This is a genomic window from Rufibacter sp. DG15C (genome assembly GCF_001577755.1).
Lineage (GTDB): Bacteria > Bacteroidota > Bacteroidia > Cytophagales > Hymenobacteraceae > Nibribacter.
This window is the reverse complement of sequence record NZ_CP010776.1, coordinates 3,283,131-3,513,816: the sequence shown is the minus strand read 5'-3', so window position 1 is coordinate 3,513,816 and position 230,686 is coordinate 3,283,131. Positions and strand designations below refer to the sequence as shown.

At 48.0% G+C, this 230,686-nt stretch carries 197 protein-coding genes and 2 tRNA genes (2 of these 199 only partly in view); 86 read left to right on the top strand and 113 right to left on the bottom strand.

The features are described 5' to 3' along the window. Positions 1–1,012, top strand: partial view of a TlpA disulfide reductase family protein gene (locus tag TH61_RS15050; protein WP_066511122.1) — the 3' portion only. The gene continues 113 nt to the left of window position 1, outside the view; only the last 1,012 of its 1,125 coding nucleotides appear in the window; the start codon falls outside the window, past its left edge; the stop codon is at positions 1,010–1,012. 138 nt (positions 1,013–1,150) lie between these two features. Here the strand turns inward: TH61_RS15050 and TH61_RS15045 are convergent, their stop codons facing one another. The 3 genes from TH61_RS15045 to TH61_RS15035 form a co-directional block, all read right to left on the bottom strand. Next, on the bottom strand, positions 1,151–1,756 hold the full coding sequence (locus tag TH61_RS15045) for a hypothetical protein (protein WP_066511119.1): 606 nt from the start codon (positions 1,754–1,756) through the stop codon (positions 1,151–1,153). Between the two features lie 41 nt (positions 1,757–1,797). Then, positions 1,798–2,310 (bottom strand): acyl-CoA thioesterase, encoded by a 513-nt coding sequence (locus TH61_RS15040; RefSeq protein ID WP_066511116.1) that lies wholly within the window; start codon positions 2,308–2,310, stop codon positions 1,798–1,800. 83 nt (positions 2,311–2,393) lie between these two features. After that, positions 2,394–3,044, bottom strand: coding sequence for a protein-L-isoaspartate(D-aspartate) O-methyltransferase (locus TH61_RS15035; RefSeq protein ID WP_066511113.1), 651 nt, complete (start codon positions 3,042–3,044; stop codon positions 2,394–2,396). A 174-nt stretch (positions 3,045–3,218) separates the two neighbouring features. Here TH61_RS15035 and TH61_RS15030 point away from each other — a divergent pair, with 174 nt between their 5' ends. Continuing rightward, a complete protein-coding gene (locus TH61_RS15030) occupies positions 3,219–4,625 on the top strand; it encodes a sugar transferase (RefSeq protein WP_066511107.1) in 1,407 nt (468 codons plus the stop codon). Between the two features lie 77 nt (positions 4,626–4,702). After that, positions 4,703–5,290, top strand: a complete 588-nt coding sequence (locus TH61_RS15025) for a riboflavin synthase (RefSeq protein WP_066511105.1) — start codon at positions 4,703–4,705, stop codon at positions 5,288–5,290. Between the two features lie 66 nt (positions 5,291–5,356). On the opposite strand, the gene TH61_RS15020 is transcribed toward TH61_RS15025, so the two are convergent. Both TH61_RS15020 and hemF read right to left on the bottom strand, forming a co-directional pair. Next, a complete protein-coding gene (locus tag TH61_RS15020) occupies positions 5,357–5,929 on the bottom strand; it encodes a phosphatase PAP2 family protein (RefSeq protein ID WP_066511098.1) in 573 nt (190 codons plus the stop codon). Continuing rightward, a complete protein-coding gene (hemF, locus tag TH61_RS15015) occupies positions 5,922–6,827 on the bottom strand; it encodes an oxygen-dependent coproporphyrinogen oxidase (RefSeq protein WP_066511096.1) in 906 nt (301 codons plus the stop codon). The genes TH61_RS15020 and hemF overlap by 8 nt, the downstream gene beginning before the upstream one ends. A gap of 134 nt (positions 6,828–6,961) precedes the next feature. Here hemF and TH61_RS15010 point away from each other — a divergent pair, with 134 nt between their 5' ends. Next, positions 6,962–9,043: a thiamine pyrophosphate-dependent enzyme gene (locus tag TH61_RS15010; protein ID WP_066511094.1), complete on the top strand. Its 2,082-nt coding sequence runs from the start codon at positions 6,962–6,964 to the stop codon at positions 9,041–9,043. A 151-nt stretch (positions 9,044–9,194) separates the two neighbouring features. Here TH61_RS15010 and TH61_RS15005 read toward each other — a convergent pair whose 3' ends face one another. After that, the gene (locus tag TH61_RS15005; protein ID WP_066511092.1) at positions 9,195–11,627 is read right to left on the bottom strand and encodes a BamA/TamA family outer membrane protein; all 2,433 of its coding nucleotides are present in this window, start codon (positions 11,625–11,627) and stop codon (positions 9,195–9,197) included. A gap of 52 nt (positions 11,628–11,679) precedes the next feature. On the opposite strand from TH61_RS15005, the gene TH61_RS15000 reads away from it, so the two are divergent. Next, positions 11,680–12,426, top strand: a complete 747-nt coding sequence (locus TH61_RS15000; RefSeq protein ID WP_066511089.1) for an RNA methyltransferase — start codon at positions 11,680–11,682, stop codon at positions 12,424–12,426. Positions 12,427–12,581: 155 nt separating this feature from the next. On the opposite strand, the gene TH61_RS14995 is transcribed toward TH61_RS15000, so the two are convergent. The 3 genes from TH61_RS14995 to TH61_RS14985 are packed head-to-tail and all read right to left on the bottom strand — an operon-like array spanning position 12,582 to position 15,106. Beyond that, a complete protein-coding gene (locus TH61_RS14995; RefSeq protein WP_082780397.1) occupies positions 12,582–13,697 on the bottom strand; it encodes an outer membrane beta-barrel protein in 1,116 nt (371 codons plus the stop codon). A gap of 12 nt (positions 13,698–13,709) precedes the next feature. After that, positions 13,710–14,555, bottom strand: a complete 846-nt coding sequence (locus tag TH61_RS14990; RefSeq protein WP_066511083.1) for a hypothetical protein — start codon at positions 14,553–14,555, stop codon at positions 13,710–13,712. 11 nt (positions 14,556–14,566) lie between these two features. Further along, positions 14,567–15,106 carry an RNA polymerase sigma factor gene (locus TH61_RS14985; protein ID WP_066511081.1) on the bottom strand — a complete coding sequence of 180 codons (540 nt, stop codon included), beginning with the start codon at positions 15,104–15,106 and terminating at the stop codon, positions 14,567–14,569. A gap of 309 nt (positions 15,107–15,415) precedes the next feature. On the opposite strand from TH61_RS14985, the gene TH61_RS14980 reads away from it, so the two are divergent. Further along, positions 15,416–15,802 carry a rhodanese-like domain-containing protein gene (locus TH61_RS14980; protein WP_066511078.1) on the top strand — a complete coding sequence of 129 codons (387 nt, stop codon included), beginning with the start codon at positions 15,416–15,418 and terminating at the stop codon, positions 15,800–15,802. Positions 15,803–15,895: 93 nt separating this feature from the next. On the opposite strand, the gene TH61_RS14975 is transcribed toward TH61_RS14980, so the two are convergent. From TH61_RS14975 to TH61_RS14965, 3 genes are all read right to left on the bottom strand, one after another. Continuing rightward, positions 15,896–16,255, bottom strand: coding sequence for a CoA-binding protein (locus tag TH61_RS14975; RefSeq protein ID WP_066511075.1), 360 nt, complete (start codon positions 16,253–16,255; stop codon positions 15,896–15,898). A gap of 81 nt (positions 16,256–16,336) precedes the next feature. Further along, entirely contained in the window at positions 16,337–17,914 is a 1,578-nt protein-coding gene (locus TH61_RS14970) for an NAD(P)/FAD-dependent oxidoreductase (protein ID WP_066511073.1), read from the bottom strand. 177 nt (positions 17,915–18,091) lie between these two features. Continuing rightward, positions 18,092–19,060 (bottom strand): tryptophan 2,3-dioxygenase family protein, encoded by a 969-nt coding sequence (locus TH61_RS14965; protein WP_066511071.1) that lies wholly within the window; start codon positions 19,058–19,060, stop codon positions 18,092–18,094. Positions 19,061–19,277: 217 nt separating this feature from the next. Between TH61_RS14965 and sdaAB the strand changes: the two genes are divergently transcribed. The 4 genes from sdaAB to TH61_RS14945 are packed head-to-tail and all read left to right on the top strand — an operon-like array spanning position 19,278 to position 23,826. After that, positions 19,278–19,958, top strand: a complete 681-nt coding sequence (gene sdaAB, locus TH61_RS14960) for an L-serine ammonia-lyase, iron-sulfur-dependent subunit beta (RefSeq protein WP_066511069.1) — start codon at positions 19,278–19,280, stop codon at positions 19,956–19,958. A 1-nt stretch (position 19,959) separates the two neighbouring features. Continuing rightward, positions 19,960–21,420, top strand: a complete 1,461-nt coding sequence (locus TH61_RS14955; RefSeq protein ID WP_066511066.1) for a TolC family protein — start codon at positions 19,960–19,962, stop codon at positions 21,418–21,420. Between the two features lie 7 nt (positions 21,421–21,427). Continuing rightward, positions 21,428–22,822 (top strand): efflux RND transporter periplasmic adaptor subunit, encoded by a 1,395-nt coding sequence (locus TH61_RS14950; protein WP_066511064.1) that lies wholly within the window; start codon positions 21,428–21,430, stop codon positions 22,820–22,822. A 14-nt stretch (positions 22,823–22,836) separates the two neighbouring features. After that, complete coding sequence (locus TH61_RS14945) at positions 22,837–23,826, top strand: NAD(P)H-dependent glycerol-3-phosphate dehydrogenase (protein ID WP_082780396.1); 990 nt, start codon at positions 22,837–22,839, stop codon at positions 23,824–23,826. 173 nt (positions 23,827–23,999) lie between these two features. Here TH61_RS14945 and TH61_RS14940 read toward each other — a convergent pair whose 3' ends face one another. Genes TH61_RS14940 through pdxH form a run of 3 tightly spaced genes read right to left on the bottom strand, consistent with a single transcriptional unit; the run spans position 24,000 to position 26,533 of the window. Further along, the gene (locus TH61_RS14940; protein WP_066511061.1) at positions 24,000–24,569 is read right to left on the bottom strand and encodes a Maf-like protein; all 570 of its coding nucleotides are present in this window, start codon (positions 24,567–24,569) and stop codon (positions 24,000–24,002) included. After that, a complete protein-coding gene (locus TH61_RS14935) occupies positions 24,556–25,833 on the bottom strand; it encodes a DUF1015 domain-containing protein (RefSeq protein ID WP_066511060.1) in 1,278 nt (425 codons plus the stop codon). Before TH61_RS14935 ends, TH61_RS14940 begins: the two co-directional genes overlap by 14 nt. Positions 25,834–25,879: 46 nt before the next feature. Continuing rightward, positions 25,880–26,533, bottom strand: coding sequence for a pyridoxamine 5'-phosphate oxidase (pdxH, locus tag TH61_RS14930; RefSeq protein ID WP_066511055.1), 654 nt, complete (start codon positions 26,531–26,533; stop codon positions 25,880–25,882). A gap of 188 nt (positions 26,534–26,721) precedes the next feature. Between pdxH and TH61_RS14925 the strand changes: the two genes are divergently transcribed. The 5 genes from TH61_RS14925 (at position 26,722) to TH61_RS14905 (ending at position 30,942) form a co-directional block, all read left to right on the top strand. Continuing rightward, positions 26,722–27,276: a YqgE/AlgH family protein gene (locus tag TH61_RS14925; RefSeq protein ID WP_066511052.1), complete on the top strand. Its 555-nt coding sequence runs from the start codon at positions 26,722–26,724 to the stop codon at positions 27,274–27,276. A gap of 22 nt (positions 27,277–27,298) precedes the next feature. Next, on the top strand, positions 27,299–29,485 hold the full coding sequence (locus TH61_RS14920; protein WP_066511050.1) for a DUF349 domain-containing protein: 2,187 nt from the start codon (positions 27,299–27,301) through the stop codon (positions 29,483–29,485). Between the two features lie 127 nt (positions 29,486–29,612). Beyond that, positions 29,613–29,685 (top strand) — tRNA-Thr (locus TH61_RS14915). An 86-nt stretch (positions 29,686–29,771) separates the two neighbouring features. Next, on the top strand, positions 29,772–30,077 hold the full coding sequence (locus TH61_RS14910; RefSeq protein WP_066511048.1) for a hypothetical protein: 306 nt from the start codon (positions 29,772–29,774) through the stop codon (positions 30,075–30,077). A gap of 85 nt (positions 30,078–30,162) precedes the next feature. Next, the gene (locus tag TH61_RS14905) at positions 30,163–30,942 is read left to right on the top strand and encodes a S1/P1 nuclease (RefSeq protein WP_066511044.1); all 780 of its coding nucleotides are present in this window, start codon (positions 30,163–30,165) and stop codon (positions 30,940–30,942) included. Positions 30,943–31,015: 73 nt separating this feature from the next. Here TH61_RS14905 and TH61_RS14900 read toward each other — a convergent pair whose 3' ends face one another. Further along, positions 31,016–32,215, bottom strand: a complete 1,200-nt coding sequence (locus tag TH61_RS14900) for a BamA/TamA family outer membrane protein (RefSeq protein ID WP_066511041.1) — start codon at positions 32,213–32,215, stop codon at positions 31,016–31,018. Between the two features lie 204 nt (positions 32,216–32,419). Between TH61_RS14900 and TH61_RS14895 the strand changes: the two genes are divergently transcribed. Genes TH61_RS14895 through TH61_RS14885 form a run of 3 tightly spaced genes read left to right on the top strand, consistent with a single transcriptional unit; the run spans position 32,420 to position 36,488 of the window. Then, positions 32,420–33,100: an HD domain-containing protein gene (locus tag TH61_RS14895; RefSeq protein WP_066511038.1), complete on the top strand. Its 681-nt coding sequence runs from the start codon at positions 32,420–32,422 to the stop codon at positions 33,098–33,100. Between the two features lie 60 nt (positions 33,101–33,160). Beyond that, positions 33,161–34,807 (top strand): M14 family metallopeptidase, encoded by a 1,647-nt coding sequence (locus TH61_RS14890; RefSeq protein ID WP_066511035.1) that lies wholly within the window; start codon positions 33,161–33,163, stop codon positions 34,805–34,807. Positions 34,808–34,811: 4 nt separating this feature from the next. After that, entirely contained in the window at positions 34,812–36,488 is a 1,677-nt protein-coding gene (locus tag TH61_RS14885; RefSeq protein WP_066511033.1) for a M14 family metallopeptidase, read from the top strand. An 82-nt stretch (positions 36,489–36,570) separates the two neighbouring features. Here the strand turns inward: TH61_RS14885 and TH61_RS14880 are convergent, their stop codons facing one another. After that, positions 36,571–37,386, bottom strand: coding sequence for a hypothetical protein (locus TH61_RS14880; RefSeq protein ID WP_157600732.1), 816 nt, complete (start codon positions 37,384–37,386; stop codon positions 36,571–36,573). 45 nt (positions 37,387–37,431) lie between these two features. On the opposite strand from TH61_RS14880, the gene TH61_RS18175 reads away from it, so the two are divergent. The 4 genes from TH61_RS18175 (at position 37,432) to TH61_RS14865 (ending at position 42,266) form a co-directional block, all read left to right on the top strand. Beyond that, positions 37,432–37,707, top strand: coding sequence for a hypothetical protein (locus TH61_RS18175; protein WP_157600731.1), 276 nt, complete (start codon positions 37,432–37,434; stop codon positions 37,705–37,707). A 70-nt stretch (positions 37,708–37,777) separates the two neighbouring features. After that, positions 37,778–40,318, top strand: a complete 2,541-nt coding sequence (gyrA, locus tag TH61_RS14875) for a DNA gyrase subunit A (RefSeq protein WP_066511028.1) — start codon at positions 37,778–37,780, stop codon at positions 40,316–40,318. Positions 40,319–40,387: 69 nt separating this feature from the next. Continuing rightward, complete coding sequence (locus tag TH61_RS14870; RefSeq protein ID WP_066511026.1) at positions 40,388–41,539, top strand: tetratricopeptide repeat protein; 1,152 nt, start codon at positions 40,388–40,390, stop codon at positions 41,537–41,539. Positions 41,540–41,723: 184 nt separating this feature from the next. After that, positions 41,724–42,266 (top strand): DUF4136 domain-containing protein, encoded by a 543-nt coding sequence (locus TH61_RS14865; RefSeq protein WP_066511024.1) that lies wholly within the window; start codon positions 41,724–41,726, stop codon positions 42,264–42,266. A 186-nt stretch (positions 42,267–42,452) separates the two neighbouring features. On the opposite strand, the gene TH61_RS14860 is transcribed toward TH61_RS14865, so the two are convergent. Beyond that, a complete protein-coding gene (locus TH61_RS14860) occupies positions 42,453–42,902 on the bottom strand; it encodes a hypothetical protein (RefSeq protein WP_066511021.1) in 450 nt (149 codons plus the stop codon). A 93-nt stretch (positions 42,903–42,995) separates the two neighbouring features. Continuing rightward, entirely contained in the window at positions 42,996–43,670 is a 675-nt protein-coding gene (locus TH61_RS14855; protein ID WP_197464048.1) for a TIGR02117 family protein, read from the bottom strand. 340 nt (positions 43,671–44,010) lie between these two features. On the opposite strand from TH61_RS14855, the gene TH61_RS14850 reads away from it, so the two are divergent. Next, a complete protein-coding gene (locus TH61_RS14850; RefSeq protein ID WP_066511016.1) occupies positions 44,011–45,060 on the top strand; it encodes a nucleoid-associated protein in 1,050 nt (349 codons plus the stop codon). Positions 45,061–45,196: 136 nt separating this feature from the next. Here TH61_RS14850 and TH61_RS14845 read toward each other — a convergent pair whose 3' ends face one another. The 5 genes from TH61_RS14845 to TH61_RS14825 form a co-directional block, all read right to left on the bottom strand. Continuing rightward, entirely contained in the window at positions 45,197–45,598 is a 402-nt protein-coding gene (locus TH61_RS14845) for a phage holin family protein (protein ID WP_071887856.1), read from the bottom strand. An 81-nt stretch (positions 45,599–45,679) separates the two neighbouring features. After that, on the bottom strand, positions 45,680–46,387 hold the full coding sequence (locus tag TH61_RS14840; RefSeq protein ID WP_066511015.1) for an N-formylglutamate amidohydrolase: 708 nt from the start codon (positions 46,385–46,387) through the stop codon (positions 45,680–45,682). Beyond that, a complete protein-coding gene (locus TH61_RS14835) occupies positions 46,384–47,625 on the bottom strand; it encodes a glutamate-cysteine ligase family protein (RefSeq protein ID WP_066511014.1) in 1,242 nt (413 codons plus the stop codon). The genes TH61_RS14840 and TH61_RS14835 overlap by 4 nt, the downstream gene beginning before the upstream one ends. Continuing rightward, positions 47,612–49,090 (bottom strand): RimK family protein, encoded by a 1,479-nt coding sequence (locus TH61_RS14830; RefSeq protein WP_066511011.1) that lies wholly within the window; start codon positions 49,088–49,090, stop codon positions 47,612–47,614. The genes TH61_RS14835 and TH61_RS14830 overlap by 14 nt, the downstream gene beginning before the upstream one ends. 10 nt (positions 49,091–49,100) lie before the next feature. Continuing rightward, positions 49,101–49,847, bottom strand: coding sequence for a peptidase-C39 like family protein (locus tag TH61_RS14825; RefSeq protein WP_066511009.1), 747 nt, complete (start codon positions 49,845–49,847; stop codon positions 49,101–49,103). Positions 49,848–50,114: 267 nt separating this feature from the next. Between TH61_RS14825 and TH61_RS14820 the strand changes: the two genes are divergently transcribed. Together TH61_RS14820 and TH61_RS14815 are read left to right on the top strand one after the other, a co-directional pair. Next, complete coding sequence (locus TH61_RS14820; protein WP_082780394.1) at positions 50,115–50,825, top strand: LytTR family DNA-binding domain-containing protein; 711 nt, start codon at positions 50,115–50,117, stop codon at positions 50,823–50,825. Positions 50,826–50,943: 118 nt separating this feature from the next. Next, positions 50,944–51,516 (top strand): TetR/AcrR family transcriptional regulator, encoded by a 573-nt coding sequence (locus TH61_RS14815; protein ID WP_066511003.1) that lies wholly within the window; start codon positions 50,944–50,946, stop codon positions 51,514–51,516. Between the two features lie 70 nt (positions 51,517–51,586). Here the strand turns inward: TH61_RS14815 and hisIE are convergent, their stop codons facing one another. The 8 genes from hisIE to hisG form a co-directional block, all read right to left on the bottom strand. Next, complete coding sequence (hisIE, locus tag TH61_RS14810) at positions 51,587–52,237, bottom strand: bifunctional phosphoribosyl-AMP cyclohydrolase/phosphoribosyl-ATP diphosphatase HisIE (RefSeq protein WP_066511002.1); 651 nt, start codon at positions 52,235–52,237, stop codon at positions 51,587–51,589. Positions 52,238–52,349: 112 nt separating this feature from the next. Continuing rightward, a complete protein-coding gene (hisF, locus tag TH61_RS14805) occupies positions 52,350–53,102 on the bottom strand; it encodes an imidazole glycerol phosphate synthase subunit HisF (protein WP_066511001.1) in 753 nt (250 codons plus the stop codon). An 88-nt stretch (positions 53,103–53,190) separates the two neighbouring features. Next, positions 53,191–53,910 carry a 1-(5-phosphoribosyl)-5-[(5-phosphoribosylamino)methylideneamino]imidazole-4-carboxamide isomerase gene (hisA, locus tag TH61_RS14800; RefSeq protein ID WP_066510996.1) on the bottom strand — a complete coding sequence of 240 codons (720 nt, stop codon included), beginning with the start codon at positions 53,908–53,910 and terminating at the stop codon, positions 53,191–53,193. 3 nt (positions 53,911–53,913) lie between these two features. Continuing rightward, positions 53,914–54,495, bottom strand: coding sequence for an imidazole glycerol phosphate synthase subunit HisH (hisH, locus tag TH61_RS14795; protein ID WP_066510994.1), 582 nt, complete (start codon positions 54,493–54,495; stop codon positions 53,914–53,916). Beyond that, entirely contained in the window at positions 54,496–55,590 is a 1,095-nt protein-coding gene (hisB, locus tag TH61_RS14790) for a bifunctional histidinol-phosphatase/imidazoleglycerol-phosphate dehydratase HisB (protein WP_066512925.1), read from the bottom strand. It lies immediately after the preceding gene. A 136-nt stretch (positions 55,591–55,726) separates the two neighbouring features. Next, positions 55,727–56,788 carry a histidinol-phosphate transaminase gene (gene hisC / locus TH61_RS14785; RefSeq protein WP_066510992.1) on the bottom strand — a complete coding sequence of 354 codons (1,062 nt, stop codon included), beginning with the start codon at positions 56,786–56,788 and terminating at the stop codon, positions 55,727–55,729. A gap of 45 nt (positions 56,789–56,833) precedes the next feature. Then, complete coding sequence (gene hisD / locus TH61_RS14780) at positions 56,834–58,114, bottom strand: histidinol dehydrogenase (protein ID WP_066510990.1); 1,281 nt, start codon at positions 58,112–58,114, stop codon at positions 56,834–56,836. A gap of 1 nt (position 58,115) precedes the next feature. Then, positions 58,116–58,967, bottom strand: a complete 852-nt coding sequence (gene hisG, locus TH61_RS14775; RefSeq protein ID WP_066510980.1) for an ATP phosphoribosyltransferase — start codon at positions 58,965–58,967, stop codon at positions 58,116–58,118. A gap of 443 nt (positions 58,968–59,410) precedes the next feature. Between hisG and TH61_RS14770 the strand changes: the two genes are divergently transcribed. Further along, complete coding sequence (locus tag TH61_RS14770; protein WP_066510977.1) at positions 59,411–60,280, top strand: DUF2911 domain-containing protein; 870 nt, start codon at positions 59,411–59,413, stop codon at positions 60,278–60,280. A gap of 116 nt (positions 60,281–60,396) precedes the next feature. Here TH61_RS14770 and TH61_RS14765 read toward each other — a convergent pair whose 3' ends face one another. The 4 genes from TH61_RS14765 to mnmA form a co-directional block, all read right to left on the bottom strand. Beyond that, complete coding sequence (locus tag TH61_RS14765; RefSeq protein WP_066510973.1) at positions 60,397–62,850, bottom strand: TonB-dependent receptor; 2,454 nt, start codon at positions 62,848–62,850, stop codon at positions 60,397–60,399. A gap of 4 nt (positions 62,851–62,854) precedes the next feature. Next, the gene (gene rpe, locus TH61_RS14760) at positions 62,855–63,511 is read right to left on the bottom strand and encodes a ribulose-phosphate 3-epimerase (RefSeq protein ID WP_066510971.1); all 657 of its coding nucleotides are present in this window, start codon (positions 63,509–63,511) and stop codon (positions 62,855–62,857) included. A gap of 123 nt (positions 63,512–63,634) precedes the next feature. Beyond that, complete coding sequence (locus TH61_RS14755) at positions 63,635–64,381, bottom strand: hypothetical protein (protein ID WP_066510968.1); 747 nt, start codon at positions 64,379–64,381, stop codon at positions 63,635–63,637. Positions 64,382–64,395: 14 nt separating this feature from the next. Continuing rightward, a complete protein-coding gene (mnmA, locus tag TH61_RS14750; protein ID WP_066510966.1) occupies positions 64,396–65,502 on the bottom strand; it encodes a tRNA 2-thiouridine(34) synthase MnmA in 1,107 nt (368 codons plus the stop codon). Between the two features lie 272 nt (positions 65,503–65,774). On the opposite strand from mnmA, the gene TH61_RS14745 reads away from it, so the two are divergent. Beyond that, positions 65,775–66,395, top strand: coding sequence for a hypothetical protein (locus TH61_RS14745; RefSeq protein WP_071887855.1), 621 nt, complete (start codon positions 65,775–65,777; stop codon positions 66,393–66,395). Positions 66,396–66,616: 221 nt separating this feature from the next. Here the strand turns inward: TH61_RS14745 and trmB are convergent, their stop codons facing one another. From trmB to holA, 9 genes are all read right to left on the bottom strand, one after another. Beyond that, a complete protein-coding gene (gene trmB, locus TH61_RS14740; RefSeq protein ID WP_066510957.1) occupies positions 66,617–67,273 on the bottom strand; it encodes a tRNA (guanosine(46)-N7)-methyltransferase TrmB in 657 nt (218 codons plus the stop codon). 3 nt (positions 67,274–67,276) lie between these two features. Further along, on the bottom strand, positions 67,277–68,566 hold the full coding sequence (locus tag TH61_RS14735; protein ID WP_066510954.1) for a folylpolyglutamate synthase/dihydrofolate synthase family protein: 1,290 nt from the start codon (positions 68,564–68,566) through the stop codon (positions 67,277–67,279). Positions 68,567–68,583: 17 nt separating this feature from the next. Then, positions 68,584–69,471: a hypothetical protein gene (locus tag TH61_RS14730; RefSeq protein ID WP_066510952.1), complete on the bottom strand. Its 888-nt coding sequence runs from the start codon at positions 69,469–69,471 to the stop codon at positions 68,584–68,586. A gap of 6 nt (positions 69,472–69,477) precedes the next feature. Next, positions 69,478–69,894, bottom strand: coding sequence for a biopolymer transporter ExbD (locus tag TH61_RS14725; RefSeq protein ID WP_066510950.1), 417 nt, complete (start codon positions 69,892–69,894; stop codon positions 69,478–69,480). 4 nt (positions 69,895–69,898) lie between these two features. Then, positions 69,899–70,600 carry a MotA/TolQ/ExbB proton channel family protein gene (locus tag TH61_RS14720; protein ID WP_066510949.1) on the bottom strand — a complete coding sequence of 234 codons (702 nt, stop codon included), beginning with the start codon at positions 70,598–70,600 and terminating at the stop codon, positions 69,899–69,901. Position 70,601: 1 nt separating this feature from the next. After that, positions 70,602–71,810: an SPOR domain-containing protein gene (locus TH61_RS14715; RefSeq protein WP_066510947.1), complete on the bottom strand. Its 1,209-nt coding sequence runs from the start codon at positions 71,808–71,810 to the stop codon at positions 70,602–70,604. A 6-nt stretch (positions 71,811–71,816) separates the two neighbouring features. After that, entirely contained in the window at positions 71,817–73,490 is a 1,674-nt protein-coding gene (locus tag TH61_RS14710; RefSeq protein ID WP_066510946.1) for a hypothetical protein, read from the bottom strand. Beyond that, positions 73,487–76,519, bottom strand: coding sequence for a tetratricopeptide repeat protein (locus tag TH61_RS14705; protein ID WP_066510942.1), 3,033 nt, complete (start codon positions 76,517–76,519; stop codon positions 73,487–73,489). Before TH61_RS14705 ends, TH61_RS14710 begins: the two co-directional genes overlap by 4 nt. 215 nt (positions 76,520–76,734) lie before the next feature. Further along, positions 76,735–77,787, bottom strand: coding sequence for a DNA polymerase III subunit delta (holA, locus tag TH61_RS14700; protein ID WP_066510940.1), 1,053 nt, complete (start codon positions 77,785–77,787; stop codon positions 76,735–76,737). Between the two features lie 210 nt (positions 77,788–77,997). Here holA and TH61_RS14695 point away from each other — a divergent pair, with 210 nt between their 5' ends. Both TH61_RS14695 and tyrS read left to right on the top strand, forming a co-directional pair. Beyond that, positions 77,998–78,396 (top strand): hypothetical protein, encoded by a 399-nt coding sequence (locus tag TH61_RS14695; protein ID WP_157600730.1) that lies wholly within the window; start codon positions 77,998–78,000, stop codon positions 78,394–78,396. Between the two features lie 148 nt (positions 78,397–78,544). Beyond that, positions 78,545–79,849: a tyrosine--tRNA ligase gene (tyrS, locus tag TH61_RS14690; RefSeq protein ID WP_066512920.1), complete on the top strand. Its 1,305-nt coding sequence runs from the start codon at positions 78,545–78,547 to the stop codon at positions 79,847–79,849. A gap of 81 nt (positions 79,850–79,930) precedes the next feature. On the opposite strand, the gene TH61_RS14685 is transcribed toward tyrS, so the two are convergent. Further along, the gene (locus tag TH61_RS14685; protein WP_066510934.1) at positions 79,931–80,122 is read right to left on the bottom strand and encodes a histone H1; all 192 of its coding nucleotides are present in this window, start codon (positions 80,120–80,122) and stop codon (positions 79,931–79,933) included. 111 nt (positions 80,123–80,233) lie between these two features. Continuing rightward, entirely contained in the window at positions 80,234–81,472 is a 1,239-nt protein-coding gene (locus tag TH61_RS14680) for an aminotransferase class I/II-fold pyridoxal phosphate-dependent enzyme (protein WP_066510931.1), read from the bottom strand. Between the two features lie 209 nt (positions 81,473–81,681). On the opposite strand from TH61_RS14680, the gene accC reads away from it, so the two are divergent. Further along, positions 81,682–83,196 (top strand): acetyl-CoA carboxylase biotin carboxylase subunit, encoded by a 1,515-nt coding sequence (gene accC / locus TH61_RS14675; RefSeq protein WP_066510929.1) that lies wholly within the window; start codon positions 81,682–81,684, stop codon positions 83,194–83,196. A 93-nt stretch (positions 83,197–83,289) separates the two neighbouring features. On the opposite strand, the gene bshB1 is transcribed toward accC, so the two are convergent. From bshB1 to TH61_RS14635, 8 genes are all read right to left on the bottom strand, one after another. Beyond that, positions 83,290–84,018: a bacillithiol biosynthesis deacetylase BshB1 gene (bshB1, locus tag TH61_RS14670; protein ID WP_066510928.1), complete on the bottom strand. Its 729-nt coding sequence runs from the start codon at positions 84,016–84,018 to the stop codon at positions 83,290–83,292. A 14-nt stretch (positions 84,019–84,032) separates the two neighbouring features. Then, positions 84,033–85,085 carry a M23 family metallopeptidase gene (locus TH61_RS14665; protein ID WP_071887854.1) on the bottom strand — a complete coding sequence of 351 codons (1,053 nt, stop codon included), beginning with the start codon at positions 85,083–85,085 and terminating at the stop codon, positions 84,033–84,035. A gap of 103 nt (positions 85,086–85,188) precedes the next feature. Next, positions 85,189–86,133, bottom strand: a complete 945-nt coding sequence (gene trxB / locus TH61_RS14660; protein WP_066510927.1) for a thioredoxin-disulfide reductase — start codon at positions 86,131–86,133, stop codon at positions 85,189–85,191. 236 nt (positions 86,134–86,369) lie between these two features. Beyond that, entirely contained in the window at positions 86,370–87,233 is an 864-nt protein-coding gene (locus TH61_RS14655; protein ID WP_066510924.1) for an RNA polymerase sigma factor RpoD/SigA, read from the bottom strand. 199 nt (positions 87,234–87,432) lie between these two features. Next, the gene (pnp, locus tag TH61_RS14650; RefSeq protein ID WP_066510922.1) at positions 87,433–89,583 is read right to left on the bottom strand and encodes a polyribonucleotide nucleotidyltransferase; all 2,151 of its coding nucleotides are present in this window, start codon (positions 89,581–89,583) and stop codon (positions 87,433–87,435) included. Between the two features lie 139 nt (positions 89,584–89,722). Then, positions 89,723–89,998, bottom strand: coding sequence for a 30S ribosomal protein S15 (gene rpsO, locus TH61_RS14645; RefSeq protein WP_066510921.1), 276 nt, complete (start codon positions 89,996–89,998; stop codon positions 89,723–89,725). 108 nt (positions 89,999–90,106) lie between these two features. Then, positions 90,107–91,516 (bottom strand): LptF/LptG family permease, encoded by a 1,410-nt coding sequence (locus TH61_RS14640; protein WP_066510918.1) that lies wholly within the window; start codon positions 91,514–91,516, stop codon positions 90,107–90,109. Between the two features lie 100 nt (positions 91,517–91,616). Next, a complete protein-coding gene (locus tag TH61_RS14635) occupies positions 91,617–92,012 on the bottom strand; it encodes an START-like domain-containing protein (RefSeq protein WP_066510915.1) in 396 nt (131 codons plus the stop codon). 127 nt (positions 92,013–92,139) lie between these two features. Between TH61_RS14635 and TH61_RS14630 the strand changes: the two genes are divergently transcribed. Then, a tRNA-Met gene (locus TH61_RS14630) sits at positions 92,140–92,213 on the top strand. Positions 92,214–92,452: 239 nt separating this feature from the next. On the opposite strand, the gene TH61_RS14625 is transcribed toward TH61_RS14630, so the two are convergent. The 11 genes from TH61_RS14625 to TH61_RS14575 form a co-directional block, all read right to left on the bottom strand. Next, positions 92,453–92,971, bottom strand: coding sequence for a GreA/GreB family elongation factor (locus tag TH61_RS14625; RefSeq protein WP_066510913.1), 519 nt, complete (start codon positions 92,969–92,971; stop codon positions 92,453–92,455). 86 nt (positions 92,972–93,057) lie between these two features. After that, entirely contained in the window at positions 93,058–94,551 is a 1,494-nt protein-coding gene (locus TH61_RS14620) for a peptide MFS transporter (RefSeq protein WP_066510911.1), read from the bottom strand. Between the two features lie 235 nt (positions 94,552–94,786). Then, positions 94,787–95,131, bottom strand: a complete 345-nt coding sequence (rplT, locus tag TH61_RS14615; RefSeq protein ID WP_066510909.1) for a 50S ribosomal protein L20 — start codon at positions 95,129–95,131, stop codon at positions 94,787–94,789. Between the two features lie 78 nt (positions 95,132–95,209). Beyond that, positions 95,210–95,404 carry a 50S ribosomal protein L35 gene (gene rpmI / locus TH61_RS14610; RefSeq protein ID WP_048920338.1) on the bottom strand — a complete coding sequence of 65 codons (195 nt, stop codon included), beginning with the start codon at positions 95,402–95,404 and terminating at the stop codon, positions 95,210–95,212. Positions 95,405–95,424: 20 nt separating this feature from the next. Then, positions 95,425–95,955, bottom strand: coding sequence for a translation initiation factor IF-3 (gene infC / locus TH61_RS14605; RefSeq protein ID WP_231862236.1), 531 nt, complete (start codon positions 95,953–95,955; stop codon positions 95,425–95,427). 107 nt (positions 95,956–96,062) lie between these two features. Next, positions 96,063–97,997, bottom strand: a complete 1,935-nt coding sequence (gene thrS / locus TH61_RS14600) for a threonine--tRNA ligase (protein WP_066510904.1) — start codon at positions 97,995–97,997, stop codon at positions 96,063–96,065. 52 nt (positions 97,998–98,049) lie between these two features. Continuing rightward, complete coding sequence (locus tag TH61_RS14595) at positions 98,050–99,039, bottom strand: lipopolysaccharide assembly protein LapB (protein ID WP_197464047.1); 990 nt, start codon at positions 99,037–99,039, stop codon at positions 98,050–98,052. A 180-nt stretch (positions 99,040–99,219) separates the two neighbouring features. Beyond that, positions 99,220–101,691 (bottom strand): DUF5686 family protein, encoded by a 2,472-nt coding sequence (locus TH61_RS14590; RefSeq protein ID WP_066510900.1) that lies wholly within the window; start codon positions 101,689–101,691, stop codon positions 99,220–99,222. 214 nt (positions 101,692–101,905) lie between these two features. Continuing rightward, entirely contained in the window at positions 101,906–102,691 is a 786-nt protein-coding gene (locus TH61_RS14585; RefSeq protein ID WP_066510896.1) for a hypothetical protein, read from the bottom strand. 59 nt (positions 102,692–102,750) lie between these two features. Beyond that, complete coding sequence (locus tag TH61_RS14580) at positions 102,751–105,498, bottom strand: DNA gyrase/topoisomerase IV subunit A (RefSeq protein ID WP_066510893.1); 2,748 nt, start codon at positions 105,496–105,498, stop codon at positions 102,751–102,753. Continuing rightward, the gene (locus tag TH61_RS14575; protein ID WP_066510889.1) at positions 105,491–107,362 is read right to left on the bottom strand and encodes a DNA topoisomerase IV subunit B; all 1,872 of its coding nucleotides are present in this window, start codon (positions 107,360–107,362) and stop codon (positions 105,491–105,493) included. Before TH61_RS14575 ends, TH61_RS14580 begins: the two co-directional genes overlap by 8 nt. Before the next feature lie 335 nt (positions 107,363–107,697). On the opposite strand from TH61_RS14575, the gene TH61_RS14570 reads away from it, so the two are divergent. From TH61_RS14570 to TH61_RS14560, 3 genes are all read left to right on the top strand, one after another. Continuing rightward, positions 107,698–108,795 (top strand): AI-2E family transporter, encoded by a 1,098-nt coding sequence (locus tag TH61_RS14570; RefSeq protein WP_066510887.1) that lies wholly within the window; start codon positions 107,698–107,700, stop codon positions 108,793–108,795. A gap of 157 nt (positions 108,796–108,952) precedes the next feature. Continuing rightward, positions 108,953–109,423, top strand: a complete 471-nt coding sequence (locus tag TH61_RS14565) for a PA2169 family four-helix-bundle protein (RefSeq protein ID WP_066510884.1) — start codon at positions 108,953–108,955, stop codon at positions 109,421–109,423. Positions 109,424–109,592: 169 nt separating this feature from the next. Then, positions 109,593–110,990, top strand: coding sequence for an exonuclease domain-containing protein (locus TH61_RS14560; RefSeq protein ID WP_066510882.1), 1,398 nt, complete (start codon positions 109,593–109,595; stop codon positions 110,988–110,990). A gap of 50 nt (positions 110,991–111,040) precedes the next feature. On the opposite strand, the gene TH61_RS14555 is transcribed toward TH61_RS14560, so the two are convergent. Continuing rightward, complete coding sequence (locus TH61_RS14555; protein ID WP_066510880.1) at positions 111,041–112,630, bottom strand: hypothetical protein; 1,590 nt, start codon at positions 112,628–112,630, stop codon at positions 111,041–111,043. 148 nt (positions 112,631–112,778) lie between these two features. Between TH61_RS14555 and TH61_RS14550 the strand changes: the two genes are divergently transcribed. Continuing rightward, the gene (locus TH61_RS14550) at positions 112,779–114,371 is read left to right on the top strand and encodes a hypothetical protein (protein WP_066510877.1); all 1,593 of its coding nucleotides are present in this window, start codon (positions 112,779–112,781) and stop codon (positions 114,369–114,371) included. Here TH61_RS14550 and TH61_RS14545 read toward each other — a convergent pair whose 3' ends face one another. Together TH61_RS14545 and TH61_RS14540 are read right to left on the bottom strand one after the other, a co-directional pair. Then, positions 114,372–114,890 carry a GNAT family N-acetyltransferase gene (locus tag TH61_RS14545; protein WP_066510874.1) on the bottom strand — a complete coding sequence of 173 codons (519 nt, stop codon included), beginning with the start codon at positions 114,888–114,890 and terminating at the stop codon, positions 114,372–114,374. It lies immediately after the preceding gene. 105 nt (positions 114,891–114,995) lie between these two features. Next, the gene (locus TH61_RS14540) at positions 114,996–116,063 is read right to left on the bottom strand and encodes a DNA topoisomerase IB (RefSeq protein ID WP_066510872.1); all 1,068 of its coding nucleotides are present in this window, start codon (positions 116,061–116,063) and stop codon (positions 114,996–114,998) included. 197 nt (positions 116,064–116,260) lie between these two features. On the opposite strand from TH61_RS14540, the gene TH61_RS14535 reads away from it, so the two are divergent. Next, entirely contained in the window at positions 116,261–117,106 is an 846-nt protein-coding gene (locus tag TH61_RS14535) for a M48 family metallopeptidase (RefSeq protein WP_066510870.1), read from the top strand. Between the two features lie 136 nt (positions 117,107–117,242). Next, on the top strand, positions 117,243–118,439 hold the full coding sequence (locus TH61_RS14530; RefSeq protein WP_082780391.1) for an App1 family protein: 1,197 nt from the start codon (positions 117,243–117,245) through the stop codon (positions 118,437–118,439). 172 nt (positions 118,440–118,611) lie between these two features. On the opposite strand, the gene TH61_RS14525 is transcribed toward TH61_RS14530, so the two are convergent. Both TH61_RS14525 and mtgA read right to left on the bottom strand, forming a co-directional pair. Beyond that, positions 118,612–119,061 (bottom strand): DUF4440 domain-containing protein, encoded by a 450-nt coding sequence (locus TH61_RS14525; RefSeq protein ID WP_071887852.1) that lies wholly within the window; start codon positions 119,059–119,061, stop codon positions 118,612–118,614. Next, on the bottom strand, positions 119,061–119,801 hold the full coding sequence (gene mtgA, locus TH61_RS14520; RefSeq protein ID WP_066510868.1) for a monofunctional biosynthetic peptidoglycan transglycosylase: 741 nt from the start codon (positions 119,799–119,801) through the stop codon (positions 119,061–119,063). Before mtgA ends, TH61_RS14525 begins: the two co-directional genes overlap by 1 nt. Positions 119,802–119,921: 120 nt before the next feature. Here mtgA and TH61_RS14515 point away from each other — a divergent pair, with 120 nt between their 5' ends. Both TH61_RS14515 and TH61_RS14510 read left to right on the top strand, forming a co-directional pair. Further along, entirely contained in the window at positions 119,922–120,557 is a 636-nt protein-coding gene (locus TH61_RS14515) for an LON peptidase substrate-binding domain-containing protein (protein WP_066510864.1), read from the top strand. 44 nt (positions 120,558–120,601) lie between these two features. Next, a complete protein-coding gene (locus tag TH61_RS14510; protein ID WP_066510861.1) occupies positions 120,602–121,816 on the top strand; it encodes a metallophosphoesterase in 1,215 nt (404 codons plus the stop codon). Here the strand turns inward: TH61_RS14510 and TH61_RS14505 are convergent. After that, positions 121,794–122,693, bottom strand: a complete 900-nt coding sequence (locus tag TH61_RS14505; RefSeq protein ID WP_066510858.1) for a diacylglycerol kinase family protein — start codon at positions 122,691–122,693, stop codon at positions 121,794–121,796. The two genes, TH61_RS14510 and TH61_RS14505, sit on opposite strands and share 23 nt — an antisense overlap. 593 nt (positions 122,694–123,286) lie before the next feature. Here TH61_RS14505 and TH61_RS14500 point away from each other — a divergent pair. Then, entirely contained in the window at positions 123,287–123,493 is a 207-nt protein-coding gene (locus TH61_RS14500) for a hypothetical protein (RefSeq protein ID WP_066510855.1), read from the top strand. Positions 123,494–123,576: 83 nt separating this feature from the next. Here the strand turns inward: TH61_RS14500 and TH61_RS14495 are convergent, their stop codons facing one another. Next, a complete protein-coding gene (locus tag TH61_RS14495; protein ID WP_066510854.1) occupies positions 123,577–124,389 on the bottom strand; it encodes a murein L,D-transpeptidase catalytic domain family protein in 813 nt (270 codons plus the stop codon). Between the two features lie 191 nt (positions 124,390–124,580). Between TH61_RS14495 and TH61_RS14490 the strand changes: the two genes are divergently transcribed. Further along, the gene (locus TH61_RS14490; RefSeq protein WP_066510850.1) at positions 124,581–124,946 is read left to right on the top strand and encodes a hypothetical protein; all 366 of its coding nucleotides are present in this window, start codon (positions 124,581–124,583) and stop codon (positions 124,944–124,946) included. Between the two features lie 57 nt (positions 124,947–125,003). On the opposite strand, the gene TH61_RS14485 is transcribed toward TH61_RS14490, so the two are convergent. Together TH61_RS14485 and TH61_RS14480 are read right to left on the bottom strand one after the other, a co-directional pair. After that, positions 125,004–125,822, bottom strand: a complete 819-nt coding sequence (locus TH61_RS14485; RefSeq protein ID WP_157600729.1) for a hypothetical protein — start codon at positions 125,820–125,822, stop codon at positions 125,004–125,006. Between the two features lie 409 nt (positions 125,823–126,231). After that, complete coding sequence (locus tag TH61_RS14480; protein ID WP_066510846.1) at positions 126,232–126,699, bottom strand: DUF4199 domain-containing protein; 468 nt, start codon at positions 126,697–126,699, stop codon at positions 126,232–126,234. Positions 126,700–127,007: 308 nt separating this feature from the next. Between TH61_RS14480 and TH61_RS14475 the strand changes: the two genes are divergently transcribed. Continuing rightward, positions 127,008–128,636, top strand: coding sequence for an ABC-F family ATP-binding cassette domain-containing protein (locus tag TH61_RS14475; protein ID WP_066510842.1), 1,629 nt, complete (start codon positions 127,008–127,010; stop codon positions 128,634–128,636). Positions 128,637–128,732: 96 nt separating this feature from the next. On the opposite strand, the gene TH61_RS18170 is transcribed toward TH61_RS14475, so the two are convergent. Together TH61_RS18170 and TH61_RS18385 are read right to left on the bottom strand one after the other, a co-directional pair. Beyond that, complete coding sequence (locus TH61_RS18170) at positions 128,733–128,882, bottom strand: lmo0937 family membrane protein (RefSeq protein ID WP_157600728.1); 150 nt, start codon at positions 128,880–128,882, stop codon at positions 128,733–128,735. A gap of 55 nt (positions 128,883–128,937) precedes the next feature. Further along, on the bottom strand, positions 128,938–129,090 hold the full coding sequence (locus tag TH61_RS18385; protein ID WP_231862235.1) for a lmo0937 family membrane protein: 153 nt from the start codon (positions 129,088–129,090) through the stop codon (positions 128,938–128,940). A gap of 244 nt (positions 129,091–129,334) precedes the next feature. Here TH61_RS18385 and TH61_RS14465 point away from each other — a divergent pair, with 244 nt between their 5' ends. Beyond that, positions 129,335–130,222, top strand: coding sequence for a 3-hydroxyacyl-CoA dehydrogenase family protein (locus TH61_RS14465; protein ID WP_066510837.1), 888 nt, complete (start codon positions 129,335–129,337; stop codon positions 130,220–130,222). A gap of 213 nt (positions 130,223–130,435) precedes the next feature. On the opposite strand, the gene TH61_RS14460 is transcribed toward TH61_RS14465, so the two are convergent. Continuing rightward, positions 130,436–131,251 (bottom strand): 2,3,4,5-tetrahydropyridine-2,6-dicarboxylate N-succinyltransferase, encoded by an 816-nt coding sequence (locus TH61_RS14460; protein WP_066510834.1) that lies wholly within the window; start codon positions 131,249–131,251, stop codon positions 130,436–130,438. 47 nt (positions 131,252–131,298) lie between these two features. Here TH61_RS14460 and TH61_RS14455 point away from each other — a divergent pair, with 47 nt between their 5' ends. The 10 genes from TH61_RS14455 (at position 131,299) to TH61_RS14410 (ending at position 141,695) form a co-directional block, all read left to right on the top strand. Beyond that, positions 131,299–132,429: a glycosyltransferase gene (locus TH61_RS14455; protein WP_066510830.1), complete on the top strand. Its 1,131-nt coding sequence runs from the start codon at positions 131,299–131,301 to the stop codon at positions 132,427–132,429. A gap of 86 nt (positions 132,430–132,515) precedes the next feature. After that, a complete protein-coding gene (locus TH61_RS14450) occupies positions 132,516–133,514 on the top strand; it encodes a 3-oxoacyl-ACP synthase III family protein (protein WP_066512908.1) in 999 nt (332 codons plus the stop codon). A gap of 5 nt (positions 133,515–133,519) precedes the next feature. Further along, a complete protein-coding gene (locus TH61_RS14445; protein WP_066510829.1) occupies positions 133,520–134,179 on the top strand; it encodes a metal-dependent transcriptional regulator in 660 nt (219 codons plus the stop codon). Positions 134,180–134,201: 22 nt separating this feature from the next. Next, positions 134,202–135,146: a metal ABC transporter solute-binding protein, Zn/Mn family gene (locus tag TH61_RS14440; RefSeq protein WP_066510824.1), complete on the top strand. Its 945-nt coding sequence runs from the start codon at positions 134,202–134,204 to the stop codon at positions 135,144–135,146. Positions 135,147–135,301: 155 nt separating this feature from the next. Further along, positions 135,302–136,105 carry a metal ABC transporter ATP-binding protein gene (locus tag TH61_RS14435; RefSeq protein WP_066512906.1) on the top strand — a complete coding sequence of 268 codons (804 nt, stop codon included), beginning with the start codon at positions 135,302–135,304 and terminating at the stop codon, positions 136,103–136,105. Further along, positions 136,102–137,394 (top strand): iron chelate uptake ABC transporter family permease subunit, encoded by a 1,293-nt coding sequence (locus tag TH61_RS14430; protein ID WP_066510821.1) that lies wholly within the window; start codon positions 136,102–136,104, stop codon positions 137,392–137,394. Before TH61_RS14435 ends, TH61_RS14430 begins: the two co-directional genes overlap by 4 nt. Then, positions 137,391–138,278 (top strand): metal ABC transporter permease, encoded by an 888-nt coding sequence (locus tag TH61_RS14425; protein ID WP_197464046.1) that lies wholly within the window; start codon positions 137,391–137,393, stop codon positions 138,276–138,278. The genes TH61_RS14430 and TH61_RS14425 overlap by 4 nt, the downstream gene beginning before the upstream one ends. A gap of 125 nt (positions 138,279–138,403) precedes the next feature. Further along, positions 138,404–138,895, top strand: a complete 492-nt coding sequence (locus TH61_RS14420) for a DUF255 domain-containing protein (protein ID WP_082780390.1) — start codon at positions 138,404–138,406, stop codon at positions 138,893–138,895. A 137-nt stretch (positions 138,896–139,032) separates the two neighbouring features. Beyond that, positions 139,033–140,412, top strand: coding sequence for a tRNA uridine-5-carboxymethylaminomethyl(34) synthesis GTPase MnmE (gene mnmE, locus TH61_RS14415; RefSeq protein WP_066510818.1), 1,380 nt, complete (start codon positions 139,033–139,035; stop codon positions 140,410–140,412). A 677-nt stretch (positions 140,413–141,089) separates the two neighbouring features. Continuing rightward, positions 141,090–141,695 (top strand): porin family protein, encoded by a 606-nt coding sequence (locus tag TH61_RS14410; RefSeq protein ID WP_066510815.1) that lies wholly within the window; start codon positions 141,090–141,092, stop codon positions 141,693–141,695. Positions 141,696–142,129: 434 nt separating this feature from the next. Here the strand turns inward: TH61_RS14410 and TH61_RS14405 are convergent, their stop codons facing one another. Then, a complete protein-coding gene (locus TH61_RS14405; RefSeq protein WP_066510813.1) occupies positions 142,130–142,327 on the bottom strand; it encodes a hypothetical protein in 198 nt (65 codons plus the stop codon). Positions 142,328–142,535: 208 nt separating this feature from the next. Continuing rightward, positions 142,536–143,558 carry a medium chain dehydrogenase/reductase family protein gene (locus TH61_RS14400; protein ID WP_066510810.1) on the bottom strand — a complete coding sequence of 341 codons (1,023 nt, stop codon included), beginning with the start codon at positions 143,556–143,558 and terminating at the stop codon, positions 142,536–142,538. 520 nt (positions 143,559–144,078) lie between these two features. Between TH61_RS14400 and TH61_RS14395 the strand changes: the two genes are divergently transcribed. The 5 genes from TH61_RS14395 (at position 144,079) to TH61_RS14375 (ending at position 150,839) form a co-directional block, all read left to right on the top strand. Then, positions 144,079–144,759 carry a hypothetical protein gene (locus TH61_RS14395; RefSeq protein WP_066510808.1) on the top strand — a complete coding sequence of 227 codons (681 nt, stop codon included), beginning with the start codon at positions 144,079–144,081 and terminating at the stop codon, positions 144,757–144,759. Positions 144,760–144,862: 103 nt separating this feature from the next. Continuing rightward, positions 144,863–145,243, top strand: coding sequence for a hypothetical protein (locus TH61_RS14390; RefSeq protein ID WP_231862234.1), 381 nt, complete (start codon positions 144,863–144,865; stop codon positions 145,241–145,243). A gap of 246 nt (positions 145,244–145,489) precedes the next feature. Next, a complete protein-coding gene (locus TH61_RS18380; protein ID WP_066510803.1) occupies positions 145,490–145,699 on the top strand; it encodes a hypothetical protein in 210 nt (69 codons plus the stop codon). Further along, positions 145,635–145,916 carry a type I restriction enzyme endonuclease domain-containing protein gene (locus TH61_RS18255; RefSeq protein WP_231862233.1) on the top strand — a complete coding sequence of 94 codons (282 nt, stop codon included), beginning with the start codon at positions 145,635–145,637 and terminating at the stop codon, positions 145,914–145,916. The genes TH61_RS18380 and TH61_RS18255 overlap by 65 nt, the downstream gene beginning before the upstream one ends. 72 nt (positions 145,917–145,988) lie before the next feature. Beyond that, positions 145,989–150,839 carry a RecQ family ATP-dependent DNA helicase gene (locus tag TH61_RS14375; RefSeq protein ID WP_066510798.1) on the top strand — a complete coding sequence of 1,617 codons (4,851 nt, stop codon included), beginning with the start codon at positions 145,989–145,991 and terminating at the stop codon, positions 150,837–150,839. 19 nt (positions 150,840–150,858) lie between these two features. On the opposite strand, the gene TH61_RS14370 is transcribed toward TH61_RS14375, so the two are convergent. Then, complete coding sequence (locus TH61_RS14370) at positions 150,859–151,563, bottom strand: pseudouridine synthase (RefSeq protein WP_066510796.1); 705 nt, start codon at positions 151,561–151,563, stop codon at positions 150,859–150,861. Between the two features lie 415 nt (positions 151,564–151,978). On the opposite strand from TH61_RS14370, the gene TH61_RS14365 reads away from it, so the two are divergent. Together TH61_RS14365 and TH61_RS14360 are read left to right on the top strand one after the other, a co-directional pair. Continuing rightward, positions 151,979–153,394: an MATE family efflux transporter gene (locus tag TH61_RS14365; protein ID WP_082780389.1), complete on the top strand. Its 1,416-nt coding sequence runs from the start codon at positions 151,979–151,981 to the stop codon at positions 153,392–153,394. Between the two features lie 122 nt (positions 153,395–153,516). Next, positions 153,517–155,208, top strand: coding sequence for a TrkA family potassium uptake protein (locus TH61_RS14360; protein WP_066510789.1), 1,692 nt, complete (start codon positions 153,517–153,519; stop codon positions 155,206–155,208). 68 nt (positions 155,209–155,276) lie between these two features. On the opposite strand, the gene TH61_RS14355 is transcribed toward TH61_RS14360, so the two are convergent. From TH61_RS14355 to TH61_RS14340, 4 genes are all read right to left on the bottom strand, one after another. Continuing rightward, positions 155,277–158,225 (bottom strand): DNA polymerase III subunit alpha, encoded by a 2,949-nt coding sequence (locus TH61_RS14355; protein ID WP_066510787.1) that lies wholly within the window; start codon positions 158,223–158,225, stop codon positions 155,277–155,279. 434 nt (positions 158,226–158,659) lie between these two features. Beyond that, entirely contained in the window at positions 158,660–159,817 is a 1,158-nt protein-coding gene (gene dinB / locus TH61_RS14350) for a DNA polymerase IV (protein ID WP_066510782.1), read from the bottom strand. 545 nt (positions 159,818–160,362) lie between these two features. Continuing rightward, positions 160,363–160,806, bottom strand: coding sequence for a helix-turn-helix transcriptional regulator (locus TH61_RS14345; protein ID WP_066510781.1), 444 nt, complete (start codon positions 160,804–160,806; stop codon positions 160,363–160,365). Positions 160,807–161,474: 668 nt separating this feature from the next. Continuing rightward, positions 161,475–163,142: a murein L,D-transpeptidase gene (locus TH61_RS14340; protein WP_197464044.1), complete on the bottom strand. Its 1,668-nt coding sequence runs from the start codon at positions 163,140–163,142 to the stop codon at positions 161,475–161,477. 262 nt (positions 163,143–163,404) lie between these two features. Here TH61_RS14340 and TH61_RS14335 point away from each other — a divergent pair, with 262 nt between their 5' ends. Then, complete coding sequence (locus TH61_RS14335; RefSeq protein ID WP_066510777.1) at positions 163,405–165,213, top strand: M1 family metallopeptidase; 1,809 nt, start codon at positions 163,405–163,407, stop codon at positions 165,211–165,213. A gap of 73 nt (positions 165,214–165,286) precedes the next feature. Here the strand turns inward: TH61_RS14335 and TH61_RS14330 are convergent, their stop codons facing one another. Next, the gene (locus TH61_RS14330; RefSeq protein WP_066510774.1) at positions 165,287–165,781 is read right to left on the bottom strand and encodes a ferritin-like domain-containing protein; all 495 of its coding nucleotides are present in this window, start codon (positions 165,779–165,781) and stop codon (positions 165,287–165,289) included. A 170-nt stretch (positions 165,782–165,951) separates the two neighbouring features. Between TH61_RS14330 and TH61_RS14325 the strand changes: the two genes are divergently transcribed. Continuing rightward, on the top strand, positions 165,952–166,824 hold the full coding sequence (locus tag TH61_RS14325; RefSeq protein WP_066512898.1) for a cyanophycinase: 873 nt from the start codon (positions 165,952–165,954) through the stop codon (positions 166,822–166,824). A 53-nt stretch (positions 166,825–166,877) separates the two neighbouring features. Here the strand turns inward: TH61_RS14325 and TH61_RS14320 are convergent, their stop codons facing one another. Further along, positions 166,878–167,816 carry an isoaspartyl peptidase/L-asparaginase family protein gene (locus TH61_RS14320; protein ID WP_066510772.1) on the bottom strand — a complete coding sequence of 313 codons (939 nt, stop codon included), beginning with the start codon at positions 167,814–167,816 and terminating at the stop codon, positions 166,878–166,880. A gap of 181 nt (positions 167,817–167,997) precedes the next feature. Here TH61_RS14320 and TH61_RS14315 point away from each other — a divergent pair, with 181 nt between their 5' ends. The 3 genes from TH61_RS14315 to TH61_RS14305 all read left to right on the top strand — a co-directional run bounded on the left by TH61_RS14315 (position 167,998) and on the right by TH61_RS14305 (position 170,061). Further along, positions 167,998–168,387: a DUF3127 domain-containing protein gene (locus TH61_RS14315; RefSeq protein ID WP_066510770.1), complete on the top strand. Its 390-nt coding sequence runs from the start codon at positions 167,998–168,000 to the stop codon at positions 168,385–168,387. A gap of 153 nt (positions 168,388–168,540) precedes the next feature. Beyond that, entirely contained in the window at positions 168,541–169,392 is an 852-nt protein-coding gene (locus TH61_RS14310; RefSeq protein WP_066510768.1) for an SDR family oxidoreductase, read from the top strand. A gap of 45 nt (positions 169,393–169,437) precedes the next feature. Further along, on the top strand, positions 169,438–170,061 hold the full coding sequence (locus tag TH61_RS14305) for a helix-turn-helix domain-containing protein (protein ID WP_066510766.1): 624 nt from the start codon (positions 169,438–169,440) through the stop codon (positions 170,059–170,061). A gap of 62 nt (positions 170,062–170,123) precedes the next feature. Here the strand turns inward: TH61_RS14305 and TH61_RS14300 are convergent, their stop codons facing one another. After that, entirely contained in the window at positions 170,124–170,549 is a 426-nt protein-coding gene (locus tag TH61_RS14300; protein WP_157600727.1) for a toxin-antitoxin system YwqK family antitoxin, read from the bottom strand. A 223-nt stretch (positions 170,550–170,772) separates the two neighbouring features. On the opposite strand from TH61_RS14300, the gene TH61_RS14295 reads away from it, so the two are divergent. Further along, positions 170,773–172,152, top strand: coding sequence for a PhoH family protein (locus TH61_RS14295; protein WP_082780388.1), 1,380 nt, complete (start codon positions 170,773–170,775; stop codon positions 172,150–172,152). Positions 172,153–172,281: 129 nt separating this feature from the next. Here TH61_RS14295 and TH61_RS14290 read toward each other — a convergent pair whose 3' ends face one another. The 3 genes from TH61_RS14290 to TH61_RS14280 form a co-directional block, all read right to left on the bottom strand. Next, on the bottom strand, positions 172,282–172,815 hold the full coding sequence (locus TH61_RS14290; RefSeq protein ID WP_082780387.1) for a DinB family protein: 534 nt from the start codon (positions 172,813–172,815) through the stop codon (positions 172,282–172,284). A gap of 90 nt (positions 172,816–172,905) precedes the next feature. Beyond that, positions 172,906–173,088, bottom strand: a complete 183-nt coding sequence (locus tag TH61_RS14285; RefSeq protein ID WP_066510759.1) for a hypothetical protein — start codon at positions 173,086–173,088, stop codon at positions 172,906–172,908. Positions 173,089–173,143: 55 nt separating this feature from the next. Continuing rightward, entirely contained in the window at positions 173,144–173,602 is a 459-nt protein-coding gene (locus tag TH61_RS14280; RefSeq protein WP_197464043.1) for a hypothetical protein, read from the bottom strand. A gap of 65 nt (positions 173,603–173,667) precedes the next feature. On the opposite strand from TH61_RS14280, the gene TH61_RS14275 reads away from it, so the two are divergent. Both TH61_RS14275 and TH61_RS14270 read left to right on the top strand, forming a co-directional pair. After that, complete coding sequence (locus TH61_RS14275) at positions 173,668–174,105, top strand: YkvA family protein (protein WP_066510753.1); 438 nt, start codon at positions 173,668–173,670, stop codon at positions 174,103–174,105. A 211-nt stretch (positions 174,106–174,316) separates the two neighbouring features. After that, a complete protein-coding gene (locus TH61_RS14270; RefSeq protein ID WP_066510751.1) occupies positions 174,317–176,602 on the top strand; it encodes a S46 family peptidase in 2,286 nt (761 codons plus the stop codon). Between the two features lie 57 nt (positions 176,603–176,659). Here the strand turns inward: TH61_RS14270 and TH61_RS14265 are convergent, their stop codons facing one another. Together TH61_RS14265 and TH61_RS14260 are read right to left on the bottom strand one after the other, a co-directional pair. Continuing rightward, entirely contained in the window at positions 176,660–177,109 is a 450-nt protein-coding gene (locus TH61_RS14265) for a type II toxin-antitoxin system RatA family toxin (protein ID WP_066510749.1), read from the bottom strand. Positions 177,110–177,113: 4 nt separating this feature from the next. Then, positions 177,114–178,007, bottom strand: coding sequence for an SDR family oxidoreductase (locus tag TH61_RS14260; RefSeq protein WP_066510746.1), 894 nt, complete (start codon positions 178,005–178,007; stop codon positions 177,114–177,116). A 284-nt stretch (positions 178,008–178,291) separates the two neighbouring features. Here TH61_RS14260 and TH61_RS14255 point away from each other — a divergent pair, with 284 nt between their 5' ends. Further along, positions 178,292–180,307, top strand: coding sequence for an ATP-binding protein (locus tag TH61_RS14255; protein ID WP_066510744.1), 2,016 nt, complete (start codon positions 178,292–178,294; stop codon positions 180,305–180,307). Here TH61_RS14255 and TH61_RS14250 read toward each other — a convergent pair. Next, positions 180,299–181,786, bottom strand: coding sequence for an NAD(P)/FAD-dependent oxidoreductase (locus tag TH61_RS14250; RefSeq protein ID WP_066510736.1), 1,488 nt, complete (start codon positions 181,784–181,786; stop codon positions 180,299–180,301). The genes TH61_RS14255 and TH61_RS14250 overlap by 9 nt on opposite strands. A 67-nt stretch (positions 181,787–181,853) precedes the next feature. Between TH61_RS14250 and TH61_RS14245 the strand changes: the two genes are divergently transcribed. Both TH61_RS14245 and TH61_RS14240 read left to right on the top strand, forming a co-directional pair. Then, a complete protein-coding gene (locus TH61_RS14245) occupies positions 181,854–182,681 on the top strand; it encodes an SDR family oxidoreductase (RefSeq protein WP_071887851.1) in 828 nt (275 codons plus the stop codon). Between the two features lie 63 nt (positions 182,682–182,744). Continuing rightward, entirely contained in the window at positions 182,745–183,983 is a 1,239-nt protein-coding gene (locus TH61_RS14240; RefSeq protein ID WP_066512893.1) for an NAD(P)/FAD-dependent oxidoreductase, read from the top strand. Positions 183,984–184,233: 250 nt separating this feature from the next. Here the strand turns inward: TH61_RS14240 and TH61_RS14235 are convergent, their stop codons facing one another. Beyond that, positions 184,234–186,150, bottom strand: coding sequence for a DEAD/DEAH box helicase (locus TH61_RS14235; protein WP_066510728.1), 1,917 nt, complete (start codon positions 186,148–186,150; stop codon positions 184,234–184,236). A gap of 736 nt (positions 186,151–186,886) precedes the next feature. Here TH61_RS14235 and TH61_RS14230 point away from each other — a divergent pair. The 8 genes from TH61_RS14230 (at position 186,887) to TH61_RS14195 (ending at position 198,835) form a co-directional block, all read left to right on the top strand. Continuing rightward, complete coding sequence (locus TH61_RS14230; protein ID WP_066510727.1) at positions 186,887–187,276, top strand: hypothetical protein; 390 nt, start codon at positions 186,887–186,889, stop codon at positions 187,274–187,276. A gap of 447 nt (positions 187,277–187,723) precedes the next feature. Beyond that, positions 187,724–191,089 (top strand): exodeoxyribonuclease V subunit beta, encoded by a 3,366-nt coding sequence (locus TH61_RS14225; RefSeq protein WP_066510725.1) that lies wholly within the window; start codon positions 187,724–187,726, stop codon positions 191,087–191,089. 52 nt (positions 191,090–191,141) lie between these two features. Beyond that, positions 191,142–191,915 (top strand): hypothetical protein, encoded by a 774-nt coding sequence (locus TH61_RS14220; RefSeq protein WP_066510723.1) that lies wholly within the window; start codon positions 191,142–191,144, stop codon positions 191,913–191,915. 82 nt (positions 191,916–191,997) lie between these two features. Beyond that, the gene (locus TH61_RS14215; RefSeq protein ID WP_255360037.1) at positions 191,998–193,572 is read left to right on the top strand and encodes a malate:quinone oxidoreductase; all 1,575 of its coding nucleotides are present in this window, start codon (positions 191,998–192,000) and stop codon (positions 193,570–193,572) included. Between the two features lie 254 nt (positions 193,573–193,826). Continuing rightward, entirely contained in the window at positions 193,827–194,285 is a 459-nt protein-coding gene (locus TH61_RS14210; RefSeq protein ID WP_066510719.1) for a tungsten formylmethanofuran dehydrogenase, read from the top strand. Between the two features lie 83 nt (positions 194,286–194,368). Next, positions 194,369–195,127: a type I methionyl aminopeptidase gene (gene map / locus TH61_RS14205; protein ID WP_066510717.1), complete on the top strand. Its 759-nt coding sequence runs from the start codon at positions 194,369–194,371 to the stop codon at positions 195,125–195,127. A gap of 312 nt (positions 195,128–195,439) precedes the next feature. Next, the gene (locus TH61_RS14200) at positions 195,440–195,676 is read left to right on the top strand and encodes a hypothetical protein (RefSeq protein ID WP_066510715.1); all 237 of its coding nucleotides are present in this window, start codon (positions 195,440–195,442) and stop codon (positions 195,674–195,676) included. Between the two features lie 243 nt (positions 195,677–195,919). Then, a complete protein-coding gene (locus TH61_RS14195) occupies positions 195,920–198,835 on the top strand; it encodes a PD-(D/E)XK nuclease family protein (protein ID WP_066510714.1) in 2,916 nt (971 codons plus the stop codon). 343 nt (positions 198,836–199,178) lie between these two features. On the opposite strand, the gene TH61_RS14190 is transcribed toward TH61_RS14195, so the two are convergent. Both TH61_RS14190 and TH61_RS14185 read right to left on the bottom strand, forming a co-directional pair. Further along, positions 199,179–199,655, bottom strand: a complete 477-nt coding sequence (locus TH61_RS14190) for a DUF4920 domain-containing protein (RefSeq protein ID WP_066510710.1) — start codon at positions 199,653–199,655, stop codon at positions 199,179–199,181. A 175-nt stretch (positions 199,656–199,830) separates the two neighbouring features. Beyond that, the gene (locus TH61_RS14185; RefSeq protein WP_066510707.1) at positions 199,831–200,331 is read right to left on the bottom strand and encodes a DUF2062 domain-containing protein; all 501 of its coding nucleotides are present in this window, start codon (positions 200,329–200,331) and stop codon (positions 199,831–199,833) included. A gap of 282 nt (positions 200,332–200,613) precedes the next feature. On the opposite strand from TH61_RS14185, the gene rmuC reads away from it, so the two are divergent. After that, positions 200,614–201,981, top strand: a complete 1,368-nt coding sequence (gene rmuC / locus TH61_RS14180; RefSeq protein WP_082780386.1) for a DNA recombination protein RmuC — start codon at positions 200,614–200,616, stop codon at positions 201,979–201,981. Positions 201,982–202,112: 131 nt separating this feature from the next. Here the strand turns inward: rmuC and TH61_RS14175 are convergent, their stop codons facing one another. From TH61_RS14175 to TH61_RS14165, 3 genes are all read right to left on the bottom strand, one after another. After that, positions 202,113–203,369, bottom strand: a complete 1,257-nt coding sequence (locus TH61_RS14175) for a zinc dependent phospholipase C family protein (protein WP_066510705.1) — start codon at positions 203,367–203,369, stop codon at positions 202,113–202,115. A 135-nt stretch (positions 203,370–203,504) separates the two neighbouring features. Then, positions 203,505–204,221 carry a pirin-like bicupin family protein gene (locus tag TH61_RS14170; protein WP_066512892.1) on the bottom strand — a complete coding sequence of 239 codons (717 nt, stop codon included), beginning with the start codon at positions 204,219–204,221 and terminating at the stop codon, positions 203,505–203,507. Positions 204,222–204,369: 148 nt separating this feature from the next. After that, positions 204,370–205,128 carry a LexA family transcriptional regulator gene (locus TH61_RS14165; RefSeq protein WP_066510704.1) on the bottom strand — a complete coding sequence of 253 codons (759 nt, stop codon included), beginning with the start codon at positions 205,126–205,128 and terminating at the stop codon, positions 204,370–204,372. A 361-nt stretch (positions 205,129–205,489) separates the two neighbouring features. Between TH61_RS14165 and TH61_RS14160 the strand changes: the two genes are divergently transcribed. Further along, positions 205,490–206,680 carry a S8 family serine peptidase gene (locus TH61_RS14160; protein WP_066510703.1) on the top strand — a complete coding sequence of 397 codons (1,191 nt, stop codon included), beginning with the start codon at positions 205,490–205,492 and terminating at the stop codon, positions 206,678–206,680. Between the two features lie 237 nt (positions 206,681–206,917). Here the strand turns inward: TH61_RS14160 and recQ are convergent, their stop codons facing one another. The 12 genes from recQ to TH61_RS14100 form a co-directional block, all read right to left on the bottom strand. Further along, the gene (gene recQ / locus TH61_RS14155) at positions 206,918–209,056 is read right to left on the bottom strand and encodes a DNA helicase RecQ (RefSeq protein WP_066510700.1); all 2,139 of its coding nucleotides are present in this window, start codon (positions 209,054–209,056) and stop codon (positions 206,918–206,920) included. Between the two features lie 119 nt (positions 209,057–209,175). Further along, a complete protein-coding gene (locus TH61_RS14150; protein WP_066510698.1) occupies positions 209,176–209,511 on the bottom strand; it encodes a phage holin family protein in 336 nt (111 codons plus the stop codon). A 24-nt stretch (positions 209,512–209,535) separates the two neighbouring features. Next, on the bottom strand, positions 209,536–210,621 hold the full coding sequence (locus TH61_RS14145; protein ID WP_231862232.1) for an agmatinase family protein: 1,086 nt from the start codon (positions 210,619–210,621) through the stop codon (positions 209,536–209,538). 18 nt (positions 210,622–210,639) lie between these two features. Continuing rightward, positions 210,640–211,917 carry a polyamine aminopropyltransferase gene (speE, locus tag TH61_RS14140; RefSeq protein WP_066510693.1) on the bottom strand — a complete coding sequence of 426 codons (1,278 nt, stop codon included), beginning with the start codon at positions 211,915–211,917 and terminating at the stop codon, positions 210,640–210,642. A 191-nt stretch (positions 211,918–212,108) separates the two neighbouring features. Next, the gene (locus TH61_RS14135) at positions 212,109–212,732 is read right to left on the bottom strand and encodes a chemotaxis protein CheC (RefSeq protein ID WP_066510690.1); all 624 of its coding nucleotides are present in this window, start codon (positions 212,730–212,732) and stop codon (positions 212,109–212,111) included. 38 nt (positions 212,733–212,770) lie between these two features. Then, positions 212,771–214,405 (bottom strand): chemotaxis protein CheA, encoded by a 1,635-nt coding sequence (locus TH61_RS14130; RefSeq protein ID WP_066510688.1) that lies wholly within the window; start codon positions 214,403–214,405, stop codon positions 212,771–212,773. After that, entirely contained in the window at positions 214,402–215,442 is a 1,041-nt protein-coding gene (locus tag TH61_RS14125; RefSeq protein ID WP_066510686.1) for a CheB methylesterase domain-containing protein, read from the bottom strand. The genes TH61_RS14130 and TH61_RS14125 overlap by 4 nt, the downstream gene beginning before the upstream one ends. A 108-nt stretch (positions 215,443–215,550) precedes the next feature. Continuing rightward, a complete protein-coding gene (locus tag TH61_RS14120; protein WP_066510681.1) occupies positions 215,551–215,928 on the bottom strand; it encodes a response regulator in 378 nt (125 codons plus the stop codon). Positions 215,929–215,945: 17 nt separating this feature from the next. Next, positions 215,946–216,443: a chemotaxis protein CheW gene (locus TH61_RS14115; RefSeq protein ID WP_066510679.1), complete on the bottom strand. Its 498-nt coding sequence runs from the start codon at positions 216,441–216,443 to the stop codon at positions 215,946–215,948. After that, positions 216,443–221,590, bottom strand: coding sequence for a HAMP domain-containing protein (locus tag TH61_RS17860; protein WP_231862231.1), 5,148 nt, complete (start codon positions 221,588–221,590; stop codon positions 216,443–216,445). Before TH61_RS17860 ends, TH61_RS14115 begins: the two co-directional genes overlap by 1 nt. A gap of 120 nt (positions 221,591–221,710) precedes the next feature. Next, positions 221,711–222,460 carry a ParA family protein gene (locus TH61_RS14105; RefSeq protein WP_066510676.1) on the bottom strand — a complete coding sequence of 250 codons (750 nt, stop codon included), beginning with the start codon at positions 222,458–222,460 and terminating at the stop codon, positions 221,711–221,713. A gap of 107 nt (positions 222,461–222,567) precedes the next feature. Next, positions 222,568–223,041 (bottom strand): histidine phosphatase family protein, encoded by a 474-nt coding sequence (locus tag TH61_RS14100; protein ID WP_197464042.1) that lies wholly within the window; start codon positions 223,039–223,041, stop codon positions 222,568–222,570. A gap of 173 nt (positions 223,042–223,214) precedes the next feature. On the opposite strand from TH61_RS14100, the gene topA reads away from it, so the two are divergent. After that, entirely contained in the window at positions 223,215–225,668 is a 2,454-nt protein-coding gene (topA, locus tag TH61_RS14095; RefSeq protein ID WP_066510674.1) for a type I DNA topoisomerase, read from the top strand. 194 nt (positions 225,669–225,862) lie between these two features. Then, a complete protein-coding gene (locus tag TH61_RS14090; RefSeq protein ID WP_066510672.1) occupies positions 225,863–226,561 on the top strand; it encodes an NAD-dependent deacylase in 699 nt (232 codons plus the stop codon). 90 nt (positions 226,562–226,651) lie between these two features. Here TH61_RS14090 and menC read toward each other — a convergent pair whose 3' ends face one another. After that, positions 226,652–227,728, bottom strand: a complete 1,077-nt coding sequence (menC, locus tag TH61_RS14085; protein ID WP_066510670.1) for an o-succinylbenzoate synthase — start codon at positions 227,726–227,728, stop codon at positions 226,652–226,654. A gap of 84 nt (positions 227,729–227,812) precedes the next feature. Between menC and egtB the strand changes: the two genes are divergently transcribed. The 3 genes from egtB to TH61_RS14070 all read left to right on the top strand — a co-directional run. After that, positions 227,813–229,105, top strand: coding sequence for an ergothioneine biosynthesis protein EgtB (egtB, locus tag TH61_RS14080; protein WP_066510669.1), 1,293 nt, complete (start codon positions 227,813–227,815; stop codon positions 229,103–229,105). A gap of 8 nt (positions 229,106–229,113) precedes the next feature. Further along, a complete protein-coding gene (egtD, locus tag TH61_RS14075) occupies positions 229,114–230,121 on the top strand; it encodes an L-histidine N(alpha)-methyltransferase (protein WP_066510668.1) in 1,008 nt (335 codons plus the stop codon). Between the two features lie 212 nt (positions 230,122–230,333). Beyond that, on the top strand, positions 230,334–230,686 hold the 5' end (the start) of the coding sequence (locus TH61_RS14070; protein ID WP_066510666.1) for a pyridoxal phosphate-dependent aminotransferase. It continues 745 nt past the right edge of the window; only the first 353 of its 1,098 coding nucleotides appear in the window; its start codon is at positions 230,334–230,336; its stop codon lies beyond the right edge, outside the window.

Sequence of the window (230,686 nt, the reverse complement as noted above, 5' to 3'; positions counted from 1 at the left end):
CAACAACATGACCACCGGCAAAGTCTACCTAGATGAGCTGGGAGAGCAGACTTTCACGCCTAAAGACACCGCCGAAATCAAGAAAGACGGCACCTTTGTAATGGAAGGTTCTGTGAATGAGCCGGCTATTTATAAACTAGGCTTTGAGAACAAGGAAGGCATCATGCTGGTGGTGGACAATAAGGCCATTCAAGTTACTGCAGATTCTGGCCAGATTGCCACCAGCTACAAAGTGACCGGTTCGCCAGACTCAGATTTGATTCAACAATTGAACACCATCATGCAGGGCATGCAGGAAGGCGTCACCAAGTTGAACGAGCGCTACCAGGCGGCAGCGCAGGCTGGCCAACAAGCAGAAATGGCCAAAATTCAGCAGGAGTTTATGACTGTGCAGAAAGGAAGCCAGGATAAACTCAAGCAGTTGATCAAAGCCAATCCGGCCTCGGTGGTTTCTGTGTATGCCTCTACCAATATCTTGAACCTGGAGGAGGAGTTTCCTTTTGTAGACAGCATGAGCATGGTTTTCAAGGAGAAACTGCCTAATTCACGCTATACCAAATCCTTGGAGACGCGCCTCTCTAGCATGCGGACCACGGCCCTTGGCAGCGTAGCCCCAGACATTAAATTAGCATCGCCGGCCGGCGCAGAGGTTTCCTTGTCTTCTTTGCGGGGCAAATATGTTCTGGTAGATTTTTGGGCCAGCTGGTGCGGACCTTGCCGCAAGGAAAACCCGAACGTGGTGCGCATGTACAACATCTACAAAGACAAAGGCTTTGAGATCTTCGGGGTGAGCCTGGACCAGGACAGAGCCAAATGGTTGAAAGCCATTGAGGTGGATAAACTAACCTGGCCACATGTGTCTGACTTGAAAGGTTGGGAGAGCTCGGCCGCTGCTTTGTATGGTATCACTGCCATTCCGCAGACCATCTTATTAGACAAAGAAGGAAAGATCATTGCCAAAAACCTGAGAGGACCGGCTTTGGAAGAGAAGCTAGCCTCCTTGATGAAATAGGAAACCGTTTTCAGACTATTTTCCTGAAAATAGGTCAAAAGCGAAAGAGCCCCAGCTGAAAAATCAGCTGGGGCTCTTTCGTTTAATGCATAAATCTATCTAGCCTAATTGCTTTTACTAGGGTTTAGAACCGAATGGCTATTGCAAGAAGATCTTTTGCAGCACGTCCCAGAGCTTCTTCTTCAGATCGGTATTGTTCTCAATATGGGCCAAGCTGTCTACGCGTACAAATCGAGTCTCATCTGCCTTGTACATTTTGTATGCCTCCAATTTCATCAAGTTCTCTACAGGCAAGGTTTCGCCAAACAGTAGAATTTGCTTTGCCTGTTGTTGGCGCGCCAGTTCTTTGATGTTTTGAATGTTGCCTGTCAAGAAATTCCCAAATTTAACTTGATCCGTAGCCAAGCCCACCGCTGCCAGAACCTTGCTCAAGAACTGGTGCCGCGGCATCTGGCTGAATTCTTCCTGATCTACCGCAAATAACAGATAGGTACCTTTTAAGGCATCGCCGTACCAATCCATTTCTTGGGAAGGTGATACAGGGGGTGCAGGGCTTTCTTGTTGAACGGGTTCCTCTTGCTTAGGCATCACCGGGATGGACGGAGTTTTCGCCACCGGGTTTTCCGCAATTGGAACCACCACCTGCGGGGCTACCTCAATGGTTTTTTCCTCAGGAATAAGGTACAGCGTGTCCTGCTTAAAAAGCTCCTGAAGAAATGCCGGATCAATGGGATGGCCAGTCATGCGTTTTTGGGCTGATTTCTGGAAAAGAGGCTAAAAATGGATTACTCAAAAAGCGACTTCAGTTCTGTAGCATCATCAGGTTTCATGCGGCCAGCCAAGATCAACCGAAGTTGACGGCGGCGCAAGGCACCGGCAAACTTTTCTTTCTCATCCTCAGTCTCAGGAACTGCTTCTGGCACGTCAATGGGGTTTCCAGACTGGTCTACAGCCACAAACGTGAAATAAGCTTCATTGGACTTCACCTTGGTACCAGACGGAATATCCTCGGCCCAGACGGTGATGTGCACTTCCATAGAAGAACTGAACGCACGCGTTACCTGTGCTTCTAGCGTGATAACGTTGCCTAACTTGATGCTTTCCCTGAACGACACATTGTCTACAGAAGCCGTTACAACAATGCGGTTGGAGTGTTTTTGCGCGGCAATGGCAGAGACAATGTCCATCCAATGCATCATGCGGCCGCCCATCAAGTTATGAAGGGTATTGGTATCATTTGGCAGGACCAGCTCGGTCATGCGTACGTACGTCTCTTTAACAAATTTTTGCTTGCGCATACAAAGGCTATAGTTAACCGTGCAAAGATACACGACCCACGTGAAAGCGGACCAGGAATTTTTTAAAGGAGTTACTCAATTGGCTACTGCCAACCCTGTTTGCCTAAGAGCGGCACAAACTTAAAATCGTCAAACTCTTCCTTGGTGAAGTCTTCTTTGCCCACTCTGGTAATGCGCATCATTTTCTGGGTGGCCGTGTCACCTACGGGTATCACCAGTTTGCCGCCAATGGTCAGTTGGGTGATGAGGGTTTTAGGAATGATGGGGGCGCCGGCGGTGACCAGTATCTTGTCAAAAGGTGCGTGCTGCGGAAGCCCTTCTGAACCGTCCCCCAAAAACGCCTGCGGCTTTAAGCCCATTAGCTCAAACTGCTTCTGCGCCTTGTGGTACAAGGGTTCATTGTACTCGATGGTATACACGTTGGGTGTGAGCTGCAATAGGATGCTGCACTGGTAGCCCGAGCCGGTCCCAATCTCCAGAACCTTGTCGGTGGGTTTAATTTCCAATAACTCGGTTTGGTAGGCGACGGTATAGGGCTGCGAGATGGTCTGGCCCTCGCCAATAGGGAAGGCCTTGTCTTGATAGGCTTGTTCTACAAAAGCATTTTCAAAAAAGTAGTGGCGCGGCACTTGTTCCAGGGCTTGCAAGACGCGTTTGTCTTTAATGCCCTTGTCCTGTACGGTGCGCACCAGGCTTTTGCGCATGCCTTTATGCCGATAACTATCAATTAACATGAATGTGTACTTTTAAAGCGTAAGCAGGCCAGCCGTCCTTACATGAATCGCTAAATTAGTAAAACCGGCGGTTCCCGCTTTCAAAAAATTACTACTCTTTAATACGTTTTTGCTGTTAGCTTTGTAGGCTTTATTCTTTTAAACCTTAAATAATCTTTGCAGTACCGCCGCAGTATGCACCTAAACAGATCTCTACATACCTACAAATTGGTCTTTGCTGATTTTCTGGCGGCGTTTTTGGCTTGGATTATCTTTTACCTGTCCAGAAGCTATGTGTTGCAGGATGTCACGGATGACTCCACCTGGTTTCTGCTGGAGAAGTCCTTTATCATTGGCACCATCTGGATGGTGTTGTACGCCTTGTTGGGCCGTTACCGAAACGTGTTCCGGCAGTCCAGGTTCAAGGAAATCATCCATCTGGGCACTTTCTCTTTAGGCGGGGCGGTAGCCATCTATTTGGCCTTTCTTATTGAAGACCCAATCCTCACGCAGCATGATCTTTATTTCAAGACCATTGCCACCTATTTCATCATTCATTTTCTGGTAGCCGTCGTTTTCAAGATGATTGCGCTCAAGCACCTCAAGGTGTTGGTGGCGAACGGCGATGTGTACTTTAAAACTTTGGTGGTAGGATCCAGTACCAATGCCCGTGAAGTTTATGATGAACTTCGTTACCACAACTGGCATTTAGGTTTGAAAGTAATAGGTTTTGTGCAAAGCGATGCCTCTAACGGCCATGCCTTCCCAGAACAAGTGACCTGTCTAGGCGGATTCCAGGACTTGCCCCAGTTAATAAGAGACCATGACATTGAAGAGGTGGTAATTGCCATTGAGCCGTCTGAGCATAAATTGATTGAGCAGATTCTGAGTTCTCTGGAAGGCGAGCAGGTAAGAATAAGTATCCTGCCAGACGTATATCAGATTCTGCTGGGCTCTGTGAAGGTGAACCACTTGTTTGGCACGCCCTTGATTGAGGTGAAGCAGGAGATCATGCCTGTGTGGCAGCAGATACTAAAGCGTGTCATTGATATAACTGTTTCACTAATCTTTTTGATCTGCTTTTTGCCCGTGTACGCTTTGGTTGCTTTGTTGGTGAAAGTTTCTTCGCCGGGGCCGGTGTTTTTTGCGCAGGAACGGATTGGCTGGCACGGTAAACCCTTCAAGATTTACAAGTTCAGAAGCATGTACCTGGACGCTGAAAAGTTAGGCCCGGCTCTTTCTTCAGATTTGGATCCACGTGTGACTAAGTTTGGACGGTTTATGCGCAAGATACGTTTAGACGAACTGCCCCAATTTTACAACGTCTTAAAAGGTGATATGAGTTTGGTAGGTCCCAGACCTGAGCGCCAATATTTCATTGACCTCATCACCCGGGAAGCTCCGCATTACCGACACTTGCAGCGCGTGCGCCCAGGCATCACGTCTTTGGGCCAGGTGAAATTTGGCTACGCCCAAAATGTGCAAGAGATGGTGCGCCGTTTAAAGTATGACATCCTCTACATTGAGAACATGTCCCTGGCCATGGACTTCAGGGTGATGCTCTATACTATCAAAATCATTGTACAGGGAAGAGGGAAGTAGATTGACTGTGGAAATTTGAAGTTTTGTAAATTATCAATCTTCAAATCTCCATTTTTTCAAATTTTCAAATAGAGATTATGTTCACAGGAATAATAGAAGCGTTGGGTACCGTGGTGGCTATTAAGGACGAGCAGAGCAATCGGCATTTCACTTTGACCTGCCCGTTTACGCAGGAGTTAAAGATAGACCAGAGCGTGGCGCACAACGGCGTTTGCCTGACAGTGGTAGAGATAGAAGGAAACAACTACACCGTTACTGCCATTGACGAGACCCTATCCCGCACCAACCTTGGTGACTGGAAGGTAGGAGACACAGTGAACCTGGAGCGTTGCCTGTTGGCGCATAGCCGCTTTGACGGACATATTGTGCAGGGACATGTAGACCAAATAGGCATTTGCACCGAGGTGGTAGACCAACACGGGAGCTGGCTTTTCAGGTTTAAATATGAGTCCAACGCGGCCGGAAACGTGACTGTGGAGAAAGGATCCATCTGCATCAATGGCATTAGTCTGACGGTGGTAGAATCTGGCGAGGATTTCTTTTCGGTGGCCATTATCCCGTACACCTTTGAGCATACCAATCTGGGCAAGGTTAAGCCCGGCGACAAAGTCAATCTGGAGTTTGATATCATTGGCAAGTACGTGGCCAGACTGCTCCAAAAGTAAACCCGTTTTTGGCCTGTTTTCAAGAAAACAGGCCAAAAACGGGTTTACAGAGAGGATGGAGGTCTATTAAGAAGTCCAGTATGAGTACCGCTTTTCTATGAATCTATAGACGTAGATACTTAAGAAAGCGGCGCCTACGCCAATGGCAGCACCCACGGTAATGTCGCCGGGGTAATGGACCCCCAGGTAGATGCGGCTGTAGGAAATCATGGTGGCCCAAACCAACAGAAACGCTTTGAACCAACGCTGCTGCCGAGGCAGCATGATGCACAGGAACACGGCAATGGCAAAAGAGTTGGCGGCATGGGAAGAGACAAAGCCATAGCGCCCGCCGCACCCGTCCACCACGCGCACCGCCGTGCCAATCACCGCCTCATGGCAGGGCCGCAAACGCTCAAAGAAGGGCTTAAAAATCCCCGAAGCAACAAAATCGGCTAAGCCCACGCTGGCGGCTAAAGAAAGCACCATCAAAACGCCTCGCTTCCTGTAAAAGTAGATGAGCAGGATGATGAGCAACAAGTAAAAGGGGAACCAGACATATTTGTTAGAAATCAACGTCATGAAGGTGTCCCAGAACGGCGAATGCCGGCTGTTGAGCTCCAGAAACAGGGTTTGGTCCAGTGATTTTAATTTATCCATTGGCGTGCATGTTCACCCAGTCAATTCCTTTGGTAAAACAAGCCAGGGACGCCGCTTCTGGCGTGCCTGGCGCAGGAGCGTGGCTGTAGTGCCAGCTGGCCAGCGGAGGGAGGCTCATTAAAATAGACTCGGTGCGGCCGTTGGTCTCCAGTCCGAACTTTGTACCCCGGTCATTCACCAAGTTAAACTCCGCATAGCGGCCGCGCCTGATCAACTGCCATTCCTTTTCCTGGGGGCTGTAAGGCTTGTCGCGGTTCAGGTTGACTAGGTGCGTATAAGTGGGCGCAAACGTATCAGCCACGGCCTGCACAAAGTCAAAGCGGTCCTCAAGGGTTATGTTTTCTTTAGGAGTCAGGCGGTCGAAGAAGATGCCGCCAATACCACGGGTTTCTTCGCGGTGCGGAATGTAAAAATAGTCATCGGCCCACTTCTTGAATTCAGGATAATAGGTTGGCTGGAACCGGTCACAGGTGTTCTTTAGCTGCTGGTGGAAGTACTGGCCTTGCTCTTCGTACACGTAGATGGGAGTGAGGTCAATGCCGCCGCCAAACCAGGCCTCGCCGTTGCCGGCTTCAAAATAGCGAACGTTCATGTGCGTGATGGGCACGTGCGGGTTCTCAGGATGAATCACCACAGACACGCCCGTGGCGAAGAAGTGCGGGTCAGGCATCAAGAGGGCCTTGGCCGCTTTCTCATGCAAGACGCCTTCAACGGCAGAGAAGTTGACGCCGCCTTTTTCAAAAACCGCCCCGTTCTGAATGACGCGCGCCGCGCCACCGCCACCGCCCGGCCTGTCCCAAATGTCTTCCTGGAACTTGGCGATTCCGTCACAGGTCTCCAAGCTTTGGCAAAGCCGTTCCTGAAAATTCTTAAACCATTGTTGTACGTCTTCTTTCATAGCAGTTGGGCGTGGGCGTTTTTGACCTGTTTTCGCAAAAGTAGCCTATAATCAATACTTACCGAATAGCGGCCTCGGCTATTTTCTATTATGTCCTATATTTCGTACTTTGGAGGGCAAACAAATGTTAGCTTATGGAGTCCACCCCAGTAGATTTTTCTGTGAAAGTTGATCAAAAGATTCTTGTAAACGCCTATAGACTCATGCTCACCGCCAAAACCATGGCCGATGTGTATGAAGAAAATAAAGCCATTTGTAGTAAATACGTTCATAGTACCTCCAGGGGACATGAGGCCATCCAATTAGCCACCGCCTGCCACTTAACACCCCGGGATTTTTTGTCTGTCTATTACCGCGACGAGTCCATTTTGCTGGGCCTAGGCATGCAGCCCTATGAGCTCATGTTGCAGTTGATGGCCAAGCGCGACGATCCCTTCAGCGGGGGCCGCACCTATTACGGACATCCGTCCTTGCGCCGCGAGGGTTTCCCAGTGATTCCGCACCAAAGCTCTGCCACGGGCATGCAGGCCATTCCGGCCACGGGCATGGCGCACGCCATTTCGTATCTGGAGTCGCAAGGTCTAGAGGATGTAGAAGAAGGCAGAGTGGCGCTTTGCTCTTTAGGCGATGGTTCCGTGACCGAAGGCGAAGTAGCCGAGGCCTTCCAGATGGCGGTCTTAAAAAAACTTCCCATCATTTACCTGGTGCAGGACAACGACTGGGGCATCTCGGCGACGGGATCTGAGATGCGCGCCATGGATGCCTACGAGTATGCCGCCGGCTTTAAAGGCATGGAGCGCCTGCGCGTAGACGGCGCCGACTTTGTAGATTCCTTCCTGGGCATGGAAGAGGCCTTCAGGATTGCGCGCACAGAGCGCCGTCCGGTGTTAGTGCACGCCAAATGTCCGTTGCTGGGCCACCATACCTCTGGCGTGAGAAGAGAATGGTACCGTGGCGACAACCTATCCCAGCATTCCTTGCTTGACCCGCTTCCTAAATTAGGAAACCTGCTTTTAGAGTTGGGCATGACCGAAGGTGAGTTGGAACAGCTAGTGCAAGAAGTACAGGAAGATGTGCAAGCCCAATACGAGCAAGCCCTGGCCGCCGAGAATCCAGACCCGGCCACGTTTAACCTGCATGAGTTTGCGCCAACGCCCGTGACTGAGGAGAAAGGCAATAGAAATCCTTATGGCGCCGAGAAAACCACCATGGTAGACGCGGCCTTGCATGCCGTGGATGATATTTTAAAGCAGTACCCAGAGGCTTTGTTTTATGGACAGGACGTAGGCGGTGAATTAGGCGGGGTGTTCAGAGAAGCAGCGCTTTTGGCCAAGAAATACGGAGACAACCGCGTCTTCAATACACCCATCCAGGAAGCTTACATAGTGGGTTCTACAGCCGGTATGTCGGCGGTAGGAGCCAAGCCCATTGTAGAGATACAGTTCGCGGATTATATCTGGCCGGGCATCAACCAATTGGTAGAAGAGCTTTCTAAAAGCTGCTATCTGAGCATGGGCAAATTCCCGATTCAGTCTTTGATACGTGTGCCCATTGGCGCGTACGGCGGGGGCGGGCCTTACCACTCGGGTAGCATTGAGTCCACGCTTTTGAACATCCGCGGCATCAAGGTAGTTTTCCCAAGCAACGCCGCCGACATGAAAGGCCTTATGAAAGCCGCCTTTCTGGACCCGAATCCTGTGGTGATGCTGGAGCACAAAGGCTTGTACTGGTCCAAAGTACCGGGTACCGAAGACGCCAAGACCATTGAGCCAGACGCTGATTATATTCTGCCGCTAGGCAAAGCCAACGTAGTGCAACAAGCCCATGAAGATGAATTGCGTAACGGCAACAGCGTGACCGTCATTACCTACGGCATGGGCGTGTATTGGGCCAAGGCCGCCAGTAAGCAGTTGCCCGGATCTGTGGAGATTGTAGACCTGCGCACCCTAAATCCTTTGGACTGGGAGACCGTTATCGCTTCAGTGTACCGTCATGGCAAAGTATTGGTCCTGACAGAGGAGCCCTTGATGAACTCCTTCGCAGAATCCTTGGCAGGTCGAATTTCCAAAGAATGCTTTCAGAAGTTAGATGCCCCGGTGTTTACCTTAGGCGCTGAAAACCTTCCAGCTATTCCGTTGAATGTAGAGCTGGAGAAGATGATGCTGCCTAATGCTGATAAGGTGCTGGCTGCTTTGACCGAATTGTTGGAGTATTAAGAAAAAGACGTTGGTATCTAGAAGTTGGATACTAGCCGATGAAATAAAATCAGCCCTTCGTTTTTGGCCCGTTTCTGAGAAGACTGGTCAAAAATGAAGGGCTGATTTTTTGTTTGCAGCTAGCTTTAGTATCTAGCTTCTAGCGTACTTTCTAAAAGGGATACCCAATCCCTAGGTTAAAGGTGGTTTGGTTGCTGTTGCCAATGACTTTGGTGGGCTGGAAATCGCCTAAGACAAAGCGTTCGCCTTTGGCGCGGGCAGGATCATGGACCTTGGTGGCAATGTCAAAGCGCAAAATGGCAAACCCAAAATCCAGACGCACGCCAAAGCCCGTGCCTACAGCCAGTTCCTGATAGAAACGGTTGAACTCAAACTTGGCACCAGGCTGGCTTACTAAACCTTCTTCGGGGTCACCGTTTACGGCCCCAGGAGTGGTAGCACCTTCTTTAAACAGCCAGACGTTACCTGCATCCAAGAAGACGGCGCCGTTGACCATGGTGGTCCCAAACCTAAACATCCTGAACCTGTACTCAGAGTTCAGTTCAATCAGTATTTCGCCTGGTTTCTCAAAGTTGTAATTGATGGTATTGTCGGTGTTGTTAATACTGGCGCTGGACCCAGGCCCCAGACGTCTAGGCAACCAAGCACGCACACTGGATGGGCCACCGGCGAAAAAGAACTTGTCATACGGCAGAATCTGCGAGCCACCCATGGGTTTGGCAAGGCCCACGTTTCCTCTGTACACAAACATCATGTTGGGACCCACGGGGTGGTACCGGCGATAGTCAAAGCTTCCCTTTAAGAATTTATAGGTGTTCAGCTTGTCAAAGCTTTGCGCCAAGTACTGTCCTAGAAAACCGCCCGACTCAACAAACAGCCGCACTAGTTTCGCGTCATTGGTCTGGTTGTAATTGGCCGTGTTGAACAAACTGGTAAAGTGCACCGATGACACAAAGGCGTCATTGAAGCTTTGCAGCAACGGGTAGCCCTGCGCCTCTAAGCTCACCAGGTTCTCTCTGAAGCTTTCCTGAATTCTAGGGACGCTGATGATGTTCAAATCTACCGGCGAGAAGCTGAACTGGTGCACGTTCCGTTTCTGCCAGATGTAGTCCAAAGACACGTTGAAATTGGTACGGGTGTACTCGTTTCTGTCCACATACGTGTAGCCAGTACTGACCCTGGTTCTGGGGTTGTAACTGACCAGAATCTTGTTGGTGTTAAAGGGCACTAGAAACTGCGGAAAGGTGATGCCCAGGTCGGTGCCAATCTCGGTACGGCGGCCCACGGTCCCGTCACTAATCTGCAACTGTCCCTCCACGCCGGCGCGTACCCCAATGTCAAACAGTTCTGCGCCGCCAAAGAAATTCCTGATCCTGAAACGCAAACTGGTATACGGTCCCGGCACGCGCTCCGTGAAGGTAGCGCCCACCTCGGTGGTCTCCTGAAACCTAGGCAGCGGGGAGGTATTGATGACGGCGTTCAATTGACCCGTGTGGCTCTGGGTATGGATCGTGTCCGCCAGCTTGGTGTAATTGATGGTGGTGTACTTGAACATATCCAGGCTGGACAGGAGCCGCTGGTTGTCAAGCGTGTTAGTATTGGAATATTTCTGTCCTGGTCGAATAATCACTTTCCGGTCCAGAATCTTAGGCGAGAACCGCTGACGGTAGGCCAAATAATAGACATTGTTCAAGAGCAAGGTATCCCGCTGCCTGCCAAACCTGGATGTGCCCGCATCTGAGATGAAGGAAACCTTGTTAATGGTATACACCTTATGCACCGATGTATCTGAGGGGTTGGCCACCTGCGTCACCATGCGCACGGTGTAGGCTTCAAAGCTGGTGTCTGCCTCAAACGAGACAAACTGCTGCCTGAAATCATAATAGCCGTTGTTTTTCAGGAGCGCCTCAATCCTTACGCGCTCTTGGGTAAGAATGGCCTCGTCAAAATTCTGCTGCAGCTTGATGTGGCTGGCCGGCTCAGTCGCCTTAATCAAACCAAGCACCGCCGTGTCTGGAATAGAGTAGGAGTGCTGGGTGATTTTAAAGGGAGCGTCCTCTTTGATGTGCAGCGTCACAAAGACCTTCTTCGCCTTTTCCTCTTTGCTGGCGGTCACGGCGCTCCTAAAATAGCCTTTGGAGTTGAGGTACAATTTGACTTGGTCCACAGATTCCACCAGCAATAAGGAGTCGAATATGGCCGGTGGCTCGCCCACAGTGCGCATCATCCAGTTCCCATTCTCTTTTTTGTTCTGCAGCTTGGCCAGTTTATTTTCCTTCCGCTCAATGATCTTGTCCACGTGCACGGAGTCACTGCCGGCCTTGGCTACCTTGCGGTTAAAGTCAGTGGTTTCTTCTTCTATCTCCTTCTGGATGCGGTCAGGGTTGTAGAAGCGCTTGCCTAAATAGTAGAGGTGCAGGTACAATGGAAAGCCTAAGACGCGTCTGTTGGGCTTTTGGCGGTAGAGCGCGGCAATGGCGGCCTTGTCATTCTGCTCCACGCCCTCCAGCTTGATGCGGCGCAACAGTTTCTCATTGGCGGCCAAATGACGGGTTGGCGAGCAGGCCCCTAAAAGGCACAGCATTGTGAATGCCGCCCCGATTACGTAACATCGTAGCTTCAAACGTAGACAGGATATGATTTCGAAAGGGAACTTGAAGTACATTAGGTCACTGCAAATAAAGAAATATAGAGGGCAACACCAAGCTTTCACGGTAGAAGGCGAAAAGAGTGTCACCGAACTGCTGCATTCTGATTTTGAGATTGAGGCAGTTTTTGCCACAGAAAAATTCCTTCAGAAGCATACCACACTTCTTAAGAAAGGTTTTGCCGTGGAGCAGGTCACCGAAGAGGAACTGGCCAAAGCCGGCAGCCTGGAAAGCAACAACGCCGCCCTGGCCATTGCCAAAATGAAACCGGCCCAGTCGTTTCAATGGAACGAACAGGAATTGGTTTTAGCCTTGGACGAGGTGCGCGACCCCGGCAACCTGGGCACCATCATTAGGATTGCGGACTGGTACGGGCTCACATCCATTGTCTTGTCAGAAACCTCGGCAGATTTTTACAACCAGAAAGTCATCAACGCTACCATGGGTTCTTTTACCAGAGTCACGCCCCATTATGTGAACCTGAAGGATTTCCTGAAGGCCCGACCTACCAACTTTCCAATATTTGGAGCCGCCTTGCAAGGAGAAAACGTGCACCGCCTGGCCTTGCAGCCAACGGGCGTTTTGATCATGGGCAACGAAGCCCACGGCATCCGGCCAGAGATCATGGACCTGGTCACCCAGCCCATTAAGATACCCGGCCGCGGCGGAGCGGAGTCTTTGAACGTGGGTACTGCCACCGCCATACTTTTGGACAATTTCTTCAGGAATATCTAAGGAACGGGCACGAACTCTTGCAATTTCATTTTTAGCCTATTTCCTAGATAATAAGCTAAAACCGGAGGACTACTTATCTAAAATAAAAAAGGGAGCCATAAGCTCCCTTTTTTACATTCCAACATTTAAAAACTTTAAATTCTGTTCTACTTAGATTAGAACTTCATGATTCTCATACCTATGGCCAGGGCATTGGCTTTAGGGCCTTTGTTTTCCTCAAACAATTCGTTGAGGTTGTATTTCACAAAGAACTCCAGGCTTCTTACTCCTACAAAACCTGACAAACCGTACTGAAAGTCTTGTAAATGGAAGTCATCTTTCTCTTTAGATTTCTCAGTGTCGCCGTTCTTAGAATATTTAATCTTGGTATGACTGCCAATCATGTACCCAGCAAATCCGCCGGCACCAATTCTGAAGTTAGATTTTCCGCGGCTGTTTCTAAAGTCAAGTCCCAACTCAAGAGGAATGGTAAGAGTGGTAGTGGCCAATTTGCTTTTGTCCAGAGACAGGTCGTTAGGTCTTACAAAAGATACGCGCTCACCTGCATTCACTAGCATGGTGTTGTCGTCAAACATGTAGTTGTGGAAGTCTAAGGTAAAACCAGAGTGCAAGCGAACCGGGCTGTTTTCACCACCTAAGCGGTTCATCCATTTTGAGTTTAAGCTTACATAGCGAGAACCAAATGTTTTTAGCTGCACGCTTTCAGTGGATCCAGGAAGCATTTCTTTGTTGGCCCAAGTGCTTACGCCCAGGTCAATCTGGAAATCATACCCAGACTTAGGATTGCGTACTATTTCTTTTTCATCCTCGTCATCGTCGTCATCATCATCTTTACCCACGTTCACTTTCAGGGTAGACTCATCGTCATCTCCGTCCACGCTCACGTCAATCTTCACGTTTTTGATTTCCTTTTTGATCACCTGACGGCCGTCTTTGGTGTCTTGGGTGATGGTGATGTTGATGTCCTCATTTTTGTTGCCGCCGTCTACGGTAATGGTCACGGGTTGGTCATTGGCAGCAGAGCCGGCTCTTTCAATTTCTGTAGTGTGCTTGTCTAGCAGGGAAACCAGAGAATCCAGGTTCATGGCTTTTATACTTTTCAGATCCTTGAGGTCTTTCACCACTACCAGCACCTGGGAGTTGTTTTTGAGCTTCATAATCAAAGTATCTTGCGCTACAGGCTGGAAAGCCACTTTTGTTTCGGCGCGAGAAGGCAAGGCGATTGCAGCAGCCATCATGATGGCCGAGAGCAGGGCGTACATACGTTTCATAGTAATTGGACTTTAGAGAGTGATAGTTTTAGATATTTTTTTGTTTCCGATGGTGGTTTCCAAGGCGTAGGTGTGTTTGAGTCCTAGTTCTTTCAGGTCAATTTTTTCGCCTTGGCTTAAATTTTTCACTTGTTTGAAGATGCCTTTCATCACCTTACCGGTGCTGCGTCCGCTGTTGTAGTCCTTGTCCGCTTCTAGCTCCTTGGTGTTTTGGGCCAGCTTGGTAGGTTCTGCCATAGTGTTGTCTAGCTTGACAATAATCTCCATGGGCTCAGCAGCAGCTGCAGTAGATGAGGTTGAGGCGCCGTTGGTAGAAGCAGCGTTTGAAGCAGGAAGCGTGGCCTGGGCCAACATCTCTGGTTCTGGCGTCTGCAATCTAATGGGGGCAACCTGTGTCTTCATCTTTTCCTGTGGGGCTTTTGGGGCAACATCTCTTTTTTTAGAAGGAGCACTTGCAGTACCGGTTTCTGCCTTGCGGCCTTCTGTTTGGATAGATGCAAGAGCTTGTGAGCCGGTTGCCTGGGCAGAAGGAATTTTTTCAATTATTTTATTTCCTTCTTTTTCTGCCTCTGTTGGCGTGGCTTCTGGCTGAGCAGATAGGACCTTCTCCACCTTGGCTGCCATGGGCACAGACCCTTGGTTAATCTGCTGGCCTGGTCTTAGCATCCAGATGCTCACCGTAATGAGGAGCACAATGGCCGCCGCGGCAGACCAATACCACATCACGGGCTTTTTCTCTTCTTGCTCTACCGGTGGCTGCATGCGGGCTTGCATGCGTTCCCAAACGTCATTGCTGGGGGCCACGGGTCTGTTCTGGAGTTTGTCTCTAAACAGTTTGTCTAAATCTTCTGCGCTCATATCTGTATAGGTTAGATATCAATCGTGATTCCTTGTTCTGCCAACATGCGCTGTAGCATGGCTCTGGCTTTGCTTAACTGTGACTTAGAGGTGCCTTCACTGATGTTGAGCATCTCTGCGATCTCTTTATGCGAGTAACCTTCAATGGCGTACAAGTTGAATACCGCTCTGTAGCCGGCCGGTAAGTCATGTAGCATCTCCATCATCTCCTCGGCAGACATGTCGCTGTCAGCGGTGGCGTCCTCAGAGGCCAGATGGATGTGCTCTTTTTCAATGGCCAGGTGCAGCGGCTCCTTCTTTCTTAGATACTGAAGAGCCTCATTGACCATGATGCGGCGTACCCAGCCTTCAAAACTTCCTTTTTGCTCAAACCTGTCCACGTTTTGGTACACTTTCATGAACCCGTTGATCAAGACCTCCTCCGCGTCCATTTCGTTCTTGAGGTAACGCAGGCAGACACCCATCATGGGCCCTCCAAAGCGTTCGTACAAGAAGCGCTGGGCTTTTGCATCGCCGGTCTGCAGTGCCTTTACCAGATCTGTTTCGTTCACGGTTGTAATAGTTTAAGCGATAGTATTTGTGCCTGTTTGATGGTTAGATGCAACTCCGTTGTTTATGGTTGCCTGCGGAAGAGAAAAAAGCGTAAATTCTTTTCGGGGATATTATATGAGGTTGTCAACCCACTATTATTTAGCTACTTATGTCCTGTAAGAAATGTTGACCTTTTTGGGCGAGTTGTTTGTTTAAAACCAAAGCCAAGTGAACAAGTGGCCAATAAATTATAGAATTGGCCTGTTTTTCAAATATTGGCTAAATTAGCAATTGCTGTCCTATAGTATATTAACCTAAGTAGATAAATTATGAAATCAGTCCTATTAGCCTTGATGATGTGCGTTATGTTTCTGGGCGCCTGCGCGCAGGACAAACCAAGTGAGCTATTGACGCCGGTACAATACAAAAGCCTAGCCCAGAAAGAAAAGGGAGTATTGCTGGATGTGAGGACGCCTGAAGAGTTCGCGGCCGGGCATTTGCATACCGCGCTTAACTCAGATTTTAGCGGAGGTAAGTTCGGGAAGGAGTTTACCGCGTGGGACAAAGACAAAACCTATTACGTGTACTGCGCCTCTGGCAATAGAAGCGGCAAGGCCGTCCAGCAAATGAAGGCTGCGGGCTTTACCAAGGTATACAACATTGGTGGTTTTACTTCATTGAAAGAAGCCGGAGTTCCGGTAGGCGACCAGAAGTAATCCTTTAAACTTCCCCTAAACTAAAAGAGCGTTTTTGGCCTGGTTTACAGAAAACAGGCCAAAAACGCTCTTTTAGTTTATAGCTGTTGGGTCTTAATAATTGCCCACCGATAGCATCACTAAGGTGCAGGCGTGCAAGGTTTGGATATTCTGTTCCTTGGCCTTGTTCTCCAGTTCGAAATTTTCTGTGCCCGGGTTAAAGATGATGCGTTTTGGGTGCAAGGACAATATATAGTCATACCAGCTTGGCTGGTTCTGCGGCCCTACATACAAGGTCACCGTGTCTACCTCGTCTATGGTTGGTTTATCGGTTTCAATGGGCAACCCGGCAACTTCGCCACGCCTAATGCCCACGGGCACTACTTCATGGCCATAGCTTTTCAATTGATGCACAGCCTTATAACTAAACCTTGAGGGGTTATCTGAGGCGCCTATTACTACTGTCTTTTTCATCGTTTTTCGCTTATTTTCCAGTAAACAGGTCAAAAACGGACCTAGTAGTTATACTGAGAACCGTATGCAAGTGTTCCTGCTTTACCGCTGAATCAACAAAGCCACCTGCTCCGCACAGCGTTCACCGTCCATGGCCGCCGACACAATGCCACCCGCGTAACCAGCGCCCTCGGCGCAGGGGAAGAGGTTCTGAATCTGAGGATGCTGCAAAGTTTCCTTGTCTCTGGGTATGCGTACCGGCGAAGAGGTTCTGCTTTCTACACCCACAATCTGGGCCTCGTTGGTCAAATAGCCGCGCATTTTGTAGCCAAACTCTTGGAACCCGCCACGTAGACGTTGCCCTATCATAGGAGGCAACATGTCCAACATGTCTACACTGGCCAAACCAGGCTGGTACGAAGTTTCTAATAGGGAAGAAGACACTTTTCCTTTCACAAAGTCTTGGAGACGTTGGGCAGGTGCCACTTGCGTGCCACCGGCCACGGCACAGGCTTTTTGCTCCATGGCCTGCTGCAAGCGCAACCCCGCTAAGGCTCCGTGATTTTTCAGGTCCATGTCCTCCAGGTTAATGGCCACCACTATCCCAGAATTGGCAAACTTGGAGTCGCGGCGGCTAGGGGACATGCCGTTTACCACCACCTCGCCAGGTGCGGTGGCCGACGGAACAATGAAACCGCCCGGGCACATGCAGAAGGAGAAGACCCCGCGCTGCTGGCCTTTGTAATCCACTTGCTGCACCAGGGCATAACTGGCTGCTGGTAAATAGTTTCCGCGGTCTCCGTTGCAGTGATACTGAATGCCGTCAATCAGACTCTGCTGGTGCTCTACCCGCACGCCCATGGCAAACGGCTTGGCCTCTATGAGAATATTCTTCGCGTGCAGCAACTCGTAAATATCACGAGCCGAGTGGCCGGTTGCCAAGATCACGGCCTCGCCTTCAAAGGTGGCATCAGTGGCAGTATGAACGCCGCGCATCTGCTGGCCCTCTATTATAAAATCAGTGACGCGGGTGTCAAAATGGATTTCGCCGCCGGCGTTAAGGATGGTTTCCCTGAGCTGAGCAATTAAGACCGGGAGCTTGTTGGTTCCAATATGCGGATGGGCGTCAAACAAAATATCCTGGGTAGCACCATGCTGCACAAAAATCTGCAACACGCGTTGCACATCGCCGCGCTTCTTGGATCGGGTGTAGAGCTTACCATCAGAGTAGGTGCCCGCCCCGCCTTCGCCGAAGCAATAATTGGAATCTGGGTTCACGATGTGCTCTTTGTTGATGGCGGCCAAATCTCTTCTTCTGGCGCGCACGTCCTTGCCACGTTCCAGCACCACCGGTTTCAAGCCTAACTGTATGCAACGCAAAGCCGCAAACAGACCAGCTGGGCCCGCACCTACAATCAGGACGCGTTTGGCGTCTGGCTTGAGTTCAGGGTATTGGTGGGTGGGAATAAGCTGCGAAATATCTGGGACCTGCGCATAGACATCGGCGCGAATCTTCACTTGCACCTGGCGGCTGCGGGCGTCTATGGAGCGTTTGATTTTGTGGATGTAGGCGGCTTCTTCTGAGGCAGATATACCGGCTAATTGGAGGAGTTCGCGGTCAAGCAATGCTGGGTCATAGGCCACCTCTGGCGCCAAGACCACATCAAGTTCTTTTTTCATAAATGACAGGTAAGGTAGTTAGCCTTAAAGTGTTACATAAAAGCAATGCTGTAAGCAAAGCCTTGGTGCTGCAAAGATACAGTGAATCGGTAACAGACCCCAGAAAAAGAAAATTCGTTTTTGACCTCATTTACAGAAATGAGGCCAAAAACGAATTTATATAAAGATAAAAACTAATTAATCTACTTCCCCGATGATGCTGTTCACCCAGCCTTTGCCCCAGTTGTCCATTTCCTCTTGGGTCCAAATGTTAGGATAGAAGATGCGCTTCTGGAATTTTGGAGGCAGGTACTTCTGCCAGTTGGTGCCACCCGTGGCCGCAATTACGTCTGGGTCGCGTTGCAGGTAGCGCACGGCAGATTTGTAGTGCATGAGCGGCCAGTTCACGTTCACGTTGCTGTCCAGCTCCTTTAGGTGCTTGATCAGCTTTTCGTTCAGCTGTTCCTCTGGGGTTAACCTATTAAAGACGGCAAAAATGTTCTTGTCTTTGTACTCGCGGGCGTGGGCAATGAGTTGGTCAGAGTATTTTTCTTCAAACTGAAGCAAGGTCAATGTTTTAGCGCCTGAGGCTGCTTCTGTCGCGCCTTCTTTCCAATAAATGCAGCCAAACATCTCCTCATCTGTGGTTTGCAGACCCAGAGCCTCGCGCTTGGCTTTGTCTGTGAGGTTGCGCAGATCTGTAGAGGCTATCTCAATCATGCGGTACTGTACCGATTGGAATCCGCTGGCCGGCATCAACGTCATCCTGAACTTGAGGAACTCCTTCTGGTCCATGCCCTCCACCATCACCTCAAAGGAGTTGATGAGGTTTTCAAAATACCGGTTGATGCGTCCTACGCGCAGAGTCAACATGGCAGCGGTAGGAGCGGGGTCATCGGCTATTTGTCTGTACTCATGCAGGCACAGCTTAAAATACAGCTCGGTGATCTGGTGGTACATGATGAAGATCTCCTCATCCGGAATTTTAGTTCTTGGGTTTTGGAGGCTGAGCAACGTGTCCAAGTGGATATAATCCCAGTAGTTAAGGAAGTCTGCATACAAAAGACCCTCCAGGTAAGACGCTAGGTCCTGTCCCAGGGGTTTGTATTTCTGCTCCAGTCTGCTGAGCATTTCTAAAACTTCAGGCTTGAAAATAGGATCTGCCATATATTTTTTAGAGTGGGTGTAAGAATCTTTGAATTGAAGCGACAAAGAAAGCAAAAGATAATGGGAGTGAAGGTGACAAATGTCAGTTTTGCGAAACCAGACTAGGCAGACTTTTCAGAATTCTTTCTCTTCAGGTGTAGGTATATCTAAAAAATACGATACTCACTGCCAATAGGTGGCCAGATTGTTTACCTTTGGAAGAGGAAGATTACAAATTATGGCAGAGAAAAGCAGCATTTTTGATATGATCGGGCCCGTGATGATTGGGCCTTCCAGCTCACATACAGCAGGGGTGGTACGCATTGCGCGCGCCGCTATCAGGATTTTGGGGGCCAAGCCTACGTCGGCGGTAATTACTTTTTACAACTCGTTTGCCCGCACCTATGAGGGCCACGGCAGCGACCGCGCCATTGTTGCTGGTTTACTAGACTATAAGACAGATGACACCCGCATAAAAGATGCGTTTGACCATGCCAAGGAAAACGGCCTGCAATACACGTTCAAGTCTGTTGGCAATGCCTCTACCATGCACCCCAACACCATTAAGTTGAACCTAACCACCGCAGACGGTAAACAGGCCGAGGTGATTGGGCAAAGCCGGGGCGGCGGGGTAATCAGCATTGTGGAAGTGGACGGGTTTCCTTCTAATTTCTCAGCCAACCTGCACACCTTGATCATTGACGCAGATGACGTGACGGGCAGCATTGCCTTTATTGCGAGCGTCATAGCCCATGATGACTGCAACATTGCCACCATGAACGTGTCTAGAAAAGGCCGGAATGAATTGGCCCGCCAGTTCATAGAAATGGACTCTGGCTTGAGGCCCATCACGCTGGACTACCTGCGCCAGTTAAAGTGGGTGAAAAATGTAATCTATATCCCTAATATTGATTTATAACATGAGAAGTTTCTCCTCAACTGTCCTTGCTACCCTAGGTTTGGTGATTGGATCTTATTCCTACGGGCAGGCCCAGACCGCTACGGGCTCAGAAACCGTCTGGACGCTACAGCAATCTGTAGACCACGCGGTTAAAAATAACCTACAGATCAGGCAGTCTGGCTTGGCGGTGGACAGAGCGGCAGTAGACGTGAAGCAGGCGCGCTTTGAGCAATTGCCTAGCCTTTCGGGGAGCGCCTCACATGGGTTTAACAATGGTTTCTTCTTAGACCCAGCCCGTAATGAGCTGCAAAACACCCAAAGCTGGACAGGTGGCGCCAACATTAGCGGCCAACTTAACTTGTTTAGCGGCTTGCAGAACACCAATACCATTAAGCGTAACAAACTAGATTTGCAGGCTACGCAATTAGACCAGCAGAAAGCTCAAAACGACGTGGTGTTGAGCGTGGTAACGGCTTTTATGCAAGTGCTGCTTAACCAAGAGCTATTAAAGACCAACCAGGAGCGCGTAAAATTAACCCAAAGCCAACTTGAGAGAACTCAGAAGCTGTTCAAAGCGGGAAGCGTGCCTGAAAGCAACGTCCTGGATTTGAATGCTCAGATGGCAAGCGATGAATTGAACATCATCACGGCCCAGAACAACATTGAGTTAGCCGAACTACGCCTCATTCAACTTCTGAACCTGGAAAATGCCTCACCGGCTAATTTTTCAATTGCCATTCCTACCATTCCAGATCCAGACCAGTCTGTCATCAACTTCTCGCCACAGGAAGTATATCAGTCCGCGGAACAGGTAATGCCCGAGATTAAACGCGCCAATGTTAGGCTGGAAAGCGCCATGCGCAGCGTGGAGATTGCCCGGGGCGGATACTTACCTAGCTTAAGTTTGGTAGGCAATATCAGCACCCGGTACTCCAGCCGTTCCTCCTTGATTGATTTAAGCAGCGTTCGCATGGAATCCCAGACCGTGGGTTTTGTGGGAGGTAATCCTAACCAACCGGTAACCGCCTTCTTCCCAACCTATTCTGCAGCAGACTATCCATACATTGACCAGTTTAAAGACAACATTGGGGAGTACATTGGATTGAGCTTGAACGTGCCCATCTTGAACGCCTTTAGAGTGCGCAACAACGTGCAACTTTCCAGAATAGGCGTGCAAAATGCCCAGTTAAATGCAGAAATAGCTAAAAACGACCTACAACAAACCATAGCGCAATCTTATACAGACGCCGTGGGAGCCCAAAGAAGGTTTGTGGCCGCCAAAAGACAATTAGAGGCCTTTGAGCAAGCCTACAAAAACGCTGAGATACGCTTGAACAACGGCTTGATCAACAACGTGGACTTCAACGTGGCCCGCAATAACTTAGTCAAAGCCCAGTCTGACATCATTCAGGCCAAATATGATTACACCTTCAAACTGAAGATTTTAGAATTCTACCAAGGAAAAACCATTACACTCTAATCCAACCATGGCTAAACGTAAATCAAACAAACTAATCTACATCTTAGGCGGTCTAGTTGTACTGCTATTGATAGGGGCTTTAGTGGCCAAGAAACAAGGTTGGATAGGCAAAGAAGAAGGAACAGAGGTTATGGTGGACAAGGTAAAACCAACCACCATTGTAGAGAAGGTAAGTGCCTCAGGCAAAGTACAACCAGAGATTGAAGTAAAGATTTCGCCGGACGTATCTGGTGAGATTACTGAGTTGTATGTAAAAGAAGGTGACTCTGTGAAAGCGGGCCAATTGCTGTTGCGCATCCGTCCTGACAATTACCAGTCCATGGTAGAGATGCAGTCTGCCTCTGTAAATACGCAGCGCGCTAACCTAGCCCAGGCAAGAGCCCGTTTAGATCAGGCTTTGGCTAACAGCAAGAACGTGCAGCAGACCTATGAGCGCAACAAAACCTTATACAACCAAAAGGTAATCTCCCAATCTGAGTTTGACGCCAGCCGTGCCCAGTATGAAGCCAACCGTGCCGAAGTGGATGCCGCGCGTCAGAACGTGAGAGCCGCCCAATCTACCGTGCAAAGCTCCATTGCCTCTCTAGAGGAGTCTAGAAAGAACTTGAACAAGACCACCATTTACTCACCAGTGAACGGTACTGTTTCAAAGTTGAACATTGAGAAAGGAGAGCGCGTGGTAGGAACGTCTCAAATGGCGGGTACTGAGATCATGCGCATTGCTAACCTCAACAACATGGAGATACGCGTGAACGTGAATGAGAATGACATTGTCCGCGTGCGCGTAGGCGACTCTGCAATTGTAGAAGTTGATTCGTACACCAGCTCTAACCGCAAGTTCAAAGGAATTGTTACGGCCATTGCCAACACTGCCAAAGACGCTGTTTCTTTAGAAGCCGTGACCGAGTTTGAAGTGCGCATTAGAATGCTGAACGACTCTTACAAAGACTTGGTACAGAAAAGCGGTCGTACGCCCTTTAGACCGGGCATGACGGCTTCTGTAGACATCATCACAGACCAGCAAGATAATGTATTGTCTGTACCTTTGGCTGCTGTCACCACCCGTTCTAAGGAGGACAAAGACGCCAAGAAAGCCGCCGACAAAAAAGCCGAGGAATCTACAGGCCAGCCAAAACCAGAGCGCACCGCCGAAAGACCTGATGAAGTAGTGTTTGTGCATGACAAAGGCGCGGTGAAAATGGTGAAGGTCACCACGGGCATCAGTGACTTTGACAACATTCAGATTCTGTCTGGTTTGAAAAAAGGGCAGGAAGTAGTTTCTGGACCGTTTAGAGCAGTCTCTAAGCAATTGAAAGACGGAGACAAGGTAACCGTAAAGGATGAGAAGTCGTTGAGCAAAGACTTGAAGGACGATCCGTCTAAAGAAGTTGAAATTGATTAACACCCCTGTATCAATTGGAAAGAATAGCAGTTTTAGGCGGCGGCAGTTGGGCCACCGCCCTTGTAAAGGTCTTATCTGAGAACAAGGCAGATGTGCGCTGGTGGATCCGGAACCAGGATGACGTGCACCATTTGCAACAGTTTGGCCACAATCCCAGATACCTTAGCGGCGTAAAGTTTGACTTAAACCATGTCAAGCCTTCGTCTAATCTTATAGAAACAATTGAGGGGGCTGACTGGGTAATCTTAGCCGTGCCGGCAGCCTTTGTACAGACTGCACTAAAGGATTTGCCGCTAGATGCCTTTAAAGGCAAGACGCTTATTTCTGCGGTGAAAGGAATGATCCCGAAGGAGAACTTGCTTATCACGCAGTACCTTGAGCAGAAGTACAACGTCCCGGCAGACCACCAGTGCGTGATTGCAGGTCCCTGTCACGCCGAGGAAGTAGCTTTAGAGAAGCAGTCTTACCTGACCATTGGTTCTTTGAACATGGAACGGGCCGAGCAGTTTTGTGCTCTATTGCGCAACCGGTACGTTAGGGCCAATCCTTTAGATGACATGGACGGCATTGAGTATTGCGCCGTTATGAAGAACATTATAGCGCTGGCCTGCGGTATTGCCCATGGGTTGAACTACGGTGATAACTTCCAGGCGGTGATGGTCTCCAACTCCATGCAGGAAATAGAGCGCTTTGTAGACGCTTTAATGCCTTTGAACCGCGACCTAACGGGCAGTGCTTATCTGGGAGATTTGCTGGTAACCGCCTATTCACAGTTCAGTAGAAACAGGACCTTCGGGAATATGATTGGCCGAGGCTACACGGTTAAGTCTGCGCAGGTGGAGATGAACATGGTGGCGGAAGGCTACTATGCCGTAGAAAGCATCTTTGAAATCAACAAGCGTTTGAACGTAGACATGCCCATAACTACGGCTGTGTATCATATTTTATATGAGAAGATTTCGCCAACCGTGGAGATTGAGATTCTCAAGGACAAATTCAAATAAGAAGGCTTAATACCATTCCTTATTATAAAACGAAAGCGCCCACTTCTCTAAGAGGTGGGCGCTTTCGTTTTGGCCTATTTTTAAGAAACTAAGCTAAAAACGGCAGGTTTTTACTTTAACTGAAATTATAATCAAGTGCAGTTAATATACTTTATATCAGGTTGCAATATTTTTTAAAACGATAGTAACTCCTCATATAGACGGTGGACAGGTAAGCCCATCACGTTAAAGTAGGAGCCTTCAATGCGTTCAATACCAACCATGCCTAACCAGTCCTGGGCGCCATAACTTCCGGCCTTGTCAAAAGGCTTGTAGTTGTTGATGTAATAGTCAATTTCGTCTCTGCTCAATTCCCTGAAGTGGACAGTGGTGACATCATGGAAGACCAAGCTTTTCTCTGTAGACATCAGGCAGACTCCGGTGTAGACCTCGTGGCTGCGGCCAGAAAGATGGGTGAGCATCCGGGTGGCTTCGGCGTGGTCGTATGGCTTGTTCAGCACTTTGTCGTCTAAGCACACAATGGTGTCTGCAGTGATGAGAACCTCATTGGGTTGCAGGTCTTCTTGGTAAGCAGTGGCTTTATGGGCAGCTAAGTATTCCGCTACTTCGGCTTTCACCAATTCTGGAGAATAGGATTCGTCTACTTCTTTCAAGCGCACTTCAAAAGGAATGCCCAAGTTGGTGAGCAACTCTTTCCGTCTGGGCGAGTTGGAGGCCAGGATGATGGTTTTATCTAAATTCATTTTCTTCAATTGAGCTAAATAGGAAACCGCAAATTACTTTAGGATAGAAGAAGGTTGATTTTTGAGGCATGACGGCCCCAGATGCGCACACCTTTCTAACTTCTTGCATTTTTACTTCATTGGTGATAAAGGCTACCTGCGCCTGGCCACTGTCTACCTTGGTAATGCATTCAGTGAAGCTCCGGATGTAAGACAACCCCGGATAGGTTCTTTGTTCTTCCTGGTTTACCTTCAGGATCTGTTCAAAGACAAAGAAATGCAGGACTGTTAAATCCAAATCTTTCACCTCTTGTGGCACCGGCCAATTTAATTGAGCATGGACTTCGGGCTTCAGGATAATCTTATAGGCCTGTCCGTCTATGTATACCCCAAAAGCCCATTTCTTCCCAACAATCAAGTCTGTCAATGAGAAAGAGTCTTCAATGGGCTTAACGGTGAAATACTCTTCTAATTTACCTAGAAACTCTTCTGAGGAAATAGGCAGTTGTTCTAACAAGCGGTGCGTAGGCAAAATCCGCAGATCATCAGAATCTGCGTTGGTGAGGTACATTAGGTGGTAGTTGAATGCCTCGTTACCGGTGGCATCAGGATGGAGCGCCATCATTTTTTTGCGGTAGGCCAAGGAGCCTTCATAGCGGTGGTGCCCATCTGCCAACAACACCTGTTGGTCCTTTAAATGGTCTACAAACTTTTGAATAACCACTGCATCATGGATCACAGAAAGTACGTCTCTTACCCCTTGGTAATCTTCAGACTCATACAGTGGGGAAGTGATGCTCTCATCCATGTATTGCTCCAACGAAAAATCAGGGTCTTCATACAAACCATGGGTGGCGCTGGTTTGCAATTTGGTCTGCTCCAATAATTCTATGCGGTCATTTACGGCCGCCGGAATAGTGTTTTCATGGCGCAAGACTACGTTTTCTTCCCAGGCATAAGCTTTAATGTGGCACATGAATCCCTTCCTGATGTATTCCTTCTCTGAGCCAGGCAGCCTGAAATACTGATAATACACATAAATGCCCGGCAAAGGGTCTTGCAGAAGGATTTCGGCGCGTTTCCAGTGTTCAACGGTACGTTTGGCGCTTTCTGCGGGTGCCGGACCAGGTGGCACGGACAAGTGAATGCTGTTGTAAGAATTACGGTACAAGGCCTGCCGCTGCTTAATGGACACCACGTCAAACAGAGGAGAGGTGAGCGCGTCAATGGAGAACGGCAACTTGGGATTGTATCTAAAGCCTTTGATAGGCAGAATTTCGGCCATGGGCGTTTTTGGGCTATTTTACAGAAATGAGGCTAAAAACGGTTGACTAGGGTGCCAATCGCTCTATCTGCCAGTTTCCTTCTGAGTCTTTCAAATAAACCAATCTATCATGCAGGCGATTGGGACGGCCTTGCCAAAACTCAATCCTATCTGGAATAACCGCGTATCCGCCCCAATGAGGAGGGCGTGGAATGATTTCTTGTTGAGCAAATTCCTGGCTGTACTTCAGTTCTAATTCCTCAAGTACTTTTCTGTTTTTGATGGCTTGGCTTTGCGGCGAAGACCAGGCACCAAGCTGGCTGCCTTTGGGTCTGCTTTGGAAGTAGGCATCTGAGGTTGCTGCTGGCACTTTTTGTACCGCCCCCTCTATACGCACCTGGCGCTCTAAGGCAGGCCAGAAGAAGGTTAAGCTGGCAAAGGGGTTTTCATGGAGTTGCTGGCCTTTTCTACTTTCATAATTGGTGTAAAAGACAAAACCGTTGTCCTCAATAGCTTTCAACAATACAATGCGGGCTGAAGGCCTTCCAACTGCGCTAGCAGTGCTTAAGGCCATGGCGGTAGGCTCTTCTACCTTTGCTACCAGGGCTTCCTGCATCCAGGCGTCAAATTGCTGCAAAGGATTCTCATGAACCGCCTCCCGGTTTAAAATCTTTTTAGAGTAGTTAATGCGTATGTCTGCTAATGAAAGAGTTTTCTCCATGGCCCAGGTTATTGAATGCTCAAAAGTAGAGAAATAATTTCTGGTTTGATAAGTGAAAGAAGGAGATCTGTTGAGGCTCTGCCAAGGAGAAATATTGGCATTATGCAGTTGATTTCACAATTTATTTATCTAGATACCTAGAAATACGTATACCAAAAAGACACTCCAGATAATCCTTGCACCACATTATGGCTAAAGAGATTCAAAACGGCAGCATTTTAATATCAGAGCCTTTTTTAGGGGACCCCAACTTTGAAAGAAGCGTGGTATTGGTATGCCAACATGATAAAGAAGGAACCGTAGGATTAGTTTTAAATAAGCTTTCCACCATCAACCTATCTGAGGTTATTGAAATAAACGAAGAAATTTTTGACATCTCTCTTGCCATTGGGGGGCCGATGCAGCCCAATACATTACACTATATCCATAAATTAAAGGACTTACCCGAGGCAAAGCAGATTTCTCCCGAATTATTTTGGGGCGGAAATTTTGAAGAGTTGACAAGAAGAATTAACTTAGGATTAATATCCCAAGAACAAATTAGATTCTTTGTAGGTTATTCTGGCTGGAGCCCCCATCAGCTACAAGAAGAAATCGATAAAAATGTATGGTTTATTACGAATAAGGCAGTTAATAAATTGCTTAATTTGAATATAGATTCTCTTTGGAGAGACATTTTAAAACAAATGGGGGGCAAGTATAAGATGTATGCAAACTACCCCGCAGATCCTAATTTAAACTAAAAACGGCATTTGCCTCGCGTGTATGATGAACCAAGAACAGGAAAACCAACATCAAAAGAATTCTGCTGAACCTAGTGCAGAGCAGCGGGCAAATGAGCAACGTCGCCTGGTAGAGGAAAGATTAGCTGATATTAACGCTCGCTCGCAGGCTACATCTCCCACAGATAGCCACACAATGGTAGAGGAGCCTCCTGTAGAAAATGAGGAGCAGTTTACAGCAGAAGCAGAAATGACACCAGAGGTGGAGGCACCAAAGGTTCAACCAGAGATGACCGAGTCCTCTGTTCTAACCTCAGAAGAACCAGCCGCCCCAGAAGCCACCCCCGCACAAACCCAAGTGCCTTCTGAAGAACAACCTGTTTCTAGCGCTACTATCACCCCTGAAGCACCTCAAGCATCAGTTGAGTCCAATACGCCAGCAGCGGCTTTAGAGCAAGATAATACTCCTTCCACTATACAGGACATTCATCATCATTTAGAAGATGAAGACTTACACGCGCATGAGGATTTAAGCCACGCACCTATTGAAGAAATAAGAAAGAAGATCATTACTCTGGCTAGTGAAGTACAGGCTAAAAAGTCTTCCAGACAATTAATAGAGGTGTACCGTCAATATGAGCATCGTTTTCATGAAGAGCGCCAAGATGCTTTAAAGCGGTTTATAGGCGAAGGTGGTGCAGCTGATGATTTTGAGTTTCATGCGCCCAAAGAACACCAAGAAGTGGAGCAGGCTATTCAGCGGTACCGTGAAGCTAGAGCCAGAGAGCAACGCCAGGAGGAGGAGCAAAAAATAGTCAACCTTCAAAAGAAGAAAGACCTGCTGGAGCGCTTGCGCGTGCTATTGGAATCTTCTGAAACCAACACCAGCGGCACGGCCATCAAAGAGTTGCAAAATGAGTGGAAGTCTATTGGCCAGGTGCCAAACGCAGATGCCCAGCAACTCTGGAATTCGTATCATGCCCTTCTGGACATGTACTACAACAACCGTAGTATCTTCTTTGAACTAAAGGAACTGGATCGCAAGCGCAACCTAGACGCCAAGACGCATCTTTGCGAGCGAGCAGAAAGCTTGGCCGGGGAAGAGAACATCAACAAAGCCTTGCAAGAACTCAGAAACCTGCATGATGAGTGGAAACACATCGGGCCTGTGCCCAATGAGGTCCGGGACCAGATCTGGAACCGCTTTATCCAGGCGTCTGAGAAGGTGCATGAGCGCAAAAAATCTTTCTTAGAGTCTAGGCGCGAAGTAGAAGTCCAGAATCTTGAAAAGAAAAGAGCGCTTTTAGCAGAAATTGAGCAGTACCAGAACTTCAAATCTGACCGCATCAATGATTGGCGCGACAAAACCGACCAGATCCAGCAATTGAAAGAGCGTTGGGACGCCGCCGGTTTGGTGCCTAAAGAAAACGCCGAAGAGGTAAACAAAGCCTTCTGGAGCAGCTATAAAGCCTTCTTCCATCACAAGAACACTTTCTTTAAGGCCTTGGACGAGGAGAAGATGCAAAACTACCGTCAAAAGGTGGCGCTGTGCGAGGAAGCCGAATCTTTGCAGAACAGTGAAGACTGGGACCCAACCAAAGAGAAGTTGATTCAGCTTCAGAAAAAATGGAAGACCATTGGCCGGGTGCCAGACAAGTATTCAGACAAAATCTGGAACCGCTTCAGATCTGCCTGTAATGCTTTCTTTGACCGTCTGCATTTAGAATCTCAGCACAAAGAGGCCCAGCTCAACCAACTGTCTGCAGCTAAACTGGAATACACAGAGCAGTTGGCTACCAAGATTGCAGACCCGGCCTTGGTAGGTTCAATGGAGGAGTTCAACACCATCAACCAAGAATGGCAGGCCTTAACTACAGAAGGCAAGCGTAATGGCAAGGTGGAAGAACGCTTTAATCAGTTATTGGCGCAATACCTACAACGCGTACCCGAATTAAGCGCCCAGGAGCGGGAGCAGAAACTGTTCCAATTGCAGTTGACGCAATTGAAGTCTAGCCCAGACGGTGACCAGAAGTTGTACCAGAAGGAGCAGCACCTGCGCAGAGACATCACGTCATTAGAGAATGACATCTCCACGCTAAGAACCAATATTGAGTTTTTTGCCCGTTCTAAGAACGCAGAAAAGCTGAGAGAAGAATATCAGGCTAAAATTGATGATGCGCAAAACCGCATTCAGCACCTGAAAAGCCAATTAAAAGTAATTAGGTCGTAAATTTTTCTCTTGATTTTCAAGGGGTTGGTAAAAACCCTAAAAAAAAGTAGAAGGGGGCTTTGCAAATATAGTTTAGACCGCTACTTTTGTATCGTTATCAGCAACACACCAGCGCTGATAACGGATTGCCTCCTTAGCTCAGCTGGTAGAGCAACTGACTTGTAATCAGTAGGTCGCTGGTTCGATCCCGGCAGGAGGCTCAACAAAAGCACTTATATCTTCAAGGTATAAGTGCTTTTTTGGTTTATACCCGTTTCCTTTACTCAGTGCCAAATTCAAGAAGCTTATGCAAGATAAAATTGTAGTAAAGGGAAATATAGAGTTGTTAAAAGCCACTGATTATATTCTGTATAACACTACCCATTACCTTTCACCGCCAGAGATATTTGTACACGCCCCCCTCATGCTGACTGGTGACAACCTGATCATGGTGGAGGAGAAAAGCAATACCTCAGATGACGACGATCAGCAGGATGGCCAATTGTATTATGAATTCACCGTGCTGCAAGAAGAACAGCCCACAGACAAAGTCCTGAAAGTTTTTCACGATTCTATAAAAGACACTTATACCGGCTGGGTAGAGGAAGAATAAGACTGCACCAATTTTTGATCCGCTTTACAATGCTTAAGTTCAGTATCTTTGTCCCCTACATTTGTATAAAGCGCAAACCAAACTCATGAAATTGAATTTTAAGAAAGTAATCTGCCTTGCCTTCCTTCTTCCTTTGATGATTGGGCAGGCCTTTGCCTGGGGACAGACCGGCCACCGCGTGGTTGGTTTAGTAGCCGAGCAGCATTTAAAGAAAAAAGTTAGAAAAAAGGTGATGCAAGTGTTGCAGAACAACTCACTGGCGGAGGTTTCTACCTGGATGGATGACATCAAATCAGATACGGCCTATAACCACACCCATGATTGGCACTGGGTAACTATCCCAGACAATACCACTTATGAGCAGACCACTAAAAACCCGAAGGGGGATTTGGTGATGAAGTTGGAGGATGTGATTGCTGCCCTAAAGGCCAAGAACCTTTCCAAAGAAAAAGAGCAGGAATACCTAAAGTATCTAGTGCACTTGCTAGGTGACTTGCACCAGCCTTTGCACGTTGGGGGCAAAGATGACAACGGCGGAAATTCGGTGAGGCTACAGTGGTTTGGCCAGAATTCCAATCTTCATCGTGTGTGGGACAGTGATATTATTGACGGCAAAGACCTAAGCTACTCAGAACTGGCTTATTTTCTAGGAGACGCCAGCCAGCAAGAAATGAAATCATGGCAAGCTGGATCTATCAAGGATTGGGCTTATGGCATGATGGTGTACCGCCCGCAGGTATATAACTTGCCGCCAGATTTAAAACTTGGTTATAAATACGCCTACCAAAACTACAGCACCATTGAAAAGTGCCTTTTGCAGGCTGGTTTACGCTTGGCAGGAGTTTTGAATGAGATTTACGGATAGTCTACAGACATTCCATAAATGCAAAAGGGGAAAACAGATTTTCTGTTTTCCCCTTTTTTCTGAAAAAAGAAGCCTAAAATGCCTCGTTCACTGAAAAGTAGATGTAATTACCAGCCTTAGACACGGCCACGTCCATTCTAATGTTCATACCTTCGGGGTTTAGCCTATACCGCAAGCCGCCACCTGCAGCCAAGTGCTGGTCACTGAAAGTATAGTCCTTTAAAGAAGGTACAACCTGGCCCGTGGCGGCAAAGCCTACAATCCCCATTCGTTTAAACAATGGCGCCCGGTATTCTAACTGGTAGACCATGGCATGACGGTCCCGGTATCTGGCCTCCAAGAAGCCTCTCAGTACATTGCCACCTCCCAGGTAGGATAGATATTGAAAAGGAGTGCTGCCTGTGGTGAAATTGAAATATGCCTGTCCCGCCAAAACGCTCCGCTTCAGACTAATGTACTTCCGGAGATCCAATCTATAACGACTAAAGTTGGATTCGCTGCCCAAAGCCTTAGCAAACACCAGATAAGAAACCTGATGAAAGGCCCCGTTTCTTGGGTAATACAAATGATCCCGGGTATCATAGCTTACCACCGGTCCCAGACCAGAAGCGCGGGTCCCGTTGCTTCCCAGGATATCACCCTGCGCTAATAATCCTTCCTCGGTCACCGTAGGAATCGTTTCTCTCCTGAATTCATACCGTCCACCCACATACACATTGCCCAAAACCTTCTGCTCATATTGGGCATAGGCATCAAAAATGCGGCTGGTGAACTCCTCTTCAGCTTCTTCTTTCGTGTCATTGCCTACGCCGTAGAAGAAGTACGGATAGATAGAATAGCCCAACCACCCTTGCATGTGCACCGCATTGTGCCGCTTCCAGATGTCGGCGTTGGCATTGACAATGATTTGCTTTTGGGTGGTGTAGGTGAGCGTTAACGGATAGGAGGTAGGCCTGTCGTTGGCGGTGCTGCCGGAAAACTTCTGGACGTAAATGGCCTTCACCCCAAATGCAAATTGAGTTTCTGGCGTGTAGTAGACAATCGGGAAAATGTCCCATTTGTTTTTAGTGACCCTTAAGGTATCATTTGTTGTGAACTGCACAGAATCTTGCTTCACCTTTGGTAATGTGTCTATAGGAGGGATGCCCACTGTGTCTGGTTTAACCACGGGGGGGATTTCTTGCGCTTGCAAATTGATAGCCCAAAGCAAAGCCAGTAGGATACTTAGATTCTTTTTCAACGAGGTAGAGGTAAAGAGCATGAATGGTTTCATGGATGATGCTCTATATACGTAATAAATAATATTTGGCCTTAGTGGCCAACAATCAATTTGAAGGATAGCAATGCTTTTTTGTCCCACCATTATCTAAATTTCATTTTTAGCTTCATTCCTGTAAATCAGGCCAAAAACGAATGATTAGCCATCCCTGCACCAACCTTTTAAGTGATTCTGCCTTTTAATGGTTAATTTTCGGGCATGAAAGAAGAGGCACTTATTTTTGAGACGGCTAAACACGTGGAGCAACTTTTTGCCGGTGAAGGCTCTGGCCATGATTGGTGGCACATAAGAAGAGTCTGGAAAACGGCCCTTTCCATTGGGGAGCAAGAGGGAGCAGATACGACGGTGGTTCAATTAGGCGCACTTTTGCATGACATTGCTGATTGGAAATTCCATGACGGCAACGAAGAGGCAGGCCCACAAGCCGCAACGGCCTGGCTTCAGTCTTTGAATGCTCCTCAAGAAATAATCTCTCAAGTAGGCACCATTGTCAAAGAGGTGACCTTTAAAGGAGCAGGGGTAGAGACTAGCCCCTCAACCCTTGAAGGAAAAGTTGTACAGGATGCAGACCGCTTAGATGCCATTGGCGCCATAGGTATTGGAAGGGCTTTTGCGTACGGCGGCCACAAAGGGCGTGAGATGTACAACCCTAGCATTCTGCCTGAACTGCATGACACGTTTGAAGCCTATAAGAAAAATCAGGCGCCAACGCTCAACCATTTCTATGAGAAGCTGTTTTTATTAAAAGACCGGATGAATACGGCAGCCGGCAAAAGAATGGCACAGGACAGACATGAGGTGATGCAAGCCTTTGTTCAGCAATTTTTATCTGAATGGCACAGCCAAGAAATGCCACCTTCTTCGTTCTTATCCGTATAAGGCACTGCTTTCACGTTTGGAGGATTTCCTACAACCTTCCTTCTGAACAAGTTTGATTACATGATTTCAAGAATTACGGGCTTTTGCCTATTCCTTTCAATAGTATTTTTACCTCTAGTTGGCTGGACACAAAGGGATTATAACAGCTATGAGCAACTAACTGCCCGGCTTAAAAAAATAGGCTTACAATACAGCAGGCTCTGCACCGTCACCTCCATTGGCAAAACGGCCACAGACAAAGAAATCTGGTTGATTACGTTAGGGCGAGAAAATGCGGCGAATAAACCAGCCATCGTCATTACCGCAGGTGTGCATGCAACCCAATTAGCCACTACAGAGTTAGCCGTTCAAATGGCTGAGCAGCTTCTGTTGTCTGCTACCATCCATGATTCTACCGCTCAGCTCCTAAAAGAAAAGACCATTTACATTTTACCCAATGTCAACCCAGACGCTTCTGAGCAATATCATGAAAGCCTGCGGTGGGAAAGGACTGGAAATGCCCAACCACGTGATGATGACCGCGACGGCCGCATTTTTGAAGACCCGTTTGATGATTTAAACGGCGACGGCCTAATCACCATGATACGGGTAAAAGATTCATTAGGCACCCATAACGTTTCTAGCCATGACTCAAGGGTCATGAGAGAAGCGGATAAAGCAAAAGGAGAGAAGGGCTCTTATTTTTTATACACCGAAGGCTTGGACAATGACAAAGACGGTCTTTTCAATGAAGACGCCGAAGGGGGCGTGAACTTCAATAAAAATTTCTCCTACGGCTTTGAGGAATTCAAGCGCGAAACCGGGGAGCATCCAATGTCAGAGCGTGAGACCAAGGCCTTCGCAGATTTTATGTTATCCGCCCGAAACGTCCATTCAGTTTTTGTCTTAGGACCAGCCACCACTCTTTTACACGCCCTGCCAGGCTCAAAACCTGAGGTTACTACTCCAGCCTTATTAAAAGCGGTCCAGAAAGATGACAGTACCATCTACAAGATATCAAAACTGTATACTTCCCTCATCCCAACTGCCAATGCAGCGGAGGTTATGCCAACCGGGGGAGATGTAGTGCAATGGGCGCATGTTCATTATGGAAGGTTTAGTTTCTCAACACCAGCCTGGTGGGTACCCCAAATAACCAATCTTCCGAAAAGCACCACTCAACTAGAGAAGCAAGATTTGAGCTTTTTGGAGTGGGCGCGGTTAAATGATATGCCAGGCGTATTCTTAGACTGGACGCCCATTGACCATCCTGATTTTCCGGGCAAGCAAGTTGAAATTGGCGGATTTGCTCCTTATGCAAAAAACTCGCCACCGGCCCATTTGTTAAAACCTATTGCAAAAGATCACATTAGGTTCTTTGCCCAATACGGCAAGCAGATGCCCAAATTGCAAATCACCAATTTTAGGGCGGAACGAACGGAAGATAATAGCACTAAAATTACTGCTGATATTCAAAACGTTGGTAAAATCCCTAGCCATGCCGCCCTTGGAGATTACCTACAGTGGGTCCAGAAGATTAAAGTTTCTTTGCAATTAGAAGAAGGACAGCAACTTGTTCAGGGAAAATCTGTCTCCAGGTTTCCATCTTTGAATGGTGGGGAGAAAATTAAGATGTCTTGGGTGGTTAAAGGGACAGGCTATGTAGTGGTAGAAGTGAAGAGTCCTACTGCGGGCAACCAGACCAAGCAAATTGCTCTAAAACAATAAGCAGTTGGAAAAACTACGCACCATACTAAGCCTCGGTTTTGCCGCCATTTTTATAGCCACCCATCCGGTGGTTGGCCAGGATAAAGCGATTAAAATCACGTCAGGGACTGAGGCGGCTTCTTCGGAGGAAACCTTGGAATTTACATGGGATAGAACCCTTGGGTATGATGAAATTACAGCGCAATGCCGAAAACTAGTCCAAGCCTACCCAGACTTGGTTCAAATGGAATCAATAGGAGAAACGGCTACGGGGAAAAGAATTTGGGCCTTGACCATTTCCAACTTCACCTCAGGCAATGCCCATGAAAAACCGGGTTACTTGGTGGAAGGCAACACGCTCCATGACCCCAGCATAGGATCTGACCATGCACTCTACTTGGCTTGGCATTTATTGAAAAATCATGAGACCAATCAAACCATTGGCAAATTATTAGAGCACAAAGTAATCTATATTATTCCAGCTACATTTCCTGATACCAAAACCAAGCGCATTTCTGAGTCAAGCAAAGTCTATTCTCCAACCTTAGACAATGACAAGGACGGTAGAATGCAAGAAGACGGGCCAGATGATTTAACCAATGATGGCTTAATCTCCCTGATGCGCAGAAAATCATTAAAAGGCCCTTATGTAGAGGATAAGGCAAACCCATTCAAAATGGTACTGGCTTCTACTTCCACAGAAGCACAATATGAATGGTTGGGTTATGAAGGCTTTGACAATGACAAGGATGGGTTGGTAAATGAAGACCCTTTTGGGTACCAAGCTATTGACCAGGATTGGTCTTGGAAGTGGCACCCTAATTACGCACAAACTGAATCTTCAAGCACTTATCCCTTCTCCATTCCAGAGAATAGGGCTATTAAAGACTTTATTCTTAAGCACCCTAACATTGCAGCAGTTCAACTCAATTACTACCAACGTGATTTAGATTTACTTAACTCTAGTAAAAAGCAAGAAGGAGTAAATGATGTTGAGACCTTAAACCAGGTGGATAAAGAGGAGCTACTCAATAAAGTATATCAAACTAAAAAATGGAATTGGATGAAGTATTCTAGAGGCTTGAATACTTTCACTGTTCATCTAATGAATTTTAACCAAGAATCGCTTGATGAAGTGAGTGATATTGTCAAGGCAGAGGATGACTCCATTAAAGTTAAAAATCATTCTCTTTATTCTGCATGGGCTCCATTTGAACATCCAACGTATGGCCCAATTGAAATTGGAGGTTTACAAATCTCACCATCCTTTATACCTGAAGGAGATTGGTTAATTAGGGATTTGGAGAGATTTGCACTGCAGACTATAGAAAATGCCTCGCAGTTGCCACAACTAGTTATCCAAAACATAGAGCGCCGCTTGTTGAATGATGGCCTTACAGAGGTAACAGCTACCATCCAAAACGCTGGTTTATTACCTACTCATACTCCTGAGGATTTAACACAAAGGTTGGAGAGAGCGGATTACATCACCTTAAAAGAAGCGATCGTGTTGGCAAGTTCCCTATTGGTGGATGGTGCACCCATAGCAGGAGAAAAATCAAACAACCTAAGTAGGATTGAAGTCCCTAACATTCCAACAGTTTCTCCTTTGCAAATCAGGTGGGTAGTCAAATCCACCAGCCCCACCATGCTCTTAGAAATTGACAGCAGAAAAGGAGGAGTCATTAGTACTCGTTTTTAGCCTATTTTCTGAGAATCAGGCCAAAAACAGAAAGGGTGGCCGTTTGGCCACCCTTTCTGTTTTAATTTAAAAAATCTTGTATTTAAAGAGTCTCAGTGTAAGCTAATACTTTAATAAAATCAGCTTCTGTATTCATAAGTAGTTTTTGAGAAGCGATAAATCCTTTCAATTTTTCCTGTTGAGCAGGCAATGCCTCTAAAAGAGCTTTCTTAGTAAGTTTAGTTTTTACCAGACCATTTCCAGCTACCAGATAATATTGTGACTGATCTACCAACTCATCATATGCATTACCCGCACTGTACCCACCTTTAAAATTAGCTTTTATAAATTGTTTAGAAACGCTTTTCACTAGCTTCGTTTTACCATCGTACAATACAGCAAAAAAAATATCAGTGAGCTTAGGATCTGCAGTACGCGCACCAGGCAATGTTCTAAATTCAATAGGAGCTGCATGAGGAGGCATTTCTACTTTAAAGGAAGAAATGATGTTAGCATTGATCAAGATAGTGTCTTTGGTTTCAGGTACAACAGCAGCTACTTGATTACCATGTACATCATATTTTACTTTTAAATTCTTGAATTCTTCTGTAGACCCTACGTTGTTTTTCTTAATAGTAATGCTCCCAGGAAGCCAAGCATCTACAAAATAAGGATTGCCGCGCACTCCTTCATACCTGTTATCAAAGGTTTGAAACATGCTTCCACCGGCAGCGGCATTCACGTTATTTTGAGCAGTTAACCCTGACAAGGTGTTTTGCGCGAAGCTGGAAGTGCCCAACAGCAGCAGTGCACTGGTACTAAAAAAAAGCTTGTTAAAAGATGAATACATTGGTAAAAGACGTTTATAAGTTGATTTAGATACTTCTAAAGAATTGAATGGGTAACTTGTACCTTTCATTTGGCTAAGCGCCAGAGTAAATATATTGTTTCTAACAGCAGTACCATGAATACCACACCAAAAATTTCAATAAAGGCCATTTTTAAAGGCTTATTTTTTACAAGCACAATTGCAGTACTTGGATTATCTTCTTGCAAGCCTTCTTGTCCTATCAACTCTTGCCAGACACGTATGGTTCACCGCCATGGAGAGCAAGAATTCAGGGGCATGCCTTGGTACAAAAAACAGAATCCCAGAATAGGAGAAAAACTAGACCAACCCTCCAAACAAGTGCAGAAAGAGATGACTAAAAAGAAGTCTAAGAAGAAAAGCAAAGATTAGCTTTTCACTATCTTTTTTAGTAAATTGCAAGCTTATAAAAACAGCATTTTTTAAGCTCTATTGAAGTAAAATGGCAGAAAACGAGCGGATTATCCCTATCAACATTGAAGACGAAATGCGCGGTGCGTATATTGATTATTCAATGTCCGTTATCATTTCCAGGGCACTTCCAGATGTAAGAGATGGCCTTAAGCCAGTCCACCGCCGGGTGCTCTATGGAATGTCTGAACTAGGGGTCTCCTATAACAAAGCATATAAGAAATCAGCGAGGATTGTTGGGGAGGTTTTGGGTAAGTACCACCCGCACGGAGATACCTCTGTATATGACACCATGGTGCGTATGGCCCAGCCTTGGTCTTTGCGCTATCCTTTGGTAGACGGTCAAGGTAACTTCGGTTCTATTGATGGTGACTCACCCGCTGCCATGCGTTACACAGAGGCGCGCCTGAAAAGGATAGCCGATGAGTTGCTCGCTGACCTTGAAAAGAATACCGTCAACTTTGTTCCCAACTTTGACGACTCCCTGAAAGAGCCTAGCGTGATGCCAGCCAAATTCCCAAACCTCTTGGTGAACGGGACTTCTGGTATTGCTGTGGGGATGGCCACCAACATGGCCCCGCACAACCTCACAGAGGTGATCAATGGCATCATGGCCTACATTGACGACCGTGACATTACCATCGCGGACTTGATGAAATACGTGACGGCCCCAGACTTCCCGACGGGTGGCATCATCTACGGCTATGACGGCGTTAAAAATGCTTTTGAAACCGGCCGTGGACGTGTCATTGTACGCGCTAAAGCCAACTTTGAAACCACCAAGACGGGCAAGGAGCAGATTGTGGTGACGGAGATTCCGTACATGGTCAACAAGGCGTCTATGATTGAGAAGACGGCAGCGCTCATCAATGATAAGAAAATTGAAGGCATCTCTGACCTTCGTGATGAGTCTGACCGTGACGGTCTGCGCATTGTGTATGACCTTAAGAGAGACGCTATTCCCAATGTGGTCTTAAACAACCTCTTCAAGTACACCCAGTTGCAATCCTCTTTTGGTGTGAACAATGTGGCCTTGGTAGGCGGAAGACCCATGACGCTTAACCTTAAAGACCTGATTGTTCACTTTGTGGAGCACCGTCATGAGGTAGTGATCAGAAGAACCGAATATGAACTGGAGGAGGCCCGCAAGCGCGCCCACATCCTAGAAGGTTTATTAATTGCTTTAGACAACTTGGATGAGGTCATCAACCTCATCAGAAGCTCTAGAGACCCTGAGATTGCTCGTGCCGGTTTGATAGAGCGCTTTGCCTTGTCAGACATTCAGGCCCGTGCTATTCTAGACATGCGCCTGCAGCGTTTGACTGGTCTGGAGCGTGACAAGATCATGAAAGAGTACCAGGAGATTAAGGAGTTAATTGACTACTTAACCTCCGTGCTAGCAGATGAAGGCTTGCGCATGCAGATCATCAAAGACGAGCTCAACGAGATCAGAGAGCGTTACGGGGATGAGCGCCGCACGGCCATTGAAATGGTATCTAGTGACATCTCTCTTGAGGACATGATCCCGGATGAGAACATGGTAATCACCATTTCGCATGAAGGCTATATTAAGCGTACCGCTCTAACGGAATACCGTAGCCAGAGCAGAGGCGGGGTTGGGTCAAGAGGCGCGGCGACCAGCAAGCAAGATGACTTCACAGAGCACTTGTTCATTGCCAGTACGCACAACTACCTACTCATCTTCACAGAATCTGGACGCGTGTTCTGGGTGAAGGTATACGAGGTTCCGGAAGGAGGTAAAACAACTAAAGGCCGCGCCATTCAGAACTTGATCAGCATTGAAAAGGATGACAAGGTAAGAGCCGTTATCAATATCGCCGGACTTAAGAACCCAGATTACGTTTTAAATAACTATCTGGTATTCTGTACGGAGCAAGGCACCATCAAGAAAACACCGCTAGAGGCGTATTCAAGACCAAGAGCCACCGGCATAAATGCCATCACCATCAATGAAGGCGATAGATTATTGGATGTGCAACTGACCAATGGAGCCAATGATATCATCATCGCGTTGCGTTCTGGCAGAGCCGTAAGGTTCCCAGAAGACAAGGTTCGCGTGATGGGCCGTACGGCGGCAGGGGTGAGAGGTATCACCTTGGCTGGGCCTGATGATAAAGTTGTTGGTATGGTTTGTGTACATAACCTGGAGACCAACCTTTTGGTAGTTTCTGAGAAAGGTTTTGGAAAGCGTTCGTTGCTGGAAGAGTACAGAATCACCAACCGTGGCGGTAAAGGCGTGAAAACCTTGAACGTTACTGAAAAGACTGGTCACCTGGTTTCCATTAAAGGTGTGGTAGATTCGGATGACTTAATGATCATCAACAAATCCGGCATCACCATTAGATTGAGAGTAGCAGATTTAAGAGTAATCGGTCGTGTGTCGCAGGGGGTAAGACTCTTGAAAATCAACGAAGGAGATGAAATTTCATCTGTAGCTAAGATTGAGGTAGAAGACAAGGAGGAAGCAATTCTGAACGAGTCTGAACTGACTGCAGGGGAGGCCCTAAACCCAGAGGATTTGACAGACCCAGAGATGCTTAGTGAAAACTAAGCTCTTCTGGGAATGATAAATTATAATAGTAAAGACAAGCACAAACGTTAACCAAAAAACAGAAGAGAGATGAAAAAATTTCTTTTAACGGCTGCGGCGGTAATTTCCCTCCAAGTCGCGAATGCGCAGACTTCCGCAGTAACGTCAGCAGTGATGCTGCACCAAAAAGGTACTCTTGACAAAGCCAAAGTTGAAATAGACAAAGCGGTTGTTCATGAGAAAACCAAAGAAGACGCCAAAGCTTGGTATTACAAAGGTCTTATCTACATGGATATGGCTAGTCACCCCATTTATGGTAAGACGTTAGACCCGGCCCAGGTGAGCAAAGAGGCTTTTCAAGCGTTTGAGAAAGTTCCAGCCTTAGAAACCAAAAAGAAGCAGTACACAGAAGAGGCAAACAAACGCAAAGAAATCTTGATGGGCAATATGTACGCCTATGCATTGAACGCTGGGGTAGACAACTACAACAACAAGAAGTTTGACGAAGCCTACAAAGCGTATGTAGAAGCTGCCAGCTATAAGCCTCAAGACACCATTGCCTATTTGTATGCTGCTTATGCCGCAGCGGGTAAGGAGGATTACGCCTCAGCCAAGAAAATGTACAACAAGCTAGTGGAGATGAAACAAGCATCGCCGCAGGTATACAACCAACTGTTGTACATCTCTTCAACCGTTGACAAAAACGAAAAAGAGACATTGGATATCATTTCAAAGGCCAGAGCAGCGTATCCAGACAACAGAACCTTTATGTTGCAAGAACTAGACCTTTATCTGAAGGCAGGGAAGGAGCAAGAGTCCATGGCCAAGTTGGACGCTGCCATTGCCGCAGATCCAAACAATGCCAACTTGCTCACCGTGAAAGGCAACTTGTTAGAGCGTACTAAAAAGCCTGAAGAAGCCTTGGCCGCCTATAAAAAAGCCGCTCAATTAGAGCCAGCCAACTTTGATGCCCAGTATAACCTAGGGGTTTACTACTTCAATAAAGGTGCTAACTTGAACAACAAAGCCAACAAAATGACCTTGGCGGAGTTCCAAAAAAACGGGAAGGCTTTACAAGCCGATGCTAAAAAGCAATTCGTGATGGCCTTGCCTTATTTTGAAGCTGCATTGAAGGCTAATCCAAAAGACCGTACGGTGGTTCAATCTTTGTTGAAAGTGTACACTGCTTTGGACAGGCCAGCTGACGCTAAGCGGATGGATGCCTTACTAGAGACTTTATAATCTTACGAACATCAATATCAAAAAGGGAGCTATTAGCTCCCTTTTTTGTTTTAAACACATTCGGGGTTCAATTATAACTGATAGCAATAGATATTAACAAAATCAATATTGGTGAATCCAATGGAGCGCACGCTTGTTATTTAGCAAATTGTGATAAAGTGTACTAAACATAACTATTGACATTATGATACGCATAAACTTAATATTAATGCTTTGCCTAATGGTGTATGGAGTAGGTTGCGCGCCGGTGAATGTAATCAATGCAGAAGGTGAGAATGGATTCGCCTTGAAAAATTATAAGACTTTTGATTTTGCTGTAGAGGATTCACTGCTTGCGAATGCCTCCCAAGAATACAAGCTGCAAACAGAGTATGCACGGGCCGAAATTAAAAGCCAGTTAGAAAATAGAGGTTTAAGTTTGCAATCCAATAGTCCAGATTTGATAGTGAACTTAGGTATTGTTATTCAAGACAAAACTCAGACAAGAGAGACTAATTTCACCACAGATCCGCCGCGGTATACCGGTCAGCGCAGATATACTTGGCAAAGCAAAGAGGTAGAAGTGGGTACGTATAAGGCTGGTACTTTATCCTTGCATCTAGTGGACCCAACAAAAAATCAACTTGTCTGGAAAGGTGAGGCAGAAACTGTAATCCCTAAGAAGGAGGAAAACAGTCAAGAGAGAATTTCTAAAACCATCCAAGCTTTACTTAGAAGGATTCATTAAATGTGCTGGTGGTTGGTAAAATTCAAGAGAAATTAAAGGAATAGTTTAGCTAAGAGAAATCTAACACTTCACAAACTGTACTTAACATAATATAAATTATAAGACTTTTAAAAATATCTCAATTTAGAAATTATTAAAAGCACTATAGCTTATTATATGTTAAGTAGCACGCAACCCATTTATAATTTAATTCCAGTTGTGCAAACCAACTCTTTTTCTGAATGCAACTATACTGGGTAGTTCAGATGATAATAAATAATTTAGGTTTTCACTAAAAGAAGGCAAAAACATAAAAGTTGAATCATCATCAAGTGTTATCTCATAGTAATTCATTGAAACCCATCTAACTTCCATGATTTCAGAAAATGACACGTCCTTAACAGACCAATAGTTTTTTAGCCTAACCATTTTTTCATCATAGTATATATAATGGAGCTTTTTATTGATGCTAAATGCTAATAGCAATATGAATGCAGCGAAAATGATGGCGGGCAAAACTATTGTAAACTTGTCTGTGAAGAGAAAAACATAGGTACTAATACCAATCCATAGAATGAAACCACCTATAGGAAAAATAAGCTTTTGAATAACAGTCGTTTTACTGGAAAGTGTTATATAATCCTCACTTAATTGCATTCGCTTCTATACCCTAATTGAACGAAAATCCGTTTTTGGCCTATGTCCTCAAAATTAGGCCAAAAACGGTTTAAGAAGAATGCTTAAGAAGAATTACTGATATTGGTAAAATATGCCTTGATAAAATGGTGTCCAGACGCTGGCTTTTTGGCCTGAGGCTTTTAGGCCGTTGTTGGCCCAGGTGTTACATGTGTAAAAGAGATTGTAGCTGCCTTTGGCCTCATAGAAAGCGTCATTGAGACCATAGTTGGCATTGGTTTGGATATGGATGGGCTTGCCTTTAGAGTCTAGGTCAAACCTATTTTTAATGAATTTGATGAGACGGATGTATTGCTGAACGCTGATTTGAATGCGTTTGCAATCTTCAGACACTTCCATGTTTTGATAAAACGTGGCATGAATGGCCGAATTGCTTAAGCCCGTAGCGGCTTTAAAGGCGGTGCTCACTTTCAAATCGGCCCAGGTAGGCGTTTCCAGGTAAAAGCCTTTATCGCCCCAACCAAAGGCCACCCAGTTGGCCGTGCTGTCTTTTCCTTTGGTGTGCTGGTAATTGATGTACTTATTCCAGTCAAAAAGTGCATGCTTAACAGGTACCACCAAGTCTGTGTGCACGCCATTGGTAAGTATGTAAATAGTGACTTCTTCTTTGGTTTGCGGCTCTTTAGCCACGCCCCATCTAGACAAAATAAACGCCACCAAAAAATATACTAGTACAAACGCACAGATGGACAGAAACACATAACCGGCAATCATCAAGGCAGATTTCAATTTTAGTGGAACAGGGTTTAAGTCCTTTTCCTTACTACCATCTACGCATTAAAGATTCAAAACCTTGAATATAATTTATGGATGCTCGCTCTCCTATTACCAATCTTCTTTAAAAAACTAGATTTTCCTTCAAGGATTTTAAAAAGAAACCTCCCTCCTGTTCTATAATAGCATTTATTGAAATTAGGCCAGTTTTAGGCTACTTTCCAGAAAACAGGTCAAAAACGACGTGCCTCACCCTACTTATGGTCAAAGAATAAATAGGCACAGTTCAGGCAAGAAACTGTATTTTTGTCCTCCCTATTTTCTTTCTAAATCAATTACGCACATAGTTTAGCAGATGAAATTTGACACCGCCTCGCTTACCAGTTTATCTGTTCACCATGTGGGCAACAAAGGTCTTGAGCAGAAACTGACTCTTTCTGAAAACCCCTTCGCGCCGGGCGATGGGCTTACAGAAAAACTGGAGAAGTTCTTCCTGAACAAATTTGCCACGGCCCATGAGCGGTTCAAGTTCACGCATGCCTCTTCGTTAAAGTTTAATGAGGTGTATAGTTACTGTGACAATATCTTCGCAGACAAGGACAATTTTCAGGAGAACTCAAGGAGCATTGCCCGCCACTTATTTGAAAGCTCCAGCCACCCTAAAATAAAACCCGGCGAATTGTACGTTTGTCATTTCATAAACTGCGAAATTGACGAGCGCGTGGTAGAGGCCGTGGGCATTTTCAAGACCGAGGTTAAGAACGGGTACTTTGACGTACAGCGCAAGAACCGTGATTTTACCATCTCCTACCTGGAAGGCATTGACAGCAACAAGTTTGACAAAGGTTGTATCATCTTCAATATTGAGCGCGAAGAGGGTTACGTGGCAGCCATCATTGACAACCAGAACCGCGGCGAAGAAGCACAATACTGGCGACAGAATTTTTTGGGCCTCACCCAGATTAGCAACGAGTTTCACCAGACCAGCCATTTCCTGAACCTCACCAAAGAATTCATCTCTGAGCGCCTCACAGAAGAGTTTGAAGTAGAGAAAACCGACCAGATTCTGCTCTTGAACAAATCAGCGGAATACTTCACCAAGCATGAGACCTTTGACAAGGAAGAATTTGAGACCGAAGTCTTCGGCCAGCAACCCGAGCTGATTGAATCTTTCAGAAACTTTGACGGCGAGTACCGGCAAAACTATGAGGTGGAGATTGAAGACAGTTTCGGGATTTCTTCGCAAGCCGTCAAGAAGCAGTCTAGGGTGTTTAAGAGCGTCCTAAAGCTGGACAAGAACTTTCACGTGTACATTCACGGCAACAAGGACATGATTGTGAAAGGCGAAGACGCAGATGGCCGCAAGTTCTATAAACTTTACTTTGACGAAGAAGAAGTTAGCTAACCCGTTTTTGGCCTCTTTTCCAGCAAACAAGCCAAAAACGAGAGCGCTTCTCTCCTTCCGTAATTCTTAAATTCAAACAGAAAGGCCGCCCTATTACCAGGACGGCCTTTCTGTTTGTATGCTATTTAAAAGAGTTTTACGCTTTCAGGTGCATTGGCTCTGCCGGAAGGACAATACCATACTCCTCATCGCGTACTTCGTCTTCGTCTGAACGATTGACCAAGGTGCTGGCCGCCGACAAGGCCAAGGCAATTACCAATGCTGGCCAGAAGCCTCTGATCTCAAAGTTGCGTACCAGTTTATCTGCTATCTTGATGACAATGGCAGACACTATCACCTTCACAATAAACTCTAACAAGAAGAAAGTGAACAGGTTTAACACAAAAGAAAGCAACCAGCCAATTAAGACATTGAGAATACCCACCAAGATGGCTACCCATAAGGCAGTCCAGAAACTTTTAATGGTTACCTGGGGCAGGATGTAGGCCATGAGCAAAAGCACACCGGCGCTTACCAATAGGTCAAGAAGAAAATTCATAGTTTTTTAGTTTAGGTAGAACAGAATATTGATTGGACTATATTTCAATTTGCCTCTTATACTCTACAAAGCACAGGAAGGTTAAAGCGCCTGCTCAAAAGACTGAACCAAAACCTCTTGCAATTGGCTCCACTCCTCTTGGTTGCCCAACGCAAACTTTTGGTTTACCTCTAGTTCCAGACCAGCGTATTGGTCCGCACCATGCTTGCGTCGTAGCAGTGTCACAAACCCATCTGAGGTGCCTTTGTAAGGATAGTTGTACCGCACTTTGTAATCACTGTTCAGTTTGTTGATTTCTTGCCGCCATTTAGAGGCAAACAGCTGTTCTACCTCGCGGCTGGGATTATACAGCAATCCTATGTCGGCCTTCCGTTTGTCACCATCCAACACGGGCGTAAAACTGTGCACAGAAAGATGGAACACATAGAAGCCATCCTGAATCCATTCATTGATCTGCCCTTCTACCTTGTCCCTGTACGGCGCATAATGCTGGGTTACAATTTTACGTTTCTCTTCTTCGCTTAGAGGTTGGGTAAATTCTGAGAAGAGTTTTGGATGATGCCTGGATCTGTTCAACTCAATGAGTAACCGGCTGGTAGTGCTGGAAAAGGAAACGTCTGCCACCTTGGATTCTGCGAACTTCTGGAACAGCTCCAAAGCGCCAATGTCATAGCCTCTATGCGAAGTAAGTGCCTCTTCTGCCCCATCAAAGGCGGCATTAAACTCAGACGGCAGTTCATTACCGCCATGCTCACAAGTAAATATCACCTTCCTTCTGCTTAGACTCATGGAATGAAAAGTTGGTTACTACTTAAGCAATTCGCTAAATGACGGTAAATAGTTTTTATTTCTGTTAAATCAGGCGAAGTTCCCAAAACCCGCAACATACGCTCAGCCAGATTTCCTTGCTCAAGGAGAACCTGGATGGCCTGGGAAGTTTCTTTATCAAAAGCCCCATTGTCTTTTACTTTCTCCCAAAGCTGTTGCCAAATTTCACCTAGGGTTGTTGGTTCTTCAGGAAGACCAAGGGCTTTCAAATAGGAAGATTGAGTTACCGTCGTTTTTCGGCCGTTTTTAAGACTTTGGACAAAAACTGACGCTAGTGGAGAAGTTTCTATTTCTTTTTGCTGCCGCCAAGAACTCCAATTTTCAGCTACCAGCATTTTCAAAACTTCAGTGATTACCATGACTATGGCTATGTCTGCTAGCGGGCATTCCTGGTTGTCTATGATTCTGATTTCAATGGCTCCCCGGCTAAATCGGGCAATCGCTCCTCTGGAATTTAAGAACTCTTCCTGCAGAATGCCCTCGGGGTCATATGGGGCAATGGCCTGGAACATGGGCTGGAAGATTTGATCATCATACTCCTGCTCAGTAAATACGGCTTCAGGCACCACATCGCCGGCAATTTGCGGCACCTTCTGCTGGTTTTTGCGGTAGACTTCCAGCCTGGTGTCTAATAGGCCGGAGACCTTTCCATCTAGTAAAGGAGATGCGGCAGACAAAGCCGGAATTAAAGGCAACACTAACCGTATGGCTGCGTGCAATCGTCCAAATTCTTCGTCTGAGGAAAAAGGAAGGTTTAGGTGCGTGCTTTGCAGGTTGGCCCAGCCGTGCCCCTGGCAATTGAATACTTTGTTATAGGCTTCATAAATCTCACTATAATCATGCGGCCACAATTTGGTTTCGGTGAAAGGGTCCATGAACGGATGCGCCCCCGTAGGCAAAAGCATGGCATTCATGGACGCCAACAGCTCATTTATGCGTTGTACTTCTTGGTGGAATTTATGATGCAAACCGGCTAAATTGGACGCAGGTCCGTTGGTTTTTAGTTCCAGCACATGCATGACCAATTCATTGGACCATGCCATGTCGCCGCGCTCCACATCAGAAGTCAGTTCACCGGCCTGGGCCGTGAGCACTTGGTCGGTGATGGGCAGAACGTTCAAGGTGTCCTGGTCTACTATCATGTATTCCATCTCTACCCCATAACCGGCAAACAATCCTAGTTTCTTAGCTGGGCTCATTGTTGTTCACTATGTTTTTCTGAAGCTCAATTCGGCGCTTAATGGACTTTAAAATGGTGAGGTACAACTCCTTTTTCAGGATTTGGTCTTCTACGCCGGCGTCTATGTTTGGATTGTCATTCACCTCAATGATGTAAGCCTTGCCGTCAATTTCCTTTAGGTCCACGCCATACAAACCATCGCCTATGAGGTTGGCGGCCTTCAGTGCAGTATGCAATACATTAAAGGGAACATCTGCAAACGGAACCGTTTCAAAATTACCGCTCACGTCCTTTTTCTTACCTTCCCAGTTGTAGATCTGCCAGTGGTCTTTGGCCATGAAGTACTTGCAGGCATACAGCGGCTGTTTGTCTAAGATGCCAATGCGCCAGTCAAAGTCGGTGGGTGTAAATTCCTGTCCAATGATCAAATCAGACTCATAAAGCATATCTTTTAGCTGCTCTTGCAATTCTTCCTCTGTTTTCACCTTTACCACGCCTTGTGAGAAAGAACTGTCTGGTTTTTTGAGGACGCACGGCAAGCCTAATTCCTCCACCACTTTCACGCAGTTGTCTCTATGGATGATCATGGTTTTAGGAATGCTGACTTTGGCCTTGGTCAATAGCTCTGCCAAGTATACTTTGTTGGTGCACCGCAAAATTGAAACCGGGTCATCAATGACCACCAACCCATCTGCGTGGGCACGGCGTGCAAAACGGTAGGTATGGTGATTCACAGAGGTGGTTTCCCTAATGAGCAAGGCATCAAACTCAGAAAGACGACGGTAGTCTTCTTTGGTAATGAGCTCAGTATAGAAGCCCAAAGAGCCAGCCGCATCAATAAAATTCTGCAGGGCCTTGTCATTAGAAGGTGGATCCTTCTCTGTGGGGTTCACCAGAATGGCCAGGTCATAGACCTTCTTACTCACGCGGGCGCTGGAAAAGCGGTTGCGGGCAAAATAAGCTTTGGCGTACTTCATCATGTAGCGCATGTGGTGCTCAGGTACCTCATTAACCGGAATAGGCGAAATACTTTCCAATACCCACTCCTTGTTGTACACAAACTGCGCCCGCAACAACGGAGCCTGAAACAAGTCATGTAACTGCTTGCTTAACTTCTCATACTGCTTGGCCACGTTCTGCCCGAAGTAAATACTCAAGGTAAAGCTCTTAGACTTGAGCTTGGACAGACTCTTCTGTATGGTCTCGTTGATCTCATCTGTGATGGCCCTCACAATGGTCTGCGACTTCATGTCCTGGATGGTGGTCACATTGGGGATGGCCCGGTGGCCCCGCGCCTCGGCTAGCAAAGACACGTAGTATCCGCTGCTTTGGTATTTATAGGAACGGCACAGGTTGAACACCCGCGCACTCTTCATCTCAATATAAGCTGGGTCTGTGAGATAGCGTTGCGCGTCTATCACTTCCACCTCCTCAATGTCAATGTCCCAGTCCTTAGGGTTATTGACTACTACTAGTTTGCGCATGGATTAGGGGTTAAGCTAAAGGGGAATTAGAATCTTTGGGTTGTATTACCAGTAGGTTTGCATCATAGGTTACAATGCCTAGCATAATGGCGTTGATTAACCTGGAGATGGGTACGTTGTAATAGTTGTTCCTGAACAGCGGATTCTCCTGGTACGGGTCTGCCACTATCACGTGCTCTTTGTCTTGGTCATCTACAAAACCGGCCAGCACCACAAAATGTCCCATGGGTTCGCCGCGTACATCATCAAAGATGGACTCATCACGTTCATTGGTTCTTTCTCTGGCGCAGTTGTACAGGTAGGTGGCACTTAGGCCAGACAACATGGGTATTCCCTTGGAGAAGTATTGGTCCAGCAGGTCATGTGTGAGGTCCTTGTACCTTAATTCGCCGCCCAAGCCTAAAAACTCTATGTAGGCATGGGTGGCCATCTGCAATTTGGCGTCTTTCTTATATAAGAGTTGTTCCTGCAGGTTCTGGATGATTTTTTCATTGGGCATCTTAAACCAGGTAGGGTCAAACACGTGCAGGTTATAAGAATAGATGTGCACTTTGTACCCGCGGCGCAAGGCATGAGATCCCAATAAAACGGCCAACGTACCGCCTTCTTCCAAGAAAGAGACTTCAGAGATTACCTGTTCCAGCGAAACGTCATCTTTAAAATACTGATAGACCGCATGCAGGCTGGTAGGTCCGCAAGTAGAGTCATCAGGCTGGGTTAAGATTTGAAGCTTGTTTAAAAGAGATACAGGTAGCACAGAATATGATTAGTGGTTCTTAGTGCCTCTTATACGAGTTTAAATAACTGGGTTGTAAACTATCTGAGGGAAGTTTTTCGTATAAACGCGTAGAATTAAAGCCAGAGATACTTACAGGCTGGCTTTCTTTGCCTTATATTTGAGAGACAAGGGAGCTTTGTCCAATTTGTTTAACCAGATAAAAACCATTTGCTCTCTTGGTGGTATTTAAAAGTGCTTGAGACCAAATGCCCATAGGCATTCTCTGATTCACCAACGCCTGACATCTTGAAAAAAGAAACTACTTACCGGGCCATAGTTATTGATGATGACGACCTCAGTCGTTTAATTCTGGAACGTCACATTCAGGCTACCCCGTCCCTGGAACTGATTAAGAGTTTTAACTCCAGCAAAGAAGGCCTGGCCTGGCTCCTCACCAATGACGACGTAGACATCCTTTTTCTGGACGTGGAGATGCCAGAAATGTCTGGCTTGGAGCTGTTACGCACGTTGCCCAAAAAGCCGCACACCATTTTAATTACCTCACATAAAGACTTCGCCATTCAGGCCTTTGAGCTGCAAGTCTCTGACTATCTGCTCAAGCCGGTTGATTTTACGCGCTTCACCCAGGCGGTCATTAACACTGTCAAGAAGTTGGAGTCTTCCAATGCCATTGCCGCCGTGCAGCCAGATGAGTTGTTTGTGAAGGTAGACAACAAGATCATCAAGGTGAACCTGCAGAGCATTGCCTTTATTGAAGCGCGTGGGGACTATGTGGTCATCAACACGGACACTAAGAAGCACATTGTGTACACCACCATGAGTGCCATTGACCAGAAACTGCCGGCAGACCAGTTCATGCGCATCCATAGGTCGTTCATCATCAACCTAAAGCGCATTGAATTGATTGAGGACGATTCAGTATTCATGCAGGACAAGTACATTCCTATTGGCGGTTCTTACCAAAGCAAATTCTACGGCCGCATCAATAAGCTATAAAGCAAGCAAATTAACTTAACTCCCGTTTTTGGCTTCTTTTCCAGGAAACAGGCCAAAAACGGGAGTTTTGCGTTACAGCATAACCATTTTCCTTTAGGTGAACAAACGTTCAATCAGTGTGAGTAAACGCGTATTACAGAAAGAGATAAGCCTTCAGAATATATTAGAATCGGCTACAGAATTATTTTCAGAACAAGGCTATGATTGTACTTCCATCAGGCAGATTGCCGAGAAGACAGGAATCTCCCTTGGTTTGCTGTACAATTATTTCAATGGTAAAGACGAGGTACTCAGGGAAATTATTCTTAGGGGCCGAAGGGAGTATGTGAAGGCGTTTGATTCTCAAGAGAAATTGACGGGCCTTCCCTATTTGGAGCATCATATTAAAACCACGTTTAAAGCCCTGGACCAGCATAAGAACTTTTGTAAGTTGTTCTACAGCCTGAGGCTACAGTCTGAGGTGGTAAAAAGCATGGAGCAGGAGCTGCATGCAGAAAATCAAAAGGTGTTGCAGGCACTTACGCATCATCTAGCCGAAGCGGGCTCCACCTCTCCTTCCGCCGAGGCCAACTTATTGGTAGCCACTTTGGATGGGATAGCACAACAGTTTCTAATTCAGCCCAACTATCCTTTGCAGGATGTTTTAATCAGATACGTGGTGCAATTGAAGAACCATTTAAAAACGAATTAGCCCCTAAAAGTCGGATGGTTTCTGATCTCTAGGGGCTATTATTATATGGAAGTATTCAACGAGTAAGCTGTTATTCGCGGGGTTTGTGTCTGCTTTCTAAGACTTCTACTACTTCGGCTAGAGATAAATTGGAAGCTTCTAAGAGCACCAACAAGTGGAAAATCAAATCGGCGGCCTCGCCTTTCATGGTCTCGGTTTGGCCGGCCACGGCATCAATTACTACTTCCACGGCTTCTTCTCCTACTTTCTGGGCTATTTTGTTGAGGCCTCGGTCAAACAGGAAATTGGTGTAAGAGCCTTCTAGGGGAGTTTGCCTGCGCTCTTTGATAGTCTGCTCCAGTTGCGCAATGAACTGCAAGGCCTGGTGCGTAGGTGATCCGTTCTGGAAGCTTTGCAAATGGTAGGAAGAAGCGTCTCCCTCTTTGTCAAAGCAGGTTTCTGTGTTGCGGTGGCAGGCCGGTCCGGTGGGGTTCACCAAGACCAAAAGCGTGTCCTGGTCACAATCCAGTTCCATTTTAACGACCTTAAGCGTATTGCCAGAGGTTTCGCCTTTGGTCCACAGCCGGTTTTTAGAACGGGAAAAAAACGTGACTAGCCCGGTCTGCTGTGTCTGCTCAAAGGCTTCCTGGTTCATATAGCCCAGCATCAACACTTTCCCCGAAGTGGCATTCTGAATGATGGCCGGTACCAGCCCTTCGCCTTTTTTGAAATCTATGGTCATGTAATTCGCCTAATTCTGAATGGATATGAAATTGCGTTTTTGGCCTGTTTTATCCAAATTAGGCCAAAAACGATATGATTGATTTACAGCCAGCAAGCAGTGATAATGCCATTTAGAGCCGGATGTCAAGATGATGCTGCTTTAAAAACTGCTTCAACTCAGGCAGCGGAACTTCCTGGAAGTGGAAGATACTGGCGGCCAACGCCGCGTCTGCCCCGGCTTCAAAGACGTCCAAAAAATGCTGCATGTTTCCTGCGCCGCCAGAGGCAATCACCGGCACCAGCACGTTCCTGGAAATCTCTCCGGTAATGTTCAGCGCAAAGCCGCCTTTGGTGCCGTCGTTGCTCATGGAGGTGAGCAGGATTTCGCCGGCGCCGCGCTCCACCACTTCTCTGGCCCAGTCTACCGCAAGCAAACCCGTATCAACGGTGCCTGCCTTACTGAAGACCTTCCAGCCTTCGGGCGTGTTTTTGGTGTCAATAGCCACCGTCACGCACTGGCTGCCAAACCGGTTGGCCAATTCGGTGATGAGCTCAGGCCGGTGCAGAGCTGAGGAATTCACGGAAACTTTATCAGCGCCGTTTTGCAAGAGCAGCTCCACGTCTTCTACGGCACTGATGCCGCCGCCCACGGTAAACGGGATGTCTATGTGCCGGGCTACTTCCCTCACTAGTTCTCTAAGGGTTTTCCGTTTCTCATTGGTGGCCGTGATGTCCAGAAACACCAATTCATCGGCGCCCTGCTTGGCGTACAGCGCGGCCAATTCCACCGGGTCACCCGCATCCCTGATGTCCTCAAAGCGCACACCTTTCACGGTGCGGCCGTTTTTAATGTCCAGGCAGGGAATAATTCGTTTGGTTAACATATTTTTTCAGGTTCAAGATACAAGTTATAAGACACAAGACTAGAGTATCCTATTCAGCCGCACCTTGAGGTCTTTAATTATTAATTACCTAAACCACTTCTTTGGCTAAATCCTCCAGGGTGATGGTCCCTTCATAGATGGCCTTGCCAATGATAGCGCCATGCAATCCCGCCGCCCGCAGCTCCCGGACTTCCTCAATGGTAGTCACCCCGCCGCTGGCAATGAACTGCAACGTCGGGAACTGCGCAATCAACTTTTGGTAGATGTCTATAGACGAACCTTGCAGTTTGCCATCCTTACTTACATCTGTGCAGATGAACGTTTTTGCGCCCTTTTCTGAAAAAGAGGCCAAAAACGCCTCCAAGGTCAAATCACTCTGCTCAGCCCAGGCATTGATCGCGATGCGGTTGTCTTTAAAGTCGGCGCCCACAATGATGCGGTCTGCCCCAAATTCCTTCAGCCATTTCTGCACCGTCTTAGGCTCGCGCACGGCAATGCTGCCGGCAGTGATCTGTTTGGCCCCAGCGTCAAAAGCTTGTTGCACCGCCTCCAAGCTTTGCAGCCCTCCGCCGTAGTCAATGTGTAGTTTGGTTTCACGGGCAATGCGCGCCAGAATGGGCAGATTGACCGGTTGCTTGGCGCGGGCACCGTCCAAGTCCACCAAGTGCAGCCTCTTTAAGCCAAGGCCTTCAAATTGTTTGGCTACTTCTACAGGGTCGGAGTGGTAGGTGGTCTGTTGGGCAAAGTCGCCTTCGGTGAGGCGGACGCACTGGCCGCCAATCAAGTCAATGGCCGGGATGATTTCCATGGCTTAGAGGTTTAAAAAGTTCTGGAGAATCTGCGCGCCCGGGGCTCCGCTTTTCTCGGTGTGGAACTGGACTGCGTAGAAGTTTTTGTACTGCAAGGCGGCACTAAACGGTTCTGGATACGAGCTCTGAGCGATGGTGAATTCAGTAACAGGCGCATAAAAGCTGTGCACGAAGTACGCATACTCATCTTCCTGTATGCCAGCGAATAATTCGCATTGTAAATGATGCAGGTTGTTCCAGCCCATGTGCGGCACTTTCAAGTCAATCTCAAAGCGCTTCACGGGAACCGGAATGATGCCCAGCATTTCTGTGTCACCTTCTTCTGAGTGCTGGCAAAGCAACTGCATGCCCAGGCAAACACCCAGAAACGGCTGGGTCAAGGTAGGCAGAAGCTTGTCCAGGTTATGGGCTTTAAGCGCGCGCATAGCCGAGGATGCCTCGCCCACGCCCGGGAAAATCACCTTGTCCGCACTTTGAATTTCCTCTGCCTCACAGGAAACGGTGGCGTTCACGCCCAGCCGCTCCAGCGCGAATAACACGCTCTGCACGTTGCCAGCTTTATAATCAACAATGACCGTTTTCATTTATAGAATGCCTTTGGTGCTGGGGATTTCCATTTTGTTCACGTCGCGCACCAGGGCCATTTTCATGGCTTTGGCCACAGCCTTGTAGATGGCTTCTATCTTGTGGTGCTCGTTCTCGCCCTCGGCTTTGATGTTTAGGTTGGACTTGGACGTGTCTGAGAACGACTTGAAGAAGTGCATAAACATCTCGGTGGGCATATCGCCAATCTTCTCGCGGCTGAATTTGGCGTCCCACACCAACCAGGGTCTTCCGGAGAAGTCAATGGCGGCGTGCACCAAGGCATCATCCATGGGTAGCAGGAAGCCATAGCGGTTGATGCCGCGCTTGTCCCCAATGGCTTGGGCGAACGCCTCTCCCAGTGCAAGGGCGGTGTCTTCAATGGTGTGATGTTCGTCAATGTGCAAATCACCTTTCACCTGAATGCGCATGTCTACACCCGAGTGGCGGGCCAGTTGGTCCAGCATGTGATCAAAGAACCCCAAGCCGGTTTGCATCTCAGATTTGCCTTCGCCGTCCAGGTTGATCTCAACGGTGATTTGCGTCTCATTGGTGTTGCGCTGGATGGTGGCTTTGCGGGCCGGCAGGCGTAGGAAATTGTAAATATCGTCCCAGTCGGTGCTGGTGAAGGTGGCGTCCTCGTTTTGGTCTGTTTGCAGTAAAATACTCTTGGCCCCCAGGTTTTGCGCCATCTGTACATCGGTGAGGCGGTCGCCAATCACATAAGAATTGGCCAAGTCATACTCCCCCGAAAGGTATTGCTGCATCATGCCCAGCCGTGGTTTGCGGTTGGGGCTGTTTTCGTGCTCAAAGCTACGGTCAATGTGGATGTGCGCGAACGAAATGCCCTCGCCTTCCAGAATCTCTAGCATTTTGTCCTGGTACGGCCAAAAGATGTCTTCCGGGTAGGAATCAGTGCCGAGTCCGTCTTGGTTGGTCACCATCACGAACTCATAGTCCAGCTCGGTGAAAATCTTGTAAAGGTTACGGATGACTTTAGGGTAAAAGGAGAATTTCTCGAAGGAGTCTACCTGGTAATCGGTGGGCGGCTCCAGTAAAATGGTCCCGTCGCGGTCAATGAATAAGACTTTTTTCATGTGGTTGGTGGTAGCAAGCTCCAAGGAGAACCTTGGCGCATGTGAATACTTATACAACGATGGCCAAGGCCAGCTTAGAATGTAGAAAATCCGTTTTTGGCCTGATTTCTGAATATGAGGCCAAAAACGCTATGGGTTAGACTGTATGCGCCTTGTAAGCGTGTAAGGACTCCAACAAGTGGTCGTTTTCTGCAGGCGTGCCAATGGTAATTCGGAGGCAATTGGTACAGCCGGGCTGGGTAGAACGGTTCCTGACCACCACACCCCGCTCCAACAGAAAGGCATATAATTGATTCGCATTAGGAACCTGCACTAGCACGAAGTTGGCGTCTGAGGGATACACCTTTTCAATGAGGTCCATGGCGTCAAAGGCCTCCATCACCCGGGCGCGCTCCCCAACAATCACTTGCAGCATGTCATTTAACTGGGCGGTTTTGTCCAAGGCATCGCTGACCAACTCCTGTGTCACTACATTGACGTTGTACGGCGGCTTGATTTTGTTGAGGAAGCTGATGATGTCCGGCGAGGCAAAGGCCATGCCCAGGCGCAACCCGGCCATGCCCCAGGCTTTGGAAAGTGTCTGCAACACCACCAGATTGGGAAACTCGTCTAAGCGGGTGCTCCAGCTGGGCTGCTCGGTGAAATCAATATAGGCCTCATCCACTACTACCAACCCGTTGAAAGAGGTAATAAGCTGCTCTACGGTGGCCGGGTCCAGAATATTCCCGGTGGGATTATTAGGCGAGCAGAGGAAAAGGATTTTGGTGCGCTCCGTCTGTTTTTGGCCTATTTTCTGGAAATCAGGCTGAAAACGCTCATCCAAAGCCACGCGCTGGATTCCTATGTTGTGGATGTTGGCGCTTACCTCATACATGCCGTACGTTGGCGGAAGCAGTAGGACCTCGTCCTGACCGGGCTCGCATACCAGGCGCACCAGTAAATCAATAGCCTCGTCAGAGCCGTTGCCAATGAAAATCTGCTCTGGCCTTACACCTTTCAATTTGGCCAGTTTCTCTTTGATGGCTTTTTGGTAGGGGTCTGGGTAGCGGTTGTAGTCTACGCCACCGGCCAGGCTGCCCAGGTTATTCTCGTTTGCGTCCAGGTAGACGCTGGCCTCGCCCTCAAACTCGTCCCTTGCCGAAGAGTACGGCTTGAGCCCCAATAAGTGCGGACGGATAATCTTCTCTATTGAAAACATTGGTTAATGTGCTAATTGAGTAATATGCTATTCCCTGCAAATTTTTTAAATCTTCGCTAAGCGAATGGTGACCGCGTTTTTGTGCGCGTGCAGGCCTTCGGCGTCGGCCATGGTTTCTACGGCGGGGCCAATGCGCTGTAATCCTTCTTTGGTCAGTTGCTGGAACGTGATTTTCTTCACGAAGCTATCCAGAGAAACACCGCTATAGTTTCGGGCATATCCGTTGGTGGGCAATGTGTGATTAGTCCCTGAAGCATAATCTCCTACGCTCTCCGGGCTAAAGTGTCCCATAAACACCGATCCAGCTTGCGTCACCTGCGCGGCCATTTTTTCTGGTTTGTCTACGGACAGAATCAAGTGCTCAGGAGCATAAAGATTAGAGAAGTCTAAAGCCTCCTCTAGTGAAGAAAGCACCACTCCTATGCTGTTGTCCAGTGCCTGCTGGGCTACGGTCTGCCGGGGTAATACCGCTACTTGTCTTTGCATGGCTTCTTGCACGTTTTTGAGCTGTTTTTCAGAATTCGTGACAAAAACGACTTGAGAGTCTGGGCCGTGTTCTGCCTGAGATAAAAGGTCAGCGGCCACGAAGTCTGCGTCAGCGGAGTCATCTGCTATCACCAACACCTCTGAAGGGCCAGCGGGCATGTCAATGGCTACGCCTAGCTGGGTTACCATTTGCTTGGCGGCCGTCACGTATTGGTTACCCGGTCCGAAGATCTTGTCCACGGCTGGCACCGTCTCCGTCCCGAAGGCCAGAGCCGCAATGGCCTGGGCCCCTCCTGCTTTTAGAATGCGCTTGATGCCTAAACGGTGGGCCGTGTACAGAATAGTTGCGTTGATGGAGCCATCTGCGCTGGGCGGCGTAGCCAAAATGATTTCTTTACAACCGGCAAGCTGCGCCGGGATTCCCAACATCAACAAGGTAGAGAACAAAGGCGCCGTGCCACCTGGAATGTATAAACCAACTTTTTGAATGCCCACCGACTTACGCCAGCAGGTCACGCCCGGCATGGTTTCTATCTGTTGTACTGGCTCGTGTTGGGATTCATGGAACTTGCTGATATTGGCATACGCCACTTCAATAGCGTCTTTCAATTCCTGAGTAACCTGGGGCAGCGCTTCGGTAATTTCTTCTTCTGAGACCCAAACAGATTGCAAGTCAGATTTGTCAAACTTGGCAGCCAGTTCTATCAAGGCTGCGTCTCCTTTTTCCTTAACTAAGTCAAAGGTTTCCTGCACGCCGGTCCGCAATTGATCCAATCGCTGGACCGGCCGTTGCATCAATCTTGCCCATTCTGTTAGGGCTGGATATAGATACGTCTTCATCTTAGCCAATCATCTTTTCAATGGGAACCACCAGAATGCCCTCGGCGCCGGCCTCTTTCAGTTTCTGAATGATGTCCCAGAAATCGTCCTCATTTACCACCGAGTGCAGAGAACTCCAGCCTTCCTCCGCTAGGGGAATGATGGTAGGCGATTTAATGCCGGGCAGCAAGGTCTTGATTTGGGTAATGGCTGAGTTGGGAGCGTTCAAGACTACGTATTTAGATTTCTGAGCCTTCTGAACTGCTTCCATCCTAAATAACAGTTGCTGCAACAGGCGGCTTTTCTGCTCATTTAAGTTCTGGTTGGCAATCAAGACCGCCTCAGACTTGAAGACTGTTTCTACCTCGCGCAGACCATTGCTAATGAGGGTTGAGCCAGAGGAGACAATGTCACAAACCGCATCTGCCAGGCCGATGCTGGGGGCAATCTCCACCGATCCAGAAATGGTATGAATGTCAGCCTCCACGCCTTTAGACGTTAAAAACTCCTTTAGTAAGTTGGGGTAGGACGTGGCAATGCTTTTACCAGCCAATGTAGTGACATCGTCATACACATCGCCTTTAGACACGGCCAGAGATAGGCGGCATTTACTAAAGCCCAAGGCCTTTACAGTCAATTGCTGCAAGCCTTCTTCCACCAATACATTCTGGCCCACAATGCCAATGTCGGCCACGCCGTCCGCTACATAGCCCGGTATGTCATCATCGCGCAGGTATAGAATTTCAAGGGGGAAATTGGTGGCTTCGGTTTTAAGTTTGGAGGTGGTACTGATGAAGGAAATGCCGCACTCACGAATCAACTTGAGGGAGTCGTCTGACAAGCGACCGGATTTTTGGATGGCTAACCGGATCATGAAAATTAGGTATAACGAAAAGAGTAGGTACGAAACAATGAAGTAAACAGCCAGCTGGACTTGTTGTTTGACAAGTACTGGATATACACGGGGCCCAGCCCCAGATTGGGCGATATGATGTTATGATTCCTCCTAAGAGGAATGATGGAAATGATGGCAATGCACTCCCTGTACCGCAGGTGCGGCAGAAGAAAGGAAGATATTTTGGGTAGTGCGGTTCATATTGCTGGCTCAAAGGTAAACAGGAAATTGAAAAGTCAAATATTTTTTTAAACTTTCTGCTCCCAAAACACCATACCTGCTTGTTCAAGGTCATTTTGAAGAAGGTGTTTTTATAACCCTAGGTGTGGCACCATTTTTTCTAAGTTTTCTTGACCTAAACTGGCCAGCCTAGCGTTTTGTTTGGACTAGTACGTATTGACTGCCTTGTACCCTGTATAGATATGAAGTTATTTCTCACAGCCTTTTTACTCTTTTTCTCCTTTACCCTTGCGGCCCAAACCAAGCTAAAACTGCCCCAAGCCAGCCCTAAGGTAAAACTGACCCATACCATTGGCATTACAGAAGTCACTATCAACTACAGCGCCCCTGGCGTGAAGAAGCGCGAAGTATGGGGCAAGCTGGTGCCTTACGGCAAGATTTGGCGGGCGGGCGCCAATGAGGCCACTAAAATAGCCTTCTCCACAGATGTGCGCATTTTGCAAGAGAACATCCCGGCCGGCACTTATTCCTTCTTTATTTTTCCAGCCGACTCCAGCAACTGGTACCTGGTATTGAACAAGCAACTAGGACTCTGGGGCACCGACGGCTATGACCAAAGCAAGGATTTGATCAGGTTGCCGTTTAGTCCCCAGGAAAGTGATTTCCATGAAACGCTTAAGTACTCGTTCAATGATGTGCAGCCAACCAGTGGCCGGCTAGTGTTGAATTGGGAGAAAAAACAGCTGGCCATTCCTATTCGGGTGGAGGTCCATGCGCAAACATTAAAATCAATCAAAGACTCTCTAGCTACTACTAAACCAGACGATTGGTCGGTTTTTGCGCAAGCGGTCAATTACTTATTGCAACAGAACACGGAGCATGAACTGGCTTTGGAATGGATAAACAAGTCCATAGGCATAGAAGAGAATTTTTACAACACTTGGCTTAAGGCCCGGTTGCTGGCCCAAAAAAGCGAGTTTGACGAGGCACTAGAGCTCAACAAGAAAGCCCAGCGGTTGGGCAAGAATGATGAAAAGACCTACAAGACTTATGCCCAGGAGATAGAGGACGCCGCCGTGCTATGGAAAGAAAAGCGGTTTCAAGCCAATTAATGAAAACCAGTTTCAGGCTATTTTCTTGAAAACAGGCCAAAAACGAAAAGCCTTCTCAGAAATGAGAAGGCTTTTTTTAATGTGGTTAGGCGAGGACGTTTTGTAAAGAAACTAAATTAAAACCTGGCAATGAACCGTACATTCACCAATCTTCCCGTCAGGTAATTGGGCACTGCATAGGTGATGCCACTGGTGTCTTTCACGTAGTTGTAGGAGATCACGTTATTGGCGGCTATCAGGTTCAGGACTTCTAAACTCAACCAAAAACTTTCCAGTCCAAATCCTGCAGCGTCTGGTCCTCTCATGGAGATCAGCTTAGAGATACCCAAGTCCACCCTCCGGTAGGCGGGGCCGTTAAAGGCACTTCTGTGGTTTAGCAAACCCGGAGGACCAAATGGCAAGCCCGTACTAAAGGCTAGGTTCAAGTACATCTTCCAGGTAGGATAATTGGGTAAATGGTCCTGGAAGAAAATCCCGAAGTTCAGGCGCTGGTCAGTGGGTCTTCTGATGTAGCCTTTGGCTGCCACTGCCTCTACTTCACCAGTGACCGCGTCTCTCACTTCTGTAGAATCACCTTCCAGATTCTCTCTGGTACTCAAGAACCCGACGCTGAACCAAGACTCCTCTCCTTTTATGAACTCGCCGTTCACCCGCACGTCTGCTCCAACGGCGTAAGCGGTGGCTTTCACATTGGGCAAATACCGGAGGCGCATGTTCTCCTGCTCAAAAGGTATCACAGAAGGCATGTATTTCACGTAGGCCTCGGTGGTAAGCTTAAATGGCCTGCCCCACTTTTTAAACTGATATTCGGTGCCGGTGATAAAATGCCAGGCTTGTTGGTTATCCAAGTCCCTTTTCAAAATACCGTTGGCGGTTCTCAATTCTCTGTACAGCGGAGCTTGCACATAAGATCCTGCAGCGGCCTTAAAGGACCAGTCAGGCAATGAAGGTAAGCGCACGGCATATTGTACCCTTGGGCTAATGGAAAGCTGCTTATTACCAGACCAGTAATGGAGCCGCGCGCCAAAGGTGAGCGTCTGCGAACTGTCAATAGCCCATTCATTCTGCATATATCCTTGCCATCTGGTGGAAGTAAGGGTTTGGTTAATGGACAGAGTGTTTAGATCGCTTACATAATCAGCAGAGTCTGTGAAGGCATATTCCTGTAATTCATCTTTGATAGATTCCCTACCCGATTTTAATCCCGCAGAAAAGGTATGTTGTGGACCAAGGCGATAACTAATTTTGCCTTCTAAGGCCTGGATGGCTGCGCGCAATTTGTTTCTGGAATAATTGTAGGTGGAACCTACGCCCCGCTCTCCGGCGCACCTGTTGAAGGGGGACACACTAGGCATGGGCATGACATCGCAGAAACGGTAGCCAGACTCCAAATCACGGTACTCGCGCTCCTGGCTGTACAGGGTAGAATAGATCAGTTCCCCTTTCAAGTCAGAAGAAAATTCATGCTCAAGCCGCAGGCCGCTCTGCCACGTGGTATACTTCATCTGTTCTTGGCCGTCATAGCCCACCAGCAACCGCAACACCTGCGCCTGCGTCCCAAAAGTGGTTTCGCGGGTCTCTGGCCTAACCAGGTAATCGTTTTGGGCGATGTTGGCAAGAAGGCTTATCTGAGTGATGGGTGCTGCGCCGGTGGCCCGGGGGGCCGCTTTAGACAAGTCATAGGTCAGGTACGTCTGCACATCGGTGAAGATGGGTTGGTAATCGCCTTCCACTTCCAGGCTATTCAGGACATACCCTGCATTCTTATGCCTTACCCCTACCAAATACCCTAATCGCTTGTTAAAGGCAGTCCCTTCTGCGTGCACTGAGCCGCCGGTTAAACTACCCGAAACCGATCCTCTAAACTTTTGCGGAGTACGATATTGGATGTCCAGGACGGAGGATAGTTTATCCCCGTACTTGGGTTGCCATCCACCCGAAGAAAATGTCACTTCTTCCACCAAGTCTGGGCTCACAAAGCTCAATCCTTCTTGCTGCCCAGACATACTTAGGAATGGACGGTACACTTCCATGCCGTTCACATACACCAGATTCTCGTCATAATTGCCACCCCGCACAGAGTAGGCCGAGGACAGTTCATTGTTGCTGGTGACTCCGGGCAAGGTGACTAGAATTTTGTTAAACTCCTGGAAAGGGCTGGGAAGCGACTGGGTCAGCCGCGGGTCAATTTTAGTGATGCTGACCACCTCACGGGTGTCATTGGCAGATTTGCCACGCACCTCAACGGCCTGCAATTCTTTGGCGTTGGCCGAGAGCTCCACCGATAGATATCGGGTTTCGCCTGGCAATAAGGTGAGCTGTTTCTCAAACTGTAAATAGCCAATGTAGGTGACCCAGACGGTATATTGCTGATTTGGCTCTACGGTCAGCGTAAACTTGCCCTGACCATCTGCCAAAGTAGAGTTTGGAGAATTCTGCAGGGATATGGTAGCCCCTGCCAAGGGCTGTTGCAGGGCATTGGTTACCTGGCCTTGGATAAAGGCCGGCTGTGCCCAGGCCGGCAAGCCCAGTAACAGGAAGCATAGGCACCAACCCCAGCGCTTGCCCATGAGCCTAAAGCGTGATGTTTTTAAGGTCCTGGATGGTGCTGCTAGGGTTGGAGGAATTAAACACAAAGCTTCCGGCCACCAACACATCAGCGCCAGCTTTTAACAGCAAGGGAGCATTTTCTTGGTTCACGCCCCCGTCAATCTCAATCAAAGTGCCTGCGTTTCTTTCTTGAATGAGCGCCTTAAGCTGTTCTATTTTGCGGTACGTATTCTGGATAAACTTCTGCCCGCCAAATCCTGGATTCACCGACATAAGGCACACCACGTCCAGGTCTTCAATGATTTCAGATAGAACCTGAATAGGCGTGTGTGGATTTAAGGCCACGCCTGCTTTAGCGCCCGTGGCCTTTATTTGCTGAATGGTGCGATGCAAGTGAATACAAGCCTCTTCATGCACCGTAATGATGTCTGCCCCAGCCTTCTGGAATTGCTCAATGTACTGCTCTGGCGCCTCAATCATCAAATGTACATCCAATGTCTTACTAGCATGGGCCTTAATTGCCTGTAATACCGGGAACCCGAAGGAAATATTAGGCACAAACCGCCCGTCCATCACATCACAGTGAATCCAGTCACAAGTGCTGTCATTGAGCATTTGAACGTCTGTGGCCAGTTGACCAAAATCAGCGGAAAGTACAGAGGGAGCAATAAGATGAGACATATTTAGGAAAGATTTAGCTTCTACAAAACAACACTTTCTGGAGGCAAAAACCAATTCAATGGAATATAAAAGCCCTGCCTATCAAAAGATAGACAGGGCTTTTAAAAATGCTATAGGAATGGATCAGTCAATTTTACCAGAGCTTTCAAACGTTTCAATCCTTTCAGTGCCCGTCACGATATAATCTTCCAGGTAAGGACAGGTTTCTCCGCTAGAATCACTGCAGTATTCCAATTGCTTGAAATACCGGTACACGGGACCTTGGTTAAAGGAAAAGACCTCAGATTGCTCCAAAACCTCTAATGATGTGTTCACCTCAGATTTTAAGATAGTGACCGTGTTGGAAAACGTCTGGCCATCTTTTTCAAAAGACTTTCCTACGCTTTGGTATACAAATTCTTCCCGAAGATTGGTATCTTCTTGATTTGGATAATAGGCGGTATTGAACGCATTAGGGTTCCAGGTTTTACCTTCTGCTACCGGATACACCATATTCACTACTGCTTTGTTATTCTCCTGAATTAGCAGGTTACCAGTGCTTTTACCCAACATGGTTTTTGAAACGGTTTTCACCCCTATGACGCGCCATGCCCCTTCCTCAGAATCTCTTCTGCTTATCTCTATTCTAAACCATTCCTTGCCAGCCTGGTCTTTATAGAACTCATTGATGGCTTCCCTTACCTGAAAGAGAGAAGTCACTCCTTCGTTCTCTGAATAAACCGTCTCCTTTACATTGAAAATGGTATAAGTACCTACCTCTAAAGGGTAATACGCAGTACCAATGGTATCAGGATCCAGTATTACTTCCTCGTCCCCGCAGGAAGAAAGGAAACCTACCAGTAAAGCAAGGGTAAACAGAAGTTTTTTCATAAAGAATGTAGACTTTAGTCTAGGTTAAAGCTGGTTTCAATCCATCCACCGCCAATCACGTCATCGCCTTCGTAGAAGACGGCGGCCTGGCCAGGGGCTATGGCATTTACGCCGGCATGGAACTGCACCAGCATTTTGTCCCCCACCTGCTCAATCACCGCGGCGGTGCCAAGATCATTGTAGCGCACTTTGGTGATGGTCTCGGTAGGCAGGCCAAGTAAGTTCTCATACTTGACCATGTTCAGCTTGCCCACGTTCATACCGTTCTTGGCCAACTGCTCATAGTTGCCCAATATAACCCTATTCGTATCTTTCTCAATGCGGGTTACAAACGCCGGAAAACCAAGGGCTACACCCAGACCCTTCCGTTGGCCAATGGTGTAAAACGGATACCCTTCATGCTTGCCCACCACGGTGCCATCTTCTAGCACAAACTCGCCACCGGCTACCTGCTCTTCCAAGCCCGGCACCCGGCGCTTCAAGAACCCGCGGTAGTCATTGTCAGGAATAAAACAGATTTCATATGACTCAGCCTTCTTCACCAAGGCTTCAAACCCACGGTCCATGGCCATCTGTCTGATCTCCGTTTTGTGCAGGTGCCCCAATGGGAAAATGGTACGGCTTAGGCTCTCCTGTGAAATTCCCCAGAGAGCATACGACTGGTCTTTGTTGTGGTCCTTGCCTTTAGAGATGACATGACGACCATTCTCCTCCCTGATGTTGGCGTAGTGCCCGGTGGCAATAAAATCACAGCCCAGTTTGTCGGCGCGGCGCAAAAGGGCGTCCCATTTAATGTGGGTGTTGCACAGAACACACGGATTGGGCGTGCGGCCAGCAATGTATTCATCTGTGAAGTGATTTATAACGTAATCGCCAAACTCTTCTCTGATGTCTATGATGTAATGCGGGAATCCTAGCTGAACCGCTATGTCTCGGGCGTCATTGATGGAGTCCAGGCTGCAACATCCAGTTTCCTTCTTGCTGCCTCCGGCGCTGGCGTAGTCCCATGTTTTCATGGTCATGCCTATCACATCATACCCTTGCTCGTGCAACAGAACTGCTGCTACTGAGCTGTCAATGCCGCCACTCATGGCGACCAATACTCTTCCTTTTGAAGTCATTTTTTCTTAATTTAAACAGGATTCAAAGTCCTGCCGAAACAATGTGCAAATATAGCTAAAATACCAGGCAGTTGGTGGTTTAGCGTCGTTCCCTGAAGGATAGTTCCTGCCAAAACACGCATAAAACAAAATAGTTACCCACTTCACTCCATAAATATCCGGGTTGAGATACTTTTTCTACCACCTCAATAGTTAAAACCATACAAAGAATTACATTTGGTTTAACAACCCTTCATTTTTGGTCTATTTCCAGTAAAACACGATAAAAACGCATGGCACTCAGCACAATAGTTTTAGTAAATCAAATCTCTAACCTAAGCGATGCCCGCTATTGCGCTGGTATGGGCGTTGAAATGCTGGGTTTCTCGGTGGAAGAAAACACGCCGGCGTATACCTCTCCTGAGGCTTTCAAAGAAATTTCTGGCTGGGTAGCTGGCGTGAAGCTGGTAGGTGAGATTGATGAGATGCCTGTAGAAGACATTCAACCGCTTTTGCAGAAGTACCCATTGGACATGCTGCAATTAAATACCGTTTACCTCATTGAGGAACTGGAGCAGATTCCTTTGCCGGTTATCCTTCGGGTCTTGATAGACAAAGACACAGATGAGCAAAACCTATTGCAGTTCCTGGAACTTTACCAACCGCATGTGGAGTATTTCTTGATTGACTCTACGGAGCTTACTTCCATAGATTCTGCCACGCACGGTTTGCTGCGCAATATCTCAGACAAATACTCTGTTCTGGTTGGCTTCGGATTAACCAAGGAGAACACCAAAGAAGCACTTGAGAAAATACACCCCGCAGGCATTGCCTTAAAAGGTGGACAAGAGATCAGACCTGGCTTCAAAGACTTCGACGAATTGCAGGAAATCTTCGAAGAACTGGAAGATTAGTTATGGGCTATTGGCTTAATGTGCTAATTTGACCTGATGCTCAGTAATAATTGAACATGAAAATTGGCAGGAGAGCTTAGTCCCAGAACACCTTCAATACTTGACAATAAAAAAGAGCGCTGATAAAGATCAGCGCTCTTTTCGTTTTTGGCCTACTTTCCAGGAAATAAGCCAAAATTTGCTTAATACGTTTCACTTAAGTAGTACTTCAAATCAGCACATTAATACACCGTGTACTGCAGGTATTTGATAGGAACGCTCAGATCTAAATACTTTTTCTCAAAAGTCGTGTAAATGCCCATGGTGTGCTCTTGCAATTCTGACTGATATAGGTCACTGGTATGCAGCAGATTAGAAGCTTTTCGTTCCTGCAACACTTCCAAAGAGTATTCAAACAACAAGTCGCTGTCTGTCTTTAAATGGAGCTTGCCACCGGGCTTTAGTATACGCTCATACATCTGCAAGAACCTAGGCGAGGTAAGGCGGCGCTTGATGTCCCGCTTACGGGGCTGCGGGTCTGGGAAGGTGATCCAAATCTCGTCTACTTCCTTCTCCCCGAAGTGCTGGTCCAGGTTCTCCAGGAATATACGCAGGAAGCCTACGTTGTAAAGCCCAGCTTCTTCGGCTAAGGAGCTTCCCTTCCAGATGCGGTTGCCTTTGATGTCTATCCCGATGTAGTTTTTATCAGGGAATATCTTGGCCATACCCACAGTGTATTCGCCTTTGCCGCAGCCTACTTCTAAGATGAGCGGCTGGTCTTTCAAGAAGAAGTCGCTGTTCCAGCGGCCTTTCAGTTTTTCAAAATTCTCCTTGCCGGGTTCCACCACGTTGGCGCGGGTGGCGTTGACGGCAAATTTCTCTAGTTTTCCTCTACCCATGAATTATAGTTCGGCTATTTCTGCCACTACAAAGGTACTACCGCCAATGAATATTACCTCATCTGGCAAGGCATGAGCTTTGGCAGCTAGGATGGCGTCTTCTACAGTGGGGTACGCGGCTCCTTTCAAACCCGCAAACTGAGCCTCCTCCCAGAGTTCCTGGACCGGTAAGGCCCTTGGGATCTGCGCCTGACAGAAATAATACTTGTAAGAAACCGGCAATAACCTAAGAATACTGGAAACGTCCTTGTCATTCACAGCCCCAAACACAAAATGGACGGGTTTCTGCAAAGCCCATAATTGCTCCACCACCTGCCGTATGCCGTCTATGTTGTGACCAGTGTCGCAGATGGTCAACGGCTCCTGACCTAAAATCTGCCAACGACCTTTCAAGCCGGTGAGCGCCTGCAGATTCTTCAATCCTTCCCTGATGTGGCTCTCCGTAATAGTAAAACCCTGGCCTTGCAGCAACTCACTGGTTTTCAAAACCCCAGGCAGGTTCTGCTTCTGGTATTTGCCCAACAAGGCTAGTTCAAGGTCTTTTAAGAAAAGACTATCATCCTTATAAACATCATATACTGCCAGAAGCCCCTGTTGGCCTTTGGGATCAGCGCGGTATTCCTGATCTGCATAAAACAAAGGGCTGGCCGTTTCCTTGCTCTTTTCCTGGAATTGGGCCAAAACTACCTCTTGGGTGGTACTGATCACGGCCGGAACGCCTGCCTTAATGATGCCGGCTTTCTCTCGGGCAATGTCCTGCAATGTATTCCCTAACAGGCTCTGGTGGTCAAGCCCAATGTTGGTGATAAGTGACACCAGCGGCGTGATGATGTTGGTGGAATCTAAGCGGCCGCCCAAGCCCACCTCTATGATAGCGATGTCTACCTGCTCTTCCTTGAAATGCTCAAAGGCCAAGGCCACCGTCATCTCAAAAAAAGAGGGTTTCACCTTTTCAAACAAGGGCTGGTGCTGCTCTGTGAAGCGCGTCACCTTCTCCTTGGAGATCATCTCGCCGTTGACCTTAATCCGCTCTGCGAAATCCTTTAAATGGGGCGAGGTATACAGACCGGTTTTGTAGCCAGCCGCCTGTAAAATAGCTGCCAGCATAGAGGAGGAGCTTCCCTTGCCGTTGGTTCCGGCCACGTGCACCGTCTTAAAGTGCTGCTGGGGATTGTCTAAGGCCTGCGTGAGCGCCAGGATGTTGTCCAGGCTCTTCGTAAAAGCAGAATTGCCGATGCGGTGAAACATCGGCAACTGCTGGTATAAGTATTCTAAGGCTTGTTCGTAGGTCACGAATAGAGGCGTATGGTTTAGTTAGATCGAATGATAAATGTGATGGTACCGGTGGCGCCACTGCTGGTATTTCCGGCGGTGGTACGGCTAAACGTTGTTTTCTGGACTTGGTTTTTGTACCAGTTAGCTACCTGCGGTGAGACGGTGCTTTCCAACACTTTCACGCTCACTAAATCCCCGTTTCCGTCAATCTTGATCTGGAACCTGATCATGCCAGATTCATTGTCAAATGGATCTGGTTGTGGAGCCACGTCATAGCGCCAGCCCGGCAGGTTCAAACCTCCGCCTCCGCTGCCGCCCGTTCCCTTACCCGGAGTGCCATACAAGGCTCTTGAGTCCATGGAGCCATTGGGATCGCCTTGGTCCCCCACCTTGCCAGGTCGGTCGCCGTTGTTATTACCAGTAGGATTGTTGCTGGTGCCACTTTTGCCGTTTGCGCCAGAGGTATTAGCGCTTTTGCCCGGGTACAAGGCCTTCGGCTTTTCCGCCACGGGTGTGGGTTCTGCCTTAGCTATTTCTCTAGGTGACACAACCGTTTTCGGCTCTTCTTTAGGTGGTATGGAAACAGGACCTTCGTCATCTGTAGTCACCACCTTGTCTTGTGCCGCAGACGCAACCGGAGTTGGTTCGGCTCTATTAGGCGTTGGGGTGATTTCCCTATCCTGCTGTGGAGCAGGTTTACTGTCCTCAGGATTCTTAGAATCATTGGCACTGGCCGTGGTCTGTAGGTCCCCAGAACCTTCAGCATCTACCCCGTAGTTTAATACGATGCCATCGCCACCCCCAATTTCCTGAATGGGAGATTTAAATACCACAAAATAGAAGACAATAAAAAGCAGCAGGTAGAACAGGCTGGCGCCTACCAATGCTTTTAAGCGGTCTTTTGATTCTACGGTAGTTTGCATAATTCTTTAAGAAGCGGCCCCGCTAGGGCTTTGCGTGGCCATGATCATTTTCACTTTCAGCTTAGAGCCCACTTCTAGAATATCTACTAGTTTCTGGACATTGAGTGAAGCGTCTACCCGTAATACAACGGTGGCCTTTTCAATGTTAGAACCGGCCAGTTCTTTTGATAGTTCCGTCTCTAGGTTCTCTGGCGCAATGGGACGCTTATTGACAAAGTACTCACCATTGGCCGTCACTGAAACGTTGATGGGCTCTTGCGCTACTTCTTTAGAGGAACGGGCACTTGGCAACAGAAGCTTCACTGCATTTGGATTGGCCATGGTAGAGGCAATCAAAAAGAACAGCAGTAAAAAGAACATGATGTCATTCATGGCCCCTGTTTCCACGTGTGAGGAAGATCCTCTCTTTCGGCGAAGATTCATAAGCTTAGTTCTCCTGCAGTAAGTCGGTAAACTCTAGTGCGTTGTATTCAATCTTATATACGACGCGCTCTACCATTAAGCCTAGGTAGTGATACCCAATGTGAGCGATAATCCCGACGATTAGACCAGCCGCCGACGTTACCAGTTTCTCATACAAACCACCGGATATCTGATTGATACCAAAGTCATTTGATACGGAGATCTGATAGAATATTTTAATTACCCCTGAGATGGTACCCACGAAACCTAGCATGGGCGCAATACCGGCAATGATGCCCAGCACGCTGATGTTTTTCTCCAGACGGGAGATTTCCAATCTGCCAACGGCCTCAATAGAGGTTTCAATGTCTTTCAAGGGAGAACCAATCCGTCTAATACCTTTCTCAATCATTCTGCTCAACGGAGTGGCCGTTTGCAGGCAGAGCATTTTAGCCCCTTGCAGATCACCGCGCAACACCATGGTCTTCACATTGTCCATGAAATTAGAAGGTTCACGGCTTGCCCTTTTAATGGCCAAATACCGCTCAATCATGATGTAGATAGCGGCAAAAGCTAGAATCCCAATTGGAATCATTACCCAACCACCCCGGTATACCATGTCCAATAAGGAAATAGAGGGCGCTGGCTGGGCAGGGTCTGTGACAGAGGCGGCAACGTTCACGGCTGTATCAGCAGCCGTGGTGATCTGTAAGAGAAATAGGTTCATGTTAATAGTTTAGTACCCAAAGTTCTTGGCTTACGTCTTTACGTAAGGTTGGCAAGGCGTCCATAGCTTCTGCCTCCGTGGCGAAATCTGCGACAGAGACTCTGTGCCATTTGCTTTGTCTGGAAGGAAGAATGGTTTTGGCGTTGAATCCTTTTTTGCTGAGGCTCTTCTGGTTCATGCGCGCAAACTCATTCTCTGCAAATGCGCCCATAATGATATAGAAACGATTGGTTTTGCCTTTAATTGTAGTGGTGTTGGCAACTTTCGTTTTAGCCTTTACCTCTACTTTTGGAGCGGCAACGGCTGTTTTAGGAGCTACTGTGGGCCCTACTGTCTTCACCTCTTCCTTTACTTCAGGCAAGGCAACAGGCTCTGGATTAACCACTTCCGTTTTCGGGCTATTTTCTGAGAATTGGCCTGAAACTGATTCAGCCTCCTGAGATCCTAATGCATCTTCTTCTACCAAAGTTGTGTCTGCTTCAGATTGGGCGGCAAGCAAGGATTGCTCATAGGCGTCCATGGCGGCAGATTTTTCTGAGACTGGAGAGTCTACTTTGGTCACTGGCGCAGGCTCTACTTGATTAGAGGAAAAAACCAATTCAAATGGGTTGAGCGAGCTTAAGGCTACGTCCTTTTGCAAGGAATACAAGTACACGCCTGAGATGGCAATACCGCCAATTACCAATCCCGCACCTACTTTTAACAGCTTACGCAAACGGCTGCCTACCTTTAACCCGGTTTCATACTTGGCTGGTTGGTCCTGGAATTTACCACGTAGTACCAAGGTGTCTCTTCCTAAGATTGGCTTAGACACCAACTCCGGCAAGCCGAAGCTGTGCTCCAAAAAGTTCTCCTGGTCCAGGCTTTCAAACACCAGCTTGTGCTCCGCATTGTACCGGAACGTCCCTATCTCGCTTAACTCAAACTGGTGCTTGGTCTGCAGCTGCTCCTTCAAGTCCCGCACAAACTCGTTTACGGTCTGTTGCGCTTTGGCCATGGGCCACTGTTGTTGATGGGCCAGGGTGGTAATGAGCAAGCCATCGTTCACCTTCAATTGTTCATTGAAGGCAATGCGCTTAGAGGGCGGTGAAAACGTGTGCTTTACCGGATGGATTTTAGCCGACGCATAATGCATAATCAATCCCCCAAACTCTGGGATGATCACGCAATCATACGTGTACAACAAAGATTTTATGTGCCGCTGAATCATATGCTCTTAAAATGAATAGGTGACGCCACCTATCACTGATATTCCCTGGGTCCTGTAGTTTACAAACCGCTCATACTCGTTGCTCAACAGGTTATTGCCCATTAAAAAGGCAGAGAACCTAGGTGAGAAACGGTAGTCGGCTTTGATGTTCAGGTCCATGATGGAGTCTGTCTCATGCAAAGCTAAGGAGCCGTCTGGACGCGTGATTTGCCCAAAGGAACTGCTAATATAATAAAGTTCGGTGTTGAAGAGAATCTTATCATAAAGATTGTACGACCCAAAAGCCGTCAGGACGGTACCTGGTCTATGGAAGGCCTCTGCCAGTGAGGCAGTTGTATAGCTGTTATTTTCTGCCTTCAGTCCCACTCTAAATTTATCTGATTGGTTGTACGAAACCTCCCCATAGAGATGGAACACCTGGGTCACGCCGTCATCATACACCACGTCAAACCTGGAGGAGTCCTTGGCGGCGTTGTTGAAGAAGTACAGGTTTCTAAAGCTTTGGTGCGCTAACCTACCGGTGAACTGCACGTTTTTGCCCAAGCTACCCGTTACTCCACCGTACAACTCCAGGCCTTTGCTCACATCAGCAATCTGCACGTTGTGGTTCAACCAAGGATTTTCTTTGCTCAGGCTATACAGGGAAGTACGCTGCAAGTCCCCACCCGCCCCGGCAAACAAGACTAGTTTGCTTTCAATGGCCTGATAATTGACCTCTAAGGCTGGGTAGATGTAGAATTGACGCGCATCATTGATGGTATCACCGGTATACGCAATGGTAGCGCCCAACACCAAGCCTAGTTTATCAATTTGTTTAGTGTACGCCGGGCGCACCTTGAAGAAACCGCGGCCCGTGGAGCTGGAGTCTTTCAGATTGGTATAGCCGGCTTCCAGGTTTACGTTAATCTTTGAGCCTACTCCCAATTCATAGTTGCTGGAAGCGGTACCATAAAGGTTGGTCTCCTTCGCCGAGAAATTGTCTGCCGTGTAATTCAATCCTACCTTGGCATTGAACTGGAACGGCGCCTTTACGTCGGTTAAGTTATTCAAGTGACCCTCTACCGTAAAGCGGTTATATACTTGTTTAAGAGAGTCCCTATCCACTTCTACAAAGCGGTCAAAGCCGTAAAAATTGTTCTGGTCCCGCTCATATTTTACGCGTCCGCCCAAGGTCAATGGGCCGCTGTACATCTCGCCGTGTGCCTGTACAAAGCTGCTGGCAGCGTTTGAATTTTGAATGGGTCCGTCACCAGAAGATACGTGCGCCACCTCTGCTCCGTATGCTGCGTTGTTGTCCCGCTTGTTATGGAAATAGCCCCGCAGGTACACCGTTCCAATGGTGCCTATCCCGCCTTTCACGTAATTGCCGTACAGCTTGGTTAAGTCTTCCTGCCGGATGGTCAAGACCCGCATGGGCAGGTTGATGAAATGCTCTGGCAGGCGGTACTCATTAAACCGATAGGTCACCTGGCGGTCCTGCAGCTTTGGCGGCGCAATCCTGAACTTCTCAAAATTGCGGTTGGCCTCGGGCAGTTCCAGGGTGCGGTTCTTCTCTACTACAATCTCGGTGCTTTCCAACTTACCGCCTTCTCCCCAACCGGTTTGGGCCTGGGAGGTGGCCGGCACTAATCCAAGGAAAAACAGGGCCGAAACGCCCGCTAACGCTGTGGTATATCTCATTGCTCTGATTCGTTAGAAGATGGGGTGTTCACCTTGTTTTCCAGCTCGGCCAATTTCACTTTGGCGGCTTCTACAATCTCTTTGTCGGGCGAGTTTTCAATAATGGAGTTCAACGTGGCCTTGGCTTGGAACACCTCGTTCTGGGCTACATACACTTCTGCAATCAGCAGGAAGGACTTGCCCAGCAGGTTCTCATAATCCCCGAAGGTCTTACTAAACGCGAAGGCTTGGTCCAAGGCTTCCTTATATTTCTGTTGCTTGTAGTAAATCTCGGCCACCAGGTAATGCGCCTCGGCGCCGTTCACATCCGTGGCTGACGTGGCGGCCGTGGTAAACTCCTTAATGGCCTGGTCCAAACGTCCTTGAGCGTAGTTTGCTTTTCCTCTAAACAGCAAGGCCGAGTTATAGGCGTCCAAGGTAGCATTGCCGCGCGCAATCAGCTCATCAGCGATCAAGATGGTGTTGTTGAAGTCATTGGTGTAGTAGAAGCTCTGCATCAACCCTTTTAAGGCATTGGCCTGCTCCTTCTTGTTCACCGCCAAATCACGCAATCTGGAATAGAAGCTGGCGGCCTCGGCGTAGTTGCCGACCTCAAACTCCATGTCTGCCACACGTTGCACGGCCTTGCTCAGGTATTCTGACTTGCCTTCCAGGGCCACCTCTTTCAAGCTTCGCAGGGCATTGGCCTTGTCACCGTTCCTAAAGTAGGAATCCCCCAGGAAGTAGCGGGCGTTGGCCACCGAGGCACTCGCCGGATAGGCCTTCAAGAAGGCTTCAAATTTAGGGATAGCCAGCTTGTATTTCTCATTGAAATAAAGCGATTTAGCCGCTTCATATTCAACACTTTCTAAAGCATCGCTTTCTGGGTTAGCAGACTTGAATTTACCCAGGTAGGTATCCAGCTGTTCGGTTTGGTTGCTTTCACCCAAGGCCTCTTGTAAGCTGTAGATAGCGTTGTTGGCGATGGGGTGCGTAGGGTACTGGTCTATCACCCGCTTAAAGTCTGCAATGGCCTCTGGCATCTTGCGCAGGTTCATGTTGGCCACGCCTCTTTTCTGCAGGGCGCTAGGCACCAATGAACTGCCGGGTCTGTTGTCTATAAGGTCACTAAAGCTGGCTATGGCCGGCGCGTAATTGGAGTTCTCGAAATCAATGATCCCCTTCTGGTACACGGCGTCATCTGCGTAACGGGATTTTGGATACGACCTGATCACTGTCTGCAAACTCTTGATGGCGTCATCCCGGCGGTTGGTCAAGCTGTACACCACGCCCTTCTGAAACAAGGCGTAATCTGCGTCTGGGGTTTTGGCGGCCAGCGCCTTGTCATACCATTCCAATGCGTTACCATAATCCTTGGTCACATAATAGCAGTCGGCTAGGCGCAGCATGGCGTCTGCGTAGTTGGGATTGCCAGCTTTCACCGAGTTGTCGTTGAGGTAGGCTTTGAAATGCGTCAAGGCCTTCTCGTATTCCTTGTTGTTGTAATAGGCGTAGCCAATGCCGTAGCGGGACTTCACATAAAACTCGGTGCGGCCCGAATTGGGTGTCTGGAAGACGGCACCGTAGCTGTTGACGGCCTGCGGCCAGCGCTGGCCAATGGAAAATGCCTCGCCTTTCAGGAAGTTACTACCTGCTTGAATCTCCTTGTCATACGGGAAGCCAAGTGACTTATCCAGTAAGGCGACCGCCTGCTGGAACAACTGGTCGTTGTATAGTTTCACTGCCTGGTAATACGTGACCCGCTGGTAGGTCTCATTGATGCGGTGGCTGCGCTTGGGCAGGCTCTCAATGTGCTGGATGGCCTCCAAGTAATTGCTGGAGTTCAGGTAGGCCTCACTGATCAGGTCATCCGCTTCATCACCAAACTTAGAGTTAGGGAAGTCTTTGTTGAAGGCTGCCAGGGAGTTGATCACCTCAGAGAAATTACCCAGCTCAAAATTCAGCTGCGCGTATTTAACCGTAGCGCCCTCCTTTACATTCTTGTCTATGTTGAGTTTGCGGGCCTGGTCAAAAGCCCCCAGCGCAAATTGCTTGTTGTTGTCCTTGAGGTAACTCAGACCCAAATGGTAAGAAGCGTTCTGGCCCAGAGAATCTGACTGGAAAGCCACTGGCTTTAAGTTTTGAATGGCTCCTTTAAAGTTACCGGTCTTATAGTCAGAGAAACCTATTTTGTACTGGACCGTCTTGTCCAGGTTCTTCTTGCCTTCGGCGTAGGCCTTGAAATACTGAGAAGCCTTCTTGAAATCATTGCGCTGAAAATAGGCATCCCCCACCAACAGGGAGATTTCATCCGGGTTCTGCACCTTCGGGGTGATTTTAAGGGACTTTTCTCCGTAAGTGATCACCTCCGCAAAGTTGCCTTCCTTGTACAACACCTCTGTAAGCATGTACGGCACAATGGTTCTATAATCATCGCTCTGCTCGGCAACCTTCAAGTCAAGCTTGGCGCCGATGTAGTCCCCGGCGCGGTAGGCCAGGTAGCCAGCGTAATAGCTAGAGGCGAAGGAATAGGCATGCGAGCCCTTTTTATTTCTATCAAAAAGCGTCTTGGCCTTTTCAAAATCCTTCTTCCCGAAGTAAGAATACCCCAGCTTGAATTCGGCTTCTTTCAGTTGGGCCTCATCCAGGCGGTCAGCAGGTGCTTTCTCCAGGTACTGTATGGCTTTGTCATAGCTCTTCTTGTCAAAAAAAGCCGTTCCCAGTTCAAAGAACGCGGAGGCAGCCTTCGGATGGGATGGGTAGCGCTGGGCAAACTGCAACACCAACTGCTCTGCGTCCGGGTGAAACAAATGCAAGCCGCTGACGGCGTAGTAGTATTGGGCGTCTGCCGTTTTGGTGGGATCCTTAATGAGCCGTATGTATTCCGCGAAGGCCTGCTGCGCGGCCCCAAACTTTTCGCGGTCATACAGTTCCAGACCTTCCTGGTAAAAGCGCTCCTCGGAACGGAATGTCTGGGGCTGCTGAGCCTGAGCGGCATGGGCGCCTCCCAGCAAGGCCGTAGCCAAAGCTAACTTGTGGGGTATTTTCATAGGTTGGTGTATTAGAAAATGGGCACCAGGCAGAAAAATCTCACTGGAGCCAAAGCCGTTCCTTCAAAAATAGGAAATTATTGGTTGGAAGCGGCCCAAACCCCGGCCTTTTCCTGATGTTTCTTCAACGCAAGAATTCGGATTTTAGCATTTGCCGCCTCCTACTTTCTTGACCGTTTTTGGCTTGTTTTCTGGAAAGTAGGCCAAAAACGGATTTACTTGATCACGGGCACCGGATGGATGATTTTGAAAACCAGCTCCTTTAAAATGGCATCGTCGGGCAGGCTGCCGCCCTCCACGCCTTTGCTCTGCAAATCTGCCTTTCTCAGAAACCCGATGATCTGCAGCACCCTGCGGTACGGGTAGTTTCTAAGGGCCAGCATGTATTCCTTGGCCAGAAAGCCGCGGTTGCCCAAGCTCTTAGCCACCGTCTGCTCGTTCACCTGCGGTAGCATGTGCAGGGTCAACAGCTTAGAGAAGAACGAAAACAGCAAAACCAGGTTAGGAATCAAAGGGTTGTCTTTGGGATTGGACGCGAAGTAGTTCAAGATGCGGTTAGCCTTGAGCACATCCTGTTTGATAATGGCGGTCTGCAACTCAAAGATGTTGAACTCCTTGCTGATGCCTATGTTTTCCTGCACCACGCCGTCATCAATGGTCTGGCCGGGCTTGAGGTTGATGGTGAGTTTCTCAATCTCATTGGTGAGCCTGGACAAGTCGGCGCCAATGTATTCTGCCAGCATCATGACGGCCTGCGGCGTGGCCTGCAGGTTCTTGGACTTGAGGTAACTGGTGATCCAGGCGGGCACCTGGTTGTCATACAGCTTCTTGGTAGTGAGTAGCACGGCTTGCTTGCTCAACACCTTGCTCAAGCGTTTACGGCCGTCCAAGACTTTGTGCTTGTGGCAGAACACCAGAATGGTGGACGGCAGCGGATTGGCCAGATAGGCATCCAGTTGCTTGGCCGCCGGATCTTTCTCTGGGTCGGCTTCCAGGTTCTGCAGGTTCTGGGCTTCCTTGACAATGACCACTTGTCTATCAGACATCATAGGAAACCGCTTGGCCTGCAATAACACATTAGAGATGTCCGTGTCCTTGCCGTACATCACTACCTGGTTGAAACCTTTCTCCATGTCATTTAAAGCGTGTTGCTCTATGTAATCAGAGATGAGGTCAATGTAGTACGGTTCTTCGCCCTGAAGAAAATACACTGGGGCAAATTCGCGGTTCTTGAGTTGATTAAGAATATCGTCAGCGGTCAGCGCCATGGATGCAAGGTACGGGATTGGTCAAACAAGAACCCAAAGTTACGCATGCCCGCAAACCAAAGCACTATGCCTGATGACAAAATAACGTGATCGCGTTTTTGGCTTGTTTCTCAGGAAACAAGCCAAAAACGGCAAGCTATAAAGGTAAACAGAAAGAAAGATTGTTTTAATTTACTTACTTAATTCCTACCTGTCCCATCCCTATTGTATATGAACGCTGTAAAGAAAAGCCATTGGATAAGTCTCATATTTTTGATTTTAGTTACCTCTTGTGACTTAAAAGAAAAATTTGAGAAGATGATGCAACTAAAAAAGGATTTAGCCGCAGCTTTTCATCATGAGGATGTGAATCTTAGCATGCACAGAGGAACTAGGGAGAATGACAATTATACAACCATTACCTTTTATAGCTATCCAGTAGAAACAACTTCCTATAAAGAGTTAGACACTTTGGCCAACAAAGTAGAATCCTTTCTGCATAGACAAGACCCAGAAAGTAGAAAACTAGATTGCATTGAAATAAAGTTCACCAAGGAACCAAGCTCAAGTACTGAGGCCGCATCCTTTATATCTTTCAAGAAAGTCCAGAATTCCTCACCTCAAGAGTAAGCCGGTTACGCTGCACTTTCCTTAGCAAACATTTTTGGCCTGTTTCCCAGAAAACAAGCCAAAAACGACTGTCTTGGGGATGGCCGCTATATGCTTCTGTCAAATTAAAAGATGTGGTGTATCTTTGGACCAGTTAAAACTGAGCTACATGAATTTGATTGAAGAACTGCGCTGGCGCGGAATGTTACAAGACACCATGCCAGGCACAGAAGAACAACTGCAGAAAGAGATGACCACGGCCTACATTGGCTTTGACCCCACGGCATCTTCGCTGCACATAGGCAACCTGGCCACCATCATGCTGTTGGTGCACCTGCAGCGCGCTGGACACAAGCCTGTCGCTTTGGTGGGCGGTGCCACGGGTATGATTGGTGACCCTTCCGGTAAATCAGCGGAGCGTAACCTCTTGTCTGAGGATGTTTTGAGAGACAACCAAGCCGGCATTAAAAAGCAGTTGGAGAAGTTCCTGAACTTCGGGAATGTGCCCAACGCGGCAGAGATGGTCAACAACTATGACTGGTTCAAAGAGTTCTCCTTCCTGGACTTCTTGCGCCATGTGGGCAAGCACCTCACGGTGAACTACATGATGAAGAAAGACTCCGTCAAAAAGCGCATCACCGCGCAGGAAGGCGAAGACGGCGCCGAAGGTCTTTCGTTCACGGAGTTCTCTTACCAGTTGTTGCAGGGATATGACTACATGCACCTGTACAAACACAAGAATGTGCGCCTGCAGATGGGTGGCTCTGACCAGTGGGGAAACATCACCTCTGGCACTGAGCTCATAAGACGCATGGAAGGCGGCAAGGCTTATGCCTTGACCACTCCTTTGGTGACCAAGGCAGACGGCAGCAAGTTTGGTAAGTCTGAAAGCGGCAACGTGTGGTTGGACCCTGTCATGACCAGCCCCTACAAGTTTTACCAGTTCTGGCTGAACGTAGGAGATGACGAAGCCGAGAACCTGATTAAGCGCTTTACTTTGCTAACGCAGGAAGAAATTGCTGCTTTAGTAGAAGAGCACGCCCAAGCACCGCACCTACGCGTCCTGCAGAAAGCCTTAGCCAAGGAAGTGACTACCACAGTGCACTCGGCTGAGGAGTTTGAGAGCGCGGTGGAGGCTTCGCAGATTCTGTTTGGCAAGGGCGATTTGGAGACGTTGCGCGGTTTGCCAGAGTCTACCCTGCTGGCCGTTTTTGAAGGCGTTCCGCAGATAGAAATTTCTAAAGAAAATTTAGCAAACGGCGCCCAAGCCGTGGATTTCTTGTCTGAATTGACCCAAAACCAGATTTTTGAGTCAAAAGGCGAAGCCAAGAAAATGATCCAGAACGGAGGCGTGAGCATTAACCGCCAGAAGGTGGCTACGCCTGATGAAACCATCACTTCTGACCTGCTACAAGGCAAATACCTGGTAGTGCAGAAAGGCAAAAAGAATTATTATTTGGTAAAGGCGCTTTAGGCACTGACTTTACAAATTGAGCATAAAAAAAGGCAGGTTTTGACACCTGCCTTTTTTTATAACTTATTGGTTGCTAGCAACTTATTTTTTCTCAGCACCTTCGCTGTTCTTCATGTCCTGTACTTCCTTACGGATGTCCTGAGCCATGTTTTTCAAATCCTGCATACCTTTTCTCACGCGAGTACCAGCTGCTGAATTGCCTTTGTCATAGAACTTCTCAAAGTCACCTTCTAGAGACAGAACCAGGTCCTTAATTTTAGAAAAATTGTTCATTAGAGCTTGTTTTTAAGGTTTAACATTTCGTTTAATGGCTCTAATATAGGAATTATAAAATAAGGTGCAAAAAAATTACAGAAGCTCTTTTTACAAGAAAGAACCGCTTTTCTAGGCTGTAACCGTAGTTTTTGAGTAAAGTCCCTTGTCTAATTTAGAAGCGATGGCTTCAAAGGCAGCGATGGTCTCAGCCACATCCTCTAGGGTGTGCGCAGCCGTTGGGATCAAACGCAACATGATCACATCCTTAGGTACTACTGGGTACACAACAATGGAACAGAAGATGTTGTAGTTCTCACGCAGGTCCAACGTCAAGGCAGTAGCGTCTGGAATCTGGCCGTTCAACAACACCGGTGTCACTGGTGACGTGGTGGTACCAATGTTAAATCCTTTCTCACGCAGACCAGATTGCAATGCTTTTACAATGGTCCAAAGATTGTCTTTCAACTCAGGCTTAGAACGCAATAACTCTAAACGCTTCAAAGCACCCACCACTAGCGTCATAGGCAATGACTTAGCGTAGGTCTGAGAGCGCATGTTGTAGCGCAGGTAAGTGATTACATCTTCATTGCTAGCCACAAATGCACCAATGCTGGCCATAGACTTGGCAAACGTAGAGAAGTAGATGTCAATGCCATCCTGCACGCCTAGGTGTTCACCCGTGCCCGCACCGGTGGTACCCATCGTACCAAAACCATGAGCATCGTCAATGAACAGTCTAAAGCTATATTTCTCTTTCAGGGCAATGATGCCTTGCAAGTCGCCTAGATTGCCGCTCATGCCAAACACGCCTTCAGAGATCACCAGGATGGCTCCACCAGACTCATTGGTCAAGCGCGTGGCGCGCTGCAATTGCTTCTCCAGGCTTTCCATGTCGTTGTGCTGGTACACAAAGCGCTTGCCTTGGTGCAGACGGACACCGTCAATGATGCAGGCATGAGACTCGGCATCGTACACAATCACGTCATGACGATCCACTAAGGCGTCAATGATGGACACTACGCCTTGGTATCCGAAGTTCAATAAGAAAGCATCTTCCTTCTGCACAAACTCGGCTAGCTCGCTTTCTAGACGCTCATGGTTATTTGAGTTACCAGACATGATGCGGGCGCCCATAGGCAGGGCCATTCCAAACTCAGCGGCGGCGTCAGCATCTGCCTTGCGCACTTCTGGGTGGTTGGCTAAGCCCAGGTAGTTATTCAAGCTCCAGGTCAACACCTGTTTGCCCCTGAACGTCATGCGGGGAGCAATCTCTCCTTCTAATTTTGGGAACGTGAAATAACCGTGAGCATAGTGTGAATGGCTGCCAAGCGGTCCGCGGTTGGCTAATAACTTTTCAAATAAATCCACTTTAGATAAAATTAAGGCGGTTGAAGATCATCTAGACGAAAGCCGTCATGTAGTCATCTTGGTACAGTTTAAGGCACGAAGACCTGCAAATTTACATTGATTGTGCTCAAATACAAAGCGCGCTATTATAAGATGATTTAATCTTATGGCTTTTATCTTAGCACAGAAAGGCATTTCTTTGAAGTATCAAACTGAATGGACATTTGACGATGAAAAAAATAAATAAAATTTTGGTAGCCAACCGCGGCGAAATTGCCTTGCGCGTCATGCGCTCTGCCAAGGAAATGGGCATCAAAACCGTAGCCATCTACTCAGAGGCAGACCGCCAGGCCTTGCACGTGCGCTTCGCGGATGAGGCTGTTTGCGTGGGGCCTCCCCCTTCTAACCAATCCTATCTGCGCGGTGATGTCATCCTAGAAGTTTGTAAAAACTTGGGCGTGGACGCCATTCACCCGGGCTATGGTTTCCTCTCTGAGAATGCAGGTTTCGCTAAAATGGCCGAGGAAGCGGGAATTATCTTCATTGGCCCGTCACCGGAAGCCATTGACCTGATGGGCAGTAAGCTGGCCGCCAAGGCCGCCGTGGCCACGTATAACATTCCCATGGTTCCAGGCACCGAAGGCGCCATCACGGACGTGGAAGAAGCCAAGACCATTGCCACCAGCATAGGTTTCCCAATCTTGATTAAAGCCAGTGCCGGGGGTGGCGGAAAAGGAATGCGAGTGGTGGAGAACGTAGAGGAGTTTGAGCAGCAAATGTCCATGGCTGTGAGTGAGGCTACCTCGGCGTTTGGCGACGGCTCTGTTTTTATTGAGAAGTACATTGGTTCACCCAGGCATATTGAAATTCAAGTATTAGGTGATACGCATGGCAACATCGTTCATTTGTTTGAGCGCGAATGCTCTATCCAGCGCCGTCACCAGAAAGTGATTGAAGAAGCTCCTTCGGCTATCCTTACACCCGAACTGCGCGCCGAAATGGGCCGCTGCGCCGTAAACGTGGCCAAGGCCTGTGATTACAAAGGCGCCGGGACCGTGGAATTCTTGGTGGATGAGAACCTTAACTTTTACTTCCTGGAAATGAACACGCGTTTGCAGGTAGAGCACCCAGTTACGGAACAAATCACTGGCCTGGATTTAGTGAAAGAACAGATTAAAGTAGCCCAAGGTGAACCTCTTTCCTTCACCCAGGAAGACCTGACCATCACCGGCCACGCCATGGAACTACGCGTATACGCCGAGGATCCCACCAATAACTTCTTGCCAGACATAGGAACCTTAACCACTTACAAGCGTCCACAAGGATTAGGCGTGCGCGTGGATGATGGTTTTGAGGAAGGCATGGAGATTCCTATCTATTATGACCCGATGATCGCCAAATTGGTGACCTATGGCAAAGACCGCCAAGAAGCTATTGAGAAAATGATCAGGGCTATTGATGAGTACCAGATCACCGGTATTGAGACAACTTTGCCGTTTGGTAAATTTGTGATGGAACATGAGGCTTTCCGGTCTGGCAACTTTGACACCAAGTTCATCAACCGCTACTTCACAGACCCATCTGTTTTAAGATCGGCTCCTAATCCAGACGAAGAAGAGATTGCCGCCGTGCTGGCCGCTATTTTCTCTGGTCAAGCTAAAACAGCACAAACGGCAACGTCAACTGAAACTTCTGCCCAAGCTACAGGCGGTATGTCTGACTGGCGGAAGAATAGACTGAAATAGTCAAGTACTACTACCAAAGTAAAGAGCTCCGTTTTTGACCTGTTTTACAGAAAACAGGCCAAAGACGGAGCTCTTCTTTTATGTAAGTGAAGCCTAGATTAAATCAAACAGGCTTTTAACGCCAATATGCCTTTCCTTGGTAAATCCTTCGCCATAAGTGACGCCAATGGCGTGTCCCAGTTCTAAGGCTCTTGCTTCTATGAACCGCATAAACTCGGGGCTGGAAATGTATGTAGCCGGTTCGTTGTCTTCTGGATTGGGTGTAGTGAAGAACTGAGACTTGAAAGCTCTGATGGCTTCAACTTTCTTTTCCCAATACGGGGTCACATCCACGATGAGGTCTGGCGTGATGAGCCTGTCTTGAATGTAATGGTAGACCGCCTTCGGTCGCCAAGCTTCCTGCTCCTCTCCTGCCTCGTTTTGGGTTTTCACCTGCCGCAAGCCCGCATAGAAACACGCCTCTGACACCAGTTGGCTGCCGCGGCCATGGTCTGGGTGCCGGTCATGGATGGCGTTCAACAAGACAACCTCGGGGCGGTACTTGCGCACCATGGCAATGACCTTGCGCTGGCTTTCCTCATCATTTCTAAAAAAGCCGTCTGCCAATCCTAAATTCTCACGGGCATCTAATCCTAAGGTTCTAGTGGCATCGGCAGACTCCTGGGCTCTGGTTTCAGGGGTTCCTCTGGTTCCTAGTTCGCCGCGGGTTAAATCTATGACTCCCACTTTTTTGCCTTGGGCTTTATGGGCCAAGATGGTACCCACGCAGCCTAATTCAGCGTCATCTGGGTGCGAGGCAAACGCCAACAGGTCTAGTTTCATAGGGGTGGGATAGCTTATTTTATGCGTAGACTACGGCCTACTTTCAAGGTGGTTCTGGTGGAGATTCTGTTCAAACGAGTAATCTGAGAAACGGGCACGCCATACTTACGCGCAATAGAACCCAATACTTCACCGCTTCTTACCCTATGATACACCGTCCTTCTGGCTCTGGAGGGCTGTGAGGAGGAGCGCTTGGTCTTGTTATAATAGTTGAACAGCGCCGAGGTTACTTCAAAGTTCTGGCCTTTGAGTAGATAATCTGGGAAGTTGTAAATCTCTTCTGGGTCAATGGGATTGCCTTCGTAGCGTACCTCATAGTGCAAGTGGGGACCAGAGCTACGGCCGGTGCTTCCTCCCTTCCCTAACAGCTGGCCCGCCTTTACCAATTGCCCAGGTTTTACCAAGGCTTTGCTCAAGTGGCCGTACAGGGTCTCCAGACCGTTCACATGGCGCACAACTAGGTAGTTGCCGTAGCCACCGCCATCCCACTTAGAGATCCGGACCACGCCGTCAAATGCTGCCTTCACGGAGTCGCCAGTATCTAAGTCCAAATCAGTGCCATAGTGCCAGCGGTAGCCTCTAAACCCAAAGTCTGAGGTAACCGGTGTCTTAACTAATGGCATCTTGTAATGGTGGTTTTTGGCAGGGTCTACCAGTTTAATTGGAACCGTCTCTTTTAGGGTGCGGCCGTCCTTGCGGTAAGGGTTGATGTTGTGCGTGTCCCAGATGGCGTAATACCCGGCAATCTTCACCCAGACACTGTCGTTCATCTGCACCTCTTCAGACATCTCCACAATGCTTTGCTCCCCAAGGTTTAGAGAACTAGTGTCTTCACTGACAATGGAAAGCTTGCGCACCGGGCTGAACCCGGCTTTCTTCTTGTCTGTGTTTTCCTGCAGCTCCTCATGTTTGATGAGGACCGTGGTGTCTGGCTTTACGTATTTGATCTTGGGCGCTTTGCCTTTGAACAAGTCCTTCTTAACTCCTTTTTGGGCTACGGCCGCCTGCTGCCCCAACAAGGTGCATAGACTTAGTAACAGGAAGAAAGGTATTTTTCTTAAAAGCATTCAATTCTATTCATCTCCGGGCAGAGCCGTTTCTACATCCGGACTTAAAACTGAACAAGCCCCTGTATTATTGCACACGCAACAACAGAGGCTTGTCTTTCTATTAATGATCTTCTAGTGAGGCCAAATAACGCTCAGCGTCCAGAGCCGCCATACAACCGGTTCCAGCCGCCGTGACGGCCTGGCGGTACACGTTGTCCTGCACGTCGCCGCAGGCAAAGACGCCGTCTACGTTGGTCTTAGAAGTACCCGGAATGGTCTTTAGATACCCACTCTCATCATGCTCCAGGTAAGGCTGGAAGATCTTGGAGTTGGGCTCATGGCCAATGGCCACAAAGAAACCTGTTACTTTAATTTCTGTGATTTCACCGGTATGGGTGTTCTTGATCCTGGCTCCTTCTACCGCATGCTCTCCCAAGATTTCCTCAGTGACGCTGTTCCAAAGGATTTCAATGTTGGCCGTGTTCTTGACGCGGTTCTGCATGATCTGTGAGGCGCGCATTTCGTCACGTCTTACAATCATGTATACCTTGGAGCAAAGGTTAGACAGGTAATGGGCTTCTTCACAGGCGGTGTCACCAGCGCCCACAATGGCTACCTCTTGGCCGCGGTAAAAGAAACCGTCACACACGGCGCAGGCAGAAACACCGCTACCGTTCAGTCTGGCTTCAGACTCTAAGCCTAACCACTTGGCAGAGGCGCCGGTGGCTAGAATGACCGTGTCGGCCTCAATCTCGGTTTGCTCATCAATGGTCACTTTATGAGGCTTCCCTGAGAAGTCCACCGATGTGGCGATACCATATCTGACATCCGTCCCGAAGCGTTCAGCCTGTTGTTTGAAATCTTCCATCATCTGTGGGCCGTTGATGCCGGTGGGATAGCCTGGGTAGTTCTCTACGTCATTGGTGATGGTCAACTGGCCGCCAGGTTGCAAGCCTTGGTACATCACCGGTTTCAAGCCAGCTCTGGAAGCATAGATGGCGGCGGTATAGCCAGCCGGTCCAGACCCTATGATCAAACACTTTACTTTTTCCTTCTGGGTTTCCATATCAGGTAAAAAAATGGGAGTGCAATATTACGAATAAATTCTTTGTCCTCCCCTGCTACTGGCCGCTATCCTGTGTACCTACTTGATTTACAACAGGTAACCTTTCGTTTTTGGCCTAGTTTCTAGGAAAGAGGCCAAAAACGACTTTACTAACCAAAGGCGAATTTATGAACCGAAAGCCAATAAAAAAGCCTCGGCTGGTAAGAGCCAAGGCTTTCTAATGAAGATGGGGAAGATTATCCCAAATACGGTTTCAACGCTTTGCTGCGTGATGTGTGTCTTAGTCTTCTGATGGCTTTTTCTTTGATCTGGCGCACGCGCTCGCGGGTCAAGTTGAATTTCTCTCCAATTTCTTCCAAGGTCAGGGAATGCTCGCCGTTCAACCCGAAGTACAAAGTAATCACGTCTGCCTCGCGCTTAGTCAAGGTAGAAAGGGCACGCTGCACTTCTTTGCGCAAAGAGTCGTTCATCAAGCCGGTGTCCGGAGACTCTTCGTCTTCGTTTTCCAGTACGTCCAATAAACGGTTTTCCTCGCCCTGCACAAACGGAGCATCTACAGACACGTGACGGCCAGAGATTTTCAACGTATCTACCACTTCAGCGGTAGTCAACTCCAACACCTCGGCAATTTCTTCTGGAGAAGGCTCACGCTCAAACTTCTGCTCAAGCTCAGAGAAAGATTTAGAGATTTTGTTCAGAGAACCTACTCTGTTCAACGGCAAACGCACAATCCTGGACTGCTCAGCCAAGGCCTGCAGAATAGACTGACGAATCCACCAAACGGCGTAAGAGATAAATTTGAAACCACGGGTCTCATCAAAACGTTTGGCGGCTTTGATCAAACCCAGGTTACCTTCATTGATTAAGTCCCCCAGAGACAAGCCCTGGTTCTGGTATTGCTTGGCCACTGACACCACGAAGCGCAGGTTGGCCTTTGTTAACTTTTCGAGCGCGAACTGATCGCCTTCTTTGATGCGCTGGGCAAGCGTTACCTCCTCATCCGGGGTGAGCAAGTCTACCTTCCCTATCTCCTGCAGGTACTTATCCAGGGACTGGCTCTCACGGTTGGTAATCTGCTTGCTTATTTTCAGCTGTCTCATTGGAGTGTATTTCTATCGTGTAATTCTGTGTTATAAAGGACTGGTGAGATAACACCTTCCTATGCTCCAAAAGTTCTCTTGTCCTCAAGATAGCCTTGAATCATCCGTTTTTGGCTTACTTTCTGGAAAGAAGCCCAAAAACCCAACCATCCGGTTCTCTTCTATAGAACGCGTATGGTTGGGTTCTGGATGAATTCAATTAGTTATTTTGCGGAGCTTCTGTATTTCTCTCTGGCTTAGGCAGTAATGCCTTTCTAGAAAGCTTGAACTTACCGGTTTTAGGGTCAACGTCCACCAGTTTAACCTGGATTTCCTCACCTAGTTCCAACACTCCTTCCATGCTCTCAAGACGCTCCCACTTCACTTCAGAAATGTGTAGCAAACCGTCTTTACCTGCCATGAATTCCACAAACGCACCGTAAGGCTGGATAGATTTCACTTTGCCCGTGTACACTTCGCCTACCTCTGGAACGGCCACAATCGCCTTGATCTTAGAGACCGCCATTTGCATGGCTTCCTGGTTGGTGGCAAATACGTTCACGTAGCCTTTGTCATTCTTCTCTTCAATCTGGATCACCGCACCAGAGTCACGCTGGATCTGCTGGATAACTTTACCGCCTGGTCCAATCACCGCACCAATGAATTCTTTTTCAATGATGATATTCTGTGAACGAGGAGCATGCGGTTTGAAGTCAGCGGCTGGTTGAGAGATGGTTTTGTTCATCTCACCCAAGATGTGCAGACGACCGTTTCTTGCCTGAGACAAAGCCTGGCCCAAGATCTCAAAAGAAAGACCTTTCACCTTGATGTCCATCTGGCAAGCCGTTATACCTTTAGCCGTACCTGTTACTTTAAAGTCCATGTCGCCCAAGTGATCCTCGTCACCTAAGATGTCAGAAAGAACGGCAAAGTTACCCGTGGTCTCATCCATGATCAATCCCATGGCGATACCAGAAACTGGTGCTTTGATCTGAATACCGGCATCCATCAAGGCCAAAGTACCCGCGCAAACGGTAGCCATAGAAGAAGAACCGTTAGATTCTAAGATGTCAGAAACAATACGAATGGTGTATGGGTTGGTATCTTCTGGCGGCAATACCTTCTTCAAAGAACGCATGGCCAGGTTACCGTGCCCTACTTCTCTTCGACCCGTACCGCGCATAGGCTTGGCCTCACCGGTAGAGAATGGAGGGAAGTTGTAGTGCAACATGAATTTGTTGTAGCCAGAGAACATGGCGCCGTCAATCATCTGCTCATCCATCTTGGTTCCCAAAGTCACCGTCGTCAAAGACTGGGTCTCACCGCGGGTGAACACAGCTGAACCGTGCGCAGATGGCAGATAGTTGATTTCTGACCAGATAGGACGAATCTCATCTAGTTGACGACCGTCCAAACGACGACGCTCTTTTAAAACTACGTCACGTACTGCGTCTTTCTCTGCATCATGGAAGTATTTTCCAATCAAGGCAGCATCATAAGTATGGTCTTCGCCTAGAGAAGCGACAAACTCGTCTTTAATGGCTTTGAAAGAAGACTTGCGCTCACCTTTCACTCTGTTACCAGAAGCAGCAACACCGTAGGCTTTGTCATACACCGCTTTGTAGATCATCTCCTTTAGTTCAGGATTATGACTCTCGTGGCTGTATTCGCGCTTGGTGGTTTTACCAACTTCTTCTGCCAATTCTTGCTGAACGGCTACCTGAATCTTGATGGCATCATGGGCAACTCTGATGGCCTCTAGCATCTCTTCTTCAGAAACCTCGCTCATTTCACCTTCCACCATGGCAACGCTGTCTGCAGAACCACCTACAATCAGGTCAATGTCTGCGCGGCTAAGGTCAGAAAGCAATGGGTTGATTTGGAACTGACCGTCAATGCGGGCTACTCTCACTTCAGAGATAGGTCCGTTGAACGGAATGTCAGAAACAGAAAGGGCGGCAGAAGCGGCCAAAGCAGCTAAAGCGTCCGGCATGATTTCTGGGTCGGCAGAAATCAAGTTGATGATCACCTGGGTCTCAGAGTGGTAATCCTCTGGGAACATAGGACGAAGGATACGATCCACCAGACGGCTGATCAATACTTCATAGTCAGAAAGACGGGCTTCTCTTTTCAAGAAACCACCTGGAATCTTACCGCTAGAGGCAAATTTCTCTTGGTAGTCAACAGAAAGGGGTAGGAAATCTACTCCTTCGCGGGCACCCACGTTGGATACCACGGTTGCCAGTAACATGGCGTTACCGCATCTCACTACCACAGAACCGTCTGCCTGCTTGGCCAGTTTACCGGTTTCAATAGTAATGTCACGGCCGTTGGCCATGCGGATAGTTTTATTTATAGCGTTATATGACATCTGATTTATCTAATGCATCAATGTAAAAGGCACCCACTAGCTATGCCAGGGGCGCTGTCAATAAATTTGCAAGGAAAGCAAAGGGCAATAAAAAAGATTAGGGAATCCCGTAATGAATTCCCTAATCCTTCTTATGATGTTATTTACGGATACCTAGCTCTGCAATGATTGAACGGTAACGCTCAATGTCAGTTTTAGTTAGGTAGTTCAGCAGTCTTCTTCTCTTACCTACCAATTTCAAAAGACCCAAACGAGTGGAGAAGTCTTTCTTATGAACCTTTAAGTGGTCAGTTAGGTGGTTGATCCGAGTAGTGAACAATGCGATTTGCGATTCAGGTGACCCAGTGTCAGTTGCTGTTTTGGCAAATCCTTTGTTTTCGAAGATCTCTTGTTTCGCTTCAGTTGTTAATTTCATGCGTGTAAAGTACTTGGCTTACGTTTTTTTCGCAGTATCGAATATAAGTCGCAAAGTTAGATAAAAATCCCGAACGGTAAAATCTTTCTCTGCAATAAACCCAATGATTTATAGTGATTTCATTCTCTGGAGTCTGGAACTGATCTTGCGCCAGAAGTCAAACTCCAGTAAACTAGAGTCATTACGGGCTTGAATCAGGAAGAATATGCCCACCGGGAATAGCACCATGTTGGCTGCCCACATGCCCAACGGCACTGGGGCCACGCCCTCTCTGCCCCATTTCTCACCTAGTATGCTCAACACATAGTAAATGATGAAGAAGGCAATGGAGATGATGACCGGCATTCCCAAGCCGCCTTTCCTAATGATGGCTCCCAACGGCGCACCAATCAAGAACATGATAAAGCAGGCCAGCGCCTGGGTGAATTTCTTATAGATTTCTATCTCATAGTTGTTCTTCTCGCGCTCAATGCTGGTCAACCTGGAGGCATAACTACTGGTAAAGCTCTTCACGTTGCGCGCCGCGCTGGAGGCCATGCGCACGTCTTCCAGGGTAATTGCTGGCAACGGTTTTTTGTAGTTGGCCAGGGCCTTTAACGTATCAGCGCTTTTAGCCACCTGAAAATGATTGTAAAACGGCCGCACGTTTGGTGCTAAAAGCTGGCGCTCCCGCCCTTGTTGGCTTTCTAAGGAATCTGTCACCTGCTTAAGCTGGGTGATGTTCTTCATGAGCTTATTGTCAGCGAACTGCTGCACGTTGCTTCTATCCAGCTGGAAGGAGGACAAATTCACCACCAACTTGTTAGCGGTAAACCCCTGCCTGGCAAAACCACCGTTTTGCGACACGTTGGTTTGGTTGCTGGCGTCCTCTACAAAGGTTTTGCCGTTAAACATCTCCAGCACCAGATATTGGTCATTGTACTGGGTGTACATCTTGCCAGAATCTGCTAGCACCACCACTGTATTGCCTTGCCCGCCACTGTGGTCATAGATCATGATGTCCTTGAGCGTCTGCCCGTCATCAAACTTCTTGCCTACGCGTATGCTGCGGTTGGGCAGTCCGTTGTAGAAAGACCCTTCTTTAATGTCCAGAGACGGTTTCTTCTGCCTTATGTCCCACATCAAGCTGTAGGCTCGCAAATTGGCCTTGGGCACGATGGTGTTGTTGAAGAAGAAGGCGGCAATGGTCAAGAGCAGGGAAAAGACAAACACCGGCCGCAAGGCACGCACCAAGGAGATGCCTGAGGTTTTAATGGCCGTCAACTCCATGTGCTCTCCCAAATTCCCGAAGGTCATGAGCGAAGACAGCAGAATGGCCAGCGGAAAAGCGTTAGGCGCCAGGTTGATGCTGAAATAGAAGAGTAACTCCCCTATTACCGCTATGCCTAAGCCCTTTCCTACCAGGTCGTCCAGGTATTTAAGGATTACCTGCAGTAGAAAGATGAATTCTACCACGGCAAACGTGAGCAAGAATGGTCCAATGAAGGACTTAAGTATAAGCTTATCTAATTTTTTCATGCAAAGAGGCCACTCCTACCCAAAACCGGCAACAAGCCGATTCCTAAATATGAAGCCGGAAACGTGGCCGAAATTACAAAAAGCCGCTGAAACCGCATGCTTAGCCGCCAATGATCTCGCGCAGGTTCTGAATTAAATTATCCCACAGTTCCGTTAACTGCTCAACGTCTCCTTCGTCTGTATAGTCTAGAATGCGCAAATATTGTTCCTGGGTCAACTCACTGGAGTCTATGGTGAATTCAATGTAGCCAGAATCTGCGGTGGTCATTCTGTTTGGCCCCAGAAACGTGAACCGCGCCGACCGGTTGGTGCGGTGACTGCTCATTTCTGCCAAATGATCCTGGTTGTCCCAGATGAAGTTAAAAACGCGGTCTCCCATGACTTTCACAGACTGACAGAACCATTGCTCTAACCCAGAAGCGGTGCTTAGATAAGGGTAAATCATCTTAGGCGATGCGTTCAAGGCGTATTCTCTGATAAATTTAGTTTTACTCATAAAAAAAGAGCCAACGTAAAAGGGTGTAGTATAGGTAGGTAGCTTGTGGGGTCAAATAAGAGAAAATATTTTACACTAAAAAGTTTGTACCATTAATAATCTTTCGCCTACATTTGCACCATAATTCGGCGGGGTAGCTCAGATGGTTAGAGCGCAGGATTCATAACCCTGAGGTCGGCAGTTCGATTCTGCTCCCCGCTACACAAAAGCTCCACGTACCCAGTGGGGCTTTTTTTTTGTGCCCATTTTTTCTGATTACTAATTTAATTTCAGTGCTCGTTTTTGCCCTAGTTTCTGGAAAATAAGCCAAAAATGGAAGTGCCCGTTGTCCAAGATAAAGGCAATGGGCACTTCCATTTTTGAATGATGCTGAATGCAGATTTACAACAGTGGTCTAATTGATTATAAACTAATTAGTAATTGCTGACGCTATTTTTACTTTAAGTGTAGGCAATCTCCTCAACCAGTACTTTTTCTTCTTTACCGCCTACCTGTAGAGTTACCACATCTCCCTTTCTGGCCCCTTGCACGGCTTTGGCGATGGGCGCGACAAAGGCAATTTTTCCGTCGGTGATAGAGGCTTCGTCTACACCCACGATGGTGAACTTCCTGACAAATCCGGGCTTGCCGCCTTCTGTAGTTTTAAGTATAACGGTTGCCCCAAACCGGATTTGATCTGCTGGTTGGCCTTGGGTTTCTACTAATTTAGCGGTGGCCAACCGGTCATTCAACTGTTTAATTTTTCCTTTAATAATGGTCAGTTGCCGCGTGCGCTCCAGCGCCTCGCCTTGGCTTGTCTCAAGTTTGGTGCGCTCAGTCTCCAACTCTTCGGCCTCTGCGCGTAGCTGGGCCAAGCCCTGCGGCGTCACGTAATTGGTAACGCCCGGCGGCAAGGCGGCCCTAGCCGGAATAATGGGCGCCTCTACGGCATCGTCTTCTTTGGCAAATGCTCTGCTCATGCCCTTAACAACGAAGCAAGGCCAGGATTGGTTAACCTCTCCTGGCCTTGCTTCCTCTTATTGGACTATATATGTGGTGGACGTCCCTACCTAACGTTGCCCATCCATTTTTTAAGCAGAGGCACCAAACAGATTAACAAGAAGCCAATGGCAATAGAGCCAATGCCAATCTGGTTGAGAATGGTGGCATAATATGGCAGGGACTGAAAAGGATTGTCTACCACATTGGCGGGCACACTCATCATGGCGCCAATCTTGCCCGCCAAGAACTCACCAATGGCGCTGGCAAAGAACCAGATGCCCATCATCAAGGCCACCATCCTGGCGGGTGCCAGCTTGGTCACCATAGAAAGCCCAATGGGCGACAGGCACATCTCACCACAGATGATAAAGAAATAACCGGCTATAAAGGCGTACAAAGGAATCAAGCCCACCTCTTCATTCATGGTGCAGGCAAAGTAGAACAGGTAAAAACCAATGCCTAGCAACAGGAATGAGAATGCAAATTTTAACGGCGTGGACGGCTCCATATTTCTTCTGTTCAAAGCGGGCCATAGCCACGCAAAGAAGAAGCTCAACACAATTACCCAGGCTGGTGGCAGGAAGTTGTTTACGGATAAGGCAGGCAGGTTTACATCCCCTAAGCGCATGTCCACGTTGCGCATGGCAAAGAGATTAAGGGAACCCGCATTCTGCTCATAAAAGGCCCAAAACATAGTCGAGAAGATGATCATCACCAGTGCGGCAAATAGCTTGTTCCTTTCCAACTTCTCCAATTGAAAGGCCACAAATAGAATATAAAACAAGGCCATCGCACCCAGCCCAAACATGATGAAATCCATGATCTCATACCTATGGAACAAGGCCACAATAACAGGGATTAAGGCAAGCGCGCTCAGGTAGATGATTACCTCTCTACTTATACCTAAAAACAAGCCCTGCTTTAAAACCTCTGGCTGCGGAGGCAGCCCACGTTCACTTAAGGTCTTACTGCCTATATAAAAGACTACTAAACCCGCAATCATGAAGATACCCGCCAACCCGAAGCCATAGTGCCAGTTGATCTGCTGCCCCACGTAGCCGCAAAGCAAGCCTCCCAAGGCCGCCCCAATGTTGATGCCCATGTAGAAAATGGAAAAGGCACTGTCTTTTCTTGGGTCATTGTCTGCGTATAGTGTTCCTACCAGGCTGGAAATGTTAGGCTTGAAGAAACCGTTTCCGCAGATGATGAACGCCATCCCGTAAAAGAAGCTCCAATCCTCTGGTACCGCCAACACCAAGTGGCCAATGGTCATAAGGATGCCACCAAACAATACCGCTTTCCTGAAGCCTAGAAACTTATCTGCCATCATACCGCCAAACATGGGCATGGTGTACACCAACGCGGCGTAAGATCCCAGAATAGCGTATCCCTTGGGCTCATCAAACTTAAGCTCCGTCACCATGTAAGCCAGCAACAGGGCCTTCATACCATAAAAGGAGAAGCGTTCCCACATCTCGGCGAAGAAGAGCATATATAGTTGCTTTGGGTGCCCAGTGGAGGTCTGCTCTTCGGGCAGTTTTGCGTCAGTTAAATCCATGAGAGATCTAGGAGTGGAGTTTAGTGGTTATATAGTTTGTTGTTTGCAACAGGAAGTATAGGGACATTTCCAGCAAAATCAAAAAAGTAGGCAGTCTGAACTTACGTTTTTGGCCTGTTTTCCAGAAAAGAAGCCAAAAACGGCTATGCTTCATTTCTTACCAAAAAAATTGGAAGGCACAAAAAAAAGCCCAGCAGATAGCTGGGCTTTTTTTTAATCTATATGTTAGAAAGGCTTATTTCACCTTTGCAACAATTCCTTTGAAGGCTTCTGGATGGTTCAAAGCTAAGTCAGCTAAAACCTTACGGTTCAAGGAGATGTTGGCTTTTTTCAAACCGCCCATGAATTGAGAGTAAGACAGGCCGTTAATACGAGCAGCCGCGTTGATACGCTGAATCCACAAAGCGCGGAAATCTCTCTTCTTAACTTTTCTATCGCGGTAGGCATAAAGTAAACCTTTCTCTACTGCGTTTTTGGCTACTGTCCAAACGTTTTTTCTACGACCAAAGTAACCTTTGGCCATTTTCATTATTCTTTTTCTTTTGTGGCGGGCCGCCACAACGTTTACCGATCTAGGCATTTCTGAAATTTTTTGAGGCTGGTGATTTCGGTTTAATTCTTAGTTACCAGTTCTCGTTGAAACAATAATTAAATTGAATTAAGACGCAAGCATTCTCTTCACGTTCGCTTGGTCAGCTTCGCTAACTAAACCAATGTGAGTCAGATTTCTCTTCTGCTTGGTAGTCTTCTTGGTCAGGATGTGGCTTTTGTAGGCGTGCTTACGCTTTACTTTGCCAGTACCTGTCAGGGTGAATCTCTTCTTAGCCCCTGATTTGCTTTTCATCTTAGGCATCTAGGTGTATTTAAGGGTAATTATTTTTTCACTTTAGGCCCCAGGAACAGGAACATCCGTTTCCCTTCCAGCTTAGGCAGTTGCTCTACTTTGGCCACCTCTTCCAAGGCTTGCGCAAATTTAAGCAAAAGTAATTCACCGCGCTCTTTAAATACAATGGTACGGCCCACAAAGTGAACGTACGCTTTTACCTTGGCACCTTCTGCCAGGAACTGGCGGGCGTGCTTCAGCTTGAACTCAAAGTCGTGGTCATCTGTGTTAGGACCAAAACGAATCTCCTTCATCACCACCTTGGTGGTTTTGGCTTTCATCTCGCGTTGCTTCTTCTTTTGTTCGTACTTGAACTTAGAATAGTCAATGATGCGGCAAACCGGTGGATCTGCTTTTGGCGAGATCTCCACCAAGTCAAGGTTCTGCTCTGTGGCTAAACGGCGGGCCTGGTCTATGCTGTAGACTCCTGGCTCTACGTTCTCACCCACCACTCGTACGTCGCGTACGCCAGTGATGCGCTGATTGATCCGATAAGGTTCTTCGACCTTGCCACGTGGCACGTAGCGTCTGTTATTAGTAGAAATAGTTGTACCTCCTAAATTTAAGGTTTCACAATCAGGGTGCGAATATCGCCTTTTACCCTGTAAAATAAAAGTATTTTTTCTTTTTAGTTCAGCATTTCTGCCAGAACCTCTCTAAAGTTGTCTACAAAGGCGTCTACGCGCAAGCTGCCCATATCGCCAAATCCATGCTTACGCACAGAAATGATTTCGTTTTCCTGCTCCTTCTCCCCTACAATGATCATGTACGGAACTTTGCCCACTTCGGCGTCTCTGATTTTACGACCAATCTTCTCATCACGTGAGTCTATGTAGCCTCTAATGTCTTGATCCTGCAACTGGGCAAATACCTTTTGTGCATAATCATGGTACTTCTCAGAGATAGGCAGAATGGCAATTTGGTCTGGGCTCAGCCACAACGGGAAGTTACCCGCGCAGTGCTCAATCAAAACGGCCACAAAACGCTCTAGAGAACCAAACGGCGCACGGTGAATCATTACCGGCCGGTGTTTTTCATTGTCTGCGCCAATGTATTCCAACTGGAACCGCTCTGGCAAGTTGTAGTCTACTTGGATGGTTCCTAGCTGCCATTTGCGGCCTAAGGCATCCTTCACCATGAAGTCCAGCTTTGGTCCGTAGAACGCAGCCTCACCCAATTCAGTTACCGTTGGCAGACCTTTTTCAGTAGCAGCCTCAATAATGGCACTCTCGGCCTTCTCCCAAAGGTCATCAGAACCAATGTACTTGGCTTTGTTTTCTGGGTCGCGCAGAGAGATTTGGGCGGTGTAGTTCTCAAACCCTAAGGCCTTGAACACATACAACACCAGGTCAATTACTTTAGTGAATTCCTCTTTCACCTGGTCTGGACGGCAGAAAATGTGCGCATCATCCTGGGTAAAGCCTCTTACGCGGGTCAGGCCGTGCAATTCGCCGCTCTGCTCATATCTATAAACAGTTCCAAACTCGGCTAGACGTACCGGCAACTCTTTATACGACCGTGGACGCGTCTTATAAATCTCGCAGTGGTGCGGGCAGTTCATGGGCTTTAAGAAGAACTCCTCATTCTCATTAGGAGTCTTGATAGGCTGGAACGAGTCTGCCCCGTATTTCTCATAGTGACCAGAAGTCACATACAATTCTTTGGATCCAATGTGCGGGGTAACTACGGGCTGGTAGCCGGCTTTCATCTGAGCCTTACGCATGAAGTTCTCCAAACGCTCGCGCAGCATGGTGCCTTTAGGTAACCACAACGGCAAGCCCATGCCCACCTTCTCAGAGAAAGCGAACAACTCCATTTCTTTACCTAGCTTGCGGTGGTCGCGGCGCTTGGCCTCTTCCAGACGCTCCAGGTATTCAGTGAGGTCTTTCTGCTTAGGGAACGTGATAGCATACACGCGGGTCAGCTGCTTGCTCTTCTCATCACCGCGCCAGTAGGCACCGGCCACGTTCATGAGCTTGGCGGCTTTGATGAAACCGGTGTTAGGGATGTGCGGACCACGGCATAGGTCTACGAAGTTTCCTTGCGAATAGAAGGTGATGGTACCGTCCTGCAGTCCTTCTAACAGGTCCAGTTTGTACTTGTCGCCTTTCTGGGTAAAGTACGCGACGGCTTCGTCCTTGCTTACCTCGCGGCGGATGAACTCGCTTTTTTGGCGGGCCAGTTCCAGCATCTTTTGCTCAATGGCCGGGAATTCTTCCTGAGAAAGCGTTCTGTCACCCAAGTCAATATCATAATAGAAGCCGTTCTCAATAGGCGGTCCAATGCCGAATTTCACATCTGGATATAAGGCTTCTAAGGCCTCGGCCAATAAGTGAGCCGAAGAGTGCCAGTACGTAGACTTACCTTCATCATCGTTCCAGGTGAGCAACTGTACGGCGGCGTCTTGCGTGATAGGACGCGTCAGGTCCCATACCTGTCCGTTTACTTTGGCAGCTAATACGTTGCGGGCAAGGCCCTCGCTAATAGAGGCGGCTATCTCAATGCCAGTCACCCCTTCCTGAAACTCACGGACAGAGCCGTCTGGTAAGGTAATATTGATCATATGGGTCAAAAGAAAATGCTTCTTCGTTTTTGGCTTGTTTTCGGAAATTTAGTTAAAAAACCGAAGTTGTGCTTAACGTATCTATAGTTGGACGCTTAATAGGCGTTTGCAACTTGCGCAAAGCTACCATATAACGCGGGTTTTGCGGGTATTTTCTTGCTAAAAATGCGTAATGGCTTCGGGCCAGTTCACGCAGGCCAGTGTATTCATAGCATCGGGCCAATAGAAAACGGTTCTCTTCATTCAAGGGTGCGCCTAGTTCCTGGGCCTTGACAATGTTCTCCAAGGCAATGGCATACTGGCGTTTCTTATACCATGCCTGAGCCAAACCCAAATAGGCTGCTGGATGATTGGGGTCAAAGGCCACAGAGCGGTTAAAGCTGGCCATGGCCGTATCTGTTAAATTGTACGCCATAAAGTACTGTCCCAGTTGTCTCCACCAGAAAGCATCTTTGGGTTGTTGCTTCACGCCAGTATTCACCATGGGGTACGCCTCCTCAAAGCGCTTCTGGGCGGTGTAGATGGCAGAAAGTTCGCGGTAGGCTGGCAAGGAAACAGAATCACGCTGTAAAGCCTTGCCCAGGTTAGCAATGGCCCTGACCGTATCTCCGGTACCTGACTGGGCATTGGCCAGAAGCACATAAAACTTGGCCTCGCCTGGGCTTAGCTGCACGGCCTTGCTGCTGTGAGAAAGCGCACGGTCATATTGTTTCAAGCCCACATAGGTTTCAGCTAGCACCGCCTCAGACTCTGGGGTGTAGTAATTGAATTCCTTGGCCTGCATCATGAGTTTCATGGACTCTTGGTACTGCTGCCGGGCCACCAAAACTTTTGCTTTTAAGAAATACGCCTCGCCTAGAGAAGGATCTTCTTTGATGGCAGTGTTTAGATCTGCCAACGCTTGCGCTTCTTTTTCTATGGATAGGTACAGCTTGGCTCGTTTCACAAACCACTCTGGCTGCTCGTTCCCTTGGTTGATGGCCCTGGTAATCTCATTGATCTGCACGGCAGTGCTGCTGTTCACCCGCTTAGGCGAAAACATGCGCTCTTGCCTTTTCTCCTGGCTACAGCCTGTCACTATCAAAAATACTATGAGAAGAAAGGGCTGGAAAATCCCGCGCATGGATGTGATCAAGTGATAAACCTATGTGAAGGTACACTTTTTTAAGAAAACCGATTTCCGATTTTGGCCTATTTTCTGGAAAACAAGCCAAAAACGGCCTTACGGATTCACAGAGATGGACATTCTAAGACCCCACTGCGGCATGTCCAGCTGTTTGTAGGTAAGTCTGTGTACCAAATCCACTCGTACCAATTGGAAGAGGTTTTTCAAGCCCACGTTGACCTCGGCGTACGGATCTTTGCCCAGTCCTCTGAAGTTTCCAAAATTAGGGTCTCCCTCTACGGCGGTGGATTGATTCTTCTCAGAGAGATGCCCCATCATCATGGCGCCGCCAGCCACCAGCCGGGCGCGGGTTTTCTTAAGTAGAGGAATACGGTTAGTCAAGGAAAGGGCTCCCTCAAAATGATGGTCATAGCGCAGGGACACCATTTCATCATTGGCGAAGGAGAAGAAAGGCATCAGATTATAGCCATGTAAAATGAAAAAGGGAGTCTCATTGCCCACCGGCACTTGCAACAAGGGTAACGGCACTTGGTTAAAGGTTTTCTCGGCTCTAAAGTAATAACGGCCATACCCCAGGACTCCTGCCCGAATGCGTTGTTCAACCGAGAAAGCAACCTGTTGGTAACTTAAATCTGAGTTGAGCAATCCGTCCATGCCCAAGGATACTTCCAGCCCTATCACCGGTGAGTTGGAGTTGGAGATGCCCACTTTGTCCCAATGCCTGATCAAGGTTTTCCGGTTGGGCGTATATTGCAGGTTGATGATCAAGTCAGTAGTTCTAAACTTTCCAAACCTGGCAAACTCCCCTTCGGCCACGGGCGCTGAATAAAAGACAGGCGTGTGTTTAGAGTGCCGCAAGGTAATTCGCTGGGTAAAGGACTGCACCCACTCCCGCTCGGCCCATACTTGGATACGCTCTTGTTTGTAGGGGAAATTCATGTCGCCCCATCTGAACGCGGAGAAAAACAGGCTATTCACCCGTGTGTTGTTCAGGTCCATAGCCGCCGGGCCTACGTCATTTAGGTAACTGGCTCCCCACTCTGTCCAGCGTTCCCGGTTTGCCACGTACCGTACGTTGAGTAAGCCTTTCACAGACTTGTCTCTGGTGCCATAGCCTACATAGCCATTTAAAATCCAGTTTTTATGGAATGCCTCGGTGGTTCTGGCGCCCAATTGAAATCTGTGCCCTTCAATGTTATTAAAGACATAGGTTCCAAAGATGGGCCCCCATTCTAGTTTGTCATTGACAGGCAAATGCCCTTCAACAATTACCCGAATCAGTTTGACTGTGCTTTGGATTTCTGGCAGCTTGTTGATTTGAGCAATGGACTCTACACGCTTCAAATCTTCGGGCGCGAAGGACGCTGGCCTGGCACTTTGCCAAAAAGCATCCTTGTACTTCAGCACCGAGTCACCCATCACATGGGAGTTGTCAAAGAAGTCTATTGCCCTAGGCTGGTTCAGGACCAAGTCTCTGTAATGCGTGGCTGTCTCCACAAACAACTTCACCTCTGTACCCGGCAGCCCCGAGATTTGGAATTTACGCTTGCTGGAGATGGGCAGCAGGGAGAGATAACTATCGTCCCACACCTGCACAATGCGCAAGTCAGTAATGAAATTCAGCTTCACGGCAGGGCTCATTTTCACCTCAATGCGGCGCAAGGCAAACGTGCCATCGGCAATCCACATGGTACCAGAAAAGGTAAGGTCCTGCGGACGCTTGGGGATGATCTTTAGTTTATAGACTTTGCCCGATGACGTCTCTACGCTGTCTTCCAGGTCATAGTCATAATAATTGGACCAGCCGCTGGCAATAGGACTTACAAAGTCCTTGTCAAACATGCGCAGGTAGTTTTGGTTAAAGGAGAAATGCTCTGCCTGCGCGTTCAGCAACTGGGCAATCTGGGCTTCCTTTTCAATCCCTACTCCTACTACTTTACTAGCCTTCAGGACTTCCTTGGCTTTTTTGGGGTCCTTAATGAAGTAGTTGAGCTTAACCGTTTCTGACTGAAAAATGGGAATAGAGGCAAGTTTAGCCGGGGTGTCTCCAACCAATAAGCTGTCAAGGTACGGGGCAAAGCGCTTGGAGAATCTGCGTTTCTTGTCTTTGGCTTCACTCTCCAGAATACTGCCTTTCATGAGGGTGTAAGTCTCAAACTCCATGGCCTTCTGGTTCTCTGGCAGGTACTGCTCCTTCTTACGGGCGGCCGCCCTTACAATCTTAAAGGCAGGGTTTTCCTGTGGCCCAATCACAATTTCTTGCAAGGACACTGACTGCCGTACTAAGCTTATGTTTGGTTGTTGCTTTAATTCCTGAACCGTTTTGGTTACTTGTCCATAGCCCAGCAAGGTGAAGGAGACTTTGTCATTGTCATGGTATTGCCGAAGGGCATAAACCCCTGCCTCATCTGTAAACACCGGAACCTTGGCTCTGTGCGGCTGGACCGTTACAAAGTCAAGGGGCTTTTGGGTTTCGGAGTCAACAACTTTGCCGCTGAGGGGGGCGGTTTGGGCAAAGAGATAGAACGCCTTAATGACTAATAAAAAGAGCAGTAAGCTTTTTTTCACAAATAAGGGTTTGGAAGTCGAATATAGTAAAATATAGGTTTTAAGCGTACGTATTTAGGAATTAATCTACTTGAGGTAAAGTAGTACCTGCCAAAGATTTATCCATAGACAATCCAATTCCCTTTTCCCCTACAAGGGGGCTATTATATTTTCCTATAAATCAGAAAAGGCCCCGTGTTGACGAGGCCTTTTCTGATTTATAAAATAGGGTGTTTTACACTTTAAGAACTTGCTGTAGCAGCAGCTTGCATCTTCTGCTTAATTCTAAATCTTCTGTAGTGACTAGTTTTTGGTCTAATGCTTTTTGCAGCGTTTCTATGCACTCGCTCTTTAAGTCAACGTCCTTCTGTACCCTAGCCAAGTCAAAGTAATACAGCAAATTAGAAGGGTCTAGATCAATGGCCTTAGAAATAGCACTGAGCGCATCCTGGTTAGAGGCAATAGGCAGTGTGCCAGAGGACATTAAAAATTTACTGGCAGCTTTCTCAGCTATGGTCAAATTAGCCACTTTGTAGCTCCAACGGCCTTGCAAGTGCCAGGCGCCCGCGTGTTTGTCATCAATGGCCAAGGTTCTGTCAATATATCTCTTGGAGGTAACTAGATATAGCAACCTGTCCTTAAAACCGCTCACTTGCGACATGCTTCCTAAAGCTAAAGCACGCACATAGTTCGCTTCTGCTTTGGTGCTGTCTACCCCTATGGCTCTTGAAGAAAGTGAAAGAGCTTTTTCAAAATATTGCCCTTTGCGGGTATCATCATCAAATCTTCCGCCAATACGCGTACTTAAAACAGATGCTTTACAAAGTGCTTCTTGGTGATTAGGCTGTTCTTTAATAAGCTGTTCAAATTTTTCAAGGGCTTCTGCGTCTTTAAATTCTTTGAACAGCTGGTTTGCTTCCCATAAAAGCTGATCCGAGCCTACACCGCCCGCAAAGGCGTGTAGGCTCGGAAGACTTACAAATAGTATAAGTAGATAGAAGTACCTGGTAATGTTTGTCATGATCCTCTCAGATTCGTGGGTCCAACAAAAGGTAATCTACAGCTTTTCTTTGAAATTTCCTAAAAGAGATTCAATTGCTTTTTCTCCTTTTTAGGTGGCTTTTGTAGATCCTCCGTTTGTCCACTTTCTACGGGCAACTCCTTTACAGGTTGTGTAGGCAAAATATCAAAGTTTATTTCCGCTCCAGATTCATATCCTGAGGATATTTTTTCAGCTAATTTTGGCTCTACCTTTACAGCTTTTATTGCTTTAGTACCATTCTTAGGTTTCACCACCTCCATTTTTTCATCTTTGGCAATGGTTACCCCAAAGATTTTAAAGTAGTTGAGCTTATTTCCCATGGCGCGCCAGCCTTTCACATCAATGAATTCATTCAGAAGCAATACCTCAGATTCCTTCTCTGACTTTTTATCCCGCTGGAATTTAATTTCAGCCTTAGGTTCTGCTGCTACTGAGGCAGCCAACAATTTAGAGCCTTTAGACTCACTGATGAAAGTAAAGCGTTTGCCAACCGTAGTAGTCTCAATTAAGAACCGCTTCACATAGGTCACCTTGGTCTCCCCTTCAGTGTACAATGCAGATACCACCAACTCTGGCGAGAACTTATGAATGGCTTCTATGTTGGCCACATCATAATGGTTGGTCAAGTCAAAGGACGTCAACTCATAAGACCCGTCTTTGAACAAGACCAAAATGGTATCCTCTGTATTGAAGCTACCCAAGTAACGACCACGGCTCTCCGTGTTCAAACGACCAATCACTTCATCATAATAGATTTCACGTCCTCCGCGGGTAGATTCACCCAGCGCTTTCTGCGTTACCTTTTTGATAGGGTACTTAGTCACAATATTTCCTTGTGAGCCTTTGCCTTTGATCAACAACTCTGCAAAATCAAAGTCAAACTGCTTCACGCGAGCCGTGCTGGCCGGCTGCAACTGAATGCTCACCAACTCAGACTCAGAGTTAGGGTTGGCCGTGAGGTAGATAATCTTAGAATTTTTCTCGCCTTTGGTTAAGTCATACTCCTTGTCTCTGGTGATGGACGTCACGGCAAAACGCTTGGCATAGGCCACGCCCGTTTTTCCATCCACATAGATCATGTTGTAGACCATGTGCTCATCGTTCTTGTTATACACGGCGGTATACAAGATGTCCTTGCCCACAAAGGTCTTGTCACTGATCTTGGTTACTACAAACTTGCCGTCTTTGCGTATGGCAATGATGTCGTCCATGTCAGAGCAGTCGGTGACAAACTCGTCTTTCTTGAGACCATAGCCTACAAAGCCGTCTTTGCGGTTCACGTACAGCTTCTGGTTGGCAATGGCCACCTTTTGGGCAGACACTACGTCAAAGGTTCTGATTTGGGTTTTGCGCTCCTTGCCTTTGCCATATTTGGCAAATAGACCTTCAAAATAGCTGATGGCGTAACGGGTAAGGTTGGCCAGGTTGTCTGCCACCTCAGCCATTTCATCCTCCAGCTTCTTGATAAACTCGTCTGCCTTGAATGCGTCAAACTTAGAGATACGCTTGATCTTTATCTCCGTTAGGCGGATGATATCTTCTTGCGTTACCTCGCGGCGAAGGATGGGTTTGTATGGATCTAAACCTCTGTCAATGGCCTCTAATACCGCTTCCCAGGTTTCACACTCTTCAATGTCACGGTAGATGCGGTTCTCAATAAAGATTTTCTCAAGCGAGGACTGGTGCCACTTGTCTTCCAGTTCGCCCATTCTAATCTCCAACTCACGCTCCAGCAACCTCACGGTTTTCAAAGTAGACATGCGCAAGAGCTCATCCACATTCAGGAAGCGAGGCTTGTCTTCAATGATGACGCAAGTATTAGGTGAGATAGAAATCTCGCAGTCTGTAAAGGCATACAGCGCGTCAATAGTCAAGTCAGGTGAAATCCCCGGTGGAATGTGAACCTGAATTTCAACCGCTGCGGCTGTATTATCTACTACCTTCTTGATTTTGATCTTATTGTTCTCGCTGGCCTTGACAATAGACTCCATCAAGGCGGTAGTGGTGGTGCCATAAGGCACATCCTTTATCACCAGCAAGGACTTGTCTACTTTCTCAATAGTTGCTCTCAACCTAATTTTACCACCTCTGCCCCCGCCGTTGTAGTTGGAGAAGTCTGCCATACCACCCGTTGGGAAGTCTGGAAGCAAAGTAGTTTGACGGCCTTTCAAGACATCAATAGAGCCTTTAATCAACTCCCGGAAGTTGTGAGGCATGATCTTGGTAGACAAACCTACCGCAATCCCTTCCACACCCTGTGCCAATAGCAAGGGGAATTTCACCGGCAAAGTCACCGGCTCATTCTTACGGCCATCATAGCTCAGTTGCCACTCAGTAGTTTGTCCATTGAACACTACGTCTAAGGCGAACTTGGTTAGACGGGCCTCAATGTAACGAGGCGCGGCAGCGCTGTCACCCGTGCGCACGTCTCCCCAGTTTCCCTGGGTTTCAATGAGCAGGTCCTTCTGGCCCAGGTTCACAATAGCATCTCCAATAGAGGCATCACCGTGCGGGTGATACTGCATGGTCTGCCCTATCACGTTGGCCACTTTGTTAAAGCGACCATCGTCCATTTCTTTCATGGCGTGCATGATGCGGCGCTGCACGGGCTTGAACCCGTCTTCCAGCGCCGGTACGGCACGCTCCAGAATTACGTAAGAGGCGTAGTCTAGAAACCAGTTCTCGTACAAACCAGAAACCGAGGTAATGTCATGGATGGCCTCATCGCCCTCCAGTTCAGTGCCCAGTTCTAAGTTGTTCTCGTTATCCAATTCTTCGTTAAGCATAAACTTCCTCTACTATATCTTTTTCAATCTTCAAATTCTCAATGATAAACTGCTGGCGCTCTGGCGTGTTCTTTCCCATGAAGTAAGACAGGATTTTCTGGATGTTCTGCTCCGTCTTCCCCATGATCACTGGTTCCAAGCGTATGTTGTCGCCAATGAACTTACCAAACTCCTCTGGCGAGATCTCCCCCAATCCTTTAAAGCGGGTGATCTCAGGGTTCTTGCCTAGCTTGCGCATGGCATTCTGCTTTTCCTGCTCATTGTAGCAGTAAATAGTTTCCTTCTTGTTGCGCACCCTAAACAAAGGCGTCTCCAAGATGTACAAGTGGCCGTTCTTTACCAGGTCAGGGAAGAACTGCAGGAAGAAGGTCATCAAAAGCAACCGGATGTGCATGCCGTCCACGTCTGCATCAGTGGCGACCACCACGCGGTTGTAGCGCAGGCCTTCCAATCCTTCTTCAATATTCAAGGCGTGTTGCAAGAGGTTGAACTCCTCATTCTCATACACCACCTTCTTCTTAAGACCAAAGCAGTTCAAAGGCTTACCCCGCAAGCTGAACACCGCCTCTAACTCCACATTGCGGGACTTGGTGATAGAACCTGACGCTGAGTCACCCTCTGTGATAAACAAAGTAGTCAAGGCCTCTTTCTCCAGGTCTTTGCTTTCAGCGAAGTGGAAACGGCAGTCGCGCAGTTTTTTGTTGTGCAGGTTGGCTTTTTTGGCGCGTTGGTTGGCAAGTTTCTTAATACCGGCCATGTCCTTGCGCTCCCGCTCACTCTGCTCAATTCGTTTTTTAAGCGACTCGGCGACCGTTGGGTTTTTGTGCAGGTAGTTGTCCAGGTGCTCCTTCACGTAATCGTTCACGAAGTTGCGGACAGTGGGTCCTTCGTGCGCTACGTTGATGGACCCTAGCTTGGTCTTAGTCTGGCTTTCAAAGACAGGCTCCTGCACCCGTATAGCCACCGCTGCGACGATAGAGCCTCTGATGTCTGCTGCATCATAGTCCTTCTTATAAAACTCCCGCAGCGTCTTCACCACAGCCTCTCTAAAGGCTGCTAGATGTGTACCGCCTTGCGTAGTGTACTGGCCGTTCACAAAGGAATAATACTCCTCACCGTAGTCATTACCGTGGGTGAGCGCAAACTCAATATCATCCCCCTTCAGGTGGATGATAGGATAGCGCATGCTTTCCTCATCAATCTTGCGGGCCAACAAATCCTTCAACCCATTTTCAGACAGATACTTCTGCCCATTGAAATGGATGGTAAGACCAGCGTTCAGGTAGACGTAGTTCCAGATCTGGTTCTCCAGGAACTCAGGAATGAAATGGTAGTTCTTGAAAATGGTGTCATCTGGCACAAACACTGTGGTGGTACCATTGCGCTGAGTGGTGTCCTGCAAGGCTTCATCATTCACCAACTCACCGCGCTCAAACTCGGCTACTTTGGTTTTGCCATCCCGCACGGACTGTATTCTGAACTGCGAGGACAAAGCATTCACTGCTTTGGTACCTACCCCGTTCAAACCCACCGACTTCTGAAAGGCGCGGCTGTCATACTTACCACCGGTGTTGATCTTGCTTACGCAGTCAATGACCTTGCCCAACGGAATACCGCGGCCGTAGTCCCGCACTACCACTTTATGGTCAGATATTTTTACTTCAATGGTTCGGCCAAACCCCATCATGTGCTCATCAATGGAGTTGTCAATCACCTCTTTCACAAGAATGTAAATTCCGTCGTCGGGTGAAGAACCGTCGCCCAGTTTACCGATGTACATACCCGGACGTAACCGAATGTGTTCACGCCAGTCTAGGGAACGAATGCTATCCTCGTTGTAATTTACGTTAATCTGTTCTGCCATGGGGCAAGCTGCTTTTAGTAGAATTCGGTAAAATAAATGAAAAAATGCGTGTACTTTGCCATGTCTAGGCTCCTGAACCCAATTTTTTCTATCAGTTGGTAAGGCCTAAGATAGGCCATTGGTGGCGCTGAAATTAACAGGCGAGGCACTTACGTATTTTCCCTTTTGTAACCAAATATAGGGCTTTGCAGTTCATTCAAAGAGACATTGAATGCTTATTTTTTTAGCACATTTTAACTTTGACTTATCGTTAACTACTAATTTGTGCTATTATTTTTAGCAATATAACCTCAACGCATTCAGCTTTAAATATTTACTTGAACCCAACCTAGGGCATGGAATTAAAATTACCCTCCTATTTTAAGTACACAGTTATCCTGTTGGGCCTGTTTCTGCTATTGTATTTCATGCAGACATTCAAGTCCATCTTGATTCCGTTGAGCTTTGCCGGTTTGTTTGCCCTACTCCTTTTGCCCATCAGCACACGGTTGGAACGCCAGATGCCTCGGTCCATGGCCACGCTCCTAAGCTTGATTTTAGTGATTCTGGTGGTGGCTTTGATGATCTACTTTTTCTCCATGCAGATCGGGAATTTTACGGCAGAGTTGAACGACATCTCCGCTAAGCTGTCCATCCTGATCTCCAAGATCCAGATGTTTCTATTTAATAAGTTTGGCATCAAACCCACCAACCGCTCAGAATTCATTGAAAAAGCACTGGGCAACATCAGCCAGACGGGTACCGCTTTTGTGGGAAGTACCATTTCCTTGACCACTGGCGCCCTCACTGTCATCACGCTCATCCCCATCTATGTCTTTTGTATGCTGTATTACCGCGACCACTTGCGGCAATTCATCTTCCAATTTATTGCCGTTAGTAAACGTGAAAGCATTCTAAACACCATTGACAATATACAGCAGGTAGTGCAGAGCTACATCTCAGGCTTAGTGATAGTGATAGTGATTGTGTCAATTCTCAACTCCATTGGCTTGATGATCATGGGCATTGAATATGCCATCTTCTTCGGGGCCTTTGCCGCCATTTTGACCATTATTCCTTACATAGGCATCATGCTGGGCGCTGCCTTACCCGCGCTGTATGTGCTAGTGAACACCGGCTCTGTGACCAACATGCTAATTGTGGTGGCCATCTTTGCGTTTGTACAGTTTCTGGAAGGCAATTTCATTACACCCAACGTGGTGGGCTCTAAGGTGAGCATCAACCCGTTTGCGGCCATCATTGCCTTGATCATGGGCGGCGAAATCTGGGGAGCTGCGGGCATGATCTTATCCATCCCGCTCATTGCCATCCTCAAGGTTCTACTAGATCAGTACGCGCCCTTGAAACCATTCGCGTTTTTGCTGGGAGACATTCACCGCGAACCTCGTGAACTAAAACTCCTCAAGAAGCTCAAGCGAAAACGTAAAGAATAGGAAAGTCATTTTTGGGCTCTTTTCTGAAAATCAGGCCAAAAACGGTGCAACTAATTGTATTTCTGACAAGTAAAAGAACAGACGCTCATGCTTCTTAGACATTTGTCTTAAAAGTAAAGAGCAGGTTCAACAATGTTTTACCAAACAGAATACAACTATGAATAACCCAAATGATAAGATTCTTAACACCTTAAATGACCTAGTAGAAACTGCCCGCGACGGTAGAAAAGGATATGAGACGGCCGCCGGTGCGGTAGACAACCCAAGAGTAAAATCAGAGTTGGAAAGACTTGCCCAGCAACGCGCTTCTTTTGTTAGCGAGTTAGAAAGCAAAGCCCAACAGTTAGGCGGAAGCACCTCTAACACCACCACCGTAGAAGGCATTGCCATGGAAGCAGCCGGTGCCGTACACCGCGGTTGGATCAACTTAAAATCAGCTATTGGCGGCAATGACAGCAAGGCCATCTTGTCTGAATGCGAAAACGGCGATGAGGCCGCTTTGAAAGCCTATAGCAACGCCTTGAATGACACTGCATTGCCGATGGATGTGAAAAACATCATCCAGAAACAGCAGCAGGAGATTCAGACCGCTAAACAGACCATTACCAGCCTGAAAAACGGCATTTAAGATTTGGATATAGTACGTCTCCTTTTGAGACAGAAAAAGCAGCCCTGGTGGCTGCTTTTTTTATGACGTTTTCCCGTACATGTTGTAATATCAAGATGAAACGATATTGCCTATTCCTCGGTTATAACTCTAGCGGAAGCACCGCTACCTTACCACCAATCCTTGTTGCGTGTACGCCATCATAGACATAGAAACCACTGGTAGCCAACCCTCAGACGACAGAATCACTGAAATAGCAGTCTTCATCCATGACGGCAACCAGGTGGTAGACCAATATTCTACGCTCATAAACCCAGGAAGGCCCATCCCCTTCTTTATCTCCCAGCTCACGGGCATCACAGATGAGATGGTGCGCGATGCGCCCAAGTTCCATGAGGTGGCCAAAGACATTGTGCAGATCACTGACGGTAAAGTCTTCGTGGCCCATAACGTACGCTTTGACTATTCCTTCCTGAAAAAAGAATTCTCAGACTTGGGGTTTAACTTTCAGCGGAAGACCTTGTGCACCGTGCGCCTTAGCCGGAAATTGATGCCTGGTTTGCCTTCTTATAGTCTGGGAAAGCTTTGCAAAAGCATTGACATTCCCTTGCGTCTGCGTCACCGCGCCATTGGCGACGCTGAGGCGACGGCCGTTCTATTTGACCGCCTTCTAAAAATAGACCAAGCCAAAGTTGACGCCGACCAGGATGACAAATTGGATGGCGGTTCTGCCTTGACCAAGGAGATTAAAACATCGCTGCTGCCACCCAATATCTCTAGAGAAATGGTAGACGCACTGCCCCTGGAGGCGGGTGTGTATTACTTTCATGATGAGAGTGGTGAGATTATCTACGTGGGTAAAAGCAAGAGCATCAGAAAACGGATTATCCAGCATTTTAGCATTGACTTTAAGAGCAAGAAGTCCATTGAGTTCAAGAACCGCATTGCCAGCATCACCTATGAGCGCACGGGCAGCGAGTTGGTGGCCTTGTTATTTGAGTCTGATGAGATTAAGAAGCGCAAACCTTTTTACAACCGTGCCCAACGCCGCAGTGTCTATCATTCGGGTATTTTCACTTACACAGACCAGGACGGTTACCTGCGCATGACCTTTCAGAAGGCCAAAACTGAAATGGCGCCGGTCATCACGCTGGCCAACCAATTCCAGGCCAAGAACTTTTTGTTCAGTCGGGTGGCCAAGTTTAACCTTTGCCAGAAGCTCTGTGATCTGTATAAATCCAATGGGGCTTGTTTTGATTACCAGGTGCACCAGTGCAACGGCGCCTGTATTGGCAAGGAAGCCCCAGAAGAATACAACAAGCGCGTGCAGATGGCCTTAGACGCCTTCAAATATGACCATGACAATTTTGTGGTGATAGGCAAAGGACGGCAGCCAGACGAGAAGTCGGTAGTAGTAGTGGAGAATGGTAGTTACCGGGGCTTCGGGTACGTGGATGAGTCCTTTAGCGCCTCTAGCTTGGAAGATTTTCTGGATGTCATTAAACGTTACAATGACAACAAAGACACCCAGCAGATTTTGAGAGGTTACCTGAGAACCAAACACACGGACAAAGTTCTGATTTTCTAAATTCGTTTTTGGCCTGTTTCCATGAAAACAGGCCAAAAACGAATTTTACTTTAGTGCAACCTGTGCCGCAAGAGCCAACCTTTCCCAGTGAACTCGTCAGCCACTGGGGTGTGCTCTTTGATGTCTATGCCTTTCACCTTGGGGTATTGGTTGCCATCCTCCTCATCCATGATGAGAATCTTTTGACCGGTTGGTTTCCAGGATTCGGTAGCTTTGACCTGGTCCTCGTCTTCACCGCCGTACAGCTTCACTTTGATTTGGTTTTTGCCTTGTCCTTTGACAAGAAACATGTCTTCATCACCTAATCCATAGATAGACAAAGAAGCGGTTTCATGAGGCTTAAACGTTTTTTGATGGATAAGCTGCGTGCTGTCTTTTTTGTGTTGGGCGAAGACCTTTACCGTCAGGTCGCCGTTCTGATGCAACTCAATTTCAAACACATCTTTCTCATCGGTGCCGGGCAGCAGCACCTCCTGATTGATTAGTTTGTAAAAAGCATTCGCGGCTTCGGGTAGGTCGGCTCTCCTTTCTTTTAACTTTTGAGAGAATTCCTGCCCAGACAAAGCCTGTATCTGGGAGGGCCATTGAGCAATAGCTTGGTCAATGGCTTGGTCAGTCAGATTACCTTGCAGTTCTTGCGCCACTTCCTTAAAATCCTGCTCGGTTAGATACGCCAGAAAATAAGCATCCATCCTTCTGGAGCTCTTGGTAAGGCCATTCACATTACTTCTACTAATGGTATGGTCAAAGCTTTGGTAATTAGCTTTGAAGAGCGTGATAATAGACGTGAGCACCCCGTCCTTAAACTTAAAGAAGGCGTGGTCACGGTCTCTGGGAATAGGTTCAAAGATAGTTTGCTTGCCTTGCTTGTGCACGCCCCAGCGCCACTGGTCTTCCCTTCGGCTCCAGTCGCTTACCCACATATCAAATAGCCTGGACCGCAGATAACGCTTGGCATCTACCTGGAATTTAGGATCTTTGATGAGCTGTTCAAAGGCTTTGCTAGAACTGATGACCTCCTTGGCATTCCCGAAGCTTTCTAGCGTTGGCCAGGGGCCTTCTGGTCGCTCTTCCAACAAAGCCAACTGGTTGGCAAACACTCCCTGGAACTCTCCTAAGGCTTTGTCATCTGCTATGTACACCAGTTGTGGGTTGGTGTGGTTGACTTTGGCAGCACTGGCCAAGGCAGGTACCAGAAAGGCCCCGTACGGGTGAATGACACTGGTCTGATCCCGCATCACCGACGCCAGAAAGGTTTTCCGCCAGAACTCTGGCAAGGCGCGCGCCGGGTCTTTGTCAATGGAGCGTAGCACATACTCCTTCCCCTCCTTATCCTTCAGCCGAAGGGTTCTGGTCTGGAAGCTTCCGCCTTGTTCTAAAGGAATTAAGCCGCTGCGCATTTGGTCCAAGCGCAATACGGGTACTTGCACAGGCTCTGCCCACACCTTGCGGTAGTGCTTTCCCCACCAAAATCTATGAAACGGGTTTTTTAGATAGTGCGCGGCAGCCGCCACCACAATGGTAGAGTCTTTGGAAGCTTGAGCCCAAGCGGGAGTTTGACTGCCTAGCGAAAGAGTTAGGACAATGCCTATAAAAGTGAACCTAGCCCAGAGCCGGTTTAAAGTAGAAGCCTTTTTCATGAATACGTACTTATACCAGAATCCCTATACACAAGTTTTGCTTCCTTCACTGTAAGCTTGGGTAAAAACCTAAACGCATCTGTATTGTTGGGCATTAGACAACCTTTACGGCCATGGCAAAGTATAGCCATTGGCGAATATTACTAGAATGCTGAAATACCTACTCTTTCTTTTTTTGGTGGGAGCCCTGCTAACGGGGTGTGCCAAGAAAAACTATTTCCAAGAAACAGCGCTGGCAGGCAATGTAGTGCGTACCCCAGGAGCCACTTATGACTCTGCTTTGGTGGTGGCCGGAAAACAATATGATAAAGGCTGGTGGCACCGCCTCTGGTGGGGAAAGCACTACCGCAAGGTGTGGGCCCAACCCGTGACGCTTCCTGTCCTAGACTTAGCCAAAACGCACGGTGGCCTCACTCCAGATGAATTGGGCGGCGGTTTTCAAACCACCAGTCTCACTCTTAAAAACAAAGACGGCCGGCAGTACGCATTACGCTCCGTAGATAAGAACCCAGCTGACATCCTCCCCAAAGGCTTACGCAACACCTTTCTCACCAATATTTTAAGGGACCAGACTTCGGCGGCCCATCCTTTTGGTGCGGCAGTGGTTTCTTCTTTGGCCATCGGGGCTAAGATTCCGCATAGCCATCCTATTTATTTTTATGTGCCTAAGGATGTGAAAGGCCTAGTGGAGAATGTGTCAGAGTTTAGTGACCGCGTTTTTCTGCTAGAGGAAAAATTTGAAGGCAAGGAGTCATTGACAGACTATTTTGGGAAGGCCAAAAACCTGGTCAGTTCTGAGGAGTTTTTGGAAAACAGGTTCACCCAACATGGCCACCTCCCAGACCAAAACGCCTTCGCCAAAGCCCGCTTATTTGATGTACTCATAGGTGATTGGGACCGACACCAGGGCCAGTGGCAGTGGGCTGTTTATGAAAACGGTGATAAGTATACCTATGCCCCTGTTCCCAAAGACCGCGACCAGGCTTTCTTTAAGTTTAGCGACGGCATTGTGCCGTGGTTGGCCAGCAGAAGCTGGGCGCCGCTCAGTAAAATGAAAACCTTCAAGCCAGGCGTCTCCAACGTCAAAGGCTACTTGCAAAACGCCCACTTCATAGACAACCAATGTTTAAATGAAATGACCCTGGAGCAATGGCAAACCCAGGCAAAACAACTGCAAAGCCAATTAACGGATGCAGTCATTGAAAAAGCAGTCTCAGAACTTCCACTGGCAGTTTATAATCTTACCGGCGAAGAAATTACCAGCAACCTTAAATCAAGAAGAGACCAGCTGCCGCAGATAGCGGAACAGATGTACGCCTTGTACGCCCAACATGTATTAGTCCCGGGCACCGACCAAGTGGAAGAATTTGTAGTGGAGCGCCAGGAAGACGGAAAAACCAAGGTGCAGGTGTTTCAAGTACCCGAGGATGACAAGAAAAAGCCCGTCCTCTCCTATGAACGCACGTTTCTGCCCCAAGAAACTAAAAGCATCACCTTGCATGGCTTAGGCGGCAAAGACAATTTCAAGCTCACCGGTAAAGCCAGAAAAGGCATCTTGGTCAACATCTACGGAGGCGTGGCTGAAGATGAGGTCAAAGACGAGTCCTCAGTCAGCGGCGCAAGCAAAAAAACCAGGGTCTATGACACCCGCATCGGCATTGAAGTAGAAGGTGGCAAGGAAACCAAAGTCAAGAAAACCAGAGACGTCTCCATCCACGCCTTTGATCGCGAAGGACTGTAATCACTGGTTTCGTAAGGAAATTTTCCACCAACTGTTGTCGCGGCCTTTGTGATAGCAGGTGAAGCCGTTTTTCTGTAGGATTTTCTCTGAGGCAGTGTTGCCCGTCTCCGTTTCGGCGAGGACGGTTTTAATCTCTGGGCGCGTTTTACACCAAGTCAGCAGCAGGGCAACGGCCTCGGTCATGATGCCTTTGTTCTGGTAATGGTCATAGGTGCCATAGCCAATCTCAATGTGTCCTTCTTCATCTGGCGCGCCCTTAAAACAGAGGTCGCCTACCAGGACATTTTCTTCTTTGAGCACAATGGACCACAGCGTGTAAAAATAAAAGTCTGTAGGGTGGCTGCCCACTAAGGGCAGAAAATGCCGTTCTAAGCCGTCCTTTAGGTCGTGGTTGATGGCTTTGGGAGTATAGCCCACTCCTAGTTGTTTTTCTAAGGATCCGTCGTTCAAAAGATACAAGCTCAGCTGCTCTTTGGTGAGCGGCTGCAGCACAAGGCGCGCGTTTTCAAGAGGAATCATTCCCTAACTTTTTATAAAACTTGAATAGAAAGGGGGAGGTGGCGTACAGTCGTTTTTGGCTTGCTTTCCAGAAAACAAGCCAAAAACGACCAAGTAGAGTTTGCGCTATTTCACTTCTTGCAGCATCTTCATGACAAACTCTTCGGTACGGGTAAGATAGGGATTCTCTTTCTTCTTTTTAGCATCATGCTTGCGCAAATAATCAATCAGCTTGTCTTGCTTAAACAGGTTGACTACCTCTGGGTGAATGTAGTATTTGCTACACACGGTGGGCGTGTTGCCGAGCTCTTTGGCTACCATTTTCACCGCTTCCTTCACAGAGGCTTCCTTCTCAATTTCGGGGTGCTGGTCTAAAACCGTTTCCAGGCATTCTACCATGGTGACCGTGCCGCCCCAAGTCCTGAAGTCCTTGGCCGTAAACTCTTCCTCGCTTAGAGAACGCAGGTACTCATTCACGTCGCCAGATTCCAGGGTCTGTCGGTTGCCTTCCTCGTCATAATATTGGAACAGGTCATACCCCGGTATCTCCTGGCACTGCTTAACCAATCTGGCCAGTCTTCGGTCTTTGATGCTGATCTCATGCTTGATTCCCTTCTTGCCCACAAACTCCAACCGCAGGTGGTCGCCTTCAATGGTGGCGTGGCGGTCGCGCAAGGTGGTCAGCCCGAAGGATTTGTTTTCCTTGGCGTAGGTCTTGTTGCCTATCCTAATAAAAGAATGGTCTAGCAGTTCAACCACAATGGCCAAAATTTTACGCTTCTCCAATTTCTTCAGCCTGAGGTCTTTTTCAACCTGCTCCCTAATACCCGGTAAGGCCTTTGCAAAAGCCATCATGCGGCCAAACTTATTGACGCTCCTGGTCTGCTGCCACTCTGGGTGGTACACGTACTGCTTGCGGCCTTTCACGTCCCGGCCCGTGGCTTGTATGTGCCCATTGGGCGAAGGCGAAATCCAGACATCCGTCCAAGCCGGCGGAATAACCAGTTTTTGCACCCGTTCCAAGGTTTTCTCATCCGTGATCTTTTCGCCTTTGGCAGAGAAGTACTCGGTTTTCTTGCCTTTTGCTTGCCTGGTAATGCCCGGTTTGGTGTCTGGCAGGTAGCGTAAGCCAGCCTGCTGGGCAGAAGCGGCTACGTCAGCGTAAATTTCGGCGTGCGTCAAGGATGTTGCCATAAGGAACCAGTTGAATTTCTACTCTTAAACTGCCTGAGCCCTCAAAAGTTTTGCCTATCGGTTGTAGCCTCATTTCCAGAAAACAAGCCAAAAACGGTTTCTCTCGGCATTCTTCCTGGACCCTACTTCTATCTTTCTTGGGCTCTTTGCGTACATAGGGCACAACCTATATCTTCTTATTCAAACGTACTTGCGCCATGCACCAGAATATTCTTCGGCTTGCCTCCTGCTGCCTTCTAACTTTAGCCTTCTTCACGACCAGCTGCTCCTCAGATAAAAATGGTGACCGCGTCCTATTCGGGATTGACAATGATGTAAAATTGGGAGCCCAGGTGTCTCAGGAAGTAGATTCCACGTACCGCGCCAACGGCCAATTGTTGGATAGAAACTCGGCCAACCCTGGCGTACAACGCGCCTATGTACATTTAGACAAAATGGTGGCCCGTTTGCTGGCCTCAGGCGCCGTTAGCTACAAGGACGAATTTGCCTGGGATGTGAAAATCATCAATGACCCCGAAAACCTAAACGCCTTTGCCACACCTGGCGGTCATATTTATGTCTTTACCGGCCTCATCAAGTACCTGGACACCGAGGACCAGTTGGCTGGGGTATTGGGCCATGAGATTGCCCACGCAGATCAGCGTCATACGGTCAAACAACTGCAGAAACAATACGGCATCAATTTTTTGCTATCCTTGGTCTTGAATGAAAGCTCTGGTGAAATGCAACAGATAGCTGGACAGGTGGCGGGTAGATTAGCCGGGCTTAAATTCAGCCGGGACTATGAGCGCGAGTCTGATGATTATTCTGTCAAATACCTGGCTGCCACCAAGTACTACGCCTGTGATGGAGCGGCTGGCTTCTTCCAGAAAATGCAATCCCTGGCGCAGAGTGGCAACATTCCAGAGTTTATCAGCACCCACCCTAATCCAGACAACCGCATTGCAGAGATACAGGCCCGCGCCAAAGAAGCAGGTTGCAGCACTACGCCTAAGGCAAAGGCCAATTACAACCAGTTTAAACGAGACTTGGGATTGCTATAGTTTCTACTTCGTTTTGGGCCTGTTTTCTAGAAATCAGGCCCAAAACGAACGTCCTTACCTCTCTTATAGTAACAGAAATATCTTTACCATTCGCTGTTGCGTACCTCTTTCAACTATCAACCAGACACGTGCCCTTATGCTAGATTGGAAAAAATCCCTCAGTAGCTATTTACAAAAAACAGACGATTCCCTGGATAATTTGATGCAGCGCCTGCGCAATAGCCTGGATCTGTATAAGCCTTTGCATATTGTACCTTACAGAAGCTACGGCACCGTAAACCGCCTTTATTTGAAAGGGCGCGTGCTGGCCAACAAAGGCGTTACGGCTGCAGAAGACAATGACACCCTCTGGAAGAACCTGGAGAACATGTACCGCCGTTTTGAAAGTGACGAAGTGCGGGATGCCACCATCAAGGTGAATTTCCAGGAGCAGGAATACACCATCTCAACTGACCGCGAAGGGTATTTTATGCTAAACCTGGAGCCGAAGACGCCTCTGCAACTGGAGGATATCTGGCATGAGATGGAAGTAGAGTTGCACGCTGCCAACGTAGCTTCCTTTGAGCCTGGTGTCATGGCCAAAGCCCACGTGCTGGTGCCGCCGCCAGACGCCGAATACGGCATCATCTCAGACATTGATGACACCATTGTGCTAACCTCTGCCACAGACGTGATGATGATGTCAAAGCACGTGTTCATGAACAATGCCCGCACGCGGCTACCGTTTGCCGGAGTTTCTGTCTTTTACCGTTCCTTGCAACTAGGTAAAAACGGCAAGCGCAACAATCCTTTCTTTTATGTGAGCAGCAGCCCCTGGAACATGTATGACCTGTTGCATGATTTCCTGGACATCAATGACATTCCGGCGGGGCCTTTATTGTTGCGCGATTTTGGCCTGATGCAGAACAAGTTCTTTGGCAGTGACCACATGAGCCACAAGTTCAAGGAGATACAGAACATCCTGCTCACCTATCCGCACCTCAACTTTGTTTTAATTGGCGATAGTGGTCAGCAGGACGCCCCCATTTACAAGGAAGTGATTAAAGAGTTTCCGGGCAGAATCATTTGCGTGTACATACGGGATGTTGAGTTGCCAGAGCGTGCCGAGATTGTAAACGTGATCACGGAAGAATTGAAAGGCACCGTGGATATGATCTTAGTCAAAGACACCGCCGCTGCTGCCAAGCACGCGGCAGACACGGGTCTTATCTTCCAAGAAGAAATACAGAAAGTGGAAGAGCAGAAAGACATTGACACCAGTGATGCGCCCGGTACCTCCACCACGCAAACCCCTGCCCCTGTCAGCAAAGACACCCGGGGAATCAAAGGTTAAGAAATCACATAATGAAAAACTGCCTCGTTTTTGGCCTGTTTTTTAGAAATCAAGGCAAAAACGAGGCAGTTTTATTTCAAGCTATTTGGTAAATGAAAGCCTGAAAAATGAATAAATGGCTCCTTCCCTTTCATATCGTTAGAAACCACAACTAGTACAGAAGCCTAGGTAGTTAACTAGAATGGTCAGCAATAATTTTCCATTGGCCATTGATTTTTTTGAATACCAAAGAAAAGTGGCCACCCACATCTCCAATGGTTCTGGTCAAGTGCCATTTGCCCACCACAAAAAGCGTTTCGGGGCTAAGGACATCTGTTTTAAGTAAGGTAAACTTCAGTTGCCCCATGGCGTCTTTGTTGGGATAGCCTTTCTGATAATTCTCCAAGGTTTTCTGCCATCCATAGGTAGGTCCGCTTTTGCCGATGAATACAAGTGAGTCAGACTTCCAGTAATGAGCCATAAAGCCTTCCAAATCGCCGCGGTTCCAGGCTTGGCTTTGGTCATCCATGATGCGTTGAATCTCTGGCTGCACTGTAGAAACGGAGGGCACTTTTGTAGTACAGAAACTCAGGCTAAAGCACAGTAGCAAGCCAAGAGACGTCAGGGTAAGACGGGAGCGCATTATTTTTTCCATTGGAGCCATTTATTAATGTATTCGGTACCTCCTAACCTGCCCATGTTGCGCACAATGCGCCGGCGGTTGCGCAGCATGTACCCGTTAGGATTTGCCACCGAGTATTTGATGGGGTTGGGCAAGGAGGCGGCAATCAAAGCGGCTTGTTGTCTGCCTATTTTTTCTGGGGTGGTGTTGTAGAATTTCTGGCAGGCTGCGTGCACACCAAAGACATGGTCCCCCATTTCGGCTATGTTCAAGTAGACTTCCATGATGCGTTCCTTTCCCCAGAGCACTTCAATGAGAAAGGTAAAGTACATCTCCACGCCTTTGCGCAGATAGCTACGGCCGTGCCAAAGAAAGACGTTTTTGGCTACCTGCTGGCTAATGGTGCTGCCGCCTACCGTTTTCTTGCTGTTGATGTTGGTCTCAAACGCCTTTTTTATGGCTTTGAAATCAAAACCGTTGTGGGTGAGGTAGAGTTGGTCCTCGGCGGCAATGACAGCCAAAGGCAGCTGCATGGACATCTCCTCCAGTTCCACGAACTTGTATTGTATTTCTTCAGTCTTTTGCGTTTTTGGGGCTGGTTCTGAGCGCTTTGAGAGCATGTACAGCGTAACAGGCGGATCAATCCATCTATAGGCTAGTACCCACAAGACAGTCACCAGAAAAAGCGTGATGCATAGCTTCAAGAAAAGCCATCGGGCGTCTGCCCACGTAAACGACGAAGTGCTTTGGTTTTTAGCCATGGTACCTGTACGCCAAATAGCGTTTCTGTAGAGGATATATCAGACAAAAATAAAGAATTAGTATGAGCTTGCAGGGAGTCTTCTTAAATTAGTACACAGAAGCGGTAACCAACCTAGACCATGAGTAGATTCCTCCCATTGTTTCCATTGAACATTGTCGTTTTTCCGGGGGAAAAATTGAATCTGCACATCTTTGAACACCGCTACCGCCAACTGGTCACAGAATGCCAGGCCAATGACACCACCTTCGGGATACCGGTGTACCTGGAGAAAGGCGTTGCCGACTACGGCACCGAAATTAAAATCCTAAGCATAGAGAAGAAATATCCGGGCGGTGAAATGGACATTAAAACCAGAGGCATGGGTATTTTCAAGATCAAGCACTTTCACAAACAAATGCCAGGACGCCTGTATGCCGGTGGCGAGGTAGAGGAAGTGCCTTTGCAATTGGAAGAGGTGCCTGTTAAACGTCAGAAAATTGAGGAGCTCCTCAAAAAGCTTTACCACGCGCTGGGCTTGCAATCCTTGATGCTGACCCTGGCCCCGGACTTTAAGTCTTTTGACATTGCGCATCATTTGGGCCTGTCCATTGAGCAGGAATACCAACTATTGATCTGCCCTACGGAGGAGGAGCGGTTTGACATGATCCTGGACCACCTCACCAATATTCTACCCATCATCCTGGAGACCGAGCAATTAAAAGAACGCGTTAAGCTGAACGGGCACTTTAAACACTTGCTTCCGCCTAACTTTTAAAAGCGCTAGCGAGTACACTGTAAGAAGATACCTTGCTACGTGCCATGCCCTACTACCTTGTGCTTATTCTATTTCTTGCTGCTACTGCCATCTGGTTACTCCGGTCCTACTGGCGGGAGCGCAAATACAGAAAAAAGCCCTTCTACACCTTGACAGACATAGGCTGGCGCACGCAACAGGCCCCACCTGCTCAAGAGAGAATCCATTCCATTGCCTTGGTTGGAGACATTGGCAACGCTGGGTCTGTGAATGATGATCCGGTCCTTAAAACCCTTGACGTCTGGCTGAAGGAGGTAAGCAACATTCCTAGCACTGCCGTTTTTTTAGGGGATAATGTCTACCCAGTGGGCCTTCCTCCTGAAGGTCATCGCCACCATGCCCCGGCAGTATTAAAGCTCACCCATCAATTAGAGCTCTTAAAGGCCTATCCCACCCAGGCCATTTATCTAGGGGGCAACCATGACTGGAACAAAGGCAGAAAAGATGGTCACTCCTACCTCCTGCGCCAGCAGAAATTTGTCCTAGATTTTTTACAAGATGAAGAAGCCTATCTGCCTAAGGATGGCTGTCTGGGACCCGTCACCAGGGAAATCAACGAACAGCTTTTACTGGTCATTATTAACTCGCAGTGGTGGGTGCAAAGAGGGTTTAGGCCGTTGGGCAAGAAGTTTGGCTGCTCCTTAGAACTGCCTAGTGATTTCTTTAAACAGCTAGAGGAAATTTTGGGTGCTAACCGCCATCGCATGGTGGTCATTTGTGGTCATCATCCCTTGTACAGCAATGCCTTGCACGCGGGTAATTTTACCGTGAAACAGCATCTGTTCCCATTGACTTTTGTGCACAAGCGGGCCATGATACCACTGCCCATTTCTGGGACCTTATACCAGCTCTACCGCAAATATGTGGGCGCTGCCGAGGATATGTCCTACCCGCCGTTCAGGAGGTTTAGAAAAAAGCTTTTAAAGGTGCTGCATAAATACCCAGGCTTTTTTTACGTGGCAGGCCATGACCACAACCTACAGTACTTTAAAGTGAAAGGCAGCCATTTTGCCGTGAGTGGAGCCGGTAGCAAGACCAACTTTGTGGCTAAAGGCGGACGCGCATCATTTACCCATGAGAACAAGGGCTTTATGGTGCTGGACCAATACCAGAACGGTGATGTGTGGCTTAGGGTATTAGAGCCCGCCCTAACGGGAGATGAACCGATTTTAGCCTACCACAAGCGCATTTATCAGGCTACGCACTCTCCTGCTCAATAGGGTTGGGCAATAATACATTTAACGTGCGTGGCTGCACCTTAATGGTAAGCTGCTTGACTGGTTCTATGGGTTCTCCGTCTATCTGAATTTGGGCATCGTCCAAGTTTTCTATGATGACTTCCTGGCAGCTAAACCGTTGGGTATACACAGATTCATCAATGCTGTCTGTGTACAGGCGGTAAAGAATACCCAAGCTGGAGGTTTTTGGAAAAGGCTCCATGACGCAAACTTCAAAACAGCCATCATTTATAATCCCATTAGGGTTAATGGCAGCATTGCTCCCGAAGGCTTTTGCATTGGTAACCGTTACCATAAACGCCTCTCCCTCAAACAGCACCTGCCCTTTTGATTTGATGATGTACCTATGGGTAGTATATCCCATGAATTCTTGCATGGCAATCCAGGCATAGGCACCGGGACCACGGGTTTCTCCTTCACAGAATCGTTTTACCACCAGGGCATTAAAGCCCATGTCACAGATATGGATGGATACTTCGCCATTCACGTCTAAGGTGTCAATGGCTTTGACCCGGTTATCTACCAAGACCTGCAAGGCCTCCTCAAATGTCTGCGGAATATCTAAATCTTTAGACAACCCGTTGCCTGAACCCTGCGGAATAATGGCTAAGGCAATTTTAGTATTGATGATCTGTTTGGCCACTAAACTAACCGTGCCGTCTCCACCCACGGCTACCACGGCTTCTGGCTTAAAGGAATTTATCTTTTCCTTAAGCTTTTCCTCATCCTGTTCACCCGTGGTTTTATAAAACTCAGCTGAAATCTTCTGGTTAAGGCAGAAGCCCTTCAAGGTTTCTTCCAGATCCTGTTTATCTATGTCTCCAGAAATGGGGTTTACTACAAATAATATCTTCTTCATTTTGCTGGGAAACGGTACAGATTAAGAACGCCGTTTTTGGCCTGTTTTCTGGAAAAGAGGCCAAAAACGGATTTGAATTTATTGAGTGAAACCGAAAAGTACGCCATTGGCAAATTATTCATTGATGGTCTGTTCTGTTTCGGGTAATAAGTTGCTTTAAAAGACCCGCTGTAATAAATGTCTGCCCGAAAGGCAAAGCAAAAGCATCCGTTTGTAAACCTAAGTCGAATTCCTCATCAGTGGTTATGCCTTTATGCTGAATCACGCCGGTTATTGGATACTATAGTCTGTTTCACCCATAAATACCCAAAAAAAACATGTCAATCAGGATATCAATGTCATATCTAAATAGAGCTTATCATTTTAGGAATTTATTAAGGGAGAACGCTTATTCTACCTTCTTAGCTGATTGATGCTATGAACGCATACTCCTCAGATGAACGGGTTTCTGGAAGGTTGGTTACGTATTTACCGCAAGGGTCCTTTCTAAAATAATTAAAGCATATAGCATACTTTCTATATCATTTTTATTGCACATACGTAAGAAGCCAAAGAAGCTGTCTAAATGCTTCCATTCACTAAACAATGAAACTATGAACCTGAAAAGAACTTTCGGCGCAATCTTGACAATCCTAGGGATTGTAGGCGTTATATGGGGTGCTTATGCCTTTTTAGCTGGCGGAGGATCTGTAGGAGATGTATCTGTCAATAAATTCTCTGCGGCGGTTCCCTTTGTAGTAGGATTGATTTTCTTCTTTACCGGTATTAGCTTGGTAAAGGCCACCAAAGACCACGCATAGGGTTTACCCTTCTATAAACTAAAAGAGGCCGGTTCTGTACAGAACCGGCCTCTTTTAGTTTATACCCTTACACAGGTACTTCTTTATTTGCTAAGCATTTCTGCCTGTCTCTGCATGATTTGAGCTTCAAAGCTTTTGATGGCTTTATCTGGGCTAAGGAAAGCTGACTGGTAATTGGCATGGGCCGCATCAATGTATAGGCACGTGCCATCTTTGATTAACTGCACCACTTGCGCGTTGATGTCTGGCGGCAAGGCCGGGCAACCGTGGCTTCTGCCAAGTCTACCATGTTGCTTTACAAACGACTCACTCACATAGTCAGCTGCATGTACTACAATAGCCCGCTGATAGGCGTTGGTATTGTGGTTTCTATCTAATCCTTCCATTTTCAAGGAAAGTCCGTGTTTGCCAGTATACGTGCTTTTGGTAACATAGAAACCTAGGCTGCTCATATGTGAATTCTCTACGTTTGAGAACTTAACGGCTCTGTCATCTCCAGAACCTCTACCATGGGCTACCAGGCTATGGTACAACACCTTCTTTTTGTTTAGGTCAATGATCCAAAGACGCTTCTCGCGGCTTGGTTTGCCAAAATCAATCACCGTTAACAGGTTCTTGTTTTTGTTAAGCTTGCCCAGGTCTTTCAGGTTATAATACCCTACAGCGGCTCTCTTAAAAACATCAAAGCTAAGGTCAGCTTGTTTTAGGTCAGCATCATCATAGAGTTCTTCCAGGAATTTATCAAAAGAGGCATCTTTCTTACCATCTGCCGCAACAGAGGCCTTTACTACCGGGGCAGTAGCAGGAATTCCTCTATATTTTGAAGGATCACTGGTAGCAGGAGAAACGAAAGATAAAATTGACAGAGACGCAAGTGCAAGAATTATTCTATTCATACCTAAATTCTTTCCAAATTTCGACCTTATAACCAAATAGCTCCCTACTTTTGTTCCGTTTTGTCAAATATAAGTCTATTTCTTTCTGTTCTAAAGAAGGAGAAGTTATACCTCAAGAATTATTGTAAGCCTACTTAATCAAGTACCAAATGGATGTTAAAATATTTCTACGTATTGCTAAACAGGTAGTTATGGCTCTCATGGTAACAGCAGCACTAACAGCCTGTTCTTCCAGCGCCAAGGAGTTTAATTTTGATGACAAATCCTGGAAAAACGATTTGAACGGCTGCAAAGGTGATCGTGTCAAACTAACCCCGCAAGTAGAAACCTTCAGGATGAAATTGCTTACCAGAAAGGAATATGTAATACGCGGATTGTTTGGAAAGCCAGACGCCGAAGAATTGCTGGAGCGCAGTCAAAAGATCTACATCTACTATATCTCGCCGGGTCCTAAGTGCGCTAATGGCAACAAAGACGGCCAGAATCAAAAAGCCTTGTCTGTGAGGTTTGACGCCTTAGGCAAAGTGCGCGAGATTATGCTCCACGACACGTATTAACGGGCAAAAAGAAGGCCGCCCCATTAATGGGGCGGCTTTCTAGGCAAGCGTCAAATGTTAGTTTTTCACTTTCTTTTTAGCAGTGTCTGTTTTGGTTTTCACCTTGTCAGACTCAATTTTAGTTTTACCGGCGGCAGTTTTTATTTTCGTCTCGTTTTCAGATGACTTGTAGCGGACAGAGTCAGTTTTAAGTTTCTCTACTCCGTTCTTCACTTTCATTTCGCCAGAGGCAGATTCCATTTTCATTTTATCTGACTCAATCTTGGTTTTGTTGTCGCCGTCTTCAATCTTCAACTTGCCGTCCTCAGATTTTACTTTACGGTCGCCCTCTTTGATCTTTTGCTCACCAGGCTTCATTTTTTGCTCCATGTCACCTTTCTTGTATTTAGTGACATTGCCTTTGGTGGTTGAATCTGAGGTAACTACCGCTCCCATATTGGTGCTAGTAGACGAGGTTGTTGAAGTGGTAGTGGAAAGGTTAGAACCAGTAGCGCCATCTGCAGGAACAGTGCTGGTGCTTGCCGGACGTCGTCCCATTTCTATATAAGCCGTGAATTGCTCAGGAGATAGAATGGCCGCAAACTCTTCATCTAGTTGAGAATCGATTTCTCTGATTTTAGCATCGCGCATCTGTGCATCATTGGAATACATGCGCTCTACTTCTGAGTAACGGTCAATTCTGGTTTGGTTTAGAGACTTGATTTTGATGTACTGGCCTTCGTTCAATTTAAGGTCATTGTACATCTGGCGAGCCATCTCAGTAGCGCTCATAGAGAGTACCGCTCTTGTAGTAGCTGCAGAAGCGGTTAAATTAGTTTGTGCCTGAGCAGAAAACATTGCTCCTACAAACAGGGCGGAAAGTAATAATTTTTTCATGATATTTGACGCTTAGGTTAGAGTTTGGGAAAACAAATCTTGCAGTTTGTTTATATATCCTTTAACGCCCACGCCATTTCAAAGTTATAGGAATTTTACAATTTAGTGATTGCATTATTTAGGCTATTTCAATCACTCAGCTGCCTTTCGTATATGATTTTTCCCACCTTATCACAGTACTTTCTAGCCTACATTAACTCATAATCAAGCCTTTACATTTTTATATAGTTATATTTAGGCTTTACAATACCTTCCCTTTACAATATTTCTAGCCCTCAAGAACCTTCTATATTAGCTTTCAAGACCTTTCTTAATTTGATTTATACTATTGTCATATTATTCACTATTTAGAAAGCACAAAAAAAGCCCGTCCTTTTTAAGATGGGCTTTTAATCTTACTAATAGAATCCTAGGAGTCAGATAGCTTATGATCTGGCCTTTTGAAGAATTGCATTGCAATGTAGCCTACAAAGGTGCCAATCACTACGCCCATCAATAACCAGATAAATGCCACAATCCAGATGCCTTGCTGAACCCCGTACGTGTTGTCTGCCATGTATGGGTAAGAGAAGGCGTTGTCAAATACATAATTAGAGACTACATGGAAGATGATGTAAATGATAGAAGCCACCAGGCCCACCACAAAGCCAACTCCAATGCCTTCTAAATAATTAATGTGCCCGTGTTTGACAGACTTATGATGCTTGATGGCCATGACCACGCCAACCACTAAGATTAGACCTATCAAGAAATGCAGGCCAACATTTTCAATTAAGCCAAGTAGCTTCACCAATACTATGTAGATGATAGCGGCAATACCTGTCAGGAAGCCATAATATGTTCCGGTTCTTTGCACCGTTGTACGACGTTGTTCCATGTTGTAGTTTTATTTTGTGTGGGTTCTTAGTTTAGTGAAGAAGCCGGCTGCGTCTTCTGATTGTGTTATAGATATGATTAATTATATACTTAATATCAGGTGGGCTTGTTGTGATTCAGGGCAATTTTTTAGGATAAGTCCTAAGCGGGGACTCCACTCCTATTAAGGACTGTCCACCCTGAACTGATTTAAGCAATTGATTGTCTGTAAAAAAGACCTTTCTCTTTAAAAGACAGGGCAATGCCGGTCTTTCCGGTTTCTTTTGGTAATTTTGCCACCTATATCCTATATAAGCACACAAACACAGCATGATTAGTACCTCAAACGTTAGTCTTAGATACGGCAAGCGCACTCTTTTTGAAGACGTTACCATTAAGTTCACCCCTGGCAACTGCTACGGCCTTATTGGCGCGAACGGAGCCGGAAAATCTACGTTTCTTAAAATCCTTTCTGGCGAGATAGATCCCAACACAGGAACCGTAGACATTCCATCTAAAATGCGTTTGGCGGTTCTAAAGCAGAACCACTATGAGTATGATGATTTCCCGGTATTGCAGACCGTGATCATGGGCCACAAGCGCCTGTATGAGATCATGAACGAAAAGGACGCCATCTACGCCAAAGAAGACTTCACTGAGGAAGACGGCATCAGGGCCTCTGAATTGGAAGCTGACTTTGCCGACATGGAAGGCTGGAACGCAGAATATGAAGCCGGCGAGTTGCTGAGCGGTCTGGGCATTCAGCCAGACATGCATTACACCTTGATGAAGGATTTGGGCGGTAATGAGAAGATCCGCGTGCTCTTGGCGCAGGCCTTGTTTGGCAACCCAGACATTCTGTTGCTGGATGAGCCTACCAACCACTTGGACGCAGAGTCTATCATGTGGCTGGAAAACTTCTTGGACAATTTCCAAAACACCGTGATTGTAGTAAGTCACGACCGTCACTTCTTGGATGCCGTGTGTACGCATGTGGCCGACATTGATTACGGTAAAATCAAATTATACGCTGGTAACTACTCGTTCTGGTATGAGTCCAGCCAATTGGCCTCTAAGCAACGCACAGACGCCAACCGCAAGACTGAGGACAAGCGCAAAGAACTGCAGGCTTTCATTGCACGTTTCAGCGCGAACGCTTCTAAGTCAAAGCAAGCCACTTCACGTGCTAAACTATTGGAGAAACTGACGTTGGAAGACATTCAGCCTTCTAGCCGTAAGTACCCATACATCCAGTTCAAGCAGGAGCGCGAAGCCGGTAACCAGTTGCTGCAGGTAGACAATATGTCTGTGAGCAATGAAGACGGCGTCTTGTTCAAAAACGTCTCCTTTATGGTGGACAAAAACGACAAGATTGCCGTGATTAGCCGCAATGACCTGGCCGCCACCACCTTCTTCCGGATTATCATGGGTGAGGCCACGCCAGACAAAGGTGAGTTCAAATGGGGCACTACTATCAGTACGGCGTATTTCCCTAAAGACAACAACGAGTTCTTCCAGACAGACTTGAACCTGGTGGACTGGTTGCGTCAGTTCTCAGTAGAGAAAGACGAGAGCTTCATTAGAGGTTTCTTGGGACGCATGTTGTTCTCAGGCGAGGAGTCTCTCAAGAAAGCCAGTGTGTTGTCTGGAGGGGAGAAAGTGCGCTGTATGCTGTCCCGCATGATGTTGCAAAGCGGCAACATGCTGGTGTTGGATGAGCCTACCAACCACTTGGACCTAGAGTCCATCACGGCCTTGAACAACGGCCTGAAAGAATTCCAAGGATCATTGCTGTTCAGCTCTCATGACTTGCAGTTTGTGGACACCATTGCCAACCGAATCATTGAGTTGACGCCAAGCGGTATCATTGACAAGCGCATGAGCTATGATGAGTACCTGACCAATGATGACATCAAGACGGTAAGAGCCCAGATGTACAAAGAGAAATCCATCGCGTAAGGGTACGGCCGTTTTTGGCCTGTTATCCAGAAAATAGCTTAAAGACAAAGGGCGCCTTACAGGGCGCCCTTTGTTTTTATATGGTAGGTCAACAAGCTATCCCCTTATCAGGCGAAGCAATACCAGCACAATGGCAATAACTAACAGCACGTGGATGATTCCGCCCACTGAGTCACCGAATCCTAAAAAGCCAATCAGCCAAAGGATCACCAAAACCACAGCAATGATATACAGCAAATTTCCCATACGCATTTGGTTTGTGCGCTACGCTAAGGCACCGCAGATGTAACAATAACTAGATTTAGGCTCGGCGTATCAAACGAAGAACCACTGCGATCACAGCAATTACTAACAAAATGTGAATGATGCCACCCACTTGATCTCCGAATCCTAAGAATCCGATTAGCCAGATGATTACTAGCACTACCGCGATGATATACAATAGATTTCCCATAGTTTTAGTTGTGTTTAGTTTTTGTTTAGTTTCCTTCCGCCGGTCACACATCACATGTTTCCTTATGGAATTTTTAGCTTGTACGCAACAGTATTCCAAAAGATTTATATAGGCATATAATATGTTTAATTTTTGTGTTTTTTGAAGCAGCCAAATCATTGCAGGGCTTATGAAAATCAATCACTTGGGCACAAGAAGAAAAATCTTAGTTTTGTGACAAGATTCTTACCTACCCTATTCATATATGAACATAGCCGTTATTGGTTCTGGCACTATGGGCAATGGCATTGCCCACGTATTTGCGCAGAACTCCTTCCAAGTTTCCCTCATTGATATTTCTCAAGATTCTTTATCCCGCGCCTTGGCTACCATTGGTAAAAACCTGGACCGCATGGTGACCAAAGGCACCCTAACCGAGGACCAGAAAGCCGAAACCCTTTCCCGCATCACTACTTTCACTGACATGAAAGCCGGCGTGCAGAACGTAGATTTAGTGGTAGAAGCCGCCACGGAGAATGTAGACCTGAAACTAGAGATTTTCCGCAACCTAGATGCCTTCACCAAACCAGAGTGCATTCTGGCCAGCAACACCTCTTCTATCTCCATCACCAAGATTGCGTCCGTGACCCAGCGTCCAGACAAGGTGATTGGCATGCACTTTATGAACCCCGTGCCGGTGATGAAATTGGTGGAGGTAATTAGAGGTTATTCTACCAGTGATGCTGTGACCTCTCAGATTTTGGACCTGTCCAAGCAATTGGGTAAGATTCCGGCAGAGGCCAATGACTACCCAGGCTTTGTGGCCAACCGCATTCTCATGCCGATGATCAATGAGGCCATCTATTCTTTGTTTGAAGGCGTGGCGGGCGTAGAGGAAATTGACACCATCATGAAACTGGGCATGGCCCACCCTATGGGACCGTTGCAACTAGCCGACTTCATTGGTCTGGACGTGTGCCTTTCCATCCTGCGCGTGCTGCATGACGGTTTTGGGAACCCTAAATACGCGCCATGCCCGCTGTTGGTGAACATGGTACAAGCCGGACACAAGGGCGTGAAAAGCGGCCAAGGATTCTATAGCTACACCCACGGCACCAAAGACCTTATTGTGGCAGACGGCTTTAAGAAATAGCCATCAAGAATTGATGATGTAAAAAGAGCCGCTCTACTAATTAGAGCGGCTCTTTGCGTTTTTGGCCTATTTTCTACAAACCAAACCAAAATTGATTCTAAGATTTCTTAATGGCTTAGTTCACTTACTTTCCCAGCCATTATCTCTTAAAACAGAAAGAGCGGGCAAATGCCCGCTCTTTCTGTTTTTTGCCTATTTCCTAAAAGACTGCCCTTAAACGGCTACTTCGTTTTCACGGAGCGCATCGTTCAAAGAAGTCTTCAAATCGGTGCTTTCTTTACGCTGGCCAATGATCAGGGCGCAAGGAACCTGGTAAGAACCCGCCGCGAACTGTTTAGTATAAGATCCTGGAATCACCACGGAACGCGGTGGCACGTAACCTTTGTATTCCTTCGGCTCAGAACCGGTCACGTCAATGATTTTGGTGCTGCCGGTAATGCACACGTTGGCGCCAATCACGGCCTCTTTGCCAATCCGGCAACCTTCTACCAAGATGCTGCGGCTGCCTATGAAGGCGCCGTCCTCAATAATAACCGGAGCGGCTTGAACAGGCTCTAATACACCGCCCAAACCAACGCCGCCGCTCAAGTGCACGTGCTTGCCCACTTGTGCGCAAGATCCAACCGTCGCCCAGGTATCCACCATGGTTCCTTCGTCTACGTAGGCACCAATGTTGGTATAAGACGGCATCAAGATCACGCCTTTAGCTAAATAAGAACCGTAACGGGCCAAGGCATGAGGCACTACGCGTACGCCCTGCTCGGCAAAGTTGCGCTTTAATGGAATCTTGTCATGGAACTCAAACGGACCGGCCTCAATGGTTTCCATGGTCTGGATTGGGAAGTACATCAAGACGGCCTTCTTCACCCATTCGTTTACCTGCCAGCCGTCAGTGATGGGCTCGGCTACTCTTATCTGGCCTTTATCTAACAGCTCAATCACGGCTCTAATGGCCTCTTGTGAATTAGACTGCTTCAAGAGCTCCCGGTTCTCCCAGGTAGACTCAATTATTTCTCTTAAATCGTTCATTTGGTATGTGTGAAAGAAATCGTGTACAAAAGTATTAATTTAACGCAATGTTCAGAAAACGAATTCTGCTGGCCTCGCTTTTAAAGCCAGTGAATGACACCCGTATGTATGCCAAACTGGGACTAAGCCTAACCAAGCTAGCGGCCGCAGAGGTGCATATCGTCGGTTTTACTGCCACTGTTCCTGAACAAAGCCCTATCACCTTCCACCCTATTTTTAATTTCAAAAGAATTTCCTGGGGCAGGCTTGCTGCCCAATGGTCCTTCTGGAAACTGCTTAAACAAGTAAATCCCGAGGTGCTGGTGGTGTGCACGCATGAGTTGTTGCCCTTGGCTTGGTTCTACAAGAAAAGGCACGGAGGCAAACTAGTCTATGACATTCAGGAAAACTACCAGCTTAATTTAGAAACCCAACTAGTGTATGGCTCCGTCATGGGGAAATTGCTGGGCAAATTGGTACGGTTTGTTGAGACGTTAATAGCGCCGCAAGTAGACCATTTCCTGTTGGCAGAGGCTTCCTATGCCCAGGAGTTGCCATTTATTGAAAACCGGGGTACCATCCTTCAAAACAAATACAAAGCCCCAGCATCTGTAATTCAATTTGAAAGACAAATTCCCGTGCATTTACATGAGGCAGCTCCCCTTAAGCTTCTGTACTCAGGCACCCTCTCAGAACTTTATGGCGTCCTGCAGGCGATATCATTTGCTGAGCAAATCCATACCATAAATCCATCTACCAGCTTGACCATCATAGGTTATGCCCCCGACACCGGTTTCTTAGAGAAGGTAAGAGCCAGAATCAAAGACCTTGCCTATATACAATTAATTGGCGGCGATCACTTGGTACCCCATTCTCAGATATTACAAATGGAGCGGAATTGCCAGGTGGGCCTCATGCCCTACCAGCCGCACCCCAGCACCTTTGGCTGTGTACCTACCAAGTTGTTTGAGTATCTGGCTAACGGGTTGGTGATCATCGCGCAGCAGAACCGCCTGTGGCAAAACATCCTCCAAGAAAAAGACGCAGGCGTCTGCCTAGATTTCACTGCGCCTATTTCTAAAGAAAATATTGAAGAAATTTTAAACCGCACGTACTACTCTTTAGGCTTACCTAAAGATGTTTATTGGGAAACCGAAGAGGTAGAATTGACTATCATTTTCCAAAACCTCTTACAGTAAACAATAGTTACCTAATTATTTTTTTAGACACACCTAAACTTTAATCTAAATAACTCGTTTATATTTGCACAGCTATGACTAAACAATTGAGAAATTCGCGCATTGCCGGAGTAGGCCATTATGTGCCAGAAAAAGTAGTGAAAAACGCTGACCTGGAAGGTTTGATGGACACTTCAGATGCTTGGATTGTAGAGAGAACAGGTATTCATGAGCGCCGCTATTTTGAGCCTGGTAAAGACACCACCGCCAACATGGGCACCCGGGCAGCGCAACTTGCCATGGAGCGGGCGGGCGTGGAGGCCAAAGACATAGATTTAATCATTTTCGCGACGCTGAGCCCAGATTATTTCTTCCCTGGTCCGGGCGTTTTGATGCAACGTGAACTAGGCTTGACCACCACACCGGCCTTGGATATAAGAAACCAGTGCTCTGGCTTTGTGTATGCGCTTTCTGTGGGCGACCAGTTCATCAAGACCGGCATGTACAACAACGTGCTGGTGGTAGGCTCAGAGATACAGTCGTCTGGTTTGGATTTCACTACCCGCGGTAGAGCCGTGTCGGTTATTTTTGGGGATGGCGCGGGTGCCGCAGTGTTGGTGCCTGAAGAGAACCTGGAAAAAGGCATTCTCTCAACCCATTTGCACGCCCAGGGCGAGTTTGCCGAGGAATTGGCCGCTACCGACCCAAGCAGCAATAAGCCGCAGCGCCTTACGCACGAGATGATTGACGAAGGCACCATTTATCCTTACATGAATGGTAGCACGGTTTTCAAGCACGCCGTAACTCGCTTCCCAGAGGTCATCAATGAGGCCTTGACCCAGAACGGACTTCAGGCCACGGATATTGATTTGCTGGTGCCGCACCAAGCCAACCTGCGCATCACGCAGTTCATCCAGCAGAAGATGGGCTTGCCAGAGGAGAAAGTGATGAGCAACATTCAGAAATACGGAAACACCACCGCAGCCTCTATTCCCATCGCCTTCTCAGAGGCGTTTGAGCAGGGCAAGATAAAGGAGGGCGATTTGATTTGTCTGGCCGCCTTCGGGAGCGGTTTTACCTGGGCATCTGCCTTAATACGTTGGTAAACAACATGTACAGTACCGCCGAAGAAAACTACATTAAAGCCATTTTCAAGTTGTCTGGCAGCGGTGCCCAAGCCGTGAGCACCACAGCGCTGGCGGAGATGCTGGAAACCAAGCCTGCCTCCGTCAGCGACATGCTCCGCAAGCTCAACATCAAGCAGTTGGTGCACTATGAGAAATACCACGGCGCCCAGCTCACCGAGGCCGGCCAGCGCGTGGCCCTTAAAATCATCAGAAAGCACCGACTCTGGGAGACCTTCCTAGTGCAGAAACTCAACTTCACGTGGGACGAGGTACATGAGGTGGCCGAGCAGATGGAACACGTCAAGTCTGAGCTGCTCATCCAGCGGCTGGATGCGTTCCTGGGCCATCCCAAGGTAGATCCGCACGGTGACCCCATCCCCTCTGAGAACGGAGAACTACGCCTGACCCAACAACAGGTGCTGAGCACCCTTGAAGTTGACCAGGAAGGCGTGGTGTGCCGCGTGCAGGATGCCCAACCGGCCTTCCTGCAATACTTGAACCGCGTGGGCATTCAGATTGGCACTCACCTGCAAGTGCTGGATAAGATAGCCTATGATAACTCCCTGGAGATAAGCATAGATAAGAACAAGTCCGTGATTTTATCTTCAGAGGTGCTGGAGAAGATTTTTGTCATTAACCCTTGAGTTGCGTTTTCGCGCTGATTCCATGAAACTAGCCTATAAACGCCTGTCCTCCGTCCTTACTCTGGCCCTGCTCCTGCTGGCCGCCGGTTGCAATCCCAAAGACACCAACGGCGCCAAAGCGCACCAGCAGGGCAAACAGTACATTGTCACCACCACCGGTATCCTGGCAGACGCGGTGGCCAATATTGTAGGAGACGCCGCGGTGGTGGATGCCTTGATGGGCCCGGGCGTGGACCCGCACTTGTACAAAGCCGCCCTAGGCGATTTGCAGACCCTGCGAGAAGCGGATGTCATCATTTACAACGGCCTGCACCTGGAAGGTAAAATGGGCGAAGTGCTGGAGAAACTGGCGCGCCAAAAGACCGTCTGGGCCGCCGCCGAAGGTATTCCGGAAAGCCTGCTTCGCACGCCCCCTGAGTTCAAGGACAGTCATGACCCCCACATCTGGTTTGACGTGCAGCTCTGGCGGCAAGTGACCGAGCACCTTTCTCAGAAGCTGAAAAAATTGGATAGTGCCAACGCGCAAAAGTACGAGCAAAACACCCGGCGCTATTTGGCCCAGCTGGACAGCCTGGACCAGTGGACCGAAAAGGAGATAGCCGCCATCCCGGTGCAACAACGCATTTTGATTACTGCGCATGATGCCTTCGGATACTTTGGCGATGCCTATAAAATTGAGGTGCGGGGCCTGCAGGGGATTTCTACAGTGTCTGAGTTTGGCTTGCAGGATGTCTCATCGTTGGTCAACTTCATTGTGGACCGCAAAGTGAAAGCCATTTTCGTGGAGACCTCGGTTTCGCAGAAATCCATTGAAGCGGTCTTGGCAGGATGCCGGCAGAAAGGACACGCTGTGAAACTTGGCGGAACCCTGTACTCAGACGCATTGGGTAGCCCAGAAAGCGCCGCCGGAACCTACATAGGCATGGTAAAGGCCAATGTTCAGAAAATCTCCAAAGCCTTGAGGTGATATATGAGTGAATGTTTATAAGAATGTCGCAAAGCCGTTTTTAGGCTATTCCCTGGAAAAAAGGCCAAAAACGAGTGATAACTTACCAAGTAGACAAGCCTTTTGGACAAAGTAGCCTCACTACTAGATACCAGCAACCTGATACTACCAAACAAATGATACAACACGTAAATGACCCGGTTCTGGAGGTGCATGACCTCACGGTGAGTTACCAGCGCAAGCCGGTGCTGTGGGATGTAGACTTGACCCTTCCTTCGCAGGCCTTGATTGGCATCATTGGGCCGAATGGGGCGGGAAAATCCACGTTGATTAAAGCCATCATGGGCTTGCTGCCGCTCAACAGCGGGTATGTGCAGTTGTTTGGGCAGTCCTTGGAGGAAGTGCGCCAAAAGGTAAGCTATGTCCCGCAGCGCGAATCGGTGGACTGGGATTTCCCGGCCTCGGCGCTGGATGTGGCCATGATGGGCACCTACGGCAAGTTAGGGCTGTTCAGCAGACCCGGCGCCAAGCAAAAAGCCCAGGCCATGGAAGCTTTGGAGAAAGTGGGCATGCAGGACTTCGCCAACCGGCAAATCTCCCAACTATCGGGCGGTCAGCAGCAGCGCGTGTTTTTATCTCGGGCCCTGGCCCAGAATGCAGACCTGTACCTGATGGATGAGCCGTTTGCCGGAGTGGACATTGCCACGGAGACCGCCATCATTGAGCTTTTGCGCCAGATGCGCGAAGACGGAAAAACGGTAGTGGTGGTGCACCATGATTTGCAATCGGCGCAGGACTATTTTGACTGGGTGATTCTGCTTAACATGCGTTTGGTGGCTTCGGGTCCTACCTCAGAGACCCTTTCCACAGAACTGTTGGAGAAAACCTACGGCGGCCGCTTGACTGAGCTGAGCCGGGTGAGTGAATTGCTGCAGAAAAAGAACTTCCCCATCAGAGAAACCAAACCCGTCAAGAAATGAATACCCTCTGGGAATTTCTAAGCATGCAGGATGCCAACGTGCGGTTTGTCACCATCGGGTCTGTCTTGCTGGCCGCCAGCTCAGCGGTGGTGGGATGCTTTACCGTGCTCCGGAAGCGCGCGCTGGTGGGTGACGCGGTGGCCCACGCGGTGCTGCCGGGTGTCTGCCTGGCCTTTATCTTGACCGGAGAGAAAAACCCGATTGTGCTGCTGATTGGCTCCTTTCTGACGGGCTGGCTATCCTTAATTGTCATAGACGTCATCACGGCTAAGAGCAGAATTAAGGAAGATACGGCCATTGGCTTGGTGCTGTCGGTGTTTTTCGGAATCGGGGTTTTGCTGTTGACGTCCATCCAGCACTCGGGCAATGAAAACCAGAGCGGTCTGGACAAGTTCCTGTTCGGGAGCGCCGCCGCCTTGGTGGGCCAGGATTTATACACGTTTGGAGCGGTGGCCGTCTTGCTTTTATTAAGCGTGGTGTTATTATACAAAGAATTCAAGCTCATCTCCTTTGACATTGCCTACGCCCGCACCATTGGCTTGCAGGTGCGCCGCCTGGAGTTACTGCTCACCACGCTGACTGTGTTGGCGGTGGTGGTAGGCATCCAGTCCGTAGGCGTGGTGTTGATGTCGGCCATGCTCATCACCCCGGCCGCCGCGGCCCGTTTCTGGACCGATAGATTGGACGCCATGGTAATCATTGCCGCCGTGATGAGCGCCGTCTGCGGAGCCGCCGGCGCCTTTGTGTCGTTCACGGCGCCTGCCATGCCCACGGGCCCCTGGATTGTGATGCTCTTGTCCATGCTGGCCATCATTTCCTTTACCCTGGCTCCTAACAAAGGGCTGCTGTCCCGGTACTTGTCCCAGCGCCGGGTACGCCGGCAGATGATGCGCGAGAATATCCTGAAAACACTTTTCCACTTAGGCGAAACCACCGGGGAGTACCAACACAGTTATTCCAAGAAACAGATTCTGGAGCGCCGCCAGTTGCCGCTGTTAAAAATGCAGGCCGAGTTGCAGACCCTCTCCCGCCAAGGCCTGATTGTGAAGAGCAAACAAGGCTGGGCCCTCACTGAGGGCGGCAAGAAAGAGGCCCAGCGGGTGGTGCGTCTGCACCGTCTGTGGGAATTGTACCTGACGCAGTACCTGCAAGTGGCCTCAGACCACGTGCACGAAGACGCTGAATCCATTGAGCACGTGCTTACTCCAGAATTGGAAAAGCGCCTGGAAGAACTCCTGGACTACCCTACCACTGACCCTCACCATACCAAAATTCCGCAAAGCTCATGAACCTGGACGCATTCTGGATTATCCTGACCGGCTCTTTGGTGGCCATCTGTTGCAGCCTGCTGGGCTGCTTCCTTATCCTTCGGCGCATGGCCATGGTGGGCGATGCTATCTCCCACGCGGTGTTGCCCGGCATTGTGCTGGCTTTTCTCTTCAGCGGCTCCCGTGAGGTCTGGACCATGCTCATTGGCGCCGCCGCACTGGGCGTAGCCTGTACCTTTTTAATTGAGTTTCTGCACAAGAAAGCACGCGTACAGTCAGATGCCTCCATTGGGGTCACGTTTACCTGGCTATTTGCCTTGGGCATCATCTTAATTTCTGTCTATGCGGGCAAAGTGGACCTTGACCAGGACTGCGTGCTCTACGGCGAGATTGCCTACGTGCCCCTAGACATCTGGCTCACCGAGGCCGGACAGAACCTGGGGCCGCGCACCGTGTGGCTGATGGGCGGCGTTTTGCTGGTGATTGTCGGGTTTGTGACCGTCTTCTACCGCCAGCTGTATTTAACATCCTTTGACCCGGCCTTCGCGGTGGCCATTGGCATCTCAACCAGTGTATGGTATTACCTGCTCATGGGCGCCGTCTCCCTGACCACCGTGGCCGCCTTTGAGTCGGTGGGGGCTATCTTGGTAGTAGCGTTTCTGGTGGGTCCGCCCGCCACGGCCTACCTTTTAACCGATGACCTGAAGCGGATGCTTATCATTTCTGCGGCGCTGGGCATAGTAGCTTCTATTTTGGGCTTTTATCTGGCGGTTTGGTTGAACGGGTCAGTGGCCGGGGCCATCTCCGTGATTATTGGCCTAGAGTTTCTGCTAGCCTTTGTCCTGTCCCCTAGCCATGGATTGGTCTCACGCAACAGGAAGCTATCCAAAGTGGCAGGCGTTTAGGTTTTTGCGGAAAGGTTTAGGGGGGAACCTCTCCCATACTAAGGCAGAAATTACTGCGTTGAGAAGGAACCGTTTTTGGTCTCTTTTTTGTAAAACAGGTTAAAAACGGCTATACCTTTCACTCCATGTTCCTCCTTTATATTTTGATAAGCGGCTGGCTTTGGCATTCGCCGGAGGCAAAATTACCGGCCTCCCCTACTAAAGTCACCTCGCCGGCCGCGACAATACAATGGTTGACGTTGGAACAGGCGCTGGCCAAAAGCAATGCCAAGCCAAAAAAGATTTTGATTGACGTTTACACAGATTGGTGCGGCTGGTGCAAGAAAATGGACAAGCAAGTCTACCAGGACCCTGCCATTATCGCCAAGCTCAACAAGGACTACTATGTGGTAAAGCTGAACGCCGAACAGCGCCAACCGGTCACCATCAACGGCAGAACCTACCAGTACCTGGAGAAATACAAAGCGCATGAACTGGCGCTGTCCCTCCTCAACGGACAGATGAGCTACCCCTCCACCGTTTTCTTGAATGAGAAACAACAGGTCATGCAACGGGTGCCCGGCTATTACGGTGCCAAGGATTTTATGCAGCTTTTAACGCATATCGCCGCCAATTAATTAGAGGATTCACATTAGTCACCTCTTTTGCTTGACGTTCAGGCATTTACTAGTGCATGCATCCAATTCTGCCGTTTTTAGCCTACTTTTGTGAAAACAGGCTAAAAACGGCTTTTTCCTTATAGAACCTTTTCGCTTTGCTACCTACTTCGCTCGCTAAAGATACCATAATTGCCCTGGCCACGGCGGCTGGGCACGGCGCTATTGCCATCATCCGCTTGTCTGGGCCAGAGGCTATCTCTATTGTGAACGGAGTATTCAAAGGCAAGAATCTGCATAACCAACCGTCGCACACCCTGCATTTTGGGACCATACGGGAGGAGGACAAGATTCTGGATGAGGTGGTTGTTTCCCTGTTTAAGGCCCCGGCCTCCTATACCAAGGAAGACGTGGTGGAAGTATCCTGCCACGGGTCGCCATACATCACAGAACAGTTGTTGAAGCTGTTCCTGCGCAAAGGCGCGCGCCTGGCGGAGCCCGGCGAGTTCACCAAACGAGCCTTCCTGAACGGTCAGTTTGACCTGGCCCAGGCCGAGGCGGTGGCCGACCTCATCGCTTCAGACTCTGCCTTGACCCACCAGGTGGCCATGAAACAGATGCGTGGCGGCTTCTCTCAAGAGATTAAAGCCCTGCGCGTGCAGCTCATCCACTTTGCGTCTATGGTGGAGCTGGAACTGGACTTTAGTGAAGAGGACGTAGAATTTGCCGACCGTAGCGCCCTGCGCAGGCTCATCACCACCTTGCAGCAACTGGTGGCAGATTTGTTGAAGTCCTTTGAAATGGGCAACGTGCTCAAGAACGGGGTGCCCACGGTGATTGCCGGCAAACCGAACGCCGGGAAGTCCACCCTGCTCAACGCCCTCTTGAACGAAGAAAAAGCCATTGTCTCTGACATACCAGGCACCACGCGGGACGTGATTGAGGACGAGGCCCAGGTAGGCGGCATCCGGTTCAGGTTCATAGACACCGCCGGCCTCCGGGAAACCCAGGATACGGTGGAAGCCATTGGCGTGGCCCGCACCAAGGAACAGCTGCAGAAAGCCTCCCTGGTCTTGTACCTCTTTGACGTAACCACTACTACGCCCGCAGAACTCAAGGAAGAAATTGAAGCCCTGCAACTGCCGCAGGTGCCCTACCTTTTGATTGCGAATAAAAAAGACCTCGCCACGCCCGCCCAATTGGAAAGCTTTGCCGGATTTGAGAACCTGGTGTACTTATCGGCGGGGACCAAAGACGGCTTGCGCGAGTTGGAGCAGGCTTTGCTGGAAGTGGTAAACGCCAACGAAGCCCTCACAAGTGACCGTACCATAGTGACCAACCTGCGTCACTTCCAGAGCCTACAAAAAACCGCCACGGCCTTGCAGGAAGTACTGCATGGCCTGGACACCGGCCTAACCGGTGACTGGCTAGCAGCAGACATTAGACGCTGTCTGTTTTACTTAGGAGAGATAACAGGAGACATCACTACAGATGATTTGCTGGACAACATCTTTACCAAGTTCTGCATCGGGAAGTAAGGTGAAAGTGCCTAGCCATTAAAATTACGCAAATCGCAATCTGATTTGGTTCAATGCCATCAACTTCAATTTTAAAGAGACTCAAAATTGAGAATTGCCTTCTCAGAATAAAGAAAACCTGATTACGCCTTTTTCTTTATATATCATTGAAGCAGAGGCCCTTCTTCATATAGCGACCGACTTAGATGGACGAGCCACGTATGCCCGATGGTAATACATGATAGTAAGTTGCTGGCTATCTAACTTACTACTATTCAATACTTACCATTATATAGTTTTCGAGATCCTGAAGAAGACAATCTTCAACTTGTGACAACTTGGCAAGGCAGATTGGTGAAGTATTTACCTCTTGAAAACTTTTTCTGCTTACAACTGTATATCTCTTAAGAATTTAAGGAAGTGATAAACCTTCAAAGTGATTCTGAGAGAAAATTTTGATGGTTGTTGATTAAAAATCTTCATGCCTCTTTTCTTATGAAGAACAGGTCCTTTATATTTTTATTTTCTCCCTGATTTTAAAATATCGAAAGTAATTACTCGACAAATGATTACCTCTCCTTCTACAAGGTATAATTATGCATTCCATCACATTGGGTCAAAAGCAATAATCTTTGATTTTCTTAAGTTAATTTCCCTTACTTTTACCCAACTCTTTTTAATTTAATATAAGGTTTAAAATGAAAAAAATAGGTTTACTAGTATTCAGTATATTCACTATCCAATTGGCTTCTGCTCAGACTATTAAGTTTGGTGATAATGTAAATTTCGGGCTTAAGGCAGGCTTTAATTGGACAAGCATTAATGATGAAAAGAGAGTAGAAGATTCTGGTGTTACACCCAGACCGGGATTTCATGTTGGTGGCTTTACTCATTTTCATCTGAGTGAAAATTGGGCGCTACAACCTGAGTTAATGTATTCAAAAGAAGGAGCTGAATATGAATCAGCAAATTATAATGGAAAAACTGATTTAAACTCGGTTAATCTTCCAATTCTTGTTCAATTTATGATGGGCCCTGGTTTTAGAATTGAGACGGGTCCTCAGTTTGGGTTGTTTACAGGCACCAAATTTGAGAATTCAAACAATGATGAAACTAGAAAAACGGATATCCAAAACGGTAATGTCTCCTGGGCCTTCGGTCTTGGATATTTAACTCAATCTGGATTCGGTGTTGATGTTCGCTATAATATGGGATTATCAAATATTTATCCTAAGGATGTTTATCCTGGCCAGCACGCTCGTACCAGAGCAGGTCAACTGGGATTCTTTTATCAATTTAAATAATCTTAACTTTCAATAGCTGTAACTGGAACCTCACATCGGTGGGGTTCCATTTTTTTATCGCAAAATGTAAGAGCTTGCACAACTATTTGATTATCCCTTGCTGCTGGATGATGTAACGTTTTTTATCAAAATTAAATCTCCTGTTACTTATCCATACCTAGCTAATTCAAGTTTATTTATCTCCATACCAATTCATAAAATTTAGGTAACCATCAATTATGGCAGGTGTAAGAAAATACAAATTCTAAACTTAAACTATAAAGCATTATAACTGCTATACCTGACTTGATACAGACTGACTGGCTATAGCATGAGATAACTCTCTTAATACCTCAAAAACAGGAATGCCTGACCAAGTGGCCAGGCATTCCTGTTTTTGAGGTACTCCTGATAAAAGAGGCAGAAAATGCCGGAGTAGGACTAATGTGTTATGATCAACTTTTCTCTAAGACATTCTCAGGGGCGGTTAAATCTAAGGCTGAACTGAAGCTTTCATAAAAATGGAGAAGCTTTTCTTCCTTTAGTTCTCCTTCTTCTACAATGGCCACCTGAGCACTAGGCAAGTCTTGTAAAGTCCAAGGGGTTTCTTCTAGCTCGGTGACTGGGGCGCTTATTTTTATATCTGTAGTCATGGGTACAATCAAGTGCTGGCATTCAATGGATTACAGGTTAGATAACTCAAAGACTAAACCAAATAGTATGCAAGACGCGCATTTTATTTTTCATTACTTAATGATAAGCCAAAATACTGCCAAAAATATATAGGGGACAAAAACGGAAACTAAAAGGGTAGGGCGTTGATAAGAATAATCACATGACAAGAAAATGGTTTAGACATATTTACCATGTTACCACCACCTTCCCTACTGTTTTTCCGCGCTGGAAAAGATGGATGGCTTCTAGAATCTGCTGATGCGGGAAAGTATGGCCTATGTGCTGGGGCGCGAGGTTCAAGGCTTGTAGTTCCCCTAGGAGTTGGTGCATCAATTGGGTTTGCTCATAGAGGTAAATAAGGTTGAAGCCCATTAGGGATTTGTTTTCGGTGGGCAGGCGCAACGGGTCTATCTTGGGACGTTGCAAGAACTTCCAAATGAGCTTTGGATAGTTGGGCTTAGAACTGTGGCTGGAGAAACTAGCGTTGCCATAAACTACCATACGGCCCATGGGCGCAAGAACCTTCCATCCCTGGGACAGCACTTCGCCTCCAATGCATTCCATGATGAGGTTGAGCGGCTTTTCTCCCAAGGCTTTTTGTAGTTGCGCCTCAAAATCTTTACCCCGCAGAATCACTTGGTCATATGCCTCTTCTTTCTTAAGGAAATCTACTTTATTGGCCTGGCCCACGGTTCCGATGGTGTAGGCCTCCAGTTTTTTGCAGATTCGGTTAGCCAGAATGCCCACACCGCCCGCCGCGCTGTGAATGAGCACGGTCATACCTTTTTGTAGATTCCCCAGTTCCTTAAGAGCGTAATAGGCGGTCAGGCCCTGCACCAGAAACCCCGCACCCTGCTCAAAGCTCCACTCCCTAGGTAAAGGAATCACGTATTTGAAGTTAATATTGATATGAGACACATAGCCTCCAAACCTGGTCACGCCCATCACCCGGTCTCCCACTTGGCAGGTGGTCACGGCCTTGCCCACGGCTATTATTTCGCCCGAAAACTCCAAACCCGGGATAAAGGAACCTTCGGGGGTGGCGCTATACAACCCCTGCATGGCAAAGACATCGGCGAAATTGAGGCCAACGGCGTGTACCTGCACGCAGACCTGATCTGGTTGCGGCGGGCTCAGCGGTTCGGTTTGCAAGGTCAAATGGTCAATGGAACCGGCTTTGGGCATACGGTACACCTGGCGTTCTAGCATAATCTTTTTGCTGAGTTTCTATTCTTAGGCTTCAAAATAAGTTGATATTTACAAAGCTAGAGCACTTATTTCCTTATATGACATTGTCACCTTAATTCAATCATGTTGGCCAGACACCTATTCACAGTTTTCCAATTACCCTAATCTTTCCTTATTGGGAGGCTGCCTTATGTTAGAGTTTCAATTTCTCAAGGGTCTAAAGGCTTTTATTAAATATTCCAATACAAAAAACAGGGCTGAACGAAGCACTAATCGTAACATAAAAATAGTCATCATCCTTAAAGGAACTTCTTGATTTACAGATTCTTTTCTAACCTTCCCCATCCCAAGCCGTTCTACTACTACATACCACACCTGGCCAGCGCACCACCTTTGCGTTATAAGACTAGCTTTACGCATTTCATCGTCTATTTGGCAGACACGGATTCTTTCTTTTCCAAATTATTGCGGTTTTCAGCCTGTCTTTAAGATTTAGCCCTAGCTCCTGTTTTTCAAACCACCGCATTGTTTAAATCATTTTATGAAGTATACCCTCACTATTGCCAGTGCTTCCACAATAGAAGAAGTGGCGGAATATTGGACCTCCCAAGACTACATTCAACTTTTAGAAAAATTCAATTTCCCAGATGCCGCATCGGCTAGTCCAGAATCTTTGGCAGACCTGTTGGCTATGGCCATCACAGATTTTGAACCGAATGAGGCGGCGGCGCTGGTGTTAGACTATAAGCTGGCAGACCACTTAAACGAAGGGCAGATTCAGCAGATATCCAATGACATGCTGTTGGATAAAATTTCAGAAGAGTACCCTGATATTTGCCTGCACGCTCCCTTGTTTCACATTAACCAGTTGCTGTACAAGGCCTTCAATGGCAAATTCCCGAACGCCAAAGCCACGCTCCTCCATTTCACGGCCATACCCCAGGAACCTGCCCAGGACGCTGTGCTCTCTAAAGAGGGCGCTTTGTGCTTATTGAGCCAAGGCCTGTCTGAAAGCAACCTGATTAAACGTCTGTTTAGCGAGCAGATGGCGGGCACGGTGCCTTTCTCAGATGCTGAGTGCATAGTCTGGGACTTGCAGAGCACTGGCATTCACACCTATTCTCTACTTACCTCAGCCTATTGGCTAAGCAATGAAGACGTGGTGGCTCAGGAGTTTGAAGGCGCATATAAACCGGCAGCCATTCCAGCAGAAATTGCATAAAATTTCAGTACAGTGATTTCACTCAATTCATATTAATAAACACAACAGGGGATCTTCACCATTTGCTGGCCCCCTGGTGTACCTAATACATTTAAAACAAAAGATGATGTCAGTAAAAAACAATAAGCAATTCGGTGTATGGTTAGACTCAAGTCAAGCCACCATAGTAGGAAGAAAAGAAGTAGACACTGGTGATTTTGTGGTGCTAGGCCATGCCAAAAACGATGGCCAAGGCAGCAACTCCAATGAGAACGCCGGCAATAATGCCGAGCAAGGATTGCAACAAAAATTCTTCAAGGAGATAGCAGCGTTTATGCAGAATGCTGAGGCTGTGCATGTGACCGGTACTGGCATCACGCAAGAGCAGTTCATTCATTTTCTGGCAGACCAGCCACAGTTCAAAAACGCAGAAGCCAAAGAAAGCACGTCTAACCACATGTCTGATGAGAACCTGGTAAAATACGTTACGGAGCAGTTTAACTAATTAGTACCGCACTCCATAAAAAAAGAGGCTGCCTTTCTAGGGAGCCTCTTTTTTATGCTTCAAAGGTTCGGCGTTTTTGGTCTATTTTCCAGAAATAAGGCCAAAAACGCTTACATATTCTATTTTCAAGATATAAAGGCCTAAACGGTCTTTAAACCGAATGGAAGAACTCTGGGACGTAGCCAACGAGCTACGCGGCGCCGTGGCCGAGAACCAGTACAAAATTACGTCCTCTCCCTGCTGTTTGTGAAGCACCTCTCTGAGCGCTTTGAGATACGCAAACAGGAGATTCAATTATCTTTTCTGGAACCCGCTTCTGAGTATTACAACATAGAAGCCCACCAGCAGAGTGAGGTGCTGGAAGACGAGCTGGAGTACCAGAGTCAAGAACGTGTACCGCCTGCCCAGGGAAGCCACCTGGAACTACCTTCTGCAGAACGCCGTGCAGGACTTTGACCTCATTAAAGAGCTGGTGAAAAAGATACTGGCTGGGGTTAAGAAAAGCGCGGCCCAACCAGACTGGTATAAGAAAGATGACACCAAGGCCCAGCTGCAGCTAGCCGTGAAAAAGGTACAGCGGTTCAAAGTAAAGGCAGACCTGCAGGAGATTTTGGATGAGATTCTGGAGCAGGCAGAGGAACGGTATAAGGTGTGGGCGTTTGAGGTGGCGTAAGAGAATATTTATATAGGCTAATATTTTTGATATTTTATAAGAAAAAGTATATTTAGTGCTTAGGTAGATTAAATGGATGATCCTCATATTCAGGCTTTACATGCGGTTGCCTTCTTTGATTTAGAAATATCCCAGCCTAGAAATAAGATTAGTAGTATTGGGGCATTGTACCAGAAAAAGACTTGGCATGGCACTTCTATTCATGAGTTAGATGTTTTCTGCAAAGAGGCCACCTATTTGTGTGGTCATAATATTCTTTTGCATGATTTGGTGTATTTAAAAAATGCTGGCATAGCAGACTCGTTTTTACAAAAAAACAGTATTGACACTCTTCAACTATCTCCCCTATTCTTTCCTAACAAACCATATCATAGATTAATAAAAGACTACCGTTTAGACAGAGCAGAATTCAACAATCCAGTCTATGATTCTGGACTTGCTAAAGAAGTGTTGGAAGATTGCCTGCAGGCTTGGCTGCAAATGGATGGCTCCATGCAGTACATTTTACAAGGTTTGTTACAACATGACGGAAAATTCAGTGGTTTTTTTAAACTCTTGTTTGGCAATGTACCTCGGGCACCTGATTTCCTGCAGCTAAGTGAAGAAATTTCTGTTTACTTTAATGAAGGTGTCTGTACACATGCAGACTTGTATTCATTGATTTTAGAGAAGCCAGTACAGTTAGCTTATGTACTATCCTTATTAAAAGCCCCCGATACAAGTTCCATCATACCGCCCTGGTTATTACACCAATACCCAGATTTACCATTACTACTTAACCAGCTAAGAGGCACTTCCTGCCATAAAGATGATTGTGCGTACTGTGCTAAGCATAACACACCACAGGCTGGGTTAAAGCGGTACTTTGGGTACCCTGGCTTTAGGAAGTTCAGCGAATCTGAAGAAATACCCCTGCAGCAACAGGTAGTAGAAGCCTCTTTGAAAGGAGAGTCTTTGTTGGCTATTTTTCCTACCGGTGGTGGTAAATCCCTTACGTTTCAATTACCAGCCTTAATGCGGGGCGAAGCAACGCGTGGGTTAACGGTGATCATATCACCGTTACAAGCGCTCATGAAAGACCAGGTAGATGTTCTAAGCCACCGGTTTGATATCACCAATGCGGTGTTTATTAATGGCTTGCTTTCACCGCTGGAAAGGGCTGAAACTATTGCTAAGGTGAGAGAAGGAGGCGCCCAATTGTTATATATAGCCCCTGAGTCTTTACGGTCAAAGACTATTTTGACGTTACTGAAAGGTAGACTAATAGACCGTTTTGTGATAGATGAAGCCCATTGCTTTTCAGCGTGGGGCCAAGACTTTAGGGTAGATTACTTATACATTGGCAGGTTTCTGACAGAACTTGCCGCAGCAAAGAAATTGCCCTCCCCTATTCCAGTATCCTGTTTTACGGCAACTGCTAAACCAGAAGTAATCCAAGACATTCAAAATTACTTTGAACAAAAAGCAGGCATTCATTTAAACATTTATCAGACTTCAGCCACCCGTAAAAACCTCAGCTATTTTGCCACTCCTTCCAGTAGTCCAGACATTAAGTTGCAGAAACTCCAGAATCTACTGCAAACAGTAGAAGAACCTTCTATAGTCTATGTAAGTCGTACCAAAACCGCTGTGAAGGTAGCTGAGGCCCTAAAGAACTCTGGGTTTAGAGCCGCGGCCTATCATGGGCAAATGGAGGTAGATGAGAAGATAAGGACGCAAGACGCGTTTATGCACGGGCATATGAACATCATTGTGGCTACCTCCGCCTTTGGGATGGGCGTAGACAAAGAGAATGTAAAGATGGTGGTGCATTATGATATTTCTGATTCTCTGGAAAACTATCTACAAGAAGCAGGAAGGGCCGGCCGTAAGCCAGATTTGGAGGCACACTGCCATTTACTCTTTGATGAAGAGGATTTAAATGCCCATTTCAACCTACTCAATCAAACCAAAATCACACAAAAAGAAGTAGGCCAGATTTGGAAGGCGGTAAAAGATTTCAAGCGCAAACAATTCTCTAAATCTGCACTAGAGATAGCTAAAAGTGCGGGTTGGGAAACCGACAACCAATACTTGGAAACCCAAGTAAAAGCCGCCATAGCAGCCTTGGAAGATGTAGGTTATCTACGTAGGGAGATGAACTCTCCCCGCATTTTTGCCAACAGTATTTTGGTCAAAAATGTAGAGGCCGCCAATAAAGTTATAAGAGATAATCTTTACAGGTTCCCCGGCAAAGAGGAGGAATACGCCGTTCGTATCTTTCAATACCTAATATCGCGTGACGCAACCCATGCTGACCAACTCTCTGATGATTTGGGTATTGATCATTATATAGTAGTACGTATCCTATTACATTTTAAAGACTTAGGACTTTTAGGTGACACTAAAGACTTAACAGCTTTAATTAACCCTACTAGAAGCAATAAAAATACGGAGCGTTGCTTTAAGCAGAGTACTCAAGTAGAGTATGCCTTGTTGAATGCATTACTACCTACAGAAGATTCTCCTGCTGTTATACAAATTCACCTGCGCGAAATTAATGAGCATTTATTGCAGCATGGCTGCGATGTAAGCTCTATAGAGATTATAAAGAACCTTCTAAACTTTTGGCAGCACCAACACTACATCCAGAAGGAACGGCTAGAAGCACAAACTTTATTTTATCGCATCACTTTTAAAGTGAACCGTGAAAAAATTAGACAAGATTTAAGACATAGAAAGGATTTAGCCAATGGCGTGGTCCGCTGGCTACTTGACCAAAACAATGCTCTGATTGCTAGTAAGCAAAAAAGAGAGGAAGCAGCTTTGGCTTTTTCTATGGTGGAGATGCAGCAGAGTTTGCGAAACGGCCTTTTTCAATTAAATGCAGAGCTAATTGAATATGAACGGGTATTACTTTACTTGCACTTCATTTGTGCTATAAAATTGGAAGGCGGCCTATTTGTGCTTTACAATCCTATGACCATTGTTAAAGTAGAAGAAAACCCTAAAAAGCAGTACACTAAGGAAGATTATGCCAAGTTAGAACGGCACTACGAGAAGAAAACTGAGCAAATCCATATTATGGGCGAATATGCCCGCAAACAATTGCATCAACATGTTGAAGCTCTAAAGTTTGTGGATGATTACTTCCAAATGCCCTATGAACAATTTATACAAAAGCATTTTCAGGGACAAAGAGGAAAATTAAGGAGACCCATCACCGACAAGAAGTTCAAAGAGATATTTGGGGCTTTATCTGAAGAGCAATTAGCAGTGGTAAAAGATAAAACCAGCCCTAATATATTAATAGGCGCTGGACCAGGAAGCGGGAAAACAAGAGTGCTAGTACATAAGGTGGCGGCCTTGTTGATGATGGAGGACATTAAGGCCGACCAATTCTTAATGCTCACCTTTTCCAGGCCTGCTGCTATGGAATTTAAAGAAAGACTACACGGGTTAATAGGTACGGCAGGACACTATGTTGATATATTTACATATCATGGTTTAGCATTCCAGTTATTAGGAAGAATAGGTGATTTAGAGAAATCTGACAGTATTATACAGCAGGCTACGCTGGCCTTACAGCAGGATGAAATAGCCTCAGACAGGATAAAAAGTAAAAGCGTAATTGTAGTAGATGAGTACCAGGATATAAGCCAACAGGAATACGACTTTTTAAAGACGTTAATTGAGGTAGCTGGGGAGGTACGGGTGATTGTTGTAGGGGATGATGACCAGAACATCTATGAATTTAGAGGATCCTCTGTCGCTTTCATGCGCAGCTTCCAAAGAGACAGAGAAGCCAAATCTTATTTTCTTAGCAAAAATTATAGAGCACATGCAAACCTGGTAGAATTTTCAAATCAGTTTTTGTCCTTGTTTGCTTCTGAAAGATTAAAGGCGGGCATGCCTCTATTGCCCCAACAAACTCAATTAGGTCAACTGGTTATTATTAATCATCATCCAGAATCTGACTTGGTACTCCCTCTAGTACAGGATCTTTTAAACCAGGATTTATCAGGTACTACTGCCGTATTGACGCATACTAATGAAGAAGCACTTTTAGTGCAAAGCCTTCTAAGGCAACACCAAATACCAGCCAAGTTAGTGTTAGCACAAGATGGGTACTCGCTTTGCCAGTTATTAGAGCTCAAAATTTTCAGTCATTATATCTATCATGATATTTCAAAGGAAATAGGTTTTATCACTGATGATTCCTGGCTGGCAAATAAGAAAAAGGTAGCACAAGAGTTTGCAACCTCTGCTAATATGGCTCTTGCACTAGAAGTAATTAATGTCTTTGAAAGAGCAAGTGGCAAGCGGCGGTATTGGTCTGACTGGACAGCATATCTACATGAAGCAAAGGCTGAGGATTATCTTTTCCCTGACAGTAACAAAGTATTGGTATCAACCATGCACAAAGCCAAAGGAAAAGAATTTGATCATGTGTATTTACTTCTTAAGAATTTTAAATTAACCACTGAAGCCAGAAAGAGGGTAGTTTATGTAGCTATTACTAGAGCTAAGAAAACGTTACACGTCCACACAGATCAGACCTACTTTAACCAGTTCCCAGTTCAGAACTTGAAGATAGCCACAGATTCTACTATCTATCCTGCTTTAAATGTTATTCAATTAGAATTGGGAATGTCTGACGTGTTTCTGAGTTACTTCCGGAATTTAGATACCCAAAAAGCTGTAAAGAAAGTGCGCTCTGGTAATGCACTAATTGGCAATGAACAAATAGAAGAGGGACTTTCACTTGACGGACAATTCGTAGTGAAATTCTCAAACAAATTTAAAGAACGCTTAAGGCTTGTTAAGCACCAAGGGTACATTTTCAATTCAGCAGAGGTAGCCCATATTGTAGTATGGTACTGCCAAGAAGAAAACAAGGAGTTCCGGATCATTTTGCCGCGCTTAGTATTTACAAGAAGCTGATAAATTCCTCTATATACTACTAAGAAATATAACTTAAGAGATTGCTCAAACCTTTCTCTCCCAGTTCCTGCCACTCTCCTGGTTTCAGATCTCCCAACTCCAAGCGCACCATCCGCACTCGTACTAACCGCTCTACTTCATATCCCAACTTATAGCACATGCGCCTGATTTGGCGGTTAAGGCCTTGGGTTAAAACAATAGAAAAAGACATATCACCCATCTGCTGTACTTGGGCTGGTCTTGTCATTTGGCCCATAATTACCACGCCAGCCGCCAGTTGTGCAAGAGCCTCTGGCGTTAAGGGCTTGTCTACCGTTACCACGTACTCTTTTTCTTGGTGGCTATCAGCGTTGGCTATGCGGTTGTAGAGTTGTCCGTCGTTGGTGAGTAGCATGAGGCCTTCAGACTCTTTGTCCAGGCGCCCTATGGGAAACACGCGTTCTTCCAATCCCAGAGCTTGTTGCAGGTTGTTCGGGATTTGTAGGTTTAACGTAGATTCAACCCCGCGCGGCTTGTAGTAAGCCAGGTAGATAAACTTCTGTGGGGCTTTCAAAACCTGTCCGTCTAAGGTTACCTCCTCTGTAGCCGCCAATGGCTGCTGCAAGGTCCCCTTCCGCCCGTTCACCAGCACCCTCCCTCCCACTATGGCGTGGATGGCTTCTTTGTTGGAAAGCCGCCCTTTCTGCACCACAAAATGCTGGAGGGAGGAGGTTAGGGATTTCATGTGTTGGAACGCTGTTTTTAGAGGCAAGAGACGCCAGGCGGTTTTAGGCAAATATAATATGTAACAACTGCCCTTTCACCAGTTTTTGAACTCAACTGAAACTGGGCGGCAGAAGCTATGGGCCTTAACCCCCAACACTCGTTTTTGGGGTGTTTGCTGGAAAACGGGCCAAAAACGGTGTGCACGCCAACGCTTCTCTAAGGTAACGTGCCCATAAAAAGATTAATCCTTCCTGTTCCCTCTCCTAAAATTTATATATACTTGCAGTCAGCTAAGCGTACGCACATGATTGTAGTAGCTGCCCGCTTCCAATAACAGGGCACGTCCTCTTCCTTATCTCTTGCATCTGCGGTTTCACTTCTAGAAACTTTGCAGCATGACATTGTCTTATCCTGAATTTCTTATTCTATTACAAATGGGTTCTGCTCAAGCAAAGCTGACTGCTTTCATTTCTATTATAAAACAATCTCTGAACGGCGAAGAGCTGGACTACACCGTGGGCAGCATCCGGCGGTCAGTGGTGCTGTTGGCCATACCCATGATGCTGGAGATGATCATGGAATCTGTCTTCGCGCTGGTGGACCTCTATTTTGTGGGGCACCTGCACAACAGTTCCTACGCCATCCAGACCGTGGGGCTCACTGAATCTGTCCTGACTGTCATCTACTCCCTGGCCATTGGGATTAGCATGGCCGCCACCGCCGTGGTGGCCCGCCGCATTGGCGAGAAAGACCCCGAAGCCGCTACCAAGGCCGGCATGCAGGCCATCTTAATCGCCAGCGTGATAACCTTGGCGCTGAGCGTGCTGGGCGTAGTATTCGCGACTAAGATTCTCCTACTGATGGGCGCCTCTGCCGAAGTGGCTCGCGTGGGAACGCCCTTTATGCAGCTCATGATGGGAAGCAGCTTGTTCATTATGTTGCTGTTTTTGATCAACGGTATCTTTAGGGGAGCCGGCAACGCGGCCATTGCCATGAAAAGTCTGTGGGTGGCCAACTTGGCAAATATTATCCTCTGCCCTATTTTCATCAACGGTTTCGGGCCTATCCCGGCCTATGGATTGACGGGTGCGGCCATGGCCACAACGCTGGGCCGCGGACTGGGCGTGGCGTACCAAGTGTATCACCTCATTAAAGGTAACGGTGCCTTGCAGGTGCGGCTGGCGCACTTCGTGCCGGATATGGTTCAGATAAAAGCCTTGGTCCAGATTGCCTCGCCGGCGGTTTTGCAATTTGTGATTGCCTCCTGCAGCTGGATTTTTTTGGCGCAGTTGGTGGCTACCACCGGCGGTGACCACGGCTCTGCCGGGTACCAGACGGCCTTGCGCCTGCTTATGTTCTTCATTCTGCCCGCCTGGGGCCTAAGCAACGCCGCCGCCACGCTGGTAGGCCAGAATCTGGGGGCTAAGCAGATTGACCGCGCCGAGCAGGCCGTCTGGAAAACCGTCAAATACAATGTCATTTTCATGGCCTTTGTGACGATGATCAGCTTAGTGGGCGCCGGGTATTTCGTGGCTTTCTTCACCAATGACGCACAAGTACAGGCGGTGGCCATCCAAGCCATTAGGATCATGAGCGTGGGCTACATCTTCTATGGCATAGGGATGGTACTCATCAATACCTTCAACGGCGCCGGCGACACCTGGACGCCCACCTGGGTGAACCTGGGCGGTTTTTGGGCCTTTCAGATTCCTTTAGCTTATCTGTTGGCAAAGACATTCGGGCTGGGTCCCTTGGGTGTCTTTATTGCCATACCGGTAGCAGAGACCTTTATTACCTTGGTGAGCATTTACCTGTTCAAGCGCGGCAAATGGAAAACCGTAAAGGTGTAGGCTCCACGTGTCCAAGCTTTAGAAATCCGTTTTTGGCCTGTTTTCTTTAAAACAGGCCAAAAACGGATTTCTATTTCGGGCGCTCATAACCAAACAAGTCTTTCTCGTATAGGCAAATAGCTATGAAGTTTCTGCCCTCCCAACTGCTTGCCATCCTCAAGAACCGGCCAGAGCGCCGCAACCTGCAGCTGTTGCTCAAGTTCTCCTTGTTTCTGGTGGCTTTGACGGTGGTGTTCACGTTCTTTTTTCATCTGATCATGCTGCGGGAGGACCGCACTTTCTCTTGGATTACCGGACTGTACTGGACCCTCACGGTCATGTCCACGCTGGGCTTTGGCGATATCACGTTCCATAGTGACATGGGCCGGCTTTTCTCTATTCTAGTCCTTAGCTCAGGCATGGTCCTGCTGCTTATCCTTTTCCCGTTTATCTTCATCAATTTTTTTTACGCTCCTTGGATGAAGGCCCGCGAAAACGCCCAGGTGCCGCGCGAGCTGCCTCCCACCATCTCTGGGCACATAGTCTTGACGAAGCTTGACCCCGTCACGGAGGCACTCATCAAAAAGCTGGAGCAGTTTGGCCATACCTACGTGGTGTTGGTGCCAGATATCACAGAAGGGCTGCGCTTGCACGGACTCGGGTTTAATGTGATGTTAGGCGACCTGGATGACCCTGACACCTATGAACGGGTGCGCGTAAAGCAGGCGGCGCTGGTAGCCACCACTTCATCAGATGAGGTCAACACCAACGTGTCCTTTACGGTGCGCGAAATCAGCAGCGAGGTGCCCGTCATCTCTACCTGCAGTTACCAGGTGTCTGTTGATATATTAGAATTGGCCGGCAGTAACCACGTGCTGCAGTTAAGTGACATCATGGGCTCTTTTTTCTCCAGACGGGCCAGTGGTGGCGGCGCCTCTGCCTTGGTCATTGGGGAGTTCAAGGAACTGCAGATTGCCGAGGCCACCGTGACCAACTCCTCGCTGTCTGGCCAGACCATCAAAGAAACGCAGTTGCGGGAGCGCATTGGAGTGAACATTGTGGGCATCTGGGAAAGGGGCAAATTCAACGCCGCCCAACCAGAGACCGTCATCACCGAGAACATGGTGTTGGTGCTGGCTGGCTCAAAAGAACAGATTGAGGCCTTCAATCAGCACTACGCCAACCCCGTCAATGAAAGCAACCCTATCATCATCATTGGCGGGGGCCGCGTGGGGAGAGCCACGGGCCGGGCCTTGGCTGCGCGGGGCCTTGATTACCGAATTGTAGAAAAGGACCCTAGCCGCATAAAACCCACGCCTCATTACATCATGGGGAACGCGGCAGACATAGAGGTCTTGCAGGCGGCTGGCATCAATGAGACGTCTTGCGTGATCATTACCACCCATGATGATGACGTGAACGTGTACCTCACCATCTATTGCCGCAGGCTGCGCAAAGACATGCAGATCATTACCCGTTCTACCCTGCAACGCAACCTGCCCACCATGCACCGGGCCGGCGCAGACTTTGTCATGTCCTATGCCGCCATGGGCAGTAACACCATCTTTAACCTACTCAAGCGCAGTGACATTCTAATGGTGGCCGAAGGGCTGGACTTGCTGCAGGTAACCGTACCTCAACCCTTGGCAGGGCGTTCCATTGCTGATTCTTCCATCAGGCAGGAAACGGGTTGTACGGTCATTGCCGTCAGGGATGGGGATGCGTTGCACATTAACCCAGAACCAACGGTGATTTTGCCACCCGGCGGAGAAATCATTCTCATTGGGACCGTTGAAGCAGAGAACAACTTCTTTGCTTTGTACGGCACTGAGTAACAGCTTTCATGTAGCCTATTGAGTTTCCGAAGGCTTCGCACCCAGCCTCTCTTTCAACTGCGTACCCTTTAATACCGCGGGTCCTTCTGAAACGGAAGCTTCGCCATCTTTTCCACTTCCATACTAGGGAAATCAAATTCCTCCACCACTTTACCTAGTAGCAGGTACACGCCGTTGCCTTTAAACGGCCAGGTTTTGAGGCTCTGCGGAAAATGAACGGTGTCAAAGAAATCGCCGGCGGCGTCCAGGAAGGTGCCAAACTGCATAATGTCGCCGCGCACGGTGCGCACGTATTTGGTGGCTACCAGCACGCCTATCATGCGGACCTTCTGCCCTACAAAAGCTCGTAAGTCCTTGGCCGGCACATCACCGCGCTCCTCGGTTTGCAGCAAATCAAAGTAGGTGCAGGTCACCGGGAAGCCCAGCAACTCCATCTCATCATAGACGTCTTCCGCCACCGTGTGCGTGAGCGTGGGCAGCGTGAAGGTCTTGGCCGGCGTCTGGAATAGCAACTCAGACGTAGTAGCTTTCACTTTGTGCCCCAGCTGCAGGTGCGCCTCCCAGAGCAGGTTCTTCTTGCCTTTGTTGGTAAACCGTAACGCCTGAATCCTGATGAGCACCAAGAGTTGTTCCAAGGAAATCTGCGTACGATGAATGAACTCCTCCAGACAAGTGTAAGGCCCGTTCTCTTCGCGCTCCGCTACAATCTTATAAGCCACTTTCTGCTCCAGGTTCTGCACGTGCACCAGCCCTAAAAAGACATTGGTGCCCGAAAGGGATGTATAATAGGTGCTTTGGTTCACGCAGGGCAAGTGCAGGGTGCCGCCCGCTTTCTGGGTCTGCTGCACGTACACCCACGTCCGGTAAAAGCCCCCGAAGTTGTTGATGACGGCCACCATGAATTCCAGCGGGTAATACGTCTTCAGGAAAAGGCTCTGGTAACTCTCCACGGCAAACGACGCCGAGTGCGCCTTGGAAAACGAGTAGCCCGCAAAGGACTCCACCTGCCGCCAGACCTCTTTGGTGATATGCTCTGGATAGCCTTTGGCCCGGCAATTGTCAAAGAACTTGTCTACCAGTTTCTGGAACTCGGCTTTGGACCGGTACTTGCCGCTCATGCCCCGGCGCAGCACATCGGCGTCGGCCAGGTCCAAGCCGGCAAAATGATGGCAGACCTTAAGCACGTCCTCCTGGTAGACCATCACGCCATAGGTCTCGCCCAGCTGTTCGGCCATGACGGGGTGCAGGTGCTGAATTTTCTCGGGGTGGTGGAAGCGCTCAATGTAGGCCTTCATCATACCACTCTTGGCCACCCCCGGCCGAATGATGGAACTGGCCGCCACCAGGGACAGGTAATGGTCACACCGCAGCTTCTTGAGCAGGCCCCGCATGGCCGGACTCTCAATGTAAAAGCACCCGATGGTATCCCCGGACCGGAGCTGCTCCTTCACCTTTTCGTCCTGCTTGAACTTAGCCACCTCATGCGCGTCTACCTTAATGCCCTGGTTCTTGTGCACCAACTGCACGCACTCTTTAATGTGCCCAATGCCGCGCTGGCTCAGGATGTCCAGCTTCTCAAACCCGATGCTCTCTGCCACATACATGTCCCATTGCGCGGTGGGCAGGCCTTTGGGCGGCATATCCAGGGCGGTGTAGTTGTAGATGGAGTCCTCAGAGATAAGCACGCCACCCGCGTGGATGGAGCGCACATTGGGGAAGTCTGTCAGCAGCTGGCCGTACCGGAAAATCTCCTTGGTGAGATGATTGGCGTTGCTGGGCGCCTGCGGCTGCTCTACCAGCGCGTCCAGCTCAGTTTTGGGCAGGCCGTAGACTTTGCCCAGCTCACGCAGGATGGAGCTCTGCTGAAAGGTGACCATGGCCCCCATCAAAGCGGTATGCTCCCGGCCGTAGCGCTTGAAGATGTAATCCAAGACCTCGTCTCGCTCATCCCAACTGAAGTCAATGTCAAAGTCGGGCGGACTTGTGCGTTTGGGGTTGAGGAAGCGCTCAAAGTACAAATCCAGCTCAATGGGGTCCACATCCGTGATGCCCAGGCAATAGGCCACCACGCTGTTAGCCCCGCTTCCCCGCCCAATGTGGTAGAAATTGCGCTTTTTGGCGTAGCTGATGACGTCTTCGGTGATGAGAAAATACGCGCCAAACTCCAGCTTTTCAATAATGTCCAGTTCATGTAAGACCCGCTGTCTGGCCACTTTATTACCAGCCCCATAGCGCCGGGTGGCGCCGTCCAGGGCCAGTTTCTTCAGAAGCACGATGTCCTCCTGGGCGCAGGTGGTGAAGTAGAGCTTGTTGCGGCGCTTTTTAAAGTCAAAGGCAAAACCCGCCTCCTTTGCCAGTTGCTGATTGTAGTTGAGCAACTCCGGATAGTGGCTTACCTGCTTTTGGAGATGATGTACCGTTTGGAAGCAGGGCTCCTGGGCAAGTCCGTGGCTAGGTTCAAGTTGGCTGAGCAGGATGTTGTGGTCGATGGCCCGCAGGTGCCGGTGCAAGGCTTCGCCCTCCTGGCTTTTGCAGGTGAAGAGTGGGTAGAGCATGAGTCGCACATTATTCTTCCTGCGGAGGTCTGAGAAAAGCAGCTGGTTTATCTCGGCCGGCCGTACGCCCACATACTCATTCTCGCGCAGCGTGTGTTGGAATTCTTTGGCCCGGGCAAACGGATAAATAATCAACGCCTGCGAAAAAGCTGGTGGCACCTCGGGCACTGCTTGATGCTGGATCAGATAGCCACTCAGAAACTCGTTCAACTCCCTGAATCCTTCCTGGTTCTGGGCAATGCCCGTGTACACCCAGCAATTGCCCACTCTGAACTCAATGCCCACCACCGGCTCAATCCCCTGCGCCACGCACGCCTGCACAAACGGAAACACCCCCGAGGTGGAGTTGATGTCCGTCAAGGCCAAAGCCGTATAGCCGTTCGCCTTGGCCTCGGTCACCAGTTCCTCTGGCGACAAGGTGCCGTACCGCAGGCTATAATAGGAATGGACGAAAGCTAGCATGTTTTAGGAGACGCAAGACTGGTGGATGCTGGTGATTATGATGAATCAAAAACTGTGATTGGATAAGTGAACTGCCTTTCCCCTCACTTGTCATCCTGAAAGGACCTTGTGGGCCAGCCAGAAAGTCGGCGGCTATGAGCCATGTGCTTTTAGCCTACTTTCTGAGAAGTAAGTCAAAACGCTCTTCTTTCCTTCCCTGCTTTAAGCATTCAACTTGCTTGGCTTGGCAAATGGTAAAAAACTTGTGGAAGAGCTATGAACGTTTTTCGGCTGCTTTCTGGAAAAGAGGTCAAAAACGATAATTAGCTTTTAGGTTCAGTCTTTCTAGCGGGCCCACAAGGTCCTTTCAGGATGACAAGTGAGGATTGAATGGTTGAGAGATTGAATTGATTGGGCTAAGTTGGCAGTCAGGTATGGCCAATTTCTTACCCTACTTAAATCCCCACAGCCCGCTTGACTGCTTCGCCGCCGTAGCGAAACCTAATTTTGTCCATGGCTTGGTAGAGGCTGGCGTGCTGGGTGGTGTCTTCAAAGAGGTCTATCTGCTGAAAACCCTGCACCAGATTACTCAACCGCACGCCCAGCAACCGAATGAGCAGGCGGCGGTTGTAGAGTTTCTGGAACAGCTCTTTGGCTCTTCTAATGAGAATATGGTCTGAGGCGTTGTAAGGGATGGATACCTGCTGGGTATGGGTGTCAAAGTTGGCGTAGCGAATTTTGACCGTGATGCAACCGGCCAGCTTGCCCTGCGCGCGCAGGTCAAAGGCTAAGCCTTCGGTCATGGAGACTAATAGGTTGTTCAAAAACTCTATGTCGGTGGTGTCAGTCCCGAAGGTTTTTTCCGTGCTGATGGACTTCTGCTCGGTGTATGGAACCACGGGCGCGCGGTCAATACCGTTGGCCTTCTCCCAGATGTGCACGCCCTCCTTGCCCAGCACCTTCTGCATCATCTTCACAGGCACCATGGTGAGCACCTCAATAGTGGGAATGCCCATGTTGCGCAACAGCTGGTAGTTCTTCTGCCCCACCCCCGGAATTTTCTTGATGGACAGCGGCGCCAAAAACGGTTTAATCTCGTCTTTACCCACCTGTAGTGCACCGTTGGGCTTGGCCTGCCCCGTGGCAATTTTGGAAACCGTTTTGTTCACCGATAACCCGAACGAGATAGGCAGTCCCGTCTCCTTCATGATGGTCTGACGCAGTTCATTGGTCCACTGCCACGTCCCGAAGAACTTGTCCATGCCGCTCACATCCAAGTAATGCTCATCAATGGACGCCTTCTCATAGACCGGGGCCTGGCTGGCAATGACGCTGGTCACATCATTGGAGTACTTGCTGTAGGCTTCCATGTCGCCGCGCAGGATGATGGCCTCAGAGCAAAGCTGCTTGGCCATTCGCATAGGCATGCCGGCGTGCACCCCGTAAAACCGCGTCTCATAACTACAGCTGGCCACCACGCCTCTATCTGACATGCCGCCAATGATGACGGGCTTCTCTTTGAGCTGCGCGTTACGCAAGCGCTCCACCGAAACAAAAAACGTATCTAAGTCTAAGTGCGCAATGATTCTATTGTCTGCTACCACCATATTCATCTGGATATAAGCTAAGGTTCATAGCCTCTAAAAAACTAATTATGTTAGCAAATACGAGAGATAAATATATAAAAGCTAAATATATGAGAGCTATTTATACACAAACTTACTAACATAGTTAGCATTTATCCACACAACATAGTTGTTCCACTATATAATCTAACACCTGATGGCCCTGATTGACAAGCTATTGAGTAAAGAGAAACTTACAGCTTAGCTTGGCACCCAAAGGCGAATCACCCAAATTCCCTATTGATATTAGAATTCACAGCTCATAAAAAAGGTAGTGAGCATAGATTCGTTTTCAGCCTATTTTCTGGAAAACAGGCTGAAAACGGTTTTAGAATATCATCTAGAAGAATTGGCAAGAACAACCGTTTGGAGAGCGGCTATAGGAGATATGAAATGCCCTGTTTTGCAACATCCCCCCACAGAAAAAGAAACCGGCACTGCTACTTAGGTAAAGAAAACATTACTCTTAAAAAAGCATTTTCCCTTATTCGTAAGAAGCAATCACTCCTATTCTGAATGTGTTACCCTACCAATTAAGACTGAGGGTAGAAGCTTTCAAAGGTGCCGTCTTCATACATAAGCAATACCTGTTTTACTTTCTTTTTCGTATAATTAGAAAGCGTATTGACAGGTGAAGAAGAATGGACTTTCTCTACAGCAGGATTTGCATTTTGTTCAGTATGCAAAGGAGGCTCATCTGAATACTCTCCAACCTTAGCGTTAGTCTCTCCAAATTTTCCTCGAGAGTCACTATCCAAAGACGTTAGCATTTCGCCGGCACCAAGCAGCAACCACTGGGCTTGCACCTCTGGAAAGCGCGCTATTATTTTTTGCACTACTTCTAGACTTGGCTTGTTGCGGCCAGCCAAGATGTGGCTCATCACAGGGCGGGGCAAGCCAATCGCATCCGCGAAGCCAGCAGGACCTTCGCCGGCCCAGGTCAGTAACTCTTTTATTCTAGGCAACAGATCTGTCACAGAAGTTCAGTTTAAAATAAAGCGTGTCCGCCGTCCAATTTGCAATTTGTAAACCAATGGCTTTACAGCAGACAAAGCCGATTGTGGATGACCTATTGAAGCTTAACTCACGATAACCGCTCCAACTATCTTATTATTATTACCTTAAGCAACCACCGATCATCAAACACTACATGGAGTTTTGAACACTGTTTACAATTTACAAAAGAGTTTACAATTGTTTTACATTTGTAAACTCTAAGATTTAAGCCTTCTGGCACACATAGATAAAATCTTGCAAGAAACTAGAGTCAGTAAAAGAAGCTCAAAGGGATTTAGTACACGCACATGTCTTCAAAAGCTATGCAAGTCAATTTGTCACCCCTAAAGGGTATAGAACATTTCAAACTTTCAGTCTCATGCAAACCTCTAAAATGTCTTAACTCAAAAAACTGAAACCGCCTCTCATAAAACCCAAGCATGACTAGTCATTTTCTTGCTCCAGAAAGAACCAAACTATTAAATATGATTACTCAGCCAATTACCCTCTAAAGTGGTTTTGTATTTTACCCTTATCCCCAATGTCACGGCCATAAAAAAAGAGCCGAACTAGCTGCCTTTTTACAGGCAATTAGTCCGGCTCTTCAACATTAATTAGGCAATTACTTCTTCAATCTCTACAGCACCTATTATCTAAAATAGGCCATCTCTAAATCGCGGTCATGACCGTAGACGTCATCTCTAAAATGAACCTCACCGGCGTCATCTACCCAAGCCGTAAAATACACCATATACACAGGTACTTTAGCAGATAGATTCACGTATTTCTCTTCACCGCCGTGCATGGCCGCTTGAATGGCAGAAGGTGTCCATTTCTTCTGATCCTTTAGTAGGTATTGGGCAAATTCAAACGGCTTCTCAATACGCACACAACCGTGGCTGAATCCGCGCTCTGTTTGGTTGAACAAATGGTCGGCGGGTGTGTCATGCAGATAGACGTTGTGCTCATTAGGGAAGATAAACTTCACGTAGCCCAGCGGGTTCTTCTTGCCTGGTCTCTGGCGCACTCTAATCTTAGCTTTGTTGTCAATGGAATACCAGTCTACTGAAGAAGGAGAAAGCACCTCTACTTTGTTGTTGCCTAAGTCCTTGACCACCTCCATATCGTTTTTGGCAAGATAGTTCGGGTTTTTGGCTTGGGCTGGGGCAATCTCTTCGGCTAGAATGTCTGGCGTGATGTTCCAATATGGGTAGAACACAATGTACTCCAGTTTGTCACTGAACACCGGGGTGGCGTTCAATTCCTTCCCTACCACCACTTTCATGGTCAAGACTTCCTTGTCCTTTTCCATCACATGCATCACGTACTCAGGAATGTTCACGAAGACGTACTTGTCTTCAAAACGCTTGGGTACCCAGCGCCAGCGTTCCATGTTGATGATGATCTGGTCAATGCGCTCATCAATGGTCACGTTCAGTTTCTTAAGCGTCTCGCCGCCTACTACGCCATCTGGTTTTAAGCCGTGGTTCACCTGAAACTTCTTCACGGCGGTGGCTAGGTTTTGGTCATAGGTGTTGGCGTTGGCTACCGCAGCAGCGGTTTTACCCAGCAGGCGTTGGCGCAGGGCCACTACGGCTTGAGCAGAATCGCCGGGCTTAATTGGCTTGGCTAATTCAATTCTAGGCCATCCTCCTTGTTGTTTAATGGCACGGTAGTTCTTCAAGGCATCGCGTAACCGGATGTAGCCTGTGTGCAAGGCTTCAAACTCATAATATGGATACCGGCTGTCACGCTCCTTCAAAATGGTCTGTAAGGCTTTGTGCAGCTTGATTTTGTTTTTCTTTACCTCCCACTCTATGTTGTCCATGTTCTTGGGGTTCACGGTTCCTCTGTAGAAGTCTGAGGCATAGTTAAAGTAGGTACCCGTTAAGGCCACGTCAATCTCCTGCTGGATCTTGTGCTTGGCAGAATCATCTTTGGCGGTCTCAAGGTTTTTGAACAGGCTAGCCATGTCCACCACTTGGTAGTCGCGGGGGTTCAAGCCTTCGGCGTGGGCGCCTTTCAAGACCTCTTGCAACTTGCCTGCCTGCGGAATCAACTCGCCGTTTTTAAACCAGGCAAACTTGTACCCTCTTTCGCGGTAGAATAGCTTCATTAAAGGAAGGTGTTCTTTAAAGGCTGGCTGGCTTAAAGTGTACTTGGTCACAAACACGCTGTCTGTCTGCTGTGGCAAGGGAGCGGCTGTCTGGGTCTTGGATTGTGATTTTTTATCATTTGACTTAGCGCAGGCGCTAAACACAAGAATCCCGACCACAAGGCATAGCAAGAGCCGGAAATACATATTCGGAAACTTCATAGGAGCTTTCATCTTGTTTAGAATGTGCTCCTTATACTAAACCCACGGCTAAAAAGTTAGGAAACCGAACAAGTTCTAAATTGGACAAAAAATATAATTAGCAATCTTATATATTGTGGGGCTTCTACCTATGGCAACCAGTGTTTACCTTGCTCTTGGCCAAGGCAAGAAACCTTACCCGAATCACTTAGTATGTATTACAAGCCAGGAGCATGATATCCATTCACCCGCTCTGGCAGCCACCACTACAATCCAAAGTACTATGACGCAAGAATCTTCTGCAACGGTTGCCCTTTCCCAAGACCCTCACAGCTTTGCCAGGCCTCAACAAGCCATCATCAAACACGTGGACTGGGACTTGGTGGTAGATTTTGACAAGAAACAGATCTCTGGGAATGGTATTTACAGAATAGAACAGACCAACCACAGCCTGGAGATTGTCTTGGATATAAGAGACCTGACCATCCATTCTGTAAAGCTAGACGATGACCCCTCAGAGCAGGAGTTCACGCTTTCGGCGCCAGTCAAGTACCTGGGGCAGGCGTTGCGCATTCCCTTGCAAAAGAAAACTAGGACTGTTACCATTGCCTTTGAAACCAAGCCACAAGCCGCCGCATTGCAGTGGCTGACACCTGAGCAGACGGCTGGCAAGCACCATCCCTTTTTGTTCACGCAGTCACAGGCCATACTGGCGCGCACCTGGCTTCCGTGCCAAGACAGCCCGGGCGTGCGGTTCACGTACACTGCAAAAGTCAAGGTGCCTGCTCATCTCTTACCCTTGATGAGCGCTGATAACCCCCAAGAGAAGAGCGCCCAAGGCGAATACTTTTTCAAGATGGACCAGCCAATTCCTTCTTATCTGTTGTCATTGGCGGTGGGTAACCTAGAGTTTAGGCCAGTGGGCAAGCGGTGCGGAGTTTATGCTGAGCCAGAAACCATCCAGGATGCCACCTATGAGTTTGCTGATACAGAGAAAATGCTGGAAGCCGCCGAAGCACTTTACGGTCCTTACCTCTGGGGCCGGTATGACTTGCTGGTGCTACCGCCTAGCTTCCCGTTTGGCGGTATGGAAAACCCTAAATTGACTTTTGCCACGCCTACCATCATTACCAAGGACCGCTCGCTCACTAGTCTCATTGCGCATGAACTTGCCCACTCCTGGTCAGGGAACCTGGTCACCAACGCCACCTGGAATGACTTCTGGTTGAACGAAGGCTTTACCGTCTACTTTGAACGCCGCATCATGGAGGCGCTCTACGGCCATGACTATTCAGAGATGCTGCACACCCTGGGCTACCAAGACTTGCAGCACGCTTTAACAGATGATCTGGCCTCAACCCCCAAAGACACTTGCCTAAAACTAGATTTACAAGGAAGTGACCCAGACGAAGGGCTCACCGAGATTGCCTATGAGAAGGGGAATTACTTTCTGCGGCACATTGAGAAACTGGTAGGACAAGAACGGTTTGACCAGTTTGTAAAAGCCTACTTCAACACCTATAAATTCCAGTCCATGGATACTACTCGTTTTCTGGAGATTCTGGAAAAAGAGCTCATAAATGGAGATGCCGCCCTACGTGAGCAAATCAATGCGAACGCTTGGGTGTATGAACCTGGCATACCCGCAGGCATTGAACCACCGCACGCCCGCAAGTTTGATCAGGTGAAAGAGCAACTGCAAAAGTGGGAAGCCGGCACACCCCCCTCAGAACTGGAAACCAACCACTGGAGCACGCACGAATGGCTCTACTTTCTAAGGGGCTTATCTAAATCCCTGACCTTGGCTAAAATGGAGGAACTGGACCAAGCCTTTACGTTCACCCAATCAGGCAATTCAGAGATTGTGGCGGTATGGTTGCAACATGCCATCACCCATAACTATACACCGGCCAATGCCCGACTAGAGGAGTTTCTAACCCATGTGGGTCGGCGCAAGTTTTTGGTACCTTTGTACAAAGCCCTGTTAGCCCAGCCTGACGGCAAGCAAAGAGCCAAGGCGCTCTACAAAAAAGCTAGACCCAACTACCATGCGGTGGCCACCAGCACCTTTGATGAAATGGTGGGTGTATAATTCAATAGAAACCGCAATAAAAAGGCCGGCTAGTGAATCCCAGTCGGCCTTTCTTATCTAAATAGAGATTCTATTAATGGTTCTCTGCCCTGTTGTTTACTGCTGTTTCTGCAATGAAGGTCAGTTTTTCATCGGCTTTTTTCTCTTCGCCTAAGATCTCTTGCAGAAGGTTCAATACGTCTGTGTGTCCTAAGAACTTGGCGTAGGTACAGGCAGTACCGTAGCCGGCTATCTCATAGTGCTCTACGCGCTGGGCGCAGGCAATCAGCCCGGCATCCATTACTTCGGCGTCTGCCTCATGTTCCATGAACTCTTTGGCCTCTCTTAAAAGGCCTTCCATGGCTTTGCACTTCTCACCGTTTCCGTCTACGCCTAAGATTTTAAAGCACTGCTGTAGTCTGGTAATCTGCATCTCAGTCTCCTTCATGTGGGAACTGATGGCAGTTTTAAGGTTGGTATTGGAGGCCTTGTCCAACATGTCTGGCATGGCCTTTAAAAGCTGCTGCTCTGCGTTGAACAAGTCTTTTAATTGATGGATGAACAGATCACTTAAGGATGTTAATTTCATAGCTAAAGTATTTAATAAGTGAATTTTAACCAGTACTAATTCTATACGACGCCCTCCCCCCGGGGTTAAAGACTTTCTGAGAAAAAGCGGTTTAAAAATCCTTTGCCCATATGTTCTTCTTTGATCCAATTGTTGCGTATAAGCGCTCAAAGAAGCACACAGCACCCTGCATGATTACATTAGACCAAACCCCTAAAGGCATCTTGATAGCGGTAGGCGGCAATGAAGACAAAGGCACCTTCCCCCTAAAAAAGAAGCGTTTCCACCTCAATTTCTTTGAGTTAGGCATCTTGCGCAAAATCATTGACACCATGGGCGGGCCAGAGGCCAGAATTGAGGTGATCACCACGGCATCTATGATTCCAGAAGAGGTGGGTGAGTTGTACCTGCGGGCGTTTATGGTCTTGGGATGCCACAATGTGGGGCTTCTGGACATACGGGATGAGCAGGACGCCCACCAACCAGAATACCTGGAACGGCTTAAAGTAGCCAACGGCGTCATGATGAGCGGCGGAGACCAATCCAGGCTCTCCAATATATTTGGCGGCACGCCTTTCCATAAGATCATGCTGGACCGGTACCTGCACGAAGAGGACTTTGTGATTGCCGGTACCAGCGCGGGCGCCATGGCCATGTCTGATGTGATGATCAAAGGCGGAAGCTCACCCAGTTCCCTACTCAAGGGATCAGTGCGGCTAGATAATGGCTTGGCCTTCCAGAAAAACGTGATTTTTGACTCTCACTTTGTAAAGCGGGGCCGCTTTGGCAGGTTAATGGAAGCCGTAGCCACCCATCCCTTTAAGATTGGCATTGGCCTAGGCGAAGACACGGGCGTCCTTATTCGGCAGGGCAACATCATTGAGACCATTGGCTCCAACCTGGTCATCATTGTAGACGGCCACCACATCAAGCACAACAATACGCCCTACGCAGCGCCGGGCATCCCTTTGTCCATTGAACACCTTTTGGTCCATGTGCTGGCCTACGGAAACTTCTATGACATCAAGGAGCGCAAATTCTCACATGTTCCCTTCCCGGGATGATAAGAAGCCATTTCTGGCCTATTTTCTAGAAATCAGGCCAAAAACGCGTGGGATTAGTCTTTGTAAATTGCCACCACCGGCGCCTTACCGCTCACCCAGGAGGCGCGGTACATTCCCTCAGAATTGAAAGGCATGGTGATTTCGCCTGTAGCGGAAATACCTATCAATCCACCTTCACCGCCCAAGCGCACCAGTTTATCATGCACCACAATGTCGGCGGCTTGCGTGAGGCTTAAGCCTTTGTATTCCACAAGGCAGGAAATGTCATAGGCTACTACTGCTCTTATAAAGAATTCACCGTGACCGGTGCAGGAGATGGCGCAGGTTTTGTTGTTGGCGTAGGTACCGGCCCCAATCACGGGCGTGTCGCCTATGCGGTTAAAATTTTTGTTGGTCATGCCGCCCGTAGAGGTGGCCGCGGCAATATTCCCGGCTTTGTCCAGCGCCACCGCGCCCACGGTGCCAAATTTCTTGTCCTTGAGGTCTTCTGTATGGTCCAGCATGTACACATCAGAGTCGCGCAATTGCTGCCATTGCTCATAGCGCTGCTTGGTATAGAAATACTCGTCTGGTTCAAAGGCTAGGCCTTGCTTGCGGGCAAACTCCTCGGCGCCCTGCATGCACAAGAACACGTGGTCTGAGTGGCGCAGCACCTGGCCGGCCAATTGCACTGGGTTCCGGACGTTTCTCACCCCGGCCACCGCCCCCGCTGCCAGGGTTTTGCCGCACATGATGGAGGCGTCCATTTCATGGCGGCCTCTTTTGTTAAAGACAGACCCTTTGCCAGCATTGAACAAGGGATGATCTTCCAATGATACCACCACGGCCTCCACGGCTTCCAAGGCAGTGCCACCATTGTTTAATAGTCTGTGTCCCACGTTTAAGGCATCCTGCAAGGCGGCGCGGTAGGCGCTGTCCAGTTCTGGGGTGAGCAGTTCGCGGGTGATGGTGCCGGCACCACCGTGTAGGGCAAGGGCAAAGGTATTCTCCATACAGTAGAGCAGTGTTTTTAAGTATGTAAGGCTTACGGAAATACAACCGCAAAAGGTCTGAAACGCGCGTTTGGGCCTTCTAAAACCAAGTAAATTAAAGTACCCAAAGGGGAATCTTAACCCTGTAATCTTTGTATATTTGTAACTGAGTTACTTTACTAATCTTATAAATTTATCACCTATGTCTTTTGATGTTCAAGGAAGATTACACGAGATCTTTGACGAAACCCAAGTGAGCGAAAAATTCCGTAAGCGTGAATTTGTACTTGAAATTCCGGATGGCTCTTATACGCAATACGCTAAGTTTCAGCTTACGCAAGACAAGTGCAACATTCTAGACAATTATAAAACCGGCGATGAAGTGAAAGTGGCGTTTAACCTGAGCGGCAAGCCGTTCACCAAAAACGGGACCACCATGTATTTCACCAACTTGCAGGCTTGGAGAGTGGAGCACGCAGGTGCCCCTGCCCCAGCCCAAAACGGCGGTGGCGGACGTCCAGCGTTCTCACAAGAGCCAGCCAAGGCCAATTCATTCATCAGTGATGACATGGACAACGATCTTCCTTTCTAAGGAAAGTCCTTTTCAATAACAGAATGCGGCCCCAAAAAGGCCGCATTTTTTGTTTCTCAACAGAAATCCTCCTATTTCGTTTAAAAATATAGCCAACTGCGGGCTTTTTCCGTAGTGCCAGTATTCTGCCCAAAAGGGCAAGCGCCAGCAACAATGACACAGCAAGACAATTCAGGGAAAGTAATGGTAGTGACGGGCGCCAGCTCGGGCATAGGCAAAGCCACCGTAGAGGCTTTGGCCCAAACCGGTGCCACGGTGGTGATGGTATGCCGCCACGAAGGCCGCGCCCAGGACGCCCTGCAGGAAATAACCGCCAAAGTGCCCCAAGCCAAACTAAACGTTTACCTGGCAGATTTATCAGAACTAGACGCCGTGCGTGCCCTAGCCCAAGAATTAAAAGACGCCTACCCTGCCATTGACGTGCTCATTAACAACGCGGGCATCATCCCAGGCTTGTTAAGCAATTCCAAAGAAGGGCTGGAACTGGCCTGGGTCACCAACCATTTGGCGCCATTCCTGCTTACCAACCTGCTTATGAACAGTTTGCTGGCCGCCCCGCAGGGAAGAATCATCAACCTCACCTCAGAGGCGCACCGCTTGGGACAGATTGATTTCGGGCAGTTGGGCAACCCCAAGCATTACAGCGCCATTACCGCCTATTCAGACTCTAAACTGGCCAACATCCTGTTCACCTATGAGCTGGCCAAACGGGTGGAGTTCACCAACCTGACGGTCAACTGCGTGCACCCAGGCGTAGTGGCCACTAACTTTGGTAAGTCCAGCAGCCGGTTTGTCCGGGCGCTCTTGTTCATGGGACGCTTTTTTATGCGGTCCAGCCAAAAAGGCGCTGAAACGCCCGTCTTCCTGGCCACGTCTCCAGAGGTAGAGAAGATAAGCGGCAAGTATTTCAAAGACAAAAAGCAGATCAAGTCTGCCATGGGCACCTACAACGCCCACACCGCCCGCCGGCTCTGGGAGCTGAGCGAGGAACAAACCGGTTTTTAGCCTGTTTTCTGGAAATCAGGCTAAAAACGAAAACCTACTGGCCACATGCATGACTTGTATCTGCTCATTTTTCAGGGCGAAGGCGAGACGCTGGAATTCAAAAAGACCATCACCCACGCCAACCGCATTGCCCGCACCATTGTGTCCTTTGCCAATGCGCGCGGCGGCCAGATCTTGGTGGGCGTGCAGGACGATGGCACCGTCTGCGGCGTAGACCCCGAAGAAGAGAAGCACACCCTTGAAGAAGCCATTCATTTCTATTGCCAGCCACCGGTGCCCGTGCGCTATGAAGAAGTAGACATGGAACAGGGAACCGTCCTAAAAGTCATCATCCCCGAAAGCAACCAGAAACCACACTTGGCTAAAGTCAAGGAAGACGATTGGCGCGGCTACGTGCGCGTGGGGGATGAAAGCGTCCAGACCAGCCAACTGGTAGAAAAGTCCATGCAACTGGAGCCCCTGGAGGAAAGCATCGCTGAGGTTCTCAATTACCAGGAAGCGAAGGTTTTGGAGTTGCTGGCCAAACACCGTAAACTCACCATCAAGCAGTTCACGCAAATGGCCAACCTCTCCAGGCGCCGCGTGCAACGCCTCCTGGTGGACCTGACCCTGCAAGGCAAAATAAGAATGCACGATAAAGAGAAAGTACCGTTCTTCACACTCAGCTAATCTTCCCAGTTCAATCGTTTTTAGGCTATTTCTTGGAAAACAGGTCAAAAACGTCTGCCTTGTTACTTCTTATTGCTAGTATTTGCCTTGGTAGGAATAGGCTTTTCTGAGGTGGGCCTGCCGCGGTGAAAGGACTTCCAGCCAACCCAGGTGCCCAAAGAATCATAATATTGCCAGTCACCATGCCATTTGTACATGAGTAGGCTGTCTTGCTCAAACAGGTACGCGGCCCCTTTATGCGATACCTTACCGTTGGGATGATAAAAGGTGGTTTGAATGCGCTTGCCGTTGCGCTCATACTTTTCCAGACGCTCCAGTTTACCAGTTTCGGAAAAAGTTTTCCAGGTTCCAAAATCCTTGCCGTGTTTGTATTTTCCTTGTGATAACACCTGCGCTTGTTTGTGCTCATAAAATACCCGCCACCTGCCATGCCGGTTGCCGTCTTTGTCAACTTGGTTCCACTTCCAGGGCCATACTTGCGCCTGCACGATTGGTTGAGAAAACAGAGCCAGTGCCGTTACCAAAACAAATAATAAAACAAAAGGCCTTTTCATAGAGTGTGAGCAATAGGATTGGATAAGCTTTTTGAATCAAGGTAAGAAACTTGAGCTCAAGGAAGCAACGCTTCCTTTACCAAATCTTAACATGAAAGCTTTATTTCTTCTGGCAAATGTTTGTACCTTAAAGCAATGAGTCATTAACCCAGCCGTCATGAAAAAGCCAGCCAGTCCCCGCAAGCGTGCCAGCATACCTGTAGAGGAAGTACCGCACAAGACCAAGAAGGTGTTTGTGCTAGATACCTCTGTGATTCTATATGACCATAGCGCCGTAGAGCATTTCGGGGAGCATGATGTGGCCATTCCCATAACGGTGCTGGAGGAGCTGGACAACTTCAAAAAGGGCAACGACATCAAGAACTTTGAAGCCCGGGAGTTCATTAGGTACATTGACGAGTTGTCCAATGAGCACATGCTCCAGACCTGGATTCCCTTGGTTGGCTCCAACAAAGGCCGGTTCAAGGTGCTCATGAGCCACGGCTCGCCGCTGGACGCCGAGAAGATCTTCAATGACAACAAAGCCGACCACAAGATTCTGAACGCCACCCTCCTGCTCCAGCATGAGATGCCTGATTACAAAGTGGCCCTGGTAACCAAAGACATTAACCTGCGCCTGAAAGCCCGCGCCCTGAACCTGGCCGCCGAGGATTACGAGACGGGCAAGATCCAGAACGTGACCAACCTGTACCGGGGCAATGACTTGGTAGAGAACATTCCACAGACGGTAATCTCACAGTTGTATGACGAAGGCGTCTGCCCCATTGAAGAGGCCATGCCCAACCCACCTTCAGACAACCATTACTTTATCCTGCGCAGCACTAAGTCCTCTGCCCTAGCATATTATAATCCAGCAGAAAGAGTCTTGGAGCGCGTAGACAAGCAGGTGGCAGTAGGCATCAAACCCAGAAACGCGGAGCAGACCTTCGCGCTGCATGCCATCTTGCACCCAGATATAAAGCTAGTGACCATTCAGGGCGTGGCAGGAACGGGCAAGACCTTGCTGGCGCTGGCCGGTGCCTTGGAACAGCGCGAACAGTACAACCAGATTTACCTGGCCCGGCCCATCGTCCCGCTGGGGAACCGCGATCTGGGTTTCTTGCCCGGTGATGCCAACTCCAAGATTGGGCCTTACATGGAACCGCTCTGGGACAACCTCAAATTCATCCAGAACCAGTTTCCTGACCATAGCAAGGAAAGCAACCGAATCAAGCAAATGGTGGAAGATGATAGACTGGTGATTACGCCGCTCGCCTACATTAGAGGCAGAAGCCTTTCTAACATCATCTTCATTGTAGACGAAGCCCAGAACCTAACCCCCCATGAGATTAAGACCATCATCTCCCGAGCCGGCGAAAACACTAAAATCATCTTTACGGGAGATATTTACCAGATTGACACGCCTTATCTGGACACGCAAAGCAACGGCCTCTCCTACCTCATTGATAAAGTCAAAAACCACCCGTTGTATGCCCACATCACGCTCCAGCGCGGCGAACGCTCTGAGTTGGCGAATTTGGCAAATGAACTTCTATGATTGTTGGTTGTTGATAGTTCATTGAAAATGCAGAAGTCCGTTTTTGGGCTGTTTTCTAGAAAACAGCCCAAAAACGGACTTCTGCATGTAATAAAAATCTGCTAATTCCTTAAAACAATTAGCAATCAATTACAACTTAGCAAGGTAGCGCTCTTTTAAGATGTTGAGGTGGTGGCGTTCATGACCGGCAATGATAAAGGCTAAGGCGGCCACCGTCATTGGGTTGCCGTTGGCGTTCCCTATTTTAGAAAAGGCTCTTTCCGGCAGGTATTTGAATAGTGAAAGCGAGGCAGCGCGTATGGTGCGGTGCTCTTCCACTAAATCTGTCAGGGTGCGCTCAGAGAAGTTGGATTGCACCACATAGTCGTTCTCATCAAACCCCGGAAGCGGCTGCTGCTCTCCCCTGGCAAAGCACAGCGCCCGATAGGACATGATGCGCTCTGTGTCGTTCATGTGGCCAAGAAGTTCCTTAATGGACCACTTGCCCGGCTCATAGGCAAAGTTAGACTCCCCTTCACTTACCCGCGCAAACAGCTGTACCACTTCTTGCTGTTGCATTAGCAGCAAGTCCAGAACGTTGGTCTGGTCAGAGATGCTGTTGATATATTTTTCGTAGTAGGCAGGGTACTCAGCGGGCTGTGGTTTAGGGATCATGGTCTTCATTTGTATTGGATCGGAAATTAACAACTCTAATACATGACATCCAAATGCAGCCACCTCAACCCATCAACTGGCTTTTCTCAGTAAGGGCAGTTAGATGGCAAACCGCTCCTTGCAGATATGCGTCTTGGTGGTGACTTCCCCACCTTCTGCGTTAGTGTAGTTCTCCACTTGAGTTTCACACTCCAAGTGATCATTACTTTGATGAATAAACACCAGACCCGCCACCGCCAACAGGGTTAAAACAATCAGCACAAACACATTACGAACCTCCATTTGAATTATTAATTACTAGAACAATCTACCCTGAGTAATGCCATTTTAAAGGAAGTTAAGGCTTCTTGATTTGCAAATGAAGCTTTGCAGCTGACTTTGGCAGAGCATTCAAAAGATGGTACGTGGTGTTTGGCTTCGCTTTTAAAACCGGCATGGCATTAAGAGGTAGTTCTTCTTGGGCAAAGCTTGGGTTAGACACAGCGGGGTTATCATGTAATATGATTTTTGGCGTTGGTTTGTGAAAACCGCCCATGGGCATACTTCCCTTCCCTTGACCTTTATCGTTGCTCTCATCAAAAGACTCCTGACTCTCAGCTTGCTGACAAAAGCCGCTCAGTGAAAAAAGCATGAACAGGGTTAATAAGCTTATCTTTTTCATAGAATGGATAGCAGTAGGTACAATAAAGGCCCGGGCCCAACTTGGTTTAGAAATGTAGCATCTTTCCTTGAAAAAGACAAAGCGCCGTTTTTGGCCTCCTTTCCAGAAAACAGGCCAAAAACGGAGGGCTTGCATATCCAACGCATCGGGTTGGCCGTATATCACGCAAATTGAACGTTGAACCTCAAACGAAATTCCATATGAGTACTCTAGCCGATAAAGGATTTACACTATCCAAGAACGTTTTCTTCAAGTTCCTCATGGGCAAAGCCGGTGGCTTGATGGGCAAGCCGGTTAAAATTGGCATCCTGCTCACCACTGCCTATGAGAAACTGACCTCTGCCAAATCTAATGAAAGTGGCTTTGAGCAAATCAAAGACATTATGATGCGCTTCATGCGCCTGGTCAAAGCCTACACCCATGGTACCTACCATGACATCAACACCAAGTCCCTGTTATTGGGCGTGGCGGTGTTGTTGTACGTGGTAACCCCCCTGGACATCATCCCAGACTTCATTCCCATTCTAGGCTTCGCTGATGACCTGAGCTTGATGGCGTGGTTTATCTCGGCGTTCCAGGAAGAGTTGCAGAAATTCCAGACCTGGGAAGAAGGCTCCGTTGCCATTGGTCATTCTTAAGCAAGTCATTCTTCCTCAGCCTAATCTTTAGATAGGCAGGTAAACAAAGCCGTTTTTGGCCTGGTTTCACAGAATCAGGCCAAAAACGGCTTTGTTTGTTTACAGCATTATACCACGCGCCTTTCAAAGACGTTTGTGTGCTAAATCCCTTTAAATTCTACCCGCTAACGCCTCTTATTTTGTACCTTTGGGGCAGACAAAAAATCTCATAATGCTTAACCCTAAACAACTGTTCTTGGTGCTGCTGCTGGCACTGTGTTCTCTTAGCGCCTGGGCTAGACCAGACGAGGGAATGTGGCTGCCCATGCTCCTAAAGCAATTGAATGAGACCGACATGCAAAAGAAGGGCATGCGTCTCTCTGCCGAGGATATTTATTCTATCAATAAGTCAAGCTTAAAGGACGCCATTGTGCAGTTTGGCAGTGGCTGTACCGGCGAGATTATCTCTAACCAAGGTTTACTGCTCACCAACCACCACTGCGGGTACGGCCAGATTCAGTCGCACAGTTCTGTAGAGAATGATTACCTCACCAAAGGGTTCTGGGCCATGAGCAAAGAGCAGGAAAAGCCGAATCCCGGGCTTACGGCTACGTTCATTGTGCGCATGGAAGACGTGACCAAACAAATACTTGGTGACATCCCTTCTAATTTAACAGAGGCAGAACGTGAGCACCGCATCACCACCAACATCAAAAAGGTACAGTACGGCGCCACCAACGGCACGCACTATGGCGCCATCATTCGGCCGTTCTTCTATGGCACTGAGTACTACATGTACATCACCGAGACCTTCAGGGACATACGGTTGGTAGGCGCGCCACCAGAGAGCATTGGCAAGTTTGGCGGTGACACAGATAATTGGATGTGGCCCCGCCACACCGGCGACTTCTCTATCTTCAGGATTTATGCCGGGCCAGACAACAAGCCCGCAGATTACTCTACCAACAACAAGCCCTACACCCCCAAGCACCATTTGCCAATCTCGCTTGCTGGCATCAAGGAAGGCGATTTTACCATGGTATTCGGTTTCCCGGCGCGTACCACGGAGTATTTACCGTCACAGGGCGTAAGTGAGATCGCCGAAATCTCTGACCCCGCCAAGGTGAAGATCAGAACCATGCGCCTGCACTTGCTGGAGCAGGACATGTTGGCAGATCCTAAAGTGAGAATCCAATACGCGGCAAAGTATGCCAGCGTGAGTAATTCGCATAAAAGATGGATTGGTGAGATGCGCGGCTTAAAAAAATTGGATGCCATCGCTAAGAAACAAGACCTGGAGAAACAGTTTGCGCATTGGGTGAGCCAGGAAACGGGTCGTAAGAGCATGTACGGACACGTGCTGCCCCACTTTGAGCAGAACTACACCATCCTGGCCAATGACATCAGCCTCACCAGGGATTATTACCAAGAGGCTGCACTGGGGGTAGAGTTGTTAAGCTATGCCCAAAGCTTTTTGGACCTGGCAGAACTCATCCAGAAAGGGTACCAGACAGAGCAACAGAAAGCTGACATCCAGACTCAGATTAAAGGCCTGCTAGACGCGGCCCCTGCTTATTTTAAGAACTACAACCAGGCCACTGATAAAAAGGTGTTTGCGTCTTTGCTAGAGATGTACGCCATTGACATCGCCTACAAATACCAGCCAGAGGCCTTGAAAAAAGCCATGGAAGCCAAAAAATTCACCTGGGCCTCTTATGCTGACAAAGTTTACGGACCGTCTAACTTGGCTTCTCTAGAAAAAGTAACCGCGCTGTTAAAGCTTTCGCCCAACGCCATTAAGGCCAAGCTATTGGCAGACCCAGCCGTTACCCTCTTGCAGAGCTTCAACAATGTGTACCAAGAAGAGATTCTGCCGGTCTACAACCAGCTAACGGAGCAAAACACGCTGCTTAACCGCCTGTACTTGCAAGGGTTACGTGAGATGCAAAAGGATAAGAAGTTCTACCCAGATGCTAATTCCACCCTACGGGTTTCTTACGGTAAGGTAGAAGGATATAAGCCTTCTGAAGATGTGACCTATGAGTACTACACCACCCTGGAAGGCCTAATAGAAAAATCTGGGATGACTGAAATTCCTGATTACCGGATTCCTGACAAACTAAGAGAGCTGCATCTTAAGAAAGACTATGGCCCATATGCCATCAATGGCAAGATGCCTGTGGCCTTCTTGGCCTCCAACCATACCACGGGGGGTAACTCGGGGTCACCAGTCATCAATGCCAAAGGCGAATTGGTGGGACTCAACTTTGACCGCAACTGGGAAGGCACCATGTCTGACATCATGTATGACCCCGAGCGGGTGCGCAATATCTCCTTAGACGTGCATTACCTGTTGTTCTTGATAGACAAGTTTGCCGGCGCCGGCCACCTGGTGCAAGAGATGAATGTCATCTACCCTTCTTCACAGCCAGACCCTGTGGTTAAAAAAGAGTCCGTAGAGATTAAGCATAAAGACAACATCTTTAAGACGAAGAAAAAAGTTAAAATAGACGATTAACTTCGTTTTTGACCTCTTTTCATAAAAATAGCCCAGAAACGATCTGGGCTATTTTTTTTATTGCTGTTCTGCGGCTTCCTTAAAATATCTAAGTCGGTTTTTTATATCAGTCATTAAGAGCCACTTCAAGAATGGATTCATCAGTAGGTGGCCAATTGCACCGGCTTTGGCCTGAAAGTTATACCGAAAGAACACGCGTGTCTGTCCGTTGGCTACTTCTTTAAACCGCCAGCTGCCTGAAAACTTTTTAAAAACCCAGGGGCCTTTTGTCATTTCCATGGCCACCTGCTGCGGCGGGTTAAAACTCACATAGCGCACGGTCATGCCTATCCCTTTCTGGCTTTCACAATATGCCTCTACTCCTTTGCCCGCTTTATGGATGCCATGCTTTAAATAGGCTGCGCGCAGGTATTTGTCCCAGTCCAGGCGTTTGGTATAATCTTGAGACAACCAAAACAGCTCTTCTGGCGGCGCCTGTATGAGAATGGAATCTTCCAGCGTAGGCATAGGTTTACTCTTTGCTGTCTGACGGCTTTTTACCGCGCACCATTTGCTCTACTACGTCCCACATCTCTTGGGGTACCTGGTCTAAGTTGTTGAACTCACCGCCGCCGTATAGCCACTCTCCGCCGTCAATGGTAATCACCTCACCGTTCACGTACGCCGAAAAATCTGACATGAGGTAAGCCGCCAAGTTGGCCAGTTCCTGATGCTCGCCGTAGCGTTTTAAAGGAATGCGCTTCAGAGGGTCTAATTTTTCTGCGAGGGCTTCTGGGAACAGTCGGCTCCAGGCACCTTCTGTGGGGAAGGGACCGGGCGCTATGGCATTGGACCTGATGCCGTATTTAGCCCACTCAGAGGCCAAGGAACGCGTCATAGCCAATACCCCAGCCTTGGCCGTAGCAGAGGGCACTACGTAGCCAGAACCCGTCCAGGCGTAGGTGGTAACAATGTTCAAGATAGTACCCGCTTGCTTTTGAGCAATCCAATGCTTGCCTAAGGTAAGCGTGCAATTATAACTACCTTTCAAGACGATGTCCACAATCACGTCAAACGCTTTAGGACTTAAGCGCTCTGTAGGGCTTATGAAATTACCGGCAGCGTTGTTTAACAACCCGTGCACAGACCCAAATCTATCCAAGGTGGCTTTGAGCATGGCTTCTACCTCTAGCGGCTTCCGGACGTCACAGGCAACGGCCAGCACCTGGCCGCCAGTCTCTTCCATCATTTCTGCTGCAGTTTTCTCCAGGACCTCTAACTTACGACTAGTAATCACCAAATTGGCGCCCAGCTTAAGAAAATAGGTGCCCATGGACCTACCCAAGCCCGTGCCGCCACCGGTGACAATGATGGTTTTACCAAGCAAGGCGCCATCGCGCAACATGGGTTCTGTATATTGGCTCATAGTATTATGGTTTTGTAAGTACAATTTAATGTCAATGGGACTGCTCTTACTGAATCACGGTAAATTCTTGGCAAGCCTTTCCTAGATAAACCCGGATTTGTGGACCGTCATAGGTTACAATCTGTAGATACCCCTTGTAACTCAAGTATTTTAGAATTCTTACAAGAAATTTTTATCCCTAGAAAAATCCTACTAAATTAATCTAATAATACGGCAAGTAATCAGCTTGCATACTATTGAAAATTGAAATTATCTCCTAACTTTACCAGTGTTTATTACTACCTATGAGAAACATTCTTTTAGTGGTGGTGCTCTTTTTGTACACTACTGCTGGCCTGGCAAATGGGAGAAATACCCAGCAATTGCTTCAGGATTTGAAGAACGTCTCTGCCCCCCAAGAGAAAGCTGAACTTCTAAACGTCATTACACAACGCTACTGGGAGATTGATCCATCCCTATCGGTGGCGTATGGCCTTAAGGCAGCGGCTTTCTGTAAAGACCAAGGCTTCCAAAAGCTGTTGGCCACGGCTTATAACAACACCAGCGTGGCGTATTATTGGTTAAACAACCTTCCCAAAGCCACTGAGTTTGCCAAGAAATCCTTAAAACTCCGCGAAAACCTGAAGGATACCATCGGGTTGGGTAGCAGCTATAACAACTTAGGTAACCTGTCTAGAGACCAAAAGCAATACGCCGTGGCCCGGGGCTATTTCCAGAAAGCCTTACTCATTGGCAATCAGCAGAAAAAGCACAAACTAACCAGCACCTCTCTAAGCAATATTGGGACGGTGTATGAGCTGGAGAAAAATTACCAAAAAGCCTTAGACTACTATTTTCAGGCCAATGCCATCAACCAAAGCGCCTTAGATCCTTACGAGCTGGCCATTGACCATTTTAACATTGGCAACGTCTACCTAAGCCTTAAACAAAACAGCAAAGCCTTGTTTCATTTAAACAAAGCCTTGGCCTACAGCATCCAAACCGAAAACAAGGTAAATGAAATGTACGTGGTGCGGTCCCTGGCCAAGCTGCATGTGGCCCAAGGTAAATTAAACGAAGCCCTGGCCTATGCTTTACAAGGATTGTCCATTGCCAAGGCCATCCCCTCCCCAGAGGGAGTTAAAGAAAGCGCGCAGCAATTAAACGAGATTTACACAGCCCAAAGAGAGTATCAAAAGGCGCATGAATACTTAACCCTGTATACCATCACCCAAGACTCCTTACGGTCCCAAACCCAGGAACAGGCTTTAGCTGAGGTAAATGCCAAGTACGAGACAGACAAGAGTGCGCTTGAGATAAAGCGCCTAACCGCAGAGCATGAACTGCACTCAGAGAAGTTGGCTCAGAAGACGAAAGAGCAATACACGGTTGGCATCCTCTTGTTTATGATTGGCGCGCTGGCAGTGGTCTTTTTAAGAGGACGCAACAGGGTGCAGAAAGTGAATCAGCAGCTATCTACCTACAACCAGTTGATCCTGGAGAAGAATGAGAGCATTCAAGAGCAAGCCGACGCCTTGGTAGCACAGGCAGAATTGTTACAGAATCAGAAAGAGCAGCTGGAGAGTATTAATCAGGTGAAGGATCGACTCTTCTCCATTGTAGCCCATGACTTGAGAGGTCCTTTGATTTCACTGCAATCATTGCTACAGATTATCTCCATGGGCAATCTGCCGCCAGAGAAGATGGCCAAATTCATGCATGACTTGAATGTTCAACAACAAAACACATTGGGCCTGTTGGACAATCTCTTGATGTGGGCTAAAATCCAGATGAAAGGAATGCAATTAGACACCAAACCAGTGCAGGTTCAACAGCTGGTAGACCAAAATATTAAATTACTGTCTCCGCAGGCCCAGAAAAAAGGCATCAAATTAGAGAACCACCTTCAAAGTAACGTGATGGCTCTGGCAGACCCTGAAACCTTGAAACTGGTCTTCCGGAATTTGATTTCGAATGCCATTAAGTTCTGCAAGGAAAATGATATGGTAGAGATTTCTGCTGTAGTGACTGCTGAAGCTTTTTTGCAGATAACGGTGAAAGACTCAGGCAAAGGGATTAGCACGGAGAATCAGCTAAAGCTCTTTGGGCCGAATCATTACAAAGAAGTTGGGACCGCCAATGAAAAAGGCAACGGCCTGGGGTTGATGCTCTGCAAAGAGTTCATTGAAAAAAACGGCGGCACCATCTGGGTGGAAAGCGAAGTAGGGCAAGGAAGCCAGTTCCATTTCACCATACCTGCCTGTAAAACAGTTCCAGATTCTAAACCGCTTAGCCCTTCCAGAGAATTAGAGCTAGCGTAATTTCTGGAGGTAACTAGGGAAATGGTCTCTCAGCAATTTATGCGCTGCACTAATGCCCCCTAAACACACTCCAGGAATTCCCTGCCCGGGATACACCGTATCACCACAGACATAGGCTTTTTTACCGTCAAGCCGCGCGTCTTTCATTCGCCAAGGTTTTATTGCCATGTATTGCGGGTAGCCTCCCACCTGCCCCCATTCCCTTCCCGTCCATTTTATCCAAGCACCAGGCGTTGCCGCTTGTACATACAGCACTTTATCCTTTTCTAAAAATCCTTGGGCTGCCAAAAACTGGATCACCCACTGCTCTAGTTCCTTTTTCTGGTCTATGTAATGGGCGGCAGGATGCATTACGTGCGTGCTGACTGCTGCTAGACAGACGCCTGCTGGCGCTCTAAGTTCATCCTCTGGGTGGCTTAGGCTAATAAACACACTGTCACTACCTACATAAGGAACGCCGCCGGGCACATGGACTTGGTGATGTAAGGTATCTGGCTCATGTCCAGTCCTTTCAAAGGCGATGCTCCAGGTTAAGGCGCTATTTACTTTCTCTGAGTTAAGCATGTATTTACCGAGCTTTTTACGGATAGCCGACTCTTTAAAAAGATGCGGCAAGTTATTCATAGGCAAACCCCCTATCACAAAGTCAGTGAGTATTTCACCCTTTGACGTGTTGAGCAAATACGCACCCTTATTAGTAGTCATTACGGAGATCACCTTATGCTTATACAATATTTCTCCGCCATTGGCCTCTAAAAAGTTAACAGCTGCCTGAGCCAACTGCCTGAGCCCACCAGGCACGTAATAATTACCGTACAGCGTGTAACATAGGGCCGTCGCTCCAAACAATACATTCACCTCTTGGTGCAGGTTCTGGGCGGTAATGAGCAATTGCTGGTCTACAAACTGCACAAACCGCTTGTTATCTGTAAGGCCATGTTTGGCTATTAAGCTTGAAAGGGATTGAAAGGCTTTGGGAATAAGCGTCAGTTGCCTGAACTCAAAATTCTTGATGGCAGGTGCTAGATCAGAAAAAGAACTGAATGGAAAACTGATCTGCCTCAGGGAGGTGCGCCAGACTTTTTGACTGATGGCATAGCAGGCCTCCCAGAACTCCCGCTGACCAGATTTGCCAAATACGCGTTCTGCTTCCAGAATCCAATCCTCTAGGTTAGGATAGCGCGTAATAAACGTGCCATCTGTTAATCGTACTTGCATGGGCACCTCCAACCGATTCATAGGTACCTTGATGCCTGTCGCATCAAACATGTAGCGTAGGGGCATGTGCTCATCCAGCCCTACCAAAGTAGTGGCGCCGGTCTCAAACCAAAAGCCTTTCCGTTTATAGGTAGAGGCGCATCCACCGGGGTATTTATTCATTTCCAACACCGTCACCTGCAATCCAGCCTTTGCCAGAAGCGCCGCTGCCGTCAACGCGCCAAATCCCGATCCCACTACGGCCACTTGTACCTTCTTCATATCTGCTAAGGAACAGGAACCGCTGCTTTTTGTTGCGATCTACCCAATTGCCCCCGTTCTTTGCGCTATGGCTCAGAAAACAATAAGCGTAGTAGGCTGCGGATGGTTAGGATTGCCGCTGGCAAAGGCATTGGTGCAGGAAGGCCACCACGTGAAAGGCTCAACCACCACTCCAGCTAAACTAGAGCTGCTGCAGCAAGCCGGCATAGAACCATTTTTGGTGTCTTTTCCAGAAAATAACCTAAAAACGGATTTGGACCTACTGTTGAACGCAGATGTGATTGTTTTAAACCTTCCGCCTAAACGTGCCGCCTCAGAAGCGAATGACTATGAAAAAACCGTCAAGGAGCTATTAGCTGCCATCCCGAACCCTGACACTAAAGTTCTATTTGTCTCTTCTACATCTGTCTACCCAGAACTAAACCGAACGGTCACAGAACAGGATGCTATTGCCAGTGCAGAGGCAGACGCATTGTTATTGAGGTGCGAATATTGGGTACAGCAGGCAAAGCCTCAACAGGCGACCATCGTGCGGTTCGGGGGATTGATGGGCGGCTCCAGGCCTCCGGGTAAATTTTTGGCCGGTCGGGAGAACCTACCTCAGCCGATGGGGCCAGTGAACATGATTCATTTGCAAGATTGCACAGGGCTTTTAACTGAGATCCTGCGGCAAGAGAAATGGGGATTCACCTTTAACGCCTGCGCCCCTTCCCATCCCACCAGACAAGAGTTTTATACCACAGCGGCTCTAACCTTAGGCTTGACTCCGCCTACTTTTCTACAGGAGGAGTTGACCAAGTTCAAGATAATTGACAGCTCGCTCATCCAACAAGAGTTGAAGTACACTTTCACCTTTCCGGATGTAGCGCATTGCCTAGGCTCACCTAGCTTCTAAAACCTGAGGGCAACTGCGAAACGCCGTTTTTTGCCTATTTTTGTGAAAACAGCCCAAAATCAAATGCGTGAGACAGTTGTAGTGATTGGAGGCGGAGCCGCCGGATTTTTTGGGGCCATTACCTGCGCAGAGCTCAATCCAGACCTTCGCGTCATTCTACTAGAGAAAACCACCAAACTACTCTCTAAGGTGCGAGTGTCTGGCGGCGGGCGGTGCAACGTGACCCATGCCTGCTTCCAACCCTCGCAATTTGCGCAGCATTATCCCAGAGGCCACAAGGCGCTTAAGAAACTACTTCCCTTGTTTGGTGCATCAGATACCATTGCCTGGTTTGAGAAGCGCGGAGTGCCTTTAAAAACCGAGGCAGACGGGCGCATGTTTCCACAGTCCAACTCTTCAGAAACCATCATTGATTGCTTGATGCAAACCGCCCGCAAGGCTGGTGTAGGGATTATAACGGGCCTTGGTGTTAACTCGCTGCAAATTAAGGAAGAGTCAACCGTAGAACCCAGATTTACCTTGCAACTAAGCAATGGCGAGACCTTGAGCGCTGCCAAGGTATTAATTGCTACCGGCGGTAGCCCAAAGCCAGAAAGCTATCAGTGGCTGCAGGCCTTGGGTCATTCCATTGAAGCCCCTATCCCTTCCTTGTTTACCCTCAACGTGCCTGGCTCCCCTTTCAAAGACTTACAGGGCGTGGCCGTTCCTAAAGCCAAAGTAAAACTTACCGGGCAGAAACTAGAAACCGAAGGACCGCTGCTCATCACGCATTGGGGACTAAGCGGTCCTGCCGTGCTGCGATTCTCAGCGTGGGGCGCCAGAGTGCTGTTTGGCTTACATTATGCCGGTACGGCTCTAGTCAATTGGGTGCCTGATAGTCCTGAAGAAAATGTAAGGCAATTGGTGCAGCAGCAACGGACTGTTTCGCCAAGGAAGACGGTGATCTCCAATCCTCTATTTACGCTCCCTTCCAGACTGTGGCAGCGGCTGTGTGAACTCTCAGAAGTCCCTGAAGACGCTAAATGGGCAGAGCTGCCCGGTAAATCACAAAGCAAGTTAATTGAGCTTCTGGTCCGGACGCCCTTTGACGTGAAAGGAAAGACTACGTTTAAGGAGGAGTTTGTGACCTGCGGCGGCATTCACTTAGATGAACTTCATCTGGAGCGTATGGAAAGCAAATTGCACCCCGGGCTTCATTTTGCAGGTGAGGTGGTGAATATTGACGGCATCACCGGAGGATTCAACTTTCAGGCGGCTTGGACGGGAGGATATTTGGCTGGCAAAGCCATGGCCGCAAAATAGGAATCTCAACCCTACCCTGTCGGCTAATCAAAAAATCAACATTATTAATGCATGAGCCTGGAATCCGGTTTTGACCTGTTTTCTGGAAAACAGCCTTAAAACGCTTTGGTAGGCACAAAAAAATAATGGCCGCATTCTAGGTGCGGCCATTATTTTAAAACAGATACTAAACCCTTTATTAACTTTTAAGCTCTGTCCCTCATTTAAACGGAAGGCTTTTAGCTAGGGTTACAGTATTTATGAAAATATTTTAGAAATCTCTTCTTTTTCTTTCACGGAAGCCTCCGCCGCTGTTTCCGCCGCGGTCACGGTCTCCACCACCAAAGCGGCTTCCACCTCTGTCACCACCACGCGAACCGCCTCTGTCGCCTCCACGGTCACGGTCTCCACCGCCGAAGCCGCCACGGCTGCCTCCACGATCTCCACCGCCTCTGTTTCCTCCGCCGTAACCACCGCGGTCTCCACCAAAGCCACCTCTGTTGCCGCCACGGTCTCCACCGCCGCCGCCAAAAGGCTTGTCATAGAATTTTCTAGGACGATCCTCTAGTTCTTGCAACTCACGGCCGCCTTCAGCAGGGTCCATGGTTTTCTTCTCGGCTTTCTGGAATTTAACGGTCATGCCGTTGATTTCGGTCATGCCCAGTCTTTCCAAGATCTCTTGCGTGTACTCAGAAGGCACCTCCACAAAAGAGAAACGGTCATATAGGTCAATATCACCCACCTTGTTACCAGGTATGCTGGTATTATCAGTCATGATGTCTACCAAGTCCTTAGGGTGCAGACGATCTTTCTTGCCAAGGGTGATGAACAGACGGTCAAAACCTGGTTTAGGGCCGCCTTTGCTTTCATTGGCTTCGGCGCCTTTCTCTTTGGTTTTGGTGTCTTTCATTAACAGCTTCAACAAAGCGGCTGCAATATCTAGGGTAGTGAAATCCTGGTCAATCAGACGCTCAATTTTCACCACGTGCTTAGCCAGACCACCTTTTTCAATCACATCCTTCACTTGGTCCAAGACCAGGGTAGTGCGTACTTCGGCTACGTCTTCATACGTAGGCACCGGCTGACGAACAATCTTGGCTTTGGTGAAGCGCTCAATGTCACGCAGCTTGTATAGGTCTCTGCCTGCTACAAAAGAGAAGGCTTTACCAGATTTACCGGCACGGCCCGTACGGCCAATGCGGTGCACGTAGTTTTCCTCGTCTTGTGGCAAGTCATAGTTGATCACCGCTTCTACGTTGTCCACGTCAATACCGCGGGCGGCAACGTCTGTGGCCACTAGAATCTCCAAAGTACCCGCTTTGAACTTGTTCATCACGTTGGTACGCTGGTTCTGGTTCAAGTCACCATGCAAACCGTCAGCAAAATAGCCACGGGCCTGTAGGTTGCTCACCAGCTCATCTACCATACGCTTGGTGTTACAGAAGATGATCACCACCTTGAAGTTATACATGTCAATAAGACGGGTAGTTACCTCCATCTTACCGCTGCTGCGCACTTCAAAATAGATCTGCTCAATGTTGGTCACGGTCAACTGCTGGTGCACTACCTTCACAATCTCAGGATTGGTTTGGTACTTGCGCGTCAACTCCATGATGGGCTTGCTCATGGTAGCCGAGAAGAACACCGTCTGGCGGGTTTCTGGCATCTTGGTCAAGACAAACTCAATATCTTCTCTAAAGCCCATGTCCAACATCTCATCAGCCTCATCCAGGATGATGGTTTTTGTGGTCTCTAGTCTAAGGGTTCCTCTTTCAATGTGGTCCATCACGCGACCAGGCGTCCCGATCACGATCTGTACCCCTTGTTTTAGGGCGCGTAACTGACGGTCATAGGGCTGACCACCATAGATAGGCACTACGCTGATGCCTTTTTTGTATTTACAAAGTTTTAAGATCTCTTCAGCCACCTGAATAGCCAACTCACGGGTTGGGCAAAGAATCAACGCCTGTACCTCGCGGTTGTTAGGGTCAATGCCTTCAATAGTAGGGATGGCGAAAGCGGCGGTTTTGCCGGTACCAGTCTGGGCCTGGCCAATCACGTCGCGGCCTTCCAGCAACACAGGGATGGCGGCAGTTTGAATAGGAGAGGCTTCTTCATAGCCTAAGTCAACGATAGCACGTTGCATCTCTTCCGATAGCGAAAGCTCCTGGAATTTAATTCTTTCCATTAATTATTGATAGTGTGATATATAAAGACAATACACCTGCCCTAGGGTATTCGTCATTTATCAAGATTTCGTTGCGGAGAAACCGCATAGAGGAGTGCTTGAGAAGTGCGTTCTGCCAAAAAATGAGACCAAACGGAGTCTCGGCGTGTATTGTGGGGCAAAGGTACGCAAAAAAATAGCCAGTTCCTAATATACTTCTATTCAGGGACTTGGTGTGCCACCTATGGTAAAACAAATAAAGAGGACTTTAAAATTAACATCCTGTCCATTTTTCTATAAATTTTATTCTTTGAGTAAGAGTATTTTACATTCATAGATGGCTCAATTATAGATAAAGAATTTTGTCACATATATATAATCTGGCAAGTATTCTGGAAAATATATGTATACATTTTTATACATAAACAAGAATCTCCTTTTTGTATGGTATAATTCCAAGTTTTTTATATACTTTACTTGACTTTGGGTTTTTAAAATCGTATCTATACATATCCCTTAAGGAGCATTCCACAGCAGACAACAAACCCCACTTGTCTTGCTCACGCGTAGCAACGACCCGCATTGAGGCTGAATTAAGAGCGGCTGCAGACACATTTCTAACGGACTAATGTTCCACTTCACTTCTATCTCAAAGAATGATAGAGAAGTCCATCTCATTGCGTATGGCTCTCTAGCGTTCAAGGCGTACTCCCAGATTTTACGGGACAAGATGGTGCAGGGGTGTCACCTAAAAACGATGCCTTTTAGCGCATCTAATTCTTTTGTGGATGATTTTTCCCACAAAAAGCAACTGTTCCTGGCGTTGATTTCAGACCTGGAACCCGGCAACATTGGCCGGCTGTGCAGATACATTATGGAAGCCCGGTTACGGTATAGTTATGTAATTGGCGAAGTAATGGCCCTAGATGATGACCCAAACTATGACCGATCAGTCACCCGGCTCAAGAATTCCTTTGATGAACTCATTGAGCTCAACGACTTTCTGGTGGTAGATTCCGTTGAACTGCATCCTATAGAAAAACAGACCTTCTTGAGCTGCAAGCTCACCAAGCAGTTGGCCCGCATTGTCGTCACCCTGGGTCACTCTGAATTTGGCATGACTGAAAGTTTAAGAAAGGCCGTCTAATCTATCTCTTGATGGTGGTATACCACTAGCTGGCAAGCTGTAAAGATTTTAATGTAAGTAAAGTGTCTCTCTACCGTCCTTTTTAATGACTTGTTAATTTCCCTTCTATGAATCCATATCCTATTGTACTCGTGGATTTAGCTGGTCACTGCAGCTGCATTTAAAAGGGACGGACAATAGCCATTCCAGGCTATTTAAAAGGCCAGGGGTAAAGACGTGAAAGCGTCTCACCGCCTGGCCTTTTCCTATTCACCCCTCCCCTACCCTCTTCACTTTCTGAGAGTTACAACAAACCCCATCTGCCTTAGCCGTTTTTTGCCTATTTTCGCTAAAACACCTGAAAAACGAATTAGTGATTGCTAATTGTTAATTGCTGATACCAATTAAAGATTGACGTTTTTCAATTCTTGATTATTCATTCCTACTTGTTAATTCTTAATTTAATCTGTGCCTGCCACTTTTAAAATATACTCCTCTTCTGCCGGCTCTGGCAAGACGTACCAGCTCACCAAGGAATACCTGAAGCTGGCCTTGCAGAGCGAGGATGTCTCTTACTACAAGAACATTTTGGCCATCACGTTCACCAATGACGCGGCGCAGGAAATGAAGACCCGAATCTTGGGGGCCTTGCGCGGATTTAACGATGCTCAACAGTCTGACAAGGACAAAGCCAAGAGCGACCAGCTTCTTATTAACATATTACTTGAGATACAGAAAGAGTACGACCAGCCTAACCTGACCGAAGAGGCATTGCGAGGCAGAGCGACGCGGGTGTTTGACCATCTTCTCTTTCACTACTCAGAGTTTGCGGTGAGCACCATTGACTCCTTCGTAAACCGGGTGGTGAGCGCTTTTACCACCGAGTTAAAACTGCCACACAACTTTGAGGTGGACATGGACGCGCAGACGCTTTTGAGCACCGCCGTGAGCCTGCTCTTGAACAAAGTAAACACCCACGCAGACAACAAACTCCTCGCAGAAACTCTGCAACAATATGCCCTGGAGAAAGCTGAAGAAGGCAAAAGTTGGAACAACCTTCCGGAAGAATTAGCGGAGTTTGCCCGGCACTTGTTAAATGAGCATACCTATGAACATCTACTTGATATAGGAGCACTTACCCTTCAGGATTTCAATAAGATACGAAGTGATTTATTCACTCAAAAACAAGGCATTGAAAAGCAGATTCAGGCCTTGGCGCAAGAGGCCTTTGACCTGATTCAGACGCACAACATCCAGCCCGAGGAAATGTACTACGGGGACCGCGGCATCTACTCCTACTTCAGGAAATGGAACGCAGCCTTTGACATCACCACTTCTAACAGCAACGCCAGCAAAACGGTCAATGATGACAAATGGCCTAGCGCCAAAGCCAGCACCGGCGCCAAGGTCAGCCTGGACCAAATCAAAGGCAGACTGTCTGAACTATACCGCGGCATAGAGGAACTGAAGGAGCGCGAAACGCAGAACCACATCCTCATCTCCTCCATGCTCCCCCACTTATACAAGCTAAGCGTGTTGAGTGAGTTAGAGCGGTGCATCCAGGAGATTAAGCTGGACAAGAACCTGGTCCACATCTCAGAATTCAACAAGCGCATCACGGAGATTGTCTTGCAGGAGCCCATTCCCTTCATCTATGAACGGCTAGGTGAACGGTACCAGCACATCTTGATTGATGAGTTTCAGGACACTTCGGTGTTGCAATGGAACAACCTCTTGCCTTTGGTGGAGAATGCCCTGAGTGGCGGCGGCTTTAACATGGTGGTGGGTGATGCCAAACAGGCCATTTACGGCTGGCGCGGCGGTGAGATGGAGCAGATTCTGCACCTACACCGCAAGCAGACGCACCACCTGTATGAGAACTCCCGGTTTGAGGAGAACGTGGCCCCGCGCTATGACACCCTCAACTGGACCATTTCTCCGGAGCGATTGGGTATCAACTATAGAAGCGCTCCCGAAATCATCACCTTCAACAATGAGCTGTTCTGGTTTATTAGCCAAGCCAATCCGCAGTTCCAACTATTACAGGCCATCTATGACGAAGGCTTTAAACAGGAATTACCAGCGGGAAAAAATACAGGACAGGCGCATTTGCAGGTGTTGTTCACCAAAGATGACGTTCAGCCTTTGCAATTTGATTTAGAGGCCTGCCGGCAAACCGAGGAAATCTACGAAGGCTACGCGCCAGAGGACCTGCTCTCCTACCAGGAAAGCACCTTGCAGCTGGTGTTGCAAATGGTGCAACAGGCCCAGGCGGATGGTTATGCGCCGCGGGACATTGCCATCTTGAGCCGTACCAACCGCAACAGCAAGCTGGTGGCCAACTTCCTGAAGCAGAAGAAATATGACATTATCTCCCAGGATTCACTGTCCTTGCAGTTCGCCGAGGTCATCAATTTGATTATTTCCTTCTTCAGGTTGCTCAACCAACCAGCCAACGGATTGGCGCGTTCGCAGGCGCTGTATCTGGTCTACAAGGTGGTACACCAGGAGCTGCCCGACAACGTGACCACCAACAAGATTGCCTGGTTGGCCACGCACCCCAGCATTGACCCGTTCTTCCAGTTTTTACAAGAGCAGGGCTTTGACATTGCCTACCGCGACGCCGGCAACTTGTCCATCTATGAGCTCACCGAGAAGTTGATACGCGTCTTTGACTTGTTGGGCAAGAACAACGAGTGCGAGTACCTGTTCCGGTTCCTGGATTTGGTCTTGGAATACACGCTCAAGAACAGCAACAACCTCAACAATTTTCTGGAGTATTGGGACCTGCACAAAGAGCACCTAAGCATCAACACGCCCAAAGACCGCGACGCCATTACCATCACCAGCATCCACAAAGCAAAGGGCCTGGATTACCCCGTGGTGATTGTGCCGTTCTGTGACTGGAGCCTGGAGCCGCAAACCTCTTCCCTGCTCTGGGGTACGCTCCCAGCCAGCGTGGCCGGCGACAGCAAACTTCGCACCGCCGTGGTGACTTTGAACAAGAAACTGGAGCAGACTGCCTTGCACGAGCAATACGCCCAGAAGCTGGAGAAAACTTTTATTGAGAACCTGAACATGCTCTACGTGGCCCTCACCCGCCCCGTGGACCGTCTGTACCTCATTGCCAAGGCCCAGGATTTTACCAAAGGCGGAAACCAAAAGAATGTAAGCTATTGGCTACACAGGTTCCTGCAAAACAAAGACCTGTGGCAAGACGGCCAATACTGCTATCAGTTATCAAGAGGCGCTCAACAAGCGGTGCACCACAACCCCATCTCAGAAGACGTGTACGTACTGGACAAATTTACCTCCGCGGACTGGGCCCAGAACCTGAAACTGAAACAGCACGCCAACAACGTCTTCGACTTTGAGACCCAGCAGGAACACCGCCGCTGGAACCGCAAACTGCACTATGCCCTGGCCTTGATTTCCTATGCAGATGAAGCGCCTAAGGCCTTAAGGCAGTTAGTGAAGCAAGGCATTATCTCCCAGCGCGAATTACCTACTCTTACCCAACTGGTAGACCACGTGCTCCACCACCCGCAGATGCAACGCTACTTTAGCCGGAGCATGAGCGTGGAGAACGAGCGCGAAGTGCTGGACGTCCGCACCAACCGCTACAAACCAGACCGCATTGTATTCGGGGAGACTGGTGACGTGACCCTCATTGACTACAAGCTTCCGCCGGCCAAGCAAGAATATGTGGACAACCTTAACTCTTACGCCGCCTTGTTCCGAAAATTGGTCTTCAGTAAGACTACCTGCGTGGTGTATTATTTTGAGGAAGAGCGCGTGGACGAATGGGAGTATGTGGGTGAAGTAGTGGAGTAATCGTTTTTAACCTGTTTTTGGGAAAAGATGTTAAAAATACCCTTTGTTATTTATGAAATATAAACTTTCAACTTTTATTGCTTTACTGTTCGCCTCACTAATGTGTTCATGTAACAAAAAGCCAGCTAAAGAAGAGGCAACTCCTACTGTAGAGGCTCTTAAAACGCCTTTTGACAGCAGTTATTTTGCTACTTCTCTCGCCCTCCAAGAAAAGTATAAGACTGTTATTAACCCGGTCAGAGAACTCTCCTTTGAAGACACTACCATGACTTTAAAGTTTGAAGAGTTTTCTGTTACCATAAATAGATTTATGGTCTCTGACGATTATGTGGACCAAAGCGAAAAATTCAGGAACGTTCTAGACAATGATACTATTGATGTATTCACTGACTTCACTGAGACTTTAGAAGGACAGACAGTAATCATAGCCTCTAACACCTTAGAAAATATAATTATAGAGCAAGCTTTTGAAACAAGCGCTACTATTATGGATGAGGGCCCACACTGTGACCTTTTAAACTGGAAACACCACAAGTCACCATGGGATACTTTGAAAGCAAATAAGCAGGGTTACTACATTGCTAATAAATACACCGAAGCAGATTGGGAACGCTTTCCTGAAGTAAACCTAGACGAGTTAAAAGCGGCAGTGAGTAAGGAATGTGGGGAAGAATGGGTGAAGCATATTAAAAATGTGAAATCTGTGAAGGACTATCCAAGTGGGGTAAGTCTTAGCCATTATTTATTAAGAATCTCTGGCACCCATAAAACAACCGGAAAATCAGTTTCCAAACTTGTGCGTTTTGAAGTACCTATGGGCTGTTAAAAAATCATTTTTAGCCTCTTTTCCAGAAAACAAGCCAAAAACGCTTTCTCTTTCTAGCTAATCCGTTTCAAAACACTTTCTACTGGTTTCCTCGTATTCTGAGGGAGCTAGAAAGAAGACTATGTTTACAGATAAAAAAGATATTCAGGTTACCGAGCCAGATGTAGTGCTGATTGGTGCGGGCATCATGAGCGCCACGCTGGGCATCATGCTCAAGCAACTGCAACCCAACCTCACCATTGAAATATATGAACGCCTGGGCGAAGTAGCCGCCGAAAGCTCTGACGCCTGGAACAACGCGGGCACGGGCCACTCGGCGTTCTGTGAGCTCAACTATACGCCGCAGAAGCCAGACGGCTCTGTGGACATCACCAAGGCAGACGTCATTGCCGAATGGTTTGAGCAGTCGCGCCAGTTCTGGGCCTTTCTGGTGAAGAGCGGCATCATCAAATCTCCGCCCAAAGACTTCATCAACTCCGTGCCGCACATGAGCTTTGTGTGGGGACAGGACAACGTGAACTTCCTGCGTACCCGCTACGAGGCCATGATTACCTCGCCCCTGTTCCAGGGCATGCAATACTCAGAAGACCCACAGCAGTTGGCCCAATGGATGCCCTTGATCATGGCGGGCCGTGCGCAAGATGAGAAAGTGGCCGCCACTAAAATGGACGCGGGCACCGATGTGAACTTCGGGTGTTTAACGCGTTTCATGTTCAAAGAACTGCAGGCCATGGAGGGCGTGACCTTGTACCTGAACCATGAGGTGCGCAAGCTTCGGCAGAAGGACACAGAGTCAGATAAACGTTGGCGGATACGGGTCAAAGATATCAACACAGATGAGAAGAAGCGGGTACGGGCTAAGTTTGTCTTCATTGGCGCGGGCGGCGGGTCCTTGCCCTTGCTGTTGGCCTCGGGCATTCCAGAGGCCGATGGTTTTGGTGGCTTCCCGGTGAGCGGCCAGTGGCTCAAATGTACCAATCCAGAGGTTATTGCCATGCACTCGGCCAAGGTATACGGCAAGGCCAGCGTGGGTTCGCCGCCTATGAGTGTGCCGCACCTGGACACGCGCATGATAAACGGCAAGCGGGCTTTGCTGTTCGGTCCCTACGCCGGCTTTACGACTAAATTCCTAAAGAAAGGCTCGTTCTTCGACTTGCCATTCTCCATTAAGGTCAACAACCTAAGACCCATGCTGGCCGCGGGCTATACCAATATACCCTTGACCAAATACCTCATTGGGCAGGTGATGCAGTCGCCAGAGGACCGCGTAGCTGCCTTGCGTGAATATGTACCCACCGCCAGGCCCGAGGACTGGGAACTGGAAATGGCCGGTCAACGGGTGCAGGTCATCAAAAAAGACAAAGACAAAGGCGGCGTGTTGGAGTTCGGGACGGAAGTGGTGGCTTCGGCAGACGGCTCTATTGCGGCCTTGCTGGGCGCCTCACCGGGTGCTTCTACCGCCGTGTCCATCATGGTGGACTTAATTCAAAGATGCTTCCCGGTGCAAGCCAAAAGTCCCGAATGGCAGGCCAAGTTCAAGGAAATGATTCCATCGTTGGGCATCTCTCTGTCAGATGACCCACAACTCTGCCAGGAGATGCGCGCCTACACCGCCGAAGTACTTCAATTGAAAGAAGGCCAGTTGGTGCAGCGGTAAGGGAACCCACAAGATATGGTGAAATCCGTTTTTGGCCTCTTTTCTGAAAAGGAGGCCAAAAACGGATTTTTCATTGTTATGAACTACGTTGTATATTCGGAAGTCCACTTGCGGGTATCTAACAAAGAGACAATCAACCATAGGTTGGGAGTCCTTTCTTCAGGGTTATCCATAAGTATACCCTAAGTAAAAGGACTGATTATAGTGATTGTAAATAACCCTTCTCAAGATTAATTTAAACACAAACGAATACTATGAAAAAGTTACAATACACAGTGAGCATCAATGCACCGGTGGCTAAGGTTTATGAAATGATGCTGGGCATCAACAGTAAGTCAACCTATGAGCAATGGACTTCTTTGTTTAACCCTACCTCTACCTATGAAGGAAGTTGGGACAAGGGTAATAAAATTCTATTTGTGGGCGTGGATGAGCAAGGAGAAAAGGGCGGGATGGTTTCCAAGATAGCTGAAAACATTCCCAACCAATTTGTATCCATTCAGCACTACGGACTTGTCAAAGCTGACCAGGAAATTACAGAAGGACCAGACGTAGAGAAATGGGCCAACGGTTTTGAAAACTACACCTTCACAGATAACAATGGCGCAACCACCGTTACGGTTGACTTAGACACCACCGAAGATTTTGTAGACTATATGAACGAGTCCTACCCGAAAGCCTTAGATAAATTGAAAGAAATTTGTGAAAAATAACGTTTAACAAAATATCATAAAATGCAGAGAAGCAAAGGCCACTTATGACTGCCTGAACAAACGCTTAGCCTAACTTTAACAACATGTCCATAGAATCACAGGCAGATTTAGCCGGAATCCATAAGATTAGTGAAGTAGTTGCCACCACTTTGCGGCTCATGCGCGAACATGCTACACCCGGAATGACCACGCAGGAGCTTGATGATTTCGGCTTTCAAGTGTTACAACAGTTTGGTGCCCAACCTGCACCTAAACTGATGTATGACTTTCCGGGGTACACCTGCATTAGCGTGAACAAAGAGGTAGCCCATGGTATTCCCTCCAAGAACACCGTGTTGCAGGAAGGTGACTTGGTGAACATTGACGTGTCCGCTGAACTCAATGGTTTCTATGCTGACAACGGTGGTTCCTTTATCTTGGGGCAAGACCTTCAGCAACTGTCGCCATTGGTAAAAGCATCTCAGAAAATCCTGAACAAAGCCATTCAGCACATAAGAGGCGGCGTACGCGTTGCAGAAGTGGGCAGAATCATAGAAACCGAGGCGAAGAAAGCAGGCTTCAAAGTCATCAAGAATTTGGCCGGCCACGGCGTGGGCCGCTCCTTGCATGAATCCCCCGAAGGTATCCTGAATTACTATGACCCCAGCAACCGGGAGCGCTTCAAGAAAAACTCAGTGGTAGCCATAGAAACCTTTATCTCTACGCACAGCACCATTGCCACAGAAAACGGCGACGGCTGGACCTTAGTCGGCAACAGAGGCGGACACGTGGCCCAGCATGAGCACACCATTCTCATCACTGATAAAGCACCCATCATTTTAACGAAGGCCAATCTGATTTAACAAAACGGACTAATATTAGAGGTAAAAATTTAATGACGACAATCTCACTATAGCCTGTGAATGAGCGAATCCGTTTTTGGCCTGTTTTCTGTAAATCAGGCCAAAAACGGATTAAGTTTATTAAACGGCAGCTATAAAGTATATTCGTTAGTCCAATTACGGTTATCTGTCAGAAACGACCATTAACCGTAAATTTTCCTCCATACATAGTGCAGATAAGCCGAATACCTCCTTTTAGAAACTAGTTACCAGTAAGCAGTAATCAGAGAAAGAAAGAAATATCCGAAGAATTGAAGGGAGAAAAAACAGTTAATGGGAAACAAGAAACTGGGCTTAGCAGCTTTTTTATCATTATTAGTTCCTGCATGGTTCAGTGGAATAGCACCTGTATTTCTTCTGTTTTCATTATTTGCTTTAATAATCTCAGTTCGTGCATTCTTTTCAGAGCGTGCAGATAAGAGCGAAGAAGTAAGAATAGTCCTTTATGTTCTATTGGTATTAGGTGGAATATCCAGCATCTTTCTTATCTATGAATTAATGATTGGTTAATAGATAGAATCTGCACAGTTGAAACTGATAGTAAATGAAAAAGAAGAATGCCAGCAGGTAACATAGCACATAAGCCAAACTTCGGATATGCCTTGTTCGCATTATGCACGAGTACCGTTAAAACTTCTTTTCGTCATTCAAATTAACTCCAATACACTTTCGTTTTTGGCCTTCTTTCTCCAAAACAGCCCAAAAACGTAGTATCTTTACTTTCCGCGTTCCCTTCAAAGATACTACCCACGCATGCAATCCTTCCTTCGGCAAGCCGCTGACCATATTTACCAGACCTACACAGACCAGCTCAGTGACTTGTGCATTGTGTTGCCTACGCGCCGGGCTACCTTGTACTTCAAGAATGCGTTGGCAGAGGCCGCGCCCACCGGTATCTGGTCGCCGCAGATTTATTCCATGGAGGAGTTTGTCTGCAACATGGCCAACGTAGACGTGCTGGAGCCCTTGCATCTGCAACTGGACCTGTATGACATCATGCTCACCTTTGACCCGAAGTTGGATTTTGACCAGTTTGTGGGCTGGAGTTCTACTTTGTTGGAGGACTTCTCGCGCATGGACATGGAGCTGGTGGACCCGGCGGCGGTGTTTGAGTATGTGAGCGAAGCCAAGGCGCTGGAGCGCTGGGACCCGGGCAAACCCGGCAGCAGTACGCCCACCGAGAATGTAAAGCAGTACTTCCAGCTCTGGACCAACCTGGAACGCACCTACAACGCCCTTCAAGCCAAACTTAAGAAAGACAAGCAGGCATACACGGGCATGGCCTTCAGGATGGTCGCCGACCGCATCAAGGACATTTCGCAGAGCAACGCCGGTTGCTATAAATACATTTTCATCGGTTTGAATGCCTTGTCAAGGGCTGAGCAGAATATCATCCAGACCTTGCTGTCGGTGGGCAAAGCCGAAGTCTTTTTCGACTCAGATGACTTCTACATGAACCTGGAGTCAGACAAGCGGGCGGGGCATTTCTTGAAGCGCTACAAAGCCAAATGGCCCCTGCCCGAGTGGAACTGGCAACAGAACCTGCTCCTGACAGACACCAAAGAAATTAACGCCATCGGCGTGGCCAACGCCAGCATGCAAGGCAAGATTGCCGGGCAATTATTACGCGAGATTCGCGTACAAAACCCAACTGCCGAGATTGCCATTGTCTTGCCAGATGAGACCCTGCTCCTGCCGGTCTTGCACTCCATCTCAGACGAAGTCTCTGACTACAACGTGACCATGGGTCTATCGTTTAAAGGTACTCCCCTGTTCAACCTCATTGACCTGCTCTTTGACGTGCATTTGACGGGCGTGGTGCAACCCACCGATACCGGCTACCGGATTAACAGATACCACCACCTGGCCGTCACCAAGCTCTTGCAACACCCCTTCTTGCGCCGCTATGAGCAGTACCTGAACGGGCTGGCAGAGCGCGAGGCCGACCTGGACTTGTTCCAGCACGTGCTGGATGAGATGGTAGCCAAGAACAGCGTGTTGCTCACTGCCGAGGAAATCATCAAGCTGGGCCGCGAGCATCCCATGTTCATCACGCTCTTCCGGACCTGGAACGACTGCACCGACCTCATTGATACCCTGTACCAACTGGTAGACGCGCTCAGCAGAATTTACCGTCTGGAAAAGGAGAACCCCATTGAGACCGAGTATCTCTACATTCTCTATACCATCGTCAAGCGCCTGGACTCACTCTTTGACTGCCGCGAGCATAAGATATCGGTGCGCAGTTTCAAGAAGTTTTTGTACGAGCAAATCAACAACACCAAGTTGCCATTCAGCGGCGAGCCCATCTCGCCTACGCAGGTCATGGGGATGCTGGAGACCCGCGCCCTGGACTTTGAGAACCTCATTATCCTGAGCGTAAACGAGAACGTGCTGCCCCAGCCCAAGAAGCAAAACTCGCTGTTTCCGTATGACGTGTTGCGCACCTTCGGGTTGCCTACCTACGCTGAACAAGAGAGCATTACATCGTATTACTTCTACCGTTTATTGCAACGCGCCAAGCGGGTGAATTTGCTTTATGTCTTGCCGTCAGACACCTATGGTTCCGGTGAGAAATCAAGGTTCATTTTGCAGCTACAGCACGACCTGGCTCCAAAAAACCCCAACATCACCTTCCGGGAATTAACGGCCGTGGTGGAGCAACTGGACACCAAGGAGTATGAGCCAGACATCGTCATCCAGAAAGACGAAGAGGTCTTAGGCAAGCTTAAAAACGAGTTACAACGGGGACTCTACCCTTCGCACCTGAACCAGTATGTGAACTGTTCGCTCCAGTACTATTTCTCCCGCATCGCCAAGTTGCAGGAAGTGGAGGAGATTGATGAGCTGGTGGGCGCAGACACCTTCGGGACGATTGTGCACCAGGTGCTGGAAGACTACTTCAGGCCCTTCGCCGAGGAAGCCAGGCCTATTGAGCACGCTGACATTGACCAGATGCTGGCCGGTTTGTCTGAGAAGGTGAAAGAGGAATTCAAACGCGGTACGCTAGGCAATCTGCCCGAGCAAGGCATGAACCTCATCCTCTACAAAGTGGCCGTGCAACTGCTCACTCGCTACCTGGAAGGACTGCAAACCTCAGAGGAATTGCCGTTGTATATCCTATCCCTAGAAGACAAACTCCAGACGGAGTTAGAGGTGAAACTGCCTTCCGGCGAAAAGGTAAATGTGCAAATCTCAGGTAAAGCAGATAGGATTGACTTAAGCGGTCGTACCCTGCGCGTGATTGACTATAAGACGGGCAAGGTGCTGGCGCCAAGTTTGAAAGTAAAACCCGAGGACTTGGAAGCCACCTTGCTGCATGACCGCCATTTGGACAAAGTTCGGCAGTTGTGGCTCTACCGATACATTCTGGCCAAGGAAATACAGAATGGAAGCTTGCTGGAAAGCAAAGTACTCAACCTGCCTAAAAGCCAATATGAATATGAAGCCGGCATCATCTCCTTCCGGAACTTGGGCGCGGGCGTCTTAACCTCAGAACTGCCCTTTGTAGATGCGCAGGGAAACCCGGCAGACTTCATGGAAACCTCTGAGCGGTTGTTGCGGGAATTAGTAGTGCGGATGCTAGACCCTGCAGAGCCAATCAGAAAAACCAATGACCTGGAAACGTGCCAATACTGCGCCTACAAAAGCATTTGCGCCAGAGGGTAATTGATTCGTTGTTAGTTACTGGTTATTCGATACTCGAGGATTGTTAAACTAACCTGGCATGAACCCTTTGAATAACAGAGGCGGGCTTTAAACAAGGATTCCCCCCTTGAGGGGGGCGAAGGGGGGTGTTAACTTGTGCAGTAGAAAGCAATGCGCTAGAGACAAGGCAGTGCCTGGTCTCTACATCATCACCCATGCCGCCCCCCTCATCCTAGCCTTCTCCCTCAGGGAGAAGGAACTACGGCAATCCGTTTTTGGCCTGTTTTCCAGAAACCAGCCCAAAAATGAAAGGCATCCCAAAATCTGGGATGCCTTTCGTTTTATATGGAAGATGAATGAGCGGCTATTTCACCACCAATACACCATCAGCTACAATCTCAATGTCTTTCTTGGGTTTGGTAATCATGGCAATTTCTTCGGCACTTTTACCAGCGTCTTTCGCGAAGTGCTGTAAACGCTCCACCGTCGTTTCAGTTACTTTAGCAGTACCGTCCACTACCACGGTTTTGCCTACAATATCCATCGGCATGAAGAAGGCATAGTCCGTGAATTTCACCATCACCGCCTCGCCGTTGGGTCTCTCTAATTTCATGAAACAGCCTTTCTTCTTGCACACCTCTACCACGGTGCCTTCAATCTTGCCTTTGTACTCAGGAGCCGTCTCTAGCTTGGTGGACAGGTCAGTCATGGCAATGGCTTTCTTGGCGGTTACTTTTTTGCCGTAGGTCACTCCTGGTTTGGCAGGGCGCACATTGTCTTGTGCGAAGGCAGAAGCAGACAAACAAAGAGCAAGCGCGAAGGGAAGAACTGCTTTCATCATAATTTTATTTATATAAGTGAGAGTACTGGGTAAACTGTAAAACCAGATAAGTAATTCATTCTCTTTCTTTTCTGGTGCTCAAAGATAAAAGGAATCTTATAAAGTATCAGAATTTACTCCGTATAAACCGCAGTTCGTATTTGGGCTATTTCTTAGAAAACAGGCTGAAAACGAACTATACCACTTCAGGGGCAGGCAACACCTTGTGCAAGACTTTTCTGCTGGAAAAATACACGACCAACCCAAACGGCACGAAGCACAGCATCCAGGCAAAAATCCCCAGCAGGTTGGCAAACCACACCTGCTGCAACGCGTTCATCCAGTCAATCTCAAACATGGCCATCAACTTCTCTAAGGAGAATGGAATGGGCGTAACAGGAAAAATGGTCTGACCCAAATCTACGAACGGCACATACAACGCCAGCTGGAACGGTTGCATTAGGTAGCCAATCAAGATGGTGAAAGCCACGTTGAGGCGCAACCTGAGCGCCCAGAAGGTACACAGTATGGTAGTGAGGCCGATAAACGGAATCATCCCGAAGCCGGAGCCCAGGGTAATGGTGAGTGCTAACTGGTGGGGCGTAAATCCCTGTTTTGCCAAGGCCATAATGGGGTCCCACAGCTTTCGCCGCACAAACCGCATTATTCCCGCATTGGCTCTTAAAATCATGGTCATGGTGTCTGGGTCTCCTGTCGCTTTGACAAGCGTACGTAGTAGACAACGCTAAAAGTTTGAGGGAATTCCTTTTTCTGGAAAGAAATTCTGGCCTCTCTGGTTAATACCTAGAAAGGCCAGAAGTAACCACTCTAGTTCAGCTTCCTTTCGTCAGATAATCAACTGTCCCTACTATGACAGCTAAAACCATTGCTAACCCTATTACTATTGCGAATATTTTTAGAATTGAGGCACCAAACCCGTATCTTTAACTGTTCTTCCCGCTAAACACCCAATCTCATTATGGACATCACGCTCACGCTGCTCGCTTTTCTGGTAGGTGCCGTTCTGGTTTACTTCCTGCTGCAAGGCAAACTCGCCTCGTTGCGCAAGACCGTGCAGGAGCATGAGCTGGCCAAGGCGTTTGCGCTAAAGCAACAGGAAGCCGCCGTAGCAGATGCCCAGAAACTACAGGAGCAGGTACGCCGCGAGCAGGCCAAGGTGATGGAACTGCACGCCGAGGTTACCCGCGCCGAAAACGACATCTACCACCTCAAGCAGAAACTCTCTGACGAGCGCGCCGAGCTTTCCCAGCTGCGGGAGAATTTCCTGCAACAGTTCACCCAGGTGTCCAACCAAGTGCTGGTCAACAACGCCGAGCACTTCCGGAAAGCTTCAGCGGAAAACCTGGAGCAAGTCCTATCCCCTTTAAAAGAGCGCATCAAGGAGTTTGAGAGCAAGGTGGAGCAGACCTATGAGAAGACCCTGAAGGATACCACTTCACTTAAGGAGCAGATAACGTACATGGCTTCTTTGAACCAGCAGATGAGCCAGGATGCTTTGAACCTGACCAGGGCCCTCCGCGGCGAGAAGAAAGCCCAAGGCAACTGGGGCGAATACCTGCTGGAAAACCTCTTGGAAAAATCTGGGCTGGAACGGGACGTGCATTACCGCCGCGAGCAGGTCTTGCAGCATGATGATTCTAAAATCTTCAGGCCAGACGTCATCATTGACTTACCTGATAACAAGCATTTAATTATTGACTCGAAGGTGAGTTTGGTGGCTTATGATGCGTATTGTAACTGCGAGGATGAGATTCAACAGCAGATTCATTTGAAGAGTCACATACAGTCTATCAGGACGCACTTCCTAGACCTGAGCCGCAAAAACTACCAGCACCTACACGGCGTCAACTCCCCAGACTTTGTCTTGATGTACATTCCCATTGAGCCGGCCTTTAACCTAGCCATTCAGCAGGACCGTGACTTGTTCTTAGAAGCGCTGGACAGGAACATCGTGTTTGTGACTACTTCCACCCTCTTGGCAACTTTAAGAACCGTGGCCAGCGTCTGGAAACAGGAAAGCCAGAAACGCAACGTCTTGCGCATAGCCGAGGAAAGCGGAAAACTGTATGACAAGTTCGCCAACTTCTTAGAGGATTTGAAGGACATTGGCGTGAACCTGGACCGCAGCCAGCAGAAATACCACCTGGCCATGAACAAGCTCTCTGAGGGCAACGGCAACCTGCTCAAGAAAGTAGAACTACTTAAAAAACTGGGAGCTCGTACCAGCAAGACCATGGAAACCCAGTGGCTACTCAACGCACCAGTTATCTCGGCAGCGCTACCTAAAGAAATAGAGGAGCCCGCCGATGATTTGGAGGAGGCTTAGCCCAAGTCGCTTGCTATTTAAGCATCTACTTTTGAATTAATTATAGTGAAAAAGAACCTCCGTTTTTGGCTTAATTCCTGAGAACTAGACCAAAAACGGAGGTTCTGGTTTTAACGGGCCTGAATTAATGTTTATAAGCTTGTTGCCTTCAGTTTCGATAAGTTTTCCTGCACTTTTCCCCAGTCCTTAGAAGCTTCTTTGTCTGTAGTAGCTGGGGCTTTGGCCGTGGCATAAAAGGTGAGCAGGTTCTTCTTCAACTCAGCAGGTAGGTCCTTAAAATCGTTTTTGGCTAATTTGTCCAACAGCTCGGCGTAGGTTTTATCTGCCTTGCCATACGTGCCAATCTTGCTCTGATCACCGGTGTCCAGGTCCGTATTGAGGAGTGTTACCTTATCATTATTTAAATTCTTTAATTGGGCAGCATACTTATCTGACGTCACGTTAAAGCTTTCCATGAACACTTTCTCGGCGGCGGGCGTGGGTGGTTTAAACGCTAATGCTTTGTTGGGACCCACCTTTGGCAATACGCCCAATAGCCAACTCAAGGCCCTTTGGAAAAAACTGGGCCGTTGGTACTCGCGTCCCCACTGTTTATGGTAATCTGTCTTCTTAATCCGGTATAGGAACTTGCGTTTGGTGATGCCCTGTCTGGAGGCTTGGATGTCCTTGGCCTTCAGGTTCCAGGCAGCCTTGGTCAGACTTGGAATCAATGAACTTACCGACTTCCGGAAGGTGCCAATGGTCAGGTCCAAACTCACAAACAAACTCTTCAACTCAAGCCCGTACGTTTTCTGAAAGGCTCGCTCCAACAATTCCTTACTTACTTCAAACCCAATAAAATCATGGTAGGCAGTGGGCGCATAATTGCCTCTGGCCACCTGCAAAACGTCAAACCCAAACTCGGTTTTTATGTGAGCAGCAGGGTCTTCTTCATAGGTCACCACTTCTCCGTGCTGGGCTTTCACTTCGGGGTAGACCATGGCCACCGCCCTGTTGGTGCCAATGGGATGACCATAGTTGTCTGAGTAGTAATGCGCCAAAGCCCCCAGGGCAAAGGCGTATTCTTCAATGGTGGTGGATTCCTGTAGCAATGCTTCTACAAAATCTCCGCTTCTGGAGTAGTGCGTCAAGTCCGTGAAAAACACGTTCCCGAAGGGATAGTATCCCATGTCCTGGATGATGGCCCCGCCATAGGCATGCGCGTGGGCCTTTTTCAATTGCTCAGCGGTAGCCTGCGGGAACCTTCGTTTTAGGATGGGTACAATGGAAGGCTCCCAGGCCACGTCTATAATGGCCTGATGGGTGAGGACGCCGTAGCATTTTCCAATGGTTGGCCATAGAAATTGCAAGGATAGAAGGCCGGCGAAAACTATTAGTCTAAGCTTCATAAGAAAGCGTATAGTGGAGGTGCAACTTTGTGAAGGTGAGAATGAATACGTTTATATCTATGATTTATTTCGCATAAAAAAAGCAGACAAGGTATATACCTGACTGCTCTCTCTATTCAATCTATAAACCAAGGATTAATAATTGGCTTCCACTGCGGGTACATCAATCAAGATAAAGGTGCAGTCCGCTGAGGCTTTCATCCTAAGGGCATCAATGTCCATGGAGCGCACCTGGTCGCTTTTTTCTACCTGCACGCCGTTTACAAACATTTCGCCGGTAATGACATAGATCAACCCTTTGCGTATCTGGAAGGTCTTAAAATTGATTTCCTTGTCTTTTTCAAGGTGAGCGTAAAACACCGTAGAATTTGAATTCATGTATACTACATCTTCCAACACTTTCTGTCCAGTCACCAATGGAATCAACTGGTTTTTCTCTTTCAGAAAATCAACCGACTTCTGTTCATAGCTGGGGGTAATCCCTTTCTTGTTGGGCAGAAACCATAGCTGGAACAAATGCACGTCCTCGTCTTTGTCGTTCTTCTCTGAATGCGAAATACCTGTGCCTGCCGACATGCGCTGCACCTGGCCCGCACTAATCACCGTCTCATTGCCCAGGCTGTCTTTGTGCGCAATCTCACCTTCCAAGACAATGGTGACAATTTCCATCTCTGAGTGGGAATGCTCCGGAAAGCCGCTCTTCCCTTTTATATAGTCATCATTGAACACCCGCAAGGGGCCCCATTGTATGTTGTTGGTATCATAGTAGTCTGAGAAGGAGAATAGAAAATAGGAGTTTAGCCATCCATGGGAGGCGTGGTGCCTATCTGCGGCAGAGATCACTTTGATCATGTTGGTAGAGTTTGGTGTATACCCACTCCATACGTACAGGACAAAAAGGAGTTCCTTTTGCCTTTTGCCTAAACAGAAACTGCCGTTTTTGGCCTGATCTCTTGAAATCAGGCCAAAAACGGCAGTTAGCAATAATATTGTAAGAATCTTAGTTGACGGTCTTCAGCTTTTGCACTTCTTGTTGTAGATCCAATACCAAGGAGGTTAGTCGGTCTAGAGAAATCTCGGCCATTGGGAAAGAGGTGCTGATGTAGGCTTTCGCCTCCCATAGTTCCACTACGTCTGCCAAGGCCACCTCATACGGTTGGTACGTTGGATTGTCTGAGTGCAACCGAAGCGCGGACTCATTGGCCTTTTGGTAGATGCGTTTGAAGACAATGCCTTCTTGCAGACTAACTACAATACAAGGCGTGCCGTCTTTTATATCTTGCCACCGTTCTACATAGCGACCCACTATGACCGTTCCAGATGGAATTGGCAACATGGAATCCCCTTTAATCTCAAATGCCCGATAGGTGCCTGGCCCTTGGATCATGGGCAGCCTGAATTTAGGAAGCTCCTCCATAAACTCTGGATCTGCGTAGCCATTCAAATAACCGGCACTGGCTTTATAAGGCACTAACTCAATGTTTTCGCGGTCTTGGGCATCTACGGTAATAGACAATACCCGCACGTTAGACGCGTGAGCATTGGTGTTTTTAGAAAGGTTAGGAAGCTCAGGATTAATAAGCTCATCTACAGACATGTTAAACACCTGTGCCATTTTTACCAGCGTAACCAGCTTAGGTTCAGCCCTTCCCTCTTCATACGCCCCAATCAAGGAACGCTTTATCTGCAATTTTTCGGCAAGCTGCACTTGCGTCAAATTCTCTCTTTTTCTCAGGTATTTTAAGTTAGTGCTAAGCATGCTAGTGGCCTATTAGGTAATCTGTTAGTAAAAATACGTTTTTATTAGCAGAGAACTAATCTTTTTGGCAAACTTATTTATCTGTTTCTTTCTTGATTCATATTAAACTATTGAAATAAAAACAATTACGCCTAATTAGCCGTTATGAATTGTTTAATCAAAGCCTTTATTAACCTAAATTTTACTATATATAAGTTATTATATATCAATAGCTTATATTTTTATTTTACGCTCCACTATAGAATTAATCTCTATATTTGAACCACTTCAAAAGGAAGTTGGTTACGACAATATCAAAATGGGGTTTCAAATTTTTCCCTCAATTTGATGCTTTTTCTTTAACACTTAAAATTGAATGCGTATGAAGTCAGGAACGTTTAAGAAAGCAGTCTCTTTCTTTGCCTTAGCCTCTGTATTTACCATGGCGGGCTGTCAGAAAGATGAAGTTTTAGAAGAAACAGCTACCGCCCCCCAAGCGCCTGCTGCCACTTCCAATGCCATAGATGGAAAATTCATCGTAGTTCTAAAGAATGGCGTGAAAGCTCAAGGTGTACGTGAAAGGGTGCTAGGTACTCACCGTTCAGCTTCAGAGCGAATTCAAAACTTATCAGATGGTGCTTTTGAAGGCTTCTCTGGCTCTTTGAGTAAAGAAGAAGTTGCTTTGCTAAAACAGGATGAAAATGTAGCTTACATTGAGCCTGAACAAGCGGTCATGTTAGGTAAACCTTCTAATCAAACCTCTTCTACTCCACTTGCAACAACCTCTACTACTACAACAACTACCACTTCTACTCAAACTGTTCCTTGGGGCGTTGCCCGCGTAGGGTACGGTGATGGTACTGGTAAAACAGTTTGGATTATTGACTCAGGTATTGACACCAAGCACCCTGACTTGAACGTGGACATTGCCCGCAGCCTGTCCTTTATTACGGGTGTAACGTCTGTTGAAGATGGTTACGGCCACGGTACAACGGTAGCCGGCATCATTGGCGCCAAAAACAACACATATGGTGTTGTAGGTGTTGCTGCCAACGCTTCTCTTGTATCACTTAGAGTATTTGACAACACTGGTTACGGAACGCTTACCCGTATCTATTCTGCCTTGAACCATGTTTACAAATATGGCAAAGCAGGAGACGTGGTCAACATGAGCCTACGGGTGAACGGTTCTACCTTGCTTGATGACTTGGTTAAGAAAACGGCCGCTCGCGGTATCTTCATTGCCATTGCAGCGGGTAACAGCGCCGTTGATTGTATGCTTGACTCTCCAGCCCGTGTGAATGCGCCAAACGTGTACACTGTGTCTAACATGGACTCTTATGGTAAATTCAACCCATCTTCTAACTTCGGTGCTTCTGTTGATTTCAGTGCCCCAGGTACTAACATCACTTCTACAGGTACAGCCGGAAGATATTTAGGTGGTAGCACTGGTACTTCTTTCGCAGCCCCTCACTTGGCAGGATTGCTAGCCCTTAAAGGAACAGCCATCAACAACCAAGGTTTGGTAGCAGGTGACCCAGATGGCAAACCAGATCCAATCATCTTGAAATAGTCTTTCTAATACATTCCATAAAAAAAGGCCTCGCATTCACGGGGCCTTTTTTTATGGTTTTTAGTATTCTATAAAGTCTTTTACACTTTGGCAATCCTGCGATTTTACAGGCTTTTGCATTCTTTGAAATGGGATACTATAAATATAACCTATTGTTTTTGGCCTGATTTTCGGAAATAAGACCAAAAACGATTTTAATGATTAGATGATTACTAAATACCCGACTAGCCTACAGTATTATACAGGTTGCTCCTTGTTAAACCGGGCCAGCGCCAAGCGTATTTTAAAATAGTCTATTTGGCCGTCCAAATGCTCAAAAATGGGCTTCATGGCAGAGCGGCAGCCCGTCTCTACAATAGCCTGATGAACTATGGAGTATTCACTCTCAGACAGAAACGGTTTTAAGTCTACTTCATATCCTTGTTGGAACAAGGTGGCTATGTGCGAGTACACCGTCACTAGTTGCAATTGCCGCTCCACTGATATTTCTTCTGGGGACTTTCCCTGCTGCAAAGCCTCGTAGGTCAGCAAATGAGTGGCTCCCTTTAGTTTAACCTGTTCTCCTTTAGACTGCTGTGAGAGAAAAGTGAGTATGGAGTTGATGAAGATCTCGCCGTACTGCTCGTATTTTGCCTGGGCCACCCCTGATATAGATAGAAAGGCCGGTTTGCTGGTGGGTCGCTCTTCGGCTATCTCCTGTAAGGTGTTGTCATTGAACACCAGGTAAGGAGCAATGCCTCTTTCCTGCGCCAGGTCTTTGCGCAGCTGCCGAAGGTGCTCAAACAAAGCCGTAGCCAAGGGATTGCGGTTTTTGCCCCTCGTGGCTCTCTCCTTTTCCTCTTTAGGACTGGCTGCCTGGAACTTCACCAACTCCACGGACTTGCCATTGAAAAGAATGTCCTGGCTTCCTTTGGTTAACTTAAGCGCTCCGTGCTCATCATATGCTACTTCTAACAGTCCTTGGTTGATGAGTTGGTGGATGTAACGCTGCCATTCCAAAGGCGGCAGGTCCTTGCCTACACCAAAGGTCTTGAGCTTGTCATAGCCTTTGGCCAAAGACATCTGATTCCGGGACCCCCTAAGAATATCCACTACCTGAGCAGAGGCAATGGTTTCTTTGGTGCGGGCTACCGCAGACAAAATCTTTTGCGCCAGTTCTGTGCCGTTGAAAGAAGTAGGCGGATGATCACAGACGTCGCAGTGGCCGCAGTCTTTGGGATACTCCTCTCCAAAGTAGTGCATCAACGTCTTACGCCGGCAGCTGGTGCTTTCTGCGTACTGTTGCATGCGGTCCAGTTTAGCCAGTGACAAGGCCTGCTCCTTGCTGTTATCTCCTTGGGTGATGATGTCCCTTAGGGTCATGACGTCTGCCAGGCTATGGAACAACAAGGCTTCGGCGGCGGCTCCGTCCCGCCCGGCTCGGCCAATCTCTTGGTAATAGCTTTCCAAGTTTTTGGGCAAGTTGTAGTGGATCACCCAGCGTACGTTGGACTTGTCAATCCCCATCCCGAAGGCGATGGTCGCGCACATGATTTGCAGGTTGTCCTGCAAGAAGCGCTCCTGCACCTTGTCCCTGTCCTTGGCAGACAATCCGGCGTGGTAGTATTCGGCGTTGTAGCCTTTTTCCTTCAGTTTCTGGGCCAGCGACTCAGTGGCTTTCCGGCTGAGGCAGTAAATGATGCCAGGCTGAAAAGGACGGTCTTCTAGAAAATCCAGGATGGCTTCTATGCGTTTTTGACCAGGCTGAACTTGCAGGTAAATGTTGGGCCGGTCAAAGGAAGAACTGAATACAGTAGGGTTCTGTAAATAAAGCTGCGTTTGGATGTCCCGCTGCGTGAGTTTGTCGGCGGTGGCCGTGAGGGCAATGACTGGTACCTCAGGGAATTGGATCTTTAGGTTCTTCAGTTGTAAGTACTCCGGCCTGAAATCATGGCCCCAGGCAGAGATACAGTGTGCCTCGTCAATGGCGAACAAGTTGACCTGCAAGCGCTTTAAAAAAGAGAAGAACCCGGCAGAGAGTAGTTTCTCAGGCGATACATACAGCATTTTAAGCCGACCGTCAAAGCACTGCTGTTCTATGAGCTGCTGCTCTTTGGAAGATTGGGAGCTGTTGAGGTAGCCCGCGTTCACCCCGTTGCCCAACAGCGCCTCCACCTGGTCTTTCATCAAGGCGATGAGCGGAGACACCACCACGCACAGGCCAGGCATCACCAAACCGGGTACCTGGTAGCAGACCGATTTTCCGCCGCCGGTAGGCATGAGCACTATGGTATCGCGCTTCGCTAAGACGTTGGAGATGATCTCCTCCTGCCCCGGCCTAAACTTGTCATACCCGAAATAAAGCTTTAGTACTTCTTGCGCTTCCCTCACGTCCATTTTTCTGCTATTTCTACAAAAATACCCTAAAAACGGACCTTATTCAAGTGAGCTTCCCGCATTAAAAGCAAAAAGCCCAGGGCACTGCCCTGGGCTTTTTGTTACAGAGTTTCCTCTACTTATTTTCTCACGAAGTCTATGATGGTGGTGATCACTGACATGGCCAAACTGAAAATGATAGCCCCTAAGATGCTCTGCAGCTCAAAGCCGTCAATCAGGTAATCTGCCAGGTACAGGATTATCACGTTAATGACCAACAGGAACAGCCCTAAGGTCATAAAGGTGATGGGAATGGTCAGGAACACCAGAATTGGCCTTACCACCGCATTCAGCAGGGCTAGCACCAAAGCAAGGATAAGCGCCGTGACAACGCCGTCAATGATAATACCCGGGATAAACTGTGCCAGGATGAAGGCAGCAATGCCTGTCAGGATAATTTTAATGATAAAACCCATGGTCTATGTTTTAGGTGAAGTGAACTATCCTATGGCCTCCAGTTTCCCTTGCGAAACCGCCATCCAGTTGCACAACTTGTATAATAGACGCGCACCCACGTTTCCATTCCATTCCGTCTCGCCGGGGGCTACCTCACAAAGGTCAAACCCGATGATCTGTCGACCAGATTTCACCAAGGCTTTGATTAGATAAACCGCTTCTTCAAACTCAAATCCTCCGGGGACCGGGGTTCCCGTTCCTGGGCAAAGTTTTGGATCCAAGCCGTCAATGTCAAAGCTGATGTATACTTTCTGGGGAAGCTGCGCGATGATCTTTTTGCACTGCTTCTTCCAGCTGCTGCCCTCGTACATCTTGGTTTTGAGGGCGCTATCATAAAAGGTAATCACGCGGCCGTTGCTTTGCTCTACTAATTCGGCTTCTCCTTGGCACAAATCTCTGATGCCTACTTGTACCAGCTTCTTTACCTGCGGCAATTTTAAAGCGTTGAACATGATGGACGCATGCGAGTAGGTAAACCCTTCATAGGCGTTGCGTAAATCTGCGTGCGCATCTACCTGCAAAATGCCGTACTCCTCGTGTTTCTCCGCTAAGGCATGCATAAAGCCAAGAGGTGTACTATGGTCACCGCCTAAGACACCCACCAGCTTTCCTTGATTCAAATATTCTAACGTGGCTTGCTTGGACCATTGCAATAGTTTATCACCTTTCTGATTGACTTCTGCCACCGTGTGGTCATGGGAATGGTCGCCGGCAGGCTGACCGTTCTCTAACCACTGGATGTACTCTTCAGTCTTCTCGCGCAACCGTCTGCTTTCCTGCGCCCACTCTTCTGGGATCTCTGGCATGTGCACGCCCAGGTGCCATACGTTCGGCAACTCAGGGTCAAACAAATCTAGTTGTGGAGAGGCGTCTCTAACCGCGGCGGGCCCTTCGGCGGTGCCCGCATTGTAAGACACCGTCACTTCCCAGGGAATAGGAAACACGACCACTTCAGATTCTTCTTCGGTGAAGGGCAGGCCAAACAAACCGCTCCCAATCTCGCCTACCCCGTTAGGATCAAATGCGGATATTTTGGTGCGCTTAGATTCACACATGGAGGTCAACTTCATATAGCTAGCAGTTCTTTGTTATTTCTTTAAAAGGTCTTTTACAAAATTAGGCAGGGCAAACGCGGCCTGGTGGATGTCTTCATTGTAGTAGCGCAGGTTATGCTCTCTGGAGAACGCCGCCGCTTGCTCCATGTTCACCTGTTTAGGGTGCACACCACCTTTAGAACTGAAAGAGAAGCTCCAGGTACCAGTTGGGTAGGTTGGGATAGCCGCCAAATAGCAATGCACGTTCTCCTGCCCGAAGATGCCTCTGTACGTATCATAAATCTCCACGAACACCTTGGTGTTGAAACGAGGCGACTCGCTCTGCGTGATCATGATTCCATTGGGCGTCAGGCAACGGTACACCTCTTGGTAGAACTCAGCGGTAAACAAGCCTTCACCCGGGCCTACTGGATCTGCAGAGTCTACTATAATTAGGTCAAAGGCCTCATTGGCGCACTCTTGAATGTACTTGATGCCATCGGCTACCAACAGCTTTAACTTAGGGTGGTCAAAGGCACTGGCGGTCTCTGGCAGGTGTTCTTTACAGGCTTCAATCACCAAAGCATCTATTTCTACCAACACCACCTCGTTTATTTGGTCATGGCGCAACAGTTCGCGCACGGTACCGCCGTCACCGCCGCCAATCACCAGAGCACGCTTTACATTACCGTGGCTCATTACTGGCACGTGGGTGATCATCTCGTGGTATACGTACTCGTCTTTCTGGGTACACATCACCATTCCATCCAGGGTGAGCATGTTGCCATATGCCAGGGTTTCAAACACCTCAACCTTTTGGTAAGGTGACTGTTTTTTATAGAGCTGGTTGCCAGTGTGCTTTAACGAAAGGGCGATGTTCTCATCGCGCTCCGTAAACCAGACGTCACGGGTGATTTTAGGGATTGGAACGATCTGCTGGCCAGAGTCGCGGGCTTCTACCGTGAAATCGGTGCGCTGCAAAAGGCTTTGCTGGCCTCTGCGGCACTCCATAGAGGAACCGTGGCTGGCTTTGAAGGCTTTCTGCAGAAAGTCATAGGATACCCAAGGATCTACGGTCTCGCCGCAGGTAAATAAGTCCACCGCCGCGTAGCCGTACTCTGGCCAGGTATGGATGGCCAAGTGACTTTCCTGGATAACTACAACCCCAGACACGCCATAAGGAGAGAAATGGTGGAAGGTACTGTTGATGACGGTGGCCCCGGCCGTTTCGGCGGCCTCTACCATGCTGTTCTCAATGTGCACCACATCATTCATCAATTCTGGAGAGCAATTGTAAAACTCCACCAATATGTGTCTTCCTAACGCGTCCATCGCCATACTACTTTGTTTTTAATGTTGTTAATGCGCAAAACAACGAAAAAGATATTGCATTGGAAAGACTCCAGCCGCTTCTCCGTTTTTGGCCTATTTCCCATAAAACGAGCAAAAAACGGAAATGGCTAAGCACCAATGAAAAGAGCCGCGCTAGGCGGCTCTTTTCAAGATTATATTTTTCAAGGAGATTACTTGGCCAGGAAGTTATACGAACGGATGATCTCCAGTATTTTGATGAAGGTGGTGGTGTCAAAAAACAGCAGCAAAGGCAATTCTACCATTTGGGTATTATTGGTAAACTGCGTGATGACCGTGAATACCAAAGGCTGAAACAAAGGATGCTCCGTGAAAATGCTCTTCAAAGACTCTGCTATGTCATTCTTAGGCGCCACGGGCGGCGAGCCATAAATGTTAGCCTTTAAGATATTGGCCAACTGCGTCACCAAGGCGCCCGTGATAATATTGCTTATCTCCAACAGAAGCGACTCCTGCATTTCTGTCAAGGGATCTTTGGGATCAACGGTCATGCCTAGGCAAACGGCAGAAAGCTGCTCAATGTGCAGTTCTGAGAACAGCATCAACGTAGAGCCGTTCAAGTCACCTTTGATGTCTGACTGAATGATGGTGTGCGACTTTTCATAGGCGCGCACGATCTCAATCAGTTCATTGGCCTCCATTAACTGCAGGTCTGGCACCTTGAGCAATACGCGGTCTTTTGCAATAGCTGCAAACGAATCTGCGGCCCGGGCCAACCCTATGTTAAGGATTTCTTTGATGATATCCCGCTCTAGTTCATTTACTTGAAGCTCCATGAATCAGGCTTTTAATGTTTTGTACCCCTCCAACAATCTTACCTTCGGGCAATAAAATATCTTGTAATAGCGGCCACATCCAGCACCAGGCAAACCTTGCCCGAGCCTAATAGTGTCACGCCAGCATAAATTTCAATGGTATTCACGGGTTTGCTTAATGCTTTAATCACAATGTCTTGCTGACGCAATAGACTGTCTACTATAAGACCAAGCTTCCGGTTATTATAAGTCACAATGATGATGTTTTGCACATCACCTGATAGTTTAGATTTACGGCCACTGTACTGGTCAAGGTCTACATTGAACAGCTCGCGCAGATACACAATTGTAATGGTTTCGCCTTGAATATCGGCTACCAGTAAGTCTCCTACTTCATGTAATTCACTAGATGGTAATGACACCACCGAGTCTGTATGCATAAGCGGAATAGCGTAATAATTCTCTTCCACTTGGCACAACAAGGCTCCTTTTACGGCAATGGAAGTAGGCAGGTACATGGTAAAAGTGGTACCTATCCCCTTTTGAGAATCTACCCGGATGCGCCCTCCAATAGAATCAATGGCATTTTTCACCACATCTAATCCAACGCCTCGGCCAGAGAATTCTGTCACTTCTTTTGCCAAGGAAAAACCAGGCTCAAACAAGTAGGAAAGCACTTCAGTGTCCCGCAAGTCTTCTACAGCGTCTGCTGGTAAAAACCCTCTATTGACAATGGCCTTTCTAACCTCTGTCTGGTCAATTCCTTTTCCATCATCAATTAACCGTAAGATAACCGTGTCGCGGTCGTTTTGGGCAGAAAGGATGATGTTGCCTTGAGGCGATTTCTTCTGCTTTTTGCGCACGTCTGCCTTTTCAATGCCATGTGAGATAGCATTGCGCATAAGGTGCAACAAAGAGTCTGTGATGATTTGAAGGATGTTACGGTCAATCTGAATATCCTGTCCTACAATCTCCAGATTTATTTCCTTTTTCTCAGCTACGGCAATATCCCGAACTATGCGCGGAAACTTGTTAAACAAAGATCCCACGTTTACCAGGCGGGCATCCATGACGCTAAACTGAAGTTCCTCGGTAATGCGGTACAAATGGGAACTAACGCTTTTTAAATCATCATGGTCCAATTCTTTGCTAATGGAAAGAATGCGGTCCCGGTCAATGATTAACTCACCTACCAGATTGAGCAGGTGATCCAGCTTTTTAATCTGGATATAGATAAGGTCAGAAAGCGAAAGGTTCTTAGAAGTATAGTACTTCTGCACCTTAGATAATTCCTCCCCGGTATTCTCTGAAATAGTACTGGCAATAATGTCTAGGTTTCTGAGCAGTGCCGGGCTTGGCTCAATGGTGACTGGATTGTCAATGTTGCCTATCAACTCCCCCAACATGTCCACGCCGTCAAACAGCACGGTAACTACCTCATCACTGAAGGTTAGCTCCTTGTTCCTTATAAGCCCAAAAGCAGTCTCTAGTTTGTGCGCAACGTCCGCAATATTCAGGTACCCGATGGCCTTGGCGTTTGCCTTGAGGTTATGGAGTAACCTGAAGATCTCGGCCAGCACCTGGTCATCCTGAGGGTTTTTCTCAAGATCACTTATGTGCCTGCTGAGCGCATCATAATACTCTAGCGCTTCGGCTATAAATATCTCCTTGTATTCCTGCTCTCTCGCCTTCATCTACTAAGCTCACTTTGGAGCGCATGGCTCAGGTGTCTCTCTGCCGCAAAACGGCTAATCATGGAATGGATCTGGCCTAAGGCCACCACTCCGTTTACCACCCCATTCTCTATAGCTGATTTTGCCATGCCAAAAATGGAGGATGTTTCTGCATTTTGAGCGATGATGACACCGCCCATGTTTCTTATTTCTTGCGCTCCTTTGGTACCATCTTGCCCCATGCCCGTCATAATAATACCTAGTACACGATCCCCGGCACAATAAGCTGCAGATTGCATCAAGGTGTCTACAGACGGCGACTCTAAAACTGGAGAAGTAGCAGGCACTAAATCAAGCGTTAACAGTTCAGGTTTTAAGGCATTCCGACGGATGAACATATCCTGCCCTCCCGGTGCAATAATGACCGTGTTGGCCTCTAATTGCATGCCTTTTCTACCTTCTTCTACTTGCCATTTGGTGAGTTTCTGCAACCGCTTGGCCAGCCGCTTGGTAAACTTCTCAGGCATATGAATGGCCACCAAGATGACCGTAGGTTGCTGTACTACTAAGTCTCTCAGTACATATTCAAGTGCAGTAGAACCACCCGTTGACGCCCCCAACACCACTACGCAGAGTGGTTTCGTGTCAGAAACAGAATCAACTGCATCATTTAGTCTGAATACTTCTACCCCTTGGTGTTTGGGTTTAAATGAAACCGGTTGGGTACATCCTTTGACCAAGGCCCGCAACTTATTCATTAATTCATACTTAACTCCCAGCAGTTTACCCGAAGTCAGGCTACTAGTGGATTGAAGCAAGGATGCACCGTCTGCGTCCAAAAGAATGGATTCTTGAAAAGACTCCATCTTTTGTGAAATCATAACCAACAAAGACGACTGCTGCCCATATACCGGCGTGAATAAAGGGAGCTTACCGCTTACCGTTAAACCCGGGGTGGCTACAATCACATCTGGTTGCAAGTCAAACGCTTTGCTCAATAACTCATCTTTGGTTTGGGCAGTATCCACCACCTCCAGATGGGGCTCAGCATTGATCATGCCAGAGAGCACCAGTCTAGACCGGACAGAGGTATCCCCTATTAAAACCTTGAATTTTGTTATGGGCGCGTGTAGCACGTAAATGGATACAAATGAAGCAAGGGTCCTCTATTCCTGGAAGGCTTGATTTAAGGCTTCCAATACTTTGTCCTCAGAGAACGGCTTTACTATATAAGTTAAAGCGCCATACTCTGTGGCCTCATTGACAATCACCTCCTGGCCCACGGCGCTTACAATAATCACCTTTATGTCAGAGTTGTTCTGCTTGATGGCTTTTAATACATCCAGGCCCGTGTTATCTGGCAGGATTACATCCAGTGTCACCAGATCTGGAATTTTTTCTTTCGCCATCTCTATGGCTGTTTTTCCATCTGGGGCTTCGCCCACTACATCATAGCCAGCATCTAGCAACATGTTTTTCAGCATGGTGCGCATGTAGAAAGAATCGTCTACAATTAATATTCTCTTTTTCTCAGTGATTTCCATAGCGTGCGTTTTATTGGTTAACCTCTCAGTTCCATTATCTCATCTGAGGTTAGTATTTTAAAGATATCCAGCACAATAATGAGGCGGTTATCAATCTTGCCTATCCCCTCAATGAAGTTCTCATTGATGTTGATGTCTTGTATGAAAGAAGGTGCTTTGTCAATGCTTGATACGGGCAAAGTCAAAGACTGAGGTACTTCCTTTACAATAAATCCTAAGGTATAATCTTTGGCTTCAATGACAAGGGTATACGTATGCCGATCTGTGGAAGCGGAGCGCTCCACCTGGAAGCGCTCCTCTAAATCCATAATGGCTAGGATATCCCCTCTAATATTGGCCACTCCTTTAATGAAGGAAGGAGTTTTGGGCATGCGGGTGATTTCGGGGGTAATGGTTACCTCTTTCACCTGCTCAATACGCACTCCAAACTCTTCTATACCAAGCTTGAAGACAATCAGGTGGACCATTGGTTCAACAACGGTGTCCTTCTTCTCGCGGGCGTTTTGTACCTCCATTACTCTTGTCCTCTATTTTTCCCTGCTTTTCTAGTGGCTTTTCTTAATAACTCTTCTTCTTCCTCGCTGTCTGGCGTAAAGCTACGCTTTCTGGTAGGTACCGGACTCAACTTGCGCTGGTTACGGTTAGGGAAAACTATGTTACCATTGATCAACTTGAAGGCAGAAATACCCAACTGCAAGTCATCTGCAATGTCATTCAGACGCTGGCTGGACGTGGTCAGTTCTTGCATGGAAGCAGACAATTGCTTAGCCGTACTAGCTACCTGCTGGGTACCAGAGGCCGTTTGTTCGGCAATGGCTACTACTTCTTCCACGTACTTCACAACGTCGCCAATGGATGACTTCTGCACCTCAGTTGACACCAAGATGTCCTGGGCAGAGCGGAGCGTTTCACCACTGGAAGTCGCAATGTTTTTAAAGGCGCCAGACGCTTCAAACGTAGCGTTCTTTCCTTTCAATACACGGCCTTCCATGGTCGCGATAGCCGCTGCCGCAGAAGAAGTATCTTTCTTCACGTCTTCTACCAGAATGGCAATCTCACTTGCAGACTTCCGTGATCCCTCGGCCAGTTTCCGAATCTCTTCGGCTACTACCGCGAACCCTCTACCTGCCTCGCCCGCTCTGGCCGCTTCAATGGCCGCGTTCAAGGCCAACAAGTTGGTTTGGGCCGCAATGTCTGTGATCACCCCAAGAGACTTAGAGATCTCTTGGCTACGGGTACTCAATACTTCAATGGTTTTAGCGGTAAGAGCCGCAGAAGATGAAATCTCTTCCATGTTCTTCACCACCTCAGCCACTGTTTTCAGACCTAGCTGGGAAGTCTCCTCACCCATTACCGCTGAGCGGTTCACCACGTCTGCCTTGTTGGCGGTTTCTTTGGTGGCCTTCATGATTTCTTCAATCAGTTTAAAGGCTTGGTCAGTTTTCAAAGCTTGGTTCTGCGCACCCTCTGCCATTTGTTGCATAGAGAGAGCAACGTCTACCGTTACCCTGTTCATCTCTAGACCCTTAGCAGCCATATCTTCTGAAGAACTTCCTACAATCAAGGAGCTTTCATTGATTTCACCTAATAGGGCATTCAAGTTATCTACCGCCAGGTTCAAGGCATTGGACATGGCCAGGATATCTCCGGCGGTATGAATTTCTACTTTCTGTGTTAAATCACCTTCAGAGATGGCGCGTACTACGCGTGACACTTCCAGAACCGGAGTCACGATGGACTCTAAAAGGTCATTAAGTGTATCTACTAGTTCTTTCCAGCTTCCAGACACACCGCTTACCGTGGCACGCTCTGTCAGTTTACCTTCCACACCCGCTACTCTGGCCACCCGGCTAACTTCACCCGCTAAGCGGTTCAAGTCTTCCACCATGCTGTTGATGGTGTCTGCCAGGTCTGCTAGTTCGCCTTTGGCTTGTAAAGTCAGTTTCTGAGTAAGGTCACCTTTAGATACTGCGGTTACTACTTTCACAATACCGCGTACCTGCGTGGTCAGATTAGAGGCCATCACATTCACATTGTCGGTCAGGTCTTTCCATACCCCTCCAATGTTCGGCACTTTGGCTTGTCCGCCTAGTTTACCTTCCGTACCTACTTCAAGCGCCACTCTGGTTACCTCACCTGCGAAGATGTTCAGAGAGTCCACCATTCTATTGATGTTCTCTTTCAGCTCCAAGAGTTCTCCTTTTACATCTACTGTCACCTTCTGGCTCAAATCGCCTTTTGCCACGCCAATCGCAACTTTTGCAATGTCACGTACCTGAGAAGTTAAGTTGGCGGCCATGGTGTTCACGTTATCCGTCAGCTCTTTCCAGGTACCACGTACCTTCGGAACATTCGCCTGACCGCCTAGTTTACCCTCGGTACCCACTTCTCTTGCCACACGGGTTACCTCGTCTGCGAAGATGTTCAAGCTATCCACCATCTGGTTCAGGTTTTCTTTTAGCTCTAGGATTTCGCCTTTCACATCTACCGTCACTTTCTGGCTCAAGTCGCCACGGGCAACCGCGGTTGCTACCTTAGCAATATCACGTACCTGGCTCGTCAACTGACTTGCCATGTAGTTTACGTTCTCAGTTAATTCTTTCCAGGTTCCTCCTACGTTTGGCACAGAAGCTTGCGCTCCCAGTTTACCCTCGGTACCCACTTCGCGGGCTACTCTGGTTACCTCATCACCAAATACGTTTAGGGAGTCCACCATCTGGTTCAGGATATTCTTGAGTTCAAGAATCTCACCCTTCACGTTCACGGTCATCTTCTGGCTCAAATCCCCTTTGGCTACGGCGGTCGCTACGTTGGCGATGTCACGCACTTGCAACGTCAGGTTAGAGGCCATGTAGTTTACATTGTCAGTGAGATCTTTCCAAACACCACCTACATTTGGCACACTGGCTTGTCCACCTAATTTTCCTTCAGTACCCACTTCCAACGCCACGCGGGTTACTTCCCCGGCAAACACGTTAAGTGAATCCACCATTTGGTTCAGGATGTTCTTCAGTTCAAGGATTTCGCCTCTTACCTCAACGGTCATTTTCTGACCCAAATCTCCTTTTGCTACGGCGGTTGCTACGTTGGCAATGTCCCGTACCTGATGGGTCAGGTTAGAGGCCATGTAGTTCACGTTATCCGTTAAGTCTTTCCATACACCGCCCACATTTGGAACTGATGCCTGGCCACCCAATTTACCCTCGGTACCTACCTCCAACGCCACACGAGTTACCTCACCCGCGAAGATGTTAAGGCTGTCTACCATCTGGTTCAGGATATTCTTCAGCTCCAGGATTTCGCCCTTCACGTTCACCGTCATCTTCTGGCTCAAATCCCCTTTGGCTACGGCGGTCGCCACGTTGGCGATGTCGCGTACTTGCAGCGTAAGGTTGGATGCCATGGAGTTTACGTTGTCGGTCAACGCTTTCCAGGTTCCGGCCACGTTTGGCACGTTGGCTTGGCCACCTAAGATTCCTTCGGTTCCTACTTCAAGCGCCACCCGGGTTACCTCACCAGCAAACGTATTCAGGGAGTCCACCATTTGGTTTAGGATATCCTTCAGTTGAAGAATCTCACCTTGTACATTCACCGTCATCTTCTGGCTCAGGTCACCCTTTGCCACAGCCGTTGCAACATTCGCAATGTCGCGTACCTGAAGCGTTAGGTTGGAGGCCATGGAATTCACATTGTCTGTGAGGTCTTTCCATACACCGCCCACATTCGGAACATTTGCTTGTCCACCCAAAATACCCTCGGTACCCACTTCGCGGGCCACTCTGGTTACCTCATCCGCGAAGATGTTGAGTGAATCCACCATTTGGTTCAGGTTGTCCTTCAGCTCCAGGATTTCTCCTTTTACATCAACCGTCATCTTCTGGCTTAGGTCACCTTTTGCTACCGCGGTGGCAACATTGGCTATATCACGTACTTGCAGCGTCAAGTTTGACGCCATGTAATTAACATTGTCAGTTAGGGCTTTCCAAGTACCGGCTACGTTTGGTACGTTGGCCTGACCCCCTAGAATACCCTCGGTGCCTACCTCTCTTGCCACACGGGTTACCTCATCGGCGAAGATGTTAAGGCTGTCCACCATCTGGTTCAGGTTGTCCTTCAGCTCAGCTAACTCACCACGTACATTCACGGTGATTTTCTGGCTCAAGTCACCTTTTGCTACCGCAGTTGCTACGTTGGCAATGTCACGTACCTGCAGGGTCAAGTTACCGGCCATGGTGTTCACGTTGTCCGTCAACTCCTTCCAGGTACCACCTACGTTTGGCACGCTTGCTTGTCCGCCCAGCTTACCTTCGGTACCCACTTCACGAGCAACACGGGTTACCTCGTCCGCAAAGATGTTGAGTGAATCCACCATCTGGTTGATGATGTCTTTCAGGTCAGCAATCTCACCACGCACGTTAACGGTAATCTTTTGGCTCAAGTCACCCTTTGCAACAGCGGTGGCAACATTGGCTATATCACGCAGCTGGCTAGTCAAATTGCTAGCCATGGTATTCACGTTGTCTGTTAGTTCTTTCCAGGTACCGCCTACATTTGGTACACGGGCCTGACCGCCTAGTTTACCCTCGGTACCTACTTCACGGGCCACTCTGGTTACTTCATCCCCGAAGATGTTGAGTGAGTCCACCATTTGGTTGATGTTCTCCTTCAGCTGCAACATTTCGCCTTTCAGGTCCACGGTTACTTTCTGGGTTAGGTTACCCTGTGCAACCGCAGTGGTTACCTTGGCAATGTCCCGTACCTGAGAGGTAAGGTTAGACGCCATCGCGTTTACATTGTCAGTCAGCTCTTTCCAGATTCCGGCAACGTTTGGCACGGAGGCTTGTCCACCCAATCTACCTTCAGTACCCACTTCAAGGGCCACACGGGTTACCTCACCGGCAAATAGGTTTAGGTTGTCAATGGTACGGTTGATGGTTTCGGCCATGACCTTGAAGTCACCAGACACAGGAATCTGGAATGTCTCATCTAGGTTACCCCTAGAGATGTTCTTCAATACCTTGCCTACCTCCAATACCGGAACGGCGATGGAGTCCACCAAGCCGTTGATATTGTTGATCATGTCCTTCCAGAAACCAGAGGCGTTCTCAGCAGAGGCACGGGCTTTCAGGTTACCTTCTACCCCGGCAACTTTGGAGATACGGGATACCTCGCCTCCTACCCCACCAATCATCTCCACCATGGAGTTGTAGGCTTCGGCTATCTCAGAGAAGATGTCATTGTTCTGCTTGGTTAACCTTACAGAAACGTCACCTTTCTTAAACGCGTCTAGCGCGTAGAGAACGCGGTTCAACTGCTCATTGATGTAATCATTGTCTTGCAATTGGTACTGCAGCCTGGGCGTATTGCTACGTCTGGCCTGGTCCGCTTGCACTAACGGCACTGCCAATAAAGGAATCTCATCAATCCTCTCTGCCTCTTCATCTCCTGCACCTGAGTCTGCTTGGGGAGCGTCATTCATACCGTTTTCAGAAACATTGGCATCTACTGCGGCGGGAGTTGGCTCCTCTGCCTGCGCTGCCACAGGGGTCTCTTCTACGGTTGTTTGTGCTGGAGCCTCTACCGGCTGGGCCGCAGGTTTCTCAGCTTCTGACTTCCCAATCAACTTGTCCTTATTGAGTTTTAAGTTTTTACCTAAAGCCATTGTATATGTGATTGTAGAGCGTTGTTACATGCCAAGGCAATGGTTTTGCCACGCAATGGTTTATCTGCCTTTAAAAATAGGCTATGCAATATACTAATAAAATAGAGTTAAGAAGAACCCTTATTTAGCAGCCAAGTATTCTTTGGCTAGTCCTAAATAATCTTTGGCTCCATTAGAAGCCGGGTCATATTCTATCACACTCTTCCCAAAAGAAGGTGCTTCAGCAAGCTTTACATTTAGCCTGATGCGCTGGTCAAAAATACGCTCCTCCACGTTTTCCTGCAGGTACTCTTCTATCTCTAGGCTCAGCTTGCGGCGTTTGTCATACATAACCACCACTATGCCTTTCACCTTTAGTTTGGGGTTGAGCGTGGATTTAATCTGCTTTACCGTGTTCAGGATCTGACCAAGGCCCTGCAGCGTCAACACCTCCATCTGCAAAGGAATGATCACCTCATGTGAAGCTGTAAGCGCATTGACCGTCAACAAGGACAGCGAAGGCGGACAATCTATCAAGATGTAGTCAAACCCCTTGGCTTCTTGTAACATGCTCTGCAGAAACTCCTCGCGGCTCTCCTGTCCTACCAAAGATATCTCCACGTCTACCAGGTCATTGGTACCAGGCGCCACTTGCAGGCCGCCGCATTCTTGCAGAATGTCTGACAAGCTGTGCTGGCCGGTGAATACATCTGCTAAAGTACGCTCAGGTTCTGTAATGCCCAGGGAGTAAGATAAGTTGGCTTGTGGGTCTAAATCGATCAACAGCACCCGCTTTCCTAGCTTTTGGAGCGCGCTTCCCAGATTAATGGTAGTAGTGGTTTTGCCAGTACCCCCCTTTTGGTTGATGACCGATACGATAGTTGTTGCCATAGGTTACACGAAAACTGAAATTTATTTTTCTGCCGTTGAAACGGGTTAAAGCTACAAATTAAAATGCCGTTTAAATTCGTTTTTAGCCTGTTTTCTAGAAAATAGCCCTAAAATGAATCTACTGGGGCTATGAACCTTTCCTGTAGATGAAAGGTGCTTGTCGCCTTACCAGTGGCATCTTCTTCTTTCGGGACCAAATCCAGGATGGTGGCTGGTGAGAAACTAACTCTTCTTTGTGTAAGCGCATTGGCAAAATACCCAATGGTAGGATTATGCCCTATATATAATAGAGTCTGCACAGAGGCATCTACGGTTTCTAAAAGGTGCATTAAATCTTCTTCATCCCCATGGTAAATATCTTTTTCTGTCTGCACAGGTACAGATACGCCCAGCCCCGCTAAAACCCCAGCCAGGGTAGATTGCGTACGTACCGCCGGACTGCAGAGAATCAAGTCTGGCACCAGCTTTTTCTCTTTTAGCCAGAGTCCTGCCGTGACAGCCTGGCTATGGCCTAGCGGGGTGAGTTCACGCTCCAGGTCTGTCTGGCCCGGAACTTTTTCCAGCGTTGTAGCGTGCCTCATTAACAAAAGATGTTTCATAGCGCCTAAATTTTGCGTTAAAAACTTTTTTACTGCCCTAAGGTATATGGTTTTGCGCTCTTCTAACAAGCTACTTACCCGGTAGCGCTTGCATTGTCTCAGAATTTTACGTCATCTTTGAAAAATTTTTGGGCCCCGCCCACCTCCTTCTATATATGATAAAGAACTTAGTAATTGTGGAGTCCCCAGCCAAGGCCAAGACCATTGAAGGGTACCTGGGCAAAGATTTTATCGTGAAATCTAGCTTCGGGCACGTGCGGGACCTCCCCAAGGACAACAATGCAATAGACATTAAGAACGGCTTCAAACCCACCTACGTGGTGTCTGCGGACAAGCGTGAGGTGATTGCCAGCCTTAAAAAGCTTGCCAAGGAGGCCGAAGTGGTGTGGTTGGCATCAGATGAGGACCGCGAGGGAGAGGCCATTTCATGGCACTTATCTGAGGCCCTAAACCTGAACGAGGCCAAAACGCGCCGCATCGTCTTCCGGGAGATTACTAAGAACGCCATCCTCAACGCCATTGACAACCCGCGCACCATTGACATTAACCTGGTAAACGCCCAACAGGCAAGACGCGTGCTGGACCGTCTGGTAGGCTTTGAGCTGTCTCCGGTGCTTTGGAAAAAGATAAAGACAGGCCTATCAGCGGGACGGGTACAATCCGTAGCCGTGCGTTTTGTAGTGGAGCGCGAACGGGAAATTGAGCGCTTCAAATCTGAGTCGGCGTTTAAAGTGGTGGCTATTTTTGACGTTTCTGGCAAACGCCTGGAGGCCGAACTGAACACACGCTTTAAAACCCGTGAGCAAGCCGAAGACTTCCTGAAACGCAACATTGGCGCGTCTTACACCATTGATAGTCTAGAAAAGAAACCCACCAAGCGCAGCCCAGCCGCGCCGTTTACTACGTCTACCCTGCAACAAGAGGCCAGCCGAAAGCTATATTTCTCCGTGGCCCAGACCATGCAAGTGGCCCAACGCCTGTACGAAGCCGGTAAGATCTCCTACATGCGTACCGACTCCGTGAACCTGTCACAGGATGCCATGGCTGCCGCCGCTGCCGAGATTGCCCGCAGCTTTGGCGACAACTTCGTCAAAACCAGACAATACAAAACCAAATCTAAGTCGGCGCAAGAAGCCCACGAATCCATCAGGCCTACGGACTTCGCCGCATTAAAAGCCAGCGATGACCGAAACGAGCAGCGTCTGTATGACTTGATCAGAAAACGCGCCATCGCCTCACAGATGGCCGATGCAGAGATTGAGAAAACTACTGCGGTTATTTCTATCTCTGGTCAGCCAGAGAAACTGGTAGCTACGGGTGAGGTAGTGAAGTTTGAAGGATTCCTGAAAGTGTACGCTGAGTCTACGGATGACGAAGAATTGAGCGACGAGGAAACCCAAGGCATGCTTCCACCATTGAAAGAAGGCCAAACTTTGAACTTACAACGCCTTCAAGCTACTGAGCGTTATAGCCGTCCTGCGCCGCGCTACACAGAGGCCAGCTTGGTAAAGAAACTAGAAGAAATGGGCATTGGTAGACCATCCACTTACGCCCCTACTATCTCTACCATCCAGAAACGCGGCTACGTAGAAAAAGACAACAGAGAAGGCAAGGAACGGCCGTACCAAATCCTGTCTTTGGAAAACGGCGAAATCCAAGCCCTGACCAAAACAGAGATGGCCGGCGCCGAGAAAGCCAAACTCTTCCCCACAGACATCGCCATGGTGGTGACTGACTTTTTAGTGGCTCACTTCCCCAGCATCATTGACTATTCCTTCACGGCTAAAGTAGAGGAAGAGTTTGACCAGATTGCCATGGGTAACAAAGAATGGGACAAGATGTTAGATGTCTTCTACTCCAGTTTCCATGGAACCATTGAGGCCAGTGCAGACATTGAGCGCGCCAGCGTGAGCGGTGCCCGTGAACTAGGCTTGGATCCAATCTCCGGCAAGATGATGGTGGCCAAGTTAGGTCGCTTCGGGCCATATGTGCAGTTGGGCGAAGAGAACGAAGAGACCGGTGAGAAGCCCGTGTACGCCAGCTTAAGAAAAGGTATGTTCCTGGAGTCCATTACTGTGGAGCAAGCCCAGGAATTGTTCAAATTGCCAAGGGTGGTGGGTGAGTACGAAGGCAAGGATATGAAAGCTGCTATTGGACGTTTTGGGCCTTATATTCAGCACAATAGCAAGTTCTATTCATTACCTAAAACCATTGATCCGCTACTAATTTCTGAGGCTGAGGCCATTGAACTGATTGAGGCCAAGCGCAAGGCAGACGCCGAGAAGATGATCAAGACCTTCCCGGAAAACCCAGAAGTAACCGTCTTGAACGGACGCTTTGGTCCATACATTGTGGTGGGCAAGAAGAACGTCAAAATCCCGAAAGGACAGGAACCAGCCGAGCTCACCTTAGAGCAATGCCTGGAACTGGCGGCCAACACCCCAGATAAACCAGCCCGTGGCGGCTTTAAGAAAAAAGCTGAACCCGCTGAAAAAGCCGACGCCCCTAAGAAAACTGCCGCCAAAAAACCCGCAGCTAAGAAAGCATCAGCTAAAAAGGCCACCGGTACCACCGCTAAAAAGGCTGCTCCCAAAAAGAAAGCCAGCTAGTTTAGGATAGACGCAAGACATAAGATTCAAGACACAAGACTTGAATCTTAATTGAAGTCCGTTTTTGGCTTGTTTTCTAGAAAACAAGCCAAAAACGGACTTCTTCCTTTTGTAGATATTTGCGTATTTTACTCTACTTGTAGAATAATCTTATGTCTTGAACCTTGTGTCATGTGTCTAAAAAAATGCGTCTTATGTCACTAAAAAAACAAAAGGTAGTAGTCTTAACCGGGGCCGGAATCAGCGCCGAAAGCGGTTTGGCCACCTTCCGGGATGCAGATGGGCTTTGGGAAGGACATGACGTGATGGAAGTGGCCTCACCGGAAGGGTGGCGCAAAAACCCGGAGCTGGTGCTGGACTTCTACAACCAACGCCGCAAAAGCGCCTTAGATGTAAAACCCAACGCCGCCCACTTGGCTCTGGTAAAACTGGAAGAAAAGTTTGACGTGCAGATAATCACCCAGAACGTGGATGATCTGCACGAGCGCGCCGGCTCCACAAATATTCTACACCTCCACGGAAAGCTTTTTGAAAACCGTAGTACGCAGGACCCATCGCTCATTTATCCGGTAGAAGGCTGGGAGTTGAAGCTGGGCGACCTTTGCGAGAAAGGGTCCCAGTTACGGCCCAACATTGTCTGGTTCGGGGAGCCGGTGCCCTTGATTGAACAAGCCATAGAAGAAACCATGACTGCTGATTACCTGCTGGTGATTGGCACTTCGTTACAAGTGTATCCGGCGGCCGGACTCCTCTCCTACGCCCCACATGACACGCCCATTTACTTGGTAGATCCTAACACCCCCGCCGTGTCCCACAGAAGAAACCTCACCATCCTCAAAGAAAAAGCCACCGAGGGCGTGCCCAAAGTGGTTCAGCAGTTGCTAGAATTTTAGGCGAAAACCGCCATTATAAAATTCATGCAGCAAGCAATGCTTTAGCGTTTTTACCCCAATTTCTGGAAAACAGGCCAAAACCGGAAATCTCTAGGTAGGCAGTTCCCATGCTTTGTCTTTGGCGTACCAGAGTTCCTCGCCTCTTATTTCTAATGGTGAAGCCAGGTTGTTATGGTACAATTGTCCCGTGCCCAGTCCTTGCGGCAAGGGGTTTTGGAAGCTGGCGGCAAATTGCGCAATGGCGTTGAGCCCAATGTTAGACTCCAGCGCCGAGGTCATCCACCAATCCACTTGCATGGATTGCGCCACCTGTATCCATTCTCGGCTGGCGGTAAGGCCGCCCACCAAGGTAGGTTTGATGATGATGTAGGCAGGCTCCAGGGCTTTTAGCAGTTCCCAACGATTCTCCTTGCCTACCACGCCAATCAACTCCTCATCCAGCGCCACAGGAATGGGCGAGTGCTGGCAAACCTCGCGCATCTCTTTCCCTTGTCCTTGTCTGATGGGCTGTTCAATGGAATGGATGGAAAACCTGGCCAGTTGGTCTAACTTAAAAAGTGCTTCAGTTGGGTCAAAAGCTCCATTGGCGTCTAGCCGCAGCTCCATTGCTTCGGGGCTGGCAACTCTTCTTATTTCTTCCAGAATACTCAGCTCCTGCGCAAAGTCCAAGCCACCAATCTTTAGTTTTAGACAAGTAAATCCTTGCGCCAGCTTCTTCTTAATCTGCTCCCGCATGAACGCTGGGTCGCCCATCCACACCAACCCGTTTATTTTGATGCCCTGTTCAGACCGGGCGAAGGCGCTGGGGTACAACTGAAAATCGCCGCCGCGCATGTAGTCCACAAAAGCCGTCTCAAACCCGAAGTTCACAGAAGGCCACTGCTCTAGACTCTTCCAGAAGGCAAACCCTTTTTCATCCTCATAAGAATCACTTTCCAGGGCATTGTACTGCTGGCAAAGCGTTTGCAGCAATTCAAAAAAATCTGCGGAATAATCTGGACTGAGACCTGGCAGCGGCGAGCATTCTCCCCACCCCTGCTTAGCTGGATTATCCGTGTGGTGCACCCGTATAAAATGGGCCTGGTGCGTCTGCATAGCCCCGCGCGAGGTGCGGGCGTCAAACTTGAACTGTAGGGCTCTCTGAAAGGGGGTCAGGACGAAGGGCATGTGACAGAGGAACGGATTTGGAACATGAAGGTATAACCTTTCGGGCGAATTCTAGTTTAGAGAAGACTAGAACATTAAAAAACCATGTCTACGCCCGATCAAGGTATATCTGCCACCCTCTTGGCCCGTTTCCAGAGCATCAGAAAGCAAACAGAAGACCTATGCGCCCCACTCACGCCAGAGGATACGGTCATGCAGCCCATGGTGGATGTGAGTCCGCCTAAATGGCACCTGGGGCACACCACGTGGTTTTTTGAGACCTTCATCTTAAAACCGCATGCGCCAAATTACCAAGAGTTTCACCCGCAGTACGGTTTTCTGTTCAACTCCTACTACAACACCCTGGGCAGCCGCGTGAACCGCGCCGAGCGGGGCACTTTGTCTAGACCTCCCCTGGCAGATATTCTGGCCTACCGCCGGCATGTAAACAAAGCCATGGAGACGCTGCTGCAAAGTGATTTCCTACCTGAGAACGAAGACAAAACCCCGCTATTTGAACTGGGACTGCAGCATGAGCAACAGCACCAAGAACTCCTGGTCACCGACATCAAATACATTCTCTCCTGCAACCCCATGCTGCCCGCGTATCTGCCAGAATCTAACCCTGATTTTGGCCTGAAACCTGGAAAACAGCCCAAAAATGAATGGGTCACCGTACCCGCCGGACTCTACCAGATTGGCCATCAGGGTGACGGCTTCTGCTTTGACAATGAGTTGAACCAACACCAAGTGTACCTGGCAGAATTCAAGGCCCGCGCCTGGCTGGTGACCAACCAGGAGTACCTGAGATTCATAGAGGCTGGCGGCTACCAGAACTTTGTGTACTGGCTGGGCGAAGGCTGGGATTTGGTGCAGCTGCAGCAATGGGAGGCGCCTTTGTACTGGCTCAAGCAAGACGATGAATGGTTCCAGTACACTCTGCACGGTTTACAGAAACTAGACCTGCAGGCGCCCGTCACGCACATCAGTTTTTATGAGGCCCAGGCCTATGCCAATTGGAGCAGCAACCGGCTCCTCACCGAATTTGAGTGGGAAGCTCTGGCACAGTTGCACGCCGGAAGCCCCGCCGCTGGAAACTTCCTGGAGTCCCAAAAATTACAACCACAGCAAGCCTTTCAAGCAGATGAGAATGTACTTGTAGTTCAACTCTTAGGCGATGCCTGGGAATGGACGTACAGCGCCTACCTGCCTTACCCGGGTTTTGAAACCGCACCCGGCGCCATTGGCGAATACAATGGCAAGTTCATGATTAACCAAATGGTGTTGCGCGGCGGGTCTTGCGCCACGCCGCAAAGCCATATAAGAATCACCTACCGCAATTTCTTTCACCCCGACAAACGCTGGCAATTCACCGGCATACGTCTGGCCCAGAAATAGACAAAACTATGACACAGATTTTCTCCAACACCACCTCGCAGCTCATCAACCTGCTCCCCGAAGCCGTTTCTTCAGACACCGGGCTGGGTCAGGATGTTGCCCTGGGTTTGGCCGAGCATCCTAAGCACCTTTCTTCGCGGTTTTTCTATGATGCCAAGGGCAGCCAGCTGTTCCAGCAGATCATGAAGTTGCCAGAGTATTATTTGACCAAGCTGGAGTTCCAGATTTTAAAGCAGCAGCGCAAGGAGATTCTATACGCCTTCGGGACGCAGGAGCCGTTCCAGCTGGTGGATCTGGGCGCGGGAGATGCCTACAAGACCAAGCTTCTGCTGCAGGAATTGGTGTGCCAGAAAACGGATTTCACGTTTGTGCCCCTGGACATTTCGCCGGAGCAGTTGAAAGAGTTGCTGGAGGACTTGTCTCTCCGTTTTCCGGAGTTACCGGTGACCGCTTTGGCAGCCGAGTATTTCCCGGGCCTGCAGTGGCTCCAGCAGAACCACAGTGAACGCAAACTCATTCTGTTCTTGGGTTCTAATCTTGGGAATTTCAACCAGAAAGACGCACAGGAGTTTCTTTGCCAGATTAGAAAAAACCTGCAGCCAAAGGACCGTTTCTTACTGGGCATTGACCTTAAGAAAGACCCGGAGAAGATACGCCAGGCCTATGACGATGCCGCGGGCGTGACCGCCGCTTTTAACCTCAACCTGTTGCACCGGATCAACAAAGAATTGCAAGCCGATTTTGACGTGGACCAGTTCCAACACTTTGCCGAGTATGACCCCGTGGAAGGTACCATGCGTAGTTACCTCATCAGTAAGCAAGCCCAGGAAGTAACAGTGGGCGCTTTGAATCAAACCTTCAGCTTTGAAGCCTGGGAGACCATCCACACCGAGAACTCTTACAAATATTCTTTGCGGCAACTAAAAGAAATGGCCTTAAGTTGCGGCTTGGCCATTGACGACATCTTCACCGACGCTAGCCACGGCTTCGCAAACGTTCTGTTACGGCCAGTTTAATTGCTGATTGTTGATTGTTAGTTGCTGATTAATGATGCTACCCAAGATCCGTTTTTGGCCTGTTTTCCAGAAAGCAAGCCAAAAACGGATTCTTATTTTTAGGAGGAAATGTAAATGGTCTCTTGTACTTTGCCATCGATTTAAAACGGAAGGATTTACTTGCTCTCGTTCATCATTCAACAATCAGCAATCAATAACCAGCAAATAAATAGATGGACTTAATTCCTATGCATTTGGGCGTTTCGCACTTTACAACGCCTAAGGTGGCAGTGGAGGGCTTGCAGGAGGCGCTCCTACAGAATGACACCTACTACGGCCCAAATGAAGGAATCCTCAGTCTGCGGCAGGCCATTGCCAAGCGGTATTTAGAGGAAGACGGCATCCCGCTGCCCGAAAGCCAGGTGCTCATCACGCACGGGGCGAAGCACGCCATCCATCTGTATTTGCAAAGCCTGTTACAGCCCGGTGACGAGGTAGTCATTTTGGCGCCGTACTGGTTTGCGTTCCCAGACCTAGTGCGTTTGAACGGCGGCGAGTTAGTTTCTATCCCGGCCAATCCCGAGGC

What these genes read in the sequence shown, in the direction of transcription:
- TH61_RS14320 (WP_066510772.1), bottom strand. Translation starts at nt 167,816, where the DNA reads ATGGAGAATACCTTTGCCCTTGCCCTACACGGTGGTGCCGGCACCATC.
- TH61_RS14910 (WP_066511048.1), top strand. Translation starts at nt 29,772, where the DNA reads ATGCAAGATAAAATTGTAGTAAAGGGAAATATAGAGTTGTTAAAAGCC.
- TH61_RS14290 (WP_082780387.1), bottom strand. Translation starts at nt 172,815, where the DNA reads ATGAAGACCATGATCCCTAAACCACAGCCCGCTGAGTACCCTGCCTAC.
- TH61_RS14530 (WP_082780391.1), top strand. Translation starts at nt 117,243, where the DNA reads ATGCTAGATTGGAAAAAATCCCTCAGTAGCTATTTACAAAAAACAGAC.
- TH61_RS14580 (WP_066510893.1), bottom strand. Translation starts at nt 105,498, where the DNA reads ATGCTTAACGAAGAATTGGATAACGAGAACAACTTAGAACTGGGCACT.
- rpe (WP_066510971.1), bottom strand. Translation starts at nt 63,511, where the DNA reads ATGTCTCATCTTATTGCTCCCTCTGTACTTTCCGCTGATTTTGGTCAA.
- TH61_RS14975 (WP_066511075.1), bottom strand. Translation starts at nt 16,255, where the DNA reads ATGAAAAAGACAGTAGTAATAGGCGCCTCAGATAACCCCTCAAGGTTT.
- TH61_RS14920 (WP_066511050.1), top strand. Translation starts at nt 27,299, where the DNA reads ATGATGAACCAAGAACAGGAAAACCAACATCAAAAGAATTCTGCTGAA.
- TH61_RS14540 (WP_066510872.1), bottom strand. Translation starts at nt 116,063, where the DNA reads ATGGCAACATCCTTGACGCACGCCGAAATTTACGCTGACGTAGCCGCT.
- TH61_RS14310 (WP_066510768.1), top strand. Translation starts at nt 168,541, where the DNA reads ATGACACAGCAAGACAATTCAGGGAAAGTAATGGTAGTGACGGGCGCC.
- TH61_RS14565 (WP_066510884.1), top strand. Translation starts at nt 108,953, where the DNA reads ATGAATAACCCAAATGATAAGATTCTTAACACCTTAAATGACCTAGTA.
- TH61_RS14725 (WP_066510950.1), bottom strand. Translation starts at nt 69,894, where the DNA reads ATGAATCTTCGCCGAAAGAGAGGATCTTCCTCACACGTGGAAACAGGG.
- TH61_RS14160 (WP_066510703.1), top strand. Translation starts at nt 205,490, where the DNA reads ATGAAGTCAGGAACGTTTAAGAAAGCAGTCTCTTTCTTTGCCTTAGCC.
- TH61_RS15005 (WP_066511092.1), bottom strand. Translation starts at nt 11,627, where the DNA reads ATGCTGTGCCTTTTAGGGGCCTGCTCGCCAACCCGTCATTTGGCCGCC.
- TH61_RS14465 (WP_066510837.1), top strand. Translation starts at nt 129,335, where the DNA reads ATGAACATAGCCGTTATTGGTTCTGGCACTATGGGCAATGGCATTGCC.
- TH61_RS14145 (WP_231862232.1), bottom strand. Translation starts at nt 210,621, where the DNA reads ATGAAGTTGACCTCCATGTGTGAATCTAAGCGCACCAAAATATCCGCA.
- TH61_RS14445 (WP_066510829.1), top strand. Translation starts at nt 133,520, where the DNA reads ATGTACAGTACCGCCGAAGAAAACTACATTAAAGCCATTTTCAAGTTG.
- TH61_RS14375 (WP_066510798.1), top strand. Translation starts at nt 145,989, where the DNA reads ATGGATGATCCTCATATTCAGGCTTTACATGCGGTTGCCTTCTTTGAT.
- TH61_RS14365 (WP_082780389.1), top strand. Translation starts at nt 151,979, where the DNA reads ATGGGTTCTGCTCAAGCAAAGCTGACTGCTTTCATTTCTATTATAAAA.
- TH61_RS14970 (WP_066511073.1), bottom strand. Translation starts at nt 17,914, where the DNA reads ATGAAAAAAGAACTTGATGTGGTCTTGGCGCCAGAGGTGGCCTATGAC.
- TH61_RS14270 (WP_066510751.1), top strand. Translation starts at nt 174,317, where the DNA reads ATGCTTAACCCTAAACAACTGTTCTTGGTGCTGCTGCTGGCACTGTGT.
- TH61_RS14195 (WP_066510714.1), top strand. Translation starts at nt 195,920, where the DNA reads ATGCAATCCTTCCTTCGGCAAGCCGCTGACCATATTTACCAGACCTAC.
- TH61_RS15025 (WP_066511105.1), top strand. Translation starts at nt 4,703, where the DNA reads ATGTTCACAGGAATAATAGAAGCGTTGGGTACCGTGGTGGCTATTAAG.
- TH61_RS14430 (WP_066510821.1), top strand. Translation starts at nt 136,102, where the DNA reads ATGAATACCCTCTGGGAATTTCTAAGCATGCAGGATGCCAACGTGCGG.
- TH61_RS14765 (WP_066510973.1), bottom strand. Translation starts at nt 62,850, where the DNA reads ATGGGCAAGCGCTGGGGTTGGTGCCTATGCTTCCTGTTACTGGGCTTG.
- menC (WP_066510670.1), bottom strand. Translation starts at nt 227,728, where the DNA reads ATGCCCTTCGTCCTGACCCCCTTTCAGAGAGCCCTACAGTTCAAGTTT.
- TH61_RS14135 (WP_066510690.1), bottom strand. Translation starts at nt 212,732, where the DNA reads ATGGAGCTTCAAGTAAATGAACTAGAGCGGGATATCATCAAAGAAATC.
- TH61_RS14105 (WP_066510676.1), bottom strand. Translation starts at nt 222,460, where the DNA reads ATGGCAACAACTATCGTATCGGTCATCAACCAAAAGGGGGGTACTGGC.
- TH61_RS14570 (WP_066510887.1), top strand. Translation starts at nt 107,698, where the DNA reads ATGGAATTAAAATTACCCTCCTATTTTAAGTACACAGTTATCCTGTTG.
- TH61_RS14130 (WP_066510688.1), bottom strand. Translation starts at nt 214,405, where the DNA reads ATGAAGGCGAGAGAGCAGGAATACAAGGAGATATTTATAGCCGAAGCG.
- TH61_RS14250 (WP_066510736.1), bottom strand. Translation starts at nt 181,786, where the DNA reads ATGAAGAAGGTACAAGTGGCCGTAGTGGGATCGGGATTTGGCGCGTTG.
- TH61_RS14440 (WP_066510824.1), top strand. Translation starts at nt 134,202, where the DNA reads ATGAAACTAGCCTATAAACGCCTGTCCTCCGTCCTTACTCTGGCCCTG.
- TH61_RS14490 (WP_066510850.1), top strand. Translation starts at nt 124,581, where the DNA reads ATGGCTCTCATGGTAACAGCAGCACTAACAGCCTGTTCTTCCAGCGCC.
- TH61_RS14705 (WP_066510942.1), bottom strand. Translation starts at nt 76,519, where the DNA reads ATGAAAATACCCCACAAGTTAGCTTTGGCTACGGCCTTGCTGGGAGGC.
- hemF (WP_066511096.1), bottom strand. Translation starts at nt 6,827, where the DNA reads ATGAAAGAAGACGTACAACAATGGTTTAAGAATTTTCAGGAACGGCTT.
- TH61_RS14870 (WP_066511026.1), top strand. Translation starts at nt 40,388, where the DNA reads ATGAAAAAATTTCTTTTAACGGCTGCGGCGGTAATTTCCCTCCAAGTC.
- recQ (WP_066510700.1), bottom strand. Translation starts at nt 209,056, where the DNA reads ATGGACGTGAGGGAAGCGCAAGAAGTACTAAAGCTTTATTTCGGGTAT.
- TH61_RS14835 (WP_066511014.1), bottom strand. Translation starts at nt 47,625, where the DNA reads ATGAGCCCAGCTAAGAAACTAGGATTGTTTGCCGGTTATGGGGTAGAG.
- TH61_RS14890 (WP_066511035.1), top strand. Translation starts at nt 33,161, where the DNA reads ATGATTTCAAGAATTACGGGCTTTTGCCTATTCCTTTCAATAGTATTT.
- TH61_RS14505 (WP_066510858.1), bottom strand. Translation starts at nt 122,693, where the DNA reads ATGAAGAAGATATTATTTGTAGTAAACCCCATTTCTGGAGACATAGAT.
- TH61_RS14695 (WP_157600730.1), top strand. Translation starts at nt 77,998, where the DNA reads ATGAACGCTGTAAAGAAAAGCCATTGGATAAGTCTCATATTTTTGATT.
- hisIE (WP_066511002.1), bottom strand. Translation starts at nt 52,237, where the DNA reads ATGACCATAGATTTCAAAAAAGGCGAAGGGCTGGTACCGGCCATCATT.
- TH61_RS14730 (WP_066510952.1), bottom strand. Translation starts at nt 69,471, where the DNA reads ATGCAAACTACCGTAGAATCAAAAGACCGCTTAAAAGCATTGGTAGGC.
- TH61_RS14460 (WP_066510834.1), bottom strand. Translation starts at nt 131,251, where the DNA reads ATGAACGATTTAAGAGAAATAATTGAGTCTACCTGGGAGAACCGGGAG.
- TH61_RS14420 (WP_082780390.1), top strand. Translation starts at nt 138,404, where the DNA reads ATGTTCCTCCTTTATATTTTGATAAGCGGCTGGCTTTGGCATTCGCCG.
- TH61_RS14575 (WP_066510889.1), bottom strand. Translation starts at nt 107,362, where the DNA reads ATGGCAGAACAGATTAACGTAAATTACAACGAGGATAGCATTCGTTCC.
- rpsO (WP_066510921.1), bottom strand. Translation starts at nt 89,998, where the DNA reads ATGAAATTAACAACTGAAGCGAAACAAGAGATCTTCGAAAACAAAGGA.
- TH61_RS14175 (WP_066510705.1), bottom strand. Translation starts at nt 203,369, where the DNA reads ATGAAGCTTAGACTAATAGTTTTCGCCGGCCTTCTATCCTTGCAATTT.
- trxB (WP_066510927.1), bottom strand. Translation starts at nt 86,133, where the DNA reads ATGGAAACCCAGAAGGAAAAAGTAAAGTGTTTGATCATAGGGTCTGGA.
- TH61_RS14475 (WP_066510842.1), top strand. Translation starts at nt 127,008, where the DNA reads ATGATTAGTACCTCAAACGTTAGTCTTAGATACGGCAAGCGCACTCTT.
- hisA (WP_066510996.1), bottom strand. Translation starts at nt 53,910, where the DNA reads ATGGAAATCATCCCGGCCATTGACTTGATTGGCGGCCAGTGCGTCCGC.
- TH61_RS14240 (WP_066512893.1), top strand. Translation starts at nt 182,745, where the DNA reads ATGCGTGAGACAGTTGTAGTGATTGGAGGCGGAGCCGCCGGATTTTTT.
- trmB (WP_066510957.1), bottom strand. Translation starts at nt 67,273, where the DNA reads ATGGGTAGAGGAAAACTAGAGAAATTTGCCGTCAACGCCACCCGCGCC.
- TH61_RS14515 (WP_066510864.1), top strand. Translation starts at nt 119,922, where the DNA reads ATGAGTAGATTCCTCCCATTGTTTCCATTGAACATTGTCGTTTTTCCG.
- TH61_RS18175 (WP_157600731.1), top strand. Translation starts at nt 37,432, where the DNA reads ATGAATACCACACCAAAAATTTCAATAAAGGCCATTTTTAAAGGCTTA.
- TH61_RS14585 (WP_066510896.1), bottom strand. Translation starts at nt 102,691, where the DNA reads ATGACAAACATTACCAGGTACTTCTATCTACTTATACTATTTGTAAGT.
- TH61_RS14255 (WP_066510744.1), top strand. Translation starts at nt 178,292, where the DNA reads ATGAGAAACATTCTTTTAGTGGTGGTGCTCTTTTTGTACACTACTGCT.
- TH61_RS14545 (WP_066510874.1), bottom strand. Translation starts at nt 114,890, where the DNA reads ATGATTCCTCTTGAAAACGCGCGCCTTGTGCTGCAGCCGCTCACCAAA.
- TH61_RS14770 (WP_066510977.1), top strand. Translation starts at nt 59,411, where the DNA reads ATGAAGTTATTTCTCACAGCCTTTTTACTCTTTTTCTCCTTTACCCTT.
- TH61_RS14980 (WP_066511078.1), top strand. Translation starts at nt 15,416, where the DNA reads ATGAAATCAGTCCTATTAGCCTTGATGATGTGCGTTATGTTTCTGGGC.
- TH61_RS14595 (WP_197464047.1), bottom strand. Translation starts at nt 99,039, where the DNA reads ATGTTTTCGCCTAAGCGGGTGAACAGCAGCACTGCCGTGCAGATCAAT.
- TH61_RS18170 (WP_157600728.1), bottom strand. Translation starts at nt 128,882, where the DNA reads ATGGGAAATTTGCTGTATATCATTGCTGTGGTTTTGGTGATCCTTTGG.
- TH61_RS14900 (WP_066511041.1), bottom strand. Translation starts at nt 32,215, where the DNA reads ATGAAACCATTCATGCTCTTTACCTCTACCTCGTTGAAAAAGAATCTA.
- TH61_RS15040 (WP_066511116.1), bottom strand. Translation starts at nt 2,310, where the DNA reads ATGCGCAAGCAAAAATTTGTTAAAGAGACGTACGTACGCATGACCGAG.
- TH61_RS14165 (WP_066510704.1), bottom strand. Translation starts at nt 205,128, where the DNA reads ATGCTTAGCACTAACTTAAAATACCTGAGAAAAAGAGAGAATTTGACG.
- TH61_RS15045 (WP_066511119.1), bottom strand. Translation starts at nt 1,756, where the DNA reads ATGACTGGCCATCCCATTGATCCGGCATTTCTTCAGGAGCTTTTTAAG.
- gyrA (WP_066511028.1), top strand. Translation starts at nt 37,778, where the DNA reads ATGGCAGAAAACGAGCGGATTATCCCTATCAACATTGAAGACGAAATG.
- TH61_RS14710 (WP_066510946.1), bottom strand. Translation starts at nt 73,490, where the DNA reads ATGAGATATACCACAGCGTTAGCGGGCGTTTCGGCCCTGTTTTTCCTT.
- TH61_RS14260 (WP_066510746.1), bottom strand. Translation starts at nt 178,007, where the DNA reads ATGAGCCAATATACAGAACCCATGTTGCGCGATGGCGCCTTGCTTGGT.
- TH61_RS14940 (WP_066511061.1), bottom strand. Translation starts at nt 24,569, where the DNA reads ATGAATTTAGATAAAACCATCATCCTGGCCTCCAACTCGCCCAGACGG.
- TH61_RS15035 (WP_066511113.1), bottom strand. Translation starts at nt 3,044, where the DNA reads ATGTTAATTGATAGTTATCGGCATAAAGGCATGCGCAAAAGCCTGGTG.
- pnp (WP_066510922.1), bottom strand. Translation starts at nt 89,583, where the DNA reads ATGTCATATAACGCTATAAATAAAACTATCCGCATGGCCAACGGCCGT.
- TH61_RS14500 (WP_066510855.1), top strand. Translation starts at nt 123,287, where the DNA reads ATGAACCTGAAAAGAACTTTCGGCGCAATCTTGACAATCCTAGGGATT.
- TH61_RS14905 (WP_066511044.1), top strand. Translation starts at nt 30,163, where the DNA reads ATGAAATTGAATTTTAAGAAAGTAATCTGCCTTGCCTTCCTTCTTCCT.
- TH61_RS14120 (WP_066510681.1), bottom strand. Translation starts at nt 215,928, where the DNA reads ATGGAAATCACTGAGAAAAAGAGAATATTAATTGTAGACGATTCTTTC.
- TH61_RS14510 (WP_066510861.1), top strand. Translation starts at nt 120,602, where the DNA reads ATGCCCTACTACCTTGTGCTTATTCTATTTCTTGCTGCTACTGCCATC.
- TH61_RS14275 (WP_066510753.1), top strand. Translation starts at nt 173,668, where the DNA reads ATGAGTACTCTAGCCGATAAAGGATTTACACTATCCAAGAACGTTTTC.
- TH61_RS14950 (WP_066511064.1), top strand. Translation starts at nt 21,428, where the DNA reads ATGGCTAAACGTAAATCAAACAAACTAATCTACATCTTAGGCGGTCTA.
- topA (WP_066510674.1), top strand. Translation starts at nt 223,215, where the DNA reads ATGATAAAGAACTTAGTAATTGTGGAGTCCCCAGCCAAGGCCAAGACC.
- TH61_RS14755 (WP_066510968.1), bottom strand. Translation starts at nt 64,381, where the DNA reads ATGAAAAAACTTCTGTTTACCCTTGCTTTACTGGTAGGTTTCCTTTCT.
- TH61_RS14525 (WP_071887852.1), bottom strand. Translation starts at nt 119,061, where the DNA reads ATGCGCTCCCGTCTTACCCTGACGTCTCTTGGCTTGCTACTGTGCTTT.
- egtD (WP_066510668.1), top strand. Translation starts at nt 229,114, where the DNA reads ATGACACAGATTTTCTCCAACACCACCTCGCAGCTCATCAACCTGCTC.
- TH61_RS14935 (WP_066511060.1), bottom strand. Translation starts at nt 25,833, where the DNA reads ATGGCCGAAATTCTGCCTATCAAAGGCTTTAGATACAATCCCAAGTTG.
- TH61_RS14485 (WP_157600729.1), bottom strand. Translation starts at nt 125,822, where the DNA reads ATGAAAAAATTATTACTTTCCGCCCTGTTTGTAGGAGCAATGTTTTCT.
- TH61_RS14235 (WP_066510728.1), bottom strand. Translation starts at nt 186,150, where the DNA reads ATGGAAAGAATTAAATTCCAGGAGCTTTCGCTATCGGAAGAGATGCAA.
- dinB (WP_066510782.1), bottom strand. Translation starts at nt 159,817, where the DNA reads ATGAATATGGTGGTAGCAGACAATAGAATCATTGCGCACTTAGACTTA.
- TH61_RS14865 (WP_066511024.1), top strand. Translation starts at nt 41,724, where the DNA reads ATGATACGCATAAACTTAATATTAATGCTTTGCCTAATGGTGTATGGA.
- TH61_RS14655 (WP_066510924.1), bottom strand. Translation starts at nt 87,233, where the DNA reads ATGAGACAGCTGAAAATAAGCAAGCAGATTACCAACCGTGAGAGCCAG.
- TH61_RS14990 (WP_066511083.1), bottom strand. Translation starts at nt 14,555, where the DNA reads ATGAGCGCAGAAGATTTAGACAAACTGTTTAGAGACAAACTCCAGAAC.
- TH61_RS14370 (WP_066510796.1), bottom strand. Translation starts at nt 151,563, where the DNA reads ATGAAATCCCTAACCTCCTCCCTCCAGCATTTTGTGGTGCAGAAAGGG.
- tyrS (WP_066512920.1), top strand. Translation starts at nt 78,545, where the DNA reads ATGAATTTGATTGAAGAACTGCGCTGGCGCGGAATGTTACAAGACACC.
- TH61_RS14400 (WP_066510810.1), bottom strand. Translation starts at nt 143,558, where the DNA reads ATGCTAGAACGCCAGGTGTACCGTATGCCCAAAGCCGGTTCCATTGAC.
- TH61_RS15030 (WP_066511107.1), top strand. Translation starts at nt 3,219, where the DNA reads ATGCACCTAAACAGATCTCTACATACCTACAAATTGGTCTTTGCTGAT.
- hisG (WP_066510980.1), bottom strand. Translation starts at nt 58,967, where the DNA reads ATGATCCGGTTAGCCATCCAAAAATCCGGTCGCTTGTCAGACGACTCC.
- TH61_RS14425 (WP_197464046.1), top strand. Translation starts at nt 137,391, where the DNA reads ATGAACCTGGACGCATTCTGGATTATCCTGACCGGCTCTTTGGTGGCC.
- TH61_RS14495 (WP_066510854.1), bottom strand. Translation starts at nt 124,389, where the DNA reads ATGAATAGAATAATTCTTGCACTTGCGTCTCTGTCAATTTTATCTTTC.
- TH61_RS14295 (WP_082780388.1), top strand. Translation starts at nt 170,773, where the DNA reads ATGAAAAAGCCAGCCAGTCCCCGCAAGCGTGCCAGCATACCTGTAGAG.
- TH61_RS14850 (WP_066511016.1), top strand. Translation starts at nt 44,011, where the DNA reads ATGAAATTTGACACCGCCTCGCTTACCAGTTTATCTGTTCACCATGTG.
- TH61_RS14480 (WP_066510846.1), bottom strand. Translation starts at nt 126,699, where the DNA reads ATGGAACAACGTCGTACAACGGTGCAAAGAACCGGAACATATTATGGC.
- TH61_RS14965 (WP_066511071.1), bottom strand. Translation starts at nt 19,060, where the DNA reads ATGGCAGATCCTATTTTCAAGCCTGAAGTTTTAGAAATGCTCAGCAGA.
- TH61_RS14625 (WP_066510913.1), bottom strand. Translation starts at nt 92,971, where the DNA reads ATGAGCAGAGCATTTGCCAAAGAAGACGATGCCGTAGAGGCGCCCATT.
- holA (WP_066510940.1), bottom strand. Translation starts at nt 77,787, where the DNA reads ATGGCGCTGACCGCTGACGATATTCTTAATCAACTCAAGAACCGCGAA.
- TH61_RS14745 (WP_071887855.1), top strand. Translation starts at nt 65,775, where the DNA reads ATGGCACTCAGCACAATAGTTTTAGTAAATCAAATCTCTAACCTAAGC.
- hisB (WP_066512925.1), bottom strand. Translation starts at nt 55,590, where the DNA reads ATGAAAAAAGTCTTATTCATTGACCGCGACGGGACCATTTTACTGGAG.
- rmuC (WP_082780386.1), top strand. Translation starts at nt 200,614, where the DNA reads ATGGACATCACGCTCACGCTGCTCGCTTTTCTGGTAGGTGCCGTTCTG.
- TH61_RS14210 (WP_066510719.1), top strand. Translation starts at nt 193,827, where the DNA reads ATGAAAAAGTTACAATACACAGTGAGCATCAATGCACCGGTGGCTAAG.
- TH61_RS14330 (WP_066510774.1), bottom strand. Translation starts at nt 165,781, where the DNA reads ATGAAATTAACATCCTTAAGTGATCTGTTCATCCATCAATTAAAAGAC.
- TH61_RS14325 (WP_066512898.1), top strand. Translation starts at nt 165,952, where the DNA reads ATGATTACATTAGACCAAACCCCTAAAGGCATCTTGATAGCGGTAGGC.
- TH61_RS14280 (WP_197464043.1), bottom strand. Translation starts at nt 173,602, where the DNA reads ATGCAAGCCCTCCGTTTTTGGCCTGTTTTCTGGAAAGGAGGCCAAAAA.
- TH61_RS14640 (WP_066510918.1), bottom strand. Translation starts at nt 91,516, where the DNA reads ATGAAAAAATTAGATAAGCTTATACTTAAGTCCTTCATTGGACCATTC.
- TH61_RS14535 (WP_066510870.1), top strand. Translation starts at nt 116,261, where the DNA reads ATGCACCAGAATATTCTTCGGCTTGCCTCCTGCTGCCTTCTAACTTTA.
- TH61_RS14435 (WP_066512906.1), top strand. Translation starts at nt 135,302, where the DNA reads ATGATACAACACGTAAATGACCCGGTTCTGGAGGTGCATGACCTCACG.
- bshB1 (WP_066510928.1), bottom strand. Translation starts at nt 84,018, where the DNA reads ATGAAACTAGACCTGTTGGCGTTTGCCTCGCACCCAGATGACGCTGAA.
- accC (WP_066510929.1), top strand. Translation starts at nt 81,682, where the DNA reads ATGAAAAAAATAAATAAAATTTTGGTAGCCAACCGCGGCGAAATTGCC.
- TH61_RS14220 (WP_066510723.1), top strand. Translation starts at nt 191,142, where the DNA reads ATGAAATATAAACTTTCAACTTTTATTGCTTTACTGTTCGCCTCACTA.
- TH61_RS14115 (WP_066510679.1), bottom strand. Translation starts at nt 216,443, where the DNA reads ATGGAGGTACAAAACGCCCGCGAGAAGAAGGACACCGTTGTTGAACCA.
- TH61_RS14245 (WP_071887851.1), top strand. Translation starts at nt 181,854, where the DNA reads ATGGCTCAGAAAACAATAAGCGTAGTAGGCTGCGGATGGTTAGGATTG.
- speE (WP_066510693.1), bottom strand. Translation starts at nt 211,917, where the DNA reads ATGGACGCGTTAGGAAGACACATATTGGTGGAGTTTTACAATTGCTCT.
- TH61_RS14720 (WP_066510949.1), bottom strand. Translation starts at nt 70,600, where the DNA reads ATGAACCTATTTCTCTTACAGATCACCACGGCTGCTGATACAGCCGTG.
- TH61_RS14995 (WP_082780397.1), bottom strand. Translation starts at nt 13,697, where the DNA reads ATGAAACGTATGTACGCCCTGCTCTCGGCCATCATGATGGCTGCTGCA.
- TH61_RS14665 (WP_071887854.1), bottom strand. Translation starts at nt 85,085, where the DNA reads ATGCTTTTAAGAAAAATACCTTTCTTCCTGTTACTAAGTCTATGCACC.
- TH61_RS14390 (WP_231862234.1), top strand. Translation starts at nt 144,863, where the DNA reads ATGATGTCAGTAAAAAACAATAAGCAATTCGGTGTATGGTTAGACTCA.
- TH61_RS14405 (WP_066510813.1), bottom strand. Translation starts at nt 142,327, where the DNA reads ATGACTACAGATATAAAAATAAGCGCCCCAGTCACCGAGCTAGAAGAA.
- mtgA (WP_066510868.1), bottom strand. Translation starts at nt 119,801, where the DNA reads ATGGCTAAAAACCAAAGCACTTCGTCGTTTACGTGGGCAGACGCCCGA.
- TH61_RS15010 (WP_066511094.1), top strand. Translation starts at nt 6,962, where the DNA reads ATGGAGTCCACCCCAGTAGATTTTTCTGTGAAAGTTGATCAAAAGATT.
- rplT (WP_066510909.1), bottom strand. Translation starts at nt 95,131, where the DNA reads ATGCCTAGATCGGTAAACGTTGTGGCGGCCCGCCACAAAAGAAAAAGA.
- TH61_RS14830 (WP_066511011.1), bottom strand. Translation starts at nt 49,090, where the DNA reads ATGCGCAAACTAGTAGTAGTCAATAACCCTAAGGACTGGGACATTGAC.
- TH61_RS14340 (WP_197464044.1), bottom strand. Translation starts at nt 163,142, where the DNA reads ATGAAGTTTCCGAATATGTATTTCCGGCTCTTGCTATGCCTTGTGGTC.
- hisF (WP_066511001.1), bottom strand. Translation starts at nt 53,102, where the DNA reads ATGTTAACCAAACGAATTATTCCCTGCCTGGACATTAAAAACGGCCGC.
- TH61_RS14150 (WP_066510698.1), bottom strand. Translation starts at nt 209,511, where the DNA reads ATGGGTTTTATCATTAAAATTATCCTGACAGGCATTGCTGCCTTCATC.
- TH61_RS14100 (WP_197464042.1), bottom strand. Translation starts at nt 223,041, where the DNA reads ATGAGGCACGCTACAACGCTGGAAAAAGTTCCGGGCCAGACAGACCTG.
- TH61_RS17860 (WP_231862231.1), bottom strand. Translation starts at nt 221,590, where the DNA reads ATGGCTTTAGGTAAAAACTTAAAACTCAATAAGGACAAGTTGATTGGG.
- thrS (WP_066510904.1), bottom strand. Translation starts at nt 97,997, where the DNA reads ATGATCAATATTACCTTACCAGACGGCTCTGTCCGTGAGTTTCAGGAA.
- TH61_RS14840 (WP_066511015.1), bottom strand. Translation starts at nt 46,387, where the DNA reads ATGAGTCTAAGCAGAAGGAAGGTGATATTTACTTGTGAGCATGGCGGT.
- TH61_RS14200 (WP_066510715.1), top strand. Translation starts at nt 195,440, where the DNA reads ATGGGAAACAAGAAACTGGGCTTAGCAGCTTTTTTATCATTATTAGTT.
- TH61_RS15020 (WP_066511098.1), bottom strand. Translation starts at nt 5,929, where the DNA reads ATGGATAAATTAAAATCACTGGACCAAACCCTGTTTCTGGAGCTCAAC.
- TH61_RS15000 (WP_066511089.1), top strand. Translation starts at nt 11,680, where the DNA reads ATGATTTCGAAAGGGAACTTGAAGTACATTAGGTCACTGCAAATAAAG.
- TH61_RS14285 (WP_066510759.1), bottom strand. Translation starts at nt 173,088, where the DNA reads ATGGAGGTTCGTAATGTGTTTGTGCTGATTGTTTTAACCCTGTTGGCG.
- hisH (WP_066510994.1), bottom strand. Translation starts at nt 54,495, where the DNA reads ATGAAAACGGTCATTGTTGATTATAAAGCTGGCAACGTGCAGAGCGTG.
- TH61_RS14305 (WP_066510766.1), top strand. Translation starts at nt 169,438, where the DNA reads ATGCATGACTTGTATCTGCTCATTTTTCAGGGCGAAGGCGAGACGCTG.
- hisC (WP_066510992.1), bottom strand. Translation starts at nt 56,788, where the DNA reads ATGTTTTCAATAGAGAAGATTATCCGTCCGCACTTATTGGGGCTCAAG.
- TH61_RS14125 (WP_066510686.1), bottom strand. Translation starts at nt 215,442, where the DNA reads ATGATCAATGCTGAGCCCCATCTGGAGGTGGTGGATACTGCCCAAACC.
- TH61_RS14265 (WP_066510749.1), bottom strand. Translation starts at nt 177,109, where the DNA reads ATGCCTACGCTGGAAGATTCCATTCTCATACAGGCGCCGCCAGAAGAG.
- TH61_RS14715 (WP_066510947.1), bottom strand. Translation starts at nt 71,810, where the DNA reads ATGATTCAGCGGCACATAAAATCTTTGTTGTACACGTATGATTGCGTG.
- pdxH (WP_066511055.1), bottom strand. Translation starts at nt 26,533, where the DNA reads ATGGAGAAAACTCTTTCATTAGCAGACATACGCATTAACTACTCTAAA.
- TH61_RS14635 (WP_066510915.1), bottom strand. Translation starts at nt 92,012, where the DNA reads ATGAGTAAAACTAAATTTATCAGAGAATACGCCTTGAACGCATCGCCT.
- TH61_RS14880 (WP_157600732.1), bottom strand. Translation starts at nt 37,386, where the DNA reads ATGAAAGGTACAAGTTACCCATTCAATTCTTTAGAAGTATCTAAATCA.
- TH61_RS14455 (WP_066510830.1), top strand. Translation starts at nt 131,299, where the DNA reads ATGTTCAGAAAACGAATTCTGCTGGCCTCGCTTTTAAAGCCAGTGAAT.
- egtB (WP_066510669.1), top strand. Translation starts at nt 227,813, where the DNA reads ATGTCTACGCCCGATCAAGGTATATCTGCCACCCTCTTGGCCCGTTTC.
- TH61_RS14555 (WP_066510880.1), bottom strand. Translation starts at nt 112,630, where the DNA reads ATGAAAAAGGCTTCTACTTTAAACCGGCTCTGGGCTAGGTTCACTTTT.
- TH61_RS14395 (WP_066510808.1), top strand. Translation starts at nt 144,079, where the DNA reads ATGAAGTATACCCTCACTATTGCCAGTGCTTCCACAATAGAAGAAGTG.
- hisD (WP_066510990.1), bottom strand. Translation starts at nt 58,114, where the DNA reads ATGAAGACGTATCTATATCCAGCCCTAACAGAATGGGCAAGATTGATG.
- TH61_RS14185 (WP_066510707.1), bottom strand. Translation starts at nt 200,331, where the DNA reads ATGACCATGATTTTAAGAGCCAATGCGGGAATAATGCGGTTTGTGCGG.
- rpmI (WP_048920338.1), bottom strand. Translation starts at nt 95,404, where the DNA reads ATGCCTAAGATGAAAAGCAAATCAGGGGCTAAGAAGAGATTCACCCTG.
- TH61_RS14230 (WP_066510727.1), top strand. Translation starts at nt 186,887, where the DNA reads ATGCCTTTTAGCGCATCTAATTCTTTTGTGGATGATTTTTCCCACAAA.
- TH61_RS14895 (WP_066511038.1), top strand. Translation starts at nt 32,420, where the DNA reads ATGAAAGAAGAGGCACTTATTTTTGAGACGGCTAAACACGTGGAGCAA.
- sdaAB (WP_066511069.1), top strand. Translation starts at nt 19,278, where the DNA reads ATGGCAGAGAAAAGCAGCATTTTTGATATGATCGGGCCCGTGATGATT.
- TH61_RS14315 (WP_066510770.1), top strand. Translation starts at nt 167,998, where the DNA reads ATGTCTTTTGATGTTCAAGGAAGATTACACGAGATCTTTGACGAAACC.
- TH61_RS14955 (WP_066511066.1), top strand. Translation starts at nt 19,960, where the DNA reads ATGAGAAGTTTCTCCTCAACTGTCCTTGCTACCCTAGGTTTGGTGATT.
- TH61_RS14335 (WP_066510777.1), top strand. Translation starts at nt 163,405, where the DNA reads ATGACGCAAGAATCTTCTGCAACGGTTGCCCTTTCCCAAGACCCTCAC.
- TH61_RS14360 (WP_066510789.1), top strand. Translation starts at nt 153,517, where the DNA reads ATGAAGTTTCTGCCCTCCCAACTGCTTGCCATCCTCAAGAACCGGCCA.
- TH61_RS18385 (WP_231862235.1), bottom strand. Translation starts at nt 129,090, where the DNA reads ATGGGAAATCTATTGTATATCATCGCGGTAGTGCTAGTAATCATCTGG.
- TH61_RS14190 (WP_066510710.1), bottom strand. Translation starts at nt 199,655, where the DNA reads ATGATGAAAGCAGTTCTTCCCTTCGCGCTTGCTCTTTGTTTGTCTGCT.
- TH61_RS14685 (WP_066510934.1), bottom strand. Translation starts at nt 80,122, where the DNA reads ATGAACAATTTTTCTAAAATTAAGGACCTGGTTCTGTCTCTAGAAGGT.
- TH61_RS14090 (WP_066510672.1), top strand. Translation starts at nt 225,863, where the DNA reads ATGTCACTAAAAAAACAAAAGGTAGTAGTCTTAACCGGGGCCGGAATC.
- TH61_RS14620 (WP_066510911.1), bottom strand. Translation starts at nt 94,551, where the DNA reads ATGGATTTAACTGACGCAAAACTGCCCGAAGAGCAGACCTCCACTGGG.
- TH61_RS14845 (WP_071887856.1), bottom strand. Translation starts at nt 45,598, where the DNA reads ATGAATTTTCTTCTTGACCTATTGGTAAGCGCCGGTGTGCTTTTGCTC.
- TH61_RS14170 (WP_066512892.1), bottom strand. Translation starts at nt 204,221, where the DNA reads ATGATCAAAGTGATCTCTGCCGCAGATAGGCACCACGCCTCCCATGGA.
- mnmA (WP_066510966.1), bottom strand. Translation starts at nt 65,502, where the DNA reads ATGACTTCAAAAGGAAGAGTATTGGTCGCCATGAGTGGCGGCATTGAC.
- TH61_RS14550 (WP_066510877.1), top strand. Translation starts at nt 112,779, where the DNA reads ATGCTGAAATACCTACTCTTTCTTTTTTTGGTGGGAGCCCTGCTAACG.
- TH61_RS14860 (WP_066511021.1), bottom strand. Translation starts at nt 42,902, where the DNA reads ATGCAATTAAGTGAGGATTATATAACACTTTCCAGTAAAACGACTGTT.
- TH61_RS14355 (WP_066510787.1), bottom strand. Translation starts at nt 158,225, where the DNA reads ATGCTAGCTTTCGTCCATTCCTATTATAGCCTGCGGTACGGCACCTTG.
- map (WP_066510717.1), top strand. Translation starts at nt 194,369, where the DNA reads ATGTCCATAGAATCACAGGCAGATTTAGCCGGAATCCATAAGATTAGT.
- TH61_RS14410 (WP_066510815.1), top strand. Translation starts at nt 141,090, where the DNA reads ATGAAAAAAATAGGTTTACTAGTATTCAGTATATTCACTATCCAATTG.
- TH61_RS14925 (WP_066511052.1), top strand. Translation starts at nt 26,722, where the DNA reads ATGGCTAAAGAGATTCAAAACGGCAGCATTTTAATATCAGAGCCTTTT.